Raw genomic sequence first — 230,686 nt, forward strand, 5'->3', positions numbered from 1 at the left:
CGATTATAGTTTTTTTTTTTTTTTTTAAAAGCAGAAGCCGGCATCCGAGAGGGGAGCCCGTCTGGGGGGCTGGGAGATGTGTAAAAGAGACGGGGGGGGGCCCGGGAGGACCGGGGGGGGGATGGTAGCCCCGCCCCGCCCCTCGCGCAGGCGTCGGCGGACCGGGCCCGAGACAGCGCACCGACCATGGACAATGGGACCCGTGACGGTGCACAACCTGCAGATCACCGCGTCTGCCCCCGACCCGGCTCTCCTCGACCTGCCCTGGGACGTCCCGCTCGAGGACTGGCCGGCGGAGACGCTCGCCGCGCTCCCCCGCGGTATCTCCCGGCACATCGTGCGGTTCGTCCGTCTCTCGGGCCGGGTCATCGCGATCAAGGAGATCGGCGAGTCGGTCGCGTACCGCGAGTACGAGCTGCTGCGTCAGCTGCGCCGGCTCGACGTGCCGAGCGTCGTGCCCGTGGGCGTCATCACGGGCCGCAAGGCGCCGGACGGCGAGCCGCTGGAGGCGGTCCTCGTCACGGAGCACCTGCAGTTCTCGCTCCCGTACCGCGCGCTGTTCAGCCAGTCGCTGCGGCCGGACACCGCGACGCGACTCATCGACGCGCTCGCCGTGCTCCTCGTCCGGCTGCACCTCGTGGGCTTCTACTGGGGCGACGTGTCGTTGTCGAACACGCTGTTCCGCCGCGACGCGGAGACGTTCGCGGCGTTCCTCGTCGACGCGGAGACGGGTGACCTGCACCGCGAGCTCTCCCCGGGCCAGCGGTCGTACGACGTCGACCTCGCGCGCACGAACATCATCGGCGAGCTCATGGACCTCGCGGCGGGCGAGCTGCTCGACGAGGACGTGGACGAGGTCGCGATCGGCGACGCCTTGGTGGCGCGGTACGAGGAGCTGTGGGAGGCCCTCACGACGTCGGAGTCGTTCGACGCGGACGAGCGGTGGCGGGTCGCGGCGCGCATCGAGCACCTCAACAACCTGGGCTTCGACGTCGACGAGCTCGCCATCACCACGGACATCGACGGCACGACCGTCCAGATCCAGCCCAAGGTGGTCGACGCCGGCCACCACTCCCGGCGCCTGCTGCGCCTCACGGGTCTCGACGTCCAGGAGAACCAGGCCCGTCGCCTGCTCAACGACCTCGACTCGTACCGCGCGGCGGCGGACCGGCAGAACGACGACGAGGAGTTCGTCGCGCACGACTGGCTGAGCGGGGTCTTCGAGCCGACGATCCAGGCCGTCCCGCGCAACCTGCGTCGCAAGCTCGAGCCGGCGCAGCTGTTCCACGAGATCCTCGACCACCGGTGGTTCATCTCGGAGCGCGCGGGCCGCGACGTCCCGTTGGCGGAGGCGACGCGCTCGTACGTCGAGAACGTGCTGCAGCACCGGCCGGACGAGAAGTCGATCCTCGGCCTCGCGCCGGGAGAGAAGGACCCGGAGTACTACGGCTGACCGCCGCCGGCCGCCGGGACGTCCGGCGGCCGACCGGCCCGGTCAGCCCTGCGTCTCGCGCAGCCGCGCGACCTCGTACAGGGAGATGCCGGTCGCGACGGCGGCGTTGAGCGACTCGGTGTCGGAGGCGATGGGGATCGACGCGACGACGTCGCACGCCTCGCGGACGAGCCGCGAGAGGCCCTTGCCCTCGGACCCGGCGACGACGACGAGCGGCTCGGTCGCGAGCTGGAGGTCGCCGATCGCGGTCGAACCGCCCGCGTCGAGCCCGACGACGAAGCAGCCCGCCTGCTTCAGCTCGCCGAGCGCGCGGACGAGGTTCGTCGCGCGGGCGACGGGGACGCGCGCTGCAGCTCCGGCGGACACCTTCCAGGCCGAGGCCGTGACACCGGCGGCCCGACGCTCGGGCACGAGGACGCCGTGCGCCCCGAACGCCCCCGCGGAGCGCAGGACGGCACCGAGGTTGCGCGGGTCCGTCACGCCGTCGAGCGCGACGATGAGCGGCGCCCGGTCGGACGCGGCGGCGGCGTCGAGCAGGTCGTCGACGTCGCGGTAGTCGTACGGCGGGACCTTGAGCGCGACGCCCTGGTGCACCGCGCCGTCGGTGAGGCGGTCGAGCTCGGGCTTGCCGACCTCGAGCAGCTCGTAGCCGCGACCGGACACGATGTCGAGGATCTCGCGCGTGCGGTCGTCGGCGTCGAGGCGCGAGAAGAGGTAGACGGCCTCGACGGGGATCCCGGCGCGCAGCGCCTCGAGCACGGAGTTGCGCCCGGTGACGATCTCCTGGACGCCGCCACGGCCCTTCGGCCCGCCGCCACGACCACCGCGGGTGCCGCCCGTTCGCTGGCCCGCGGCCTTCTTCTCCGCGGCCACCTTGCGCTGGTGCGCGGGGTGGTAGACGCGGTCCTCGGCCTTGGGCGTCGGGCCGCGGCCCTCGAGCGCCTTGCGCCGCTGCCCGCCGGAGCCGACGGTCGCGCCCTTCTTGCTCCCGGCCTTGCGCATCGCGCCGCGTCGTTGTGAGTTGCCTGCCATGGGTCTGCCCGTCGTGTCGTCGGTCGTTCAGGTCGTGGTGCGCCGCCGCGCGGGGCGCGGGCGGCAGTGGCCCGGGGACCGGTGCGGCCCTCTCGGTCCATGCTCGGTCAGCCGAGGCTCCAGCGCGCGCCGTCGGCGGAGTCCTCGACGACGATCCCGGCCGCCGCGAGGCGGTCCCGGATCGCGTCGGCCGTCGCGAAGTCGCGCGCCGCGCGGGCCTCAGCCCGGGCCGTGAGCTCCGCACCCACGACCGCGTCGAGCGCGGCCGCGTAGCGCGAGTCGCCCGCGTCGGCCCACTGCGGGTCGCCCGGGTCCAGTCCGAGCACCTCCAGCATCGCGCGCAGGGCGACGAGGTGGTGGCGCGCGACGGCGTCGGCCGCGGTGCTGCGGTCGGCGAGCGCCGAGTTGCCCGCCCGCAGGTGTTCGTGCACGACGGCGAGCGCCGCCGGCACGTTGAGGTCGTCGTCCATCGCGGTGGTGAACGCGGTGGGCAGCTCGGCGTCGCGCACGTCCCCGACGTCGCCCACCCGCTCCGTGGCGCGCTCGACGAACCCGGCGAGCCGCTCCCAGGTCGTCTGCGCCTCGGTGACGGTCGCCGGCGTCCACTCGAGCATCGAGCGGTACTGGACGGACGCGAGCGCGTAGCGCAGGACCGCGGGGCTGGTCGACGCCAGGACCTCCCGCACGAGGAGCCCGTTGCCGAGCGACTTGCTCATCTTCGTGCCGCCCTGCGTGACCCACGCGCTGTGGAGCCAGTGCCGGGCGAAGCCGTACCCGGCGGCACGGGACTGCGCCTGCTCGTTCTCGTGGTGCGGGAAGCGGAGGTCGAGGCCGCCGCCGTGGATGTCGAACGTGTCCCCGAGGTAGCGCCGGGCCATCGCCGAGCACTCGAGGTGCCACCCGGGGCGGCCCCGGCCGAACGGCGTGTCCCACGACGCCGTGAGCGGCTCGTCCGCCTTGGGCGCCTTCCACAGCGCGAAGTCGCGCGGGTCGCGCTTGGCCGCGGCCTCCTGCGCGTCCGCGGGGACGTCGTCGGGCACGGGGTTGAGGTCCTCGAGGCGCTGGTTGGTGAGCGAGCCGTACTCGCTCCACGAGCGCACGTCGAACCAGACGTCACCCGGTCCGGTGGTGTACGCGTGGCCCCGTTCGACGAGCCGCTCCATGAGGTCGACCATGTCGGGGACGTGGCCGGTGGCGCGCGGCTCGTAGGTGGGCGGCAGGACCCCCAGGGCGTCGTACGCGGCGGTGAACGCCCGCTCGTACGTCGCCGCCCACGCCCACCACGGCTCGTCCGCGGCCGCGGACTTGGCGAGGATCTTGTCGTCGATGTCCGTGACGTTGCGGATCAGCGTGACGCGCGACCCGCCGCGGCGCAGCCAGCGCACGAGCACGTCGAACGCGACGGCGGAGCGCATGTGACCGATGTGCGGCGCTGCCTGGACGGTCGCCCCGCACAGGTAGATGCCGACCTCGCCCGGTGTCCGGGGCACGAAGTCGCGCACGTCCCGCGTGGCGGTGTCGAACAGGCGAAGGGTCACGTCCGCAAGGGTACCGGGGCCGTGCGCCGCGGTCCGAACCGTGCCTCCGACGTCCGCCCTCCGCCGGCGCGCGGTCAGCCGAAGGCGCGCCCCTCCCCGCGGTACGTCGGCACGACGTCCACCACCTCGTCACCGCGCACGAGGTGCACGACGTCGAAGCGCTCCATGACCTCGCCGGCCTTGGCGTGGCGGAACCAGACCCGGTCGCCGACCTCCAGGTCGGCGGCCCGGCGGCTCGTCCGGTGCAGCGGGGTCTGGACCTCGCCGGCGCCCTCGCGCCCCGTGAGGGACCAGCCGGACGTCACGACGAGCGGGAGGCGGCTCCGCGCCGCGGGTCCCGAGGCCACGTACCCGCCGCTGAACGCCGTCGCCCATCCGGGCGCCGGGACGCGGACCACGTCGAGCCCGAAGAACGCCGCGGGGCGCGGCCGGAACGCGCGGTACCCGTCGAACAGCCCGGGAACGTAGAGGCCGGAGCCGGCGGTCACCTCGGTCACCACGGGGTCCGACGACGACGTCTCGAGCGACCCGGTGCCCCCGGAGTTCACGAGCTCGACGTCGTGCCCGGCGACGCCGCGCACCGCCTCGACCACCTCGCCCCGGCGTGTCGCGAGGTCGGCCACCGACGCGCGCTTGACGAGGCGGACCGCGGGGCTGCCGTCGGGGAGCCCGGCGACCTGCGCCTCGTAGAACATCACGCCGCGCAGGGTCAGGCCCGGCTCGGCCACGACGCGGGCCGCGAGCGCCGCGGCGTCGGCGGGCGTGCGCACGGGCGACCGCCGGGTGCCGAGGTGCGCGACGAACGGGCCGACGCCGACGCGCAGGGAGGCGTCGACGTCGAGAGCCACCCGCACGGGAGCCGCGTCCGTCCCGAGGCCGGCGCCCGCGAGAGCCTGGCGGACGAGCGCGACGTGCGCGGCGTCGTCGACCATGAGCGTGACCTCGCGCCGCGCCCTGGCGTCCCGGGCGAGCGCGGCGAGCGCGCCGCGGTCGACGCTCGGGTACGCGACGAGCACGTCGCGCGTGCCCTCGTCCACGAGCCACAGCGCCTCGCGCAGCGAGTACGCCATGACGCCACGGAACCCCCGCGCGAGCGCACGGTCCGCGAGGCTCCGCACGCGCACCGACTTCGACGCCAGGCGGACCGGTGTGCCGCCCGCCCGCGCGACGAGCTCGTCGGCGTTCGCGTCGAACCGGTCGAGGTCCACGACGGCGAGAGGGCCGTCCGACCGCTCCGTCGCGCGCGTCAGGCGCTCCAGCAGCGACGGCGAGGTGCCCGTCCCCGGACCCGCGGCGTCTCGCTCGTCGGTCGTCCCGGTGTCGCGGTCCCCCACCGCGTGCGCCGTCGTCCTGCCGTCGCTCATGGGAGAAACGTACGGCATGAGACAGTACGTGCTGTGAGCAGCGACGACGCCCTCGTCTGGACCAACTGGGCCCGCACGGCCACGGCCACCCCGCGCCGTCGCACGACCCCGCGGGACGAGGCGGAGCTGGCCGCGTCCGTGGCCCGCGCGGCGGACGAGGGCCTGCGCGTCCGGGCCGTCGGGGCGGGGCACTCGTTCACGCCCGCGGCGGTCACCGACGGCCTGCTGCTCGACCTCGACCGGCTGGACCTCGTCGAGCGCATCTCCCGCGAGGGCGACGCCGTGCACGTGACGGTCGGGGCCGGCATCCGGCTGCACCGGCTCAACGCGGCCCTCGCGGCGGCTGGGCTCGCGATGCGGAACCTCGGGGACATCGACCGGCAGTCGGTCGCCGGTGCGATCTCGACGGGCACGCACGGGACGGGAGCCCGGCTCGGCGGTCTGGCGACCCAGGTGCGCGGCGTGCGCGTCGTCGGTGCGGACGGAGCGGTCCGCGAGGCGACGCCCGCGCGCGACCCCGGGCTGTTCGAGGCGAGCCGGCTCGGCCTGGGCGCGACCGGCGTGCTGTCCGCCGTGACGCTCGAGGTGGTCCCGGCCTTCCTCCTGCGCGCGCAGGAGGAGCCGTGGCCGCTCGACCGCGTGCTCGACGGGCTCGCTGCACCGGACGACGACCCCGACGGGCTCGTCGGCGGGAACGACCACGTCGAGTTCTACTGGTTCCCGCACACGCGGCGCGCGCTCACCAAGCGCAACAACCGGCTCGCACCCGACGAGGAGGCGAGGGAGATCGAGCGCCTGCGCACCGGCCCGGGCGCCGTCGCCCGCGCCCGCACGTGGATCGACGAGGAGCTGCTCTCCAACGGCGCGTTCGAGCTCGTCAACCGCGTCGCGAAGGCCGTGCCGCGCGCGACGCCGCGCCTCAACGCGGTCGCGGCCCGCGCCCTCGCGCCGCGCACGTACGTCGCGCCGTCGCACCAGGTGTTCGTGACCTCGCGCCGGGTCAGGTTCCGCGAGATGGAGTACGCGGTGCCGCGCGACCGCCTCGTCGACGTCCTCACGGCGGTCGACCGCTGGCTCGAGCGGTCCGGAGAGCACGTGCCGTTCCCGGTCGAGGTGCGCTTCGCGGCGCCCGACGACGTCTGGCTCTCCACGGCGCACGGCCGCCCGACGGCGTACGTCGCCGTCCACCAGTACGCGCAGCTGTCCCACGAGCGGTACTTCGACGCGGTCGAGCGCATCGTCGCGGAGGTGGACGGCCGGCCGCACTGGGGCAAGCTGCACGGCCTCGACGCCGCGAGGCTGCGCGCGCTGTACCCGCGGTTCGACGACTTCCTCGCCGTGCGCGACGCCGCCGATCCCGACGGGGTGTTCACGAACCCGTACACGGACACGGTCCTCGGTCCGGTCCCGGGGCGCTCGGGTCGGTAGGTGACGGGCCGGGCGGGCAGGGGTTGAGACCCGTCAGGCGCTCGCCCGCTCCCCGCCCTCCGGGTGCACGACCTGCGTGAGGACGTAGTCGGCCAGCGCGTGGAAGCTGGCGATCGCGACCTCGTCGTCCTGCTCGACGAGCCAGGCGATCTCGATGCCGTCGATGTACCCGGCGACGAGCCGGGAGAGGAAGCGCACGTCGAGCCGGTAGGTCACCCCGGCGCGCCGGGCGACCTCCTCGAGGATCCCCTGCGTCATGTTCCACGTCTGCTCGAGGTGCGCATGGGCGACGGACTTCAGCGCGCGGCTGCGCACGCCGGCGGTCGCGAACTCGAACGTGAGCAGGCGCATGTGCCGGCGGGGCATGAGGCCCTCCCACAGCGCGTCCGCCGCGGCGTGCGCGAGCACCACGACGTCCGTGCCCGCGTCGAGCGACGCGCGGACCGGTTCGGACGCGACGAGGGCGAGGCTGTTGCCCATCGCCTGGAGGAGCTCGTCCTTGTCCTCGAAGCAGTAGTGGACCACGCCCAGCGAGACGCCGGCCTCGGCCGCGACCCCGCGGATCGTCACCGCTTCGACCCCCTCGCGGACCGCGATGGTCATCGCTGCGTCCACGAGCTGGGCCCGGCGTTCTTCGACGGACATACGGTTCATGTGCGGTTCATCCCATGTGTCGTGCTCTGGGAAAGTGAAACACATCGCGAGGCTTCCCACGATCGTAAGCGTCCGGGCACCACCTGGCACGCGGTGTCCCGGACGCGCGAGAATGGCGTCCGACGACAGCACCCGACGAGACGGAACCCCGTGCGACCTGCTCTCCGCTCACTGCTCGGCGCGTCGCTCGTGGTCGCCGCGCTCGGCCTCACGGGCTGCGCCGCGTCCGGCGAGCCCGACGCGACCGCCACCCCGGCGACCTACGTCGTGCCCGACGTCCCGGTCTCGGTGACGGTCCCCGCGGGCTGGGAACGCCTGACCCAGGACGGCGCGTTCGCGGTCCGCTCCCCCGAGGGGTTCGGGGAACCGGCGTTCCGGGCCGACGTCGTCGTCACCGGCGAGCCGTCGGACGGCGCGCTCGAGGACGCCGGCGCGGACACCGCGGAGCGTGTCGCCGCGATCGACGGCTGGGTCCCCGACACCGAGGGCCAGGGCGCGACGACGCTCGGGCAGACCCCGGCCTACCGCGTCTCGGGCACGGTCGACGTCGGCGGGACGCCGGTCGCCCAGGAGGTCGTGCTCGTCGGCTCGACCGCGGCCGACGGCGAGCCGTGGACCGTGTACCTCACCGGGTCCCACGCCGTCGACGACGCCGAAGGGGCCGCGGGGACGCGCGCCGTCCTCGAGAGCGCGCTCGTCACCCCGCCGGGCTGACCGGGACGACGAGCGCCGTCGCGACGGCCGCGACGCCCTCGCCGCGCCCCGTGAGCCCGAGGCCGTCGGTGGTCGTGGCGGTGACGGTGACGGGAGCGCCTGCCGCCGCGCTCAGCGCGGCCTCCGCCTCGGCCCGGCGGGACCCGACGCGCGGCCGGTTCCCGATGACCTGCACGGCGACGTTCCCGATCGCGAACCCCGCGTCCCGGACGCGGCGCGCGGCCTCGGCGAGCAGGCGCGCGCCGCTCGCCCCGGCCCACTCCGGCGCGGACGTGCCGAAGTTCGACCCGAGGTCGCCGAGCCCGCTCGCGGAGAACAGGGCGTCCGCGGCGGCGTGCGCCGCGACGTCGGCGTCGGAGTGGCCCGCGAGCCCCCTCTCGCCCGGCCAGTGGAGCCCCCCGAGCCACAGAGGGCGGTCCTCGCCGTCGGCCGCGTAGGCGTGGACGTCGACGCCCACACCGGTGCGCGGGAGCGCGGGCGGCGTGCGCGGCGCGTCCGGGCCGGACGGAGCGGTCATCGGGACTCCTGGAGGGTCAGCTCGGCGACCCGCAGGTCGTGGCGCGTGGTGATCTTCGCCGCGGCGGGGTCGCCCGGGACGACGTGGACCGCGTGTCCCAGCGCCTCGACGAGACCGGCGTCGTCCGTCGCGGCGGCCGACTCGTCGTCCGCCCGGTGCTCGGCGACCGCGTGCGCGCGCTCGAGCAGCGCGCGGTCGAAGCCCTGCGGCGTCTGGACCGCGCGCAGCGCCGACCGGTCGACCGTCCCGGTGACCCGCTCGGCGCCGACGGGGTCGTCCGGGTCCGCGGGCTCCACGCGCTTCACGGTGTCGGTCACCGGGAGCCCGGGGACGACGGCGGCGTTCCCGGCGCGCACCGCCTCGACCACGCGCCGCACGAGGGCCGGCGGCGCGAGCGGTCGGGCGGCGTCGTGCACGAGGACGACGTCGACTGCCGCCTCTGCACCGGCCAGGCCGGCCCGCAGCCCCGCGGCGACGGACGCCTGGCGCGTGCCCGCGCCGGCGACGGCGTGCACCGGGAGGTCGACGCCCGGGTCGTCGCGCAGCATCCCCGCCACGTGGTCGACGAGCCCGGGGGGCGCCGTCGCGACGAGCACGTCCACGACCCCGGAGGCGCACAGGCGCCGGGCGGCGTGCACCACGAGGGGCAGCCCGTCGAGCTCGACGAGCGCCTTCGGGAGGTCCAGCCCGAGGCGCGTCCCGGAGCCTGCGGCGGTGAGGACGGCGAGAGTCGGCACGGGCACACCGTATCCCGCGTCGGACGGGGGACGACCCCCCGGGCACGACGACGGGAGGGTGGCCGTCCGCGGGACGGCCACCCTCCCGGGTGTCGAGCGCCGGGCGGTGCCCGGTGGTCAGGACGCGAGGACCTCGTCGAGGATCGCCTCGGCCTTGTCCTCCTCGGTGTGCTCGGCCAGCGCGAGCTCCGAGACGAGGATCTGGCGCGCCTTGGAGAGCATCCGCTTCTCCCCGGCCGACAGGCCACGGTCGGCGTCGCGGCGGGAGAGGTCGCGCACGACCTCGGCCACCTTGATGACGTCACCCGACGCGAGCTTCTCGAGGTTCGCCTTGTACCGGCGCGACCAGTTGGTCGGCTCCTCCGTGTAGGGTGCACGAAGCACCTCGAACACGCGGTCGAGGCCTTCCTGGCCGACGACGTCACGGACGCCGACGAGGTCGACGTTCTCGGCTGGGACTTCGATGGTCAGGTCACCCTGGGCGACCTTGAGCTTGAGGTAGATCTTGTCCTCGCCGCGGATCGTGCGCGTCTTGATCTCTTCGATCAGTGCGGCGCCGTGGTGCGGGTAGACAACGGTCTCGCCTACTGTGAACGTCATCTGCAGATGTCCCCTTTCGCGGAGGTCCATCTTACCACGGGGATCTGTGGATATCCGAGCCCCAGGCACCTTTCCACAGCGCTCGTCGACGGTGTCTGCGCAGGTCAGAGGCGTTTGCGTACCGTCCGTGAACCGTCCGTGAACGGTGCCGGACCGTCCCGGGGGCGACTCCCGGCGGGTGGGCCGGGGCCCCGCCGCGCGACGCCCAGGGTCCTGACCGCGCTCCCCCTGCACGTGACGCCGCTCACGCCCGCCCCGCCACAGGTCCCGACGCCGCCCGGCGGGGACGCCGACGCACTCGGCCTGGCCCGGACCCCCCGCCCCCTCGCGCCCCTGGAGAGCACGTGACCCGCACCACGACCACCCGAGCACGCCGGACCCTGCGGGCCTGGGCCGTCCCCGTCGTCGTCGCGACCGTCGCTGCCACCGCCGCGTGCTCCCCCATCGAGACGAACCGGCCCTACTCGCCGTCCGACGGCCTGCGCGTGAACCTCACCGACGACCTGCGCGGTCTCAACCTCATGGTCGTCACCGCGGCCGAGGGCGAGCCCGGCGCGCTCATCGGCGCGTTCGCGAACGACACGAGCGAGGACGTCGAGTTCGAGCTCGCGCCCGAGGGCGGCGCCGGCCTGATCGTCCCCGTCGAGGCCGGGAGCACCGTCTACCTCGGCACGGACGACGGCTTCGACGCGCAGCTCGGCAGCGTCGACGCGGCGCCCGGCGCCGTCCTGCCCGTCACGGTCTCCGTGAGCACCGGCGAGGAGAAGTCGCTCTCGCTGCCCGTCCTCGACGGCACGCTGGAGGAGTACGCGCACCTGGTGCCGTGACCGGTCGCGGCCCGCGCGCCGCACCACGCAGAGCACGGAGAGACGGCGCCGCTCCCCCGCGGGGAGCGGCGCCGCCGTGCTGCGGGACCGGGGCGGCTCAGCCGAAGCGACCGGAGATGTAGTCCTCCGTGGCCTGCTGGGACGGCGACGAGAACATCGTCGCGGTGTCGTCCATCTCGATGAGGCGTCCGGGCTTGCCGGTGCCGGCGATGTTGAAGAACGCGGTGCGGTCGCTCACGCGCGCCGCCTGCTGCATGTTGTGCGTGACGATGACGATCGTGTACTCGTCCTTGAGCTCCGCGATGAGGTCCTCGATCGCGAGCGTGGAGATGGGGTCGAGCGCCGAGCAGGGCTCGTCCATGAGGAGCACCTGCGGCTTCACGGCGATCGCCCGCGCGATGCACAGACGCTGCTGCTGCCCGCCGGAGAGGCCCGACCCCGGGCGGTCGAGGCGGTCCTTGACCTCGTTCCACAGGTTCGCGCCGCGCAGCGACGACTCGACGAGGTCGTTGGCGTCGGAGCGCGAGATGCGCTTGTTGTTGAGCTTGACGCCCGCGAGCACGTTCTCCTTGATCGACATGGTCGGGAACGGGTTCGGCCGCTGGAACACCATGCCGACCTGACGACGCACCGCGACGGGGTCGACGCCGTTGCCGTACAGGTCGACGCCCTCCATCGCGACGGTGCCCTCGACGCGTGCGCCGGGGATCACCTCGTGCATCCGGTTGAGGGTCCGCAGGAACGTCGACTTGCCGCAGCCGGACGGGCCGATGAAGGCCGTCACGGACTTCGGCTCGATCGCCATGCTGACGTCCTGCACGGCGAGGAAGTCGCCGTAGTAGATGTTGAGGTCCTTGACGTCGATGCGGTTGCTCATGTCGTGCGGTCCTTCCGAGGTCCCGGCGCGGTGCGCCGCCGGCCGAGGGGTCGTGTGTGCTCCGCCGCCACGGGCGGCGCTCGAGGTGCTCATCGGCTCTTCTTGGGCGAGAACCAGCGGCCGACGAGCCGCGCCGCGAGGTTGAGGAGCATCACGATGATGATGAGGGTGAGGGCCGCGGCCCAGGCGCGGTCGACGCCCGTCCCGCCCTGCGCCCACTGGCGGTAGGCGAACACCGGCAGGGTCGCCATGCGCCCGTCGAACAGGTCCCAGTTGACCGAGTTGACGAGCCCGATCGTCAGGAGCAGGGGTGCCGTCTCGCCGATGACGCGGGCGACGGCGAGCATGACGCCGGTGACGATCCCGGCCATCGCGGTCGGCAGGACGACCTTGACGATGGTCAGCCACTTCGGCACTCCCAGGGCGAGCGACGCCTCGCGGAGCTCGTTGGGGACGAGGCGCAGCATCTCCTCGACCGACCGGATGACCACGGGGGTCATGAGGACCGCGAGCGCGACGGCGCCCATGATGCCCGCGCGGTACGCGGGGCCGAAGATCAGCGTGAAGAGCGCGAACGCGAAGAGGCCGGCGACGATCGACGGGATGCCGGTCATGACGTCGACGAGGAACGTGATGCCCCGGGCCAGCGCGCCGCGGCCGTACTCGACGAGGTAGATCGCCGTGAGGATGCCGAGCGGGACCGCGATGACGGAGCACGCGAGGGTGACGAGCAGCGTGCCGACGATCGCGTGGTAGACGCCACCGCTGGTCATGGCGCCGTACACGCCCATCATGTCGGTGGTGAGGAACTCCCAGCTGAAGAGCGCCGCGCCCTTCGAGAGCACCGTCCACACGAGCGAGACGAGCGGGATCATCGCGAGGAGGAACGCGAACGTGACGAGCGTCGTCGCGAGGCGGTCGGCGGCGTAGCGGCCGCCCTCGACCACGCGGGACGTGATCGTCAGCCCGACGGCGTAGACGACGGCGCCGAGGCCCACGACGCCCCCGAGCGTCGGCTCGGCGACGGCGAGGAGCACGAGGAACGCGACGACGAGCGACCCGCCGACGAACGCCCAGGGCACCCAGCGCGGGAGGCGCGTGCCGTTCGCCGTCAGCTCCAGCGCCGTCTGCTGGACGGGGGTGTCGACGGTCATCAGTTGGCTCCCGAGAAGTCCTTGCGGCGGGCGACGATGGCGCGCGCTGCGAAGTTGACGGCGAAGGTGATGACGAAGAGCGCGAGGCCCGTGGCGATGAGGACGCTCACGGACAGGCCCGACGCCTCGGGGAACTGCGCCGCGATGTTGGCCGCGATGGTCTGGTGCTGGCCCGGCTTGAGGAGGAAGAACGAGTACAGCAGCCCGGGCGAGATGACCATGAGCACCGCCATGGTCTCCCCGAGCGCCCGCCCGAGGCCGAGCATCGCGGCGCTGATCACGCCCGAGCGCCCGAACGGGATGACCGCCTGGCGGACCATCTCCCAGCGCGTCGCGCCGAGGGCCAGCGAGGCCTCCTCGTGCAGCGTCGGCGTCTGGAGGAAGACCTCGCGCGAGACCGCGGTGACGATCGGCAGCAGCATCACGGCGAGCACGACGCCCGCGGTCATGATGTTGCGCGCGGGGGCCTGGTACCCCTCGAACAGCGGGACGAACCCGAGCGCCGAGGAGAGCCACCGGAAGAACGGGTCGAGGATCGGCGCGAGCCACAGCGCGCCCCACAGGCCGAAGACGACGGACGGGACGGCGGCGAGCAGGTCGACCAGGTAGCCGAGGCCCTGCGCGAGGCGGCGCGGTGCGTAGTGCGAGATGAAGAGCGCGATGCCGACGGAGACGGGCACCGCCAGGAGGAGCGCGAGGACCGACGCGAGCACGGTCCCGAAGACGAGCGGGCCGATGTACGCGAGCAGCGATCCCCCGGAGAACCAGGAGATCTCCGCGAGCTCCTCGGGGCTCGCGGTGAGGGCCGGCCACGCCTCGACGACGAGGAAGGCCGCGACCGCGGCGAGCGTGACGAGGATGACGATGCCGGCGCCGTGCGCCAGCGCGGAGAAGATCTTGCCGCCGACTCCGGCCGTCGGCCTCCCGCGGTGCGGGGACGCGGCCTCGGCGCTTCGCCGCGGTGGGCTGATGACACTCACTGGTGCTCCGTCGTGTGGTGGGGACGAGGTGCGGGGAACCGCCTCGGGCGGGCGGGAGGGCCGGAGCCCCCCCGCCCGCCCGGGGGGCTGGCTCTTATTCACATCTGGCGCTGCCGACGAATAGAGGGGGGGGGGTTTTGGTGGTGGGCTGGTTATTAAAAAAAAAAAAATTAGATTTGTTATCGGGGCCGAGCCGGCGACGTCGGGCTCCGCCGCGCGGGCCTGGCCCTCCTCGCTGGCGACGTAGCCCAGGTAGCCCTTGACGTTGTCGACGTCGGCCTGCTCCTCGTAGGTGCCGCACGCGATCGAGTACGAGATCAGCACGATCGGGTAGGCGCCGGCCTCCGTCGTGGTGCGGTCGAGCTCGACCACGAGCTGCGTCTCCGTGGCGCCCTCGGCGCGCGGGGAGGCGTCGACGACGGCGGCCGCGGCCTCCGGCGAGTACGGGACGTACTCCTCGCCGACCTTGACCGCGACGGTGCCGAGGTCGCCGGCGCGCGAGGCGTCGGCGTAGCCGATCGCACCCTCGGCGCCGGTCACCGTGTCGATGAGGCCCTGCGTCTGGGCGCCGGACTGGCCGCCCTCGACCGGCCAGTCACCGCTCGCCTCGTGCGGCCAGGCGCCGTTCGAGGCGGCCGCGAGGTACTCCGTGAAGTTCTCCGTCGTGCCGGACTCGTCGGAGCGGTGCACCGGGATGATGTCGATCGCGGGGAGCTCGACGCCCTCGTTCTCGGCGGCGATCGCCGGGTCGTCCCACGACGTGATGTCGCCGTTGAAGACCTTGGCGATCGTCTCGGCGGACATGTTGACGTTGTCGGCGTCCACGTCGGGCAGGTTGTAGACGACCGCGATGGGGCTGATGTAGAGCGGGAGCTCGAGGACGTCGCCGCCGTAGCAGCGCTCCTGCGCCGCGGCCAGCTCCTCCTCGTCGAGCGCCGCGTCCGAGCCGGCGAACTGCGTCGCGCCGGCGATGAACTGCTCGCGGCCGCCGCCGGAGCCGACGGCGTCGTAGGTGACGGTCACGCCGGGAGCCATGTCGCCGAAGCCGGCGATCCAGCCCGCCACGGCGTTCTCCTGCGAGGAGGCGCCGGCGCCGGCGAGCGTGCCGCTGAGGCTCTCGAGGTCGCCCCCGGCGGAGCTCTCGCTGCCGCCGGGCTCGGTGTCGGAGCCGTCCGAGCCGTCTGAGCTGCAGGCAGCGAGCGTGAGGGCGAGGGCGCCCACCATGACCGCGGTACCGGCGCGGGAGATTCGGCTGAGCTTCACGAGTCGATCCATCCTGTTCGAAGCTGTGCGAGCACCGGCGAATACCGGCGACGTCCAGGACGGTAGGAGGAGCGGGTGACGCGTTCACCGAGTCCCGATGAACGCGAGGTGAACAGTGCACAGACGTTTCCGGGCGGTCCGCAGGTCGTCCCGGAACGTCCGTTACGGGACGTCCCGGGACGGCCGGCTACGGCTGGACCGTCGCGCCGTCGGCGATCTTGTACCCGAGGCCACGGACCGTGAGCAGGAAGCGGGGCGAGGCCGGCTCCGGCTCGATCTTCGAGCGGATGCGCTTCACGTGGACGTCGAGCGTCTTGGTGTCGCCCACGTAGTCCGTGCCCCACACGCGGTCGATGAGCTGGCCGCGCGTGAGCACCCGGCCCGCGTTGCGGAGCAGGAGCTCGAGGAGCTCGAACTCCTTGAGGGGGAACGGCACGGCCTCGCCCGCGACGGTGACCGTGTGCCGTTCGACGTCCATGCGCACCGGTCCCACCTCGAGCGTGCCGTCGTCGACGGCGTCGCCGCCGGCGTCCCCGACCTTGCGACGCAGGACCGCGCGGACGCGGGCGAGCAGCTCGCGGAACGAGTACGGCTTCGTCACGTAGTCGTCCGCCCCGAGCTCGAGCCCGACGACCTTGTCGATCTCGGAGTCCTTCGCGGTGAGCATGATGACGGGCACGTCGCCGCGCTGGCGCAGCTCGCGGCAGACCTCCGTGCCGCTCAGGCCCGGGAGCATGAGGTCGAGGAGCACGATGTCGGCCCCGCCCGCGTCGTACTGCTCCAACGCCTCGGTGCCCGTGGCCGCCTCGACCACGTCGAAGCCCTCGCGCCGCAGCTGGTACGCCAGCGGGTCGCGGTACGACTCCTCGTCCTCCACCACCAGGATGCGCGTCACGCGCCTACCTCCTTGTTCCGTACGTCGTCCCGGCCCGAGAGCGGGTCGGGTGTCGTGCTCGTCCCGGCCACGGCCGGCGCCACGTCCCCGTGGTCGGGGCGTCGCTCCGCGGCGGGGATCCGGATCGTGAACGTCGAGCCGCGGCCGGGCTCGGACCACATGGTCACCTCGCCGCCGTGGTCCGCGGCCACGTGCTTGACGATGCTCAGGCCGAGCCCCGTCCCGCCCGTGTCGCGCGAGCGCGCGGGGTCCACCCGGTAGAACCGCTCGAAGACGCGGTCCTGCTCGTCGGCGGCGATCCCGATGCCCTGGTCGACGACGACGATCTCGACGAGGTCCCCCGCCCGCGCGACCCCGACGCCCACGCGCGTGTTCTCGCCCGAGTAGGCGACCGCGTTGTCGAGCAGGTTGCGCACCGCGGTGACGAGCAGGTTGTGGTCGCCGTACACCGCGGCGTCGAGGTCGCCGCCCGTCGTCAGCGTGATGCCCTTGCCCTGCGCGGTCGTCCGGGCGCGGTCGACCGCCTCCTCGACCACGGCGCGCACGGGGACGATCGTCACCTGCTGGAGCGCGCCGGCCACCTGGAGGCGGGAGAGCTCGATGATCTCCTGCACGAGTGCGGACAACCGCGTCGCCTCCGACTGCATGCGCGCGGCGAACCGCCGGACCGCCACCGGGTCGTCGGCGGCGTCCTGCACCGTCTCGGCGAGCAGCGCCAGCGCCCCCACCGGCGTCTTCAGCTCGTGGGAGACGTTCACGACGAAGTCGCGCCGGATGGCCTCCACGCGGCGTGCCTCGGTCCGGTCCTCGGCGAGCACGAGCACGTGGTCGGGCCCGACCTGCGCGACCCGGACCTGGAGCAGGACCGTGCCGCGGCCGACCGGACCGCGCGGGAGCTCGAGCTCCTCGTCGCGGATCACGCCGTCGCGACGGACGTCGTCGATGAGGTCGCGGATCGCGGCGTGGGCGACCGCGTCACCCCGCACGACGCCCAGCGCGTACGCGGGCGGGCTCGCGCGCACGACGTCGCCCTCGGCGTCGAGCACGACGGCCGCCGAGCGCAGCACCGCGAGCACCCGGACGAGGCCCTCGTCCAGCTCGCGCGCCGGCTCCGCGGCGCCCCGCCGCTGCTCCCGCTCGCTCAGGCGGAACGCGACCGCGGCGACGACGCCGACGACGACGCCGACGATCCCGGCCAGCAGGACGGTCGCGCCCTCGATGAGGCTCTCGGCTTCCACCCGTCCAGCGTACGGTCGGCCGCGACGCGTCCCGGCCCGCGGGCCGCTCTCCCGGGGCCGGGACGGCAAGAGTTCACCTGGCGGCGTCCTGGCGTTCATCGCCCGGACCCTCTCGGGTGGAAGGGTGACCGGAGCCGACGACGCATCCGGCTGCCAGGAACCTGCGAGGAACACTGCGCCGGCGCGTCCCGGGCGCGCCGACCGGTGCTGTCCGGTGCCGTCCGGTCACGACGAGAGGGAAGCGATGCGGGAGATCTTCGAGGCCGAGCTGAAGCAGGTCGGTGACGACCTGGCCGAGATGAGCCGGCTGGTCGAGGCGGCGATGAACCGCGCCGGGCAGGCGCTGCTCACGGCGGACCTGCAGCTCGCGCAGCAGGTCATCGCCGCCGACCACACCATCGACGCCATCGAGCGCGAGCTCGACGAGCGCTGCGTCCTGCTGCTCGCGCAGCAGCAGCCGGTCGCCACGGACCTGCGCGTCGTCGTCAGCGCGCTCCGCATGAGCGCGACGCTCGAGAGGATGGGCGACCTCGCCCGCCACGTCGCGCAGGTCGCCCGGGGCCGGTACCCGTCGCGCGCCATCGCCCCGACGCTCCACCGGACGTTCGAGCAGATGAACGACGCCGCGGTCCGTGTCGCACGACGCACGACGACGCTCCTCACGACCCGGGACCTCACGGTCGCGGCGAACATCGAGCGCGACGACGACCTGCTGGACCGGCTCCACCAGGACACGTTCACGGCCCTGCTCGACCACTCCTGGACCGGCACGACGCAGGAGACGGTCGACGTGACGCTCGTCGGCCGCTACTACGAGCGGTTCGGCGACCACGGCGTCTCGATCGCGAAGCGCGTCACCTACCTGGTGACCGGCGACTTCGCCGACGACCGCGGCATCCCCTCGGGCCAGACGCGCGCGACCGCCTGACCCCGACGCACGACGCACGACGCCCACGGAGCGGCGCGGCACGAAGGAGGCGCGGATCGTCGATCCGCGCCTCCTTCGTGCCGTCACGCCGTGGTGACCGCTCTCAGCGGCCCTGGTTCGCCACGGCCGCGGCGGCCGTCGCGGCGGCCTCGGGGTCGAGGTAGCGCCCCCCGCGCGTCACCGGCGTGAAGTCCTCGTCGAGCTCGTAGAGCAGCGGGATGCCCGTCGGGATGTTGAGACCGGCGATGTCCTCGTCGGAGATGCCGTCGAGGTGCTTGACGAGCGCGCGGAGCGAGTTGCCGTGCGCCGCGACGAGGACGGTCTTGCCGGCCTGCAGGTCGGGGACGACCTCCCCCTCCCAGTACGGCAGGGCGCGCTCGAGCACGTCCTTGAGGCACTCGGTGCGCACGACGGGCGCGTCGGCGTAGCGCGGGTCGGCGTCCTGCGAGAACTCCGAGCCGAGCTCGATCTCCGGCGGCGGCGTGTCGTAGGAGCGGCGCCAGAGCATGAACTGCTCCTCGCCGTAGGTCTCGAGGGTCTGCTTCTTGTCCTTGCCCTGGAGGGCGCCGTAGTGGCGCTCGTTGAGGCGCCACGACCGCTTGACGGGGATCCAGTGCCGGTCGGCGGCGTCGAGCGCGAGGTTCGCCGTCGTGATGGCGCGGCGCAGGAGCGAGGTGTGCACGACGTCCGGCGCGATCTGCGACTCGGCGAGGAGCACCCCGCCGCGCTTCGCCTCCTCGATCCCCTTCTCCGACAGCGGCACGTCGACCCAGCCGGTGAAGAGGTTCTTGGCGTTCCAGTCGCTCTCGCCGTGGCGGAGCAGCACGAGGGTGTAGGTCATGGCTCCATCCTGCCGCACGGGTCCGGGGCGGGGCACGTCCGGTCCACGGGCTGGTGCGCTCCTGGTGACCGATGCCGGCCGGCCGGAGGACCAACGTCCCGCGCGGTGGCGTCGACCCGGGGAATGCCGCCCCGAGCACGCGCGTTGGCACGGGCATGCCGATCCACGGAGACTACGCGCCCAGCACCAGCGGCTGGGCCCGCAAGCAGGCCGAGACCTACGAGACGTCCGGCGGCACGAGGGCGACGACGCTGAACGGTCTGCCCGTCGTCGTGCTGACCACGCTCGGCCGACGGTCCGGCAAGGTGCGCAAGACCCCGCTCATGCGCGTCGAGCACGACGGGGTGTACGCGGTCGTCGCCTCGCTCGGCGGCGCGCCCGAGCACCCCGTCTGGTACCACAACGTCGTCGCGCACCCGCAGGTCGAGCTGCAGGACGGCGCCGAGCGCCACGACTACGTCGCGCGCGAGGTGCACGGCGAGGAGAAGGCGCTGTGGTGGGATCGCGCCGTCGCCGCGTACCCGCCGTACGCGGACTACCAGCAGAGGACGTCCCGCGAGATCCCGGTGCTCGTGCTCGAGCGCACGACCCACGCCTGAGGCCCCGGACCGCCGGGCACCCCGGCCCGGGCCGCCGGGCGGCCGAGGTCAGCGCGCGGCGCGGACCTTGGTCGCCTGGGCGTAGACGTCGAGCATGCGGCGCGCCGCGGCGTCCCAGCCGAACCGCTCGCTGACGCGGCGCGCACCGACGGCGAGCCCTTCGCGGCGGTCGTCGTCGGCGAGCAGGTCCGCGAGCGCACGGGCCCACGTCCACGGGTTGTGGTCCGGGACGAGGACGCCGGACTCGCCGTCGACCACGACCGTCGTCAGCCCGCCGACGGCGGCCGCCACCACGGGCGTTCCGCTCGCCTGGGCCTCGGCCGCGACGAGACCGAACGTCTCGTTGTGCGAGGGCACCGCCACGAGGTCGGCGGCCCGGTAGTAGTCGACGAGCAGCTCGCGCGCCACGGGCGGCCGCACGACGACCTGGTCGCTGACGCCCAGCTGGTAGGCGAGCGCCTCGAGCTCCCGGACCGCCGTCGGGCGCCCGCTCGGCCCGCCGAGGACGACGAGCGTCGGCACGGGCTCGTCGTGGTCGGCGAGCACGCCGAGCGCGCGGACGAGGACGTCGGGCGCCTTGAGCGGCTGGACGCGTCCGGCGAACAGCACGATGCGGCCCTCGACCGGCAGGCCGAGCTCGTCCCGCAGCGCCCGGCGCCGCTCGGCGCGCTCCGCCGGCCCGGTGCCGTCGGGCACGCCCGGCGAGAAGAGGTCGAGGTCCACCCCGGGCGGCACGACGTGCACGCGCGCGGGGTCGGCCGCGTAGTCGCGCACGAGGTCGTCCGCCTCGGCGTCGGTGCTCGCGACGAGCGCGTCCGCCTCCGCGACGACCTGCTCCTCGCCGATGATGCGTCCGAGCGGCTCGGGCGCGTCCCCGGGGGCGAGCGCGGCGTTCTTCACGCGCGCGAGCGTGTGCATGGTGTGCACGAGCGGCACGTCCCAGCGGTCCGCGGCGAGCCACCCGACCTGGCCCGACAGCCAGTAGTGCGTGTGGACGACGTCGTACCACCCCACGTGGTGCCGGGCCTCCGCGCGCAGCACCCCCGCGGTGAACGCGCACAGCTGCCCGGGCAGGTCGTTCTTGTCGAGCCCTTCGAACGGACCGGCGGCGACGTGCCGCACGGTCACGCCCTGAGCGACCTCGACGACGGGCGGCTGGGCCGACGACGTCGCGCGCGTGAAGATCTCGACCTGCGCGCCGTGCCGCGCGAGCGCGTGCGCGAGCTCGGTGACGTAGACGTTCATGCCGCCCGCGTCGCCCGTGCCGGGCTGGTCCAGGGGCGAGGTGTGGACGGACAGCATCGCGACGCGCAGCGCGTCGCCGTCGGGACGGTCGGCGGTCACCGGGTCACGCCTCCACGACGCACGCCGGGGCGGGCAGGGCGAGGACGTCGAGCACCTCGCCGAGGCCGTCGCTGCGGCGCACGCGCAGGAGCGCGAGGTTCGACGACGGCCCGTCGCCGGCGGTCAGCGGGTCGTCCTGCTGGTTCGCGACGACGACGAGGTCGTGCGTCGGCTCCTCGTCGGACACCGGGAGCAGGACCGCGAGGTGGCGCGGCCACGTCCCGCCGACGGGGGTGTCGGCCAGGTGGCGCAGGCGCGGCGGCGCGCCGTCGTCGGGACCGGGGTCGACCGCGTGCACCGCCAGGACGTCCGCACCCCGCACGCCCACCACGACGCGCGTGCCGTCCGCCGTCACCTCGACGTGCGACGGGAAGCTCCGCCCGCCCTGCGGCTCGGCGGCGAAGGTCACCGGGTAGCGCGCCACCACGTCGTAGCGCCCGTCGCCCGCGGGCGCGAGGACGAAGAGCGCCGGGTCGAGCTCGCCCACGACGACCAGGTGCCCGCCGGGCAGCGTCGCGACGTGCCGGGGCCCCGTGCCGGCCGGGAACGTCGCGGCGACCGCCGGGAGCGTCCCCTCGGGTGCGGCGACGTCGTGGCGACGCAGCTCGTCCGTCCCGAGGTCGACGACGAGCACCCCGCCCTCGCCGTCGTCCACGACGTAGTGCGCGTGGGGCCCCTCCTGGCGTCCCGCGTCGGGTCCGTCACCGGCGTGCCCGTACCGGCGCGACGCACCGGTGAGCGAGCCGTCGTCGTCGGTGCCCGCGACGGTGAGGACACCGTCCCCGTAGTTGGCGACGAGCACCTCGCCGGGCCGGGCGAGCACGTGGCACGGGGAGTCGCCCCCGGTCGTCACGGGCGGACCGAGCGGCCGGAGCGTGCCGTCCTCGACGACCTGGAACGCCGAGACGGTGCCGTCCCCCGTCTCGCCGACCGCGTAGAGCGTGCGCGGCGACGTTCCCGCCGGCGAGGCCGGCGGCGTCAGCGCGAGGAACGACGGCGAGGGCGTCGTGGCGGCGAGGCGGCCGCCGACGAACGTGCCCTGCTCGACGTCGACCTCGACCCGCCAGACGCCCTCGGGTCCGTCGGACGCGGGGTGCGGGTAGGTGCCGATCCACAGGGTGCGCGTCGAGACGGTCATACCTCGAGCGTAGTTCTCCGCCCGCCGGTTCCCGACACGACGACGGGGCGCCCACCGCCCGGTCGAGGACCGGGCGACGGTGCGCCCCGTGCGGGTCGTGCGTCAGTGCGCCGCGTCGTACGCGGTCTGGATCTCCTGGGAGATGCGGCCGCGGTCGTTGACCTTGTAGCCGTTCTCCCGGGCCCACTCCCGGATCTCGGTCGCGCGGGCGGAACCCGTGCTGCGACCACGACGCGCCGCCGGACGGGACGAGGTGCGCGACGACACCTTGCGGGCGTTCCCGACCCACGAGGCGAACGCGTCGCGCAGCTGCTGCGCATTCTTCGTGCTGAGATCGATCTCGTAGGAGACGCCGTCGAGCGCGAAGGTCACCGTCTCGTCCGCCGCCCCTCCGTCGATGTCGTCCACGAGAATTACCTGGACCTTCTGGGCCACTGTTGATTCCTCACGCTTCACAGGAATGAGATGACCTGTCCAGGATGCCCCAGCACGGGAAGCGCGTCAATTGTCCTGAGCGCGTGTCCGGGAGAAATTGTCGTCATCTGCGGTGAATCGCGGCCGGCCCGGAAGTCAGGACGCGCCGTCGCCACGGCCCGCGGAATGCGCCGCCGCGGCGGAACGCATTTCTTCCTCGGCGTCGAGACGCGCCAGGGCGGCGCGTTCGTTGCGGTCGGCGCGCACGATATAGCGCATGGCGAACCAGAAGAGCAGACCGACGCCGACCGACGGGACGAGGGCGCCGAGAGCGGGGAGCAGGTCGTTCATGCTCTCGATCCTAGACCCGGCTACTGCGCCGGCTTGACGAGCGGGAAGAGGATCGTCTCGCGGATGCCCAGACCCGTCAGCGCCATGAGCAGGCGGTCGATCCCGAGGCCCATCCCGCCCGACGGCGGCATCGCGTACTCCATCGCGGTGAGGAAGTCCTCGTCGATGCGCATCGCCTCGTCGTCCCCCGCCGCGGCGAGCAGCGCCTGCGCCTCGAAGCGCTGGCGCTGGACCACCGGGTCGACGAGCTCGGAGTACGCCGTCGCGAGCTCCACGCCACGCACGTAGAGGTCCCACTTCTCGACCTGGCCGCGCACCCGACGGTGGTCGCGCGTGAGGGGTGACGTCTCGACCGGGAAGTCGCGCACGAACGTGGGGGCGACGAGGTGGTCGCCCACGAGGTGCTCCCACAGCCCCTCGACGAGCTTTCCGTGGTTGGTGCTCCTCGGGTCGAAGGCGAGCTCGAGCTTCTCGGCGAACGTCAGCAGGTGCTCGACCGACGTCTCCGGCGTGATCTGCTCCCCGAGCGCGTCCGACAACGAGTCGTACATCCGCAGCTGCGTCCATTCACCGCCGACGTCGTACTCCGTGCCGTCCGCGAGCGTGAGGAGCGTGGTGCCGAGGGCGTCCTGCGCGGCGCGCTGGACGAGGTCCTGCGTGAGGACCGCCATGGTGTCGTAGTCGCCGTAGGCCTCGTAGGCCTCGAGCATCGCGAATTCCGGGGAGTGCGTGGAGTCCACGCCCTCGTTGCGGAAGTTCCGGTTGATCTCGAAGACCTTCTCCACCCCGCCGACCGCCGCGCGCTTGAGGAACAGCTCGGGCGCGATGCGCAGGAAAAGGTCGATGTCGAACGCATTCATGTGCGTCTCGAACTGACGCGCCGCAGCACCTTCCGGGCGCGTCTGCAGCATGGGCGTCTCGACCTCGACGAACCCGCGCTCCCAGAAGTTCTCGCGGATCGAGCGCACGACCGCGGCGCGCAGGCGCACCGTGTCGCGCGCCGCGGGCCGCGCGATGAGGTCGACATATCGCTGGCGGACGCGTGATTCCTCCGACAGGTCCTTGTGCAGCACGGGAAGGGGACGCAGGGCCTTGGCCGCGACCTTCCAGGAATCCGCGAAGACGCTCAGCTCGCCGCGGCGGGAGCTGATGACGCGCCCGTGCGCGAACAGGTGGTCGCCGAGGTCGACGTCGGCCTTGAACGTGGTGAGCGACTCCTCGCCGACCACGGCCTGGCTGAGCATGACCTGCAGCCGGTTGCCCTCGCCGTCCTGCAGCGTGACGAAGCACAGCTTGCCGGTGTTGCGCAGGAAGACGACGCGGCCGGCGACCCCGACCTCGTCCTGCGTCTCCTCGCCCGCCTCCAGGTGGGCATAGGCCGCCCGCACCTCGGCGATCGTGTGCGTGCGCGGCACGCCCACGGGGTACGCCTCGTCGCCGCGCGCGAGGATGCGCTCGCGCTTCTCGCGGCGGACCTGGATCTGCTCGGGGACGTCGTCCTCGTCGGGCGTGGAGGGATCGGGGTTTCCGGCGGGGAGAGTCACGCGGACGAGTCTACCGACGCCCCCTCGGCGGCAGGGTCCGCGTCACGACCGCGACGGGACGGACGGGACCGTGGGCAGCAGGTCGAGCGCGAGGTCGAGGATCGGGGCGGAGTGCGTCAGGGCGCCGACGGAGAGGTAGTCGACGCCCGTGCCGGCGACCTCGCGCGCGCGGTCGAGCGTGAGGTTTCCCGTCGCCTCGAGCTCGACCTTCGCGGGCACCCCGTCCCGGCCCTGCCGCGCCCGGACGGCCGCGACGGTCTCGGCGAGCACGGGCGTCGGCATGTTGTCGAGCAGGAGGAAGTCGGCGCCCGCGTCGAGCGCCTCGAGGGCCTGCGCCGTGGTGTCCGCCTCCACCTGGACGAGCACGTCCGGGAACGTCCGGCGGATCGCCACGACGGCCGCGCTCACGGAGCCCGCGGCGACGACGTGGTTGTCCTTGACCATCGCGACGTCGTACAGGCCCATGCGCTTGTTGGTCCCGCCGCCGGCGCGGACGGCGTACTTCTCGAGGGCGCGCAGGCCGGGGGTCGTCTTGCGCGTGTCGAGGACCTGCGCCCCGGTGCCGGCGAGCTCGCGCGCCCACGCGCGGGTCGCCGTCGCGACGCCGGAGGCCCGCGACGCGAGGTTGAGGAGCGTGCGCTCGGCGACGAGCAGCACCTGGACCGGACCGGTCAGCGCGGCGAGCACGCGGCCGCGCAGGACGCCGTCGCCGTCGCGCGCCGAGAACGTCACGACGACGGGCGGCAGCCCGAGCCGCGCGGCCACCTGGCGCGTCACCTCCTCGACCACGACGAGACCCGCCACGACGCCGTCCGCGCGCGCGACGAGGTGCGCGGTCCCCGTGGACGACGGCGGGACCGTCGACTGGGTGGTGACGTCGCGCCCGGGGGCCGTGCCGAGGTCCTCGTCGAGCGCGCGCGCCACGGTCTCCGCGACCCACGCCGGGTCGAGCGGGGGGTCGACGCGGGACGGGGGGCCGGTCGGTGCCGCGGGCTGCTCGGGAGAGGTGCTCACGGTCGCCCACCGTAGCCGCTCGCGGTGCCGGTCAGCGGACGAGCAGCGTGCCGTCGTCGTCGAGCGAGACGACGACGCGGCGCTCCCACGCCGGGTCGGGCGCCGGGAAGTCGGTGCGGAAGTGCCCGCCGCGGCTCTCCGCGCGCAGCGTCGCCGCCGCGGTGAGGGCCGTCGCGACCTGGTGGATGTTCGTCGTCTCCCACTCGGCGGCCTGCGGCTGGGCGACGACGTCGCTCGCCTCGTGCGCGTCGGTGCGGATCGCGGCGAGGCGTCGCTCGGCGACGGCGAGCCCGTCGGCGTCGCGGATGACGCCGGGCCCGGCGGACGCGACGGACTGGATCCGCGAGCGCGCGGCCGCGGCGACGAGGGCCGACGGACCGGGCCGGGGCGCGGGCGTCCCGACGGGGAGGTCGCCCGCGGCGACGCGGCCGGTGATCTCGCGCGCCGCGCGATGCGCGAACACGAGTCCCTCGAGCAGCGAGTTCGAGGCGAGCCGGTTGGCTCCGTGCACACCGGTGCAGGCGACCTCGCCGATCGCGTAGAGGCCGTCGAGCGACGACCGTCCGTGCAGGTCCGTGACGACGCCGCCCGAGTGGTAGTGCTGTGCGGGGGCGACGGGCACGGGCTCCTCGGTCCAGTCGATGCCGTTGTCGAGCAGCCGCTCGGTGATCGTCGGGAAGCGCGAGCGCAGGAAGTCGGCGCCGAGGTGGCGCGCGTCGAGCAGCACGTGGTCGGACCCGGTCGCGGCCATCTGCCGGACGATGGCGTGCGCGACGACGTCGCGCGGCGCGAGCTCGGCCATCGCGTGCTGCGCGGGCATGAAGCGGTGCCCGTCGGTGTCGAGGAGGATGGCGCCCTCGCCCCGCACCGCCTCCGAGATGAGCGGGAGCTGGCCCTTGGCACCCAGGCCGAGCCAGAGCACGGTCGGGTGGAACTGGACGAACTCGAGGTCCCCGAGCGCCGCACCCGCGCGCAGCGCGGCAGCGATCCCGTCACCCGTCGCCTGGGGCGGGTTCGTCGAGGACCGGAAGACCTGGCCCACTCCCCCGGTCGCGAGCACCACGGCCCGGGCCAGCGCCGCGCCGACGCCGTCGCGCGTGCCCTCGCCCTTGACGTGGAGCGTCACGCCGCACGCGCGGCGCCGTCCCGCCGGGTCGCCGTCCGCGCCGGGCGCCGTGGTGAGGACGTCGATCACGAGAGCGTTCTCGATGACCTCGATCCCCGGGTCGGAGCGCACGGCGTCGAGCTGCGCGACGAGCGCGCGGGAGATCTCCGCACCGGTCGCGTCACCGCCCGCGTGCGCGATCCGGTCGGCGTGGTGCCCGCCCTCGCGCGTGAGCGCGATGTCCCCGTTGGCCGCGCGGTCGAACCGCGCACCGAGCGCCACGAGCTCGCGCACGCGAGCCGGCCCCTCGGTGACCAGCACCTCGACCGCGACCGGGTCGCACAGCCCACCGCCCGCCACGAGCGTGTCCGCGAGGTGCGCCTCCGGGGAGTCCTCCGGGTCGAGCGCCGCCGCGATGCCGCCCTGCGCCCACACCGTCGACCCCGACGACAGCTCGCCCTTCGTGACGAGCAGGACCCGCGGCACGCGCGTGCGCAGCTCGAGCGCCGCGGAGAGCCCCGCGATGCCGGACCCGACGACGATGGCGTCCGCCGTCGTCGTCCAGCCGGGCTCCGGGGCGGCGAGGGACCGGGCGAGCGTGCTCACCCGCGGTGCGCCGCGCCGTCGGGCCGGGCCCCGGGCGCTGCGCCGTGACCCGTGCCGGGACCCGTGCTCTGCCCTGCCCGCACGGCCGCGAAGGCCAGCCCGCTGGGCTCGAGGCCCCGCGCCGCGGGGACGTCGGGGACGAGGCCCGGCTCGTCCGAGAGCTCGACGATGCGGTTGCGCTCGTCGACGAACACGACGTGCGGCAGGTAGGTGCGCGCGTCCTCGTCGGAGAGCGCCCCGTACGCGATGAGGATGACGACGTCGCCCGGGTCCACGAGGTGGGCCGCGGCGCCGTTGATGCAGATCTGGCCCGCGCCGCGCTCCCCGGGGATCACGTACGTGGTCAGGCGCGCGCCGTTCGTCACGTCCACGACGTCGACCTGCTGGCCCGGGTAGAGGTCGGCCGCGTCGAGCAGGTCGGCGTCCACGGTGATCGAGCCGACGTAGTGCAGGTCGGCCTGCGTCACCGTCGCGCGGTGGATCTTGCCGATCATCATGGGGCGCTGCAGCGACGCCGGGCGTCGCTCGGCGGGGCGCGGGGTCGGCGCGGTCACGCGGTTCCTCCAGGGTGCTGGGCACGGTCGCCGGCAGGCGGGCCGCCCGGGTCGCGGGCGTCCTCGGGTGCACGGATCTCGACGGCCGTGTTGTCGATGAGTCGGGTGGTGCCCACGCGCGCGGCCACGAGGAGGAGCCCCGGGCCGACGGCGCCGGGCGCCAGGTCCTCCACGGTAGCCGGGTCGACGAGCACCAGATAATCCGGGTCAACACCGGTAGCACCGTCGAGGATTCCCCGCGCGGCCGCGAGGACCGCTGCGGCGCCCGCGCCCGTGTCCGCCGCCGCGGCACCCGCGCGCAGCGCGCGGCTCAGCGCGAGCGCCTGCTCACGCTGCTCGGGCGTGAGGTACGCGTTGCGCGACGACCGCGCCAGGCCGTCGCTCTCGCGCACCGTCGGCACGCCGAGGACCTCGACGTCCACGTCGAGGTCGGCCACCAGGCGCCGCACCGCGAGGAGCTGCTGCGCGTCCTTCGCGCCGAACACCGCGACGTCCGGCCGCACGAGGTGGAGCAGCTTGAGCACGACCGTGAGGACGCCGTCGAAGTGCCCCGGGCGGGCCGCGCCCTCGAGCACGTCCCCGACCCGGCCAGACGTCACGCGCACGATCGGCCCGGAGCCGTCCGCGTGACCGGGGTACATCTCCTCGACGTCCGGGGCGAACACGAGGTCCACCCGGGCGTCGGGGCCGGCCGACGCGAGGAGCGCGACGTCGCCCGCGACGTCGCGCGGGTAGCGCTCGTAGTCCTCGCCCGGGCCGAACTGGAGGGGGTTCACGAAGTCGGTGACGACCACCTCGCCCTCGGCGCCCACGGCCTCGCGCGCGCGCCGCACGAGCTCGAGGTGGCCCGCGTGCAGCGCGCCCATCGTCATGACGATCGCCCGACGCGGCCCCTCGCCGAGAGCGGCGCGCAGGTCGGCTCGCGTCGTGACGACCCGCGGGGGCACCGGGCCCGTGCCCGTGCTCCGGCCGGTCGTCCCCGTCCCCCGGTCGACCGTCCCCGCGCCGCGGTCCGTGCTCATCGTCGTCCTTCCTCGGGGCGGTCCTGGTCGTCGTCGTCGTGCGTGAGGTCCGGCGCCTCCTCGGGGCCGGCGTCGAGCGCGTCGAGCACGGCCCGCTCCGCGGCCTCGTCGATGCGCCCGGTCGCACGCGCCCGGACCGCCGCCCCGCGGCTCAGGGCCGTGTACGACGGCGGCACGTCGGCCGCGTCGCTCGTCGCCGCGAGCGCGCGCAGGGCGGCGAGGTGCTCGACGACCGTGCCCACGTCGCCGCGCGACACGGGCCCGGTGAGCGCCGAGATCGCGCCCGCCGCTCCCCCGGCCCCCGACTCCGCGCCGCGGTCGGCGGCTCGGGTCGCTCCGTCCAGGGCGGCGGAGAGCAGGGGCGCGAGCACGCGGCCCGGCTGCTCGACACCGGCCGCCTCCAGGGCCTGCGCCGCCTGCGCCACGAGCACGACGAGGTGGTTCGCGCCGTGCGCGAGCGCCGCGTGGTAGAGCCCGCGGGACTCCTCCGCGACGACGACGGGCTCGCCGCCGATCTCGACGACGAGCGCCTGCCCGATCGGCAGGACCGGCGTCGGGCCGGTCACGGCGAACGTCGAGCCCTCGAGGCGCGACAGGTCGAGCGACGTCCCCGTGAACGTCATCGCCGGGTGGATCGCGAGCGGGATCGCGCCCGCCGCGCGCGCGGGGTCGAGCACGGCGGCGCCGTAGCGGCCCGAGGTGTGCACGACGATCTGCCCCGGCTGCCACGCCCCGACGTCGGCGAGGCCGCGGACGAGCCCCGGCAGCGCGTCGTCGGGCACCGCGAGGAGCGCGAGCTCGGCCCGCTCGACGACGTCGGGCACCTCCAGCACGGGCACGCCCGGCAGCAGGGCGTCGATGCGGTCGCGCGAGGCCTCGGAGATGCCGCTCGCCCCGACGACGGCGTGCCCCGTCGCGCGCAGCGCGCTGCCCAGGACCGCGCCGACGCGGCCCGCCCCCACGATGCCGACGCCTAGCCGCCCGGGTCGGCGCGCCTCGGTCGCGCTCACCGGTCGCTCCCGACGTCCCGCCTGCCGGGCAGGGCGTCCGGCACGGTGTCCTGCACCGGGTCGGGCACGACGTCCGGCGCGGGGCCGGCCGGGACGTCCAGGGGCACCTCGTCGCGCCGCATCCACAGCTCGGGACCCTCGTGGGCACGGGCCTCGTGCGCCCGGGCCGCCTGCGTGTCGAGGAGGCGCGCGGCGTCGCGGGAGTCGAGGTGGTGGACCTTCGGGACGACGGGTCCTGGCGTCGAGTGCACCGCGAACGTCGCGACGTCGAACCGACGCTGCAGGGGGCCCTGCTCGAGCCCGAGCGACTGCGTGCGCTCGTGCGGCACGACGACCAGGCTGCGGAACACCCGGCCGCTGCGCAGCACGAGCGCGCGGTCCGTCACCGCGAACCCGCTGCGCCGCCACGAGACGAGGTCCAGGAGCCGCGCCCGCCGCGGCATCGCCACGAAGTGCTCGCCCGCGTCGCGGCCCGAGAGGCCCTCGTCGAGGAGCGCGCGCGGGTCGGGCGTGCCGAGGTCCGGCAGGACGAGCCACAGCGCGGCGAGCGCCTCGTCGCGCGACCCGACGGGCAGCAGGACGCTCTTCGTCTGCGACCCGTCCGCGCTCGGTCCGTACCCGGCGACGTTGACGTCGACGCGCCACCAGTCCGGCCCTCGCCAGAACGGGCCCTGGAGCAGGCGTACCGCCTGGACGCGACCCGGCGGGATGGTCTGCGAACGCGTCTCGAGGAGGCCGTGGCGCAGCCGGATGCCGTCCGGAGAGATCGCGGAGCGGAAGCCGAACTCGCCGGTGAACCGCTGGAAGAGGTACCCGCCGAAGCCGAGCACGGCCGGCAGCGCGCTGAACAGGATGCCGATCTCGCGCGTGCCGATGACGACGCCCCCGATGGCGAGGATGCCGAGGACGAGGCCCACCGTCGCGCCCGAGCGCAGGAGCGACGCGACGAGCCGTCCCGGCTGGAGCGCGGTGACGGGCTGCTCCGGCGCCTCGAGCAGCGCGTCCGACGACGCGGCGTCGCCGACCGGCCCGACGGCGGTCGCGTGCTCCGGGTCGTCGCCGGGCTCGCGGTTCCCGTCCGGACCGGCGGGTCCGGCGGACGCCACCGGGCGCGCACCGACGCGCAGACCTGCGGCACGGGCGAGCAGCTCGACCCGGAGGCGGTTCGCGTCGTCCTCCTTGAGGAACCCGAGCTTGACGCCCGAGTCGCCGCCGCCCGCCACCTCGAGCTTGAGCTCGGCGAGCCCGAAGAACCGCGCGAGGAGCGGCTGGACGACGTCGACGGCCTGCAGCCGGTCGAGCCGTGCGCGCCGCTGCTGGCGGAACAGGACCCCGGTGCGCAGGTGCACGGACTCGTCGTCGACCGCGAAGCTCGTCATGCGCCACGCGACCGCGGAGTAGCCGAGACCGACGAGGCCGATGGCCAGCACCCCGAGCAGCACCTGCCACCACCGGTCGCCCTCGAGCAGGTTCTGCCCCTCGGGCAGGCCGTTGAGCGTCTGCTGGCCGACGACGACGAGCAGCACCGCGATGACGGTCCAGCCGCGCACGAGCGGCGTGACCGGGTGCACCCGCTGCCAGTCGAGCGCCCCCGCCGAGTCCTCGTGGTGGCCGGGGACCTCGGCGCTCACAGGCCCGCCAGACGAGCCTCGCCGCGCGACGCGAGGCGGTCGCGCAGGCGGTCCGCCTCGGCGGGCTCGAGACCGTCGATCGTCGCGTCCGTCGACGCGGACGCCGTGTGGAGCTGGATCTGCGCGATGCGCAGCTTGCGAGCGAGCGGACCGGCCTGGACGTCCACGTACTGCATGCGCCCGTACGGCACGACGACGAGGGAGCGGAACATGATGCCCTTGCGGATGAGCAGGTCGTCGTCACGCTCGGCATAGCCGATCGCCCGGACCTGGCGCGGCACGAGCAGCAGCGCCCACAGTCCGATCAGCGCCAGCACGCCGAGCACGAGCCACTGCCACCAGTGCGGCAGCAGGATCGCGAGGACCACGACCGGGGCCGCGAGCACGACGAGCGTGATCCCCACGGACAGCAGGCGTGCGGTGACGAGGCGCGGCGACACCCCGGACCAGACGATCCCGGGCGGGTCGAAGGGGCCTGTGCCGCTGCCCGTCAGGGCTCGGTCGGAGTCGGTCATGTCTCGATTCTCCCATCCGGCGGGTACCACCGGGTCGAGGTCAGGCGGACGCGCCCGCCTCGCCGTTCCCCTCGGTGCTGCCGCGCCGCTCGGCGCCGGGCTCGTCGTCGTCGCCCGGGGGCGGGAGCTGGCAGAACCGCTCCACGAGCAGCCCCACCGCGGCCAGGACGAGGGCGCACACGACCGCGACACCCGCCGCGACGGCACGGTCACGACGCGCCTCGATCGCGAGGTCCGGCAGCGCGGCGAGCACCTGCGCCCCGTACCAGCCCGCGAGCAGCGCCCCCGTGAGCGCCGCGGCCTTGGCGAGCACGAACGTCCGCGCCGCGCGGATCGGGTCGAGCCCCGGACGCCGCCCCTTCAGGTAGGCGCGCACGGCCCAGCCGGCCCAGAAGACCCCGGCCGCGAGCGCGACGATCGCGACGTCGACCACCCACGGCACCGCCGGGAGGTACGTGCCGCGGTCCTCGACGAAGCGCACGACGAGCCAGCCGACCGCGGCCGTCACGACGGCGACGAGCAGCAGCGTCCGGACGGACGTGCGGCGCATCAGCGCTGCGCGTCGGACGGCGGGGCGGACACCGGCGGGAACGGCGACCAGTGCTCGGTCCCCGGCTGGACGGGCTGGACGGGCTCCGCCGGCGGAGCCGCGGTCGGCCGGACGACCTGGTGCACCTCCGGGTCGGCGAGCGGCCCCGGCGCGGCCCCCGGCGCGCCGACGGGGGTGAACGGCACGCCCCGGATGAGCTGGTCGTCCCGTGCGGGTGCCTGTGCCGGTCCGTCCGCCGGAGCCTGCGCCTGCGCCGGGGTCGCCGCCGGTCCCTGCGCCGGCCCGCGCACGGGCTGGAGGGGCGGGACGGACCACACGGGCTCGGCCGGGGCGGCGTGCCCGGCCGCATCGGGGTGCACCGGGCTGAACACGGGCACCGCGACGAGCGGCTCCGCCGGTGCGGCCGCAGACGTCGGTGCGTGGGCCGGGGGCATGGTCGGCGGGAACGGGGCCACCTGCGTCGGCTGCGCGTGCGGCGCGGGGGCGTGCGGGGAAGCCTCCGACGCGTGCGACGGCGGGTCGAACGGGAACGGCACCGGCTGCTCCGGCGCGGGAGCGGGCTCCGGCCTCGGTGCGGGCTCCTGCCTCGGTGCGCGGGCTGGGGGGCGACCGTCGCCGGCGGCGTGCTCGGGGCCGGCACGGCGCCCTGGGCGGGCGGGGCCGGAGCGGGGGCGGGGCGGGCGGGCGGGGGTCGGCGCGGGGGAGCGGCGGCGACGGCGGGACGGACTGCGCGGCGGCGGCGGTCGCGTCCGGCGACGCCGCGCCGTCCGACGCTGCGGCACCCGTCGCGACCGGCACGGCACCCGTCGGGTTCGGCACGCCCTCCGTGAGCCAGTCCAGGGCGAGCCAGCGGATGCCCGCGCGGTCCGGCGCGGTCGCGGCGAGCGCCGCCACGGGACCTCCGCCGAGGCCCGGCAGGACCGCCCCCGGGTCGATCTGCGACCACGGCTCGAGGACGAACGCCCGCTCGTGCGCCCGCGGGTGCGGGAGCTCGAGGTCGTCGGCGACGGCCGTCAGCGACCCGTAGACGATGAGGTCGACGTCGAGCGTGCGCGGCCCCCACCGCTCGTGGCGGACGCGCCCGTGCGCGCGCTCGACCGCCTGGCACGCCTGCAGCAGGTCGCGGGCCGACAGCCGGGTGCGCGCGAGGACCACGGCGTTGAGGAAGTCCGGCTGCTCCGGGCCGACCGCCGCGGTGCGCGCGAGCGGCGACACCTCGGTGAGCTCGAGGCCCGAGATGCGGTCGAGGTCGGTGATGGCGTCGCGCAGGGTCTGCTGCGCGTCGCCGAGGTTCGCCCCGAGCGCGAGGACCACCTCGACGAAGTCCACCGGCACCTCGTCCATCCGGTCCCGCTCGCGCTCCGCCACGGCGGCCGGACCGGCAGGCTCCTCCGTCGTCCCGTCCGCGGTGGTGGTCGACCGCTCGAGCGGCGGCGCGTCCGGCACCGCGGCCGCGGCGGGTCCGGCGAGCGGGGCGGGCACCGGAGCGGGGACGGCGGGGACGTGCCGGCCGAGCTCGTCCTCCTCCGGGACGGGTCCCTGTGCCGCGCTCTCGTCGCGCGTCGCCACGGCCTCCGGCTCGTGCGTCGCGGGCTCCGCCGCGGGGACGGCGGGCGCCTCGTGCGTGGTGTCGGGGTCGGGCTCCTCGTGCGCCCCCGCACCGAGGTCCTGCTCGCCGGGCACCGGCGCGCCCGTGTCCTCGACGGGCTCGGCGCTCACGCCCGGCGCCGAGGCCGGCACGCCGCCGGCAGCCGGCACGCCACCGGTGTCGTGGCCGAGGGCCTCGGACGCCGCGGCCGTCGGAGCGGTGGTGGGCGCCTCGGCGGACGTCCGTACGTCCGAGGACCCGGCCCCCGGCTCGCCGGACGTCGGAGCCCCGGCCGGGGCCGCGACGTCGGGCACGGGGGTGAAGGGTTCCGGCTCGGACGGTCGCTCGACCACGCTCGTGGGCGGGATGCTCGGCGGCATGACCGCCGGGGCGTCGGCGAGCACGGGCTCGGGCTCCGGGTCCCGCACCGCCTCCACGCCGTGGATCAGGGCCGGTGCCACGGAGCCCACGGGGATCGGGGCGACGGGCTGCTGCTCCCGCGCGTCCTGCCGGCGGGCGAGGGGCGCCACGACGGGCACGACGACGCGGTCCCGGCGGATGACGACCTCGACGTCCTCGAACGGCACGGTGATCGGCGCCTGGGGCTTGTGCACGGCCACGTCGACCGCCACGACGTCGGGGTGCGTGAGGATCGTCGCGGCGATGCGCTCGGCCACGGTCTCGACCAGGTCGGCGGGCGAGCCCTCGAGGACGGCGACGACGTCCTCCGCGACGCCCGCGTAGCTCACGGTGTCGGCGAGGTCGTCACCGCGCGCGGCCTCGCGCGTGTCGAGGTGGAGCACGACGTCGGCGCGGAACAGCTGGCCCTCGACCTTCTCGTGCTCGAGCACGCCGTGGTGCCCCGTGGCGCTGAGCCCGGTGAGCCGGATCCGGTCGAACGGCCGGCCGTCCGCGTCGAGGACCGCCCCTGCGAACGCTGTGGTCACGTCGTACTCCCGTCCTGACGAGGGGGCTCGACGCGTCCGGGGACGGTCGGGCTCCGCTGTCTCGTGCGATCGGTCGCGCCGATCGGTCGTGCCGTCTGCTGTCGATGGTGTCATCCGCGGCGCTGTCGTGGCGCCGCCGCCCATCCTGCTAGGTCGCGGGCCGCCCCGTCGAGTCCTCGTCGGTGCGCGCCCCCGGGCCGACGACGCGCGCCCGCTGCCAGGCCGCGACCACCCGGACCGCGTCGGCCGACGCGCGGACGGCGTGGACGCGCACGCACCAGGCCCCGGCCGCGGCCGCGAGGGTCGTGACGGCCGCGGTCGCGTCGTCGCGCGCCAGGGGCGGCACGGCCTGCCCGTCCGGGCCCGCCAGGAGGTGGCCGAGGAACCGCTTGCGCGACGCCCCGACGAGCACCGGCAGGCCGAGGTCCTCGAGCTCGCCCAGGCGTGCGAGGAGCGGCCAGTTGGACGCCCCGGACTTCGAGAAGCCGAGGCCCGGGTCGAGCACGACCTGCTCGCGCCGGACGCCCGCGGCGAGCAGCGCGTCGAGCCGGTCGGCGAGCTCGGCGCGCACGTCCGTCACGACGTCGTCGTAGTCCTCGAGGTCGTCCATGACGTCGGCGTGACCGCGCCAGTGCATGCACACGTAGGCGGCACCTGTGCGCGCGACGACGCCCGCCATGCCGGGGTCGGCGAGGCCGCCCGAGACGTCGTTGACGATGCGGGCACCCGCCGCGACGGCCCGTTCCGCGACGACCGCGCGCGTCGTGTCGACCGACACGACCGCGCCGTCCGCCGCGAGGGCCGCCACGACCGGCAGGACGCGCGCGAGCTCGTCGGCCACGGGGACGCGGCCCGCGCCCGGGCGCGTCGACTCGCCGCCGACGTCGAGGATGTCGGCCCCCTCGTCGAGGAGCTCGCGGCCGTGCGCGACCGCGGCGTCGGGCTCGTACCACTCCCCGCCGTCCGAGAACGAGTCGGGCGTGACGTTGACGACGCCCATGACGAGCGTCCGCCCCAGCCCGCCGAGCTCCTCGAGCCCCGCGACGCGGCGCGAGCGCGTCGGGGCCGGCCGGCCGTCGGCGCTCACGGGGTCAGCGGCCCAGGATGAGGCTCATGGCCTCGGCCCGGGTCGCGACGTCGCGCATCTGCCCGCGGACCGCGGACGTGACCGTGCGCGAGCCCGGCTTGCGGACCCCGCGCATCGACATGCACAGGTGCTCGCACTCCACGACGACGATCGCCCCGCGCGGCTGCAGGTGCTCGACGATCGCGTCGGCGACCTGCGAGGTGAGGCGCTCCTGGACCTGCGGCCGCCGCGCGAACACCTCGACGAGCCGCGCGAGCTTCGACAGGCCGGTGATGCGCCCGTCGGCGTTCGGGATGTAGCCGACGTGCGCGACGCCGTGGAACGGCACGAGGTGGTGCTCGCACGTCGAGTACACCTCGATGTCCTTGACCAGGACCATCTCCTCGTGACCGAGGTCGAACGTCGTGGTCAGGACGTCGCCCGGCTCCTGGCGCAGGCCGGCGAAGATCTCGCGGTAGGCGCGCGCGACGCGCGCCGGCGTCTCGCGCAGACCCTCGCGCTCCGGGTCCTCGCCGACGGCGAGCAGCAGCTCGCGCACCGCGGCCTCGGCCCGCTCGGCGTCGTACGGCGGGACGTCCGCGGGGACGGGCAGGTCCTCCGCCGACCGCGAACGGGTGATGCCGCTCGCGGAGCCGTCCGTCGTCATCAGCCCTGCCCCGGCCCGGCGACGTCGGTCACGCCGTCACCCGGTTCGGCCCGGCCGAGGGCCCGGTCGAGCGGGGAGTCCGCGGGGACCTCGCCGATGCGCTCGGGCGGGAGCTCGTCGTTCGCCGCCGCCGCCTCGTCCTGCGGGATCACCGGGTGGCCGTTCTGCGCGGCCTTCTCGGCGTCGGTGAGGACGGGGCCGCGCTGGGACACCGAGCGCTGCTCGCTCGAGAGCCACACGTCGCGCGGGTCGCGCTTGACCACCGGCTCGAAGACGCGGGCGAGCTCCGCCTGGTTGAGCGTCTCCTTCTCGAGGAGCTCGAGCACGAGCGCGTCGAGCACGTCGCGGTACTGCGTGAGCACCTCCCACGCCTCGTCGTGCGCGGCCTCGACGAGCTTGCGCACCTCGTGGTCGACCGTGCCGGCGACCGACTCGGAGTAGTCGCGCGTGTGCCCCATGTCGCGGCCCATGAACGGCTCGCCCGACCCGGTGCCGAGCTTGATGGCGCCGACGCGCTCGCTCATCCCGTACTCGGTGACCATCTTCTTGGCGATCGCGGTCGCCTTCTCGATGTCGTTCGAGGCGCCCGTCGTGGGGTCGTGGAACACGAGCTCCTCGGCGACGCGCCCGCCCATCGCGTAGGCGAGCTGGTCGAGCAGCTCGTTGCGCGTCGTCGAGTACTTGTCCTCCGTGGGCATGACCATCGTGTACCCGAGGGCACGACCGCGCGGCAGGATCGTCACCTTGGTGACCGGGTCCGTGTAGCGCATCGCGGCGGCGACGAGGGCGTGGCCGCCCTCGTGGTACGCCGTGATCTTCTGCTCCTTGACGTTCATCACCCGGGTGCGCTTCTGCGGTCCGGCGACGACGCGGTCGATCGCCTCGTCGAGCGCGCGGTCGTCGATGAGCTGGGCGCCGCTGCGCGCGGTGAGCAGCGCGGCCTCGTTGAGCACGTTCGCGAGGTCGGCGCCCGTGAAGCCCGGGGTCCGGCGCGCGACGGCGGCGAGGTCGATCTCGGGGACGATCGGCTTGCCCTGCGCGTGCACGCGCAGGATCGCCTCGCGACCCTTGAGGTCGGGCGCCTCGACGGCGATCTGCCGGTCGAAGCGGCCCGGGCGCAGGAGCGCCGGGTCGAGGATGTCGGGGCGGTTCGTCGCGGCGATGAGGATGACGTTCGTCTTGACGTCGAACCCGTCCATCTCGACGAGGAGCTGGTTGAGCGTCTGCTCGCGCTCGTCGTGCCCGCCGCCCATGCCGGCGCCGCGGTGGCGGCCGACGGCGTCGATCTCGTCGACGAAGATGATCGCCGGCGAGTTCTCCTTCGCCTGGTTGAACAGGTCGCGCACGCGGCTCGCGCCGACGCCGACGAACATCTCGACGAAGTCCGAACCGGAGATCGTGTAGAACGGCACGCCTGCCTCGCCCGCCACGGCGCGCGCGAGCAGCGTCTTGCCCGTCCCGGGGGGCCCGTAGAGCAGGACGCCCTTGGGGATCTTCGCACCGACGGCCTGGAACTTGTCGGGCTCGGCGAGGAACTCCTTGATCTCGTGGAGCTCCTCGACCGCCTCGTCGGCGCCCGCGACGTCGGAGAACGTCACCTGCGGCGTGTCCTTCGAGACGAGCTTCGCCTTCGACTTCCCGAAGCCCATGACCCGCGAGCCGCCGCCCTGCATGCGCGAGAGCAGGAACCAGAACAGCACGCCGATGATGAGGAACGGGATGAGCAGGCCGAGCAGCGACGACCAGAACGACGGCTGGGCGACCTCGGAGTTGTACCCGTCCTCCGGTTCGGCGGCCACGACGGCGTCCACGACGGCCTCGCCCTGCGGCGCGACGTAGAAGAACTCGACGTTGGTGCCGTAGTCGTGCTCGTCGTCCGTGCCCTCGTCGGTCACGTAGTTCTCGGACAGCGTGAGGCGCACCCGCTGGTCGCCGTCCACGATGAGCGCCTGGTCGACGGTGTCGCCGGTCAGGAGCTCGAGGCCGGCGGACGTGTCGATGCGCTGCACCGTCGGCCGCGACAGCGTCGTGAACGCGATCCAGAGGATGACGAGGCCGAGCACGATCCAGACGATCGGCCCACTGAGAATCTTCTTGATGTTCATCGGCGACGGGGCGCGCGCCCCGGATCCCTCCGCTCGCGCAAGTGTTCGGGCTCGAAACTACACGCTGGACCTTGACGTCCGCTGTGCTTCGGGGCCCTGTTCGCCCAGGGCGTGGACGGGCGCGGCTCAGGCCGAGTAGACGTGGGGTGCGAGCGTGCCGACGAACGGCAGGTTGCGGTACTTCTCGGCGTAGTCCAGTCCGTACCCGACGACGAACTCGTTGGGGATGTCGAACCCGATGTAGCGCACGTCGACGTCCGTCTTCGCGGCGTCGGGCTTGCGCAGCATGGCCGCGATCTCGACCGACTCGGGGCCGCGCGACCGCAGGTTCGACAGGAGCCAGGACAGGGTCAGGCCCGAGTCGATGATGTCCTCCACGATGAGCACGTTGCGGCCCGTGAGGTCGGCGTCCAGGTCCTTGAGGATCCGCACCACGCCGGAGGACTTGGTCCCCGAGCCGTACGACGACACCGCCATCCAGTCCATCTCGACCGGGTGGCTGAGCCGGCGCGCGAGGTCGGCCATGACCATGACCGCGCCCTTGAGCACCCCGACGAGCAGGAGGTCCTTGCCCGCGTAGTCCCGGTCGATCTGCGCGGCGATCTCGTCGAGCCTCTGGGCGAGCTGCTCCTCGGTGAGCAGCACGTTCTCGAGGTCGCCTGCGACGTCCGATGCTTCCACGGGTGACGCTCCTAGGTCTGGGGTGCAGGGGTGGGGGCGGGGGTCGGTGCCGGGTCCGTGCGGAGGGTCGGCCCCGGAGGACCCAGAGCAAGCCTGCCACACGACCGGTGCCCCCGGAGGTCGCCCGGCAGGTGCACCGGGCCCTGCCCGCGCCACGCCACGACCAGCGCGTCGAGCGCGTCGACGTGCACCGCGAACAGGTCGCTCGCGGGGCAGCCCGCACGCAGCGCCGCGGCGCGCAGCGCCCGTCTCCGCAGCGCGGGGTGCGCCGCGGAGAGCGCGGCCGGGTCGAGCTCCACCACCGTGCCCGCGGGGTCGGCGTCGGGCACGACGAGCGCCCGGTCGAGGAGGTCGGCGGCGAGCGCGTCGAGGAGGTCGGCGTCGTCGCGGAGGAGGTCGGCGGTGCGCGCGAGCCCCGGCACGGCACCGGGGCCGAGGACCTCGACGAGCGCCGGGACGACGGCCGCCCGCACCCGCGAGCGCAGCGGCGCGCCGTGGCCGGGTCGCGAGGCCGGCCCGGCGACCCGTGGCCCCGGCCCGCCGGGTACGTCGTTGGTCGGGTCGTCCCACCAGCCCAGGCCGAGGGCCCGGCAGACCGCCTCGGTGTCGGCGCGGCGCAGGCCGAGGAACGGGCGGCGCAGGACCCCGCGGCGTGGGGCCATGCCCGCGAGCGACCGTGCGCCGGCACCGCGTGCGAGTCCGAGCAGGACGGTCTCGGCCTGGTCGTCGAGCGTGTGGCCGAGCAGGACCGCAACGGCGCCGCGCGCGTTCGCCGCCGCGTCGAGCGCGGCGTACCGGGCGTCGCGGGCGTCGGCCTCCGGGCCGGCCCCGGACACCGGGACGACGACGCGGCGCACCTCGACGGGGTCGAGCCCGAGCTCGCGGCAGCGCGCGGCCGCCGCGGCGGCGACCTCGGCGCTGCCCTCCTGGAGCCCGTGGTCGACGACGACGGCGCCGGCCCGCAGCCCGGCGCGCGGCGCGACGAACGCCGTCGCCGCGGCGAGCGCCGTCGAGTCCGCACCGCCCGAGCACGCGACGAGCACGAGGTCGCCCTCGGCCAGGCCCGCGAGCGCGGCCCGCACCGCACGCCGCGCGTCCGCCACGACGGGCGCCGGCCCGCCCACGGGCGTCAGCCGTGGACGCGGCGCACCCAGGCGCGCGCGTCGGCGATCTCGCGGGCCGTGGGCAGGTTCTCGGGTGCGGCCCACACGGCGTTGAAGCCGTCGCGGCCCACGTCCTTCTCGACGGCGCGCACGAACGCGGCGCCGTCGCGGTACTGCGCGATCTTGGCGTCCATCCCGAGCACGCGGCGCAGCACGACGTCCGCCCCCGACGCTCCCGCGCCGTCGCGTCGCGCCTCGAACTTGCGGCGGATGCTGCGCACCGTGCGGACCGTCCTGGGCCCGACGGCGTCCATCGCGACGTCGGCGTGCCCCTCGAGCAGCGCCATGACCGCCGAGACGTCCTCGAGCTGGCGGCGCTCGTCGTCGGTGAGGAACCCGTGGACGAGCGTGCCGCCCTCGCCGCGGACGGCGTCGAGGACCGCGCGGCCGACGGTCCGCAGCTTCTCCCCCAGCCGCGCCTCGGCGAGCCGGCGGGAGGACGTGGACAGGTCGGTGAGCAGGCTCCCCGCGCGCTCGCGCAGGTGCGTCGCGAGCCAGGGTGCCGTCGCGAACTGGAGCGCGTGCGTCTGCTCGTGCAGGCACACCCAGAGGCGGAAGTCGGCCGGCACGAGGCCGAGCGCGCGCTCGACCTGCAGCACGTTGGGGGCGACGAGCACGAGGCGTCCCGGCCCCCCGACCGGCAGCTCTCCGTCCGTCCCGCCGTCGGTCCGGCCGCCGGCCTCGGCCGCTGCGCTGTACGGGTCGAACTGCCCGAGCACCCGGCTCGCGAGGACGGCGAGGACGGAGCCCACCTGCGCCGCGCCGACGAGCGCCGTCGCCTGCGGCACGCGCGGCGCACGGTCGGAGCCGTCGGAGAGCAGCGCGTCCGCGACGCCCGCCGTGAGCGACTCCATGATCTCCGTGTTCGCCTGCGCCCAGCGCGCCCGGTCCACGACGAACACCGACCCGAGCTCGGTCGGGCGCGCGACGCCGGCGGGCGTCATGCGCGTCACGTCGAGCACGTGCGGCACCGCTCGCGCCGCCGCGTCGCGCAGCCCGTCGACGAGGTCCGCGAGCTCGTCGCGGGTCGCCTGGGGGCCGGGACGCGCGAGGCGTCCCGCGACATGCGCGGCGGCGGACCAGTCCACGATCGACGGCCCGACGGGCGGGCGGTCGGGCTTCTCGACGAGCGTCACCGCTCCACGGTATCCCCGACGCGGTCGCGACGGTCCAGGGAGGAGCGTGCGGCAGAGGTGCCACGGGCGCGGCGTCCGCGGACGTCGGGGCGGGGGCCGGGGGGGACGAGCGGTCGGAGCACGGGCTCCGCGTCGCCGACGACGGCGCACCGGCGGCCCGCTGACCGGGCCGGGCCGAGGATCAGCCCGCGCAGCCGCACTCCGCGAGCGCGCCGACGAAGTCGTCGAGGATGATCCGCGCGCCGTACGTGCCGCCGTCGGGCACGGCGTCGGTCATGAGCGCGAAGACGAGCTGGCGGTCGTCGGCGGTGACGACGGTCCCGGCGAGGGACGTGACCTTCGGCAGGCTGCCCGTCTTCGCACGCACGACACCGCGGCCCGCGTTGTCGAGGAAGCGGCTCTCGAGCGTGCCCGTGAGGCCCGCGACGGGCAGCCCGACGGCGGCGGTGCGGAGCTCCGGGTGCCCGGGGTCGGCGAGGAGCAGCACGACGTCGGCGAGCTGGCGCGGCGTGAGCGACGACCCGTCCCCGAGGCCCGAGCAGTCCGCGATCACGGCGCCCGTGAGGTCGACGCCGAGGCGTTCCACGGCGGCGCGCACGGCCTGCGTCGCGCCCTCGGCGGAGCCCGGCAGACCTGCGTCCAGGGCGACGACGCGCCCCACGACCTCCGTGATCGTGTTGTCGGAGTGCTGCAGGAAGTAGTCGACGACGTCCCCCAGGGGCGCGGACTCGACCTCCCCGACGAGACGGCCGTCGTCCGGGGCGGGCGCACGCACGGGGTCGCCCTCCACCGTGATGCCCTGCTCGCCGAGCGCCGTCGCGAAGGCCTGGGCCGCGGCGAGCGCCGGGTCCTCGGCGCGGCGGGCGTACTCCTCGTCCTCCAGCCGGGCCACGTCGACGGCGAGCGCCGCGACCGGCGCGATGTACCCCGCCGGGACGTTCCCGGGGAACACGGCGGGGTTGAGCGCGGGACCGGTGAAGTACGTGTCGTCGAGGTGGAGCGTCACGGTCGTGCGACCGGTGAGCCGCAGCTCCTCCGAGACCTGCGCGGCGAGGTCGGCGAGCCCGGCGCGGCCGTTGACCGCCGTGGGGTCGCCGGCCCCGGCGGCGAGCATCATGTCGCCGCCGCCGACGAGCACGACGGTGTCCTGGCCCTCGAGCACGGCGCGCGTGGTCAGCGTCGCGTGCGGGCCGGGCGACGTGAGCGCGGCGGCCGCGGTGAGCACCTTGATCGTCGACGCCGGGACGTGCCCGGTCCCGGACCCCGCCTCGCCGAGCACCTCGCCCGTCGCCGCGTCGAGCACGAGCGCGCCGACCCGGGGGCCGAGGCGCTGGTCGGCGACGAGCGCGTCGGTGAGGTCCTGGACGGCCCCCGCGGCCGGGACGGGGGCCGTGTCGTCGAGCACGGGGAGCGCGGCGACGAGCGGCGGCGCGGCCACCGCGCCCGGTGCGGCGGGGGAGGGGGCGGGCTCGGGCGGGACGGGCTCCGTCGTGAGCAGGCCGGGGACGACGTCGGCGGCGTCGGCCACGAGGTAGCCCCCCGTGAGCGCCAGGACGACGCCGAGCGCCACCCCCGCGCGCGTGCCCCAACCCATACGACTCTCCCGTCCCTGGCCTCCGGTGCGGACGTGCCGGGCGTCGGCGAGGACCGGGCCGGGCGCGAGCACGTGCGCATTATCACTCACCGGTCGCGGTTCCCCCGCACGCCTGGGCCCGTCCGACGAGGGCTCCCGTGTCACACTAGGAGCCGCACGACGGCGTCGTCCGTCGACCGACCCGACCAGCCACCGCCCGACATCGCGGTGCCGGTACGACTGGAGGACAGCAGTGGAGTTCGACGTCACGATCGAGATCCCCAAGGGCCAGCGCAACAAGTACGAGGTCGACCACGCGACCGGCCGGATCCGTCTCGACCGCATGCTGTTCACGTCGACGCGCTACCCGGACGACTACGGCTTCATCGAGGGCACCCTCGGGGAGGACGGCGACCCGCTGGACGCCCTCGTGCTCCTCGAGGAGCCCACGTTCCCCGGCTGCCTCATCCGCTGCCGCGCGCTCGGCATGTTCCGCATGCGCGACGAGGCCGGGGGCGACGACAAGGTGCTGTGCGTCCCGACGGGCGACCAGCGTGCGGCGTGGCGGCAGGACATCGACGACGTGTCCGACTTCCACCGCCTCGAGATCCAGCACTTCTTCGAGGTCTACAAGGACCTCGAGCCGGGCAAGTCGGTCGAGGGCGCCCACTGGGTGGGCCGCACCGAGGCCGAGGCCGAGATCGAGCGGTCGCTCCAGCGCGCGATCGACACGGGGTACCACACGCCCGGTCACTGACCGCACCGGTGCCCGACGGCGCCCCTCGCCCACGGGGGGGCGCCGTCGTGCGTCACCGGCTGCCGCGGGTCACCGGGAGTCCGTCTGCCGCGCCCGGAGGCCGTCGACGAGGACGTCGACCACGACGTCCCGGTCGTCGCCCGGGGAGCCGAGGCGGAGGGCGTGCTCGACGCCGCACACGAGCCGCTCGACCTGCGCCACGGTGACGTCGCCCCGGACCGCACCCGCCCGCTGGGCCCGTGCGAGCACGTCGCCGAACGCACCGAGGACCTCGGCCTTGAGGACGGCGACCTCCGGGCTCGCGTCCTCGGGGGCGAGCAGGACGGCCTGCAGCCCTCCGGCTTCGAGGTGCAGGTCCACCACCCCGCGGAGCGCGGCCTCGAAGCCGCGCCACGGGTCGGGGTCCGCCGACGCCGCCCGGGCGAGCCCGCCCAGGGCCGCCAGGGCGTCGCGGGACAGGTCCTCCACGAGAGCGTGAGCCGTGGCGAAGTGGCGGTAGACCGTGCCGACGCCGACGCCCGCCTCGCGGGCGATCTCGTTGAGCCGCAGGTTCTTCGGGTCCGCCCGGGCGGCGGCACGGAGGATGCGCTCGCGGCTGCGGACGGCGTCTGCGCGGCGGGAGGCTCATGGCACGAGCATACCCCGAAACCGGATATCCCATCCGGTTGCGCTACGGTGATACGGATACTTCATCCGTATGAGAGGAGCGTGCCATGGCATGGGACCCGGAGAACCTTCCCGACCAGAGCGGGCGGACCGTGGTGGTGACAGGAGCAACCTCGGGCATCGGCTACTTCGCGGCGGAACAGGCTCGCCGCAGCGGGAGCCCACGTGGTGCTCGCCGGACGGTCTCCCGACCGGCTGGACATCGCGGCGTCGAACCTGCGCGAGCACGTCCCCGGCGCGTCGCCGGACCGGCTCGTGGTCGACCTGGCGTCGTCCGCGTCGGTCCGCGCCGCGGGCTCGGCGCTGGCCGCGTACGACCGGCTCGACGGGCTGCTCCTCAACGGGGGCTCGATGGCTCTCCGCGCCACGGACCGCACCCCGGACGGGCTGCCGACCCTGGTCGCGACGCACGTCGTGGCCAACGTGGCCCTCGTCGCGCACGCGCTCCCGGCGATGGCCCGCACCGGGGCGCAGCACGGGCCCGCACGCGTCGTGCACACGTCGTCGGGGTTCGTCGACCGGCTCCGGCGGCCCGTGACGGACGTGCTCCGGACCTCCCGGGTCGGCGTCGTCGCCTACACCCGGGCGAAGGCGGCCACCGAGGTCTTCGCGCTCGAGCTGGCGCGCCGGCTGGACGCGGCCGGGGTGCCGGTGGAGTCCCTCGTCGCACGGCCGGGCGTCGGCGTGGACGCCCGGACGCCGCACCGGACAGGCATCCGCGACGAGACGGTCCCCGTGCAGCGCAACCCGTTCACCCCCTGGGCGCAGGGCAAGGACACCGCCGCGTGGTCGGCGGTCCGCGCGCTCACCGACCCGCACGCCCGCGGCGGACAGGTCTACGCCCCCGCGGACGGACCCACGGGGTCTCCCGGTGCCGGTACGCCCCTCGGCGCTGACCGCCTCGCCCGCGCCCGACGTGCTCGCGGCGGTGTGGGACCAGGCTCGAGCGGCTCGCGGGGCACGTGGTCCCCGTCGCCTCCGGGGCCGCCCCCACGGCAGCCGGGGCCCGCGGGAGCCGCCGTGACGGTGACGGGAGCAGGGCCTGACGCGCCGCGGACGGGCGTCAGTCAGGGCCGGCCGGCGTACGGCATCGCGTCGGCCCAGCGCATCGGCACCTCGCGCACGTCCACGCCCGGCTGCGGCGCCTCGACCATCCGCCCGCCGCCGGCGTAGACCGCGACGTGCCGGATCGTCGACGGGTCCGAGGGGTCGTTCGCGTAGAAGACGAGATCGCCGGGGACGCTGCGCGTACGGGATCTTCGCGACGCGCTGGTACTGCGAGCGCGACGTGCGCGTGATCTCCACGCCCGCCGCGGACCAGGCTCGCGACGTCAGGCCCGAGCAGTCGTAACCCGGTCCCGTCCCGCCGAAGACGTACGGCGACCCGATCTTCGTCCGTGCCCACGCCACGGCCGCCTGCCCCGCGCGGCGCTGCCGATCGTCGTGCCGGGCGGAGCGGCGGGGGTGGCGGCTCGGGCCGAGGTGCCGGAGCGGGCGGAGGTGCCGGAGCGGGCGCGGGAGGAGGTGCCGGAGCGGGCGCCGGCGGAGGTACCGGAGCGGGCGCGGGCGGAGGCGCCGGAGCAGGGGCGGGCGGCGGGCTCGCTGCGGGCGGGACGGCGGGCTCCGTCGACGGCGTCGCGGGAGGCCGGCTCGACGGTGTGCCGGCGGCCGCGCCCGAGGCCGGGGGCTCGTCGAGACGCTCACGCGCCGCTCCTCCTCGTCGGCCCGCGCCTGCGCGGCGCCCAGCGCGTCCTGTCGCTGCCGCTCGACCTCGACGCTCGTCGCGCGGGCGCGCGCCAGCTCGGCGACGAGCGTCTCGCGGCGCGCCGCCGCGTCGGCGACGGCGGCGTCGAGCTCCGAGGCCGCGCGCTCGGCCGTCGCGAGCGCGGCGCGCGCCCGGCCGGAGACCTCCCGCTGGTGGGCGAGCGCGGCGTCCGCGCGGGCTCGCGCGGAGTCCGCGACGGCGCGCGCGGTCGCGTGCTCCTCGACCGCGAGGCCGGCGGTGCGACCGACGACCCGCCCGGCCTGCTCCCGCTCGACGACCTCCGCCACGCCGTCGGCCTCGATCACCGCCCGGAGCGCGTCGAGCTCGCTCGAGCCCTGGCGCGACGCGCGGAACAGCGCGCCGAGCGCGGAGCGCGCCTCGTCCTCCGCCGCCTCGGCGACCGCCAGGTCCTCCCGGGCGGTGCGCAGCTCGGTGTCGGCCCCCGTGAGCGCGGCCTGTGCGGTGGCATAGTCCTCGGCGGCGCTCTGCACCCCGGCCCGGGCGCTCGACCGACGCTCGCGCAGCGCCGCGAGATCCGCCTCGATCGCCGCGACGTCACCGCTCGCGCGCTCGACCTCGTCGCCGGCGGAGCGCGCGTCGTCGGACGCCGTGGCGGGGTCCGCCGTCGCGGTGCGGTCCGCCGTCGCGGTGCGGTCCGGCGCGGCGGTGCGCTCCGGCGCCGGGGCGGGGTCGGACGTCGCGGCAGGCGCGAACCCGATGCCGACGGCGAGGGCGAGGGCCACCGCGGCGCTCGTCGCGGCCGCGCGACCGCTCCTCGATCCGCTCACGCCGCCCTCCCGTCGGTCCGTCACCATGCGTCGCCGCCCGTCGCCGCCCGTCGCCACCCGTCGCCGCCCGTCCACGGCGCCGCGACGCGGAGCCCGGGAGCCAGCGACGTCCTGCGCGGCGCGTCGCGTTGACACGGGACGCGCCGCCCGTTGCAGTCTGCCCGGCCCGCCGAGGACGCGCGATCCGAGCGACCGTCCGCTTCTCAACATGTGGTCTCGGATGGCGAGACGGCTCTTCCGGCGCGCGCGACGCGTGCCTACTGTCGGTCCATGACCCGTCGAATGTGTTGCTGACCCCAGCGCACGTTCGCCTGCCCTCGTGGCCGGTGCCGCCGACGACGGCGGCACCCGCGACACCGGGCACCACGTCCCCCGTGCGCTGCCCTCCGCCGCGGCTGGTTCGTGCGTCCACCTCTGCGGCCGTCCCCGGCGCACCCGCGCCCGCCGATCCCGGCACCTGACCGTCGTCCGACCGGCACCCGACCGGCACGCCACCGATACCCGCAGGAGCACCACGATGAGCACCGAGCAGTCACCCGCCTGGTCCTTCGAGACCCGTCAGGTCCACGCCGGACAGTCCGCCGACCCCACCACCGGGGCGCGCGCGCTGCCGATCTACCAGACCACGTCGTTCGTCTTCCCCGACGCGTCCGTCGCCGCCGACCGGTTCGCGCTCAAGGACCTCGGCCCGATCTACACGCGCATCGGCAACCCGACGCAGGAGGTCGTGGAGAACCGCATCGCCTCGCTCGAGGGCGGGGTCGGCGCCCTGCTGCTCGCGTCCGGCCAGGCGGCCGAGACGTTCGCGATCCTCAACGTCGCGCAGGCCGGTGACCACGTCGTCGCCTCCCCGAGCCTCTACGGCGGGACCTACAACCTCCTGCACCACACCCTCCCCCGCCTGGGGATCGAGACCACGTTCGTCACGGACCCGCACGACCCGCAGGCCTGGCGTGACGCGGTCCGCCCGAGCACCAAGCTCTTCTTCGCCGAGACCATCCCGAACCCCCGCGCCGACGTCCTCGACATCGAGGCCGTCGCGGCGGTCGCGCACGAGAGCGGCGTCCCGCTCGTCGTCGACAACACGGTCGCGACGCCGTACCTCGTGCGCCCGCTCGAGCACGGCGCCGACGTCGTGGTGCACTCCGCGACGAAGTACCTCGGCGGTCACGGCGCGGCGATCGGCGGCGTCATCGTCGACGGCGGCACGTTCGACTTCGCCCAGGACCCGGAGCGCTTCCCCGGGTTCAACACGCCCGACCCGTCGTACAACGGTCTGGTGTACGCGCGCGACCTGGGCGTCGACGGGATCCTCGGCGCCAACCTCGCCTACGTGCTCAAGGCGCGCGTCCAGCTCCTGCGCGACCTCGGCTCGGCGATCTCGCCGTTCAACGCGTTCCTCATCGCGCAGGGCATCGAGACGCTCTCGCTCCGCGTCGAGCGCCACGTCCAGAACGCCCAGAGGGTCGCCGAGTGGCTCGAGGCCCGCGACGACGTCCGCACGGTGCACTACGCCGGGCTGCCCTCGAGCCCGTGGCACGCCAACGCCCAGAAGTACCTCCCGCGCGGGGCCGGCGCGGTGCTCGCCTTCGAGCTCGACGGCGGCGCGGAGGCCGGCCAGGCCTTCGTCTCGGCCCTGCAGCTCCACTCGAACGTCGCCAACATCGGTGACGTGCGCTCGCTCGTCATCCACCCCGCGTCGACGACGCACAGCCAGCTCACGCCCGAGGAGCAGGCGCTGTCCGGGGTGACGCCCGGCCTCGTGCGCCTCGCCGTGGGGATCGAGCACGTCGACGACATCCTCGCGGACCTCGAGCTCGGCTTCACCGCCGCCAAGCCCGCGCTGGACGCGTGACCGGGAAGCCGGCCGCGTGAGCGGGAAGCACGAGCGGACCTCGCCCCTGGACGTCCGGGGCGCCACCGGCGCCCCGGACGTACAGTGGCCGACGGTGAACCCTGTGCCCGACGAGCTGCCCCCGACCCGCTCCGCGCCTCCGCGGAGCGCGGTCCCGTCGTCGCGCCCACGGGTCGTCACGGCGGTCCCGGCGAGCGGTGCGTGGCGCGAGGGGGACGACGTCGGCCGCCGTCGGTTCGCGGACGTCGGCACCTTCGACCTCGAGTCGGGGGCGCGCCTGCCCGACGTGCGCGTCGCGTTCGAGACGTGGGGCACGCTCGCGCCGGACGGGTCGAACGCGGTCCTCGTCCTGCACGCGCTCACGGGCGACTCGCACGTCAACGGCCCGGCCGGCGACGGGCACCGCACCGCGGGATGGTGGGAGGACCTCGTGGGTCCCGGTGCGCCCATCGACACGGACCGCTGGTTCGTCGTCGCCCCCAACGTGCTCGGCGGGTGCCAGGGCACGACGGGACCGGCGTCGGCCGCCCCCGACGGCGCTCCGTGGGGCGGCCGCTTCCCGCGCGTCACGACGCGCGACCAGGTCGCCGTCGAGATCGAGCTGGCGCGCACGCTGGGCGTCTCGTCGTGGGCGCTCGTGGTCGGGGCCTCGATGGGTGGCCACCGCGTGCTCGAGTGGTCGATCCTCGGCCCGGAGGCGGGCATCGGGGTGGAGTCGATCGCGGCGATCGCGACGGGTGCCCAGACGACCGGGGACCAGATCGCCTGGGCGCACCCGCAGATCGGCGCGATCCGTGCCGACCCGCGGTTCCGCGGCGGCGACTACTACCACGCGGCGGACGGTGACGGCCCGCACGTCGGGCTCGGGATCGCACGCCAGATCGCGCACGCCACGTACCGCTCGGCCCGCGAGATCGACACCCGGTTCGGCAGGATCCCGCAGGGCGGCGAGGACCCGTTCACCGACGGGCGCTACGCCGTGCAGTCCTACCTCGACCACCACGGCGACAAGCTCGCACGCCGCTTCGACGCCAACTCGTACGTCGTGCTCACGCAGGCGATGCTCACGCACGACCTCGGGCGTGACCGCGGCGGTGTCGAGGCCGCGCTGGGGTCGATCGCCGCACGGGCCCTGGTCGTCGCCGTCGACTCGGACCGGCTCTTCCTGCCGGCGGACTGCGCGCGGATCGCCGCAGGGATCCCGGGTGCGGAGCCGCTCCGGACCCTGCACAGCGACTTTGGCCACGACGGGTTCCTCGTGGAGCACCACCAGCTCGGACCGCTCGTCGCGGACTTCCTGCCCGAGCCCTCGCCCGCGCGGGACTGAGCGCCCTCCGGCCGAGGCGGCACGACCTGGCGTGCGCCTGGCCCGCCCGAGCGGGCACCATGGGCGCATGAGCATCGACGTCGACGCCGCCGCAGACCACTTCCGCGCCCAGTGGGACCGGCTCGACCGGTGGCTGCGCGGCCTCGAGGGCGAGCTGGGGCGTGCGGCGGACCGTCCGAGCGTGATCGACGGGTGGTCGGTCGGCGAGCTCGTCTCCCACCTCGGTCGCGTGATGGAGGCCCTGGCGCGGTGCGGACCGGTCGCGTCCGGGACGGTGCCCCTCTCGTTCGCCGAGTACCTCGGCACCTACCCGGACCGTGCCGAGGAGATCGCGAAGGAGACGCGGACGCTCGACGCCGAGCTCGCGCCGGACCGGCTCGGCGGTGTCGAGGACCGGGCCGCTCAGGCGTTCGCCCGGCTCGACGAGCTCGCCGGCGAGCGCGTCGTCCAGGCGCGCCGCGGCCCGATCACCCTCCAGGACATGGTGGTCTCGCGCGTCGTCGAGCTCGTCGTGCACGCCGACGACCTGTCGAGGTCGTTCCCCGAGGTCCGCGACGACCCGGTGGACCCCGGGGCGCTCGACGCGGTCGCGGCCGAGCTGCTGCACGTCGTCGTCGTCCGGGGCGGCTGGAGCCTCGAGGTGCACGACCCGTTGCTCTGGGTACGTCTCGCGACGGGCCGCGAACGCTACGACGTCGACCAGCTCGCCAAGGCGCTGTCCCCTGTGCACACGTCCGAGGCCGTGCCCGACCTCGGCCGCATGCTGCCGCTCCTCTGACCTCGCAGAAGGGGAGGGACGTGCTCGACGCGCGCACGGTCTGGGAGCCGGACGTCCTGGGCGACGGCTACGCCCGGCGCACCCTCGAGCTCGCCGACGACGACGAGGGGGCGGTCGTCGCCACCCTGGTCCGGTACGCCCCGCCGGCGCCCGAGGCGGTCCGGCCGGCGCGCGCCGTGCTCTACCTCCACGGCTGGAGCGACTACTTCTTCCAGACGGAGCTCGCCGCGCTCTGGCACGCACAGGGCGCCGCCTTCTACGCGCTGGACCTGCGCAAGTACGGCCGCAGCCTCCGACCCCACCACACGCCGGGATACGCCGACTCCCTCGACGTCTACGACGAGGACCTGGAGGCCGCGCTCGCCGCGGTGCACGAGGAGCTCGGCGCCAACGCCTCCGTGATGCTCATGGGCCACTCGACCGGCGGCCTCGTCGCGTCGCTCTGGGCGCACCGCCATCCGGGTCGCGTGCGAGGGCTCGTGCTCAACAGCCCGTGGCTGGAGCTGCAGGGGTCGTCCGTGGCACGCACCGTGTCGGGACCGGCGATCCGGCAGCTCGCACGGTTCCAGCCGCGCGCACCGCTGCCCAACGTCGACCCCGGCTACTACGCGCGGACGCTCCGCGACCGGGAGGACGGCGCGTGGACGATCGACGACGCGTGGCGCCCGGTGCCCTCCTTCCCGGTGCGGGCAGGCTGGCTGCGTGCCGTCATCGCGGGCCACGCACAGGTGGCCGGCGGCCTGTCGATCGAGTGCCCCGTGCTGGTGCTCCTCGCCGGGCGATCGCTCTTCAGCACACGCTGGACGGAGAACATGCGCAGCGCGGACATCGTGCTCGACGTGGAGCCTCTCGCCCGGCGGGCGCCCCACCTCGGGCGCGTGGTCACGGTCGTGCGCATCCCCGGTGGTATCCACGACCTCGCGCTGTCGGCCCCCGGTCCTCGCGCGCTCTACTTCGCGGAGATCGTGCGGTGGACGGCGGCGTACGGCTGGTCGTAGCCCGACGTCGCGGGGCAGACCCCGCGGTGCGCCGACGCCGGCGCCTGGTCCCGGGCACGCAGAAATGCCGAAGGCCCACCCCGTGGGGGTGGGCCTTCGGTGAAGGGTTGTCCGGCGGCGTCCTACTCTCCCACCCCGTCTCCAGGGCAGTACCATCGGCGCTGAAGGGCTTAGGCTTCCGGGTTCGGTATGGGACCGGGCGTTTCCCCTTCGCTGTGACCGCCGTAACTTCGTCGAACTCGTCCAACCTGGGTGCCTCCCCTGGTGGGGGTGGGGGTTGGTGGTTCGGGAACCGCACAGTGGACGCGTAGCAATGAGTGTGTTGGGTGTTGAAGTTGTCGGCTGATTAGTACCGGTCAGGCCTGCACGGGTCGTTGGTCCCCGTTTCCACGTCCGGCCTATCTACCCAGTGTTCTGCTGGGTGCCTCTCACCCCGTAGGGTATGGAAACCTCATCTTGAAGCAGGCTTCCCGCTTAGATGCTTTCAGCGGTTATCCCTTCCGAACGTAGCCAACCAGCGGTGCTCCTGGCGGAACAACTGGCACACCAGAGGTTCGTCCGTCCCGGTCCTCTCGTACTAGGGACAGCCCTTCTCAAGTTTCCTGCGCGCGCAGCGGATAGGGACCGAACTGTCTCACGACGTTCTAAACCCAGGCTCGCGTACCGCTTTAATGGGCGAACAGCCCAACCCTTGGGACCTACTCCAGCCCCAGGATGCGACGAGCCGACATCGAGGTGCCAAACCATGCCGTCGATATGGACTCTTGGGCAAGATCAGCCTGTTATCCCCGGGGTACCTTTTATCCGTTGAGCGACGGCGCTTCCACAAGCCACCGCCGGATCACTAGTTCCGACTTTCGTCCCTGCTCGACCTGTCAGTCTCACAGTCAAGGCTCCCTTGTGCACTTGCACTCGACACCTGATTGCCAACCAGGCTGAGGGAACCTTTGAGCGCCTCCGTTACATTTTAGGAGGCAACCGCCCCAGTTAAACTACCCACCAGGCACTGTCCCTGGTCCGGATCACGGACCGAGGTTAGACATCCGAAGCGGCCAGAGTGGTATTTCAACGTTGACTCCACCCGCACTGGCGTGCGGGCTTCACAGTCTCCCACCTATCCTACACAAGCCGCACCGAACACCAATACCAAGCCTATAGTAAAGGTCCCGGGGTCTTTCCGTCCTGCTGCGCGTAACGAGCATCTTTACTCGTAGTGCAATTTCGCCGAGTTCGCGGTTGAGACAGCGGAGAAGTCGTTACGCCATTCGTGCAGGTCGGAACTTACCCGACAAGGAATTTCGCTACCTTAGGATGGTTATAGTTACCACCGCCGTTTACTGGGGCTTAAATTCTGAGCCTTCACCCACGAGGGGTTGACCCGTCCTCTTAACCTTCCAGCACCGGGCAGGCGTCAGTCCGTATACATCGTCTTGCGACTTCGCACGGACCTGTGTTTTTAGTAAACAGTCGCTTCTCCCTGGTCTCTGCGGCCGTCCACGCTCCCCGAGCAAGTCGGTTCACGATTCGGGCCCCCTTCTCCCGAAGTTACGGGGGCATTTTGCCGAGTTCCTTAACCACGATTCGCTCGATCGCCTTGGTATTCTCTACCTGACCACCTGAGTCGGTTTGGGGTACGGGCGGCTAGAACCTCGCGCCGAGGCTTTTCTTGGCAGCATAGGATCACCCGTTTCGCGCATACGCGCTCACTATCGCCTCTCAGCCTGGTGCCGGGCGGATTTGCCTACCCGACGGCCTACAGCCTTGGACGTGGACTACCATCGCCACGCCGGGCTACCTTCCTGCGTCACCCCTGTTAATACGCTTACCTACTACCGGTTCGGGTCCCGCGCGCCCCTGTCCGGTGACCCCGAAGGGTCGGTGGACAGGTTTGGGCGGTTAGCATCACCGGGCTCGGTATGGGCGGTTCTTCGCCGGTAGGAGAATATCAACTCCTTGTCCATCGACTACGCCTGTCGGCCTCGCCTTAGGTCCCGACTTACCCAGGGCGGATTAACCTGGCCCTGGAACCCTTGGTCATTCGGCGGACGGGTTTCTCACCCGTCATTCGCTACTCATGCCTGCATTCTCACTCGTGTGGCCTCCACCGCTGGGTTCCCCCGCGGCTTCACCGGCCACACGACGCTCCCCTACCCACCTGCGCCTCTGGACCACGAAGGCCTGAGTTACGCGCAGATGCCACGGCTTCGGCGGTGTACTTGAGCCCCGCTACATTGTCGGCGCGGAATCACTTGACCAGTGAGCCTATTACGCACTCTTTCAAGGGTGGCTGCTTCTAAGCCAACCTCCTGGTTGTCTGTGCAACTCCACATCCTTTCCCACTTAGCACACGCTTGGGGGCCTTAGCCGGTGGTCTGGGCTGTTTCCCTCTCGACTACGGAGCCTTATCCCCCGCAGTCTCACTGCCACGCTTCCACTTACCGGCATTCGGAGTTTGGCTGACGTCAGTAACCTTGTAGGGCCCATCGGCCATCCAGTAGGCTCTACCTCCGGCAAGAAACACGTGACGCTGCACCTAAATGCATTTCGGGGAGAACCAGCCTATCACGAAGTTTGATTGGCCTTTCACCCCTAACCACAGGTCATCCCCCAGGTTTTCAACCCTGGTGGGTTCGGTCCTCCACGCGGTCTTACCCGCGCTTCAACCTGCCCATGGCTAGATCACTTCGCTTCGGGTCTAGACCCAGCGACTATGGGCGCCCTGTTCGGACTCGCTTTCGCTACGGCTTCCCCACACGGGTTAACCTCGCCACTGAGCACTAACTCGCAGGCTCATTCTTCAAAAGGCACGCTGTCACCCCAACCAAGGAGGCTCCAACGGATTGTAGGCACACGGTTTCAGGTACTATTTCACCCCTCCCGGGGTACTTTTCACCTTTCCCTCACGGTACTGGTCCGCTATCGGTCACTAGGTAGTATTTAGGCTTAGCAAGTGGTCTTGCCAGATTCACACGAGATTTCTCGGGCCCCGTGCTACTTGGGATCCCCTTCGGGAGGCCGCGCCATTTCGTCTACCGGACTCGCACCGTCTGTGGTCCGCCTTTCAATGCGGTTCGACTATGACACGGCTTTCTGACTCCCCGGTGGACTGTCAGATCCACCAGAAGGGTCCCACAACCCCGGACACGCAACGCCTGACAGCCTTTACCACGCGCCCGGTTTGGCCTCATCCGCTTTCGCTCGCCACTACTCACGGAATATCTCTTCCTGCCGGTACTGAGATGTTTCACTTCCCGGCGTTCCCTCCACACACCCTATATATTCAGGTGCAGGTCGCACGACATGACTCGTACGGGGTTCCCCCATCGGAAACCCTCGGATCACAACTCGTTTGCCAGGCTCCCCGAGGCTTATCGCAGGCTACGACGTCCTTCTTCGGCTCCTAGTGCCAAGGCATCCACCGTGTGCCCTTAAAAACTTCGACACACACACTACAATCTATTCGCAGAGACCAAGAACAAAAACCACGGGAACACCCCACGAGGAGGCACCCGAGCCTTTTGCATCTTGATCACTTCAAAGATGCTCGCGTCCACTGTGCAGTTCTCAAACAACCAACGACCCCGACCCGCACAGACCCGCCTACCCACCGCAGCACAGGCCTGCGACGAGCGGTTCGCGATCCACGGACCGACCCGTACCAGGCACCACCACCCAACGTGGCCGATGACCTGAGGACCCAACAGTGTGCTCGACGAGCCCCGGACCCCACCCGCGATGTTCCACCACACCACCCGGCACCACCGACCCCTCCCGAAGAAGGACCCAGCAGACCAGGCGACGCAGGTACTGACACCAGCGAGACCCGACGCTCTTTCGTCAATGTTCCACCCATGAGCAACCACCCCCCACACGAACGGCGTGGGCCGTGGGCCACACCACCACACCCACCCACCCCCGAAGAGGCAAGGCGCCGGCGTGCGTTGAAGGCTCCTTAGAAAGGAGGTGATCCAGCCGCACCTTCCGGTACGGCTACCTTGTTACGACTTAGTCCCAATCGCCAGTCCCACCTTCGACCACTCCCCCGGCGAACCGGTTGGGCCATGGGCTTCGGGTGTTACCGACTTTCGTGACTTGACGGGCGGTGTGTACAAGGCCCGGGAACGTATTCACCGCAGCGTTGCTGATCTGCGATTACTAGCGACTCCGACTTCATGGGGTCGAGTTGCAGACCCCAATCCGAACTGAGACCGGCTTTTTGGGATTCGCTCCACCTTACGGTATCGCAGCCCTTTGTACCGGCCATTGTAGCATGCGTGAAGCCCAAGACATAAGGGGCATGATGATTTGACGTCATCCCCACCTTCCTCCGAGTTGACCCCGGCAGTCTCCCATGAGTCCCCGGCATAACCCGCTGGCAACATGGGACGAGGGTTGCGCTCGTTGCGGGACTTAACCCAACATCTCACGACACGGTGCCTGACGACAACCATGCACCACCTGTGCACGAGTGTCCAAAGAGACCACCATCTCTGGTGGCTTCCCGTGCATGTCAAGCCTTGGTAAGGTTCTTCGCGTTGCATCGAATTAATCCGCATGCTCCGCCGCTTGTGCGGGCCCCCGTCAATTCCTTTGAGTTTTAGCCTTGCGGCCGTACTCCCCAGGCGGGGCACTTAATGCGTTTGCTGCGGCACGGAACTCGTGGAATGAGCCCCACACCTAGTGCCCAACGTTTACGGCATGGACTACCAGGGTATCTAATCCTGTTCGCTCCCCATGCTTTCGCTCCTCAGCGTCAGTTGCGGCCCAGAGACCTGCCTTCGCCATCGGTGTTCCTCCTGATATCTGCGCATTCCACCGCTACACCAGGAATTCCAGTCTCCCCTACCGCACTCTAGTCTGCCCGTACCCGATGCTCGAGGTTGAGCCTCGAGTTTTCACACCAGACGCGACAAACCGCCTACGAGCTCTTTACGCCCAATAATTCCGGACAACGCTTGCGCCCTACGTATTACCGCGGCTGCTGGCACGTAGTTAGCCGGCGCTTCTTCTGCAGGTACCGTCACTTGCGCTTCTTCCCTGCTGAAAGAGGTTTACAACCCGAAGGCCGTCATCCCTCACGCGGCGTCGCTGCATCAGGCTTTCGCCCATTGTGCAATATTCCCCACTGCTGCCTCCCGTAGGAGTCTGGGCCGTGTCTCAGTCCCAGTGTGGCCGGTCGCCCTCTCAGGCCGGCTACCCGTCGTCGCCTTGGTAGGCCATCACCCCACCAACAAGGCTGATAGGCCGCGAGCCCATCCCTGACCGAAAAACTTTCCAACCACCCCCATGCGAGGACGGCTCATATCCGGTATTAGCCCCGGTTTCCCGGAGTTATCCCGAAGTCAGGGGCAGGTTACTCACGTGTTACTCACCCGTTCGCCACTAATCAACCCAGCAAGGCTGGGCATCATCGTTCGACTTGCATGTGTTAAGCACGCCGCCAGCGTTCGTCCTGAGCCAGGATCAAACTCTCCGTAAATGATCAACGCCCACCACCAGGCACAACACCCAGCAGCGAACAATCCATACGAAGCGAACCCCCAAAGGGTTCACAAAACTGGCCTACAAACGAAAAACAATCTGACGATCATTCTCCGAAATCAACCAAAGGAATCCCCAGGCACAACCAACCAGCCACCCGGACGGGCAACCCAGCCAGCCATGCCCACGAGGACAAAAATTGGCATTGACTAACAAGCACACTGTTGAGTTCTCAAACAACCGACACACACCGCCTCCGGTCGTCTCCGACCATCGCGCGGGGCTTTCGTTCTCCAGCCTACCAGACCCGGACCTTCGTCCCGAACCCGGTCGAAACCGGAAATTCGCTCAGAATGCCCTCGGATCGGGCCCCCGAACAGTACCGCAGGCGCAGCACGCTGCGCTCACGATCCGAAAGGGGATTCGCCTGCGGGACCAGCCACTTCGCGTCTGCTCCGTGGGGCCTACGCCGTGGTGTCTGTTCCTCCCTGCCGGGCGACCTCGAGAACATTACGTGGCGCGGGGCGCTCGGTCAAACGCGCTCGTCGTGACCCCGCTCACCCCTCCGCTGACCCCCCGCTGACCCCCCGCTCACCCCCCGCTGACCCCCCGCTCACCCCTCCGCTCACCCCGCCGAGCCCGCCCTGCCGGGCCGTCCGTCGTCCGTCATCGGCTCTCCGGGGTCGCCGGCGAGGCGCGCGGCGACCTGCCGCGCGGCGTCGTGCAGCTCTTGCGGCCCCACGACCGTCACCGGGGCGTCGAACATGCCGAACCAGGCCGCGAGCCCGCCCCAGGACCACGAGCCGGCGGTCACCCGGCAGCGGTCCGGCGCCAGCGCCTCGACCAGCACCGCGTCCCCGACCCAGGGCGCGACGTGGTCCGCGCTCGCACCCAGCTCGGCCGTGCCCCGCACCGGCCACGACGGGCGGGAGAAGGTCTGCGACACGTAGGTCGCGACGTCCGGTGCCGGCAGCTCGCGGGGGGTGAAGCGCGGCCCGTCGCCGGACCGGGGGACCATGCGGTCCACCCGGAACGTGCGCCAGTCGTCGCGCTCGAGGTCCCAGGCCACGAGGTACCAGCGCCCGCCCCACGTGACGAGGTGGTGCGGCTGCACCCGCCGGGGCGGTCGGAATCGCGCGGCGTGGGGTGCGCCGGTCGGGCGGAGCGTCTCGCCCGACCCGCCGTCGTAGTCGAAGCGCAGCACGCGCCGCTCGCGCACGGCGGTGCCGATCAGGAGCAGGACGTCCGGCCGGATCGTCGGCCGCTCGGCCTCCCGGCCGCGCGGGACGGACGTCACCTCCAGGGCGTCGATCCGGCCACGCAGCCGGGCCGGCATGACCTGGCGGATCGTCGCGAGCGCTCGGGCCGCCGCGTCCTCGACGCCCGGGAGCGTCGCCGTCCGCAGGGCGAGCGCGACCGCGACGGCCTGCTCGTCGTCGAACAGGAGGGGCGGGAGGTCGGCGCCCGCGTCGAGGCGGTACCCGCCCTCGGGCCCCTTGGTCGCACGCACCGGGTAGCCGAGCTCCCGCAGGCGGTCGACGTCGCGCCGGACGGTGCGCGGGCTGACGTCGAGCCGCTCGGCGAGGGTCGGGCCGGGCCAGTCCCGGCGCGCCTGCAGGAGGGACAGGAGCCTGAGGAGTCGTCCGGAGGTCTCGAGCATGTCCTCAGGCTCGCACGAGGTAGCGGCCAGTACCTGACCGCTATGCCCGGGAGTGTGGTGGAGCAGGCGGCGCACCGCGCCGACGACCGGCAGTCGACCACAGCCCCCGGAGGACACCGTGATCCGTACCCGAGCCCTGACGAAGGACTTCCCCGTCGGGCGCGACCCGAGCAGGACCGTGCACGCCGTGCGCGGCATCGACCTCGACGTCGCACCCGGCGAGCTCGTCGCCGTCCTCGGCCCCAACGGCGCCGGCAAGACGACCATGCTGCGCATGCTCACCACCCTGATCCGCCCGACGGCGGGCACGGCGACCGTCGCCGGGCACGACGTCGTCGCGCAGCCCGACGCGGTGCGCCGCAGCATCGGCTACGTCGGCCAGGGGAACGCGGCGGGCCACGGCCAGCGCGCCGTCGACGAGCTCGTGAGCCAGGCACGGATCCACGGCCTGGACCGCCGTGCCGCCCGGCGCCGGGCCGACGAGCTCCTCGACGTCCTCGAGCTCACCGCGCAGCGGGCGCGCAAGGTCTCCGACCTGTCGGGCGGGCAGCGGCGGCGTCTGGACGTCGCCATGGGCCTCGTCCACTCCCCCGCGCTGCTCTTCCTCGACGAGCCGACGACCGGCCTCGACCCCCACAACCGCGCGAACCTCTGGGAGCACGTGGGCCGGATGCGCGCCGGCGCCGTCGACACGACGGGAGCGCCGATGACGGTCGTGCTCACGACGCACTACCTCGACGAGGCCGACACCATGGCCGAGCGCGTCGTCGTCGTCGACCACGGCGAGGTCATCGCGGACGACACCGCCGCGAACCTCAAGGCCGACCTCGCGGGCGACCGCGTCGTCGTCGCCGTGGACCGGTCCGCACGGGACGCGTCCGCTCCCGACGACGGCCCGGACGCCGGCCCCGACGCCGCCGCCCGCCTCGCCGAGGTCGCCGCCCGGGTCGACGGGTTCTGCGAGGTGCTCTCCCACGACGGGTCGCACGTCACCGTGCGTGCGGAGCACGGCGACGCGTTCCTCCCCCGCCTCCTGCGCGCGGCGGACGCCACCGGGATCTCCGTCACGACGGCGCACGTGCACCGCCCGACGCTCGACGACGTCTTCCTCGCCCTCACCGGTCGCAGCCTCCGCGAGACGGGCGCCGCAGCCCCCGGCACGCCGGCAGCACCGGCCGACGCGCCCATCACCGACACCGCCGGGACGACCCGGCCCACCGAGAGGACCGCAGCATGAGCGCCGTCGACACCCGCACCGACCTCCCCGCGAGCCCGCCCGGACCCGTGCGCACGTCGCGGCGCCACGTCGTCCGTGACACCGGCATCGTCCTCGCCCGCGAGCTGCGGCCCGTGGTGCGCGACCCGTTCTCCGTGGTGTTCGGCCTCGTGCAGCCGATCGTCTTCCTCGTGCTGTTCGGGCCGCTGCTCGTGGGCTCCCTCGGGGGCACCGAGGTGCTCGGCGGCAGCGTCTGGCAGTGGTTCGTGCCGTCGATCCTCGTCATGACCACGCTGTTCGGCACGTCCGCGACGGGCTCGAACCTGCTGTTCGAGCTCCAGACGGGCGCGCACGAGCGCATGCTCGTCGCACCGCTCTCCCGGTCGTCGCTGCTCGTCGGGCGGGCGCTCAAGGAGATGGTCCCGATCGTCGCGCAGTCGGTGGTCGTCGTGCTCGTCATGCTGCCGTTCGGGTTCGAGCTGCACCTCGCCGGCGCGGTCCTGGGCCTCGCGCTCCTCGCGGTGCTCGGCGTCGGGATCGGCGCGCTGTCCTACGCGCTGGCCCTCGCGGTGCGCAAGCAGGACTGGATGTTCTGGATGGTCCAGCAGACGCTGCTCTTCCCGCTCATGCTCCTGTCCGGGATGCTGCTCCCGCTCGAGTCGGGTCCGCGCTGGATGCAGGTCGCCGCCTCGGTCAACCCGTTGAAGTACGTGGTCGACGCGGAGCGGGCCCTGTTCGCGGGCGACCTCGGCGCGACCGCGGTCGCGTGGGGGTGGGTCGCCGCCGTCGTGACCGCCGTCGTCGGGCTGGTCGTCGGCATCCGGGCGATGGTCACGTCCGCGGACTGACGGCGCCAGCCCTCCCGCGTGGGCAGCCCGTCAGGCGTGGTGGGCGCGGAACGCGTCGGTGAGCGAGGGGCCGTCGTCGCCGAGGCGCCAGACGCTCCAGCCGTCCGCGGTCGCGGTCCCCGAGGCCGCGACCGCGGCGAGGTCGGGGTGGCGGTAGCGGGCGCCGTCGGCCAGCTCGATGAACCCGTCGGGCTGGAGGACGGCCTCGAACCGCTGGCCACGGCGCGGACGCGTCCACACGAGGTGGCGCGGGGTCCCGAGCGCACGTGCGAGCGCCACGAGGTCCGGGTCGTCGTCGGGTCCGAGCGGCACGTCCACGGCACCCGGCGCGGGCACGGGCGCGACCTCCCGCCCGACGAGCGGGTCGGGCTCAAGCCCGGCCGGCGGCTGGTAGGACAGCGGGTCGTAGGAACGCTCGGTCGCCGGCGAGTGCTGCGCGGCGTACTCGTGCGTGAGGATCGACTCGCGCGTCCGGTACGACTCGCGCGTGCGCACGGACTCGCGCGTGAGGATCGAGGTCCGCGGCACGCGGGTGTCGTCCCCGCTGCCAGCGGGCCGGCGGTCGGCCCACGTGCTCGGCTCGTCCGACCAGGTCGGCTTCTCGGGGGCCGGGCGTGCCGCCAGCGGGTCCTCCACGGGCACGAAGTCGAGCACCGGCAGCCCGTCCTCCGCGGCGGGCCCGCCCAGCGGGATGTCGAGCGGCACGGGGGCGAGCTGTCCCGTGACGTCGGCGCTGGGCGGCGTCGACCCGTACGTCGTGCTCGACTCGAGCTCGCGGCGTCGCTCGGCGCGCGAGCGGGCGTGCTGCGTCACCACGGGAAACTTGCCGGTCAGGGCCCGGCCCACGGCGACGCCGTCCGCGAAGTCGGAGGCCGTCGCGGTCTCGCGGGCCCGGACAGGGGCGCGCTCGGGCGCCGGGGCGGGCTCCGGGCGCCCCACCGCGAGCGGCGACACGTCCACGAACCGGCGGCCGTCGGCGCCGTGCACGACGCCGAGGCGCAGCACCGCGACCGGCGACCCGGGCTGGCGCAGGAAGTCGAGCGCGTCCTCGATCCCCGGCGCGGCGCTCGAGCAGATGACGATGAGCCGGGCGCCCGTCGTGCGCGCCGTGGCCTGCGAGCGGGTGAGCGGCACGTTGTCGTAGAACGCGGCGACGTCCTGCTGGAACCGGGACGCCCCACCCGTGTAGCGGGCCGCGAGCTCGGCCCGCGTGAGACGTCCGGCGCGGCCCGCGTGGTTGAGGGCGGCCGTCAGGGCGTCCTCGGTGAGCTCGGCCGTCACCTCGATGACGACCGGCAGCCCGGCCGCGTCGAGCGCGAGCAGGTGCGGCTCGTCGTCTGACGTGCCCTGCTTGACGGGGAAGATCTGCTCGCCGAGCAGGCTGTCGAGGTTGCCGTCGACCACGCGCTGCGCGTCGGTCCCGAAGGCGCCCGCCGGCTGGGGCGGCTGGACGAGCAACGGACGCTCGGCGTCCACCTCGAAGAGGGGCATCGGGGGGTCTCCTGCTGCATTGCGGAACGCGACCGGGGCGGGGGCGTTTGCGGCTTAGCCTACGTCGCCGGTCAAGTCCCGCGAAGGTGACGAAAGCGTACGGTTCGGGCGCCCGAGAACCCGCAGGTCAGGCGTGCCCGGACTCCTGCTCGTCGGCCGCGAGACGCTCCTCGACGCGATCGACCTTGCCCGTGAGCTCGCCGGTCCGGCCCGGCCGGATGTCGGCCTTCACGACGAGCGACACCCGGTGACCGCCGGCCCCGACCGCCTCCGTGGCCCGCTGGATGACGGGCATGACCTCGTCCCAGTCGCCCTCGATCTCGGTGAACATCGACGTGGTGCGGTTCGGCAGGCCGGACTCGCGCACGATGCGGACGGCCTCGGCGACGGAGTCCGCGACGGACTCGCCGGCACCGAGCGGGGCGACGGAGAAGGCGAAGACGGCCATGGGGCCCATGGTGGCACGGCTCCGACCGTGCTCGCCCCCGACGTAGGCTCGGTCCGTGACTGAGGGCGCGACGACCGACGCGGTGACCGTGCTGGCCGGAGGTGTCGGGGGCGCCCGGCTCGCCCACGGCCTGGACCGCGCGGGGGCGGACCTCACGGTCGTCGTCAACGTCGGGGACGACGTCGAGCTCCACGGCCTCGCGATCTCCCCCGACCTCGACACGGTGACGTACACGCTCGCGGGCCTCGCCGACGAGGAGCGTGGCTGGGGCGTGGTCGGGGAGACCTACGCGACGCTCGAGGCGATGGGCCGGCTCGGCGAGGACACGTGGTTCACGCTCGGCGACAAGGACCTCGCGACGCACGTCGTGCGGACCGCGCGCCTGCGGGCCGGGGCGCCGCTGTCCGCGGTGACCGCGCAGCTCGCGACGGCGCTCGGCGTGAGGCCGCGCGTCCTGCCCGTCACCGACGACCGCGTCGCGACGCTCGTCGACACGCCCGGCGGACGGCTCGGGTTCCAGGAGTACTTCGTGGGTCGTCGCCACGCGGACGACGTCGTCGGACTGGTCTACGACGGCATCGAGGCCGCCCGGCCCGCGCCCGGGGTCGTCGAGGCGGTGCGGGACGCGGGGACCGTCGTCGTCGCGCCGTCGAACCCCTTCCTGTCCGTCGCGCCCGTGCTCGGCGTGCCCGGCGTGCGGGAAGCGCTCGTCGCGTCGCGCGCGCACCGCGTCGCGGTGAGCCCGATCGTCGGCGGGCGGGCCGTCAAGGGGCCCGCGGCGCAGATGCTCGCCTCGCTCGGCCACGAGGTCTCCGCGCTCGGCGTCGCGCGCCTCTACACCGGGCTCGTCGACCAGATGGTGATCGACGAGCGCGACGCGCACCTCGCGGACGACGTCGCCGCGCTCGGGCTGCGCGTCCTCGTCACCGACACCGTCATGGGCGGCCCCGACGGCCGCGAGCGCCTCGCCCGGGAGATCCTGGCGGCGGCACGTGGCTGACCCGCCCGGCGCCGTCGTGCCCGACGGCGCGGCGCGCCCGACCGGACCGGGTCGCCCGGGGCGGGTGGTCGCCGTCGTGCCGCTGCGCGACGGGACGTCGGGGAAGTCGCGTCTCGCGCACGTGCTGGAACCGACCGCGAGGAGCCGGCTCGTCGCGGTGCTCGCACGGCACGTCGTGGCGACGCTGCTCGCGTCCGACGCGGTGGAGCGCGTGGTCGTCGTGACCTCGGACCCGCGGTTCACGTGGCGGGCGCTGCAGGACCTCGTCGTCGAGCCTCCGAGCGGCACGAGCCCCGACGACGACGCGGACGGCGCGCTCCCCCTGCTCACCGACGACGCCGACCGCCTCCGCATCGTCCTGCAGCCCGCGGACCGGGCCGGGCTGAACGAGGCGGTCGAGGTGGGTCGCGAGATCGCGACGCAGGACGGGCCCGTGCGGCTGCTCGTCGTGCACGCGGACCTTCCGGCGCTCGCGACCGGCGACGTCGCCGCCCTGCTCGCGGAGGACGCGCCCGTCGTCGTCGCGGCCGACCGGCACCGGTCGGGTACCAACCTGCTCGTCCTCTCCGGGGACGCGTCGGTCCCGCCGAGCACGACCTCGGAGCCGTCATCCGCCGCAGAACGACCTCGAGAGCGTGCTCGGCAGGCGTTCCGCTTCCGGTTCGGCGCCGGGAGCCTCGCCGCGCACCTCGCGGAGGCCGCTGCGCGCGAGCTGCGGGCCGTCGTCGTGCAGCGGCCCGGGACGGCGACCGACCTCGACACGATCGACGACTGGGGCGAGCTGCCCGCGGAGGTGCGCGACGTCGTCGGGCAGCACGTCCCCGGGCTGCGGGACGCGACGCCCGGGTCGCCCCGTCAGGCGTCCTCGGGCACCCCGCGGTAGGTCGCGGGAGGGCGCCGGGCGACGAGACCGTCGCGCGTGTCCTCGTCCTGTCGCCCGTCGAGGAGCAGTCCGGACGTCGTCGGGGAGCGCAGTCACGCCTGCCAGCGACCGCGGTGCACGACGTCGTCCACAGGCTTGCGGGCCCGACGGCGCGGCGACCCGCTCGGCCCGGCGTCGCCCGCGTGGCCGAGCGCGACGACGCCCGTCGGCGCGTACTCCTCGGGGATGCCGAACGCCTCGCGCAGCCGCGGCACCTCGCCGGGCTGCACGCCGAAGAAGCACGCGCCGAGCCCTTCGTCGACCGCGGTCTGGAGCATGAGCAGCGACGCCATGCCCGCGTCGACGTGCCAGTACGGCACGGCCCACCGGTTCTCGTCGCGGTCGGCCCAGCCCTTGTCGTCCTCGGCGTACCGCCGCAGGTAGGCGTCCTTCGACGTGAGGACGAGGACGATCACCGGTGCCGTCCGCATGCCCTCGAGCCACGCGCTCATGTCCCGCTCGGAGTCCGCGGGGGTCGAGGCTGCCCAGAAGCGCGCGACGTCGTCGGGCTCGGTCAGGACGACGAACGCCCAGCCCTGCGCGAAGCCGGCGCTCGGCGCGCGGATCGCGTTGCGCAGCACGCGGTCCACCGAGGCGGGGTCGACGGGGTCGGCGGTGAACCGCCGGACCATGCGGCGGCGGCGCACGACGTCCTGGAACTCCATGCCCCGATGGTGTCAGGTCGAGAGGTCACCGGAGTGACCTGTCGCGCTGACACGGCGGCGGTCAGCGGTGGCGACCGCGGCCGGCGGGGCTCTGGCGCTTCGACGGGCGTCGACGAGACTGCCGCGGCCCGCCGCCCCTGTCGTCGTCCTGGTCGGTGCTCCCCCCGCTCGAGACGAGCCGGTCGAGGGGTTCCGGCAACGTCGCGGCGAGCTCGGCGTCGGCCCACACCCCTCGCGCCGTCTCGCGCCACGCGGGGTCTGCTCGCCGGCACCGCTCGGCGACCGCCTCGCGCAGGTCCGGCCGCAGGACGACCGCGTCCTCGACCGGCCCCGCCGCGACGTACGCGAGGAACTCGTGCTCGTCGTGGGGCACCCGGTCGAACGCCAGGGCGACGAGCGCGTCGAGCATCGGGAAGGGGTCAGGCTCCCCCGTCACCCGGGCGTGGACCTCCTCCCGGACCGCGGACGCGGACGCGCTCCGGAGGCGCGCTGCCCGGTCGCCGGTCGAGAGCAGGAAGTACGCCAGGTAGCGCTCCGCGAGCGCCCGGGCCGCGGCCGCGTCGAGCGGCTCGAGGACCTCGTCCTCGTCCTCCGCGTCGGTGTCGGTCTCCGGCCCCTCCAGGACGTCGTCCGGCACCGCGCTCGTGTACTCGTACCCCATGCGCGGAGCCTGCCAGCCGACGTCACGCCCGTCGAGCACGATGTCGCCGTCGGGGCAGGACCCGGGACGCCCGTGCGCGACCCGGGTCCTGCCCGCCGCCGTCAGACCCCGTCGAGCCGCGCCCGGACCTCGGGGTCGAGGTCGAGGTCGGCCGCGCCGAGGAGCTCGTCGAGCTGCGCGACCGTGCTCGGCCCGACGACCGGGATCACCGGGTGCTCACCGCCGAGGAGCCACGCGAGCACGACCTGGTTCGGGGTGGCGCCGGTCTGGCCCGCCACCTCGTGCAGCGTGCGGATGCGCTCGCGCGTCGTCGGGTGGTCGAACCCGTCCCAGAGCGGCTTGTCGCGGCGCACGTACGCGCCCTGGAGGATCGGCGAGTACGCGACGACGGCGAGCGGCGGGCGCTCCGGGGTCCCGGTCGACGCCGCGTAGTCGAGCAGCTCGTACGACGCCCAGTTGCGCCGCCCCGGCTCGGGCGTCGGGTAGGCGTACGTGAGGTTCTGCTGGACGAGCCCGTAGGGGGCGATCCCCTGCCGCAGCGCCTCCTCGCGCGCCTCGACCACGCGCCAGAGCGCGACGTTCGAGATGCCCGTGATCCCCACTACCCCCTCGGCCTGGAGCTTGCCGAACGCCCCGACCGTCTCCGCGAGCGGGGTGCCGAGGTCGTCGACGTGCCCGTAGAGGACGTCGAGGTGGTCGACGCCGAGGTGGCGCAGGCTCTCGTGCGCCTCGCGCTCGACGACGGCGGCCGCGAGCCCCTGGTAGTTCGTCGGCTCGACGTTCTGCAGCGGCAGCGCCGGGTCCTTCTTGGCGGCGCCGAGCTTCGTCGCGAGCCGTACCGCGTCGCGCGTCCCGCGGCTCGCGAGCCAGTGGCCGAGGACGTCCTCGCTGTCCCGCCCGTGGCCGAGCCCCCACTGGTTGTAGTTGTTGGCGGTGTCGAGGAACGTGCCGCCCGCCTCGACGTAGCGGTCGAGGACGGCGAACGACGTCTCCTCGTCGACCCGCGTGCCCATGTACATGGTCCCGAGGCACAGGGTCGAGACGTCGAAGGACGTGCGGCCGTCGCCGATGGTGCGGTAGCGCATGATGCGGTCTCCCGTTCGTGGGTGGTCCTGGTGACACCTCCACGCTAGAGAGCGATCGGCACGGGTGTACGGTCCGATCCCATGAGCATCGACCAGACCGATTCTCCGGCTCCGGGCCCGACGGCGGACCTCGCCTGGGAGGCTCTGCTCGACCTGGGCGCCGGGCCGGGTTCGCGCGTGGAGCGGCTCGAGCACGCGATCCGCGACGCCGTCCGCGCCGGCCGCGTCGGCGCGGGAGCCGCGCTGCCGCCGAGCCGACAGCTCGCCGAGACGCTCGGCGTCTCGCGCTGGGTCGTCACCGAGGCGTACGGCCAGCTCGTCGCCGAGGGGTTCCTCGAGGCGCGCACCGGCTCCGCGACCCGCGTCTCGGCGGCGGCCGCGGCCCGGCGTCGACCTGCGCGCACCGTCGCTCCCCGGCGTGCGGCGCGCGCACGCCCTCGGTTCGACCTCGCACCGGGCGTGCCCGACCTGCGCCACGTGCCGCGGGACGCCTGGGTGCGCGCGATGCGGGACGTGCTCGGCACGTCGGCCGGCCCGTCCTCCGCGACCGCGTCGAACGACGACCTCGGTGCGCTCGCGCCCGGCGGGCACCCGCTCGCCCGCGCGGTCGTCGCGGGGCACCTGCGCCGGGCGCGCGTCGTCGTCGCACCCGACGAGGCCGTGGTGCTGACCCACGGGGCGACCGACGGGATGGCGCGCGCGGCCGCCGCGCTCGCCGCCGCCGGGCACACGCACGTGCTCGTCGAGGACCCGAGCTGGCCGGTGCTGCGCGACGTCGCCGCCCGCGCCGGGCTCACGCCGGTCCCCGTCGCCGTGGACGCGGACGGCGTGGACACCGCCGCGCTCGTGGCGGCGTCCGGACGGACCGGCGCGCGGGCCGCGCTGCTCACCCCGGCGCACCAGTTCCCCACGGGGACCGCGCTGACGCCCGAGCGCCGGGAGGCGGTGGTGACGTGGGCCCGCGACGTCGACGGCCTCGTCGTCGAGGACGACTACGACGCCGAGTTCCGCTACGACCGGCGGCCCGTCGCAGCGCTCCAGGGCCTCGACCCCGACCGCGTGCTGCTGCTTGGCTCGATCAGCAAGACCGTCTCCCCCGCGTTCGGCACGGGCTGGATGGTCGTGCCGGCGCGCTGGCGCGAGGCCGTGGCGCGCGACGGCGTCGCGACGGCAGGGCCCTCCGTCGTCGAGCAGCTCACCTTCGCGCGGCTCGTGACGTCGGGCGCGTACGACCGGCACCTGCGTGCCGCGCGCGGGCGGTACCGGCGCCGGCGCGACGCGCTGCTCGCGGCACTCGCCCGGGAGCTGCCCGCAGCGACGGTGCGTGGCATCGCCGCCGGGATGCACGCGCTGCTCGACCTCGGGGACGACGCCCCCGAAGCCGCGCACGTCGTGCGCGAGGCCGCGGCGCGCGAGGTGGCCGTCGTGGACCTGCGCCGCTACCGGGCCGCACCCGCCGCGCGCTCGACCACGCTCGTCCTCGGGTACGGCGACCTCGCCGACGCGCGCGTGGACGAGGCGGTGCGACGGCTCGCCGACGCCGTCGACGCGGCCGCCGCGAGCTAGCGGCCCCTCTCGGCAGCGGTCCCTCTAGCTCGTCGCCGCGGCCGGCGCGCGGTCGGCGGCGAGCAGGTCGAGCGCGGCGTCGAGGTTCGCGAGCGCCTGCGGGTGGTCGACGCGCGTGAGGAGGAGCGCCGAGACCAGCAGCGCGGTGCACAGGTCGGCGACGCGGTCGTGCTCGGCCGGGTCGCGACCCGGGAAGCGGGCGACGACGCCGGCCCGGATCGCCGCGCGCAGCTCGGCCCGGTAGGCGGCCACGGTCTCGCGCACGACCGCGTCCTTCCCGATCGGCGCTCCCGCGGCGTTGATGAGCAGGCAGCCGCTGTCCGACTGGACCGTGCCCGGTGCGGCGAGCGCGGTGCGCAGCCCGGCGAAGTAGTCGACCACCGCGTCCGGGGGCACGACGTCCGCCGTGAGCGCCGCGAGCCGCGGGCGGACGACCTCGTCGAGGTAGCTCGCGACGGCCGCGTCGAACAGCCCGCGCTTGCTCCCGAACGCGTGGTAGAGGCTCGACCGGCGCAGCCCCGTCGCGCCCTCGAGCAGCGGCAGCGACGCGTCCTCGTAGCCGTGCTCCCAGAAGGCGGCGCGCGCGGCGCGCACCACGTCGGTCGTGTCGAACGACTGCGGTCTGCCCACCCCGTGCTCCTCCTCGTTTTTGTGAACCGTGCAGTCCAGTATAGGTTGTGTAACGCTCAGTACAGAACCCGGCGCCCGCCGGGCCGTCGAAGGGACGTGCCACCGTGATCGCCGTCGGACTCGTGCTCGCCACCGCCGCCGCGGTGCTCCACGTCGTGATCTTCTACCTGGAGTCGGTCGCGTGGACGAGTCCCCGCGCCCGCGCCACGTTCGCCACCACGGCCGAGGAGGCCGAGGCCACGAGGTCGCTCGCGTTCAACCAGGGCTTCTACAACCTGTTCCTCGCGATCGTCACCCTGCTGGGCGTCGTCCTCCACGTCGCCGGCGAGACGACCGTCGGCACGACCCTCGTGCTCACCGGTACGGGGTCGATGCTCGCGGCCGCTCTCGTCCTGCTCCTCTCGTCACGCGCGCACCGCGCGGCCGCCGTCAAGCAGGGCACGCTCCCGCTCCTCGCCGTCGTCGCCGTGGTCGTCGCCCTCGCGACCTGACCACCCGAAGCCACCACACCCACCCACCGGAGGCCCTCCGCATGACGTCCGCCCGCAGCACCCAGGTCCAGCTCGCCGCACGCCCCCGCGGCTGGCCGACCCCCGACGACTTCCGCACCGTCACCGTCGAGTACGGCGACCTCGCCCCCGGCCAGGTGCGCGTGGTCAACGAGTTCGTGTCCGTCGACCCCTACATGCGCGGCCGCATGAACGACGTGAAGAGCTACACCCCGCCCTTCGCGCTCGGCGAGACCATGACCGGCGGTGCGGTGGGCCGCGTCGTCGAGACGACCGTCGACGACCTGCCCGTCGGGGCGCTCGTCCTCCACCAGCACGGCTGGCGGGACGTCGCGCAGGAGGACGCGTCCGGGTTCCGCGTGGTGCCGGAGGTTCCCGGCCACCCGTCGTCGGTCCACCTGGGGATCCTGGGCATGACCGGGCTGACGGCCTACGTCGGCCTCACCGCGATCGCCGGCATGGAGCCCGGCGACACCGTCCTCGTCTCGGGTGCCGCAGGCGCCGTCGGGACCGCGGCCGGGCAGATCGCCCGCCTGCTCGGGGCCTCCCGCGTCGTCGGGTCCGCCGGCGGCCCCGAGAAGGTGGGGCTGCTCACGTCGCGCTACGGCTACGACGCCGCCCTCGACTACAAGGCCGCACCCGTGCGGGAGCAGCTCCCCGGGCTCGTGCCGGACGGCGTCGACGTGTTCTTCGACAACGTCGGCGGCGACCACCTCGAGGCCGCGCTCGACGTCATGAACGACGGCGGACGGGTCGCCCTGTGCGGGGCCATCGCCGCGTACAACGCGACCCGCCGGTCCCCCGGCCCGGACAACCTGCCGAACCTCATCACGCGCGGCCTGACGCTGCGCGGCTTCACCCTCGGGGGCTACCTCGGGCTCTCCGGCGAGTTCCGCGAGCGCATGACGGGCTGGTTCGCCGAGGGCGAGGTCGCCTACGACGAGACCGTGGTCGACGGGATCGACCACGCGGTCGACGCGTTCCTCGACATGATGCGCGGCGGCAACGTCGGGAAGATGGTCGTGCGCGTCGGCCCGACGCAGGCCTGAGGCTGAGAGGTCAGAGGCGCTCGGCGAGCAGCTCGACGAGCGCCTTGCCCTCGACCCCCGCGAGCTGGTCCGCCTGCGTGCGGCACGAGAACCCGTCGGCGAGGTAGACGTCGCCCGGCTCCGCGTCGCGCAGCGCCGGGAGCAGCGCGTTCTCCGCGACGGCGACCGACGTCTCGTAGTGGCCCTTCTGCATGCCGAAGTTGCCCGCGAGACCGCAGCACCCGGCGAGCACCTTGATCTCGGCGCCCGCCGACCGGAGCAGGCGCTCGTCGGCGGCGAAGCCCATGACCGAGTGCTGGTGGCAGTGCGGCTGCACGACGGCGGTCACGTCCGACAGGTCGGGCACGCGCCACCCGGAGCCCGTGCCGGGGGCCGTGTCGACCGACGTGAGCAGCTCCGCGAGGGTGCGCGTCGCGCGCGAGACGGCCTGGGCGCGCGGGTCGTCGGGGAACAGGTCGACGAGGTCGGAGCGCAGGACCGCGGTGCACGACGGCTCGAGCCCCATGATCGGGATGCCGTTGACGGCGTACGGGCCGAGGACGGACAACAGGCTCGCGAGGCGCTTGCGCGCGCCGTCGAGCTGGCCCGTGCTGATCCACGTGAGGCCGCAGCACACGTCCTGCTCGGGGACGACGACGTCGTACCCGGCCGCCGTGAGCACCTTGACGGCCGCCTGCGGCACGCCGGGCGAGAGGCTGTCGCTGAACGAGTCGGTCCACAGCACGACCTTCGGCCGGTCGCCACGCGTCGGCCTCCCGGGCGTCTGGCCGACGGCGAGCCCGGGGACGCCCTGCGTCGCGCCGCCGCGCCGCCACCACGTGCGGAACGGGACCTCGGCGAACGACGGCACCTGGCGGCGCGTGTCCATGCCCCCGGCCCACAGCACGGCCTTCGCGAGCGGACGGATGCTGAGCAGCTTGTTGACGAACCGCGGCATCCCGGTGGCGAGCCGTGCCCAGACGGGGAGCCAGCCGAGCGAGTAGTGGTCGACCGGACGCAGCCTCCCGCGGTAGGTGCGGTAGAGCACCTCGGACTTGTACTGGGCCATGTCGACGCCTGCCGGGCAGTCGCTCGAGCACGCCTTGCACGACAGGCACAGGTCGAGCGACTCGTGGACCTCGGGCGCCGTGAGCCCTCCGACCAGCGTCCCGTTCACGGCCTCCTGCAGGACGCGGGCACGGCCGCGCGTCACGTCCTTCTCGTCCTTCGTCGCCTGGTACGACGGGCACATGAACCCGCCCGCGGCGCTCGTGTCGGCGCGGCACTTGCCGACGCCGACGCAGCGGTGCACGGCCTGCGTCATGTCGCCGTGGTCGTGGGCGAACGAGAAGCCCTGGTAGCCCGCGCGGCGCGAGATCTTCCCGACCTTCGCGGGCGCGCTCGTGCCGGGCCCGCCCGCGGCGCCGAGCGCCGAGAGCACGGGGTGGGCCTGCGGGCGGCGCAGGTCGTCGTCGATCGCGCGCGGGCGCACCACGACGCCCGGGTTCATGACGTCCGCCGGGTCGAACAGCGCCTTGAACCGCTCGAGCAGCGCGATCGCCTCCGGGCTGTACATGACCGGGAGCAGCTCGGAGCGCGCGCGGCCGTCGCCGTGCTCGCCGGACAGCGACCCGCCGTGCTTCGCGACGAGGTCGGCGGCCTCGAGCATGAACGTGCGCAGCACCGAGCCCGACGCCTCGAGCGGCAGGTCGATGCGCAGGTGCACGCAGCCGTCGCCGAAGTGCCCGTACGGCAGGCCGTCGACGCCGTAGCGCGCCATGAGCTCGTCGAGGTCGCGCAGGTAGGCTCCCAGCTTCTCCGGCGGGACCGCGGAGTCCTCCCAGCCCGGCCATGCCTGCTCCCCGGACGGCGTGCGGCCGGCCAGGCCGGCGCCGTCGGCCCGGATCTGCCACATCTTCGTGGCCTCCGGCCCGGCAGGCAGGATCAGGGGCGCCTCGCTGCCCGACGCCGCGACGATCGCCTCGGCGTTCGCCATCGCCTCCTCGGGGGTCGCCCCGCCGACCTCGACCATGAGCCACCCCGCACCGGGCGGCAGCGGCGGGACCGACGCGTCGCCCTTGGCGCGGCGCACGACGTCGACCAGGCGGGCGTCGAGCCCCTCGACCGCGAGCGGGTTCAGGCCGAGGAAGGTCGGGACGTCGTCGGCCGCCGACGGCATGTCCGGGTAGCCGAGGACCACGAGCGTCGGCTTGGACGGCACGGGGACGAGCCGGACCGTCGCCGAGAGGATGGTCACGAGCGTGCCCTCGGTGCCCACGAGCGCCTTGGCGAGGTCCGAGCCGTTCTCGGGCAGCAGGTGCTCCAGCGAGTAGCCGGACACCTGGCGGCCGAACCGGCCGAACTCCGTGCGGATCAGCGCGAGGTTCTCGCGGACGAGGTCGGCGAGGCCGGGCACCGCGGCGAACGTCGGGTCGCCCGAGCTCGCGACGAAGCGCCGCCCCGTGCCGTCGACGACGTCGAGCGCGAGGACGTTGTCGGCCGTCCGCCCGTACGCCACGGCGTGCGGGCCGCACGCGTTGTTGCCGATCATCCCGCCGAGCGTCGCGCGGTTCTGCGTCGACGGGTCCGGGCCGAACCGCAGCCCGTGCGGCGCGGCGGCCTGCTGCAGCGCCGACATGACGACACCCGGCTCGACGCGCGCGGTGCGGGCCTCCGGGTCGACGTCGAGGACGCGGTTGACGTGCCGCGAGAGGTCGAGGACGACGCCCGGCCCCACGGAGTTGCCGGCGACCGACGTCCCGGCGCCGCGCGCCGTGATCGGTACCTCGAGCTCGCGCGCGACGTCGAGGGCGGCGACCGCGTCGTCGACGTCCTGCGGGAACACGACGACCTCGGGCACCACGCGGTAGTTCGACGCGTCCGTGGAGTACTCCGCACGGCGGCGGGACGAGGCGTCCACGCCACCGCGCGTCACGGTGCGCAGCGCCTCGGCGAGGGCCGTGCGGGCGGCGTCGGCAGCGCGCTCGGCCTCGCGCACGGCCTCCGCGCGGGACGGCGAAGTCCCCGCGTCGCCGGGTCGGGCGTTCGGTGCCGTGGTGTCGGTGTCAGCAGCCACGGAGCCGATTGTCGCACCCGTCCGACGACGGCCGCGGGGGCGTCCGCGACGACCTCTCTGCGCCCTCGCCCGACCCGTGCCTCAGGAGCCGGGCTCGTCCGCGACCCGCGGGCTGCTTCCCTGGAGCTCGTCGATGAGCTGCGACGCGTCGGCCTTGGTCAGGCTCTCCGGCACCTCGCGGCCCGCCTCGCGCGCGAGCGTGGTCAGGTAGCTGAGCTGCGCGCCGGTCGCCGGCTCGTCGCCGGTCGTCCAGTCCTGCGGGTCCTTGACCGTGCCCGCGTCCTGGCCGTCGGCCGCTCCTGTCCGGTCGGTGCTCATGCGCTCCTCCTTCGTGTGGGTCCGGCCACGCTACGTCGGGCCACCGACGGTCGCAGGGCGGGTCAGAGGACGAGCTCGGGCTGGAGCTTCGTGAGGGTCCACACGCGCTGGCGCCGGGCGGCCACCGTCGTCAGCGCGAGCGCGCCGGCCAGCACGACGGCGAGGACGGTGACGTCGCGCGCGACCGTCGCCATGCTCCCGCCGTAGAGGAGCTGGCGCAGGCCCTCGACGGCGTACGTCATGGGCAGGAACCGGTGCATCCCCTGGAGCGGCTGCGGGATCGTCTGCCACGGGAACGTGCCGCCTGCGGTGACGAGCTGGACCAGCATCAGCACGAGCCCGAGGAACTGGCCCGCGGCGCCGAGCCACACGTTGAGCGCCTGGAGGATCGCGACGAACGTCGCGGACACGAGGACCAGGAACAGGGCCGTGCCGACCCCGTGCACGGGGTCGATGTCGAGCGCGAACTTCGTCACCGTGAACATCGCCGCGACCTGCACCACGCCGACCGCCGCCGGGGTGAGCCACCCGCCGAGCGCCGTGGCGAGGCCGGAGCGGCCCGCCGCGAGCGCGCGCGTCGAGAGCGGCCGCACGAGGAGGAAGAGCACGTACGCGCCGATCCACGTCGCGAGCGAGAGGAAGAACGGCGCGAGGCCACCCCCGTACGTGCCCGCCGAGGCGAGCGCCTCGTTCCGCACCGACACCGGGTTGCCGATCGTCTCGGCGGTGTCCTGGCGCGTCTGCTCGTCGAGGTCGGGCACCTGGCCGAGGCCCTCCGCGAGCCCGTCCCGGAGCTGGGTGACGCCGTCGACGAGCTCGCCCGACCCGTCGCGCAGCTGCGCCGTGCCGTCCGCGAGGCTGCTCGCGCCGTCGGACACCTGGGCGGTGCCGTCCGCGAGCCGCCCGACGCCGTCCACCAGGTCGGGGGTGGCCGCGGCGAGCTGCCCGGTCCCGTCCGCGAGGCGGTCGGCGCCGTCGGCAGCGGACGCGATGCCGGCGGTGAGCTGCGGCGTCGCGGCGGCGAGCGTGCTCGCCCCGTCGGCGACCTGCCGCGAGCCGTCGGCGAGCCGGTCGAGCTGCGCGGACGCGCCCTGCACCTGGTCGACCGCGCCCTGGACCTGCTCGCGCTGCGCGTCGACGACCGGCTCGACCTGCGACTGCACGTCGGCACGGAGCGCGTCGGCCTGGTCCGGCGTGAGCACGCCCTGGTCGACGAGGTCGCCGAGGCGCTCGTCGAGCGCCGTCCCCACGTCGTCGCGGACCGTGTCGAGGGCCGGGAGCACCTGGGCCGCGGCGTCCGCGGCCTGCTCTCCGTACTGCGCGACCTGGGCGTTGCCGTCGGCGACCTGCGCCGCCCCGTCGGCGAGCTGCCGCGTCTGGTCCGGCAGGGCGGCGGTCCCGTCCTGCAGCGTGCCGAGGCCCGTCGCGAGCTGCTCCGCGCCGTCGTCGAGCTGCTGGGCCGCGTCCGCGAGCGGTCCCACGCCCGAGCGCAGGGTCGCCGCCCCGTCGGCCGCCTGCGCCGCGCCGTCGGCGAGCGTGCGCGCGCCGTCGTCCGCGGTGACGAGCCCGTCCCGGAGCTCGGTCGACCCGTCGAGGAGCCGGTCCGCGCCGTCGACCGCGTCCGCGAGGTTCGTGTGGATCGACGCGAAGCCGCGCAGGAACGTGTCGGCGGCCTCGGTCCCGATCTGGGCCGCGATCGAGTCGCGCACCTTCCCGACGATCTGGTCGGCGATCGTGCGCGCGAGGTAGTTGTTGGCGTCGTTGGTGACGAGCGTGAGGCTCGCCTGCTGCGGCTCGAACCGGCCCGCCGACGCGAGGTCCGCGGAGAACGTCGGCCCGATGACGAGGGCCGCGTCGTAGCGTCCTGACCGCACGCCGTACTCGGCGTCCACCTGGGACGTCTCGACCCAGCCGAACCCGCCGTCGTCGAGGAGCTGGTCCGCGACGTCGCGGCCGAAGTCGCGTTCGACGGCCTCGCCCGTCGCTCCGTCCGTCGATCGGTCCGTCGTCGTGGTGCCCTCGTCGAGCACGACGAGCGCGGCCGGGATCTCGTCGAGCCGGCCGTAGGGGTCGTGGTTGGCGAAGAGGTAGAGGCCCGCGTAGAGGGTCGGGATGAGCGCCATCGCGAGGATCGCGAGGCGCGGCATGGTGCCCGACGCGAGCCGTCGCAGCTCGGACAGGCCGAGGCGGACCGCGGTCACCGGGCCACCTCCGGCGCGACGCGCAGCGCCACGACGGGCGGCGTGCTGAACGAGCCGTGCGCGGGCGGGAGGTCCACGCCCAGGTCCCGGGCGGACGAGCGCGAGCACTGGACGAGCACGCCCAGGCCGGACGCGGCGAGCGTCCGCGCGACCTCCCACCACCCGCTGGGCTCGCCGCCGTGCCGGTCGGGCAGGGTGAGGACGAGGAACCGCACGCCCTCGCGCTCGGCCGCGAGCGCCGCGAGCAGCGCCGTGCGGACCACGCCGGGGACCTGGTCGATCCGCCGTCCGCGGTCGGTGGTCAACGAGTGCTCCGCGAGCCACCGCGTCACGTCCGTCGGCAGGGACCGGCGCCCGGAGAGCGCGAGGCCCTCCGCGACGACGGCGGCCACCGTCAGCGCGTCGTCGGGCTCGCTGATGCCGGGCACGTCGACGACGGCGCTCGCCGCGCGGAGCCGGGCGGCCGAGGTCTCCCGGTGCGCGACGGCCGGGTCGTGGAGCGTGACGGTGCCGGCGTCGGGAGCCAGCCGTCCGGTCGCGACGAGCGCGAGCGCGGTGTGGCCGTGGCCGGGCTCCCCCGCGACGAGCACGGCCTCGCCCGTGCGCCACTCCAGGTCGAGGGGCTCGAGCATCGGCTCGCGCCGGCCGTCGACACGTACGCCGGTCAGGGTGATCTGCACCTCGGGACATCCTTCCTGCGACGACGACACCGACGGTGCGCGCCCCGCCCGCCTGCGCCACCGGTCCTCCGGCAGCGTCTCCGGGCATGACCCGCGGCGCTCGTTGACTGAATGTCAACAGCGTACGAGCGATATTGACTTGGAGTCAACAGCCGCGTAGAACAGACGCATGACCACGACCCCCGCGCCCGGCCGGCCGGCGCCCGGCCGCACCCGGCGCGAACCGGCCGACCGGCGCCGCGAGCTCCTCGACGCCGCCGCCCGTGTCGCCGACGAGCACGGCCTCGACGCCCTCACGCCCGCCGCCGTCGCGTCCGGCGCGGGGGCGTCGAGGGCGCTGGTCTTCCACTACTTCGGCTCCACGTCGGGACTGCGCCGCGCCGTCGTCCTCGAGGCGGTCGCCGAGCTCGAGCGCGCGACCGTCGCGCCCGACGACCGCCCCCTCGCCGAGCGCCCCGCGCGCGCCGTCGCGGCGTTCCTCGACACCGTCGAGTCACGCCGCCGGGTGTGGCAGGACCTGTGGCGCGGCACCCTCGGCGACGACCCGGCCACCCAGGAGGCCCTCGACGCCGTCCGCGCGCACCTCGTCCTGCGCATGACGACGACCGCCTCGACCGCCGGCGCCACGCCGACGCCGCGCTGGCACCTGCTCGTGGGCGGCTGGGTCGCGCTCGTCGAGAACGTCACCGCGGCCTGGCTCGGCGGCAGCGACCTGACGAGGCAGGAGATCGAGGGGCTCGTCCTCGCGAGCACGATCGTCCTCGTGCCGGAGCTCGCCGAGCCCGCGCGCGGCGTCGTGCTCGGCATCGCCCGCGCGAACTCGGGCTCGGCGGGCTAGCGTCGGGGCAGGTGGGACCGGGCGAGAGCGGGAGGCAGCACATGCGCGTGGTGGTCGTCGGGGCGAGCGGGAACGTCGGGACGGCGGTGCTGCGCCGCCTCACGGAGGAACCGGTCGTGACGTCCGTGGTCGCGGTCGCGCGACGCGTCCCGCGTGCCGACGGGTCGAGCACGGTGCGCCCTCCTCACGACACCGCGACCTGGCGCTACGCCGACGTCGCGGCGAGCGACGCCGACGACCGCCTCGACGCCGCGTTCGCCGGCGCCGACGTCGTCGTGCATCTCGCGTGGGCCATCCAGCCGAGCCACGACCGGCGCTACCTGCGCCGCGTCAACGTCGAGGGGACGCGGCGCGTCGTCGCGGCCGCCCGCCGCGCCGGCGTCCAGCACCTCGTGGTGGCGTCCTCGGTCGGCGCCTACGCGCCCGCCGCCTACGCCGGCGACGCGCGGGACGAGCCCGTCACCGAGGCGTGGCGGGCCGACGGCATCCCCGGGTCGTCGTACTCGGAGGACAAGGCCGCGGTCGAGTCGCTGCTCGACGAGGTCGACCGCGACACCGGGCTCGTCGTCACGCGCGTGCGCTCGGCCCTCGTCTTCCAGCGCGACGCCGCGTCGGAGATCTCGCGGTACTTCCTCGGACCGTTCGGGACGCGCGTGCTGCGCCGCGAGCCCCTCCCCACCGTGCCGCTGCCCGGCGGGCTCCGCCTCCAGGTCGTCCACGCCGACGACCTCGCCGACGCCTACGCGCGCATCGTCGTCGGGCGCCACCCCGGACCGTTCAACGTCGCCCACCCGACCGTGCTCACCGCGCAGGACATCGCCGACGTCGTCGCGGACGGCTCGTGGCGCGAGGTCCCGTTCGCCACGGCGCGCACGGCGCTCGCCGCCGCGTGGCGCGCGCGGCTCGTCCCGGTCGGCGAGGGGTGGCTCGACATGGCGATGCGGGTGCCCGTGCTCGACACGACGTTCGCGAACGGGCTGCTTCGCTGGGCACCCGTCCACGACGCGAAGGACACGCTCGCCGAGCTCGTCACGGGCATCCGCGACGGCGCGGGGACGTCGTCCCCGCCGCTCGTGCCGCGCTGACGCGGGACGTCCCGCCGGGTCGCCGCGCGCCCGGACCCCGCGCGCCCGGACGCGCCGGACCCGGGGTTGCGCGGCCGCCACGGACGTCGGTGGCCGGCAACCCCGGGTTCGAGGAGCGGGACGAGCGGGGGATCAGCCCTCGAGCGAGGCGTCCAGCGTGATGGACTCGACGCCCGCGAGCGCCTTCGAGACGGGGCACGTCGCCTTGGCGGTCTCGGCCGCCTTCTGGAAGCCGGCCTCGTCGATGCCCTCGACCTCGCCGCGGACCGTGACGGCGATGGACGGGATCTTGAACCCGCCCGCCGGGTCCGGGCCGAGCTCCACCTCGACCGTGACCTCGAGCGCGACGGGCGTGGCGCCCGCCTCGCCCAGCACGGCGGAGAGCTGCATCGCGAAGCACGACGAGTGCGCCGCGGCGATGAGCTCCTCGGGGCTCGTGACGCCGCCGGCGTCGTCGGCCGCGCGACGCGGGAACGAGACGTCGTACGTGCCGACCTTCGAGCTCGACAGCTCGACCTGGCCCTGGCCGTCCTGCAGGCCGCCGTTCCAGGCGGTGCGTGCGATACGAGTGGGCATGGGGATGCTCCTTCGACGTCGGGGTCCCGGGGACGTGCCCGGGCTCGTCCCGACCGTAACCCGCCTCCGCGCCGCCCGGCACCCCGGCCTCGTAGAGTGAGCGCCCGTGAGCGTCGAGGAGATCCTGGGGTTCGTCACGGGCGCGGCCTGCGTGTGGCTCGCGGTACGGCAGAACGTGTGGACGTTCCCCGTCGGGCTGGCCAACAACGTCGTGTTCCTCGTGCTCTTCACGGGCACGGGCCTGTACGCCAACGCGGGTCTGCAGGTCGTGTACCTCGTGCTCGGCGCGCTCGGCTGGTACTGGTGGCTGCGCGGCGGGCCGGGTCGGGGAGCGCTCGTGGTGCACCGGACGCCGCGCGCCGCGTGGGTGGTCGGGATCGTCGCGGCGGCCGTGTGCACGGCGGTGCTCGTCGCGGTCCTCACCGCGTGGACCGACTCCACGGTGCCCTTCTGGGACGCCCTCACCACCTCGTCGAGCCTGCTCGCGCAGACCATGCTCGGTCGCAAGTGGATCGGGAACTGGTGGGTGTGGATCGCCACGGACGTCGTGCTCGTGGGCCTCTACGCGAGCCAGGGGCTGTGGCTCACCGCCGTGCTCTACGTCGGCTTCGTCGCCCTGTGCGTCCAGGGGCTGCGCGAGTGGTCGGCGGCGCGGCGCGAGACCGTCCCCGAGGTCGCCGCCGAGGTCCGGCCGGGTCCGGGCGTGGCCGTCGTGCCCGACGACGCGGGGTCGGCCGGGTGAGGCAGTTCGCCCACGGCCTCGTCATCGGGAAGTTCTACCCGCCGCACGCGGGCCACCTCCAGCTCGTGCGCACCGCGCTCGCCCGGTGCGAGCGCGTCACCGTCGAGGTGCTCGAGTCGACGCGCGAGTCGATCCCCGCCGCGCTGCGCGCCGCCTGGCTGCGCGCCGAGGCCCCGGGGGCGCGCGTCGTGCACGGCCTCGACGACGCGCCCGTGGACTACGCGGACCCCCACGCGTGGGACGAGCACGTCAAGGTCATGCACGCGCTCCTCGACCCGGAGGACCCGCCCGTCGACGCGGTGCTCACCTCCGACCGGTACGGCGTCGAGCTCGCGCGACGTTTCGGCGCGACGTGGGTCCAGGTCGACCCGGACCGTCGGAACCTGCCGGTGTCCGGCTCCGCGGTGCGCGCGGACCCGGCCGCGCACTGGTGGGCGCTGCCGGCGGGCGTGCGCTCCTGGTACGTGCGGCGCGTCGTCGTGCTCGGGGCCGAGTCGACGGGGTCGACGACGCTCGCGACCGACCTCGCCGGGCACCTCGGCCTCGACCCGGTCCTCGAGTTCGGCCGCGAGTGGTCCGAGGACCGACCAGGCGGTCTCACGGCGCCGTGGCACACGGCCGAGTTCGACCTCGTCGCGCGCGAGCAGGCCCGGCGCGAGGACGCCGCCGCCGCGACAGCGCCCGTCCCCCTGCTGGTCTGCGACACCGACGTCCTCGCGACGACCCTGTGGCACGAGCGCTACGTCGGCCACCGCTCCCCCACGGTCGAGGCGCTCGCAACCGCCCGTCGCCCCGATCTCTACGTCCTCACGGGCGACGAGATCCCGTTCGTCCAGGACGGCCTGCGCGACGGCGAGCACGTGCGCCACGCGATGCAGGACCGGTTCCGCGAGGTGCTCGCCGCGACCGGGCCGCACCTCGCGGACCCGGCCGACGTCGTCCACCACCTCGGCCCGGCGGAGCTGCCGAGCCCGGACGGCGACCGCCCCGGCGTCCCGTGGTTCGAGGTGCGCGGCGACCGGGCGGCCCGCCTCGCCCTGGCCCTGGCCGCCGTCGGGCCGCTGCTCGCGACCCCGCGGTTCGTCGCCGACCCGCTCCCCCAGGCCGGCACCGACGCCTTCTGAGGGCAGGCCCGGCGTCGAACCCGTCATCGCCCGCTGCTGAGGTGCGGCGGACGACGAGCGGGGTGGACGGGTGGCAGGATCGGCCCGTGACCGATCTCGAGCACGTGTCCTCCGCACCGACGCGGCCGCAGCCGGTGGGCCGCACGGACGGTCGTGACCCGTTCGCCCTGGGGGTCGACGACCTCTTCGGGACGCCGGTCTCCGACACGGCAGGCGCCGACGGCGGGACGCGCACGGGGCTCCCGCTCGACGAGAAGCTGCGGCAGGCGTACTTCTGGGTCGTCAACCACGCGATCATCAGCCCGCACTACGACGTCGAGTTCTCGGCACCCGGTGCGCCCGAGACGAGCTTTCGGCTCGGGGACTCGAAGGCGCTCCTGAACCTCCCGAGCGACCAGTCGTACTCGAGCTTCGTCCTGCTGCCGCTGCTGACCTTCGCGGTGCGGGGGCGGTGCCTCATGATCGGCGGGCCGGGCCGCGGCAAGACGGCGAGCGCCGTGCTCATGGGCGTGCTCGCGGGCTACCCGGTGCGCGACGTGCGGCGCGCGATGCAGCACGGACACCCGCAGCTCACGGTCTCGGACCTGTTCGGCACACCGCTGCCGAAGGACCTCGTGCAGGCGGACAGCCTCGCGGACGTCGACGTCGCGTGGCGGTCGTGGCTCGGCATGCGCGTGAAGATCGTCGACGAGTACAACCGCATCCCGACGCGGACGCAGTCGGCGCTGCTCACGGTCCTCGCGGACGGGTACGTCGAGGTGTACGACCAGGTCTACGAGACGGGCGACGCCGCCTGGTACCTCACGGCGAACGACGACGCGGGCGGCGGCACGTACCAGGTGGTCGACGCGCTGCGGGACCGGATCGACGTCGTCGTGCACGCGATGCCGTTCAACAACCGCTTCCTCGGCGACCTCGTCGCGCGTGCCGAGCGGCGCGTGCGTCCGGAGGAGAACGTGCCGCCGGAGATCGTGTTCGACGCCGCCGAGCACGACCGCCTGCACGCGGCGATCCTCGCGGTACCTCTGCCCGAGCCGGTCCGCCGTCGTCTCGAGTTCTTCGCGAGCCAGCTCGAGGTGCTCGAGCGCGCGGGGTGGCAGTTCGAGTACCGGACGAAGGACACGGCGCGCGTCGCGGGCGTCGACCCGCACCTCGTCGCGACGTCGGACACGGGGCGCGACCGCCTGGGCGACGTCGGCGCGCAGACGCTGAACGGCCTCTCGGTGCGCGCGCTGCAGTCGCTCGTCGCGTACGCGAAGGCGATGGCGTACTTCCGCGGCGACGCCGAGGTCGACCTCGCGGACCTGCGCGCGGTGCTCCCGTTCGTGCTCCACGACAAGCTGCTGCCCGACCTGCAGTCCGCGCCGTTCGACGACCGCGACCGCGAGCCGCTGCGCTCCGACCGCGTGTCGTGGATCCGCGACCTCTTCGACACCGCGTGCCGCCAGTACGACGCCGCGGGGCTCGACGACCAGGACGACGTCGGCGAGATCCTCGCCGACGTGGCCGCCGGCCTGGAGGGCCTGCCCGAGGCCGACGTGCTGCGCCGCCTCGCGCGGATCGAGCAGGTGCTCTCGTCGTGGGAGGAGCACGCGAAGCTGCACGGGCACGTCTACGAGGACGCGCTCGCGCTGAAGTACGCCCACCAGCGGTACACCAACTACCTCACGTGGCTGCGCTGGAGCGGCACGTGACCGTGCCGGACGCCGCCGTGCCGCTCCCCGCGCCCGCGGCGCCCGCCGTGGCAGCCGGGAGCACCGCCTTCGCCGCCCGTGCCCTCGCGGCGCGGGACCGGTACGACGGGGTGCTGTCCCGCGCGCTCGCGCACGGCGCGGACCGGGCCGTGCTCGCGGACGCGCTGCACGACGTCGCGACGGCGGCCGAGCCCCTCGCCGGGCAGCTCGACGCGGAGGCGTTCGCCGCGACGTGCGACGCGCTGCTCGACGCCGCCGCGCGGCTCGTGGCGGCGCGCCGCTGGCGCACGGGCGGTCCCGAGCGTGCTGCCGTCCTCGAGGTCGCGCCGCGTCTCACGGCGTGGCTCGCGACCGCGCCCGCGGTGACCGTCGCCGCCGTGGTCGACGGCGCCCGCGCGGTGGGCGGCGGGCCCGGTCCCACCGGCGACGTCGCGGCGTGGTCCCGGCGCGTCGTCGCCGCCTCCGAGCGGACGACCGGCGGACAGCAGGGGTGGGAGGGCGCGAGCGGCGCGCCCACCGTCGAGCCCGGTCCCCGACCGGCGGGCACGATCCGCGGGGCCGTGCTCGTCGCGGCGTGGCGCAGCGGCCTCGTGCGCTACCGCGACGCCGCCCTCGACGCCGCTCGCCGCCTTCCCGGCCCGGTCGCGCGCGCGGCGCTCTCGCTGCCGGCCGGCGCGACCGGCCTCGAGGCCGTCCTCGACCGGCACGCGGCCGACCCGTGGTGGTGGCCGGGGCGCGGCGACGAACCGACCGTCCTGCTGCGGGGCGTGCACGGCCCGGCGCGCGTGCTGGGCCGGTTCGGCGGGTTCCGCGGGTTCGGCGGCCCGTGGCTCTCCCCCGCGGTCGTCGTCGGGGCGGACCCGCAGCACCCCGCGCTCCGCTGGTCGCTGCGCTCGGCGGACGGCACGGCGTCGGCCGGCGGGACGGTCGGCTGGACGCTCGTCGCGGACGTGCACGGGTCCTTCGTCGCCCGTGCCCTCCGCAGCGAGGACGCGGTCGCGCAGCAGGACCCGGGCGGCGTCCTCTGCGCGGGCGGCGGGGCCCCGGCGCCCGCGCGCGACGAGGACCTGGCGGACATCAGCGGCTCGGCGTCGGTCGACACCCCGTCGGGGCGTCTCCTGCTGCTGAGCCGGACCGGGTCGTACGACGTCCTCCTCGTCCGGTGGACCCGGTGAGCGGCCGCGAGGACGGCCGTCCCGCCGGTGGGCCCGGAGCGCAGCCCGACCCGTACGCCGCGCTGCGCGAGCGCTGGCAGGCGGCGTGGCCCGAGGCGCTCGCGGCGTGGGGCCGCTACACGCGCCTGGGGGCGCCGACGCTCCACGGCCCCGGCGAGGCGCCCGCCGACGTCGGCTCGTTCGCGTGGTTCTCGACGACGCGCGTGGGCGTCCACGTCGACCTCGCCCAGGTCGTGCGCTCCGGGCTCGAGGACCACGCCGTCGCGGTCCTCGCCCACGAGGTGGGTCACCACGTGCTGTCGCCGGGCGACCTCACGACGAGCGCGCTCCTCGTGGCGCGCACGCGGGCAGGGCTCGTCGACCTCGACCACCTCGCGCCGCTCACGGCCAACCTGTGGAGCGACCTCCTCATCAACGACCGCCTGCAGCGCCGCGCCGGGGTCGACCTCGCGGCCGTGTGGCGCACGCTCGGTCCCCCGACCACGAGCGTCGTCATGCAGACGGTGCTGCGCGCCGACGAGCTCCTCTGGGGCCTGTCGCGCGGCGACCTGACCTCCCCCGGGCTCCCGGTGGCCGAGCGCGAGGCGACCCTCGTCGCACGCCTCGTGCGCGCGTACGCGGACGACCCCGTCGGCGGTGCGGCCGGGTTCGCCGCCCTGCTGCGCACGCTGGTCGCGTCCGACGACGAGCGGGAGGACGCCGGCCTCGCCGCGCTGCGCGGCGTCGTGTGCGGGCAGGACGAGGTCGCCGGCTCCGTCCCGGGCGGGCTCGCGACCGACCCGCGCGCCGTCGCGCCGGTGCGGCACCCGGCGCTCGACCCGCGCGTCGTCGGCGACCTGGGCCTGGGGCCCGACGACCCCGCGGCCGACGAGGACGGGGGACGGTCCGCGGGCGTCGACGGCTCCGGCGCGCACGACGCGAGCGGGCAGAGCCTCGCGCCCGCGGACTACGACGCGACCCTGCGGCTGCTGGGGCTGACGTCGGACGCCGCGGCGTCGGCCCGGCGCTGGTACCGCGAGCACGCGGCGCCGCTGCTCGTGCCGTTCCCCGTGCGCGAGCACGTCCGCGCGTCGGAGCCGCTGCTCGGCGCGCACGAGCCGTGGGACGTCGGCGACGACCTCGGCGAGGTGGACTGGACGGGCTCGCTGCTGCGCTCGCCCGTCGTCGTCCCCGGGTACACGACCGTGCGACGGTCCGTCGACGAGGACGCGGGCGACGAGCCCGACCGCGTCCCCGTGGACCTCGACCTGTACCTCGACTCGTCGGGGTCCATGCCGGACCCGTCGCGCGCCGTCGCCCCGATCGCCCTCGCCGGCGCCGTCCTCGCGCTCTCGGCGCTGCGCGCGGGCGCCCGCGTCCAGGCGACGACGTGGAGCGGGCCGCAGCAGGTCGCCGGCACCGACGGCTTCGTGCGGGACGAGGACCGGGTCCTCGACGCGGTGGTCGCGCACTTCGGCGGGGGCACGTCGTTCCCCGTGCCGCTGCTCGAGCGCACGCACCTCGGCGACCCGCACGACGGGGCGCCCGCGACCCGCACGCGCCCGTGCCACGTCGCCGTCATCTCCGACGACGGCGTCGTGTCCATGTTCGACGACGTCGTCCGGGTCGCGTGGGGCGACCGCGCCGGCCGTGAACTCGTGGCCCCGCACGAGAGCGTCGCCGCGCGCTCGGTCGCGGCCGCAGGAGGCGGCGGGACGCTCGTGCTCGACACGACGGACGCCGCTGCGGACCGGGTCCGGGGGTACGCCGTCGGCTACCGCGTCCACGCGGTCCGCACCCACGAGGACCTCGTCGCGTTCGCCCGCGCGTTCGCCCGCGAGCTGTGGGGCACGACGAGCGCAGCCGCCCGACCCGAAGGAGCCCGCCGTGGCGCGTGACCAGGCCCGTGACCCGTCCCGCGGTCCGTCCCCTGCTCAGCGCGACCCCGGGGCGCCGACCGCCGAGGGCCCGCCGCTCGCCGACGTCGTGCGCCGCCTCGTCGACACGCCCCCGGACGTGCTCGATCCCGCGGCCGCGGCCGCGGCGCTCGTCGGCGACACCGCCGACCTCCTCGGCGGGGAGCGCACGGTCGGCGTCCTGCGCGGCGCGACGCGCCGCGAGGTCGACGCGCTCTGCGCGATCGCGCCGTACGCGGCGCTCGCCGGGACGATGTGCTGGCTCGTGCGCGACGAGCACCTGCGCTCCTCGCCGGGCTTCCGGGCCGCCGCGACACCTGCCGCGCTCGTCGACCTCGTGTCCCGCCTCGTGCCCGAGCTCGCGACCCTGCGGACCGCCACCGCGTGGGTCCACGAGCCGTCGGCGCGCGAGGAGCTCGCGCGCGCCGTGCTGCGCGACCTGGGGCTGCGACCCGCGGGCGAGAGCCCGGAGGTCGCGCAGGACCGGTGGACCGCCGTGAGCACGGCGGAGCAGCGGCGGATCGCGCGCGAGATGGCCGAGGAGGCGCGCCGGGCCGAGCAGCTCGCGCGCGAGCTGGCCGCGAAGCGCGCCAAGGAGGCCGCCGCGCAGTACGCCAACTACTGACCGCACCCAGCCCGCAGGAGACCACGACGTGACGACACCGGACGACGCCCCGGACCTCGCCCTCGACGAGTACGCCGTGGGCGAGGCGGTCGCGCTCACGGACGCCGAGCGCTGGCCGACGCTCGACGCCCGAGGACGCGACGCCCTCGACGCGGTGCGGGGCCACCCCGCGGCCCCCGTCTGGGTCCACGTCACGGGTGACCGGCTGCGCGCCGAGGACCTGCCCCTGCTCGACGACGTCGCGGCACGCCTCGCGGCGGCGGCGCCCGACGAGGTCGCGCCCGACGACCCGCCCGGCTGGGTGCGGGACCTCGTGGCCCGGGCGCACGCCGTCGTGCCGCGGTACCGGCGCGCGCGCGACCGCGGGGAGAGCCACGCCACCTCGCCCCTGGCGGCCGTCGCCCCCGTCACGCGTGACGACCTGCGCCGCGACGTCGCGTCGTTCGTCCCCGTCGACGTGCCGCTGGGCCGCGTGCTCGAGGGGACCAGCTCGGGCAGCACGGGTGCCGCGGTCCGCATCCCGCTGCACCCCGTGGCGGTCGCGGCCGACCTCGTGCTCCTCCAGCACCTCGTCGCGGACGCGGGTGCGACGTGGGAGCCCGCGCCGGGCCGGCTCGGCCTGATGAACCTCCTGGACCAGCGGCAGGCGTTCACCTACGCGTCGGCGATGACGGGCTTCCGGCGCGGACCGGGCGTCGCCGCGCCGAGCATGGCGCGCGTCAACCTCGACCCCGGCGCGTGGACGCGGCCCGGCGACCGCGAGGCGTTCCTCGCGGCGCAGGACCCACAGGTCGTGTCGAGCTCGCCGCTCCCGCTCCTCGCGCTCGCCCGGCTCGCCGAGGCCGGGCTCGACGTGCACCCGGTCGCGCTCGTGAGCGGGGCCGCGCACCTCTCCGACGTCGCACGGTCGCGCCTGCGCGCCACGTGGGACGTGCCGGTGGTGGACCTCTACGGCCTGCGCGAGACCGGGGCCGTCGCGTCGCGCGTCGACGGCGGCCCGTTCGTCGTCGTGCCGGGCCGGCGCGTGTGGGTCGAGGTCCTCGCCGCCGACGGCACCCCGGCCCCCGACGGCGACCGCGGCGAGGTCGTCGTCACCGTCGACGAGAACCCCTACCTCCCGCTCCTGCGCTACCGCACGGGCGACCACGCGCGCCTCGTCCGGCGTGGGGGCCGCGTCGAGCTCCACGACCTCGAGGGCCGCTCCCCCGTGCGGTACCTGCGCCCCGACGGCGCGTGGGTCCCGTCGGTCGACGCCGCCCAGCACCTCCAGGCCCACGGCATGGCCGCGTGGCAGCTCCACCAGGAGGCCGACGGGGACGTCGTGCTCGACGTCGTGCCCGACGCCCGGGGAGGAGCGGGGTCGGCGGCCGCGCACGCGGCGGGGGCCGCGGTCGGCACGCTGCTCGGACGGCCCGTCACCGTGCACGAGGTGAGCCCCGCGCGGCTCGGCGACGGCCGGGCTCGCCGCTGGTCGAGCGACGTGCCCGGCGGCGCGGCGTGACGCCTCAGCCCAGCGTGCCCTTCGGGCGGTACACGATCGAGGACGCCCGGTTGTCCATCGACCCCATCGTCGCGCAGCTCGGGGTGCAGTTGCGGCGGTCGCCGGCGTAGCTGTACGCGTCGTAGAACGTGCTCCAGCACCCGGCGACCGACTCGGCCGAGCTGATGACGTTGTTCTGCAGGAAGGTCGCCAGGTTCGGGAAGCCGTAGGTCGAGCCGGTGAAGCACCCGTTGGCGCCCTTGCCCCACAGGAGGGTCTGGGCGCCCTTGTAGCCCGCGTCGCGGTGGACCAGGCCGAGCACGAGCGAGGACGCGGCGGCGGCGGTCCGGGCGTCGGTCGCGCTCCGGGCGTTCGCCGAGTCCACGGCGGCACGGACGCCCGCGCGGTCGCCCGCGGCCACGCCTGCCGCTGCGGGCACCCGGCTGCCGGTCACGTGCACGAGCGCGTCCTCGAGCGTCGCGAAGCACTCGACCAGAGTCGGCGGGAGGAGCGACGGGTCCTGGCCCACGACGACGGGCTGCGCCTGCACGGCGCAGACCTCGTCGGTGGACGAGGCGGTTCCGGGGCCCGGGCGCTCCCGGCTCGTGGCGGTCGGGACAGGCTCCGCGGCCGACGCCACGGCCGGGACGGCGAGCGCCACGGCGGTGCCGAGGACGGACGCGAGCGCGGCGGACACGATGCGGGACGGTCGTCGCTGCATGGTTTCTCCTTCTGCGTGGCCACGCCCCCGGTGAAGCGCCCCGGTGAAGCGCCCCGTGGACCTGACGCGGGAAGAGGACTCCCACGGGACAGCGTCGTCCCGTGCCCCCGGGCCGCATCCTAGGATCCGCGGACCGTCCTGTCTCCACCCGGGCAGACGCTGTCCCTGGGCAACCAGGGCCTCGGGAGGTTACCGTGCAACGGGGGCTGTCGTCCGACCGGTCGGCCTCTCCCCCGCAGGGCCCACTTACGCTCCCCCTCCACCCACCGGTCCAGCCGGGGAAATGAGTGTCGATGAAGCACCGTTCTCTGCCCGTCTCCCTCACCGCGGCGGTCGCGGGGCTCGCGGTCGTCGCGGCCGCCGCCGTGCCGGCCGCCGCCGCCCCACCACCGGACCTCCCCGGCGGCTCGGCGGTCGAGCGGGGCGCCGGGCTCGAGCCGACGGACAAGGTCGCCCCGTCGCTCGCCGCCGCCCGGGGCACCGTGACGGCCTTCGTGCAGCTCGACGCGCCCTCGGGCGTCGACCTCGCGGCGCAGGGCGCGAGCCCGCGGGAGGTCGAGGACAACGCGGCCGAGGTCGCCACGCTGGCGGACGACGTCGTCCCGCAGCAGGCGACCGCGCGCAGCGCCGGAGCCCGCAACCCGCAGCAGGTCTCGGTGACGAGCACGCTCGTCTCGGGCGTCGTCGTCACGGGAGACGCGGACCGCGTCCGCGACCTCGCGCGCGACGACAAGGTCGTCACGGTCTACCGCATCATCCCCAAGGAGCGCACGAACAAGGGCACCGACCTGTTCACGCGCGCGGCCGAGACGTGGCAGAGCACGGGTCTCACGGGCGAGGGCGTGCGGATCGGCATCATCGACACCGGCATCGACTACACGCACGCGGACTTCGGCGGGCCGGGCACGCAGGAGGCCTACGACGAGGCGTACGGGGAGCGCGGCGACGGCCCGGTCCCCGAGGGCACGTACGACGAGCTGAAGTTCCTCGGCGGTCACGACTTCGCGGGGTACGACTACGACGCCTCCGGCACGGTCGAGGGCACCACGCTCGTGCCGACCCCCGACGAGAACCCCATCGACTCGCTCGACACGATCGGCTCCGGCCACGGCTCGCACGTCGCCGGCACCGCCGCCGGCTACGGCGTCACGGCCGACGGCTCGACGTTCGACGGCGACTACTCGACGCTCACCGACATCGCCGACTGGAAGGTCGGGCCGGGCTCCGCGCCGGAGGCGGGCGTGTACGCGCTCAAGGTGTTCGGCGACCTCGGCGGCTCGACCGGCGTCGTCGTCGACGCGCTCGAGTGGGCGGCCGACCCGGACCAGGACGGCGACCTGTCCGACCGGCTCGACATCGTCAACCTCTCGCTCGGTTCTGCCGGCTCCCCCGCCGACGACCCGGAGACCCTCTTCATCGACCAGCTGTCGCGCCTCGGCACGCTGTCCGTCAACTCGGCGGGCAACTCGGGCGACGTCACGGACATCGGCGGGTCCCCGGGCAACTCCCGCACGGCGCTGACCGTCGCGAACTCCGTCGGGAACACCCAGACGTTCGACGCCGTCGAGGTCGTCGAGCCGGCCGAGCTCGCCGGCACCTACGCGGCGCAGAACTCGGTCGAGTACCGCGGCGAGGAGGACGTCACCGCGCCGGTCGCGTTCGTCGCGGACGACTTCGCCGGCTGCCAGCCGTACACGGCCGAGCAGGCCGCAGCGGTCGCCGGGAAGATCGCGTTCCTCTCCTGGGACGACGACGACGCGACACGCGAGTGCGGCAGCGCCGCGCGCTTCAACAACGCCGAGGCGGCCGGAGCGTTGGGCGTGCTCCTGTCGTCCGAGCTGCAGTCGTTCGTCGCCGGGATCGCCGGCAACCAGAACATCCCCGGCGCCCAGCTCACCGGTCCGAGCCACGCGGCGCTGCGCCCCGCGATCGAGGCGGGCACGGTCGTCCTGACCATCGGGCCGTCGTACGCGATGGCGTCGTTCGTCGAGATCCCCGAGATCGCGGACACGCTCAACAGCGGGTCGTCGCGCGGCGTCCACGGGTCGCTCGGCGTCGTCAAGCCCGACGTCGCAGCGCCGGGCACCGGCATCGCCTCCGCGGCCTCCGGTCGTCTCGACGGTGCGGGCATCAAGTCGGGCACCTCCATGTCGGCCCCGCACGTCACGGGCATCGCGGCGCTCGTCAAGCAGGCCCAGCCCGGCTGGGGCCCGCAGGAGATCAAGACGTCGGTCATGAACACCGCGACGCACGACGTGTTCACGGGCACCTCCGGGACCGGCGTGGCCTACGGGCCCGAGCGGGTCGGCTCCGGGCGCGTGGACGCGCTCCAGGCGGTGGGCAACACGACGCTCGCCTACGCCTCGCAGGCGTCCGACCTCGTGTCGGTCGCGTTCGGCGTCGTCGACGTCGGTGCGACGACCGTGACGAAGCGCCAGGCCGTGACCGTCCGCAACACGGGCGACGCCGCGGTGACGTACGCGACCGCCTTCACGCCGTCGAGCACGGCCGGCGGTGCGAGCGTGTCGGTGACGCCCGCCACGATCACCGTCCCGGCCGGACAGCAGACGGTCGTCACCGTGACCCTCACGGCCGACCCGGCGACGCTCACGAAGGCGCTCGACCCGACGTCGTCGGCCGACTCCGGCCTCGGCGTCCCGCGCGACTTCGTGTCCTCGGTCAGCGGGCGCGTCGTGCTCACGCCGACCGACGGCGGGAGCGAGCTCCGCGTGCCGGTGCAGGCGTCACCGCGCCTGGTCAGCGACCTCACGGCCAAGCCCGTGACCTTCGGCGCGCAGGCCGACACGGCCGAGCTGGACCTCGACGGCCGCGGCTTCGTCTCGGCCGACGAGAAGTCGTTCTCGCTGCTCGCGCCGTTCGAGCTCAAGGCGACGAGCCCGCGCCTCGAGGCCGACGCGTCGGAGGGCACCTCGGCCACCGCCATCGCCTCGACCGACATCCGCGCGGTCGGGTTCTCCTCGACGGCGCCCCAGCTCGAGGCGGCCGGCAAGGACCCGTCGACGGGCTACGTGGGCATCGGCATCGCCGTCGACGGGCAGTGGGCGACCCTCGGGTCCGCCGCCGTCCCGGCGGTGGAGGTCGACGTCGACTCGGACGGGTCCGCGGACTTCGAGGTCGTCGGCGAGAAGTACTTCGACGAGACCGACCTCACCCTCGCGGTGACGTACACGCTCAAGGACATCCCGGTCCCGGGCGGCAAGCCGATCGCGGCAGGCACCGCGCTCGACCTCCTCCCGGTCAACCTCCTCTGGGGCGACGTCGACTCCTCCGTCTTCGACAACAACGTCGTCGTCCTCCCGATGAGCATCGAGACGCTCGGCCTGGAGCCGGGCGACGAGCCGACGTTCCAGGTGCGGACCTACTCGCCGTACTCGTCGAGCGTGGACGGCCTCGTCGACGCCACGGACACCTTCACGGGCGACCCGTACGACCCCGCCTACTGGTTCGAGGGCGACGACGAGCTGCTGTACGTCGGCGCGGACGACGCCCCCCTCACGGTGCACCGGTCGGAGGCCGCCGCGGAGAAGGGCAGCGGCAAGCTCCTGCTGCTCCACCTGCACAACGCCACGCCGGGCAAGCGGTGGCAGACGGTGGACGTCACGACGTCCGACGCCGCCGTGGACGTCACGGTGACCGCGGAGGCCCGGTGCCTCGCGGGCAAGGCGTACGTGGCCGTCCGCGTGCTCAACGAGTCCGGCGCCCGCGCGGACATCGCGGTCACCACGCCGTACGGGGACCGGACGTTCAACAACGTCAAGGAGGGCAAGAACGCCTACCAGTCGTTCCCCGTCCGCGACACGTCGGTCGAGGCGGGCTCCGTGACCGTGGACGCGACCGCGGAGATCGACGGCGCCGAGGTCACGACGTCCTACGACGCCGCGTTCGAGGCGCTGAGCTGCTCGTAGGCGTCACGGCACGATCAACGGCACGCCGACGGCGCCCGGTCCCCACGGACCGGGCGCCGTCGTCCGTCGTGGCCGCTGTGGTCCGCCGGATACTCTCGCTCGCATGAGCGACTTCCCGACTCCCTCGACGTTCCACGCGCTGCGTACCGGCCCTGCCGCGGGGACCGGTCCCGACGGCGGCCCCGACCTCACCCTCACCGTGCACGACCTGGGCGAGCTCGTCGTGCCGAGCGGGCGGATCGAGGCGTCCGACCCGTTCACGATGCTCGGCGAGGGTCTCGTCGTCCGCGTCGCGCCGGGCCGCTACCCGGTGCGCGTCACGGTCGCCGACGTCTCGGACGAGCAGGACGGCTCGCACCTGCGCGAGGCGTACCTGAGCGTCGTGCTCGCCGACGGCGAGGTGGCCACCGTCGAGCCCGTCGTCCCCGAGGGTGCCGACGGGGCGCCGGAGGAGGGGACCGCGTACGGGGTGCCCGTCGACGCGGGAACCGTGGCGTTCGCCGACGCCGCCGCCGTGGCGACGCTCATGCCCGACGGCGACTGGTACGAGGACGTGTTCGACTCCGGCGAGGACACGAGCTGGTTCTCGCTCGTCGACTCCGCCGAGCACCTGTTCGAGGGCGTCGCGAACATCGTCCTCCCGGGTGCACCCCACGGCGAGAACGTCGTCCTCGCGCACTCCGGCTGGGGCGACGGCTTCTACCCGCTCGTGCGTACCGTGGCCGCCGACGGCACGGTGCTCGCCCTGCACCTGGACCTCCTGGTCGCGACGCCGCGTCCCGACGACGAGTAGGCGACGCGCGGACGACGGCGGTCAGACGCGCGCGCCGAGTCCTTGCAGCTCCAGCACGAGACCCTTGATCGCCGCGGCCGGCACCTGCGCGTCGTCGGAGGCGACGATCCCCGCGATCGACGCGGGGACCTCCGCGTCCGAGCAGAGGACGAGCGGGGTGTCCGCCGACGACGTCGGCAGGCGACCGTGGGACCCCTTCACGTACGACGCGTCGAGCGGCACCGTGCTCATCGCGTACCGCAGGCCGACCTTCTTCTTGACGAGGTTGAGGCCCGCCTTGGCCTTGGCGAGCCGGTCGGCCGGGTCGAAGAACAGCTCCGCAGGGTCGTAGCCCGGCTTGCGGTGGATGTCGACGCCGCGCGCGTACTCGGGCGCGCGGTCGTCGTCGAGCCAGAAGTAGTACGTGAACCACGCACCCGGCTCGGCGACGACCACGAGCTCGCCCGACCGCTCGTGGTCGAGCCCGTAGCGGGCCTGCGCCTCCCGGTCGAGGACCTCGTCGACGCCGGGCACCGTGCGGAGCAGGTCGGCGACCTTGCGCTGCAGCGCGGTGTCCTGCGGGTCGCCGAGGTACACGTGCGCGACCTGGTGGTCCGCGACGGCGAACGCGCGCGACGCCCACGGGTCGAGCTGCTCCTTGCCGTCCTGCACGTAGACCTCGAGGAGCCCCTCGCGCCGCAGGATGCGGTTGAGGTGCACCGGGCGGTCGGCGTCGGCGATCCCGTACTCGGACACCACGAGCACCGTCACGCCCTGGTTCGCGCATTCGTCGAGGAGCGGGGCGAGCGTCGCGTCGAGCTCGGCCGCCGCGGCGTGGGCCCGCGGGTCGTTCGGCCCGAACCGCTGCAGGTCGTAGTCCAGGTGCGGGACGTACGTCATCGTGAGGTCCGGCGCGTGCGTGCGCAGCACGTGCCGCGTCGCGTCGACGATCCAGCGCGACGACGCGATCGACGCCGTCGGGCCCCAGTACGTGAACAGCGGGAACTCGCCGAACCGCTCGACGAGGTCGTCGTGCAGCGCCGGCGGGCGCACGTACGCGTCGGGCGACTTGCGGCCGTCGGCGTGGTAGATCGGGCGCGGGGTGATCGTGACGTCCGTCGACATGCCCATCGCGTACCACCAGCACACGTTCGCGCTGCTGTACCCGTCGCGCGCCGACCGCGCCGCCTCCCAGAGCTTCTCGCCCTCGACGAGCCGGTTGTGCTGGCGCCACAGGTAGACGTCGCCGAGCTCGCGGAAGTACCAGCCGTTGCCCACGATCCCGTGCTGCGCCGGGCTCAGGCCCGTGAGCATCGTCGACTGCACCGAGCACGTCACGGCGGGCAGCACCGTCGCGAGCTCGGACTGCCAGCCGCCCGCGGCGAGCTGGCGCAGCCGGGGCATGTGGGCGAGCGCGGTCGAGGTGAGCCCGACGACGTCGAGCAGCAGCACGGGCTTCATGCGGTCCTCCTGGTCGTACCTTCGGTGCCGAGCACGTCGTCGGTCGCCGTCGAACCCGACGTGGGGGTCGTTCTGGGCGTCGTGACGTCCTTCAGGTCGTTCTCGGCGGGGACGAGGTGGGTCGTCGCCCAGCGCAGCTCGGCCGCGATGCCCGCGACGAGCGAGTCGGTCGCGGCGCCCTCGGGCAGCACGGACCACGTGTAGGTCTCGACGTCGAGGTGGGCCTCGTCGCCGTGCGGCGCGTCCCGCACGGCCGCGACCGCGGCGCGCAGCACGTCCGTCGTCGCCGCGAGCGGCGCCTCGGGCTCGTGGTGCAGCGGCACGTGGAAGTGCACGCGCCACGGGCCCGCCGCCGGGAGCGCGCCGTCGGGCGACCCGTGCCCGACGCCGTCCCCGGCGCCGGGTGCACGGACGTCGCCCAGCGCGTCGGGCAGGTCGTCCGCGGCGAGCACGGTCCCGTCGGCCGCGAGCTCGCGCACCTGGTGGATGTAGCGCTTCTCCGAGAAGCGCGCGACGGCCTCGCGCGCGGCCGGGTCGGCGGCGTCCTGCACGTGGAGCGCGGCCGACGCCTGGACCTTGACCACGCGCAGCCCCGCGTCGGTGATCCGCCGGACCGCCGCCGCGGGATCCGCGAACGACACCGCGAGATGGCACGTGTCGAGGCACACGCCCACGTGCTCGGGGTCGATGCGCCGCCCGGCGACCACGTCCGCGTCCGCGCCGGCGCCGGTCCGCGCCGCGAGCCACGCCACGACGTCCTCGACGGTGTCGAGCACGCACCCCGGCTCCGGCTCGACCGCGACGCGCACGGTCCTCCCGGTGCGCTCGGCCAGGTCGCGCAGGCCCGCCGAGAGCTCGGCGAACGCGCGGGTCGCCGCGTCGTCGTCGGCCTCCGACCACGGCTCGCGCCACGCGAGCGGCAGCGTCGAGATCGACCCGTCGACCCCGTCGGGGAGGAGGTCGGCGAGCACCTCCGCGCACTCGAGCGTGTAGGCCAGCCGCTCGGGGTCGGCCCACGTGGGCGTGTACACGTCGAGCTTGACGACGTCGGCGTGGAACCCGCCGTACGGGAACGCGTTGAGCGTGTGGACCTGGAGCCGGTGCTCGGCGAGCGCCGCGCGGAGCCGGTCCCGGTCCCCGGGCGAGCCGGCGAGCCGGTGCGCGAGCACCGCGGGCAGCCAGAGGCCGACCCCGAGCACGTCGAGGCCCGCGGCCTCGCGCACGGGCGCGGCGTAGCGCGCGAGCTGGTCGAGGACGCCGTCGAGGTCCTCGGCCGGGTGGACGTTGGTGCAGTAGGACAGGAGCATCTCAGGCACGCGCACCGCGCAGCACGGACGAGCCCTCGAACTCGACGCCCGGCGTCGGCAGGTCGCCCTCGACGAAGCCCGGGACGGGGTCCAGCACGAGGTTGCCCGACTGCCCGTAGAACTCCACCGGGTTGCGCCACAGGACGCGGTCGACGTCGTCGTCCGAGAAGCCTGCGGCGAGCATCGCCTGACCCGTCTTGAGCGTCTTGAGGGGGTCGGAGCGTCCCCAGTCCGCGGCGGAGTTGACGATCATCCGCTCGGTCCCGTGCTCCTGGAGGATCGCGACCATCCGGTCCTCGTCCATCTTCGTGTCCGGGTAGATGGAGAACCCGGCCCAGGCACCGGCGTCGAGCACGAGCGCGACGTTCGTCTCGTTGAGGTGGTCCACGAGCACGTGCTCGGACGGCAGCCCCGACTCGCGCACGACGTCGAGGGTCCGCCGCGTGCCCGCGAGCTTGTCGCGGTGCGGCGTGTGCACGAGGACGGGCAGCTCGACGGAGCGCGCCATCTGGAGCTGGCGCGCGAACACCTCGTCCTCCTCGGGCGTCATCGAGTCGTACCCGACCTCGCCGACCGCGACCACGCCGTCCTTGAGCAGGTAGCGCGGGATCTCGTCGAGCACCTCGCGGCAGCGCGCGTCGTTCGCCTCCTTGGGGTTCAGGGCGATCGTCGCGTGGTGCCGGATGCCGAACTGCGCGGCCCGGAACCGCTCCCAGCCGAGCAGCGCGTCGAAGTAGTCGAGGAACGACCCGACGCTCGTGCGCGGCTGCCCGAGCCAGAACGCGGGCTCGACGAGGGCGCGCACGCCCGCGGCGTACATCGCCTCGTAGTCGTCCGTCGTGCGGCTCGTCATGTGGATGTGGGGGTCGAAGATGCGCATCAGGCGCTCCTCTCGCTGGACGACGGCGCGGGGTGCGCTGGTTCGGTGGGTCCGGGGGCGACGTCGGGCGCGAGGCGCGCGACGTCGTCGGGCACGACGCGTCCCGCCGCGCGGCGTTCCGCGGCGAAGTCGCGGGCCATGCGCGCGAGCTCGTCGTCGGCGCGGTCGTCGAGACCGGCGACGGCGTCGAGGCTCACGCCCATGAACACGAGCTTGAGGACGGCGTGGCGCCACGCGTGCTGGTTGAGGTGCGCGGCCGCGAACGGGCCGACCGCCGCGGCGACGAGGCTCTGGTCGTTGGTGCGCAGGGCGTCCGCCGCGAGGTCGGCGCCCACGGCCACGACCTCCGGCGCGAGCCCGCCGCGCGACGCGAGGGCGTCGAGACCGCGGAGCACGCCGCGGCGCTCCGCCGTGTCGCCGTGCTGGTAGAGGTCCGCCAGCCGCGCGGCGAACGCCGCGGGCCGTCCCGGTCCGAGCGCGTCGGCGAGCGCCACGACGATCGCGGCGCGCGCGGCGTCGTCGACGGTGCCGTGCAGGACGCCCGCGGGGTCGCCGTCCGGGCGCCGGGCCGACCGTCCGACCTTGCGGCCGGCGACCGCGAACGCGCGCGCGGCCGAGCCGGGGTCGCGCGCGACGTCGGCGAGGGCGTCGGCGAGCCAGCGGTCGCCGGGGCTGCCGGTCGCGTCGTCGACCCGGGGGGTCTGGTCCTCGGTCATGGCACCTCCTGGGGGTGGGCGGGGGCGGGGGTCGCGGACCACGCGTCGTGCAGCGCTGTCATGCTGCGCCGCGCGAGGCCCGGGGCGTCGTCGTAGGAGTGGGGGCAGGCTCGACGGCCGCGACGCCGGTGTACCCGACGGCGTCGAGCGTCGCGAGCACGAGCGGCAGGTCGATCTCTCCCTCGCCGAAGGGCCGGTGCTCGTGGTGCGTCGACGGCATGTCGTCGAGCTGGACGTTCGCGAGGTACGGCGCGGCGGCGCGCAGCGCGCCCACCACCCCGTCGGGCTCGACGACGAGGCAGTGCCCGACGTCGACCGTGATGCCGAGTCCGGGAGGTCCCCCGAGGTCCTCGCGCAGCCGCAGCGCGTCGGCGACCGTCTCGACGAGCATCCCGGGCTCCGGCTCGAGCGAGAGCCGCACGCCCAGGCCGTGCGCGTGCTCGAGCAGCCCCGGGAGCCGGTCGCGCAGCCGCGCCCACCCGTCGGCCGGGGACGCGTCGTCGGGCAGGACGCCGGAGAAGAACGAGACGCACTCCGCGTCGAGTCCCGCCGCGATCTCGACGGCCCGCTCGAGGAACCGCAGCCGCGGCTCCGCCTCGGCGTCGACGAGGGTCGGGCGGTGCTTGCGGTACGGGTCGAGGAGGAACCGGGTGCCCGTCTCGACGACGACCCGCATGCCCGCGCCGTCGTGCGTCCGCGCGAGACGGGACCGCAGGGCGTCGACGCGGTCGCCCCAGCCGGGGGCGAACGGGTCGAGGTGCGGGAAGCCCAGGGTGAGGGCGACGGCGTCGTAGCCCTCGTGCTCGAGCACGGTGAGCACGTCGTCGAGCGGGTGGTCCGTGAAGCCGTTCGTGCCGTAGCCGAGCGCGAACGGGGGCGTGCCGCGCCCGACGCCGGCCACCGGCCCGGTCCCGGCGCTCACGTCTCGCTCATCTCGGTCCGGCCGGGACGCCGTCCCGCGCGCCGGAGCAGCCTGCCCGCGACCTCGACCGCGGCGAGCACCCCGACGGAGGCGAGGCCCCCGCCGCGTGCGGCCCACGCCGCCTGGAGCGGCACCATCGCGCGGATGCCGGCCTTGGTCGCGGCGAACGCGCCGGCCGCGGACGGCGTCCTCACCGCGTCCGTCTGGCGCGGGAGGCACGTCGCGACGTATCCCCCGGCGGCGACGAGCGCCGCGACGCGGGCGGTACCCCCGAGCGCGTCGTCGCGCAGCGCGCCGGCCACGACGGCCCCGGCGACCGCGAGCGTGCCACCTGCGACGGCCGCGGCGACCGGGGTCGTCGTGCCGTGCACCTCGCCGCGCGACAGGACGGTCACGCCCGCCGTGTGCGTGGCGAGCGCGGTGGCCGCGGGCAGCGCGGCGCGCAGGTGCCCGACGCCGGCGCCGAGCAGCACGTCGAGCCCGCGGCACGCCGCCATGACGAGCGGGCCCACGGGACGGTCCTTCGCGACGGTGTCGTAGGTCCACACGCTCGCGGCGAGCGGGACGGCGACGGCGAGCGCGCGCCGTCCGCCACCGGCGGCGGCGAGCCCGATCCCGGCGGCGGTGAGACCGGACGCCACCTGGAGCGCGCGGCGCGGCGTGACGCGGCCGGACGGGATGGGCCGCTCGGGCCGCTCCAGCGCGTCGAGGTGCCGGTCGGCGTAGTCGTTGAGCGCCATGCCGCCCGCGTACAGGCACGCGGAGGCGAGGGGCAGCAGCGCACGGCGGGGGGTGACCCGGTGCCCGGCCGCCGCCGCGCCGGCGAGCGTGTCGCCGACGACGGAGAGGATCGCGGGGGCTCGGACGAGGTCGAGGTGGTCGCGCAGGGTCGGGCTGGTCGGCAGAGCGGTCGACGCGCTGGTCGGCACGGTCACGCCTGTGCGCCGGCGGACGACGCGGCGGCCTCGCCTCCCGTCGCGCCGGGTGCCCCGGCGCGGCCGACGACGCGGGCGCCGGCCTCGCGCACCCAGTCTGCGAGCGCCACGGTCTGCGTCGCGAAGTCGTGCACGTCGCTGCCCCACGGGTCCTTGAAGAAGAACCCGAGCTCGGGGACGGGGCCCGCGCACCCCGCGGCGTCGGCGAGCGCGAGGAGGCGAGCGAGGTCCAGCACGAGGGGCGCGGCGAGCATCGAGTCGTACGCCGACCACGTCGTCTGGAGCGTGAGCCGCGAGCCGAGGAAGCCCTCGACGTGCACGTGGTCCCACGCGACCTTGATGTCGCCGAGGTCGGGGACGTTGTCGATGTGCAGCGGCGTGACCTCGCTGCCCGTGAGGTCCTGGAGGCCGCGCGTCTTGGACGCGAGCTTGCTGCGGACCGCCTCCGGGTCGGCGAGCGTCGCGCCGTCGCCGCCGCCGAGCAGGTTCGCACCGGCCCACGAGAGCACGCGCAGCCCGCGCGCGGCGAACGCGGGCGCGAGGATGGTGCGCAGCCACGTCTGGCCGGTCTTGCCGTCCTGGCCCGCGACGGGCACGCCACGCTCGCGCGCGATGTCGAGGAGGACCGGCAGGTCCATGCTCGCCGAGGGCGTGAAGCCCGCGTACGGCGCGCCCGCGAGGAGGGCCGCGTACGCGACGACGGAGCTCGGCGGCAGGACCGTGCGGTCGGGGTCCGCGAGCGCCGCCTCGAGCAGCGCGCGGTCGGAGAACTCGGGCACGGGCTCCGGCAGCGGCTCGGTGGACGCGAGGTCGACGACGACCACGCGCGCGAGGCCGTTCCGCTCCCGGAAGTCGGTGATGTCGGCGGCGAGGCGCTCGGCGGCGGCCTGCTGGGACTCGCGGCGTCCCTGCCCGGCGGCGCCCGGGCGCGCGTCGTACCCGTGGCGCACCTCGGCGTCGGCCCGCTCCAGCGCGGTGTGCGTCGCGGCGAGGAGCCGCGGCGCCACCATGCCGGCCTCGACGAGCAGCTCGGCGTGCTTCGCCATGGACACGTCGGTGATGTCGTGACCGCCGACGACGAGGTCGGCGAAGGTCGGGAGCGGCGCGGAGGAGAACGGCTCCTGCGCGGTGACGCAGCCGGTGGGCGCGGCGCGGCCGTCGACGATCGCGGCGAGGCCGAGGGTCGCGGTCGTCGCCACCGACCCGCGGGCCCCGACGAGCCACAGACCGGTCCGACCAGAGGCGTTGTGGTGCATCGTTGCTCCCGTTCCGTCGGCCACGCGCGGGACGCGGGGCCGAAGTGTCACGACGATGGCCTCGCTGCCACCGCCGGCCGACACCCGCAGCACGCGGGGCGCGTGCCCGAGGCGACGGCCTGCTGCGACCCTAACCACACTTTTGTCGGTGGTCAATCAAAAGCGGTTCGCTTCTGCTCGCACCCGCCGCGGGGCCCGACAAAAGCCACGAGCCCGGTGGCTCGTCCCCTGCGGGCCGTGCCCGTGCGCGCGACGGGCCGTCAGGGAGCAGCGGCGAAGGCGAGCTGGTCGTCCACGACGGCGACCACCGACCACGTGCTGCCCTCAGTATCGGTCAGCTCGTACGCCGGGACGAGCACCGCGGCACCGTCGGGCTGGTACTGGACGGCGGCTCCGAGCTGCGCCTCGGTGATCGTCACGTCCGTCACCGGCCAGGCGAACCGGCTGCCCGCTCCCACCGTCGCCGGGACGGTCGGGACCTCCGCCTCCTCGGGGGCGACGCCGATCTCCGGGACCGCCGCACCGACGTCGTCCCGTGCCCACGCGACCGGCCCGCCGCCGGAGAACCGCGGGTCGCCGAGGCGCTCGACGGCCTCGGCGGGGCTCACGACGTCGTACGCGCCGAGCGGCACGCGCGGGGCGAGCGACCCGTACAGCGAGGCCATGCCCGCGCCGGAGAACGTCGCGCCCCACGCGACGCCCGTGCGGCGCCCGTCGACGACCTCGTAGGCCGAGGCCGTGGTGGCACGCGGCGCGCCCTGGTCCGCGGGCTGCTCGTCCGCGACGACCTCGAACGCCGCGGCGTCGAGACCGAGGTCGGCGAGCACCGCGCGGAGCCGCTCGACCGCGTCGTCCCCGCTCGGCGGTGCGCCGTGGTCCTGCTCGACGCACGCGCCCGGCTCCGAGGACGCCGTCCCGGCCCCTGCGTCCGGCGAGCCGCCCTCCTCCGCCGGCACGGGCGTCACGACGACGCAGCCCCACGGGTCCTTCGTCGGGTCGTTGAAGGACAGGCTCGCGAGCCCGTCGGGCTGGATCGACAGCTGCGGCCCCGTCCAGTCGCCCGAGCCGACCGCGAACGCACCGAGCTCCTCGCGGACCTCCCCCGGGACGCCGAGGACGTCCGCCGCACGGCGGGCCGTCTCCGCCGAGAACACGCCCTGGGCGTCGTAGGCCCATGCCTCGGCCGAGCCGCCCGCGGTCGGCAGCCCGTCCTGGTGGAACACGTTCCGGCCCCCCCAGCCACCGACGTACGCCCGGTCGGCGGCCGCCCGGCCGACCAGCGTCTCGGCCGCGACGCCCCCCGCGTCGGCCGCGGCCGCCGACTCCTCCTGCGCGGAGGACCCGAGCTGGATCGGAGCGAGCGCGGTCGTGGGGGCCTGCTCGTCCGACACGCTCCCGGCGCCCGTGCCCGCCGCGCCGAGCGCGTACCCTCCACCGCCGACGACGAGCACCCCCGCGACGGCGGCGGCGACGAGCAGCGGCGCACGACGACGGCGGCGCGCGGCCAGCTCGTCGGGGACCACGGGGAGCTCGACGACCGCCGCTCCGACCGCGCCGGTCCCGGCGGGGGTGCCGGCGAACGCCTCGGGAGCGCGCTCGCGGACCGCCGCCTCGATCGCGGCGACGTCGGGCGTCTCGTCGGCGGCCGGGTCGGCGGCACGCAGCCGGTCCAGGGCGGCGTCGTCCGCCGGCACCGGTCCGGCCGGGTCGGGCGCGCTCGTGGTCGGCTCGTCAGGGGTGTTCGAGGTCATGTCGACTCCAGGTACTGCGCAGGACGCGGGTCCGACGGTTGCGTCGTCCACCGGGCTTGTGTCGTCAGGCACCGGTCTCTTGCGGGGCGCGCGCCGGGGCGACCGCTCCCCCGTCCCAGGCGGCGCGCAGCCGTGCTCTCGCGCGCGACAGCGCGGCGTCCGCACCGCCGCGCGACACCCCGAGGACCGCCGCGAGCTCGTCGCCCGTGAGCCCCTCCCACGCGTGCAGCAGCAGGATCCGGCGGTCGCGCGGCGACAGGGCCGCGAGCGAGCGGCGCACGTCGTCGTCCTGCACCACGACGTGCTCGACGTCGGCGCCCGCGTCCGTCTCCTCCGGGACCTCGGCGACGGGGACGGCCCGGGCCTTGCGCCGGTGGTTCGCCAGGACGAAGCCGGCCGTCCGGTACAGCCAGGGCAGCTCGGCGCCGTCGGGGACGTCCTCCCGACGCCGCCAGGCCGTCGCGAGCACCTCGGCCGCGAGGTCCTCCGCGTCCGGGCCGACGCCGCCCTGACCGCTCGGGAGCCGGCGACGGAAGTAGCGGTAGAGGGCGCCGGAGTGCGCGCCGAAGAGCACCCCGAACCACGCGGCGTCGTGCGGCGGACCGGGCCGCGAGCGGTGCGGCGGCCCGTCCGGCGGGTCCTCGTGCGCGGCACCCGACGCGGCGTCGGGTGTCTCGTCGGTCGTCACGGCGGCTCCTGTGTCGTCGGCGGTCGTCAACCGCTCTGTGTCGCGGGGAGGCACGTCCTTGCACGGCGACCTCGGGGCGCCCCGGGAGCCACCGGTGCCCGCCGCGGGGCGGGCGCCGTACCGGCACGCGGCCCGGCCGAGGATCACCCGCACCTCACCCGCTGCGAGCACGATCCTGCCACCGGCGACGCCCTACGCTGAGGACCATGAGCGCCACCGACGCCGCCGGTGGGGCGGAGCAGCAGGAGCCCGCGCCGGCGGGGCCACGACGGCGCCGCGGTCGCTGGGGTCTCTGGGTGGGCTGGTCGCTCGTCGGGCTCGGGGTGCTCCTGCTCGTCGCCGCCGCGCTCCTCGTGCGCGACGCCCTCACCGCACGGGACGCCCTCGAGAGCGCGATGGCGGAGGTGCCCGCCGCGGAGGAGGCGCTGCGCGCGGGGGACGTCGACACCGCGTCCGCGATCCTCGCCGACGTCGAGCCCCTCACCGGGACGGCGCGCTCGAGCACCGACGGGCCCCTCTGGGCCCTCGCCGCGCACCTGCCCGCGGTCGGGCAGGACGTGCGCGCCTTCTCGGCGTCCGCCGCGACGGTCGACGACCTCGCCACCGACGTCCTCCCCGCCCTGGCCCAGGTGCTCGCCGTCGTCGAGGGGGACTCGACGACCGTCGCCGACGGCGCGGTCGACCTCGCACCGCTCGAGGAGGCGGCCCCGCTGACGGCCCGTGCGGCCGCCGCGTTCGACGACATCGACGCGCGCCACGCGCAGGTGGACCGCTCCGCGCTTCACGCGGAGGTGGCGGAGCCCTACGACCGGCTCGTCGCGGCGACCGACGAGCTGCGTCCGCTCGTGCGCACCACCGAGCGCGTCACCACGCTCGGACCGGCGATGCTCGGCGCCGACGGACCGCGCCGCTACCTCGTGCTGGCGCTCAACAACGCGGAGCTGCGCGCCGCGGGCGGCATCACCGGCGCGCTCGCCGTCCTCACCGTCGACGGCGGACGGGTCACCCTCGAGCGCCAGGCCTCGACCGCGGACGTCCCGCCGTTCGCCGAGCCCGTCCTGCCGCTCGACCCGGGTGTCGAGCAGCTCTACACCGACCGCGTGGGGCGGTTCGTCCAGGACACCACGCTCACGCCCGACTTCCCGACGGCGGCGGCGCTGTCCGCCGCGATGTGGGAGCAGTCCCAGGGCCAGCCGGTGGACGGCGTCGTCGCGACCGACCCGGTCGCCCTGTCCTACCTGCTCGAGGCAACGGGGCCGGTCGGTGTCGCCGGCACGACCGTGGACGCGACGACGGTGGTCCAGGCGCTGCTGTCCGACGCCTACGCGCAGCTCGAGCCCGGTGAGGCGACCGACGCGTTCTTCGCGGCGGTCGCCTCGACGGTCATCGGCGCGTTCCTCGACGGCGGGGCCGACCCGGCGACGGCCGTCGCCGCCCTCGGCCGTGCCGCGGACGAGCACCGGCTGATGCTGTGGTCGGCGCACGCCGACGAGCAGGAGAGCCTCGCCGGCACGGTCGTGGCCGGTGACATCGACACCGCGGACCGGGCCGCGGGCTCGGTCGGGGTGTTCCTCAACGACGGCACCGGCGGGAAGATGGGCTACCACCTCGACACCGCCGTCCGGCACACGGGGAGCCGGTGCACGGCCAACGGCCGCGTCGACACGTTCGCCGTCGACCTGACCTCGACGGCACCGGCCGACGCCGCGACGAGCCTCCCGTGGTTCGTCACGGGTGGCGGGATCTACGGGGTCGAGCCCGGGGTCACCCGGACGTTCGTCGTGCTCTACCCCCCGCGCGGCCAGGCCGTGACGGACGTCCGTCGTGACGACCGGCCGGCACCGGGCCAGCCCGGCACGGTCGCCGAGCGCCCCGCGGTGTCGGTCATGGTCGACCTCGCTCCCGGCGGCACGACGACGCTCACGTTCGCGACGACGTCGGCCCCGGCCGGGGGATCACCGCAGGGCCCCGTGCCGGGATCCCTCGACGTGTGGTCCACGCCGACCGTGCGCTCGCCCGGTCTGCAGACCGTCGAGGTGCCGGTCTGCGGGTGAATTCTCGTCACGGACCGGTCACGATGTCGCGGCGGCATTCTTTTCACCCGGACGATCGTCCAACTTCGGGCGCGGACGTCGATACTGTGGCGGCATTCGACCGTTCCAGGAGGCGGCCGGGACACCACGGGCGGGTATCAGCCACCGTTCCCGCCGGCTCCCTCCTCCCAGGCACCGCACCTCACGAGACCGAGACGAGGAAGTTCATGAGCAGCTCCACAGGTCCGCGCTCCGCGGGCCGGACGCTCGCCGTCACCGCGGCCGTCGGCGCCGCACTCCTCCTGGCCGCGCCGTCCGCGCACGCCGACGACTCGTACGTGCCGCCGGAGCCGACGATCGACCTCACGGTCCTCTCGCCCGTGTGCGACGGCGACGTGCCCTACCTCGAGTACGCGGTCGACGTGACGGGCACGGACAACGACACCGTCACCATCACCTGGCAGAACCCCACCGGCGACGACGTCGTCCAGTCCGGCCTGCCGCTCTCCGGTCGTGTCATCTGGCCGGGCGCGGTCGTCGGCCCGGACGGCCGCGGCGCCGACTGGCCCGGCTGGCGTCTCGAGGACGGCGAGTGGGTCGAGGGCGACGAGTTCGACTGGGTCCGCCCGTCGGTCGAGGTGCTCTTCGAGGTCAACCCCGAGGCCGTCGTCTCGGTGGACTACCCGCCGTCGTCGCCGGACTGCGCGACGAACCCGCCCGGGGAGAGCGAGCCGCCGCCCGCCCAGCAGGTGTCGAACCCGGAGACGTCCGCGTCGAGCGACGCGCCCGGCCTCGCGGCCACCGGCACGACGGTCGGCCTGTACGCGGCGATCGCCGGGGGTCTCGCCGTGATCGGCGCGGCGATCCTGCTGCTGACGCGCCGGACGCGCAAGAGCTGACCGGCTCGCCCGACTCGGGACGGTCGTCCGGGACGGGCAGGCACGACCTCGGGCTCCGCACCTCGCGAGGTGCGGAGCCCGACGTGCACGCCACCCGGCGCGGGCCTCAGGCCGCCGGCCACGACCCGGCGGCGAGGCGCGACCCGAGCCCCTCGAAGGCCCAGCGGTCCACGACGAGCACCGGTCCGCCGGGCGCGTCGTCGACGTACCACTGCAGCTGCTCGGACGTGCGCACCTCGGTCCCGGACGCGTCGACGCACGACAGCGTCCAGCGGGTCAGCGTCGCGGGCGTGCCGCCCACGAGAGCCTCGGACTCCTCGGCCGCCGCGACGGGCTGCGCCGCGAGCGCGTCCGCGCCGGGGCACGTGGCTCCGTCCGGGACGTGGGCGGCGGCCGGGTCGACGCCGTCGAGCGCCGGCCCGGTGAGGATGTCGAAGCTCGGGCACGCGTCGCCCTCCGGGCACCCTCCGGCACGCACCTGGGTCACGCCGTCGTCCGGCTGGATCACGGACCAGTACTCCGCCGCGGGCAGGACGAGCGGCCCGACGGGGACCTGACCGCCGTGCTGCGCGTGGTCGCCGTGCTCGCCGTGGTCCTCGCCCGCGCCCGCGGGGCCGGACCCCCCGGCGTCGGGCGCCTCCGCACCGGCCTCCCCCGCGCCGGACGCCTCAGGGGCCGGAGCGCCGTCGGGCCCGCTGCCCGCGCCGGGGTCGCCCGTGCAGGACGCGAGGAGCCCGACGGCGAGCACGACGGCGAGGACGACGGGACCAGCACGACCCGCCGTACCCGGGAGGGGCGGCCGCGCCGCGGCACCCTCCGTCCCGAGAGGTGCTGGCCGTCCGCCGGACGAGGGACGAGGGATGCCGCGACGCAGGTGCACGGTGCGATGCCTTTCACGATCGGAGCGACCCCGTCGCCCACTGGGGAGGGCGACGGGGTGACCTCGTCGGTCCGTCCACGCTAGCGAGCACGACGGACGACGAGATCCGGGAGAACCACACGGTGGCGGGCCACGGGTACGGGATTCCCCGTACCCGTGGCCCGTGCCGGTGACGGGTCAGCAGGTGCCCTGCGGCTCCCAGGGGCCGTACGGCGCGGCGCCGGGGACGTCGTTCTGCGTCCACCACTTCGCGCGGTAGCTCTGGCCCTGGTACGTGACCGTCGCACCGCCCGTGTAGACCGCGGCGGCCGACCAGGGGGCGAGGCCCGTCGGCCGGGTCCGTGGGGTCGGTGGGGTCTGTGGGGTCTGTGGGGTCGGTGGGGTCCGTGGGCTCGGTCGGGTCCGTGCCGCACGGGCCCGTGGCCTCCCACGGCCCGCCCGCGGTCGGCCTCTCCCCCTGGGTCCACCACTTCGCGCGTAGGCTCGTCCCCTCGTACGCCGCCGTGGCGCCACCCGTGTAGGCCGCCGTGGCGGACCAGGCGGGCAGGCCCCCGTCTCCGGGGTCCGTCGGGTCGGTGGGGTCCGTCGGGTCGGTGGGGTCCGTCGGGTCGGTGGGGTCCGTCGGGTCGGTGGGGTCCGTCGGGTCGGTCGGGTCCGTCGGGCCGTCGGTCCCGTCGACCGGGCCGGCCGGTGCGGCGCGCAGCGCGTCGGTGAAGCCGCCGAGGAGCGAGCCGTCGTGGTTGCCGGACAGGTCCCACCACATGCCCCCGCCGAGGCCCGCGTCGGCGACGTAGTCCGCCTTCGCCGCGACGGACCGCGGGTTGTCGTAGCTCCACCACTGGTCGCCGTCGTACCGCCAGGCCGAGACGGTCTCCGGGTCGTAGTGGTCCTGCCCGCGCGTGCGCAGCTTGTCGTAGTCCTCGTTGCCCGCCTCCCACGTGCCCGGCGCAGCCCCGTTCGCCGCGGACCAGGGCTCGGCCGAGCCGACGCCCTTCCAGCCGCGGCCGTACATCGCCAGCCCGACGCCGAGCTGGGACGGGTCGATGCCGGTGCGCAGGTACTCGTCCACGGCCTTGTCGACGCTGAACTGCCGGTTCGCCGCGCGGGGGTCCGCGGGGTCGCCGTAGAGGTTCCCCTGGTGCCCGGCGAGCGCCGGGTCCCAGGCACCGTGCAGGTCGTAGCCCTGGACGTTCCCGTAGTCGAGGTACTCGAAGATCTCCGGGTCGTTCCAGCCGCCCGCGGCGATGTCGTCCGGGTTCGCGGGGAGGAACGCGGACAGCAGGTAGTGCTTGCCCGTCTGCGCGCCGTAGGCGTCGAGCTGCGTGCGGAACTCCTGGAGCAGGAGCTTGAAGTTGCGCGCGTCGTTCACGACGTCGACGTGGTTCCCCACCTCGCCGTTGAGCGAGCCGGGCCACTCCCAGTCGATGTCGATGCCGTCGAACACGCCCGCTGCCGCACCCGGGCCGCCGCGCCCGTCGATCACGGGCAGGTTGCCCTTGATGTAGAGGTCGATGCACGACGACACGAGCTTCTTGCGCGAGGCGTCGGTCGCGGCGGCCCTCGAGAAGTTCTTCGACCAGGTCCAGCCGCCCAGCGAGATCATGGGACGCAGGTGGGGGTTCTTCGCCTTGAGCTGCTTGAGCTGGTTGAACGATCCCGCGAGCGGCTGGTCCCAGGCGTCGGCGACGCCGGCGACCGAGCCCGCCGCGGTGTACCCCATGCCGAAGTCGGCCCAGGCGTCGCCCGCGCCGTCGGAGCCGTTCGGGCCGGTCCCCTGCGCCTTGTTGGCGATGAAGCAGGTCAGCGTCTGGTGGTGGATGTTGCCGAACGAGTAGTTGACGTGGGTCAGGTCCGCGGCGGCGCCGGAGTCCTGCACCGTCTTGAGCGGGAAGCCGCGGCCGTACACGCCCCACTGCGTGAAGTAGCCGACGTTCCGGTAGCCGTTGACGTCGCTGTCGCCGGGATCGGCGACGGCGGTCGTCCCGGCCGCGGGCAGCGCGCCGGCCGGGGCGACGCCGACGGCGAGCCCGGCGAGGAGGGCCGCGGCCGCGGCGAGCGCGACCGCGGGGCCGCCGCGGCGACGACCCGTCCGTCTGGTGCGGGTGAACACGTCCATGGGTTCTGCCTCACGTGGTGTCGTGGGCGACGGCGCGGCCTCCGTGGGCCGGCCTCGTCGCCGGGGTCCTCCCGACCGTAGGCGGGCGCGCGCTCACCGGACATCCGCGCTCTCCACATTGTTCGCGATCTAAACTTACCGCTCCCGTAGGGGAGAACCCGTACGCGCGGTCGCTCCCGGCGCGGACCGGTCCGCAGGGACCCGGCTCAGCGACCCACGCGGTGCGCGAGCACCGTCAGCTCCACGCGGGACCGGACGCCCAGCTTGCGGAACACCCGGCCCAGGTGCACCTCGACCGTGCGGACCGACAGGAAGAGCTGGTCGGCCGCCTCCCGGTTCGACCCGCCCTGCACCACGAGCAGCGCGACGTCGAGCTCGCGCTCCGTCAGCTCGTCCGCCCAGCGCACCCGCAGCTCGGCGAGCGCCTCGTCGGACACCTCGCTCTCCCGCGCCGCGAGGCGGCACCGGTCGGGCACGCGCGCGACGAACGGGCCGGGCTGCACCGCGCCGGGCCGGTGCCACGCCCTCGCCCCGCCCCCGGCGCCGACCGCTCCGACGGTTCCCGGCGCGGCACCGGCGACGCTGCCCTCCGTGCCGACCGCCGGCCCGCCGACCCGCTCGCCCGCCACCCTGCCGACGGCGTCGCCCTCCGGGTGGCCGCCCAGGTGCCGCACCACGTCGACGAGCTCGTCCCGGGCAGCGTTCGCCCACGCGTCCGCACCCGACTCGGCGAAGAGCTCGATGGCCGACAGGAACAGCCCGTGCGCGCGGGACAGCTCACCGGCCCGGACGAGCGCCCGCGCCGCGCACAGGTCGGTGCGCGCGTGCTCGTACGGCGAGGCCGTCGTCCGGTTCACGCGCGTCGCGCGCTCCACGGGCTGGGCGAGCTCCTCGGGCGCCGCGAGCGCGAGCTCGGCCCGCACGAGGGACGCCGCGCGCAACGAGGGCGGCAACTCCTTGGCGTCGACGCGCCGCCTCGAGAGCGCGCGGTGCGCCGCGTCGACGCGGCCGGCGACGACCCACGCCTCGACGTCGTCGAGGCCCGGCAGCGGGAGCATGCGCGCGCTGTCCGGGCGCTCGCGCTCCGCGGCGAGCTCGAGCAGCGTCGCCGCCTGCGTGACGTGGTGCGCGAACGCCGCCCCCATCGCGCGGTCGACCAGGAGACCGAGCCGGACGGGCCGCGCCGTCGGGCTCGCGCACGTCTCCTCGAGCGCCGTCGCCACGCTGCCCACCGAGCCCGCGGTCATCATGTCCACGCGCCGGGCGACGGCCACGCCGAGCCCGGCGAAGGGCAGGCCGAGCGGGAGCCGGAACGCGGCGTCGGCGATCTCGTCCGCCGCGCGCGTGAGGTTGCCCCGCCACACGTCGACGAGGACCTGGGCGAGGCGCACGTGGGCCTCGCCGAGCGGCGTGAGAGCGGTCGCGGGCCCGTCGAACCACCGGGCCTCGTCGCGCACGGGCGCGAGCGACGCGACGGCGCTCGCGAGCGTCTGCGCGGCGACGTCGGGGTGGTCGTCGGCGGCGAGGGCGAGGGCACGGCACACCTGGACGTACGCCTCGTGGTCGGGCCCGAGGCCGTCGTCGGGCACGTGGGCGGGGTGCTCGCCCACCCCGAAGACCGCGGCCCAGGACCGGCCGAGGGCGAGCTCGGCGAGCGCCCGCGGGTCCGCGCCCGCGCCGGGCGGGCAGAGGTAGGCGCCCGTGTCGAGGAGCTGGCTCGCGCTGACGCCGTCGCCGCGCTCGGCGTGGAGGCGAGCGGCCGTGGCGACGCCGCACGCGATGCCGGGGCGCACGGACGGCGTCAGCTCGTCGCGGCCGGTCGGGCGGAGGTAGGGCGTGAGGACGTCGTCGGGCACCTGGCCCTCGGCGAGCGTGAGCGCGGCGACGAGCGGCCCGAGGCTGCGGGCGCGCAGGGCGTCGTCCCCGCTGCGCGAGGCCTTGCGCAGCCAGTCCGCCGCGTCCTGGACGTGACCGGAGCTCATCGCGGCGATGCCCGCCACGGCGAACGCCTCGGCCCGGTGGGCGCCGTCCGCCTGGCTCGCCGCCTCGCGCGCGACCTCGTGCGCCCACACGACGTCGCCGCGCTCCAGGTGTCGGCGCGCGATGCGCAGCAGGCCCGGGACGAGCTCGGGGTCTCCGGCGAGGGTCGCGAGCGCGGTGTGCCAGACGGCGACGTCGTCCTCCCCCGCCCGGCGGTGCGCGTCGGCGAGGGCGACGTGCGCGGCGGTGCGCTCCGCGAGACGCGCGTCGCCGTGGACGAGCGCGCGCACGCGCGGGTCGACGAACGCGAACCGGCCGCCGACCAGCACGAGGTGCTCGGCGAGGGGCCCGTCGAGCACCTCGTCCATCGTCTGGCCGGCCGCGGCGAGCAGGAGCTCGGTCCGGTCCACGACGGCGACCGCCGCCACGAGGAGCGCGTGCCGCTGCTCGTGCGTGAGGAGGGCCAGCCGGTCGCCGAGCAGGCGCCGCACGGCCGGGACGACCGGCAGCGGGTCGGGGAGGATCGAGCTGCCGGCGAGCTGCTCGGGCGTGAGGAGGTCGGCGGTCTGGACGATCGCGGCCGCGTTGCCGACGAGGCGCCGCGCGAGGTGCGCCGCGACGTGCGGCGCGACGGCGAGCCGGCGCTCGACGAGCAGGAGGTGCAGCGCGTCGGCCGCGGCGAGCGGGGGGACCTTGCGGACCTCGAACGGCGTCACCGCGGGGTCGAGCGCGCCCTCCGCGGCGGTCGCGAGGAGGACGACGGGCGCGCGCCGGTGCCCGACGAACGCGACGAGGACGGCGCGGCTGCGCTCGTCGAGGAGGTGGAGGTCGTCGGCGACGAGCACGACGGTCGTCGTGTCGAAGGCCTCGACGAACAGCTCGGCGAGCGCGACGGCGGCGACCTCCGGGAGGGAGGACCGGGCCGGGTCGACGACGTCGAGCGCGCGCTCGAGCCGGCTCGGCACGCTCCGGCCCGAGAGCTGGACGACCTGGGAGACGAGGGCCGCGACCGCTGCGCCCGGCACGGGCGGGCCCGCGGGCGGCCGGCAGTGCACGACGACGGGCGGGCGCGCCACCGTCGCGGCGACCACGGCCTCGCGCACGAGCTCGAGGGTCGCGCTCGCGCCCATCCCGGGCTCGGCGGTCCACACGAACGCACCGCGCCCCTCGGCGACCGCCGCGAGGGCGAGCTCGGTCTCCTGGGCGCGCGACGACAGCCGCTCGAGCCGCCGTGCGGCACGGGCGTCCGCGCTCCGGGCGGGCTCCGGGATCACGAGGTCCAGCGTGTTGTCCGACATGGCGGCCCTTCCGTCCGAGGGCACCGTTGCCCGACGACCGGGTGAAATGTTAACAACCCTCCGTAAACAGCGGGCGATCCCATCGTTTCCCGGGCGTTACGGGCGCGCCAGCCGAGCGCGCTCGCCGCGGAGGACCTTGCCCGCGACGACGCGCGGGTCTACCCTGACCCGGACCCACCCCCGTCGCGCCACGTCGTGCGCACCGGGCAGAGGTGCGCCCCGCCACGGCGGAGGCGCCGCCACGAGAGCGAGGTGAGCACCGTGCCGGACGGCAGCAGTCATAGATCCGCGCACTGCGCGCTCACCCCTCGTGGTCCCCGACCGGCACGCTGACCGGTCGTCGACGGCACCGTCCCGGCCCTCGGCCCGCTGCGGTGCGCGCGGGGAGGCCGCCAGTGCGCTCCGAGCGCCCGCCACCGCGCAGGCCCCGCACACCCGCCCCCGCCGGGCACCCCTCGTCGCACCCCGACGTCGGTGGTCGCCCGCGCGCCGTCGAGAAGGACGACCCCATGACCATGCGCACCCCGACCAGCGGCCGGTCGACACCGGCACGCCACCGCCCGGACGACCGCACGCGCCGCGGCCCCGACCTCGAGCGCCAGTCGATCTCCTTCACGGTCGGCCTCTACCTGTTCATCGTCGTCGCGCTGCTGCTCGCCCACGTCACCGCCGGGGGTGTCGCATGACGGCCCTGCTCCCCGAGGTCGCGACCGTCCCCGCCGGCGCGCCCGTCCCCGCGGTCACCGCCGCGACGCCGCGGTTCGACCCCGCCGTCCTGCGCACCCGCTGGGTCCAGGTCCCGGCCGGCGACGCCGACGCCGCGGCCCGCGCCGCGGAGCACGGCGTCGACTTCGCGACGGCCGGCGGCCGGGTGTGGGAGACGGACGTGCACGTCTACCTCCCGGTCGCCGCGACCCGTCGCCACGGCGACGAGGTGCTGCACGAGCGGATCGTGCTCGCGCTCTCCGCCGACGTCGTCGCGACCGCGCAGCCCGTGCGCCACTACCCGGTGTTCGACAAGGCGATCGCGCGCATGCGGCGCACGCCGTGGCTCGTCGGCTCCGCGTACGGGATCGCGTACGCGCTGCTCTCCGCGCTCAACGAGGCCGCCGACCGCGTCGTCGCGCACGCGAGCGACCTGCTCGAGGAGATGTCGGACGAGATCGACGAGGCCACGCGAGGCGTCGACGCGCGCGGCCGCGAGATCGGCGTGCGCGACATGCAGGAGACCATCACGCGCATGAACCGTGCCGAGGAGATCGTCTCGCGCGCGCAGGAGTCGCAGCTCTCCCTCGCTCGCGCCGTCCGGCACCTGCGCAGCGAGATCGCCGACTCCGACCCGGTGCTCGCGGGCCTCGTCGAGACGCTCGTCGCCGACGTCGAGGGCGTCAAGGAGCACGCCGGGTTCGAGCACGAGAAGGTGCGCTACCTGCAGCAGGCCATCATGACGTCGCTCGACGTCAAGCAGGCGCAGATCGTCAAGGTCTTCACCATCATCACGGCCGTGTTCCTGCCGCCGACGCTCATCGCGTCGTTCTACGGCATGAACTTCACGCACATGCCCGAGCTCGACCGGCCGTACGGGTTCCCGCTCACCGTGCTGCTCACGCTCGTCGCCGCGGTCATCCCGCTCGCGTACATCAAGCGGCGCGGCTGGCTCCGGTGACGGCGCTCAGGCCGTCCCGGTGTCGACGAGGATCGTCACCGGGCCGTCGTTGACCAGCTCGACCTCCATGTGCGCGCCGAACTCGCCCGTCGCGACCTCGACGCCGCGCGCTCGCAGCGCCTCGACGACCGCGTCGACGAGCGGGCGTGCGACGTCGCCGGGCGCGGCACCGTTCCACGACGGCCGCCGCCCCTTGCGCACGTCGGCGTAGAGGGTGAACTGGCTGACGACGAGGACCGGGGCGCCCGTGTCGAGCACGGACCGCTCGCCGTCGAGCACGCGCAGGTCGGCGATCTTGCGCGCCACGGTCTCGACCTGCGCGGGGCCGTCGTCGTGGGTGGCCCCGACGAGCGCGACGATCCCGGGCCGGTCGATCGCCCCGACGACCTCGCGCGTCCCGTCGTCGCGCACCACGGTGACGCTCGCACGCGTCGCGCGCTGCAGCACGGCCCTCACGACACCGCCTCGATCCCGACCGCGCGCACGGCGCCGACCGGTCGACCACCGCCGAGCACGGGCACGTCACCCAGCGCGTCGAGCGCGGCGGCGTCCGCGCCGGGCACGGCCCGCGCGCCGAGACGACGCAGCGCCGCGGCGAGCACCGCGGGCCGGGGGCGCGCCGCGCCGTCGAGCACCTTGAACGCGACCGCGCGGCCGTCGGGCAGCCCCGCCCCGTACACGCCGTCGGCGCCGTCCTTCGCGACGAGACCCGGGACCGCACGCATGGCGCGCGTCGCGTCACGGTGCGAGCCGGCGACCATCTCGGGGAACGTGGACATCGCGCGCGCGACCTCGGCCTCCGCCGAGCCCGGGTCGCGCGCGGGAGCCCCCGCGAGGCGCCCGAACCCGCGCGCGAGACCGAGCACCGTCGTCGAGAACAGCGGCGCGCCGCACCCGTCGACGGTGACGTGGTCGACCGGGACGCCCGTCAGCTCGCCGACGACCTCACGCACCGCGACCTGCAGCGGGTGGTCCACCGCCAGGTAGGTCTCCGTGTCCCATCCCGCCGCGACGCACGTCGCGAGCATCGCCGCGTGCTTGCCCGAGCAGTTCTGCGTGACCGACGACGGCCCGCCGTGCTCGACCTGCCACGCGAACGCCGCCGGCGCGTGCAGCGGCATGTCGGGGGTGTTGCGCAGCGCCGACTCGTCGAGCCCGGCCCCGGCGAGGATCTCGCGCACGCCCGCGACGTGCTCGGCCTCGCCGTCGTGGCTCGCCGCCGCGAGCGCGAGCAGCCGCGGGGGCAGCGCGAGCCCGTGGCGCAGCATCGCGACGGCCTGGAAGGGCTTGACGCTCGACCGCGGCCAGATCACGACGTCCGGGTCGCCGAGCACGAGGTCCGGCTCGGCTCCGCGCGCGCCGTCGACCAGCACGAGGTGGCCGAGGTGCACCGACTCCACGAGGTCACCGCGCACCACCTCGGCGAGCGGGACCGCGTCCCGCGCCACCAACCCGCCGTGGGGAGCCGGCACCGCGGTCACCACCCGGTCGGGCGCCCGCCGCCCTGCCCTCCGCGCCGGCCGTTGCCGTACGGCTGCAGGCGCGGGCGCACGTCCACGAGGTACACGATCGCCGCGACGACCGCGATGAGGCCGAGGAAACCGAGGTTCGGCCCGCCGAACGGCAGCGACAGGAACCCGAGCAGCGCGGCGACCCCGAGGATGCCGAGCCAGACCGGCTTCGTCAGCTTGCCCTCGGCGGTGAAGGCGCTCGCGGGGCGCCGGGCGGCGTCCACCAGCGCGAACAGCTGGACCCCGAACACCAGGAGGGTGAGGAGCAGGTAGATGATCCACTGGAGGGACCCGACGATTCCGGACACGACACCGAGCCTACGGTCTGGTCGGCCGCAGCGGCACCACGCGACGCGTCGCGCCGTGGCTCAGGGCACGACGCGCAGACCGTGGTCGCGCGCCGCCGAGGCGACGAACGGGTCCCAGGCCGCGACGAGCGCGTCGTCGTGGGCGACGGTGAGCGCGCTCGCCACGTGCACGGCGTCGTTGGTCCGCAGCGCGGCGTCGCCGAGCAGCGCGGACGCGCGCGCGGCGACGTCGCTCGAGACCTCGACGACGTGCAGCGCGGGCCACAGGGACTCCCACGTGCCGAGCGCGTCCGCGTGGTCGTCCGCGCCGAGGGCGCCGGCGCGGCGGCCCGCGGCGAGCACCGAGCGCAGCTCGGTGTCGGTCAGCCGGCTGGTCACGACGACGTCCGCGCGGTTCCACAGCCTGCTCGCGAGGACGGAGCCCGGCTCCGGCACGCACAGCTTCACGAGCGCGCTCGCGTCGAAGTAGACGAGGGCCACGGCCGTCAGCGCCTGATGCGCCGCACGAGGGCCGCGACGCCGGAGGGGCGGCCACCCCGCGCGGTCGCCGCCGGGACCGCGACGGGCCGGGCCGACGTCGCGTCGTCGGGCACGACGACCGCGTGCACCGGGCGCTCCACGGAGGGCGGGCTGAGCACGCCGTCACGCGTGAGCTCGGTGACGAGGTCCGCGGTCGCGACGCCCGTCAGCCGTGCCACCGGGACGCCCCGCTCCGTGACGACGATCTCCTCCCCGGCCCGTGCCCGCTCGATCCATGACTTGAGCTCGGCGCGCAGCGCGCTGACGGGGACCTCCATCCCCCGACCGTACCGTCCGGGGGGCACCTGGCGAAGGGTGAAGACCGCCCGGTCGGCCCGCCGCCGGGTCACAGCTCGGGCAGGGCGTCCCGTGCCTGCTCGGGCGTCGCGCCGGCCGCCTCGAGGACGTCCACGAGCGGCGAGCGCAGGAGCATGACGAGCGACTGGACCTGCCAGTCCCCCTCCCCGACGGCGTGCGGGTCCGCGGTCCGGGCGACCTCGACGAGCACCTGGCGGGCCACGGCGGGGTCGCGACCCGCGCCGATCGCCTCGGCCAGCACGCGCGTGCCCGCGGCGAACCGCGCGACGAGGTCGGCGACGGGGGCGAGGTCGTGCTCGTCCGGCCCTCCGGCGACGGGCAGCGCGCGCCGGGCCAGGACGCGCACGCTGCGCATCGCGCGGTCGACGAGCACGGACTGGCGCTCGTGGTCGCCGAGCTCGTCGCGGTGCCGGCGGCCCGCGGCGCTGACCCGCGCGAGCTCGCGGGCCGACGACGCCGCGGACTGCCACTCCTCGAGCGACCCCTCCGACGCGCGGCCGCGCACGAGCGCCGCCTCGAGGTCCGCACGGTCGCGGGTGCGCAGCCCGCGCGTCAGGACCTCGAGCACCTGGGCGAGCTCCGTCGTCGCCTCCGCGCCCAGCAGCCGGGGCCGGCGCCGCGGGTCGCCCGGGGTGAGGGCCGCGACGGCGAGCGCGACGCCGCCGCCCACGAGCGCGTCCGTCCAGCGGCCGAGAGGTCCTCCGGCCTGCGCCGCGGGCAGGCCGACGATGACGACGGCCTGCACGCCGGCCTGGGTGGTGAGCATCGCCCCGCGGTCGATGAAGCGGGCGGCGAGCGCCGACACCCCGAGCACGACCGCGACCTGCCACCAGCCCGACCCGATGACGTGCACGACGAGGTCGCCCAGGCCGACCCCGATCGCGACGCCCACGGCGACCTCGAGGACGCGCCGGAGCTGGCGGTCCTGGCTGAACCCGAGACAGATCCACGCCGCCACGGGGGCGAAGAACGGCGCCGTGTGGCCGAGCCCGTACCGGGCGATGCCGAACGCCAGCCCGGCCGCGGCCGACGCCTGGAGGATCGGCCAGAAGGCGACGCGGACGCGTGACACGCCCTGGCGGACACGCGCCCGGAGCAGGAGCCGGCGCCACGCGGTCCGTGCCAGGTCGACCGCACCGGGACGGTCGTCCGCCTCCCTCGACGCGTCCGGCGTCACGGCGCGCCCGGGGTCACAGCATGCTCGACGGCGCGCCCTCGCCCCGTGGCGTCAGGCCCCGGGCGACCGGACCGCGCGGACCCGGCCGGTCGACCGAGACACCCTCGCCCGGGACCACGACCTCCTGCGCCGCGGTGATCGCGCCGCCGTCGCAGTCGACGAGCAGGACGGCGTCGTCGGGGACGCCGCGCTTGAGGACGGCGAGCGCGACGGGGCCCAGCTCGTGGTGCCGCGCGACCGACGTCACGGCGCCGACGGCACGGCCGTCGAGCGTGACCTCCGCGCCGGCCACCGGCAGCAGGTGTCCGGACCCGTCGAGGTGCAGCATGACGAGGCGGCGCGGCGGACGGCCGAGGTTGTGCACGCGCGCGATCGACTCCTGCCCGCGGTAGCAGCCCTTGTGCAGGTGCACGGACGTGCGCAGCCAGTCCGTCTCGTGCGGGATGGACCGGTGGTCCACCTCCGTCGCGAGGCGCGGGCGCCACGCCTCGACGCGCAGGGCCTCGCTCGCCCACGTGCCGACGAGGCGCCACCCGGCGGCCTCGCGCGCGGCGACGGCGTCGACGAGCCCGGCCCGCGGGACGAGCACGAGGCGCCACGGGCGGTCGCTCCCGGGGTGCTCGTCCTCCGGCGGACCGTACCGCGTGCCGCCGCCGACGACGTGCGGCCAGGGGTCGCGCCACGTGACCGGCTCGCCCTCGACGCCCTCCGCGTCGACGGGCTCGCCGAGCGCCGCGTACTCGTCGGTGACGTCGGCGACCTCGACGCGCAGCATGAACTTCATGCGGTCGAGCCAGGCCGCGAGGTCGGGTGCGTGCGACCGCTCGGTGACGAGCCACGTCGCCTCGCCGTCGTCGACGACGGCCGCGGCGTGCTCGACGTGCCCCTGCGGCGACAGGACGAGCAGCTCGGTCGACGTGCGCGGGGCCAGGGCGGTCAGGTCCTGGGACGTGATCGAGTGCAGCCACGAGAGGCGGTCGGGGCCCGCGACGCGGACGACCCCGAGGTACGACTGGTCGACGACGGCTCCCCCGGTCTGGAGCGCGCGCTGCTCGCCGGTGGGGTCGCCGTAGTGCCACGCGACGCCCGCGTCGGGGCCGGACGCCTCGACGGCGCCGTGCCGGGAGAGCAGGGGGCTGGTGTAGCCGGTGGTCACAGGGTCCTCCTTGGTCGTCGCCCGCGGCTCGGCGGGGCCGTGCGGCCCCGCGTCACGGTCAGGCCGCCGGGCGGCGGTCGAGCTTCGCGGACGCGTACGACTGCAACGGCTCGCCGAAGGCCGCCAATTCCCAGACCCACAGGAGCTGGCCCTCGACGAGGCCGTAGAGCCGCTTGGACGCCGCGATCTCGGCGGCCGTGCCCGTGCGGGCGATGAGGTCGCTCGCGAGGTCGACCCGGCCGTTGCCCACGGCGCCCAGGTACACCGCGACGCGGCCCGCCGGGTCGGCGAGGAGCACCTCGAGCGGGTGCCGGTCGTCCTCGAGGCCGTCCGGGCGGTCGGTCGACACGCGCCAGTAGCCGGTCTCGGTGGACCACACGGTGGAGCCGGCGACCGCCGCGTCGAGGGCGTCGGGGTCCCGCTCGGGCCACTCGCCCTCGCCGGGGACCGTCGCGGGCACCTCGGGCTCGAGCACCCTCAGGGTCGACTCGTAGCGCAGGTAGGGCCCTCCGTCGTGGTCGAACACGACGTCCTGGACGAAGGGCGTCTCCTCGACGCCCGGGTACTTGACGACCCCCTCGCCCCGCCAGCGGCCGACGAGCCAGGCGAGCGGGTACACCTCGGGCGCGAGCCCTTCCGGGAACTCGAACGGCATGAGCGACCACCTCCGGGTCGGGACGTCAGGGCCAGGTCGGCGAGGAGGTCAGCGCTGACCCTTGTAGAGCTTGTAGACGACGTACCCGGCGAACCACGTGATGGTCACGGTGGCCGCGATGAGCAGGCCGAGGAAGATCAGCTCGAGAGTGTGCGGGCTCATGGGCCCGATCCTACAAGCCGTCCCCGCACGGAGGGCCGCCGGGGCCCGTGCCGCCGGTCACGCGCGAGGAGCCTCCCGCTACGCTCGGCCGGGTGACCACCGCACCCTCGGCGGGCCCGTCCGCCGCCGCACCTGCTCGCTCGCTCGTCGTCAAGGCCACGTCGGGCCTGGACCGCCCGGAGGCGGCCAACCAGGCGTTCACCGTCGCGGCGGCGGCCCTCGCCGCGGGCGTCGAGGTGAGCGTGTGGCTCACGGGCGAGGCGGCGTGGTTCGGCCTCCCCGGTCGTGCCGCCGAGCTCGAGCTCGAGCACGCCGCCCCGCTGCCCGACCTCCTGGACGCGGTCCTCGCCGCCGGCACCCTCACCGTGTGCACGCAGTGCGCCGCACGGCGCGGCATCACGCCCGACGACGTCCTGCCGGGCGTGCGGATCGCCGGCGCCGCGGTCTTCGTCGAGGAGGCCCTGCGCGAGGGCGCCCAGGCGCTCGTGTACTGAGGCCGCTGCGGCCCGGCTCCGGCGGCCCGGCGTCAGAGCGCCGGCGCCCGCCGGGACCGGAGACGGCGCAGCAGCAGGTACGTCTCGCACCCGAGGCACAGCCCGAACGCGGCGTTGAGGACGGCCGCCACCAGGGCGACCGCCGCGGCCAGGGGCACCGCGGCCGGCACGCCCAGCAGACCCAGCACGACGCCCGTCGCCGTGATGACGAAGCCGACGAGCTGGGCGAACCGCGGGGGCGCCGGGTCCTCGCGCTCGTCCGTCGGCCCGATGCGCGGGAGCAGGAGGACGCGGTAGACCCACGCCTGCCAGGTCCGCTGCGCGCCGCCGACCGCCCCGACGGCGAAGCTCGCGGCGACGACGGCCAGGAGCACGAGCGCCGCCGTCGACGTCCACAGGAGGATCGTCACGGCGAGCAGCAGCGCCGTCATGCCCGCCGCGGCGCGGGGCCCGCGCGGGTCGATGCCGGGCGCTCCGGCGTCCTCGGCCGGTGCGGGCTCGGCGGGATGGGACATCGGGTCTCCTCGGGGTGGGGCGGCGTGCCGCCGGGTTCGGGTGGTGCTGCGTGCCCGCCGGGTCCGCGTCGTCTCGTCGGGATCCCGGCGCCGGGTCCCCGGCCCCTCAGCCCGTGCGGGCGAGCGGCGGGTCCCCGACCGCCAGGGCCGCGACCGCCTGGCGGCGGTTCATCGCGCCGCTCGCGCGGGCCGTCTCCCGCCCGTCCGCGTCGAGGACGAGGACGGTCGGGGTCAGCAGTATGCCGAACGCGAGCACGAGGTCGAGGTGCTCGTCCACGTCCAGCTCGCGGTGCGCCACCCCGTCGTGGCTGCTCGCCACCTCGGCGAGCACGCGCGCCGTCGACCGGCAGGGCGCGCACACCGCGGCGGAGAGCTGGAGGAAGGTCCGGCGGGCGCCGAGCTCCACGCCGTGCGCCGCCCAGTCGAACCGTTCCGCGGCACCGCCGACCGCGGCGCCCGGCCGGGTACGGACCGCGCCCTGGTGTCGCTGCCACCACGCGCCGAGCACGACGGCGACGGCCAGTGCCCCGAGGAGGGTGAGGACGGGGACGAGCGCTCCCCCGGTCATCCCACGATCACCCGGCCCACCACGAAGATGAGCGTCCCGCCCACCGCGACCGGCAGCGCGGTCGCCGAGAACGCGCCGAGGCGCCCCCGCAGCTCGGGCAGCTGGTCGAACAGCGCGTGGAGCGACGCGACGAGCAGCCCGGCGACGACGCCGGACCACACCCCGTCGACCAGGTCGAGGTCCGGCATGACGAACCCGACGGCGCCCCCGGACACGACGGCGAGCGCGAGCGTGAGGCCAGCGATCGTCCACCCGCCGAGCGGGAGCGCGGACACCGCCGACGCGACGGCGAGCGCGACGGCGCACGTCACGACGAGCGACGCCCCGGCGTCGGTCCGGCCCGTCGCGATCCACCCCGCGCACGACACCGCCACGACGATCCCGCTCACGGTGCCGATGAGCGACTCGACGAGCCGCGGTCGCCCGTCGCGCCGGAGCAGCTCCGCGACGAACGCGAGCACGACGGACAGCGCCAGGACCACCGGCAGGTGGCGCAGCGCCGGCTCGCCCTCGGTGGCCACCGTCGCCGCGACGGCTCCCAGCCCGGCCACCGCGATGACGATGCGGGTACCGCCGTGGACGGGGATGTCGAGCAGGCGCGGCCAGCCGATCGCGACGACGAGCGCGAGCGCGCCGGCCGCCGCGGCCAGCGTCTCGGGTCCGAAGAACGCGGCGACGGCGATGCCCGCGGCGAGGCACGCCGTGACGACGGCACGGGTCGAGAGGTCCACGAGCGGTCAGCACCCCGCTCGGGCGGTCGAAGAGGTCGTCGAGTGGCACAGCACGCCTCAGAGTGTCGCAGACGACCGTCGTGGACGAGGGTCGGCCACCCCTGCGCGGGCCTGTCCGAGCGCCCCCGCGGTGCGCCGCGGTGAGACGTTCGCCGTGCGTCGGGCCACCACGCGATACGGTAACCATCCACGGACCGAGCACGTCCCGCCACCAGACGAGACGCGCGCGGGCGACGATGGAACGCGAGACCACGAGACGCGACGAGGCGGGCGCCACGCGCGTCCCGTCCCCGGAAGGAGGTGCCAGCAGTGGCCGACCTGCTGATCCTCACCCCTGCCACCGGAGGTTCCGTCGAGGTCCTTCCCGCGCTGGGCCTGCTCTCCCACCGCATCCGGGTCCTGCCGATGGAGCCGTCCGCGCTCGTCGACGCCCCCGACTCGGACGTCGTGCTGCTCGACGCGCGGCGCGACCTCGTGGCCGCACGCACCACGTGCCGTCTCCTGCACGCCACGGGGCTGACCGTCCCGCTCGTCCTCGTCCTCACGGAGGGTGGGCTCACGGTCGTCACCGCCGAGTGGGGCGCGGACGACCTGCTGCTCGAGACCGCGAACCCCGCCGAGGTCGAGGCGCGGCTGCGGCTCGTCGTCGAGCGCTCGGCGAGGGGCCCGTCGGACGACGGGCCGCAGGAGATCTCCGCGGGCGAGCTCGCGATCGACGCGAGCGGGTACACCGCACGCCTGCGCGGCCGCCCCATCGACCTGACGTACAAGGAGTTCGAGCTCCTCAAGTACCTCGTCCAGCACCCGGGCCGCGTCTTCACGCGCGCGCAGCTGCTGCAGGAGGTGTGGGGCTACGACTACTACGGCGGCACGCGCACCGTGGACGTCCACGTGCGGCGCCTGCGCGCGAAGCTCGGCCCGGAGCACGAGCAGCTCATCGGGACGGTCCGCAACGTCGGCTACCGGTTCGACCCGCCCAAGGACCGCCGGCCGGCCGCCGACGACGACGCCCAGGACGCCGAGGGACGCGGGCCCCGGGGGGCCGGTGCCTCGCGGGACGGGGGCGCGGGCGCACCGGTAGGTTCGTCCGGGTGACGGCCGACACCTCCGACTTCACGTCAGCACTCCCGGACGGGCCGTGGCGGCACGAGTTCGTCCCCGCGAACGGGGCCCGCTTCCACGTCGCGCTCGCCGGCCCCGAGGACCGCGGGGTCCGCGACCCCGGGCCGCCGCTCGTGGTGCTCCTCCACTCGTTCCCCCAGTTCTGGTGGGCGTGGCGGCACCAGGTGGAACCGCTCGCCGAGGCCGGGTACCGGGTCGCCGCGATGGACCTGCGCGGCGTCGGCGCGTCGGACAAGCCGCCGATCGGGTACGACGCCCCCACCCGGACACGCGACATCGCCGGGGTGATCCGCTCGCTCGGCGCCGGCAGCGCCGTCGTCGTGGGGCACGGCACGGGCGGGAGCCTCGCGTGGGCCATGGCCTCGCTCCAGCCGGCCGTGACCGCGGGGGTGGCGGCCTTCTCCGCACCCCACCCGGCACGCATGCACGCGTCCTCGCGCCGGCTGCTCACCGCCGCGGCGCGCCGCCACCTCGCGTTCTTCCAGCTCCCGACGCTGCCGGAGCGCGCCCTGACGTCCGGTGACCTCGTGGACCACGTCCTCGCCGACGGCGCCGCCCGCGCCTTCGACGACGACGTCGTCGCCGCCTACCGCACCGTCATGCGCATCCCGTTCGCCGCGCACACCGCCATGGAGTCGCTCCGGTGGGCCGTGCGCTCGACCCCGCGTCCCGACGGCCGGCGCTTCCTCAACGCGCTGCGCCGTCCCGTCGACGTCCCGACGCTGCAGGTGCACGGCGGGCGCGACGGCCTGCTGCGCCGCGAGCTCGCCGACGCCGACGGCGCCGCGCTCGCCCGCGACTTCCGGTTCGAGGTGCTGCCCGACGTCGGGCACTACCTCCCCGAGGAGGCGCCCGGCGACGTCACGGACGTCCTGCTCGACTGGCTGCCGCGCGCGGCCCGCGTCTGAGCGGGCGCTCAGCCGGTCGCGACGGGACTCAGGCGGTCTTGACGAGCGCCGCCGCCTTCTCCGGGTCCGTCTCGCCGACGCCGTAGGAGGGGCACCACTGCGCGATGCTGCACGCCCCGCACGCCGGCTTCCGCGCGAAGCAGACGCGACGGCCGTGGAAGATCAGCCGGTGCGACAGCATGGTCCACTCGGACTTCTCGATCAGGCCGCCGACGACCTGCTCGACCTTGACCGGGTCCTCCTCGGCCGTCCAGCCGAGGCGCCGCACGAGCCGCCCGAAGTGCGTGTCGACCGTCAGACCGGGGATGCCGAAGGCGTTGCCCAGCACGACGTTCGCCGTCTTGCGCCCCACCCCCGGGAGGGTCACGAGGTCGTCGAGGCGTGCCGGCACCTCGCCGTCGAACCGTTCGACGAGTGCCTGCCCGATCCCGATCACCGACTGGGCCTTCGCCCGGAAGAAGCCCGTGGGCCGCAGGATGTCCTCGAGCTCGGCCCGGTCCGCCGCCGCGTACGCCGCGGCGTCGGGATACGTCTCGAACAGCTCCGGCGTCGTGAGGTTCACGCGCTTGTCCGTGGTCTGCGCCGACAGCACGGTGGCGATCAGCAGCTCGAGGGGGGTCGTGAAGTCGAGCTCGCAGCGGGCGTCCGGGTACGTCAGCGCGAGCTCGCGGTTGGTCCGCCGCGCCCGCCGCACGAGACCCAGGTGCGACTCGCCGCCGCCCGCCGGACCCCTCGCCCTCGACCGCGACGTCGTGGTCGGACGTGTCACGGGAACCTGCTCGGCGTCGGTCACACGGCCACGGTAGCGCGCCCGCCCGACACCCGAGTTGCGACGGTAGGGCAGACTTGGGGCTGAAAGATGACGAGGACGAGACGAAGGACACCCCGCGTGGACGACGACGTTGTGCTCTCCGCCCCCCTGTTCGCGACGATGGACGCGGACGAGACGCGCACCCTCTTCGAGTCGATGCAGCAGATCGAGCTCTCCCGGGGCGACGTGCTGTTCCGCGAGGGGGAGCCGGGCGACCGCCTGTACGTGATCGCGAGCGGCAAGATCAAGCTGGGCCGCCGCTCCAACGACGGGCGCGAGAACCTGCTGTCGATCCTCGGGCCGGGCGAGATGTTCGGCGAGCTGTCCCTGTTCGACCCGGGCCCGCGCACCGCGACCGCGAGCTCCGTCGCCGACTCCGTGATCTACGAACTCGGCCACGACCAGCTCGTCGAGTGGATCGAGAAGCACCCCTCCGTCGCGAAGCACCTCCTCAACGCGCTCGCGCGGAGGCTGCGCCGCACCAACGAGACGCTCGCCGACCTCGTCTTCTCCGACGTCCCCGGCCGCGTCGCCAAGGCCCTCCTCGACCTGTCGACCCGATTCGGCGAGGACACCGACGAGGGCGTCCGCGTCGCGCACGACCTCACGCAGGAGGAGCTCGCACAGCTCGTCGGCGCGTCGCGCGAGACCGTGAACAAGGCGCTCGCCGACTTCGCGACGCGCGGCTGGGTCCGCCGCGAGGGCCGCGCGGTCGTCCTGCTCGACCTGGACCGCCTGGAGCGCCGCGCGCGCTGAGCCGCGTCACGCGGCTCTCGTCGGGTCGCCCCGGGTGAGTGCGGGTGGGGACGCCCCACCCGCACCCTCGGACGCGCGCGGACGACGCGACGGGCTACTCCGCGAGCTCGACGACCAGCTCGACCTCGACCGGGGAGTCGAGCGGGAGGACGGCGACGCCGACGGCGCTGCGCGCGTGGACGCCCGCGTCGCCGAGGACGTCGGCGAGGACGGTGCTCGCGCCGTTGACGACGGCGGGCTGGCCGGTGAACGACGGGTCGCTCGCGACGAAGCCGACGACCTTGACGACCCGCACGACCTGGTCGAGGTCGCCGACGAGGGCGTGGACCGCCGCCAGGGCGTTCAGGGCGCAGACGCGGGCGAGGTGCGCGGCGTCCTCCGGCGGGACGAGGCCCTCGCCGTCGCCCACCTTCCCGGTCGCGGGCAGCACTCCGTCGACGAACGGGAGCTGCCCGGACGTGTAGACGTACCGGCCGGTGCGCACCGCGGGGACGTAGGCGGCGACGGGTGCCGCGACGCCGGGCAGCGTGATGCCGAGCTCGGCGAGGCGCGCGGCGACCGTGCCGGGTGCGGCGGGAGCGCCGTCGGCCACTACTTCTCCCCGGTCGGGCGCTTGAGGTAGGCGACGAGGCCGTTGCCGTCGGGGCCGGTGACGACCTGGACGAGCTCCCAGCCGTCGGAGCCCCACTGGTCGAGGACGGCCTTCGTGTTGTGGATGATCAGGGGGATGGTCGCGTACTCCCAGGTGGTTGCCATGGGGCGAGCGTAGCGGCCCGCCGTCGTGCCCGCGGGGTGTCCCGCGCCACCTCTCCGAGCTGCTCGCGGCGGCGTCCCGGAGCGCCTTCGGTCGTGTCGCGGGCGGTTCCTCGGGATGCTCACACAACTCGCACACCGCCCGGATCAGGCTCGCCGGGTTCTGGTCCGGGGGCTCCCGTAGGGTTGGCACCATGGCTTCCCCTGTGCGCCCTCGCGGTCGACAGATCAACGCGTACCAGCTCGTGGCGCTCTTCCTGGCGTTCGTGCTGGTGTCCGGCGTCGGCGGCGTCCTCGCGGCGGGTCTGGTCGTCCCCCTCGCCGCGGGCGCCAACACCGCGACGGACAGCGCGCTCGAAGTGTTCGACGAGCTGCCCGCGGACCTCGAGCCGGGACCGCTCGCGGAGCAGTCGCGCGTGTACGCGAACGACGGCACGACGCAGCTCGCGACGTTCTACACCGAGAACCGCATCGTGGTCCCCCTCGACGAGGTGTCGGAGCCGATGCAGAACGCCGTCATCGCGATCGAGGACAAGCGGTTCTGGCAGCACGGGGGCATCGACCTCGAGGGCATCCCGCGCGCGGCGGTGAACAACGTCCTCAAGAAGGACACGCAGGGCGCGTCGACGCTGACGCAGCAGTACGTGAAGAACGTCCTCATCGAGAAGGCGGTCCGTGAGGACGACACGATGGGGATCTGGGAGGCCAAGGAGAGCACGCTCGGCCGCAAGGCCCGCGAGGCCAAGCTCGCGATCTCGCTCGAGAAGCAGATGACCAAGGAGGAGATCCTCCAGGGCTATCTCAACATCGCGCAGTTCGGCCGCTCCGTCTACGGCGTCGAGACGGCGGCGCAGCACTACTTCTCCAAGAGCGCCAAGGACGTCAACTACCTCGAGGCGGCGACGATCGCCGGCGTGACCAAGGGCCCGTCGCTCTACGACCCGACGGCGAACCCCGAGGCCGCGCAGGGCCGCCGCAACACCGTGCTCAACACGATGTACGCGCAGGGGTTCATCACCAAGGAGGAGTACGACACCGGTCGTGCCACGCCGCTCGCCGACACCCTCAAGGTCAAGCCGGTCGAGGTCGGCTGCCAGGCGGCCGGCGGGTCCGCGTTCTTCTGCGACTACGTCACGAAGGTCATCATCTCGGACCCGGCGTTCGGCGAGACCGCCGAGGACCGCCAGGCCCTCCTCTACCGGGGCGGCCTGGACATCTACACGACGCTCGACCCCCGGATGCAGGCCGCGGCGGAGCAGCACGCGAAGACCGCCGTGCCGCCGGAGGACCCGTCGGGCATCGAGGACGCGATCGTCACGGTCGAGCCGGGGACGGGCAAGATCCTCGCGATGGCGCAGAACCGCGACTACGACGCGACGCAGGAGCCGGCGCCGAACACGACCGCGGTCAACTACAGCGTGGACCAGGCGCACGGGTCGTCGAACGGGTTCTCCCCCGGCTCGACCTGGAAGCCGTTCCTGCTCTCCGAGTGGCTCAAGTCCGGTCACTCCCTGTTCGAGACCGTGAGCGCCAACAAGCGCACGTGGAACCAGAGCCGTGACTTCCACGCGAGCTGTGCCCTCATCGCGGGCGACGACTGGACCCCGGGCAACTCCGACGGCGCGGGCAGCGGCTCGATGAGCGTCCTCAAGGCGACCTACAACTCGGTCAACACCGCGTACACGACGATGGCCAGCCAGCTCGACCTCTGCAACGTCGCGAGCACCGCGGCGAGCATCGGGTTCAAGCCGTCCATGCTCCAGGACGAGGGCGCGGTCAAGGTGGTGCCGTCCATGGTCATCGGCACCCAGAACTCGTCGCCGCTCCAGATGGCCGCGGCCTACGCGACGTTCGCCAGCGGCGGGACGTACTGCGACCCGATCGCCATCACCAAGGTCGTCGACGGGAACGGCGAGGAGCTGACCGTCCCGTCGGCCAACTGCAACCCGAACGCGCTCGACCCCGCCATCGCGAACACGGTCACGTACGCGCTGCAGCAGGTGATGACGCAGGGGTCCGGCCGACGCGCACCGCTCGACGGCCGCCCGTCCGCCGGCAAGACCGGCACCTCCCAGCTGAGCCGGCACAACTGGTTCATCGGCTACACCCCGCAGCTCGTCACGGCGGTCTGGATCGGCAACGCCGAGAGCGACGTGTCGATGAGCAACGGCTTCACGATCAACGGCGTCTCGCGGCGGTGGTGGTACGGCTCCGACCTCGCGGCCCCCACGTGGCGCGACTACATGAACACCGTGCTCGCCGGCGCGCCGGTCGTGGGCTTCCCCGAGCCCGACTGGGGCAGGGTCAACGCTCCCGCTCCGCCGCCTCCGCCGACCGCCCCCCAGGGCGGCGACACGGGCGGCGACACGGGTGGCGACACCCCGCCGCCGGCCCAGGAGGGCGCACAGCCGCCGGCGGACGCCGACGGGGGCGACCGCGGCGATCGCGGAGACCGGGGCGGCGACGAGGGCCGTGGGGCTCTCGAGGACTTCCTCGGTGACCTCGGCGGCGGCGGAGGGAACGACTGAGCGCCCGCGGGCGCGTCGCCGGGCAGGCTCTCGGGGTGCTCGCCGTCGCAGGCGTCGGCGCGCTGGCCTACGCCCACGTCGAGACGAAGCTCTTCACGCTGCGCGAGGTGACCGTCCCGGTCCTGCCGCCCGGCGCGCGCGACCTGCGCGTGCTGCACGTCTCGGACCTGCACCTCGTCCCGACGCAGCAGCGCAAGATCGACTGGATCAGGTCGCTCGCGGAGCTCGAGCCGGACCTCGTCGTCGACACGGGCGACAACCTCGCCCACGTCGACGCCCTCGAGCCGCTCCTGCACGCCCTCGAGCCGCTGCTCGACTCCACGCCCGGCCTGTTCGTCATGGGGTCGAACGACTACTACGCGCCGTCGCCCAAGAACCCGGCACGCTACCTCCTCCCCGACGCGCGCGTGTCGCGGTCCGAGCCGCCGCGCGAGCTCCCCGCCGCGGAGCTCGCCGCGGCGTTCCGCGACGCCGGCTGGGTGGACCTGACGAACCGGCGCGACGTCGTCGAGGTCGCCGGCGTGCGCCTCGACCTCGTCGGCGTGGACGACCCGCACCTCGACCGGGACGTGTTCCCGGACGGCGAGCTGTCCCGGACGCTGGGCGCGGACCTGCGCCTGGGCGTCACGCACGCGCCGTACCGCCGGGTCCTCGACCAGATGCACGCCGACGGGTCGGACGTGATCATCGCCGGGCACACCCACGGCGGGCAGCTCTGCGTCCCGGGCTTCGGTGCGCTCGTCACGAACTGCGACCTCGACCGCCGTCGGGCGAAGGGCCTGCACGGCTGGCCGGGGGCGCGGCCGGACGAGGACGGCGGCGAGGCGTCGACCTGGCTGCACGTGTCGGCGGGTGCCGGGACGTCGCCGTACGCCCCGTTCCGCTTCGCGTGCCGGCCCGAGGCGACGCTGCTCACGCTGACGACCCGCTGACGTCCTCCCGATGTCGCGCGGCGCGTCCGGCCGGCCCGGCCGGGGTCACGGACCGACGTCGGCCACGTCACGTGGACCCGGTTTCGTCGCACGGCACATCGTCGGCTATTCTGGGCAGGCTTCCCCCGCGGAAGGTCAGGATCTCCTGGCCGCCGAGCACTGTGCGCAGTGCCCGACGACGCGTGGTGGGCAACCGGGGTGTGGCGCAGCTTGGTAGCGCGCTTCGTTCGGGACGAAGAGGTCGCAGGTTCAAATCCTGTCACCCCGACCAGCCGAGAGGCCCTCTGCACAGCGGGAACGCTGAGCGGGGGGCCTCTCGTCATGTCCCGGGACGTCGGTCCGGCGGGGCGGCGCGTGCTGCTACGTTCACCCGCATGCGGACGACACGGTGGGCGGTCCTCGGCCCGGGTCAGATCGGGGGCTGGTTCGCGCGGGCGCTGCCGCGCTCGGAGCACGGGACGCTCCACGCCGTGGCGAGCAGCGACCCCGACCGGGCGGAGGCGTTCGCCCGCACCCACGGTGCCCCCGTGACCGGGACGTACGCGGAGATCCTCGCCCGCGACGACGTCGACGCCGTCTACGTCTCCACGGTCCACACGACGCACGCGGACCTCGCGGTCGCCGCCCTCGCCGCGGGCAAGGCGGTGCTGTGCGAGAAGCCGGTCGCTCCGACGGCCGCCGAGACGGAGCGCGTCCTCGACGCGGCGGCGGCCCACGGCCTGCCGTTCGTCGAGGCGTACAAGCACCGGTTCGGCCCGCTGGCGAGCGCGTTGCACGCGACGGTCGCCGACGGGACGCTCGGCACCCCGCTCCACGCGAGCTCGGCGTTCGGGTTCGCCGCCGCGGAGCGGTCGGGGCGGCTGTTCGACCCCGCCCTCGCGGGCGGGGCGATCCTCGACGTCGGCGGCTACCCGGTGGCGTTCGCCGTGGGGGTCGCCGCCGCGGCCGGCGTGGACCTCGCCACGCTCGGCGTCGTCCGCGCCACGGGCCACGTCGGCGCGACGGGGGTCGACGAGCACGCGTCGGCGACGATCGGCGCCGAGCGTCTCACGGCCGACGTGGAGTGCTCGATCGTCGCGGACCTGGCGCGGTCCGCGACGATCGCCGGCCCGGCCGGGGCCCTCCGGCTCGACGACGCGTACGGCAGCCGCAGCGACTCGGCGTCGTCGTTCGTCGTGCGCGCCCGAGGGGACGAGCGCGTCGTCGACGCCCGGTCGGTGGACCCGTTCGCCGCCGAGGCGGACGCCGTCTCGCGCGCGCTCGCCGACGGCCGGACCGAGGCACCCGAGATGCCGTGGGAGCACACACGGGCCGTCGCGCGCCTCCTCGAGCAGTGGCGCACGGCGCTCGACGCCTGACGACCGGCGACGACGGCGCCCACGCCGCGGCGTCTCAGCCCAGGAAGACCTGGGAGCAGAGCATCTGCTCGGCGTCGCCCGTCCCGTCGAGGACGCACCCGACGCCCACGCGCGTCAGCGTCGGGTCGAGAAGGTTCGCGCGGTGGCCCGGCGAGCCCTCCCACGCCTCGACGACCCGTACGGGGCTCGCCGCAGCACGGCTGAGGTTCTCCGCCGCCACGCCCGACGGCGGGTCGCACGACGCGATGACCTCGTCCAGGGGGGCGTGCTCCAGCTCCGGGTTCCCGACGAGCGCCGCCGCCCGCCCCGTGGCGACCTCGGCCGCGCACGGGTCCGTCGCCAGGGCGCCGAGCTCGGCCGCGGCGCGGAGCGCGTTGGTCTCGGAGACCACCAGGTCCGCGTAGGCCGCGGGGTCCGTGGGGTCGAGGACGAGCTCGTCCGGAGCGGGCGCCGTCGTCGCCGTCTCGACCGGGCGCGTCTCGGCGCGCGACGCCCCGGTCCGCTCCACGGTCTCGTCCCCCGCCGTCGTGGCGCACGCGGCGACGAGCGCGACGCACAGGGCGGCCGGGACCGGCGCCCACCGGGCCACGCTCACGGCCTCCCGAGCGCGCGATACGTCCATCCCGCGCCGCGCCAGGCGTCCGCGTCCAGCGCGTTGCGGCCGTCGACGACGCGCGGCGCGGCCACGAGCCCGAAGAGCTTCCCCGGGTCGAGGTCGCGGTACTCGCGCCACTCGGTGAGCACGAGGACCGCGTCGACGCCGTCGACCGCCTCCTCGACCGTGTCCGCGTAGCGCAGGTGCGGCGCCTTGCGGCGCGCGTTCGCGACCGCCTGGGGGTCGGTCACGACGACGCGGGCGCTCCGGGCGTGCAGGCGCTCCGCGACGTCGAGCGCCGGGGAGTCGCGCACGTCGTCGCTGTCCGGCTTGAACGCCGCGCCGAGGACCGCGATGCGCGCGCCCGCGAGCGGCCTGCCGTCGAGCACGCCGACCGTGAGCTCGACCATGCGCTCGCGACGCCGCAGGTTGATGGCGTCCACCTCGCGCAGGAAGCTCACCGCGGGATCGGCGTGCAGCTCCTCGGCGCGTGCCATGAACGCCCGGATGTCCTTGGGCAGGCACCCGCCGCCGAACCCCAGCCCCGCGTTGAGGAAGCGCCGGCCGATCCGCTCGTCGAGACCGATCGCGTCGGCGAGCTGCGTCACGTCGCCCCCGGTCACCTCGCACAGCTCGGCCATCGCGTTGATGAACGAGATCTTCGTCGCGAGGAACGAGTTGGCCGCGACCTTGACGAGCTCGGCCGTCGGCCGGTCCGTCACGAGGCGCGGCGTGCCCTCCGCGATCGGGACCGCGTAGACCTCGTCGAGGACGGCGACCGTCCGGTCGCGCGCACCGTCGTCGGGCACGCCGTAGACGAGACGGTCGGGGTGCAGCGTGTCCTGGACCGCGAAGCCCTCCCTGAGGAACTCGGGGTTCCACACCAGCGCGGCGTCGGGTCGAGCGGCGGCGAGCTCCGCCGCGAGACGTCCTGCGGTGCCGACCGGCACCGTGGACTTGCCCACCACGAGCGCCTCGGGGGCGACGTGGGGCAGCAGCGCGCGGAACGCGGCGTCGACGTAGGTGAGGTCGGCGGCGTAGGAGTCGGCGCGCTGCGGGGTGCCCACGCACACGAAGTGCACCGCGGCGTCGGCGGCCTCCCCGATGTCGGTCGTGAACCTCAGGCGCCCGGTCGCGCCGGCCTCGGCGAGGAGCTCCGGCAGGCCGGGCTCGTAGAACGGCGCGCGGCCGGACGCGAGCGACGCGACCTTCGCCGCGTCGACGTCGACGCCCACGACGTCGTGGCCGAGCGTCGCCATGCACGCCGCGTGGACGGCGCCGAGATAGCCGCACCCGATGACCGAGATCTTCATGTCTCCCCCTGCTGTGAGTCCCGACGCGCCTGCTGCACGCCGCGGGGGCCGCGAGGCGGCCCACGGTGGTCAGCGCCCGGTGCGGGGCGCGACGACCTCGTCGAACGTCGACGTCGGCGCGAACGGCGTCCCCGCGGGAACGCGCTCCGTCGCGGGCTCCTCGACCGGGTCCGGCGCAGCCGTGGCCGGTCGGTCGGCCTCCGCCGGCGGCGCGGGGCGGTCGGCCCGCAGCAGCCCGCGGACGCCGCGCCTGCTCCCGTGCGCGGGCTCCGCCCGGCGCGTGCGGGACGGCTCCTGCGGCGCCTCGCTCGTGTACTCGTAGTACGAGTACCCGTACGCACCCGTCCCCGGCCCCGTGAGCGGGACCCGGTTGACGACGACGCCCAGGAGCCGTGCACCGACGGTCTCCAGGGCCGAGACGGCTCCCTGGACCTGCTGGCGGTGCACCGTGCCCGCGCCCGTCACGAGGATGGCGCCGCCCGTGCGCCGGGCGAGGATCGCTGCGTCGGTCACCGGCAGGAGCGGCGGCGAGTCGATGACCACGACGTCGTACTCCGCGCCGAGACGCTCGACGAGCTCCGACATCGCGGTGGAGCCCAGGAGCTCGCTCGGGTTGGGCGGGATCTGGCCCGCGGCGACGACGTCGAGCGCGCCGCTCCCCCACGGCTGGACGGCGTCCTCGAGCGCGACCTTGCCGATGAGCACGGTCGTCAGCCCCACGGAGCCCTCGATGCCCATATACTTGGCGACCGACGGACGGCGCAGGTCCGCGTCGACGAGGACCACCCGCTGTCCCGCGTCGGCGAGGGTGATGGCGAGGTTGATGCTCGTCGTCGTCTTGCCCTCGCCGGGGAGGGCCGACGTCATGACGACGGTGCGGGCACGCTCGCCCAGCTCGAGGAACTGCAGGTTGGTGCGCAGGCGGCGGAACGCCTCGGCGCGCAGCGCCTGCGGCGACTCCTGCACGATGAGCGGGTGCTCGGGCGCGTCCTCCTCGTACCCGATGACGCCGAGCACCGGGGCGTCGGTGACGGCCTCGACGTCGGCGGTCGACCGGACACGCGTGTCGAGCAGCTCGCGCGCGACCGCGAGCCCGACGCCGAGCGCCAGGCCGACGACGAGGCCGAGCGCGAGGTTGAGCGTGAGGTTCGGGGACGACGGCGACGTGGGCACCGTCGCGGTCCGCACGGTGCTGATCTGGACGGGCGAGTCGCCCCCCGCGGCCGGCGTCTCGAGCTCGCCGACGACGTCCGCCAGCGAGCCGGCGGTGGCGTTGGCGATCGCCGCGGCCAGCTGCGGCGACTCGTCCGTCGCCGTGACGTCGATGAGCACGGTGTCGAGCGGCGAGTCCGCCCGGACGCGCGCGGCGAGCGAGCCCGCGTCGTCGGTCAGCCCGAGCTCCTCGATCACCGGCTCGAGCACGCGCGGGCTCGTCACGAGCTCGGTGTACGACTTGACCTGGCGCACCGTGAAGTTCGACCCCTGGAGCAGGTCGCTGGTGCTGTCGGACCCGGCGACCGACACGAAGACCTGTGCCCGTGCCGTGTAGGTCGCCGTGGCGACGACCGACCAGACCCCGGCGACCAGCGCGCCGGCGAGCGTGAGCGCCAGCACCGAGACCCAGCGCTTGCGGAGCAGCATGACGTAGTCGGCGATTCCCATCGTTCCCCCTGTTTCCTGCCCTACGACCTCGGGCCGACGTCGGCGGACGACGGCTCCACGGGGAGCGTCGTCGCGGCGTCGTCCGTCCGGGCGGGCGCACCTCGATCGAACCACGGACCGGCACCCTCGGCACGGTGCAGCACGTCCCACGGGAAGGCCTCCAGCAGGGGCGCCGGGTCCCACGGCAGCGACGCCGGCACGGGCTTGGCACGCAGCGCCCGGTCCAGGTCCTCGTGCCGCTCGATCCCGTCGCGGCCCGTCCCGAGCACGTAGTCGCGGAACTTGAGGTCCGGCTCGACCGTGGACTGGACGAGCGACACCGGGACGCCGAGCGACTCGGCCACGACGAGGCCGTGGAGCGAGGACGTGACCACGCGCTCGCTCGTGGCGATCGCGGCGAGCACGGCGTCGACGGGGTCCCGCGGGTCCACGAGGTCGGGGTGCGTCGACCACCGGTCGACCTCGTTGAGGTTGGGCACGACCGCGAGCGCCCGGCGCTTGTGCGCCGTGAGCCCGACGAGACCGGGCTCGAGCGTCGGCAGGAGGAGCGCCGGGTCGCCGTGGACGGACGGCGCGTCGACACCGCGACGGGCGAACCACTCCTGCGTCAGCGGTCCGCGGACGGCCCGGACGTCGACGTCGGCGAACCGGTACGCGGAGTCCGCGATCTTCCCGTTGACGCCCGACCCCCAGACCACGTCGCCGTCGCGGGCGAAGTGCACGATCGACCCCACGGTGAGCAGGCGGCGTCGACGGTCCGCGGAGACGGGCAGGCGTCGGGGTACCGGCCACGGACGCCAGCCCGCGGTGCCCGCGAGCGCCTCGGTGACCCGGGGGCCGAGGAGGTCCCCGAAGTTCTGCTTCCGGGGCGCGAGCGAGACGAGCCGGCCGAGACGGCTCCCTCCGCGCGTGGCGCGCGGGTCCCAGTAGACGAGTCGGGTCCTAGGCACGCTTCCTCCAGTGGTCGAGCGTCGAACGGAGTGCACGGACGTCCCGGCGCACGCCCGGCACGAGCAGCGAGGCGCCGAGCACGACGGCGCACGCGACGAGCAGCGCCCCCAGCTCGACCACCGGCGCGCCGATGCTCAGGACCGCGGCGACGGCGCGGACGACCAGGACGGTGGTGACGAGCACGACGACGGGGCGCACCGCGACGACGAGCAGGTCGCGGACGGCGATCCCGGTGCGCGGGAGGGCGACGACCGTGAGGGCGACCCAGTTCAGCGCGAGCCCGGCCGAGACGCCGACGGCGACCCCGGTCGCGCCCCAGGGGACGCCGGCGCACATCAGGCCGATCATCGCGACGCGCGAGACGACGGAGACCCGGAGCTGGACCCCGGTCTTGTCCCGCGAGACGAAGATCCAGTAGTAGACGTAGCCGAGCACCTGGAAGAGGCCGCCCACGGCGAGGATCGTGAACAACGACGGCGTCGCGGACCACCCCGGGCCGAGCAGGACCGCGAAGAGCGGGTCCGCCACCGCGACGGCGACCGCGAAGGCGCCGCCCAGCCCGTACACGAGGATGAGCTGGGCCCGCACGACGTAGCGCCCGTAGACGGCGTCGTCGTGGATCCGTGACAGCACCGGGAGCGCGACCCGGGTCAGGGGCGCGGCGACCTGCTGGAGCGGCATCCGGAAGAACTGGTAGGCGCGGTCGTACACGCCGACGACGGCCGCCCCCTGGAAACGTCCGAGCAGCACGGAGTCGACGTTCGCCGTCGCGTAGTTGAGCGCCTGGAGCGCGAGCGTGTTGCCCCCGAGGCGCAGGAACCGGCGCACCGAGACGCCCTTCCGGGGCAGGCCGGGACGCCACGACGACATCGCCACGATGACGACGAGCGCGCACACCGCCGCACCGAGCTGCTGGACCACGAGCGCCCAGATGCCCCCGCCGCCGAGGGCGACCGCGACGGCCGCGGCCAGGCCGGCCGCCTGAGCGGCGACGTCGACGACGGCGAGGCGCCCGAACGCGAACTCGCGCGCGGCGTTCGCGGAGAACTGCGCCCGCGCGGCCTGGACGACGAACAGGACGCTCATCGCCTGGACGACCGGGACCAGCGCCGGGATCCCGTAGAACGCGGCGATCGGCCAGGAGGCGAGGAGGACGGCCGCGCCGCACGTCGTGCCGAGCGCGAGGTTCAGCCAGAAGAGGTTCGTCCGCTCGTCGGCCGTGACGTCCTCCGCCTGGATCGACGCGGTCGAGAGGCCGGAGTCGCCGACGAGCAGGGCGAGCCCGACGAGCGCGACGACCATCGCGAAGCTCCCGACGTCGGCCGGGTCGAGCATCCGCGACAGCAGCACGACGCTCGCGACCTGGATGCCGAACCGCAGTCCCTGGCCCACGAACGTGGCCGTCGCGCCGCGGACCGCGACCTGGGCGTGCGTCATGCGCGCACCGCCCGTCCCGGCGGGCGCACGAGCTCGCGCGGCCCGAGGACCGTCTCCACCGCGTCGGCGTCCCCCGGCTCGGAGGTCGCCCGCCGCATGGTCCCGTGGAGGACCCCGGCGACGAGGAACAGCAGCTCGGTGACGGGCTGCTGCAGGAGACCCCAGCCGGTCGCGCCCACGACCACGACGCCCGCGGCGACCGCGAGGAACGCCCGGGCGGCGAGACCGGCGTCGCCGTCACGGCGCACGAGACGCAGCGCCGTCACCGCCGACGCGACGAGGGGGACGAGGAGGAGGGCTGCGCACACGAGACCGAGCTCGGCGACGGCGAGCAGGAGCGAGTTGTGGACGGGGTAGCCCGTCGCGGCCACGACGGGCTCGTGGCCGGCGGTCGCCGGGACGTAGTTGTTGGGTCCCGTGCCCCACCACGGGGACCTGCTGATCTGGCGGAGGCCCGCGTCCAGGAGCTCCGGACGGTCACCCCCCTCGCGGTCGACGCTGAACCGTTCGGCGAGCGAGCCGACGACCGGGTAGACCGCGACGAGGGCCGCGAGGAGCAGCGCCCACGTCCGGGCCCGCCCACCCGGCTGGAGGACGGTCCACACCACGAGGGCGGCCAGGAGCGCGACGACGTTGGCGCGCGAGAGCGTGGGGGCCGTCGAGAGGACCAGGACGACGACGGTCGCGGTCGCGCGTGCGCGGTCGGCGCGGTCGGCGGACCGGGTGAGCGGGAGCGCGAGCCCGAGCAGCAGCACCGCGAGCTTGCCGATCGTCGCGGGGTGGGAGAAGAGGCCCGAGGCACGTGCGGTCTCCGCCGCACCGCCGAGCAACGGCGTCTGCACGACCACGGAGACGCCGAGGACGACGGCGACGGCGAGCAGGGTGATGCTCAGCGTGCGCCGCGTGCCGGCGTCGGAGGCGAGACGGTCCGCGAGGCCGAGGCCGACGACCCAGGCCGCCGCGGTCGTCGCGAGGTGCAGGACTCCCGAGAGCACGTTCGGCTCGTGGGGCCAGACCAGGGTCCCGACGGCGAGCGCGACGAGGAACGGCAGCACGAGACCGGCACCCCGCGGTCGGCGCCGCGCGCTGACGAGCAGGTACAGGCAGATCGTCCAGAGGACGACCGCGTACGCCGTGAGCGCCGGGACCGCGCTGCTCGTGCCGACGGTCCACCGGTCGCTCGCCTCGCCGAGACCGACGAGGCGCACCGGGAGAACGGTGAGCGTCACGAGGAGCGCGACGAGCACGATCCGGTCCCGGGAACGGCTCGAGAGGACGAGCAGCGCCCCGACCAGGAGCACGACGGCGGCGGCGGCGCGCATCAGCGTCCCCGCACCGGGTCGAGGGTGCGGTACCAGTCGACCAGCCGCGCCGCGAGCACCGGCCAGTCGAGACCGTCGAGCGGCGGGCGGCCGGTCGCGGTGACCTCTGCCGCGAGGAGCGCCTCCTTCTCGAGCAGGCCGGGCGTGAGCGGGCCGACGAAGAGGCGGACCCACTCCTCGCCCATCGCCTCGCGGAGCTCGCGGAAGAGCGGGACGTCCGGGACGAGGACGGGCCGGTGGTGCGTCAGCGCGAGGAGCGCGCTGCCCGAGTTGGTGACGTCCTCGTACGGCAGCACGACGAGGTCGCAGGCACCGAGGTGCGTCGCGAGCTCCTCCTCGGTGAGACGGCGCGAGGTAGTCAGCAGCCGGCCGTCCTCCGGGGCCGCGGCGAGGGCGTCGCTCGACGCGGTGTCCTCGACGGCGCCCGCGACGAGGAGCCGGAGCGACGGCTCGGTCGTCGCGCGGAAGGCCTCCAGCAGCGCCGGGACCCCCTTGTACGCCCGGACCTTCCCGACGAAGGCGAGGACCGTGTCGTCCGGCGCGAGGCCCAGCACCGACCTCGCGTCCTCGCGCGGCACGCGTTCCGTGACGTCGCCGTAGTGCCCGTGCGGGACCACGGTCCCCGGGACCGCCCGGAGCCCCGGGTACCGGAGCAGCGCCGACGCGCGCGACGACTCGCTGAGGTAGTGGGCGCCGGACAGCGTCCGCACGAACCGGCGGAAGAACCACTCCTCGGCGCGACGGTTCCGGCCCTCGTGGTTCCCGAGGTTGTGGACGGTCCAGACCAGCGCGGTCCCGCGCCGTCGTGCCCACCGGGCGATGCCGACCAGGTACGCCGCACGCGCCCACGCACCGACCGCACCGGTGCCGGCGAACTGCAGGTCGGGCCAGTGCCAGAGCCAGACGTCGGCGGGCCGCAGCGGCGACCGCCGCAGGGAGAACTCGCGCACCCGGGCGCCCGACCGCTCGATGCCCTCGCTGAGGAGGTGCTGGAACGGGTTGTGGCCGCGGTTGCGACGGGCGGGCCACGACTCGACGACCCGGAGCGACGTCCCGCCCGCGAGCAGCCCTCCCAGCGCCGAGCCCCGCTCGCGAGCGGCGAACGCCCGGAGGCCGGCGGCGTGGAGCGCCGCCCGCGCGTCGGCGCGCGCGACCTCCCGCAGCGCCTCGGCCCACTGCTCGGGCCCGTCGGCGAGGAGGACGGGGCCGCGGCGCGCGAGGTCGCGCAGGACGGGCAGGTCCGACGCCACGACCGCGCGGCCGCGCGCCCACGCCTCCCAGACGACGACCGGGTTGAGCTCGAACCTGCTCGGCAGCACGACGGCGTCGCACCAGTCGAGCTGGGCCGCCAGGTCGTCGACGTGGCCGAGGAGCGTCACCGTGTGCGGCGGTCCCAGGTCCCCGGCGTTCTCGCGCAGCCAGCCGGCGAGCTCCCCCTCCCCCGCGACGCGGAGGTCGACGGGCACCGCCGACCGTGCCGTCCACGCCAGGAGCCGGTCGAGCCCCTTCTGGTGCGCGAGCCGTCCCGCGAACAGCAGGCGCACGCGGCCGTCGTGACGCTCGGCGTTCGACGCGGCGCCGCGCGAGCTCGCCGCGACGACGTTGCCCTCCTCGCGCACGACGTCGGCGCCGGCGAACCCCCGGTCCACGATCTCGCGGACCGCGAGCGCCGACGGAGCCGTCACGACGTCGCACCGACGCGTCCACCGGCGGGCGAGCACGTCCTCCACCCTCGCGAGCCGGTCCGCGCCGTCGGTCGACGGCAGCTGGTGGAAGCTCGCGACGCGCCGGGCGCCACGCGTCAGCGCGGCGGGCAGCAGGCCGAGGACGACGTGGCTGCCCCGCATGAGGGAGAAGACGACGGGCCGGCCGCGCAGGTGCGGCACCAGCCGCGCCGCGCCGACCACCGCGCCGACGGGCCCGCGCGGAGCCCGGAGGCGGACGTACTCCCGGGCGGCGTCGCGCACCGGCTCGTCGTTCCGGCAGCCGTCGAACACGCTCACCACGTCGACCGTGCCGGGACCGGCCTCGCGGAGCAGGCCGACGAGCGCGTGCTGCGCTCCCCCGCCCTCGAACCACGGGGCGACGACCAGCGGCGCGCGGTCGTCGCGACGGTGCGACCGTCGTCGCCGTCCGGACCGGGCCGCGAGGGTCCGCGCGAGCGCCAGCGGCCCGCTGGCCGCGAGGGCGGCGACGCGGCGGTTGGCGAGGTCCGCGCGCGCACGCATCGCGGCCGCTCCGGCCCGGATCTCGGGGTCGGTCATCGGGACGATCGGCACGCCGAGGTGGTCCGCGTAGCGGGAGCGCACCTCCTCCTTGCACCGCAGCGCCTGCTCCGCGTTGCGCGACGCCTTCCCGACGTGCACGCGGTACTCGCACGACGGCTCGTCGTGCTGGACGACCGCACCCTGGAGCGTGAGGCGCAGGACCGTCTCGAAGTCCTCGGCGTACCGCGGGCGCACGGGCTCCGGCTCCGCGGCGCGCGAGGCGAGCAGCGCCGAGACGCGCACGACCTGCGCCGCGGGGGGCCACGGTCCGACCCCGCGGCGGACGAGACCTGCCGTCGTCACGGGCCCCGGGTACGCCCCGCGCACGCGACGGCGACCGGTGGGCTCGACGAGCACGACGCGTCCCGCGACGGCGACCAGGTCCGGGGACTCCCGGAGCATCGCGAGCGACCTGCGGACGCCCGCGGCGAGGACCGTGTCGTCGGCGTCGAGGAAGAGGACGAACGGCGCCTCGACGGCGTCGAGCCCCCGGTCACGAGCGGCCGCCGCCCCCGCGTTGTCCTGGCGGACCACGACCGCGCCGGCCGCTCGCGCCACCTCACCGGTGCGGTCCGTGCTGCCGTCGTCGACGACGACCACCCGGTCCGCGACGTCGCGCGCCGACCGGACCGCCCGCGCGATCGTGGACTGCGCCTCGTACGCGGCGATGACGACGTCGAGCCCGGTCACGCCGGCACCTCGGTCGCCGCGCGCGCGACCCGGTCGCGGACGACCTCGACGACCTGGGCCCGCCGCGGGCCGAAGGTCGCGACGGCTTCGGCCATCCTGCGGTCGTAGTCCGCGCGGGCGCCCGGGTCGTGGCGCAGCGCGCGGACCTGCCCGGCGACCACGGCCGGGTCGAGGCTGCGGACGTTGTGGACGAGGTCCGAGAGCCCGAGGTCGCCGAAGGCTGCGAAGCCCTTGCGCTCGTACGACAGGTGGACCACGTAGTGACCCGCGCGGATCGCCATGAGCGCCGCGTGCATGCGCACGGCGACGACGACCCGGGCCGACGCCGGTGAGCCGACGAGCTCGTCGTACCCGAGCGTGGTGCCGGGCGCGAGCGAGGCCATCGCCGCCCGGTCGTCGTTGGCCCCGGCGGTGCTCTGGACGTACCCGTCGAAGGGACGCATCGCCTCGGCGAGCCGTGCGAGCGGTCGCGTGATGCCGCCGTCGACGTACCGCACCGAGAGGACCGGCAGGGCGGCCTCGTCGAACGGCAGAGCGCCCCGCCGGTCCACGTCGATGTCACCGAGCGCGAGGTCGGACGTGCGGACCACGTTGCCCAGCGCGAGCTCCGCGACGGTCCGGTCGTCGCGCGCGAGCACGACGTCGACCCCGCGCAGCAGCCGCCGCACGACCGGGCGCGACGGTCCGCGCAGCGGTCCCACCGACTGCGGCAGGTAGACCGTCGGCGCGGCGGTCCGTGCCGCCGCGGCGAGCTGCGGCAGGTGGACCAGGCCCGCCTTCACGGCCTCCAGCGGGCGCCCGAAGCGCAGGTAGCCGCCGCCGACGCCGAGCACGAGGTCGTACCGGTCGAGCGACCGCAGCAGCCGCAGGTAGTCGCGCGAGACGCCGCGCCGGCGGATCCCGGAGTCGACGACCGTCACGGGCAGGCCGCGGAACGTCTCGGGGTGGTTGGCGACGACGGTCACGTCCGCCTCGTCGCCCAGGACCTGGCGGACGACGTCGAGCGCGTGCTCGACGAGGAGCCCGTCCCCCTTGTTCGCCGCGCTGTACCCGTGGAGGACCACCGCGCTCGGCCGTCGCGTCGTCATGTCGTGCTCCTTGCTCGTCGGTCCGCGCGGGGTGCCGCGGGTCGCCCCACCCAGCGGCCGTAGACCTCGAGGAGCGCCTCCCGGTGGGCGTCGCGGGTCATCGACAGCGCGAGGGTCCTCGTCCGGTGCGCCAGGTCCGCCACGAGGTCGGGGTCGCCCAGGGCGCGGACGACGGCGACGGCCTCGGCCTCGGTCGTCACCCGGCGCAGCGACGTGTGGCGCACCGCCGGGATGTCGCGCACGACCACGGGGACCCCCTGCGCCGCCGCGTCGAGGACGCTCAGCGGGAAGCCCTCGTACACCGCCGAGTGCAGGTAGAGGTCGGCCTCGCCGAGAGCGTCCGCGAGGGCGAGGTCGTCCAGCCACCCGGTCACCTCGACGCCCGCGGACTCGAGCGCCCGGCGGGCGCCGCTGTCACCGTCCCCGATCCACCGGAAGCCGACGTCCGGGTCGGTCGCGCGGACCGCCTCCGCGACGCGCGCGAAGAAGCGCGGGTCCTTCTGCGGCGAGATGCGGCCCACCATCGCCACCGTGGACCGCGTCGTCCGGTGCTCGGGCCGGGACGAGGCCCGCGCGCCCGTCGAGCCGGCGTACCCCGCCCGTGTCTCCGCCGTCGGCGCGTCCACCGTCGGTGCGTTGACCACGGCCTCGACGGCCCGCGCCCCGAGGTCCCGCGCGAGCTCCTCCTCGCGCGGCGTGAGCGCGAGCACCGCCGCGGCGCGAGGTGCCATGAGCCGCTCGGCGAGCCGGTAGGCGCCCCGGACCGGTCGTGCGGCCGTCACGTCCTCGAACGCGAAGCAGTGCGGCTGGTAGAGGACGGGGGTCGCGAGGCGCGCCGCGCGGGCGTACACCCCGGCCCACGTCGAGTGGGCGTGGACCACGTCCGCCCCCGTCGCCCAGGCCACGCGCTCGATGCCGCGGACCCGGGACAGGAACCCGCGCGGCATGCGCCACTCGTCGTCCCCGAGACGTGCCGGTCCTCCGCCGCGCGCCGGGCAGAGGACGACGTGGTCGTACTCGGGGGTCGCCGCGACGGCCTGCTCGACCGCCCGGAGGACGCCCCCGCCGTCGCACTCGGTGACGTGGAGGACCGTGCCGGCCGCCCGGGACCCGCCCCGGCGGGCGGGGCGTGCCCCGTCAGTACGCACCGTCACGCCCCACCACCGCTCGCAGGGTCCGCAGCAGGATGAGCAGGTCCCCCGCCATCGTCCAGTTCTCCACGTAGTACAGGTCCAGCCGCACGCTCTCGTCGAGCGTGAGGTCGTTGCGCCCGGAGACCTGCCACAGCCCGGTGAGGCCGGGCTTGACGAGGAGCCGGCGGCCGATCTCGTCGTCGTACTGGTCGACCTCCAGCGCGACCTGCGGCCGCGGCCCGACGAGGCTCATCGACCCGCCGAGCACGTTGAAGAGCTGCGGGAGCTCGTCGATCGAGTACCGGCGCAGGAAGCGCCCGACCGGGGTGACGCGCGGGTCGACCTTCGGCTTGTAGAAGACGCCGACGTTCCCCCTCCCGAGGACGTCCTCGAGGCGCGACTCGGCGTCGACCACCATGGAGCGGAACTTCAGCACGGTGAACGGCTCGCCCTGCAGGCCGACCCGCTCCTGGCGGAAGAGGACGGGGCCGCGGCTGGTCGTGGCGACCGCGATCGCGGTCACGGCGAGCGGCACCGAGAAGAGCGCGATGAGCACGAGCGCGCCGACGACGTCGAACGTCCGCTTGAGCACGTGCTGCGGGCCCGAGTACCCCGGGGCCTCCACGTGGAGCAGCGGCAGCCCGGCGACGGGTCGCGTCCGGATGCGCGGGCCGGCGACGTCGGTCAGCGCGGGGGCGAGCACGAGGTCCGCGCCCCAGGGCTCGAGGTCCCACGCGAGCCGCTTGACGGTCCGCGGGGTGACGAGGTCGGAGCCCGTCACCATGACGGTGTCGGCGCGCAGGGGCTCGACGAGCCGCGCGGCGTCGCCCACGTCACCGACGACGGGCACGCCCGCCACGCGTTCCGCGGGCTCGACCGGCCCACCGGGGACGCACACCCCCACGACCTCGTAGCCCGTGTGGCTGGCCTTGCGCAGCTCCTCGACGAGGTGCGCCGCGCCCTCGCGCCCGCCGACGACGACGGTCTTGGAGCGGCAGCGGCCCTGCTCCCGGAGCCGGACGAGGCGCCTCCGTGAGGCGTACCGCCCGAGGAGGAGCAGCACGAGACCGACCGGCAGCGCGATCGCGACGTAGCCGCGCGCGAGGTCGTACTTCACGAGGTAGGCGACGATCGCCACGATGCCGAACACCGCCACGGTCGCGTTGACCACGCGGGCGTACTCCGGCGCGCCGGTCCCGAGGAGCCGGCCCTCGCGCGAGAACGCCATGCGCAGCGCGGTGAGCCACGCGGCGAGCAGCCCGAGCGAGATGGCGAGGTACTGCAGGTCGAGCGTCGTCCCGCCGATCCCGTCGAACCGGACGAGGTACGCCGTCGCGATCGCGGCGAGCACCGCGACCGTGTCGACGAGCGCGACCCGCCGCACGAGCCGCGTCTTCCAGCCCGGCCGCCGGTAGGCGCCGAGCGCGATCCGGACGAGCTGCCCGGTGTCGAACGGCGAGACGGCGCGTACCGCGTCGTCCGCCGGTGCGGTCCGGTCGAGGTCGACCGGACCGATCTCCTGGTCCTTCTCCAACGTCATGGTGCCCCCCGCGACGTCCGTGCTGCGGCAACGCCACGAGGACGCGGGGCCCGCCGGGAACGGCCGGGCCACGCGCCTGCACGTGCCGAGATGATGATGACCCGGATCTGGACGCCGTCGTCCCCGGGTCGGAACGGGCCGACGGATCGGTCCGTGAGAGAGGTGGTGGCGGCGCCCGCCTGCCGGCGGGCGCCGCCGTCGTCAGGCCCGGTTCCCGGCGCGGCGGTTGCGTGCCACGACGACCGCCGTCGCACCGCCCGCGACGAGGAGCGCCGCGCCGCCCAGGAGCAGCACGTCGTCCGAGCCGGTCTCCGCGAGACCGGAGCCGCCCGAGCCGGTGGCGCCGCTCGCGCCCGCACCGGAACCGTCCGTGCCGGCCCCGGCCCCGCCCGTGGAGTCGGACGCCACGACGACCTGCTGCGTCGACAGGACGGTGCCGTCGGCGTCCGTCGCGACGAGCGTGAACGCGCCGGGCTCCGCGAGGGTCACCGTGAACGACGCGAAGCCGTCCGTGGTGCTCTTCGTCAGCGCCTTCGTGCCGGCGATGCTGATCGCGCCGTCGGGCACGTCGGGCGAGGAGATGGTGAGCGTGATGGTCGGGTTGCCCGCGGGCCCGCCCACCGTGACGGTGAACGACTCGCCCGGCGCGGGCGTCGTCGTCGAGATGCCGACCTCGTACTCGTCGGCCTCGTAGGCGACGGCCGCGGCGGCCGGTGCGGCGGCGAGCGCCGCGGTGAGGAGGAGCATCGCTCCGGTACGTCGGATGTTCATGAAAATGGCCCCCTGCTGTGTGGACGACGCAGGGGACCAGCGGACACGCCACCCCGTCGTGGGACGCGCGCGTCCCGTCGACGGCCCCCTGCCGTGCGTCCTCAGGAGAACACACTCTCTCCACACACGGAAGTCGGGACGGTGTCCGACGTGGAACGGACACCAGGAGTTTTCCGCACGGAAACATCGCCGGGCTGGTGCTTGCCGCTCACGATCTCGTAGCGGAAAGTCGCCGATCCGCCGGGCGGGAGCGCCACGGTGCGCCCGCCGACGACGAGCCCGTCGTGCACCTGGGAGAAGAGACCAAGATCACTCTCGTCGCCGCCGGTGCCACGGATCGCGCCGTACGACGGCGCGTACACGAGCAGGTTCGTGCGGATCGTGCCGTCGCCGTCCCGCTCGCCCGTCACGTAGCCCGGCAGGGTCGCCGCGTCGTCGGGCGTGAGGGTCGACGTGAGCGTCACGGCGGCCGTGAACTGCTGCGACCCGTCGGGCCGGCACGTGACGTCCTCGATCGCGACGGACGTGTCGAGGTAGTACCCGACCTTCGCCGCGGACGACGCGTTGAGGTACACCCCGACGACGGGTGACGACTCGCCGGCGGGCGAGCTGGTGGAGCCCTGCAGCTCGCCCGACAGGACGGTCCCGGCGAGGCGTCCCTGCTCCCCGTCGTCCGCCGACCACACGAGCAGCCGACCCTCGCGCGCCGACTGCGCGAGCGCGCCCACGACCCGGGCGGGGTCCGCCGCCGCGGGGTCGGTCAGCGCGCGGAACACGGCGTCGGCCGCACCGGCGAGGACGACGTCCTGCACCGCCGGGTCCTCGTACCGCTGGTAGACGCCGTTGAGCAGGAACGACGCCGCGTCGTCCCCCGTGATCGTCACCTCGGCGCCCAGCGGGTCGCCGAACGTCACCGGGCCGGTGGCGCCCAGCATGCCCTGCAGCGCGACCGGGTCGACGGCGAGGACGCCGTCGACGGTCTGGCCGGTGCGATCCGCCCAGATCGACCGCGCGACCTGCGCAGCGCGGGGGAAGTCGGGCGTGGACGTGGCGTTGAGCATGAAGCGCCCCAGGTCGTCGCCGAAGAGCGCCTCCTCGGCGCTCGCGAGCTCGACCACGCTGGACTCGTACCCGCCGAGCTCGTTCCCCGGACGCACCTCGACGAGCGCGACCCTGCCGTCCTCCGCCCGCAGGTGCAGCACGGAGCCCGCGATGCCGCCGACCGCGCGCGGCTCGGCGTTGTTCTGGACCAGGACGAGGTAGTCCCGCGGCCCGTCGGCCCCGAGCATCGGCGGCAGGAGGTCGACGGCGCGCGCGGCGGTCGCCGTCGACGCGCGGACGTCGCGCAGCTGGTCCCGCAGGTCCGCCACCGGCCCCGCGAGCTGCGGCACCAGGGACCGCGTGTCGATGGCCGTCACGGCCTCCAGCGCGGAGGCGACGGCCCCGTCCGCCGCGATCACGTCGGCCTGCGCCTCCTCGAGCGGCGCGAGGTCGACCGCGCCGCCCCGCGGGGCGAGACGTCCGGGGTCGGCGGCCTCCGCGGCGGCGGCGAGGCGGGGCAGCGCGTCCGCGGCGAGGCGGTCGACCGCGCCGGCGGGCAGGCCCACCGCGCCCGCGGCCTCCCCCACCACCCGCAGCGCCCGGGCGACCCGCCCGTGCGGCCCCCCCGGCCGCCCCCCCCCCGGCGGCCCGGCCCCCCCGCGCGGGGGCGGCCCGGCCCCCCCCCGGGTCCGCCCCGCCCCCCCCGCCGCCGCCGGCGCGGACCCCCACGCCGCCCCCCGCCTCGACCGCGGACGCGAGCGTGAGCTGCTGCGTGGAGGCCCCTCGCGCCACGAGCAGGCCTACCTCGCCGGCGCGGGTCTGGGCGAGCAGACGGGCCACCTGGACGAGGGCGACGACGCTCACCACGAGCAGGAGCAGCACCGGCACGAGCGTGACGGCGCTCGCCGCGCGGAGCGCGGCCCGCGCCTCGTCCGCGGTCGCCGCGAGCTCGCCGGCGACCGTCAGACCGCGCACGGCGACGGTGTCGTCGTCGCGCAGCCCACCGCGCAGCGCGGTCGCCCCGGCGGCGATCTCCGCGAGGTCGGCGGGCTGGACCCGGGCGGCGTCGGGCACGACGGTCCAGCGGACGAAGGGGGTCGTGCCGAGCGCGTCGAGCGCGTCCTGCGTCACGACGAGCGGTCCCAGGACCGATCCGTCGGCACCCGCGACGGAGAGGGGGTCGTCGAACCACCGCGGGTCGGCCGCGTCGGTGGGACGCCAGGTCCCGACGACGGTCAGCCGAGCACCGGGCTCGGCCTCCGGATCGGTCTCGGAGCGGTCCACGACGACCACGTCACCGACCACGACGCCCAGCGCTGACGCGGCGTCCGCGTGCATCGCGGTCTCGTCCGGCGCGGACGGCCAGGTGCCGTCGACCTCGCCGACGTCCTTCAGGGCCGGGTCGACCTCGAGGACGGCCCGGGTGGGCTCCTCGCCCACGGCGTCCGATCCGTCGGACGCCGGGACCACGAGCGGCAGGGGCTCCGTCCGCACGGTGCGGTGCACCGTGAGGGGGACCCCGGACAGGTCGCTCGCGACCACCTCGCGCACGCGCGCGTCCTGGGCCTGCGGGTCGGCCGCGACCCGGGTCTGGACCTGCACCGCCCGGGCCGTGGCGGTCGCGCCGTCCAGGGCGTCCCGCGCCCCCGCGGTCGCCGACGACTGGACGTGACCGACCGTCGTCCCGACGGTCGCGACGATGATCGCCGCGAGCAGCAGGATCGTCGCGAGCAGGCCCGACTGGGCGCGGGAGCGTCGGCGCGCGAGCGCTGGTGCTCTCACTGCGGCACCCCTCCTCGGGTGGCGTCGTGCGGCGGTCCGGGCCGGCGCGAGGCGCCGGCCCGGACGTCGGTCAACCGGAGAAGCCGCCGGCGCCGCCGCCCCGGAGCGACGGGTTGCCCTCGGGGTTCGCGGACGCCGCCAGGGGCTCGAACGGCGTCACCGGGTCCTGCAGCTCGGTCGCCCGGTCGCCCAGCGACGCGAGGAGCGCGTGGCGCGCCTCGCGACGGCGCCGCTGCTCGCCCGGCTCCGGCACGGGAGCGGCCGCGAGGAGCCGCTTCGTGTACTCCTCCCGCGGGTCGTGCAGCACGTCGGCGCGCAGGCCCTGCTCGACGATCCGGCCGTTCTGCAGCACGACGACACGGTGCGCGAGCAGGTCGATGACCGCGAGGTCGTGGCTCACGAACAGGCACGCGAACTGGTAGCGCTCCTGGAGGTTCGTGAACATCTGGAGGACGCTCGCCTGCACCGAGACGTCGAGCGCCGACGTCGGCTCGTCCGCGACGAGCAGCTCCGGGTCGAGCGTCAGGGCGCGGGCGATGCTCACGCGCTGCCGCTGACCGCCGGACAGCTCGTGCGGGTAGCGGTTGAACGCGCTGCGGGGAAGCTCGACGGCGTCGAGCAGCTCGTAGACGCGGGCCTGCTGGGCCTTCGCGTCGCCGACCTGGTGCACGACGAGCGGCTCGGCGATGCAGTCGCCGACCGGCATGCGCGGGTTGAGCGACGCCGCCGGGTCCTGGAACACGACGCCGATCCGCCGGCGCATGGCCTTGAGCTGGCCCTTGCTCATCCGGCCGAAGTCGTCGCCGAAGATCGAGACCGACCCGCTCGCGGCGGGGATGAGCCCCAGCGCGCAGCGGCCGATGGTCGACTTGCCCGAGCCCGACTCGCCGACCAGACCGACGATCTCGCCCTTGCGCACCTGGAACGACACGTCGTCCACGGCGCGGAACGGCGGCTTGCCGAGACGCTGGTACTCGATGACGAGGTTGCGCAGGTCGAGCGCGGGCGCCTCCACGGACTCCGGGACCGGGACGGCGTCCTCGGTCGCGGTGCCGAACTGCCCCCGGCCCGCGCCCAGGTGCGGCACCGACCCCAGCAGGCGCTTCGTGTACTCGTGCTGCGGGTGGTTGAGGACCTGGTCGGCCGTGCCCATCTCGACGAGGTCGCCCTTGAGCATCACCGCGACGCGGTCGGCCATGTCGGCGACCACGCCCATGTTGTGGGTGATGAGGAGGATGCCCGTGTTGAGCTTGTCCTTGAGCGACCGCAGCAGGTCGAGGATCTCGGCCTGGACCGTGACGTCGAGCGCGGTGGTCGGCTCGTCGGCGATGATCACCTTGGGGTCGCACGAGATCGCGAGGGCGATGACGACGCGCTGGCGCTGACCGCCCGAGAGCTCGTGCGGGTACTGCTTGAGGCGACGCTCCGGCTCGGGGATGCCGACCATGCGCAGCAGCTCGGCCGCGCGCGCGTCCGCCTGCTTGCCGAACGCGATGCCGTGGAGCTGCAGCGCCTCCGCGAGCTGGTCGCCGATCGTGAGGACCGGGTTGAGCGCGGTCATGGGCTCCTGGAAGACCATGGCCACGTCGTTGCCGCGCATGCGCCGCAGGGCGCGCAGGTCGAGGTTGTTGACGACCTTGTCCCCGACGCGGATGGTGCCCGCGACCTTGGCGTTCTTCGGGAGCAGACCCAGCGCCGTCATCGACGTGACGGACTTGCCCGACCCGGACTCGCCCACGAGGGCGACGACCTCGCCCGGCCGGACGTCGAGCGTGATGCCCTTGACCGCGTGGACGGTGCCGAACTCGGTGCCGAACCGGACGTCGAGGTCCTCGAAGGACAGCACGGCGTCCGAGCGGAAGCCGGCCGAGTCCTCGGTGGAGATGTCGATCGTCGTCATCAGGCCTTGCTCCTGTTCTGGCGGGGGTCGAACGCGTCGCGCAGGCCGTCGCCGAGGAAGTTCACCGAGAGGGCGATCGTGAGGATCATGATGCCCGGCCACCAGAAGAGCCACGGGCGGGTGGTGAACGCGTTCTGGTACTGCGAGATGAGCAGGCCGAGCGACGTGTCGGGCGCCTGCACGCCGAAGCCGAGGTACGACAGCGACGTCTCGAGGAGGATCGCGGACGCGATGGCCAGCGTCGCGGAGACGATGATGACGCCGATCGCGTTCGGCAGGATGTGCTTCGTGATGATCCGGCCGGGACCGGTCCCCACGGCGCGCGCCGCCATGACGAACTCGCGCTCGCGCAGGGACAGGACCTCGCCGCGCACGAGGCGAGCGAGGCCCGTCCACGTGACCAGGCCGAGCACGGCGGTCAGGGCCCAGATGCCGCCGCCGGCCATCTTGCCGAGCACGGCCGCGAAGACGAGGAGCGGGATGATGATGAACAGGTCGGTGACGCGCATGAGCAGCGCCTCCACCCAGCCCCGGTAGTAGCCCGCCAGCGCACCGATGAGGGTGCCGAGGAACGTGGAGATGAGACCCACGCCGAGCGCGATGGTCAGGGACTGCTGCGTGCCGCGCATGACGAGCGCGAAGTAGTCCTTGCCGACCGTGTCCTGGCCGAACGGGTGCGCCCAGGACGGGCTTCCCCCGTTCACGACCGTGCCCGCGAGGGAGTAGTCGTGCGGCCACCAGCCGGGGATCGGGCCGATGCCGATCGACGTGAAGGCCACCACGAACACGACGGCGAGCACGACGAGCGAGGTCATCGCTCCCTTGTGCCGGAAGAACCGGCGGCGCACGAGCTGGCCCTGGCTGTAGGACTTGTCGTCGTGGGGGTCCGACTCGACGGCGATCGCCGTCGACTTCGACCCCTCGGCGTCGATCCCCTGCACCGTGGGGATCACCTCGAAGGACTGGTCGCCCCTCTGGGCGCGGTCGTCGTTACTCATCCCGGCCTCCGGGTGTCGCTGCGCGGGTCGTGCAGGTCGTGCGCCCGCTCGTCGGTGTCTGCGTGCCGGGCGTGCGCACCGGCTGGTCCGTCGTCTGTGCCGTCGCCATCCCGGTCACCGCCGGATCCGCGGGTCGAGGTACGCGTAGGCGATGTCGGCGAGCATGTTCATGAAGATCGCCGCGACCGCCGTCACGAGGAAGAACGCCATGACGGGGTTCGGGTCGACGTTGTCGAGACCGGTCTTGAACAGCTCGCCCATGCCCTTCCACCCGAAGACCGTCTCGGTGATGACCGCGCCGCCGATGAGGCCGGCGAAGTCGAACGCGACGATCGTCGTGATGGGGATGAGGGCGTTGCGGAACGCGTGCTTGGTGATCACCGCGCGCTCCGACAGGCCCTTGGAGCGGGCCGTCCGCACGTAGTCCTGACCCATGACCTCGAGCATCGACGAACGCGTGTAGCGGCTGTACGACGCGACCGAGATCAGGGTGAGCAGGATGGTGGGGAGCAGGAGCTGCGCTCCCTTGTCGAGGAACGACTCCCAGAACCCCCCGGTGAAGTTCGGCGTCTCGGAACCGATCGTCGAGATGGGGCGGGACTTGAGGTCGAGGAAGCTCGAGAAGTGCGCCATCGCGATGTCCGCGACGATGAGGACGCTCATGATGACGCCCGTGACCGTGGACGCGAACATCGCCTGGCGGCGGGAGTAGCCGCCCCAGAGGTAGCCGACGAGCATCGACAGCGCGATCGCGAGCACGAAGAGCCCGATGAGGACGAGCCAGCCGCTCGGCTCCACGAGGATCCCGGCGAAGGCGAAGTACGAGGCCACGCCGACGACCACGGTCGTGAGCGTCGCGTAGAGCACGCGACGGTTCGCGAGCCCGGTCACGAGGGACGTGACGAGGACCGCCGCACCGGCCCCGAAGAGCGTGACGACGACCGGGCCCATGAACGGGTTGCGGTACCAGTCGATCGAGTTGAAGACGAACATCACGACGGTCACGAAGACGAACGTCGCGCCGGCGGTCAGCAACCGGCGCCGCAGGTCCCCGCCGAGCACGGCCTGCAGCAGGAACCCGAGCAGGGCCGCGATCAGCAGGATGGCCGGTGGACTCACCAGGCCCTCGGCGATCCAGTCGTTGAAGCGGATCGCGCCGTACTCCTTGAGCAGCACGGCCGCCCAGAAGACGGGGAGCGAGAAGAAGAGGAAGGCACCGAACGTGACGGTGTAGTCGAAGCCGGAGTACTGGCGGATCGCGGTGAGGATGCCGAGCGCGACGCCGACGATGATCGCGAGGACCGTCGCGAGGACCACGAGGCGCAGCGTCGAGCTCGCGGCCTGGCCGAGGAGGACGCCGACGTCGCGGTTCGTCCGGTCGACGCCGAAGTCGCAGTTGAGGGTGACGCAGCCGAGGACGCCGCGCAGCCAGTTCCAGTAGCGGACGAGGGCCGGTTGGTCCAGGCCCATGAACTCGGTGCGTGCAGCGATGAGCTGGTCGCGGTTCTCTGCGTTCGACTCCCGGAGATCCTCGAGGGGGTCACCCGAGTTGATCACCATGATGTACAGGAGGAATGACGCGCTGAGGAGCACCAGGAACGAGATCCCGATGCGCCGCAGGATGAATCTGAGCACGGGTTTACCCTTCAAGCCTGGCGCCGGTCGGGCGCCTGCTCCGTGTGGGACAGCAGATCACTGTATGCCACCGGTGGACGTCTTCCGTCATCGCAGCCGTCCGAGCACCTCTGTGGGGCAGGAGGAGGACCTCCTGCCCCACAGGGTGCTCGGTCGGAGCGAGCTCACGGAGCGTGTGCTACCGGGAGCGGGTCACGCTCAGCTGGCGCGCGCCCACTGCTCCGCGTTCCAGACGACCGTGCTCTGCGTCGCGGTGTCGCGGACGTTCTGCAGGTCGGAGTTGTACGCCACGACGCCCGGGTGCGCGAACACCGGGATGCCGAACAGCGTGTCCCAGAGCTGCTTCTCGATGATCTTGGTCTGCTCGAGGTGCACCTCGGGGTCGACCGAGGACGCGAGCGTGTCCCACGCCTCGTCGACGACGGGGTCGCTGTACTCGCCGTAGTTCTGCGGCTGGCCGGTCGCGTAGATGTTCTGGCCCGAGGCGATCTGGCCCGAGCCGGCCCACGCGAACAGCGCGACCTCGTAGTCACCGTTCGGCAGCGTGTTGTCGAAGAAGTCGGCAGCACCGACGTCCTGGATCTGGAACCCGGCCTGGTCGCAGCTGGACTTGATGAGGGCGACCTGGTCGGCACGACGCGGGTTCGGCGCGGAGTAGCCGATGCGGACCGTGACGGGCGTCGTGACGCCGGCCTCGGCGATCTTGGCCTTCGCGGCGTCGATGTCGACCTCGTCGTAACGACCGTCGTACGACTCGGAGACGACCGCCTCGTAGTTCTCCTGGAAGGGGAAGACCTCACGGGCGTTCATGACGACCGCGTCGGGGTTGATCGGCGAGATGAGGTTGTCGATGATCTGCTGGCGCGGCACGCACAGCGCGAACGCCTCGCGCAGCGGCAGGCTGTCGGCGAAGACGTTGCCCTCGCGGAAGTTGAAGTCGAGGTGCTCCCACGTGAGCGACGAGCCCGTGACGACCGTGACGGAGTCGCCGATCGCCTCGAGCTGGCCGAGGGTGTCGACCGTCGCCTGCGGCTCGATGACGTCGAGGTCACCGTTCTGCAGGGCCTGGACGTGCGTGTCGGCTGCGGTGAACCGGAACGTCAGCTCCTTGGTCGCCGCGGGGGTGCCCCAGTACTCCTCGTTCGCGGTGAGCGTGAGGGACTGACCGGCGGTCCAGCCGTTCTCCTTGAACACGTACTGGCTCGACGACGGCACGAGGGCCGGGTCGGGCAGCTCGCCGGAGGCGGAGAGCCAGCCGGTGTTCCAGAACTCGGCGACCGGCGCGAGCGCGGTGTAGTCGCGGTCACGGATCGCGGTGACGAGCTCCTCGGTCGACATGCCGGCCTGCTCGGCGGCGACGTGCGCCGGCATCGGCGCCTCGACCTGGATCTCCCAGTCCGCGTAGACCGTCGGGTAGTCGAGCACGAACTCCTTGCCGTCCGCGTCGCCCTGCGGGCCCTCGGGGACGTACTCGCCGTAGGTCAGGCCGGAGACGTGGTTGAACAGACCCGTCGCGGGGTCCTCCTCGCTCGGGACGGACTGCGCGCCCCAGCTGAGCACGAAGTCGGCGACCGTGACGTCGGTGCCGTCGGACCACTTGGCGTCGTCCGCGATGGTGTACGTGACCTGCAGCGGGTCCTCGTTCGTGACCTCGTACGTGCCGAAGGTCTCGTCGTGGCAGATGGTGCCGTCGGTGCCGAAGTACCAGAAGCCGCCGAGGATGCGCTCGGTCACGACGCTGTTGTACGTCGAGTAGGTCTCGGGGGTCACCGAGTTGTAGCCGAGGAACTCGTCCTCGCCGACGGAGAACGAGACGTTGCCGTCAGCGGTCTCGGTGACGCCGGTGTCCTGCTTGCAGGGGTCGTCCGGGTCGACCTCGGCAGCCGCGGAGGTCTCCGTCGACTCCGGCTCCTCGTCGTTCCCCGCGGGGCTCGAGCACGCTGAGAACAGCAGTGCTCCCGTGGCCGCCACCGCGATGGCAGCGCTCGTGCGCCTGATCTTCAATGTTCCTCCTCCAAGGGATGGTGAGCACGGCATCGGTCGTCATGTCGCCCTCGGCCGCCCCGCCGTCGCGCCGCCCGGATGTGAGCCGGTGCGCGCGGTCGGGTGACGCCCACCACGGTTTCGGGCAACGCTACCTACCAAGTTGCGGCAGTTCTCCCATGTGCCCGGTTGCGGAGGGCGATCGTTACCGAGTTGATACTGGGCGGTACGACACGGCTGCACGGGGGAAATCGCGAGGAAATCGCGGCGAAACACCCGCTCACGTGCCGTGACGTGCGTCACGGCTTCTCACCATGTGGCGAGGCGCAAGACCGGTGCCCGAGCCTCCTCCGACGACGATGTCGGGCTCAGGCGAGCGGACGTCCCGGGTCGCCGTTGGCCAGCCGCCCGTCGTCGCGGCGTCGTGCCAGGGTCCGGGGCCCGAGGGCCGGGTCGGGCAGCGTGAACCGCTCGTGCCGGTCTGCGTCGTGGAGCGAGGCACCGCAGCACGGGCAGGTCCGGCGGCGACGCGACCAGAGCCTCGGCGACACGGCCTCCTCGGGGGCGTCAGACGTTGAAGCGGAACTCGACCGCATGTCGTCATCGATCAACGTCAGAAGTCCGAGTCGGCCAGGCCCAGCTCTCGCCACTTTGCCGTCGCCTCGTCTCTCGGCAGCCAGGCAAACTCGAAGATGCACCGGGGACCAGTCCGGGTGTAGCGGACCCGCCTGCCGAAGAGGCCTCGGCGCTCCAGTCGGATGCTTGGCCCGAAGTGGTCGAGCACACCGGCTTCCAGATCGCGAACGGTGTACCAGCCGGGTCCGTAGTCCTCGAAGGATCGCTCCTTGGTTCCGTCGGTCCAGACAATGACGAACCACGGCCATGGCGAAGTAGACGGGAACTTGATCTCGCCTACGACGCTGGCGAGATGACCTTTTGAGACGCCGTCGATCGTGAGCGTGCCGACTCCATGGTCGTAGGCGCGAAGCTGCGGATCGGGCAGGACGTACTCGGTGTCACCGGACCACAGCCGGTCTCCACGGGCTCCACCCATGCCGGCGATTATGCACGTTCTTCGCGACTGTGGCTGATCTCGAGCTAGACGTTGAACCTGAACTCGACCACGTCGCCGTCGGCCATGACGTAGTCCTTGCCCTCGATGCGCGCCTTGCCCGCGGCACGCGCCGCCTGGACCGAGCCCGCCTCGACGAGGTCGTGGAACGAGACGACCTCGGCCTTGATGAAGCCGCGCTCGAAGTCCGTGTGGATGACGCCCGCCGCCTGCGGTGCGGTCCACCCCTTGCGGATGGTCCACGCGCGCGACTCCTTGGGGCCGGCGGTGAGGTAGGTCTGCAGGCCGAGGGTGTCGAAGCCGACCCGCGCGAGCTGGTCCAGCCCGGGCTCCTCCACACCCGACTCGGCGAGCATCTCCTTCGCCTCGTCCGGCTCGAGCTCGACGAGCTCGGACTCGAACTTGGCGTCGAGGAAGATCGCCTGCGCGGGCGCGACGAGGGCGCGCAGGCGGTCCTGCATCGCCTCGTCCGCGAGGCCCGCGTCGTCGGTGTTGAACACGAAGATGAACGGCTTCGCGGTGAGGAGCTGGAAGCTCGCGACGTCCGCGAGGTCGAGACCTGCGTCCGCGGCGCCCTGGTACAGCGTGCGTCCGGACTCGAGGACCTGCTGCGCCTTCTTCCCGGCGTCGACGAGCGCCGGGTCGCCCTTCTTGATCCTCGCCTCCTTCTCGAGGCGCGGGAGCGACTTCTCGAGGGTCTGGAGGTCGGCGAGGATCAGCTCGGTGCTGATGGTCTCCATGTCGCCCTCGGCGTCGACGGACCCGTCGACGCGCACGACGTCGGGGTCGGAGAACACGCGCGTCACCTGGCAGATCGCGTCGGCCTCGCGGATGTTGGCGAGGAACTTGTTGCCGAGGCCCTCGCCCTCGCTCGCGCCCTTGACGATCCCCGCGATGTCGACGAACGACACGGTCGCCGGGAGGATCTTCTGGCTGCCGAAGATCTTCGCGAGCTCGTCCAGCCGCGGGTCGGGCAGCGGCACGACGCCCACGTTCGGGTCGATCGTCGCGAACGGGTAGTTCGCGGCGAGCACCTGGTTGCGCGTCAGGGCGTTGAAGAGGGTGGACTTGCCGACGTTGGGCAGGCCGACGATGCCGATAGTGAGAGCCACGGGCCACCATCCTACGGGTGGGGCGCCCCGGTGCCGTCGGCGACGACCTCGGGGCGCTCCACCGCGTCAGGCGTACGACAGGACGCGCTGGAGCAGCTCGGGCGCTCGCCGGTCGTAGACACGCGCGCCCCACCGCACGCCGAGCACGAGCACGAGGACCCCGAGAGCGAGCCCGACCACGAGCGTGACCCAGCCGAGCACCGCCTGGGGCAGGAGGACGGCGACGACGCCGGGGACGAGGAACGGCAGCGTGAGCGCCAGCGTGACGACCATGGCGACCGTCTGCGCGACGAGGGTCGCCATCGCGGCGCCCTGGGGCTGCTTGAACGGGCTGTCCCCCGGCTTCGGCACCGGGTAGAGCAGCCGCGCCGACGACGCGCTCGAGACGCCCGCCGAGACGAGCAGGGTCCCCAGCGTCAGCCCCAGCAGGGCCGGGAGGGCGTCCCACCGCCCGGCGACCGCGGCCGAGACGAGGACGAACACCACGGTCACCGGGACACCCCCCGCGAGGACGGGGATCACGCGGCCCCACCGGTCCGCGCGGCCGCTCACGCCGGTCGACACGTGGAGCGCGAACGCGGTGTGGTCGTAGGCGATGTCGGCGGAGATCGCGAACCCGAGGATCCACGCGGTGATCGGGCCCAGGATCAGGAAGACGTCCGATCCCGACCCCCCGCCCAGCACGAGGAGCACGACCGGGATGAGCGGCACGACCGCGATCGAGCCGGAGTAGCGCGGGTCGCGCAGCCAGTACGTCGTCGTGCGGGCGGCGACCGCGCCGGTCGGCGTCGCCGGGAACCGCGCGAAGAACCCGAGGCCCTTTGCCTTCCCGCCGGCGCCCGACGTGGGCGGGCTCACGAGGGCGCGCGCGAGCGAGCGGTCCCACACGACCCACGCCACCGCGAGCGTCGCCACGGCCACGACGAGGCGTGCGAGCGCGAGGCCCCACGCGCCGTCGTGCACCGCGGCGGCCAGGCCCCACGGGGCGCCGAACGGCGTCCAGGCCGCGATGTCGGCGAGACGGACGACCAGCTCGCGCACGCCGTCGCCGTCGACCGGCCCGTCGCCCATCTGGGTGGCGAACCACCCGAACGCGGGACCGACGAGCATGAGCGGCACGAAGGCCGCGATCGTCACGACCTCGCGGTACCGGCGCGACTCGAGCAGCGGGGCGAGGGCCGTCGTGGTGGCGCGGGAGCCGACGACGCACAGCGCGACCGCGAGCACCGCACCGACGAGGGCCGCCAGGACGGCGACCGGCGAGCGCCACCACGCGAACGAGACGCCGAGGGCGGAGAGCGAGGTCGCGATGCCCGGGATCGACACGACGCCCGCGACGGCCAGACCGGCGAGGAGCCGGCGCTGCGGGATGCCGAAGAGGACGAACCGCTGCGGGTCGAGCGTCGCGTCGACGCCGAACGCGAAGAGCGGCACGATCCACCACCCGAGCACGACGAGTGCGCCGAGGAGGACGGCGACCGCGCCGGCGAGCTGCGGGTCGTTCGTGCCGAGCACGACCATCCCGACGACGACCATGCCGACGACGAAGAGGCCGTACAGCGACCCCAGCACGAACCCGATCGTCTGCCACGTGCTCCGCCGGAACGCGTTGGCCATCAGGGTCAGCTTGAGCCTTACGAACTGCGCAACCATGCGAGGCCCTCCGAGGTCTGGCGGCCGCCCACGAGGTCGACGAAGCGGTCCTCGAGGCTCTGCCCGCCGCGCACCTCGTCGACGGTGCCGGCCGCGAGGACGTGGCCGCCGGCGACGACGGCGACGTGGTCGCACATGCGCTGGACGAGGTCCATGACGTGGGACGAGACGACGACCGTGCCGCCGCTCGCGACGTAGCCCGCGAGGATGTCGCGGATGTTCGCGGCCGAGACCGGGTCGACGGCCTCGAACGGCTCGTCGAGGACGAGGACGCGCGGCGCGTGGATGAGCGCCGTGGCGAGCGCGACCTTCTTCGTCATGCCGGCCGAGTAGTCGACGACGAAGGTGTTCGCGTCATGCGCGAGGTCGAGCGTCGCGAGCAGGTCGGCGGTCCGCTCCGCCACCGTGTCGCGGTCCATGCCGCGCAGCAGGCCGGCGTAGGTGATGAGCTGGGCGCCCGTGAGGCGGTCGAAGAGCCGCACGCCGTCGGGCAGGATGCCGAGCTGCCGCTTGCCCGCGACGGGGTCGGCCCACAGGTCGGTGCCGTGCACGTGCGCGCTGCCGAAGTCGGGGCGCAGCAGTCCCGTGGCCATGGACAGCGTCGTGGTCTTGCCCGCGCCGTTCGGGCCGACGAGGCCGTAGAACGAGCCCGTGGGCACGTCGAGGTCGACGCCCGCGACCGCGACCTTCTCGCCGAACCGCTTCCACAGCCCGCGCAGGGAGAGCGCGGCCGTGGGGTCCGGGGGCGCGGCGGGCGCCTGGCCCGGCGCCTGGCCGGGGACCTGGGCGGCGGGGGCCGGGACCGTGCCGGCGGCGGGCGGAGCCGGCGTGCCGGGTGCGGCAGGTGGTTCGTTCGTCGGGTCGACCATGCCGTCAACCTATCCGAGCGTGCCGCCCGGGAGCCGTGCGCTTTGTCATGTCGTGTCCCTGTCGGTGCCTCGTGGGAAGGTGCGGCCATGGACTCGCCCACGCTCCTGTTCGCCGTCGGTCTCGTGCTCGGGCTCGTCGTCGGCGTGGTGCTCGTGCTCGTCGTGCGGCGCACGTCGCCCGACGGCGCCGCCGCCGAGGTCCGCCGTCTCACGGCGCTCCTCGGTCAGGCGCAGCAGGAGGCCGCCCGCGGCGCAGGTCTCGCGGAACGTCTGGACGCGGAGCGCGCGGGGTTCGAGCGGCAGGTCACCGCGGAGCGCGAGGCGTTCGTGCGCCAGCTCGCGGCCGCGCAGCGCAGCGCCGACGAGCGGCTCGACCTCGCGCAGGCGGCGCACGAGCAGCAGGTCACCGAGCTCCAGCGCGCCGCGGAGCGCCGCGTGAGCGAGGTCCAGGGCGACCACCGCCGGCTCGAGGCGCAGTTCGAGTCGCTGTCGCGGCGCGCGCTCGCCGCGACGTCCGAGCAGTTCCTCGTCCACGCGGAGGAGCGCCTGCGCCGCAGCCAGGAGTCGGGCGCCGCCGAGCTCGCGAAGCGCGAGGAGGCGGTCCGCACGCTCGTCGAGCCGCTCGCACGCTCGCTCGAGCGGATGCGCACCGAGGTCTCCGCCGCCGAGCAGGCCCGGGCGGCGGGGCACGCCGCGCTCACGGAGCACCTGCGCCAGCTCTCCCAGGCGAGCGCGGACCTGCGCAGCGGGACCGAGGACCTCGTCACCGCGCTGCGCTCGTCCCAGACGCGCGGTGCCTGGGGAGAGCTGCAGCTGAGGCGCGTGGTCGAGGCGGCGGGGATGCTGTCGCGCGTCGACTTCACCGAGCAGGCGCACGTCGAGACCGAGGACGGCGCGCTCCGCCCCGACATGGTGGTGCACCTCGCCGGCGGGAAGAACGTCGTCGTGGACTCGAAGGTCGCCTTCCTCGGCTACCTCGAGGCGCAGCAGGCGACCGACCCGGCGGTCCGCGAGACGCGGCTCGACGCGCACGTGCGGCACATGGTCAAGCACGTCGACGACCTCGCGTCGAAGCGCTACTGGTCGCAGTTCAGCCCCGCTCCGGAGTTCGTCGTGATGTTCGTCCCGGCCGAGCCGTTCCTCGCCGCCGCGGTCGAGCGTCGCGGCGACCTCCTCGAGTACGCCATGCGGCGCAACGTCATCGTCGCGACGCCCATGACGCTCATGGCCCTGCTGCGGACGGTCGCGTACGCGTGGCAGCAGGACGCCGTGACCGACAACGCGCACGAGGTGCTGCGCGCGGGCAAGGAGCTGCACTCGCGCCTGGTCACCACCGCGCGCCACGTGACCAAGCTGGGCCGGTCGCTGAGCGCCGCGACGAAGGACTTCAACGTCTTCGTCGGGTCCCTCGAGACGCGCGTGCTCCCCCAGGCGCGGCGCCTCGTCGACCTCCACGTGGTCGACGAGTCCGAGCGCATCGGTCAGGTCCGCGTGGTCGACGACGTGCCGAGGCCGGTCACCCAGCCCGAGCTCGTGGCGGCGGCGACCGACGCGGTGGTCGCGATCGACGACCGCCCGGCCGACGACGACGAGGACCGCGGGCGACAGGCGTTCGCCTGACGCCGGAGAAGCCCTCCGCTCGTCCGCCCGGGGCGAGGCCGTTCGCGGGACCTCGCCGGAGCGTCAGACCGGCTGGACCGACAGCGAGCGTCGTCCGCCGCGGCCCGGCCGGGCGCCGGGGCCGGTGGCACCGAGGTCGGCACGCAGCTCGCGCGGCAGGGAGAACATGAGGTCCTCCGTCGCCGTCCGGACCTCCTGCACCTCGCCGAACCCGCGCGCAGCGAGGTAGGCGAGGACGTCGTCGACGAGGATCTCCGGCACGGACGCGCCCGACGTCACGCCGACGGAGGTCGCACCCTCGAGCCAGGTCTCGTCGATCTCCTTGGCGTGGTCCACGCGGTAGGAGGCGCGAGCGCCCGCCTGGAGCGCGACCTCGACGAGGCGGACGGAGTTCGACGAGTTCGCCGAGCCGACGACGATGACCACGTCCGCGTCCGGCGCGAGCTTCTTCACGGCCACCTGGCGGTTCTGCGTCGCGTAGCAGATGTCGTCGCTCGGCGGGTCCTGGAGCGTCGGGAACTTCTCGCGCAGGCGGCGCACCGTCTCCATCGTCTCGTCGACCGAGAGCGTGGTCTGCGAGATCCACACGACCTTGGACGGGTCGCGGACGACGACGTCGTCGACGGCGTCGGGCGAGTTGACGACCTGGACGTGGTCGGGCGCCTCGCCGGCCGTCCCCTCCACCTCCTCGTGGCCGTCGTGGCCGATGAGGAGGATGTCGTAGTCGTCCTTCGCGAAGCGCACGGCCTCCTTGTGCACCTTCGTCACGAGCGGGCACGTGGCGTCGATCGTGTCGAGGTTGCGCGCCGCGGCGGCGGCCTTGACCGCCGGGGAGACGCCGTGCGCCGAGAAGACGACGCGCGCGCCCTCGGGCACCTCGTCGGTCTCGTCCACGAAGATCGCGCCGCGCTCGCTCAGCGTCTCGACCACGAACTTGTTGTGCACGATCTCCTTGCGCACGTACACCGGCGCGCCGTAGTGCTCGAGCGCCTTCTCCACCGCGACGACGGCGCGGTCGACGCCCGCGCAGTAGCCACGGGGCGCGGCCAGCAGCACGCGCTTGCCGACGGCGGACGCCGCGGGCGTCGGCGTCGCGGGATCGGAAGCGGTCGCGGAGGCGGACGGCGCCGTGGACGCCGTGGTGCGCGGGGTGGACGGGGTGGTGCTCACGCCCGCCAGTCTAGGTGACCGCAGGGCGTCCGCCCGGGGCGGCCCGGGCGGTACGCCGAGGCTGCCCGGCCCCTGCACAGGACCACCACACGCCGGGACCGGCACCGGGCGGGGCCCGACGTCGGTGGCATGCGGCAGGCTGGACCCATGGTCGCCTCGCTCCCGCTGCCCGACGACGCCCCGTCGGCGGGCGCCCCGCGCGCCGCGGCGTGGCACGAGCTGCCCGCCCGGGCGCTCGACACGAGTGCGGAGCACCCGTGGCCCGTGCGCCTGCTCGCCCGCAAGATCGAGCAGTACGTGGACCGCATGGCCCCGGTCTGGGTCGAGGGTCAGGTCGTGCAGCTCAACCGGCGCCCCGGCACGTCGACGGCGTTCCTCACGCTGCGGGACACCGACCAGGACATGTCGCTGCCCGTCTCAGCGGCCGTGCGGGTCCTCGACGGGAAGCCCGTCGAGGAGGGCGCGCACGTCGTCGTCCACGCGAAGCCGGTGTTCTGGTCGCGGCGCGGGACGCTCCAGCTCCAGGCGCGCGAGATCCGTCCGGTGGGCGTGGGCGAGCTGCTCGCCCGCATCGAGCACCTGCGCCGCGTCCTGGCGGCCGAGGGCCTGTTCGACGCCGGGCGCAAGGTCCCGCTCCCGTTCCTCCCGGGCGTCGTGGGCCTCGTCTGCGGGCGGGAGTCGAAGGCCGAGCACGACGTCGTCGTCAACGCGCGGGCGCGGTGGCCGCAGGTCCGGTTCGAGATCCGGGAGGTCGCCGTGCAGGGCGCCCACGCGGTGCAGCAGGTGGGCGACGCGATCCGCGAGCTCGACGCCCGACCGGAGGTCGAGGTGATCGTCGTGGCGCGCGGCGGCGGGTCGGTCGAGGACCTGCTGCCGTTCTCCAACGAGTCGCTGGTCCGTGCCGCTGCCGCGTGCCGTACGCCGCTCGTCAGCGCGATCGGGCACGAGACCGACGCCCCGCTGCTCGACCTCGTCGCCGACCACCGCGCGTCCACGCCGACCGACGCGGCGAAGCGCATCGTCCCCGACGTCTCCGAGGAGCGTGCGCGCGTGAGCCAGGCCCGTGCCCGGATCCGCGCGGCGATCGAGGGCCGCGTCGCGCGCGAGCAGGCGGGGCTTGAGAGCGTGCGCTCCCGGCCGGTCCTGGCCTCGCCCGAGGTCATGCTCGCCGACCGGGCGGAGCGGACGGGCGCCCTGCGCGACCGCGCCCGCCGCGCCCTCGACGCGAGGCTCGTGCGCGCGGCCGGAGAGGTCGGTCGGCTCGAGGGCCAGGTCCGCGCGCTCTCGCCGGCGTCGACGCTCGAGCGGGGGTACGCCGTCGTGCAGCGGACCGACGGGCACGTCGTGCGCTCCCCCGCCGACACCGTCGTCGGAGACGGCCTGCGGGTCCGGCTCGCCCACGGCGAGCTCGCCGCCCAGGTCCTGCGGACCGATCGCGACGGGACGTCGTGAGGCGCTCCGCGACCGTGCTCGGCCACCGTCCACCGGGCGGACCGCGCCCACACCACCGCACAGATGGGGTTCACTAGCGCCGTGACCGATTCCGACAACGCTGTCAGCCCGGACGTGTCCGGACTCACGTACGAGCAGGCGCGGGACGAGCTCGTCCACGTCGTCTCCCGCCTCGAGGCCGGCGGGGAGCCGCTCGAGGACTCCCTCGCGCTCTGGGAGCGCGGCGAGGCCCTCGCCGCGCGCTGTCAGCAGTGGCTCGACGGCGCCCGCGCTCGACTCGACGCCGCACGAGCGCGCGACGACGCGCCCGACGACCCCGGCGACGCACCCGGCGTCGCGACCGACCGCACGTCCGGAGGAGACCGATGAGCACGACGCCCGAGCACACCTCGCCCGCGAGCCCGGCCTCCCCCACCGCGCCGCACGGCGGGCACGTGCTCGCCGTGGGCGAGGCGCTCATCGACGTCGTGCACCGCGCCGACGGCACCGTCGACGAGCTACCGGGCGGGAGCCTCGCCAACGTCGCGCTGACCCTCGGGCGCCTGGGGCGCGACGCGCGGCTCGTCACGTGGATCGGCGACGACGCGCGCGGGGCGGCCCTGCGCGACTGGCTCGCCGCGTCCGGCGTGACCCTCGCGCCGGGCAGCGCGGACGCGGACCGGACCAGCGTCGCGACCGCACACCTCGACGCGCACGGTGCGGCGACCTACGAGTTCGACCTCGAGTGGCAGGTGCCCGCTCGTACGACCGTCGACGCCGACACCCGTGCCCTGCACACGGGTTCGATCGCCGCGGTGCTCGAGCCGGGCGCCGCCGCCGTCCGCGAGCTCGTCGCCTCGGCGCGCGCGACGGCGACGGTCACGTACGACCCCAACGCCCGGCCGGCCCTCATGGGCGACCCCGCGGACGCGCGTCCGCGCATCGAGGCGCTCGTGGCGCTCGCCGACGTCGTCAAGGTCAGCGACGAGGACCTCGCCTGGCTCGCCCCCGGCACCGATCCTGTCGCCGTCGCCCGGGACTGGCTCGCCCTCGGCCCGGCGGTCGTCGTCGTGACCCTGGGCGGCGAGGGTGCGGTCGCCGTGACCGCCACGGGTGAGCAGCGCGTCGCGGCCCCGCGCGTGCAGGTCGTCGACACGGTCGGGGCGGGCGACTCGTTCATGGGCGCCCTGATCGACGGGCTCTGGGACGCGGACCTGCTCGGGGCAGACCGCCGCGAGGAGCTGCGCGCGATCGACGGCGCGACGCTGGCAGGGCTGCTCGAGCGCTGCGTCGCCGTCGCCGCGATCACGGTCTCGCGCGCAGGCGCCAACCCGCCCCGGCGCGCCGAGCTCTCCGGCGACTGAGCGCGAGGCGGCGGGAGGCGCGGGTCAGACCTGCGCCTCCTGCTTCTGCGCGCGCTCGAGCGACCGCTTGCGGTCCTCGACGTTCTCCTGCTCGATCCGCTCGGCCTCGGAGGCGTCGCGCGTGAGGTTCTCGCTCGTCTCGGGGTCGAAGACCATCATCTTCGTCGGGTCGAACCACAGGTCCGTCACGTCGCCGTCGCGCACGCGGGACTGCGAGTCGAGCGCGACGACGAACTGGGAGCGCTGCCCCTCGCCGTCGAGCTCTCGGTCGAGCTCGTCGAGCTTGCCCTTCACCGACTCGTGCATGTCGAACGGGACGTAGGCGTACAGCTCGGCGCCGAGCCACTCGGTGACGTCGATCTGCGCCTCGAACGTGTGCCCGCGGTCCTTCTTGGACGGGTCCACGAGACGCGCGTCCTCGAAGTGCTCGGGACGCAGCCCCACGATCACGAGGTCGCGGTCCCCCACGGCCTCGCGCACGCGGTCGGGCAGGTCGAACTCGCCGAACGGCAGCGAGATCCGTCCGCCCGACACCTCGCCCGGCAGGAAGTTCATCGGCGGCGTGCCGATGAAGCCCGCGACGAAGAGGTTGACCGGCTGCTCGTACAGCCCGCGCGGGCTCGCGACCTGCTGCAGCACGCCGCGGCGCAGCACCGCGACGCGGTCGCCGAGCGTCATGGCCTCGGTCTGGTCGTGCGTGACGTACACGGTCGTCGTCCCGAGCCGGCGCTGCAGGCGGGCGATCTCGGTGCGGGTCTGGCCACGGAGCTTCGCGTCGAGGTTCGACAGCGGCTCGTCGAAGAGGAACGCCTTCGCGTCGCGCACGATCGCGCGGCCCATCGCGACGCGCTGCCGCTGCCCGCCCGAGAGGTTCGCGGGCTTGCGGTCGAGGTGCTCGCGCAGGTCGAGCATGTCGGCCGCGCGCTCGACCTTCCCGCGGATCTCCTCCTCGGAGTGCTTGCCCTTCGCGAGCCGCAGCGGGAAGGCGATGTTCTCGGCGACCGTGAGGTGCGGGTACAGCGCGTAGTTCTGGAACACCATCGCGAGGTCGCGGTCGCGCGGCGCCTTCTCGTTGACGCGCACGCCGTCGATCTCGAGGTCGCCGGCCGTGATGTCCTCGAGGCCGACGATCATCCGCAGCACGGTGGACTTCCCCGACCCGGACGGCCCGACGAGGATGACGAACTCGCCGTCGGCGATGTCGAGGTCGACCTTGTCGACGGCGAGGAAGCCGTCGCCGTAGCGCTTGACGATGTCCTTGAGGGTGATCGACGCCATCAGCTGTCTCCTCGGTGTCGGCGGGTTCGGGGTGCGGTGGACGTGCTCATCCCTTCACCGCTCCCTGCGTCAGACCGGAGACGATCTGGCGCTGGAAGAGGACGACGAGCACGACGACGGGGATCGTCACGACGACGGCCGCGGCGGAGATGGCCCCGGTCGGTTCCTCGAAGTACGACGCCCCGGTGAAGAAGGCCAGCGCGGCCGGGACCGGGCGGGCGGCGCTCGTGGAGGTGAGCGAGATCCCGTAGACGAAGTCGTTCCAGGCGATGAAGAACGCGATGAGCGCCGTCGTGAAGACGCCGGGTGCCGCGAGCGGCACGATCGCCTTGCGGAAGGCCTGCCACGGGGTCGCGCCGTCGACCTGCGCCGCCTGCTCCAGCTCCCACGGGATCTGGCGGAAGAAGGCGGCCAGCGTCCAGATGGAGATCGGGAGCGTGAGCGACAGGTACGGGATGATGAGCCCGAGCCACGTGTCGTACAGGCCGATGTTGCGCCACAGGTTGAACAGCGGCGTGACGATCGCGACGACGGGGAAGATCGAGACCCCGAGCGCCGTCGTGAGGATGAGCCGCTTGCCCGGGAAGTCGAGGCGCGCGATCGCGTAGGCGCACAGCGTCGCGAGGACGACGGCGATCACCGTCGCGATGAGCGAGATGCCGATCGAGTTCCGCAGCGCGGACAGGAACAGCTCCTGCGCGGAGCCGCCCGACGCGAGGATCTGCTCGTAGTTCTCGCTGCTCCACTGCGGCGGCAGGAACGTCCCGGAGTTGATGTCGGACGACGACTTGAAGCTCGTCATGAAGATCGACAGGATCGGGAACAGGGCCCCGACGAGGACCACGACGGAGATGACGGCCCACCAGACCTTCGCCCGGGTGCTGAGCACGCTACCCATTCACTTCTCCCCTCTCGCGCCGGCCAGGTCGACCTTGAAGAGCTTGATCGCCACGAAGCAGATGAGGACGACGCACAGGAACAGCAGGACCGAGATCGCCGAGCCCATGCCGATCTGCAGCTGTCCGATCGCCGTCCGGTACGTGAGCAGCGAGAGCACCTCGGTCCCGTTCGCGCCGTTCGTCATGATGAAGACGTTGTCGAAGATGCGGAAGGCGTCGAGCGCGCGGAACAGCACGGCGACCATGATCGCCGCCTTCATGTTCGGCACGATGACGCGCGTGAACCGCTGCCACGCGGTGGCGCCGTCGACCTTCGCGGCCTCCTCGAGGTCGCCGGGCACCTGGGCCAGGCCGGCGAGGAGGAGCAGCGAGATGAAGGGCGTCGTCTTCCAGACCTCGGACGCGATGATGACGAACAGGCTCGTGCCCTGCTGCGCGAACCAGTTGAGGTCGGGGCCGACGCCCGGCACCCAGTCGAACCAGTGGTTGACGTAGCCGGACGTGATGTCGAACGCGTAGAACCACGCGAACGCCGAGACGACCGTGATGATCCCGTACGGCACGAGGATCGCCGTGCGCAGCAGGCCGCGCAGGCGCCGGATCGCGCGGTGCATGACGAGGGCGAGCGCGAACCCGAGGACCAGCTCGACCGCCACCGTCACCACGGTGATGAAGAGCGTCACGCCGAGGTCGCGCCACCAGACCGAGTCCGTGAGGATCACGACGTAGTTGTTCAGCCCCACGAAGGACCGGTCGTCCGGTGCGGTGAGCTTGTAGTTGAAGAGCGAGTCGTAGACGGCCTGGAGGATCGGGTAGAGCGTCACGGCGAGCATGACGACGAACGCGGGGCCGGCCAGGAGCCAGCCGAGCCGCGCCTCCGACCGCGCGCGGTCGCTCCGCGCCGCCTTCGCGCGGCTGTCCCGGCCCGACCCGTCGTCGCCGTCGTCGATCTCGACGTCCTTCGCACTACCCGGGATCGTGGTGCTCACAGCAGTCGCTCCCCTCGCAGGACGGCGGTGATGAACTCGGTGGACTCCTGCGGCGTCGTCTCGGGATCGACGTCGGCCGGCGCGTACCAGGTCTGCTGCAGGCCCGTCGACACCTCGTTGTAGAACGGGGTCTGCGGCCGCGGCGCCGCCTGGTCGAGCGAGTCCCGGATCACGTCGTACATCGGGAACGCCTCCTGGACGTCCGGGTCCTCGTAGGCCTCGATGCTGGCCGCGGGGTTGCCGTTCGTGACGAAGTACTCGGCCTGGTTCTCGGGGCTGACGATGCACTCCGTCGCCTGGTACGCGAGGTCGGTGTGCGCGCCGAACGCCCCGACGCCCAGGCTGATCCCGCCGTACGGGGGCCGGGCGTCCTCGCCCTCGACCGTCTGCGGGTACAGCGCCCAGCCGATGTCGTCGAGCAGGCCCTGGTCGAGCGACCCGGCCTTGACGGCGCCCTGGGTGGACGACCAGACGAACGGCCAGTTGACCATGAACGACCCGCGGTCCCCCTGGAAGAGGGTCAGCGAGGCCGGCTCGTCCTCGCTCGGCAGGCCCGGCCCGCCGACGCCCGAGGTCCCGATGTCGCCGATGATCCGGGCCGCCTCGGTCCCCGCCTCCGACTCGAGCCCGAGCTGGATGTCCTCCGGCGGCGCCTCGGGGTTCTCGAGGATCTTCCCGCCGGCCCCCGCGACGAGCGCGTTGATCCAGACGGTGAGCGACTCGGCCTTGGCACCCTGCACGGCGAGCAGCGCGTCCTGGTCCTGCGCGGCCTCGATGATCTGGTCCCACGTGACCGGCCCGCTCATGTCCAGGCCGGCCGCCTCCGCGACCGACTTGCGGTACCAGAGCAGCTGCGTGTTCGCCCAGAACGGGACCGCGACGAGCTCGTCCTTCCACGTCGACGCGTCGATCGCGCCCTGCACCACGTCCTGCGTCGTCGCGTCCGCGACGTCGTCGGGAACCGGGGCGAGGAAGTCGGCCTCGGCGAACTCGGCGATGAACACGGGATCGAGGCTCATGAGGTCGATCGAGGAGTCCTTCGCGGCGAGACGACGCGCGAGCTGCTCGCGCTGCGCCGCGGCGTCGCGCGGGAGGAGCTCGGTCTCGATCCGGTAGGCGCCGTCGGCCTCCTCGGTGCACGACGCCGCGATCTCGGCCTGGCCCCCCGCGTCCGGGTTGATGTACCACGTGAGGACCGGTGTCCCCTCGTCGCCCGGTCCGCACGCCGCGAGCGGTGCGAGCACCGCCAGGGCGGCGAGGGCGGCGAGCGGTCGGGTGCGTCGGCGCACGTCGGGCTCCCTTCGTCGCGAGGTCGAGATGTGGTGCTGCTCCTCCACATGGCTACACCCCAGCCCCGCGGTTCGCCACGTGAACGCCCCTCACCTGCGTCGTCGCCGTGGGTCATCATGGGCGCATGAGCACTTCCGCGGACCAGCAGCTCCTGACCCCCGCCGAGGCCTGGGCGACCCTGCGCGCCGGCAACGACCGGTTCGTCGCCGACGCGCCGATGCACCCGTCGCAGGGGGCCGACCGACGCCGGGAGACGTCCGCGGCGCAGCACCCCCACACCGTCCTCTTCGGGTGCTCGGACTCCCGCGTCGCGGCCGAGATCGTCTTCGACCAGGGCCTCGGGGACATGTTCGTGGTGCGGACGGCGGGGCACGTCGTGGACACCACGGTGCTGGGGTCGATCGAGTACGGCGTGGACATCCTGTCCGCGCCGCTCGTCGTGGTCCTCGGGCACGACTCGTGCGGCGCGGTGGGCGCCGCCGTGACCACCCTGACGACCGGGGCCCAGGCGGACGGCTTCGTCCGTGCCGTCGTCGACCGGGTCATCCCGTCGATCGCGAAGATCACGAGCGCCGGCGGAGGGTCCCTGGAGAGCATCGACCCCGACGTCCTGCGCCGCGAGCACGTGCGGAACACGGTCGACATGCTGCACTCCTACTCGGCCGGGCTGGCCGCCGCGGTCGCCGAGGGCCGGTGCGCGATCGTCGGCGTCGAGTACGACTTCACCGAGGGGCGCGCGCGCCTGGTGGACGTGGTGGGCGACGTCGGCGAGCTGCCTCGCGCCGACGTCTGACCGGCCGGCGTGACGTCGCTCACGCGGCCTGCCGACGGTCCGCGCGGGTGCGGCAGGATGGTCCCATGACTGCATCCCCCGAGGCCCTCGGCGGCGTCGCCGGCGACGCCACGACCGCGTACCGCATCGAGCACGACACGATGGGCGAGGTGCGCGTCCCCGCACGCGCCCTCTACCGCGCGCAGACCCAGCGCGCCGTGGAGAACTTCCCCATCTCCGGGACCCCGCTCGAGCGGGGGCACATCGAGGCCCTGGCCCGCGTGAAGAAGGCCGCCGCACGCGCGAACGCCGAGCTCGGCGTCCTCGACGAGGACGTCGCCGCGGCGATCGTCGCGGCCGCCGACGAGGTGGCGTCCGGCGCCCACGACGAGCACTTCCCGGTCGACGTCTTCCAGACCGGTTCCGGGACGTCGTCGAACATGAACACCAACGAGGTCCTCGCGACGCTCGCGACCCGCTCGCTCGGCCGCGACGTGCACCCGAACGACCACGTCAACGCGTCGCAGTCGTCCAACGACGTCTTCCCGACGTCGGTGCACGTCGCGGCCACCGCGGGCGTCGTCCGCGACCTCGTGCCCGCGCTCGAGCACCTCGCGGGCGAGCTCGAGGCCAAGGCCAGGGAGTTCGCGACGGTCGTCAAGTCCGGTCGCACGCACCTCATGGACGCGACGCCCGTGACGCTCGGTCAGGAGTTCGGCGGGTACGCCGCGGCCGTCCGCTACGGCGTCGAGCGGCTCCTCGCCGCGCTCCCCCGCGCCGCCGAGGTGCCGCTCGGCGGCACGGCCGTCGGCACGGGCATCAACACGCCCGCCGGCTTCCCGCAGCGCGTGATCGCCCTCCTCGTCGAGGACACCGGCCTGCCGCTCACCGAGGCGCGCGACCACTTCGAGGCGCAGTCCGCGCGCGACGGTCTCGTCGAGCTGTCGGGCGCGCTGCGCACGATCGCCGTCTCGCTCACGAAGATCTGCAACGACCTCCGCTGGATGGGCTCCGGGCCCAACACGGGGCTCGGCGAGATCTTCATCCCGGACCTGCAGCCGGGCAGCTCGATCATGCCCGGCAAGGTCAACCCGGTGGTGCCCGAGGCCGTGCTCATGGTCGCGGCGCGCGTCATCGGCAACGACGCGACCGTCGCCTGGGCCGGGGCGTCCGGCAGCTTCGAGCTCAACGTGCAGATCCCCGTGATCGCCCAGGGCGTGCTCGAGTCGGTCCGCCTGCTCGCGAACGCGTCCCGGGTCCTCGCGGACCGGACCGTCGCGGGCATCACGGCCAACGTCGAGAAGGCGCGCGCGTTCGCCGAGTCGTCGCCGTCGATCGTCACGCCGCTCAACCGCGTCATCGGGTACGAGGCGGCGGCGAAGGTCGCGAAGCACTCCGTCAAGGAGGGCCTCACCGTGCGCCAGGCCGTGGTCGACCTCGGCTTCGTCGAGCGCGGCGAGGTCACCGAGGCGCAGCTGGACGAGGCGCTGGACGTGCTGTCGATGACGCGGCCGCCGCAGGGCTGACCTCGCGTCGAGGACGTCTCCGCCTCACCCGGGTGGTCGGGTGGGGTCCCCCACCCCACCCGGCCTTCCGTCACGTCACCTTGGGTCGGGACGCAGACCGCCTGGACGCCGTCCGATGGTGGTCGCGTTCTCCTGGCGCCTCACCGCTCGGCGCAGGTCTCTGCGGGCCGGGCGGCGTGCTCAGCCGAGGTGGGCGGGCTGGTGGTTGCCCGACGGGAGGAGGCGGTCCTTCGAGCCGCGGACCAGGGCGAACGCCACGACGGCACCGAGCGCCATGGTGACGGCCGCGGCGGTGAAGACGGCCGAGTAGCCGTCGACGAGGTCGGCCGGGGTCGGTGCGACCGACGCCGGCAGGGCGGCGGCGTAGATCGTCGTGAAGACGGACAGGCCGATCGAGCCGCCGACCTGCATGGCCGCGTTGACGGTCGCGCTCGCGGCGCCGGCGTCGTGCGCGGCGACGCCGGCGAGCGCGACGTTCTGGAGCGGGACGAGGACGAGCGCGAGCCCGACGCCGAGCACGAGCTGTGACGGCAGGACCTCGGCGACGTACGAGCCGTCGACCGTGACCCGGCTGAGCAGGAGCAGGCCTGCCGCGGCGACGAGCGGGCCCGCGATCATGAGCGGTCGCGGGCCGACGCGGGGCAGCAGGACCGTCGTGACGACCGGCGCGAGGACGAGGATGACGAGCGTCATCGGCACGGACCCCAGGCCCGCGCGCAGCGGCGGGAGGCCCATGACGACCTGCAGGTGGAAGGACAGGTAGAGCAGGGCGCCGATCATGAGCGTGCCGACGATCGCCTGGAGGAGGAACGCGCCGGCCCGGACGGGGTCGCGCACGATCCGCAGGGGCAGGAGCGGCTGGGACACGCGCGACTCGACGACGACGAAGGCGGCGAGCAGAACCGTCCCGGCGGCGAGGCACGCGACGGTCGAGGGCGACGTCCAGGAGTGCTCGGCCAGGGTGAGCCCGTAGACGAGGGCGCCGAGGCCCAGGACGACGAGGACCGTGCCGACGACGTCGTAGCGGTTGTCGCCGTCCGCACGGCTCTCCCGGACGAGCAGCGCTGCCGCGACGAGGCCGGCGACCGTGACCGGCACGTTGACCCACAGGCACCAGCGCCAGTCGGCGAGCTCCGTGAGGAGCCCGCCGAGCACGAGACCGACGGCGGCACCGACCCCCGCGACCGACCCGAAGACCGCGAACGCGGTGTTGCGCTCCTTCCCGCTCGGGAACGAGACGGTGAGCAGCGCGAGCGCGGCCGGCGCGAGGAGCGCGGCGAACGCACCCTGGAGACCGCGGGTCGCGATGAGGGCGGCGCCCGTCGGCGCGAAGCCCGCGAGGAGCGACGCGACGCCGAACCCGGCCATGCCGAGCAGGAACGTGCGCTTGCGGCCCCAGTAGTCGGCGATCCGGCCGCCGAGGAGGAGCAGCGCGCCGAACGCGAGGGCGTACGCGGTGACGACCCACTGACGCTGGGCGTCGCTCAGCCCGAGCTCGGCCTGGGCTTGCGGCAGCGCGATGCTGACGATCGTGCCGTCGAGCACGACGAGGAGCTGGGTGAGGGCGAGGACCACGAGGACCCACCATCGGCGAGCCCCGCGCGAGCCGCGTCGCGCCGGCGGCGCCGGGGACGCGGCGTCCGACCGCGGCGGGACGCCCGGGTCGGAGGCGGAGGGAGAGGGTGCAGCGAGACGTGAGGACATGAGCGACCTTCGTGCGCGGGAGGGAGATCATGGGGTTTCCAGCCCGGACCGGTCTCGCCCTGCGCACTGCGCGGGCACCCGGCCGCTCCAACCGCGGGGTCGGACAGACGTGCCACCGTAACGCACGCGCGTCCGCGCCTCGCCGGGACCCGGCGCGAACCGGCGCGATCGTGACCGACGGCACACGGCCGCGGACGGGTCAGTGCTCCGTCGGGTCGAGCCGCCGCAGGACCGTGGCGAGGAGCGCCGCGAGGGCGACGCGGTCGTCGTCGGACAGGCTCGCGAGGGCCCGCTCCTCGAGGGCGAGCTGGCGCGGGAACACGTCGTCGACGAGCGCCCGGCCCGCGTCGGTGAGCTCGACGACGACACCCCTGCGGTCGCGCTCGGGCACCGTGCGGGCCACGAGGCCCGCGCGCTCGAGGCGGTCGAGCCGCTTGGTGATCGAGGCACCGGGGGCGCCGGTCAGGGTCGTCACCTCCCCGGCGCGCAGGGGCCGGCCCGAACGGCGCAGCGCCGTGAGCACGTCCAGCTCGGGACGGGACACCTCCCGCTCGTCGAGCGCCGCGTCGATCTGCGCGTCGAGAAGTCCGGCGACGCGGCGCAGCCGGGCGGTCACGTCGGCGACCGACGTGTCCACCTCGGGCAGCTGCTCGGCCCACTGCTCCCGCACGCGCTCGACGTAGTCCACGGTGTCCAGGATAGGGCGAGGCTCACAGTCTTTCGCTGGTGAAACACCCGTGAACCATCGATAGCCTGGTCGCGATGCCCCTCTCCCTCGCTCCCGTCCGCGGCGCCGCACGGACCGTCCTGGACCCGTCCCATCTCTCTGCGGCGCTGCGCGCGAGCCCCGCGGACGCGACGGTTGCCGCGGCGCTGCGCTGCGGCGCGGCCGTCGCCCTCGCGCTCGCCGTGCCCGGCCTGCTCGGCCGCACGGACGTCGCCGCGTTCGCGTCGCTCGGCGCCCTCACGTCCCTCTACGGCCGGTACGACCCGTATCGGCGGCGCGCGTCGCTCCTCGCGGGCGTCGGCGTCGTGATGACCGCGACCGTCGCGGTCTTCACGGCGCTCGCCGCGCTCGCGGTCCCTGCGGTCGTCCTGCTCGCGGGCGTCGCCGCCCTGGGCGCGGGCACGACGGCGCTGTGCGCGCTCCTGCGCACCGGGCCGCCCGGGGCGACGATCGTCGTCTTCGCCGGCGGCGCCGGGCTCGCGGGAGCGCCCGGTCTCGGGGACGTCGGGCCGCGTGCCGTCGCCGCCGCGCTGGGTGCGCTGCTCGCCTGGGTCGTGTGCACGGTCGGTGCCGTCGTCCGGCCGTCCGGCCCGGCACGGCTCGCCGTGCGACGGGCCCTCGACGCGACGCGCGCCGCCGCCGCGTCCTCCGACGCGACGGCAGGGCCCGCCTCCGACGCGGCGGCCGGCTCCGACGCCGCTCGCCGCGCCGTCGCCCGGGCCCGCGAGGTGCTCGCCGACGACCTGTCGTGGCGGCTCCCCCGAGCGGCGGCGCTCGGGCTCTCGACGGAGCTCGACCTCGTGGAGCGGACGCTCGACGAGATCGGCACGGTCGGAGCGGGCACCCCGGACGCGCCCGTCGTGCGGCGGACCACGCTGCGTGCACAGGCGCGGCGGAACCTCTCCGGCCGCTGGCGTCTGCCCACGGCGCGCGTCGCCGTCGCGGGCGTCGTCGCCGGTGGTGTCGCGTCGCTCGCCGGCCTCGGCCACGCGGCCTGGGCGACCATGGGGTCGACCGCGGTGCTCCAGGGCGACTCCGACCGGCACGCGGTCGTGCGCGCGGTGCAGCGCGGTGCCGGGACGGTCGTCGGGGCGCTGCTCGCGTGGCCGCTGCTCGCCGCCCACCTCGGGTTCTGGGCGACGGCCGCCGTCGTGGTGGTCCTCCAGACCGTCACGGAGGTGGTCGTCGGCCGCCACTACGGCCTCGCGATGCTCACCATCACGCCGATGGCGCTGCTCATGACATCCCTCGCGCACCCCGCGAACCCCTCGTCGCTCGCGCTCGACCGCGCCCTGGACACGGTCGTCGGAGCCGTCGTCGGCGTGCTCGCGGTCGTGCTCGTGCACGCCCGGCAACCCGCGAGGTAGAGCCGGTCCGCGCGGGAGCACCCGGTCCGCGCGGTGGAGCCCCGACCGGAGCTCCACCGCACGTCGTCAGACCTCGATCGACTCCAGCATCTCCGTGACGAGGGCCGCGACGGGCGACCGCTCGGACCGCGTGAGCGTCACGTGCGCGAAGAGCGGGTGGCCCTTGAGCGCCTCGATGACCGCGGCGACGCCGTCGTGCCGCCCGACGCGCAGGTTGTCGCGCTGCGCGACGTCGTGGGTGAGGACCACGCGCGACGACTGCCCGATCCGCGACAGCACCGTGAGGAGCACGTTGCGCTCGAGGGACTGGGCCTCGTCCACGATGACGAACGCGTCGTGGAGCGACCGGCCGCGGATGTGCGTGAGGGGCAGGACCTCGAGCATCTCGCGGTCGACGACCTCGTCGAGGACCTGCGGGGACACGAGCGCGCCGAGGGTGTCGTACACCGCCTGCGCCCAGGGGTTCATCTTCTCGGCCTCGGAGCCGGGCAGGTACCCGAGCTCCTGGCCGCCCACGGCGTAGAGCGGCCGGAACACCATGACCTTGCGGTGCTGCCGGCGCTCCATGACGGCCTCCAGCCCGGCGCACAGCGCGAGCGCCGACTTGCCCGTCCCGGCACGGCCGCCGAGCGAGAGGATCCCGATGCTGTCGTCGAGGAGCAGGTCGATCGCGACCCGCTGCTCGGCGGAGCGCCCGTGGAGCCCGAACAGGTCGCGGTCGCCGCGCACGAGCTGCACGTGCTTGTCGGCCGTGACCCGGCCGAGCGCCGACCCGCGCGGCGAGTGCACGACGAGCCCCGTGTGGCAGTGCAGGGGCCCGGCCGCCTCGACGACCGCGGGGTCGAGGCCCGCGATCTCGACGGACTCGTGCTCCCACAGGGACGCGGTCTCCTCGTCGGTGAACGAGATCTCGCTCATCCCGGTCCAGCCGGAGTCGACGGCGAGCTCCGCGCGGTACTCCTCGGCCCGCAGCCCGACGGCCGACGCCTTGACGCGCATCGGCAGGTCCTTGGACACGACCGTGACGTCGTGGCCCTCCGTCGCGAGATTCGCCGCCACGGACAGGATGCGCGTGTCGTTGTCGCCCAGGCGGAACCCGGCCGGCAGGACCGTGGGATCCGTGTGGTTGAGCTCGACGCGCAGCGTGCCGCCGACGTCACCGACGGGGATCGGCGCGTCGAGGCGGCCGTGCTTGACCCGGAGCTCGTCGAGCATGCGCAGCGCGCTGCGGGCGAAGTACCCGAGCTCGGCGTGGTGCCGCTTGGCCTCGAGCTCCGTGATGACGACGACCGGGAGGACGACGTCGTGCTCGGCGAACCGCCCGATGGCGCGCGGGTCGCTCAGCAGGACCGAGGTGTCGACGACGAACGTCCGGCGTCCGTCGTCGTCCGGGGCTGGACCGGGGGTGGGTGAGGTGTGGACCACGAGGGCTCCCCTCCGGCGCGCGAACGCCGTGCTCTTCCAGGGTGTGGCAGGCGACCGGCTTCCGGGCCGTGGGTGCGGCTCAGCAGTGCCGGTGCCGGCCCTCCTGAGCGGAGCGTGAACCCCATCGGCTGGCCTCCCGGAGGACGGCGATGGTGCCGTCCGTCCCTGTCGAAACTACGCCCGTGTGATTCGGATCACCAGCCCTGGGCGCACGTGTCGTCGAGGTTTAACCCGGCGTTCACGTCAGCCGCCGCGTCAGTGCTCGACGTGCCGGCGCGGCATGACCAGCGCGCACGCGAGCCCCGCCACGAGCACCACGGCCGTGACGGCCAGCGTCTGCCCGGCCGCCGTCGCGAAACCGGCGTGGAAGGCCGTGGTGGCGGCCTCCCCGACCTGGCGCGCGACGTCGTCGGGCACTCCCGCCGGGAGCTCCGGCGCGCCCGCCCCGCCCTGGAGCGAGGTCCCGGCGCTCGCGAAACCGTCGAGGAACGGCTGCCGCACCGCCTCGGGCAACGACGCCGCGGCGTCCCGCGCGGCGTCGGGCAGGGTCACCGCGAGGCGCGCGGTGAGCGTCGCGACGATCGCCGCCGACCCGATCACGCCGCCCACCTGGCGCGTCGTGTTGAAGGCGCCCGCGCCGGCGCCCGCCGTGCGCGCGTCCAGGCCCGACGTCGCGAGGTTCGCGAGCGGGGAGAACACGCAGCCGGTCCCGATGCCGAACAGCGTCATCGGCGCGATGATCGCCGCCACGGACACCCCCGGCGCCACGACGGCGGCGAGCCACGCGACGGACACCGCGAGGACGGCGAACCCCGTCGCGACGACCCACTTGGGGGGCACGCGGTCCGAGAGGCGTCCCGCGAGCGGCGCGACGATCCCGGACACGAGCGAGCCGGGCAGGTTGACCAGCGCCGCGTGCAGCGGCGACAGCCCGAGGATCGACTGCAGGAAGATCGTCAGGGGGAAGAAGATCCCGATCATCGCGAACGACACGGACATGCCCGCGAGGTTCGCGAGCGAGAAGGTGCGCGAGCGGAACAGCTTCAGCGGCAGGAGGGCCGCGTCGCCGAGCCGGTGCTGCCACCAGACGAACGCGACGAGGACCGCGAGCCCGAGCCCGATCACGCCCCAGACGGTGACGAAGCCGGTGATGGTGCCCCAGTCGTACGTCTCACCCTCCTGGAGACCGAAGACGACGGCGAAGAGCCCGACGACGGACAGGACCACGCCCAGCACGTCGAACGTGCGCTTGTTGGTCGCGAGCTGCGGCAGGCGCGTGAGCCCGAGCCACAGCGCGACGACGCCCACGGGGACGTTGACGAAGAAGATCCACTCCCAGCCCCACGTCTCGACGAACACACCGCCGAGCAGCGGTCCGGCGATCGTCGCGACGCCGGCCGTCGCGCCCCACAGGCCCATGGCCGCGCCGCGCTGGGTGGCCGGGAAGACGCGCGTGATCATCGCCATGGTCTGCGGCGTCATGAGGGCCGCGCCGACGCCCTGGACGACCCGCGCGGCGATGAGCATCCCGATCGACCCCGACAGCCCGCACCACGCCGAGGCGAGCGTGAAGACCACGAGCCCCGCGACGAACACCGGCTTGGGTCCGTACCGGTCACCGAGGCGCCCGGCGAGGAGCAGGAGCACGGCGTACGAGAGCAGATAGGCGCTGTTCACCCAGCCCACCGCGACGAGGCTCGCGTCGAGCTCGCGCTGCAGGGTGGGCACCGCGATGTTCACGATCGTCGTGTCCACCATGATCATGAAGAAGCCGAGGATCAGCGGCGGCAGGATGCTCCAGGCCGTGCGGCCGTGCAGGTCCACGAGGGGCACGACACCGGTCCGGGGCGCGGGCGGCTCGGCGGAGGCCGGCGCGGCGGCGGTGGCACGGTCGGACGGACCGGTTCCAGCGGGAGGAGTGGGCACACGCGATCATAGGAGCGTCCCCGCGCGGTGGCGATCCGGTCGCCCGGGTAGCGTCGGACGGCATGGGCCTGCCCGAGCTGCACGACCTCGACGCGACCGCTCTCGCGGTGTCGCTGCGCAGGGGCGACGTGTCGCCGACCGAGGTCCTCGCCGCCACCGTCGAGGCGGCCGCGGGCGTCGGGGCGGCCCTCGGTGCCTTCGCGACGCTGGCCCCCGAGCGCTCGCACGCGCAGGCGAGGGCGGCCGAGGCCGTGCTCGTCGCGGCCCGGCGCGACGGGACCGTCGACGAACCCGGCACGCTCCCGCCCTTCCTCGGGGTGCCCTGCCCGGTCAAGGACCTCACGATGGTCGCCGGGGTGCCGATGCGGGCGGGGTCCGCCGCGGTCGACGCGTTCACGCCGCCCGTCGACGACGGCGTCGTGACGCTGCTGCGCGGCGCCGGGACGGTCCTCGTGGGGAAGACCTCGACGCCCGAGCTCGGTCTGCCCTGCTACACCGAGCCCGACGTCGGCCCGCCCGCGCGCACGCCGTGGGACCTCGCCCGGTCCGCAGGCGGGTCGAGCGGCGGCGCGGCCGCCGCGGTCGCGGGGCGCGTCGTGCCCGTGGCGCACGGCAGCGACGGCGGAGGTTCCCTGCGCATCCCCGCGAGCGCGTGCGGCCTCGTCGGGCTCAAGCCCTCGCGCGGCCGTGTGAGCCCGGGCCCGCACGGGGTCGACGGCGCCGGGCTCGCCACGCACGGCGTCCTCACGCGGTCCGTGCGGGACACCGCGGCCTTCCTCGACGTGCTCGCGCGCCCGTGGCCGGGCGACACGTTCCCCGGCGGCGACGTCGCGCCCTCGGGCACGCGCGCCCGCGAGCTCCTCACCGGCGCGGACGGCCCGCCGCGGTCGTTCGTCGCGGCGCTCGCCCTGCCGGACGGGCCCTCCGCTTTGCGGGGGCCCCTGCGCGTCGGCCTGCTGCTCGACCCCGTCATCGCGGCGGACGCGAGCGTGCACCCCGCGTGCGCGGACGCGGCGCGCGCGGCGGCGGCGCTCCTCGAGGCCGCGGGGCACGAGGTCGTGGAGGTCGCACCCCCGTTCCCCGCCGAGCGCTGGGACGCGTTCGCGGCGCTGTGGTCGGTCGGGGCGCTCCAGGCGCCCGTGCCGCCGGACCGCGAGCACCTCCTGGTGCCGCTCACGCGCTGGCTCCGCGAGCGCGGGCGTGCGGTCACGGGCCTCGAGCACGCCACGGCGCTCGCCGGCGTCCAGGCGCTCACCCGCGAGGTCGCCGGGGCGTGGGCGGACGTCGACGTCGTCGTGTCCCCGACGCTCGCCCGGCCGCCCGCGCTCGTCGGCACGCAACGCCTCGACGACGACCCGGCCGCCGACTTCGCGGCGCAGACCGCGTTCACGCCCTGGACGAGCCTGTACAACCTGACCGGGCGTCCGGCGGTCTCGCTGCCCCTGGGCGAGACGCGGGTCGAGGACCCCGACGGCGTGAGCCGCACCGTGCCGGTCGGCGTCATGCTCGGCGCCGGCCACGGCGACGACGCCCTCCTGCTGTCGCTCGCCGCCCTCCTCGAGCACGTGGCCCCCTGGTCCGGGCGCCGACCCCCGGACGTGCCATGAGCTACGCCGCGCTGCTCTTCGCCGTGAACGTCGGCGGTCGCAAGGTCCCCTCGACCCGGCTGCGCGCCCTCGCCGGCGAGCTGGGGTTCGCCGCGCCGCGCACGATCGTGAACAGCGGCAACCTCGTGGTCGCACCCGGCACGTCCGGTGCGCGGTCGGCCGGCGACGTGGCCCGCCTCGTCCACGACGGCGTCGCCGCGGAGCTCGGGGTCGACGCGACCGTCGTCGTGCTGACCACCGCGCAGCTCGAGCGGATCGTCGCGGACGTCCCCTGGCCGGAGGCCGCGCGCGAGGACCCCGCGCACCTCCTCGTGCTCGTCGGCGAGAAGCCGGTCGACGCCGCGGGGGTGGCCCGGCTCGACCTGTCGCACGCCGGGCGCGAGAGTCTCGCGGTCGCGCACGGCGTGCTCTACGCGCGGTTCCCCGACGGCGTCGGCCGGTCCCGGCTCACCACGACCGTGCTCTCGCGCGCCGCCGGGACCCCCGTGACGGGCCGGAACTGGAACACCGTCACGCGCCTGCTCGAACTGACGCGGGAGGCCGACGGCGACGAGACCGCGACACCGCCCGCGTGACCCACCCGGTCGCTCGCGGGCGCGCGGGCGCCGCGCGGGCACCCCGCGTAGGATCGTCCCCGGTGTGCCGGGAAGTCTGGTCGGCGACGCGTTCGGCGACCCCTCGCGTCACCTACCCGCCACCGACCTCCTCGGGAGAACCATGACCGCTGCGTCCCCGGCCACCGCGCCCTCCTCGTCCGCCCCCGGCCCGCTGCGCCGCTGGGCCAGCCGCGAGACGACCGGAGGGGCGCTGCTCATCGGCGCCGCCCTCGTCGCGCTCGTCTGGGCCAACTCCCCGTGGCGCGACGCGTACTTCACGCTGGCGAACGCCGTCCTCGGGCCCTCGGCCCCGCTGCACCTCGACCTCACGCTCGCGACGTGGGCGGCGGACGGGCTGCTCGCGGTCTTCTTCTTCGTCGTCGGCGTCGAGCTCAAGCAGGAGTTCGTCGCCGGGAGCCTGCGCAACCCGAAGCAGGCCGGGGTCCCGATGCTCGCCGCCGTCGGCGGCATGGCGGTCCCGGCCGCGATCTTCGTGGTCGTGCTGCTCGTCACCGGCGACCGGAGCGCGCTGCACGGGTGGGCGATCCCGACGGCGACCGACATCGCGTTCGCCCTTGGCGTGCTCGCGGTGTTCGGGCGCGGGCTGCCCGTCGCGATCCGCACGTTCCTCCTCACGCTCGCGGTCGTGGACGACCTGCTCGCGATCGTCATCATCGCGATCTTCTACACGGAGGACCTCGACTGGCTCTTCCTGGGCCTGTCGCTGGTCGCCGTCGCGCTCTACGCCGTGCTCGTCCGCGCCCGGCGCACGCACTGGTGGCTCCTGCTCCCCGTCGCCGCCGTGGCGTGGGCGTTCATGCACGAGTCGGGTGTCCACGCGACCATCGCGGGCGTCCTCCTGGGCTTCGCGGTCCCGGCGCTCGTCGTGCACGGCGAGCGCGAGTCGCGCACGCACCGCTTCGAGCGCACGGTCCGCCCGGTCTCCCAGGGCATCGCCCTGCCCCTCTTCGCGTTCTTCGCCGCCGGCGTGTCGATCGTCGGCGGCGAGGCCCCGGTCTCCGAGGTCCTCGCCCAGCCCGTCGTGCTCGCCATCGTGCTCGGCCTCGTCCTCGGCAAGCTCGTCGGCGTCCTCGGGGTCACCGCGCTCGTCACGCGCTTCACCCCGCTGCGTCTCGCCGCCGGGATCGGGGTGCGCGACCTGCTGCCCGTCGGGCTGCTCGCCGGGATCGGCTTCACCGTGTCGCTCCTCATCGCCGAGCTCTCGTTCCCCGACGCCGAGCACACGGACGGCGCGAAGATCGCGATCCTCGCCGCCTCGACGATCGCCGCGGTGCTCGCCGCGTTCTCGCTGCGGTGGGACGCGCGCAAGGCACGCTCCGACGACATGAACCGCGACGACCTGCCCGACGAGGTCACCGACCTCATCGGCGACGAGAAGGACCGGCTCGAGCACTGACGGCCCGGCGCGCCCGGCGGCACCGGTCGCCCGGACACCGCGCGGCGCGGGATGATCGACCCACGAGATCCCGCGCGGCACGGTCGCCGCGCGGCCGGTGCGCCGTCGTCCACCACCCCCGGGCGACGGCCGTGACGAGGAGGTCGCGCCATGAGCCTGACGAGCCCACCCGCTCCCCCACCACCCGCTGCCGCCCCACGCCGCGGCCTGGACAAGGTCGTCGCGTCGGCCGCCGAGGCCGTCGCGGACGTGCCCGACGGCGCGTCGCTGGCCGTCGGCGGGTTCGGTCTGTGCGGCAACCCGGTCGCGCTCATCGAGGCGCTGCTCGCGCAGGGCACGCGCGACCTGCGGGTCGTGAGCAACAACTGCGGCGTCGACGACTGGGGGCTCGGCGTCCTGCTCGCCGCGGGCCGCATCCGCAGGATGACCAGCTCGTACGTCGGCGAGAACAAGGAGTTCGAGCGTCAGTTCCTCTCGGGCGAGCTCGAGCTCGAGCTCACGCCGCAGGGCACTCTCGCGGAGAAGCTGCGCGCCGGGGGCGCGGGCATCGCGGGATTCTGGACGCGCACGGGCGTCGGTACGCAGGTCGCCGAGGGAGGCCTCCCGCAGCGGTACGACGGCGCGGGCGGCGTCGCGCAGGCGAGCGCCCCCAAGGAGGTCCGCACGTTCGGCGTGGGGCCGCGCGGTCGGGACGGCTCGTCCGCCGAGGAGGCGGAGTTCGTGCTCGAGGAGTCGATCACGACCGACTTCGCGCTCGTCCACGCGCTGCGCGGCGACCGGCACGGCAACCTCGTGTTCCACCGCTCGGCCCGCAACTTCTCCCCGCTCGCCGCCATGGCGGGCCGCGTGTGCGTCGCCCAGGTGGAGGAGCTCGTGGAACCCGGCGCCATCGACCCCGACGCCGTCCACCTGCCCGGGGTGTTCGTGCACCGCGTCGTCGAGGTCGGTCCCGACGCCCCCAAGCGCATCGAGCGCCGCACCGTGCGCCCGTCGACCGAGACGTCCACACCCACGCCCACGCCCACGACGGAGGGTTGAGAGATGCCGCTGACCCGTGACGAGATGGCCGCGCGCGCGGCGCGCGAGCTGCAGGACGGCTGGTACGTCAACCTCGGCATCGGCCTGCCGACCCTCGTGCCCAACCACGTCCCGCCGGACAGGCACCTCGTGCTCCAGTCCGAGAACGGGATCCTCGGCGTGGGGCCGTACCCGACCGAGGACCAGGTCGACCCCGACCTCATCAACGCCGGCAAGGAGACCGTGACCGTCCTGCCCGGCGCGGCGTTCTTCGACTCCGCGCTGAGCTTCGGCATGATCCGCGGCGGGAAGATCGACGCCGCGATCCTCGGCGGCATGCAGGTCTCCGCGGCCGGGGACCTCGCCAACTGGATGATCCCCGGAAAGATGGTCAAGGGCCCGGGGGGCGCGATGGACCTCGTGCACGGGGCGGCCCGCGTGATCGTGCTCATGGAGCACGTCGCGCGCGACGGCTCGCCGAAGATCCTGCGGTCGTGCTCGCTCCCGCTGACCGGGCGGGGCGTCGTGCACCGGGTCATCACCGACCTCGCCGTGCTCGACGTGACGCCGGACGGCCTCGTGCTGCGCGAGACCGCGCCCGGGGTGGGCGTCGACGACGTGCGCGCGGCCACCGAGCCGGAGCTCACCGTCGCGCTCGACGCGGCGCCGCTCTCCGTGACGTGAGCGCGCGCGCCGGAGGTAGCGTGGGAGGCAGCGGCGCCACACCCCGGTGACCGCGCAGACAGAGCCGTCCGCACCCCAGGAGGTCCAGCCGTGAGCACCACGTCCCACTCCCCCGACGCCCGCCCCGAGGACGTCGTGATCGTCTCCGCCGCCCGCACGCCCCAGGGCCGCCTCAAGGGCTCGCTCGCGGCGCTGAGCGCGGTCGAGCTCGGCGCCGTCGCCGCTCGCGCCGCGGTCGAGCGCTCCGGCCTGGGTGCGGACGCCGTCGACGCCGTCGTCCTGGGCCAGGTGCTCCAGGCGGGCGCCGGGCAGAACCCGGCGCGCCAGACGGCCGCCGCGGCCGGTGTCGGCTGGGAGGTCCCCGCGGTGACCGTCAACAAGGTGTGCCTGTCGGGGCTCACCGCGGTGATCGACGGGACGCGGCTGATCCGGTCCGGCGAGGCCGAGGTCGTGCTCGTCGGCGGCCAGGAGTCCATGACGAACGCGCCGCACCTGCTGCCGGGGGCGCGCGCCGGGTTCGCGTTCGGGGACGCGACGCTCGTCGACGCGGTCGCGCACGACGGGCTCACGGACGCGTTCGACCGGGCGTCCATGGGCGTCTCCACCGAGCGGACCAACACGGGCGACGTCTTCGTGTCCCGGGACGAGCAGGACGCCGTCGCCGCCGCGTCGCACCAGCGCGCCGCGGCGGCGTCGAAGGACGGGCTGTTCGACGCCGAGCTCGCCCCCGTGAGCGTGCCGCAGCGGCGGGGCGATCCCGTCGAGGTGCGCGCGGACGAGGGCGTCCGTCCGGACACGACCGTCGACGGGCTGTCCCGGCTGCGACCGGCGTTCGACCCCGAGGGCACCATCACCGCCGGCAACGCGTCGCAGATCTCCGACGGCGCGGCGGCGCTCGTGCTGACGACGCGTGCCCGGGCCGCCTCGGCGGGAGCGCCCGTGCTCGCCACCGTGCGCACGTGGGGCCAGGTCGCCGGACCCGACACCTCGCTCCACTCGCAGCCGGCGCGCGCGATCCGCCAGGCGCTCGACCGTGCCGGGTGGGACGTCGCGGACCTCGACCTCGTGGAGATCAACGAGGCGTTCGCGACGGTCGTCGCCGTCTCGACGCGCGTCCTCGGGGTCGACCCCGAGATCGTCAACGTGCACGGGGGCGGGATCTCGCTCGGGCACCCCATCGGGGCGTCGGGCGCCCGGCTCGCGGTCCACGCGGCGCACGAGCTCGCGCGCCGCGGCGGCGGCCGCGCCGCCGTCGGGCTGTGCGGCGGCGGCGGGCAGGGCGAGGCGCTGCTCCTCGAGGCCTGACCCGCGCCGCGTCGCGGCCGCCCCCAGACCTGTCAGCGGCCCACCCCCACCCCTGCGCCGGTGGGCCGCTGACAGCCCCGCGGGCCGATCGCGCCCGGCGCCCCTACGATCGCGAGGTGCAGACCGCGCCCCGCCCGGCCCCGACCGTCCGCTGGCTGCGGCGCTTCTCCGCGACGGGGCTCGTGCTCGCGCTGGCGCTGTTCTGCCTGTCGCTCACGCCGTCGCTCATCCCGCGCGCCTGGTACTACCAGGCGGTCATCTCCGGGGTGAGCGCCGTGGGCGGCTACGGCCTCGGGGCGCTCGTCGAGTGGTTCGCGGTGAAGGTCGGGCTGCGGGCCCGGTGGACGCCGCGCGCGAGCCGCGTCGCGTGGTGGCTGCTCGCCGGCGCCACGACGGTCCTCGTGCCGCTCTCCCTGGTCCTCGGCGCCCGTCGCCAGATCGAGCTGCGGCACCTGTTCGGCATGACGGAGGACGTCCCGGGCAAGGAGGTCGTGACGCTCCTCGTCGCGCTCGCCGTCGCGCTCCTCGTCCTGCAGGCGGCGCGCGGCCTGCGTCGCGTCGCGCGGTGGCTGAGCGTGCTCGTCGGCCGCGTGGTCCCCGTGCCGGTCGCGCGGTTCGCGAGCGGTGCGATCGTCGCCGTGGTCACCGTGCTGGTGCTCAACGGGGTCGTCTGGTCGGGCGCGCTGAGCGCGCTCAACGGCGTCTACGCCGCGGCCAACGCCGAGGTCGACCCGGACCTCGCGCCCCCGAGCGAGCCGGAGCGTTCGGGGTCGCCGGCCTCCGGGGAGTCCTGGGAGTCGCTCGGCGCCGAGGGCAGGAAGTTCGTCACCGCGGGCCCGACGCTCGACGCCCTGCGCGCCTTCGCCGCGGCGGGCGACGTCGTCGACCCCGCGGACGTCCGCGAGCCGGTCCGCGCCTACGCCGGCGTCGACGCCGGCGGTGACCTGGACGCCACGGCGGCCCGGGTCGTCGCCGAGCTCGACCGGACGGACGCCTGGGACCGCTCCGTGCTGGTCGTCGCGACGACGACCGGCACGGGCTGGGTGGACCCCGGCATGGTCGAGGCGCTCGAGCTGATGCACGGCGGGGACACCGCCATCGCGACCATGCAGTACTCGTACCTGCCGAGCTGGATCAGCTTCGTCGGCGACCGCTCCACGCCGCCCGCCGCGGGCAAGGCGCTGTTCGAGGCCGTGTACGGCCGGTGGTCGGAGCTCCCGACGGACGACCGGCCCCGCCTCCTCGCGTTCGGCATCTCGCTCGGGTCGTTCGGCATGCAGGGCGCGTTCAGCGGTGTCCAGGACGTCGCGGCCCGCAGCGACGGCGCGATGTTCACCGGGACGCCCGGCTTCACGCCGCTGTGGCGCGGGCTCACGGACGCGCGCGACCCGGGGTCGCTCGAGTACGCGCCCGTGGTCGACGGCGGGCGGCAGGTGCGCTGGGGCGATCCCGTCGCCACCGGCGTCGCCGACCTGTGGGGTCCGGGCCCGGACTGGGACGAGCCGCGCGTCGTCTACCTCCAGCACGCGTCCGACGGCGTGACGTGGTGGGGTCCCGAGACGCTCTGGTCCGAGCCGGACTGGCTGGCCGAGCCCCGCGGTCCCGACGTGCTGGGCGACGTCCGGTGGTGGCCGTTCGTCACGTTCTGGCAGCTCACCGGGGACCTGTTCGTCGCCGCGGCGTCGGACATCCCGCCCGGCCACGGGCACGTCTACCACCTCGAGTACGCCGACGGGTTCGCGGCGCTGCACGCGCCGGCCGGCTGGACCGCCGCAGACACGGCGCGGCTCAAGGTCGCGATGGGCGCCCCGCCCGCGGAGAGCTCCACGGGCTGAGCGGGGACCGGTCTGCGGAGCCGGGTCCTGGACGACCCTGCGGAGCGTCAGTCCTGGACGACGCTCGTCCCCTCGCCGCTGTCGTCCACCGTCGGGGCCGGGCCGCTCGCGTACTCGACGCGCGCCCCGTTGCCGCTGACCTGCACGGAGCCCACGCTCTCGACGTCGACCCGGGCGCCGTGCCCCGACACCACGAGGGACCCGACGTGACCGTCGACGTCGACGCGCGCGTCGTTGCCGGAGATCTCGAGGCTCTCGAGGTCGCTCGCCTCGACGTCCACCTCGGTGCCGTGGCCGGTGAGGAGCACCGACGAGCAGGTGCCGACCACGTCGACGTCGGCACCGTCGGCGCTGATCTCGACCACGCCGCCCGCGCAGTCGATCCGGGCGTCCCGCGCGCCGTGCTCGGCGAAGACCTGGCGGTCCGTCGCGTCGTCCGCGGTCCCGCTGGTCGCTCCGCCGTCACCGTCCGTGCCGGTGGGGGCGTCCGCGTCCGCCGTGACCGTCTCGGTCACCGTCTCGGGGTCCTCCGGGTCGCCACCGCAGGCGGCGAGGCCCAGGACGAGGACGGCGGGCACGGCGAGGACGGCGAGACGGCGCGGGGTCATGCCCTCCATCGTCGGGAGGGGGTGAGGACCGGGCAACCGGGAGCGCCTCCCGCGGGCGGTGACGTCCGGCACGCTACGCCGGCGCGTGACGCTCGAGGAAGGTGAAGACCTCGGTCTGGTCGACGCCGGGGAACGCCCCCGCCGGCATCGCCGCGAGCATCGACGCGTGCGGCCGCGCGCTCGGCCAGGCCTGACCGGACCACCGGTCCGACAGCGCGTCGGGCGGGCGCCGGCAGCACGCGCCGTCGGGGCAGCGCGACACGAGACGCTCGGTGGTGTCGCGCCCCAGGAACCACTTCACGTGCGCGAACGGCACCCCGACGCTCACCGAGAACTCGCCGTCGGCGGAGCCCTGGACGCGCGACGTGCACCAGTACGTGCCGCTCGGGGTGTCGGTGTACTGGCTGAACGGGCTGAGCCGGTCCTCCACGGAGAACACCGTGCGCGCCGTCCAGCTCCGGCACACGTACTGGCCCTCGACGGCGCCGAGCGGGTCGGCCGGGAAGCGGACGCCGTCGTTCTCGTACGCCTTGTGGATGACGCCGGACTCGTGGACCTTCATGAAGTGCACCGGGATCCCCAGGTGCGTGGTCGCGAGGTTCGTGAAGCGGTGCGCCGCCGTCTCGTACGACACGGCGAACGCGTCGCGCAGGTCCTCGATGGAGATCTCGCGCGCCTCCTTCGCGGTCCGCAGCGCCTTGACCGCGTGCCGCTCCGGCAGGAGGAGCGCGGCCGCGAGGTAGTTGGCCTCGACGCGCTGGCGCAGGAACTCGCGGTAGTCGCCCGGCTCGGCGTGGCCGAGGACGTGGGGCGCCAGGGCCTGCAGCAGCGCCGACGTCGCGTTCGACCGGCCGCGCACGCCGTTGCTCGGGAGGTAGACGCGCCGGTGCCGCAGGTCGAGGACGGACCGCGTCGAGTGCGGCAGGTCGCCGACGTAGTGCAGCGTGAACCCGAGGTGGGCGGCGATCTCGGCCGCCACGCGCTGCGGGAGGGGACCTCCCGCGTGGCCGACACCGCCGAGCAGCTCCGCCGCGGCGTCCTCCAGCTCGGGGAAGTAGTTGTCCTGCGCGCGCATGGTCGCGCGCAGCTCGGCGTTGGCGCGGCGGGCCTCCTCGGGGGTCGCGGCGCGCTCGGTGTGGAGGCGCTCGAGCTCGCGCCGGAGCGCGACGATCGTCTCGAGCGCGTCGGTCGGCAGCGACTTGCCGACGCGCACCGGGCGCAGGCCGAGCGCGTCGAAGAGCGGGCCGCGCTGCGCGCGCTCGAGCTCGATCTCCAGCGCGTCGCGCCGTGACGGCGGCTCGGCCGAGAGGAGGTCGTCGAGGCTCGCGCCGAGCGCGCGCGCGACGGCCTGGAGCTGCGCGAACCGCGGCTCGCGGCGGCCGTTCTCGAGCAGCGAGACCTGCGACGGCGCGCGGCCGATCGCCGCGCCGAGCTCGTCGAGCGTCATGCCCCGCTCGGTCCGCAGGTGGCGGATGCGCCGGCCGATCGTCAGGGCGTCGGGCTCGCTCTCGAGCGGGATCTCCGCATGTTCCGCGATTCCGGCCGGTCGCGTCGTCGGGATTGCCATGACTGAGGGTGACACACGCCACTCCTTGCGCACAACGGAAGAACGCGGATTCTTCTGCCCGATCCTGCTTGAGAACGGGCTTGCGGAGGCACGAAGGTCGAATCACGGTCTCCCCGCGAGGCCGACGAACGATCCGCTCGACGTCGGACGAGCACACGCGTCACGACGACCCACCCCAGGAGGCACCCCGTGAACAGGCCCACCATCGTCAGCCGCCGGTCCGCGACCGAGTACGTCGGCGGCCCTCGCACGCTCGGCACCGTCCGCCCGGCGGACGGCACGGCGGGCGTGCCGGCAGGCGCGCCGTCGGACCGGGCCGCGCACGACGTCGCGAGCACGGGCAGCCACGCCGTCCGACCCGGCGACCAGACGCAGACCGCCGACGACCTCGCCCGCTCGTGGGCAGAGGACCCCCGCTGGGACGGGATCGCCCGCGACTACACCGCGCAGGACGTCGTCGCGCTGCGCGGCTCGGTGCGCGAGGAGCACACGCTCGCCCGGCGCGGCGCCGAGCGCCTCTGGGAGCAGCTCCACTCCGAGGAGTGGGTCGCCGCGCTCGGCGCGTACACGGGCAACCAGGCCGTGCAGCAGGTGCGCGCGGGCCTGCAGGCCATCTACCTGTCCGGGTGGCAGGTCGCCGCGGACGCCAACCTGTCGGGCCAGACGTACCCCGACCAGTCGCTCTACCCGGCGAACTCCGTGCCCGCCGTCGTGCGCCGGATCAACAACGCGCTGCTGCGCGCGGACCAGGTGGAGGCCGCCGAGCGCGCCGGAGCCGGTGAGTCCGCCACCGGGCCGGGCCGCGACTGGCTCGCCCCGGTCGTGGCCGACGCCGAGGCCGGCTTCGGCGGCCCGCTCAACGCGTACGAGCTCATGCACGCGATGATCGCCGCCGGTGCCGCGGGCGTGCACTGGGAGGACCAGCTCGCGTCGGAGAAGAAGTGCGGTCACCTCGGCGGCAAGGTGCTCGTGCCGACGGCGCAGCACGTCCGCACGCTCAACGCGGCCCGGCTCGCCGCCGACGTCGCGGGCGTGCCGTCGGTGATCGTCGCGCGGACCGACTCGCTCGCCGCGGACCTCCTCACGTCCGACGTCGACGAGCGCGACCAGCCCTTCCTCACGAGCGAGCGCACGGCCGAGGGCTTCTACCGGGTCCGGCCGGGCGAGGCCGCGGTGCTCGCTCGCGGCCTCGCGTACGCGCCGTACGCCGACCTGCTCTGGGTCGAGACGGGGACGCCCGACCTCGGGCTGGCCCGGCGCTTCGCCGAGGCGGTCCACGCCGAGCACCCCGGCAAGAAGCTCGCGTACAACTGCTCGCCGTCGTTCAACTGGCGCAAGCACCTCGACGACGCACAGATCGCGAGCTTCCAGAAGGAGCTCGCCGCGATGGGCTACGCGTTCCAGTTCATCACCCTCGCCGGCTTCCACGCCGTCTCGCACTCCATGTTCGAGCTCGCGCGCGGCTACAAGGACCGCGCGATGAGCGCCTACGTCGAGCTGCAGGAGGCCGAGCTCGCCTCCGAGGCCGACGGCTACACCGCCACCCGCCACCAGCGGGAGGTCGGCACCGGCTACTTCGACCGGGTCGCCACGGCTCTCAACCCCGACGCCGCCACCCTCGCGCTCGCCGGCTCCACCGAGACCGCCCAGTTCCACTAGGCCCTGCCCGCCACGCAGCACCCCGGTCCGCGACGTAGCACCGCACGTCCGCTACCACCTCGCGCACCCGACCCCCGGAGACAGCCATGACCACGCTCACCACGTCCACCACCTCACCCCTGGGCTCCCCCGCCGGCTCGTCCTCGGGCCCGTCCGGCACCCTGCCCGACGGCGGTCCGCACCCGGGCACGTCGGGCGACCCCGCGTCGTCGGGCACCCCGGGCCGCACGCCGCAGGGCACGCTGCGCGTCACGGGCACGCTCGGCGAGCGGTACCGCGAGATCCTCACGCCCGAGGCGCTCGACTTCCTCACCGCGCTGCACGACCGGTTCGTGGCCCGGCGCCACGGCCTGCTCATGGACCGCCAGCAGCGCCGGCAGGACGTCGCGGACGGGATCGACCCCGACTTCCGCGCCGAGACCCGGCCGGTCCGCGACGACCCGTCGTGGCGCGTCGCCGGCTCGACCGGAGCGCCCGGGCTGGAGGACCGGCGCGTCGAGATCACCGGCCCCACCGACCCGAAGATGGCGATCAACGCCCTCAACTCGGGCGCGAAGGTGTGGCTCGCCGACGCCGAGGACGCGTCGTCGCCCACGTGGCGCAACGTGGTCGAGGGCCAGCTCGCGCTGCACGACGCGATCCGCGGCACGCTCGAGCACACGAGCGCGGAGGGCAAGGAGTACCGCCTGCGCTCGGCGACGCTCACCGACCTGCCGACGATCGTCTTCCGCCCGCGCGGGTGGCACCTCATCGAGAAGCACATGCGGTACGTCGACCGGGCGGGCGTGAGCGTCTCGGCGTCGGCGTCGCTCGTGGACTTCGGCCTGTACTTCTTCCACAACGCCCACGAGCTCGTCGCGCGCGGCCGCGGCCCGTACCTCTACCTGCCCAAGCTCGAGGGGTACCGGGAGGCGCGGCTCTGGAACGACGTCTTCGCGTTCGCCCAGGAGTGGGTCGGGATCGAGCAGGGGACGATCCGGGCCACGGTCCTCGTCGAGACGCTGCCCGCCGCGTTCGAGATGGAGGAGATCCTCCACGAGCTGCGCGACCACTGCGCCGGGCTCAACGCGGGCCGCTGGGACTACCTGTTCTCGGTGATCAAGGCGTTCCGCACGCGCGGCGACCAGTACGTCCTGCCCGACCGCGCGCAGGTCACCATGACGGCCCCGTTCATGCGCGCGTACACCGAGCTCCTCGTGTCCACGTGCCACCGGCGCGGGGCGCACGCGATCGGCGGGATGAGCGCGTTCATCCCCGACCGGCGCCGGCCCGACGTCACGGAGCGCGCGCTCGAGCAGGTGCGGGCCGACAAGCGGCGCGAGGCGACGGACGGGTTCGACGGCACGTGGGTCGCGCACCCCGACCTCATCGAGGTCGCGCGCGCCGAGATGGACGCGGTCCTCGGCGACCGACCGAACCAGGTCGCACGGCTGCGCGAGGACGTGCGCGTCGGCCAGCACGAGCTGCTCGACATCGGCTCGGCGCGGCGTGCGGGTGCGACGGTCACCGCGGCCGGGCTGCGTGCCAACGTGTCGGTCGGCGTGCGCTACGTCGAGTCGTGGCTGCGCGGCGTCGGTGCCGCGGCGATCGACCACCTCATGGAGGACGCCGCGACGGCCGAGATCTCGCGCTCGCAGGTGTGGCAGTGGATCGCGTCGGGGACGCGCACGGAGAACGGCGTGCCGATCACGCGCGAGCGGGTCGAGGCACTGCTCGCCGAGATCGTGGACGACCTGCCGCGACACCCGGGGAACCGGGTCGACGAGGCGGCCGCCGTGTTCCGCGCCGTCGCGCTGGCCGAGGACTTCCCGACGTTCCTCACCATCGGGGCGTACTCGCAGTTCCTCGTCGGCTCGGACGTCGACCAGCCCTCGCGCTGACGTCGCTGCCGCCGCCGTCGTGGCCCGTCCGGATCCCGGACGGGCCACGACGGCGTGCGGCACCGTGCGCCGGACGCCGCAGCAGCCCGTCGCTCAGGCCTCGTCGACGACGGCGTCGGTCGTCCCCCGGTTCGCCTCGAGCGCGCGCTCGATGTCCAGCACGATCGCGCCGGCGGCGAGGTAGTCCTCGCCCGTGCCGTGCTCGCGCTGGCGCGCCAGCGCGGCCCGCAGCTCCCGGACGGCGAGGAGCGCCGGTTCCCGGTCCGCGTCGGGGCCCTCGCGGACCACCGCGGCCAGCGCGCCGAGCGCCTCCGCCACGGGGTGGCGCAGCTCCGCGCCGAGCACCCGGCGGTCCGGGTCCAGGTCGTCGCGCTCCCCCTCGGTGAGCACCCGGACGAGGTCCGTGACCACGGCCGTCGTCACGGACAGCCGCTCGGACTTCAGCTCCTGGTCCTCGACGCGCCCGCGCTGCCGGCGCGCCCGGACGTTGAGCCGCTGCGCCTCACGGGCCTCGTCCGCGGCACGTCGTGCGCCGTCGACCGCCGGGGCGACCGCTCGGCGCCGTTCCTCCCACTCCTCCGGGCGGGGTGCCCGGTCACCGTGCAGGCCGTCGGCCAGCGCGTCGAGCTGGTCGGCGAGGACGTCCCCCAGCTCGTCGAGCGCCTCCTCCGACGGCGCGAGGGGCAACGGCGGCGCGACGAGGTTCACGAGGACGCCGACTCCCGCGCCGACGACCACGAGACCGATGTACGCGAGGACGAACTCCGACTGGTCGCGCGCGCCGCCGATCACGAGGACGAAGAGCGCCGACGTCACGGTCCACGTCCCCATGTCGCCGAGGACGCGCCACCCCGCGAGCAGGCTCGCCACGACGACGACGACCGCGACGGTCAGGGAGTCGGTCGGCAGCACCTGGTTGAGCGTCCCCGCGACGGCAGCGCCGACGACGATGGCGAGGGTCGCGCGGACCGACTGGCTCACGGACCGCGCCGCGGTCGAGGACGTGGCGACGACCGCACCGAGCGGCGCGTAGTAGCGGTACTCGGCGAACGGGTCGGGGAACGCGAGACCGATCAGCCAGGCGACCCACCACGCCACCCCGGCCGCGATCCCGGAGCGCAGCGCGACCGCCCACGAGGGGTGCGTCGCCATCCAGTGCACGGTGCGCGACGCCCGTCGGCGCACGACGAGCCGGGGATCGAGGGGTGACGTCTCGGACATGGCGCCATCCTGGACCGTGCGGGTCGCGCTCGCCCGGTCGGCCCGTCCCCCGCGGCGTCCTCTCAGGACAGCGCGCGGACGAACCCGGGACGCTCCGCCGCGAACCAGGCCTCGTTCTCGCGGATGCGGTCGCCGACGCCGTCGTCCCACATGCGCCGCCACCCGCCGCCCCGCGTCGTGGCCGCGTGCCGCATCGCGTACCAGCTCCGCGCGAACCGTTGCGCGAGCACGTCGAGGAGGGCGAGCCGGTCGGACCGGTCGAGGCCGTACGCGTCCGCGACGACGCGGGCACGACGCGCGGCGTCGAGGTCCCGCATGACGACGGGGCGTCCGTCCGGCGGACCGATCGGCGCCCAGTAGAGGAGCGTCGTCGCGAGGTCCAGGAGCCGCGTCGTCGGGGCGGCGAGGTCGAAGTCGATGACGCCGACCAGGCGGTGCGGGCCCTGCGGGTCCTCGCCGACCGGGCGGAAGAGCGCGTTCTCGACCGTCACGTCGTTGTGCCCGACGACGTCCGGGACCTCGAACACGTCGGGCACCTCGGGGAACTGGGCCCGCTCGGGCCAGGAGACCCCGTCGGGAAGCTGCACGTCGGTCGACACGTCGTGCAGCGCCCGCTGCCACTCGCCGAGCTGCGCGAGGATCCCCTCGTCGATCGCCCAGGGGTGCGGTGGGCGGCCACCCATCTCGCCGGGCAGGAAGCTCACGACCTCCCGGCCCTCGTCGTCGATCCCCAGGAAACGCGGCGCGCGGTCGAACCCCACGCGCTCGAGGTGCAGCAGGTACGCCTCGACGGCCGGGCTGTGCGGGCCGCGCGGGCGACGGACCGTGTCGCCGCGGCGCACGAGGCCGTCGGAGACGTCGCCCCCGAGGAGCGGGACCTCGGCCTCGTCGGTCGAGCGGTCGACGAACCGGGTGGTCTGACTCATACCGGACACCTTCGCACGGGAGGCACTCCGCGAGCCAGGGTCAACCGCCACCTCGGGCCGCGTACCAGGGCGCCACCGACTCCATCTGCTGCATGGTGAGGACGATCGCCTCGCGCTGCCGCGGACGGGCGCCCTTGTGGACGAGCGCCGTCGTGGCCGTCGACGCGCGGATCACGGTCCTCGGCGCCGAGGACCGACCGTTGCGCGGGATCGTGCCGATCGACGACGTCCCCCCGTCGCCCGACGACGCGATGGTCGACAACCTCGTGTGCATCGTGCACGACGTGCTCGCGGACCAGGCGCCCGGCGGGAGCACCGTGCTCATGCTCGAGCGTCCCGGGACCGACGCCGTCACGCGGGCAGACGGCCGGTGGTTCGCCGGGCTGCGCGACGCCGCCGCACGCCGCGGAGTCCGCCTGCGTGGCGTGTTCCTCGCGACCGGACGGCACGTGCGGCCGCTCGCTCCGGACGACGTCACGGCGTGACCGCTCTCCTCGGGCACCCCGTCCGGGCGCTGCCGGCATGACGCGCCGAACCTCCCTTCCCCGACCACCGCGGCTGTGTGACGACGGCCCGACCGTCGGCCCGACCTCTCAGCGGTTCGCACGCGAATCGCGATGCAGTACTCGGATCCACCCTGCCCGCACGGAGGATGCTGTCGGGCCGTGGAGCTGGCTCGGGCCAGAGCTCGAGGCGTAGCGCACGCGAGCGCCCTGGACCGCGCGGTCGCCGGTCTCGGCCCGCAACCAGCCGTCGACATCCGATATCGCACTCGATATCGTCAGCTCGTGGATGACGGTGACCGCGTGCGACGGGCACGCGAACACGCAGGGCTGTCGCAGCGCGAGCTCGCGGCGCGCTCACGTGTGCCGCAGCCCAACATCGCGGCGATCGAGTCGGGGCGGCGACGCCCTCAACCGAGGACGCTCGCGCGCCTGCTCGACGCGACTCGTGCCCGTCCCCGCGAGGTCCTCGACCGCCACCGCGCAGACGTCCGGCGGATCGTCGCGGCACGAGGCGGGAGCGAACCGCGCGTCTTCGGCTCGACGGCGCGAGGACAGGACGGGGTGGACTCCGACCTGGACCTCCTGGTCACCTTCCCGCCAGGGACCTCGGCCTGGACCCTCACCGGGCTCGAGCTCGACCTCGAGGAGGCGCTCGGCGTTCGTGTCGACGTCGTTCCCGACTCCGGGACGTCCCCGGCGGTCGAGCGTGCACGTCGAGAGGCGCAGCCGATATGACCGGGGCGGAGATGCCGCTTGCCGGTGATCGTGACGCCGACAAGTCGATGCGCACGCTGGTCGACCTGTCCCGGTTCGGCGCCAGCGCCCGTCGCATCGTCGGACGGGGTCGCGAGGCGTTCTTCCACCCGGAGGACGACATCCTGCGCCGCGCGGGGCGCAGCGTCATCGTCGACGTCTCGGCGGCCGCCGATCGGTTCCCTGCAGCCTTCGTCGCAGCGCACCCGGACGTCCCGTGGCGAGAGATCCGCGCGACACGGAACCGCATCGCGCACCAGTACGACGGCGTGAGCGACGAGATCGTGTGGGACACGTTGCGTCTCCACCTCCCGGACCTGCTGAAGACGTTGGGGGTCGCCAGCTGATCGAGACGCAGTCGGCTCGTCCTGCTCGGGGTCCGGCAGCCGGTGCGACCGGAGGAGCTGTTCGTCTGTCCTCGATGCGCTCGCCGTCATCCTCGACCTCGCCGCCGACGTCGTCGCCAGGCGTGAGGGCGTACGAGATCGCTTCCCGCCCTCGAACCGTCGACGCCTTCGTCGTCCAACCGCGCCGCTGGGTGGTCGAACGGCACCGCAGACTCGTCCGCCAGCACGAGACCACCTCACCGCAACCGTCACCGCCGCGACGCACTCCCGGATCAAGCTCCTGCTCCCGCTCCTCTACCGCCAGCGGTCGTCCGACAGGCTCGAGGTCGCGCCTCCCTGCGCTGTGAGCTCGCGGCCAGGGGTGCGGTCGCGCGCCACGCGGCGCAGGCCGGACAGGACCGCGGCGGTGGCGGCCGTCGGCGGCGCCCCTCGACGCACCGCGGCATAGACCTGACGTGTCCTCGGCGCCTCCAGCGCGCGCACGTCGACGGCGTACCGGCGGTCGACGGCGAGCCCGGGCAGGAGCGCGACGGAGAGCCCGCTCTCCACGTGCGCGAGCAGCAGGTCGTAGCTGGGGAGGCGCGCGACGACGCGCGGCTCGAAACCCGCGACGCGGCACGCGCCGTCGAGCAGGGTCGACAGGTAGGTGCCGGGCAGGTCCGCCGCCCAGCGCGCGTCGGCGAGCCCGGCGAGGTCGACCGGGCCGGACGAGGTCTGCGGCGACGCGTCGGCAAGGCCGTCCTGCGGCGGCGCGCCGGCGGCGCCGTCCCTCGACGTCGCGGCCGGGGTCACCAGCACGACCGGGTCCTCGAGCAGCGGCACGGTCGCGACGTCGGGACCGGCGAGCGGGGCGCCGTCGAGCAGGTCGGCCGTGACGGCCAGGTCGACGTCCGCCCGCCGCAGCGCCGGACCGCTCTCGCGCGGGTCGAGCTCGACGACGTCGACCTCCACCCGGGGGTGATCGGTCGCGAGCCGGAGCGTCAGGGGGATCACGAGCTCGCGCACCGCGCTGGAGAACGCGGCGACGCGGACGACACCGGCCGGTTGCCCGTCGGGGTGCGCGAGCTCCGCCTCCGCGAGCGCCATCTGGTCGAGGATGACCCGCGCGTGCCTCGCGAGCGACCGACCTGCCGGGGTGAGCCGCACGCGCCGTCCCGTCCGCTCGAGGAGGCGCGCGCCGGTCTCGGCCTCGAGCGCGGCGAGCTGCGCCGAGACCGCGGACGGGCTCAGGTGCAGGGACGCCCCGACTGCGCGGACCGTGCCGAGGCTGTCGAGCCGGGCCAGGACCTGCAGCCGCGCGGCGTTGAGCACGGGCACCTCCTGCTGGTCGACGAGCGCCATCCGCGCTGTGCTGTTCCTCCGCACAGACTGTACGAGAACTCGTGCTGTACGCGCACAGGGCGTCGTCCCTAGGCTCGCCGCATGACCGCCGCCCCGACCCCCGACCTCGTCCCCGCCGGGGACGCCACCCGGTTCTGGGCCGACGCAGACCGTCACCTCGTGCGCTACGGCGGGCCGTTCACGCCCGAGGTCGTGGAGAGCGCGTCGGGGAGCTTCGTGACCACGGCGGAGGGTCGCCGGATCCTCGACTTCACGTCGGGCCAGATGAGCGCGATCCTCGGGCACAGCCACCCCGCGGTCGTGGCGACGGTGCGCCGGCAGATCGGCACGCTCGACCACCTCTTCAGCGGGATGCTCTCGCGACCGGTCGTGGACCTCGCGCGACGCCTGGCGGGCACGCTCCCCGACCCGCTGGAGAAGGTCCTGCTCCTCACGACGGGCGCGGAGTCGAACGAGGCCGCGATCCGGATGGCGAAGCTCGTCACGGGCGGGCACGAGATCGTCTCCCTCGCGGGGTCGTGGCACGGGATGACGCACGCCGCGGCCGCGGCGACCAACAGCGCGGGGCGGCGCGGCTACGGGCCGACGGCGCCGGGGAACCTCGTCATCCCGGTGCCGAACGCCTACCGTCCCGACCACCTCGCGCCGGACGGCGGGCACGACTGGCGTCGCCAGCTCGACCTCGCGTTCGACCTCGTCGACGTCCAGTCGACCGGGAGCCTCGCGGCCTGCATCGTCGAGCCGATCCTCAGCTCGGGCGGGATCGTCGAGCTGCCGCAGGGCTACCTCGCGGCGCTGCGGGACAAGTGCCACGAGCGCGGGATGCTGCTCGTCCTCGACGAGGCGCAGACCGCGCTGTGCCGCACCGGCTCCTGGTACGGGTTCGAGGGCCGGCCGGGCGACGAGCCCGTCGTCCCCGACATCCTCACGCTCTCGAAGACGCTCGGGGCCGGGCTCCCGCTCGCCGCGGTGGTCACGAGCGCCGAGATCGAGGAGCGTGCGCACGAGCGCGGCTTCCTGTTCTTCACGACCCACGTGTCCGACCCCCTGGTCGCCGCGGTGGGCGGCACGGTGCTCGACGTCCTCGAGGAGGAGCGCCTGGACGCGCGCGTGCGCGTGCTCGGCGACCGCCTGCGCACCGGGCTCCTCGAGCTGCAGTCCCGGCACGACGTCGTGGGGGACGTGCGCGGCCGCGGGCTCCTGCAGGGCATCGAGCTCGTGCTCGACCGGGAGACGAAGCAGGGCGCCGACGCTCTCGGCGCCCTCGTGACCCGCCGGGCGCTCGAGCGCGGCCTGCACATGAACGTCGTGCAGCTGCGCGGCATGGGCGGCGTCTTCCGGATCGCCCCGCCGCTGACCATCGCCGACGACGAGCTGGACCTCGGGCTCGAGCTGCTCGACGCTGCGCTCGAGGACGCGACGCGCGAGCTCCTCGGGTAGCACGGTCCGCGAGTCGCCCACCGACCGCTGCCAGGCGTGCGGCGGGGTTCAGACGGGGGCGTCGTCGTCCCCCGTCCGTCGTCGCAGCCCCACGGCGAGCACCTCGTCGCGCACGACGACGGGCGGTCCTCCCTCCGGACCGACGAGCCGGGAAACGGCGAGCGAGGCGAGCAGCGGGTCGAGGACACGTCCGTCGGAGCTGCCCCGTGGCGTCTCGTACACGAGCCACAGCCGCCCTCCCGGCCGCAGGAGACCCGACAGCGCGCCGCTCACGGCACGCGCGTCCCGCGTCCAGAAGAGGTTGACGTTCACGGCGACGACCACGTCGAACGGCCCGTCGGCGTCGAGCAGTCCCGCCGCGTCCTCGACCTCGCCGGTCCGCACGGCCAGCCTCCCGTCGGCCGCCGCGGCCGCGTTGCGCCGCGCGGTCCGCCCCGCGGCCACGGCAGACCTGTCGAGCGCGACGTACCGCAGCCCCGGGTGGCGCGCGAGCAGCAGCTCGGCGAGGACGCCCGAGCCGCTGCCCACCTCGAGGACGCGCTCGGAGCCCTGGAGAGCGAGCAGGTCGGCGGCGCGCAGGAGCCGGGGCGGGACGGCGGCGGGCACGACGTCAGGATGCGCCGTCGCACCACGGTCTGCACGGGGGCCGGCGCGGTCGACGACACCTCGCGTAACACCGTCTCAGCATGCGCGACGGCCCTTCCACGGAGCGGACAGCGCACCTAGCCTGACGGGCGGAGAGCCGCGCAGCCGTCGCGCGCACACCCCCGGCCACGCCAGCCCTTGGAGGACACCATGCCCGCACCGCTCGACACCACCGAGAAGATCACGCAGTACGCCCACCCCGACCGCCTCGTGAGCACCGAGTGGCTCGCGGAGCACCTCGGCGAGCCGGGCGTCGTCGTCGTCGAGTCCGACGAGGACGTGCTGCTCTACGAGACCGGCCACATCCCCGGCGCCGTGAAGATCGACTGGCACACGGACCTCAACGACCCGGACACGCGCGACTACATCGACGGCAAGGGCTTCGCCCAGCTGCTCGGCTCGAAGGGCATCGGCCGCGACACGACGATCGTCGTCTACGGCGACAAGAACAACTGGTGGGCCGCGTACGCGGCGTGGGTCTTCACGCTGTTCGGCCACGAGGACGTGCGTCTCCTCGACGGCGGTCGTGGCAAGTGGATCGCCGAGGGCCGCGAGACGACCACGGACGTCCCGGAGCCCGACGCCGTCGAGTACCCGGTCGTCGAGCGCGACGACGTGACGATCCGCGCGTTCAAGGAGGACGTGCTCGCGCACATCGGCAACGGCCCGCTCGTCGACATCCGCTCCCCGCAGGAGTTCACGGGCGAGCGCCTGCACATCCCGGACTACCCGGAGGAGGGCGTGCTGCGCGGGGGCCACATCCCGACGGCGCGCAACGTCCCGTGGGCGACCGCGGTGGCCGAGGACGGCACGTACAAGTCGCGCGCCGAGCTCGAGGCGATCTACCAGGAGGGCGGCCTCGGCCTGGCGACCGACGACGAGGTCGTCACGTACTGCCGCATCGGCGAGCGCTCGAGCCACACGTGGTTCGCGCTGACGTACCTGCTCGGCTTCGACAAGGTGCGCAACTACGACGGCTCGTGGACCGAGTGGGGCAACGCGGTGCGCGTGCCCATCGTCAAGGGCGACCAGCCGGGCGAGGCGCCCGCGTCGCTCGCCTGACCCGACGCCCGTGCCCGACGGCGCGCGACGGTGCGAGGATCGGAACCATGAGCGCCTCCACCCCCGACGCCGCACTGCCCCCGACCCTCGCCGAGATCCGCGAGGACTTCCTCGCGCTCCCCGAGCGGGAGCGCCTGCAGCTCCTGCTCGAGTTCGCGAACGAGCTCCCGGACCTGCCGGAGCGGTACGCGAGCGCACCGGGCATGCTCGAGCGCATCGAGGAGTGCCAGTCCCCCGTCCGGGCGTTCGCCGAGGTGGACGACGCGGGTGTCGTGCACTTCTACGCGACCGCGCCCGCCGAGGCGCCGACGACGCGCGGGTTCGCGTCGATCCTCGCCCAGGGGCTGTCGGGCCTCACCGCGCAGGAGGTCCTCGACGTCCCGGACGACTTCCCCATGTCGATCGGGCTCACGCGGGCCGTGAGCCCTCTGCGCATCGGCGGGATGAACGGCATGCTCACGCGCGCCAAGCGCCAGGTCCGGGACCAGGTGACCGCGCGCGGCTGACCGGCCACCCCGCGTCCCGGGCACCGCGCGACGGCGTCCCGGGGCACGCCCACCGTGCCCCACGGGCGGTCCGAGCAGGGTGCGAAATCGATGTCGGAAGGATTCGACACCGTTATCGACGGAAATAGTTTGTCCATTGACCAGAATGCCTCTTGTCGATAGTTCATCCGATTGACATTATCGAGCCCGTCCGACTCGCTCGATCACAAAGGTGTCGATCGCATGTCTCCTGTCCGGCGTCTGCTCTCCCTGACCACGGCTCTGTCGCTCGTGGCCGTCGGCGCGCTCCTCGCGCCCCCGGCGTCCGCCGCGGAAGATCCCCCACCACCACCCGCCGTCGAGGAGGAGAGCGGGCGCGTGCTCGTCTTCTCGAAGACGGCGGCCTTCCGGCACGGCTCGATCCCCCAGGGCATCGCGGCCGTCCAGGCCATCGGCGACCAGCACGACCTCACCGTGGACACGACCGAGGACGCGGCGGCCTTCACGCCCGAGAACCTCGCGACGTACGACGCGGTGGTCTTCATGTCCACGACCGGCGACGTCCTCGACGACGGCCAGCAGGCCGCGTTCGAGGAGTACATCCGCGGGGGCGGCGGCTACGTCGGCGTCCACGCCGCGAGCGACACCGAGTACACGTGGCCCTGGTACGGCGAGCTCGTGGGCGCGTACTTCAGCGGCCACCCGGCGGTCCAGCCCGCCGGGATCCACGTCGAGGACCGCACGCACCCCTCGACGTCCCACCTGCCCCAGCGCTGGGAGCGCACCGACGAGTGGTACAACTTCGGCGACAACCCGCGCGGTGACGTCCACGTCCTCATGACGCTCGACGAGACCTCGTACCAGGGCGGCGGGATGGGCGCCGACCACCCCGTCGCGTGGTGCCAGTACCACGAGGGCGGGCGGTCCTGGTACACCGGGCTCGGTCACACGCCCGAGAGCTTCGTCGAGCCGGCGTTCGTCGAGCACCTCACGGGGGGCGTCCTCTGGGCGACCGGCGCCGCGTCCGACGACTGCGGCGGCACGGTCGACGCCAACTACCAGAAGGTCGTCCTCGACGACGAGGTCGCCAGCCCGATGGGGCTCCAGGTCGCCGACGACGGTCGCGTGCTCTACATCGAGCGCGCCGGCCAGGTCCGCGTCATCGACCCCGCCACCTCGACGACGTCCACGGTCGGCCGCCTCCAGGTCCACACCGCGCAGGAGAACGGCCTGCTGGGCATCGAGCTCGACCCCGACTTCGCCGAGAACGGCTGGGTCTACCTCTTCTACACGCCCCACGGCGACCTCGTCGACGAGCCTCACCAGCGCCTGTCGCGGTTCACGCTCGAGGGCGACACGCTCGATCTCGCGAGCGAGCAGATCCTCCTGCAGATCCCGCACCAGCGCGTGGAGTGCTGCCACTCGGGGGGCTACCTCGACTTCGACGCCGAGGGCGACCTCTGGATCTCCGTCGGCGACGACACGTCGCCCGGCGGTGCCCCGGGGGGCTACGCGCCGATCGACGAGCGCCCGGGGAGCGAGGCGTTCGACGCCCAGCGCTCGTCCGGCAACACGGACGACCTGCGCGGCAAGCTGCTGCAGATCACCCCGACCGACGACGGCTCCTACACGGTCCCCGAGGGCAACCTCGTCGACACGGAGTGGGCCGCGGGCCAGGACACCAGCAAGATCCGGCCCGAGATCTACGCCATGGGGCTGCGCAACCCGTTCCGCTTCGCCGTCGACCAGACCACCGGAGCGGTCTACCTCGGTGACTACGGCCCCGACGCGAGCGTCGCGGACCAGCGCGGCATCGACGGTCGCGTCGAGTGGAACGTCATCACCGAGCCCGGCAACTACGGCTGGCCCTACTGCCACGGCGGCGGGGCGTACGTCGACTTCGACTACGCGACGAACCAGCCCGGTGCCGAGTTCGACTGCTCCGGCCCGGTGAACGACTCGCCCAACAACACCGGCGTCACCACCCTGGCCCCGGTCATCGAGCCGCTGACCTCCTACGGCCGCTCGCTGCGCGACCCGGACGTCGGCACCGGCGGCGCGCCGATGGGCGGCCCGGCGTACACGTTCGACGAGGAGCTCGAGTCCGACCGCAAGTGGCCGCGCTCGATGGCGGACAAGCCCTTCTTCTACGAGTGGGGCCAGAACCGCCTCTACCAGCTCCACCTCGACGAGGACGGCGCGAAGACCGACATCACGCGGGTCCTGGCCTCGATGCAGCTCACGCGGCCGCACGCGATGGTCTTCGGCGAGCACGACGGCGCGATGTACCTCATCGAGTGGGGCTCGGGCTTCGGCGGGAACAACCCCGACGCCCAGGTCGTGCGCATCGACTACACCGGCGGCAACGACCGGCCGCTCGCGAAGGTGTCCGCGACCCCGCGGTCGGGCGGCGTCCCGCTCGTCGTGGAGTTCTCCAGCGCCGGCACGGCGCACCCTCAGGGCGGCGACCTGACGTACGCGTGGGACTTCGGTGACGGCGGCACGTCGACGGAGCCGAACCCCACGCACACCTACACCGCCGAGGGCGACTACACCGCCGTCCTGACGGTGTCCGACGTCCACGGACGCACCGGGACCGCGAACGCGACGATCTCCGTCGGCAACACCGAGCCCGAGGTCGAGATCCTGTGGCCCGCGAACGGCACGGTCTTCACCTACGGGGACACGGTCGACTTCGAGGTGTCCGTGACCGACGCGGAGCAGGGCTCCACGGCGGCGGGCGACATCGACTGCGCGGACGTCACGGTCGAGCTCATCCTCGGCCACGACGACCACGGGCACCCGATGAAGGAGGCGACGGGCTGCACCGGCTCGTTCGTCCTCGAGCCCGACAGCGGCCACACGGACACCGACCGCATCACGTACGCGATCGAGGCCCGGTACACCGACGACGGCTCCCCCGCGGGCGTCGTCGCGCCGCTCACCGGCCGCGACGTCGTCGCGATGCAGCCGTCACGCAAGCAGGCCGAGCACTACACCCTCGGGACCGAGGTCCGGGCCGAGGCGACGGCCGACCCGCTCGGCGGAGACCTCAACGTCGGCTTCATCCGCGACAACAGCGCGATGACGTACGAGGACTTCAACTTCGCGAACGTCGACGCCCTGCGCTTCCGGGTCGCGTCGCCGAACGACACGAGCCGGATCGAGATCCGCAAGGACTCCGCCGACGGCGAGCTCCTCGGGAGCGCGGCCGTGCCGCGCACCGGTGGCTTCCAGGCCTGGGGCTGGGTCGAGGCGGCCGTCGACGACCCGGGGGACACGTTCGACCTCGTCCTGCTGTTCCGGGGCGCGGACGGGTACCTGCTCAACCTCAACTGGTTCGACGTCGTGGGCGACGGCGCCGCGGGCGGTCCGCCGCTCGTCGTGCCGACACCGGTCGCCGAGCTCTCGCCGGCCGAGCCGGAGGAGAGCGGCTGGTACCACGACGCGGTGAGCCTGTCGCTCACCGCCGAGGAGGGCGACGCCATCGAGTACCAGGTGGGCGCCACCGGTGCGTGGACGCCCTACACGGCTCCCGTGCCGTTCGCCGAGGACGGCCGCTACGAGGTCGCCTTCCGGGCGGTGCGCGGCGAGAGCACGTCCAACCGGGGCAGCGTCGTGGTCCAGGTCGACGGCACGGCGCCGGCGACGACCGCCGACCTCACCGCGCTGACCGAGGGTGACACCTTCACGGGCGGCGTCTCGGTCGTGCTCGAGGCGACGGACGCCACGTCCGGCGTCGACGGGACGACGGTGCGGGTCGACGGCGGTGACGAGGTCGACTACGACGGCGCGTTCACGGTGAGCGGGGACGGCGAGCACACCGTCGAGTTCCGCACCGTCGACACGGCCGGCAACGTCGAGCCGTGGCAGACCGTCCGGTTCGAGAGCCCGAGCGGGCAGCGCCCGGAGATCTCGCTGAGCGACCCGCCGCTCGGGGGCGTCGTCCCGTTCGGCAAGGCCGTGCGGTACGAGGCCACGGTCGCGGACCCGTCCGCCGACTGCGCCGACGTCCGGGCCCGGCTCGTCGTCACGCGCGGCGACCAGGTGTGGCGGGGCGAGCCGACCGACGGCTGCACCGGGCTCGTGACGATGGAGCGACCTGCGGACGCCGGTCCGACGGACCGCCTCCGCTACGAGCTCGAGGTCCTGTACGCCCGCGGCGGTCACGACGGCGAGGTCCGCAACCTCGCGCAGGCGCGCGCGACCGTGCGGCTGCAGCCGGCGCTGATCCAGGCGGAGCACGCCGACTCGACGGTCCGGACCGAGCCGACCGGCGACTCGATCGGCGGCGGTCTCAACGTCGGCTGGCTGCGTGACAACGCCACGATCAGCTACGCCGACGTCAACCTCGCGGGGATCGAGAAGGTCCGCTTCCGGATGGCGTCGAGCAGCATCGGGGGCACCCTCGAGCTGCGCGCGGGCTCGGCGAGCGGCGCCCTGATCGGCTCGGTGCCGATCACGAACACGGGCGGCGGCCAGTCGTACCAGTGGTTCGACGTGCCGGTGACCGACCCGGGCGGGCCGATCACGCTCGTCCTGGTGTTCCGCGCGACGGGCACGCACTACATCGCCAACGTCAACCTGTTCGAGCTCGTCGGGGACGGCGTCTCCACCGAGCCGGCGCCCGAGGAGCTCGCGATCTCGACCGTGGTCGAGCCGCGCTGCCTCGCGGGCAAGGTGTACGTGGCGGTGCGGGCGACGAACGACGACACCGCGCCGGCGGACATCACCCTCACGACGCCGTTCGGGACCCGCACGGTCGCCGACGTCGCGCCGGGCAAGAGCGCCTACCAGGCGTTCGCCACCCGGTCGGCCTCGGTCCCGGCAGGGACGGCGCAGGTGAGCGCGGAGGGCGACGGTCGCACCTTCGCGGCCGACGTCGAGCACGCGGCGCTGTCGTGCGGCTGACGTCGTGACACGGGGCTGAGGTCCGGGAGGCGGCCGTCCGACGTCGCCTCCCGGCCCGGCCGACCCCGGCTCGCCCTGCGCTCAGTCGCGCAGGGCGAGCCGCCGGGCGAGCACCGCGCAGACCACGAGCTGGAGCTGGTGGAAGACGATCACCGGCACCGCGACGACGCCGGCCACGGCCACGGGGAACAGCACGCTCGCCATGGGCAGCCCGGTCGCGAGCGACTTCTTCGAGCCGCACATGAGGAGCGCGACCCGGTCGGCGCGCGGCAGGCGCAGGGCCGCCCCGCCCCACCACGTGATCGCGAGCATCGCCGCGAGGAGCAGGGCGCTCACGCCGAGCAGCGCGACGATCGCCCACCCCGACACGCTGGACCACACACCCGCCGACGAGGCGGCGGCCACGGCCCCGAACACGACGACGAGGATGGTCCCGCGGTCCACGGCGAGCGTCAGCCAGCGCCGCGCGCGGACCCAGTCGCCGACCCACGGCTGCAGCAGCTGGCCCACGACGAACGGGACGAGGAGCTGGAGCAGCACGGTCCGCAGCCCGCCCAGACCATCGAGCGCACCGTCGTCGGCACCGCCGGACGCGCCGGCCGAGGCCCCGGACGCGTCGGACAGCAGCCACAGCACGAGCAGCGGGGTGACGACCATCCCGAGCACGTTGGAGACCGTCGCGCCGCAGATCGCTCCCGCGACGTTGCCGCGCGCCACCGACGTGAATGCCACCGACGACTGCACCGTGGACGGCAGCAGCGCGAGGAAGAGCACCCCGACGGCGAGCCCGTCCCCGATCACCGGGGCGACGGCCCACGCGACGACGAGGCCCAGCAGCGGGAAGACGACGTACGTCGACGCGAGGATCCCGCCCTGGAGCCGCCAGTTCCGCAGCCCGGCCCACACCTCACGCGTGGACAGCCGCATGCCGTAGACGAGGAACAGGACCGTGACCGCGACGTCCGCGACGACGTCCACGACGCGCTGGGCGTCCTCGCCCACGGGCACGACCAGCCCGAGCACGAGCACCACCAGGAGCGTCACGACGAACGGGTCGACCCACCGGCTCAGGACTGCGCGCACGAGGGTCGAGTCTAGGCGGGCCGTCGCGGCGGGGTCAGAAGTCGAACAGGTCCCCGAGCCACGACTCCTTCTTCTTGCGCTTGGCGTAGCGCGGGTCGTAGCGGTCGCCGTCGTACCGGCGGTCGCCCTCGTAGCGGCGGTCGCCCTCGTACCGGCGGTCGCGGTCGTCGTAGCGCCGCTCCTCCCGGTAGCGGTCGTCGCGGCGGTCGTCGTAGCCGCGCGGCGACCCGTAGTCGGCCGGCTGCGCGGGCGGGTAGGCCGTAGGCCCCGGCGGCACGGGCGCCGCGGCAGGCGCAGCGGCTGCGGCAGGCCCCGCGGCCTCGGCCGCGATCTCCCCCTCGACCGAGCGGTCGATGATCTTGTCGAGCTCGCCGCGGTCGAGCCACACGCCGCGGCACGTGGGGCAGTAGTCGATCTCGACGCCCTTGCGCTCGGTCATCACGAGCACGGTCTGGTCGGTCGGGCAGAGCATGCGGGTCCTCCTGGTGCGGCCGGACGGGTGACCCGGCATGGCCGGGACGCTGGGGAGTCCAACGCCGCCGGACCCGGGATGGTTCCCGTCGGCTCGGCTCGGTCCCCCCGCGCTCACGTCGCGTCGTCGGGCACGAGGTGCTCGCGCAGCTCCTCGACGCGGTGGCGCTCGTCGTCGAGCGCGGCGAGCGCCTCCGCCACGCGCGGCAGGAAGTCCGCGCCCGCGATGAACCACTCGACCCCTTCGAGGAACCGCGCGGCGGCGACCTCGTCGTGCAGGGCGAGCGCGAGGTCCGCGCGGAGCACGAGCGCGCGGAAGCGCACGCGCTCGGAGACGCTCCGGGTACGGACCCCTTCCGCGGCGAACGCCTCGTCCAGGACCCGCGCGGCCCCGACCGCGTCCCCGGCGCCGCGCAGGATCCGGGCGTGCTCGACGGCGCGGGCCAGGTCCGGCGGTTCCGCGGCACGACGGCGCGGCAACCCGGGAAGGGGTGCCCCACCAGCCACGCCGTACCTCCGAGCCTCGACAGCCCGTCCACAGTAGACCGGGGCGTTCCCGTCGGCAGCCCGAGCGCGTCGGGCCGGCCCGGGACGACGCCCGGACCGGCCCGACGGGGTCCCGAGGTCAGCGCTGGACCCGCGCGCTCCCCCCGGAGGCGAGCTTGCGCACCTCGGCGAGCGACGCCGTCGACGTGTCGCCCGGGGTGGTCATCGCGAGCGCGCCGTGCGCGGCGCCGTACTCGACGGCCTCCGCGATCGACCCGAGCTCCATGAGCCCGTACGCGAGGCCCGACGCGAACGAGTCGCCGCCGCCGACGCGGTCGAGGATCTCGAGACCCGGCCGGTGCGTCGCCTCGGCGAAGCCCTGCACGCGCGACCACGCGATGGCGCCCCAGTCGTTGACGGTCGCCGTCTTCACGCCGCGCAGCGTCGTCGCGATGACCTGGAAGTTCGGGTACTCCTCCGCGGCCCGCCCGATCATCGCGCGGAACGCGCCCGTGTCCAGGTCGGTGAGGTTCTCGTCCACGCCCTCGACCTCGAAGCCGAGGCTCGCCGTGAAGTCCTCCTCGTTCCCGATCATCACGTCGACGTAGCGCGCCAGGCGACGGTTGACCTCCTGCGCACGCTCGACGCCGCCGATCCCCTGCCACAGCGACGGGCGGTAGTTGAGGTCGTACGACACGATCGTGCCGTGCCGGCGCGCGGCGGCCATCGCGGCCTCGGCGACGTCGGCGCTCGACTCCGACAGCGCGGCGAAGATCCCGCCGGTGTGGAACCAGCGCACGCCGCGGCCGAACAGCGCGTCCCAGTCGACGTCGTCGGGACGGAGCTGGGCGATCGCGGTGTTGCCGCGGTCGGAGACGCCGACGGCGCCGCGCACGCCGAACCCGCGCTCCGTGAAGTTCAGGCCGTTGCGCACGGTGCGGCCGATGCCGTCGTAGGACCGCCACACGACGTGGCTCGTGTCGAGGCCGCCCGTGAGCATGAGGTCCTCGACGAGGCGGCCGACCTCGTTGTCCGCGAGCGCCGTGACGACTGCGCCGCGCAGGCCGAAGCAGCGGCGCAGGCCCCGTGCGACGTTGTACTCGCCGCCGCCCTCCCAGGCGTCGAAGCTGCGCGCGGTCTTGATGCGGCGCTCGCCCGGGTCGAGGCGCAGCATGACCTCGCCGAGCGCGACGACGTCGTACGCGCTCTCGGCGGCGGGGCGGACGGCGAGCGGCGCGGTGGCGCCGGAGGTCCCGGGGGTGGTCCCGGTGGGGGTGGTGCTCACGGTCAGGCTCCTTCGGTGACGGTGGTGAGCGACGCGGCGAGCTCGACGGCCTCGCGCGTGCGCCGGGTGATCTCCGTCCAGTCGCCCGCGCGGACGAGCGACCGGTCGACCATCCACGACCCGCCGGCGGCCAGCACCGACGGCAGGGACAGGTAGTCGAGGAGGTTGGCGGCGCTCACGCCGCCCGTGGGGACGAACCGCACGCCGGGGAACGGCGCCGAGAACGCCTTGACGGCCGCGGGGCCGCCGACGACGTTCGCCGGGAACAGCTTCACGGCCCGCAGGCCGAGGTCCAGCGCGGCGATGATGTCCGACGGCGTCGCGACCCCCGGGAGGATCGGCACGCCGAGCTCCTGGGCCCGGCGCACGACGTCGGCCGACAGGCCCGGCGACACGAGGAAGCGCGCGCCGGCCTGGACGGCCTCGTCCACCTGGGCGGCCGTGACGACCGTGCCGGCGCCGACGAGGACCTCGGGCACCTCGCGCGCGATCGCCTCGATCGCCGACGCGGCGCCGGCGGTGCGGAACGTGACCTCGGCGACCGGCAGGCCGCCGTCGCGCAGGGCGGCGGCGACGCCCAGGCCGTCGCGCGCGTCGTCGACCACGACGACGGGGACGACGCGCGCCCGCTCGATCTGCTCCAGGACGCTGGTGTCGGCTGACATCCTCACTCCGTTTCGCTATGGTGAACGTCTGTTGTTCACTGCGGAACGCACTCTAGAGGAAGGCACCACGATGACGGAAGCCGGGCCCGCGCCCTCGGGCACTGCCGGGAGCGGGTCGGCCGCTCCGGCGACGAGCCCGCTCGGCAGCGTGGACAAGGCGCTCGCCGCGCTCGAGGCGCTGGCCGCCGCCGGGCCCGGCGGCCTCGCCCTGGGCGCGCTCGCCCACGACCTCGGCCTCCACAAGGCGTCGCTGCACCGCACCCTCGCGGCGCTGCGCCACCGCGGCTACGCCGAGCAGGACGACGCGACGGGCAGGTACCGGCTCGGCCCCGCCGCGACCGCGCTCGCGACCGTCTACCTGGGCGAGGAGAACCTGCCCGCCCTCCTGCACGCCGCGCTCGTCGCCGTGTGCCAGGCCACGGACGAGCTCGTGCACCTGGGGACGCTCGCCGGGACGGAGATCGTCTACCTCGACAAGGTCGAGCCGGCGCGCGCGGTGCGGGTGTGGTCCGCCGTCGGGCGCCGCCGCCCCGCGGCGACGACCGCGCTGGGCCGCGCGCTGCTCGCCCACCGCGTGCTCGACGACGACCGTCTCGCCTGGTACGCGGCCGCGGCGCCCGACGGCCAGGTGACGACCGCGGACCTGCGCGCGATCTGCGAGCGCACGCGCGAGCACGGGTTCGCGCGCGAGGACGAGGAGAACGAGCGCGGGATCAGCTGCGTCGCGGTCCCCGTGCTCGACGCGGGCCGCCCGGTCGCGGCGATCAGCGTCACCGCGCCGTCCGAGCGGCTCGGGGCGCGGCGGCGGCGCGAGCTCGAGGAGGTCCTCACCCGGGTGCTCCCGCCGCTGCTCCCGCCGCCCCTCGCCCTCCCGGAGGCGCCGCGAGGAGCCGCGAGCCGGTCGGAGCAGCGGTCCGCGCACCGGACGGCGACGACGCCCGGCGTGTGAGAGAGTTCAACCGCAGTCCGACCGACAGCACGGAAAGGCCCGGCGATGACCGTCCTCGTGGCGTACAACGACTCCCCGCAGGGCGAGGCCGCCCTGCGCGCCGCGATCGCCGAGGCCGAGCGCCGCAGCGCACCGCTGGCCGTCCTCGTGCTCACGCCGCAGGACCCCGACGCCGGGGTCCCCGCCGCGCTCGCGCACCACCTCGACACGCTCCCCGCCGGGATCGAGCGGCCGGAGGTGACCTACCGGCCGCAGCACGTCGAGCCGGCCGACGCGATCGTCGAGGAGGCCGAGCGCACGCACCCCGAGCTCGTGGTCATCGGCGCCCGCAAGCGCTCACCGGTCGGCAAGTTCCTCCTGGGCAGCACCACGCAGCGCGTCCTCCTCGACTCCCCCTCCCCCGTGCTGGTGATCAAGGCCCAGCACTGACGGCACCGCCCGCGGCTCAGGCGGCGACCCGCACCTCGAGGCGGTTGCGCCACGGGTCCTCGAACCGCAGCACCGCGCCGTCGTCCTGCGTGGCGACCGCCGCCCGCGCGAGCCGCGCGCGCAGCGCGCCGACGTCGTCCGTGCCGGGCACCGTGATCGACACCGCGCCGAGCCCGAGCGTCGACGCCCGCGGCCCCGCGCCCCGGCTGTTCCACGTGTTCATCGCCATGTGGTGGTGGTACCCGCCCGCGGAGACGAACAGCGCTCCCGGGACGTTCGCGGTCTCCTCGAGACCGAGGGCGTCGACGTAGAACGACCGGGCCGTCGGCACGTCGCCCACCTGCAGGTGGACGTGCCCGACCGTCGCGCCGCCCGCTGCGCCCGGCCCTCCGGACGACCGCTCGGCCACGTCCGCGCGGGGCCCCGACAGCAGCTCGCGCGAGGCGTCGGTGAGGTGGTCGGCGAGGAACGCGTTCGGGTCGAGGTGGATGGTGTCCATCCGCACCCCGTCCTCGTCCCATCCCCACGTCTCGCGCGGGCGGTCGGCGTACAGCTCGACACCGTTGCCCTCGGGGTCCGTGAAGTAGAACGCCTGGGACACCAGGTGGTCCGCGCTGCCCACGAAGGTGCTCGGCGCGGTCGTCGCGACCGACGCGAGCGCGTGCGCGAGGCCGGGCTCGTCGTCGAACAGGACGGCCGTGTGGAACAGCCCGGCCTCGCGGCGGCCCGGCACCGGGAGGTCGGGCGTGCGGTGCAGCACGACGAGGGGCGTCGTCCCGCGGCCGAGCACGACCGTCTCCGCGAGCCGGGTGCCGGCAGGCAGGGCCAGGGTCTCGGGCGTGGGCAGCACCGCGAGGGACAGCGCGTCGCGGTAGTAGCGCGTCATGAGGTCGAGGTCGCGCACGTGGAGCGTGACCGCGTCCATGCGCGTGTCGGCGGCGAGCAGGTCGCCGGCGGGACGCGCCGCCGTACCCGGCCGCGCGAGCCGCTGGATCGAGGGTGAGGGGTCGGCCTGTCGGGTCATGGGTTCCTCCCGTGCGTCGGTGCCGCGGACGCGGGCTCCGTTAGTTGTACCTTCAACTAGTTAACCATGCCGGGAGGCCGCGTGGGGACGAGACCGGCGGGAGGACCGGCGCCACCCCGGTCGGCGGCGACGTCCGCGCCGACCGGGTCGCGACGGCGTCAGGATGCGTCGGTCGCCCGCACGGCCGCGCGCAGCCCGTCGACGAGCGGGGTCGTCGGCCGGCCCAGGAGGCGTGCGAGGTCGCCCGTGGCGTCGCCGAGCAGGCCGTCGCGGATGTTGCCGTCCAGCGCGACGACGAAGCCCGCGGTGCCCTCGTCCAGCCCGGCGCCCGTGAGGATCTCGAGGTGCTGCTCCGGGGTGACGGCCCGGAGCGCGACCGGACGGCCGAGGACCTCGGCGGCGGCCGTCGCCAGGTCGTCGAACGTCCACGCGACGTCGCCGGCCAGCTCGAGGACGGCGCCGTCGTGCGCGCCGTCGTGCCGTGCGGCGAGCGCGACGACCGCCGCGGCCTCCGCGTAGTCGGCGCGGCTCGCGCTCGCGACGCGACCGTCGCCCGCGCTCGTGAGGATCACGCCCGTCTCCCGCGCCCGCAGCACGTCGGGGACGTAGTTCTCGGTGTACCAGTTGTTGCGCAGGACCGTCGTCGACAGGCCCGACGCCGCGAGGAGCTCCTCGGTCGCCCTGTGCTCGGGCGCGAGCACGAGCGCGGACGTCGTGGCGTGCGGCGCGCTCGTGTAGACGACTCGCGACACCCCTGCCGCGCGGGCGGCGTCGACGACGTTGCCGTGCTGCTCGACGCGACGCCCGACCTCGGAGCCGGACACGAGCACGAGCACCTCGACCCCGTCCAGGGCCGCGCCGAGCGTCTCCGGGCGACCGTAGTCGGCCTCGCGCACGACGACGCCGCGCCCCGCGAGGTCGGCGACCGCACCCGCGGTGCGGGCGAGCGCGACGAGGTCGGCCGCGTCCGCGCCGCGGGCGAGCAGCGACTCGACGACGAGGCGGCCGAGGTGGCCGCTGGCTCCGGTGACGGCGATGGTCATGAGGACTCCTTCGAGAGCAGGACGTGTGGTGCGGCCGCCCGACGGCGGTCCGCGGCAGCACCTCGCGGCGCCACTCGTCGAGCATGCGCTTACTTTTCGACAGTGCCAACCATGAGACTGTGCGACGTATCTCACAGCGCGGGGACGCCCGCGCCGCCCTATCCTGGCGAGGTGGCCACCGAACTCAGCACGCAGGACACCGGCCCGACCGACGAGATGGTCGCCGACGTCTTCCAGCGCGGCTGCACGTCCCGGCACGTCCTGGAGTCGGTGACCGGGCGCTGGGGCGTCCTCACGGTCGCCGGCCTGCGCGACGGCGCCGTGCGCTTCAACGCGCTGCGACGCCGGGTCGACGGCGTGAGCGAGAAGATGCTCGCCCAGACTTTGCAGGGGCTCGAGCGCGACGGCATCGTCGTGCGCGAGGTCCGCGCGACCATCCCGCCGCACGTGGAGTACTCCCTCACGGAGCTCGGCGCCCGCGTCGCCGACAGCCTCTCCGCGCTCATCGACGTGCTCGAGGACGCCGTCGGCGAGGTGACGGCGGCCCAGCGCGCCTACGACGCCCGCCGCGACGGCGCGTGACCCCCGCCGTCCCGGACCCGCCGCCCGACCGGCCGACCGTCGGCCTGCTCCTCGCGGCCGGCGCCGGGACGCGGCTCGGGCGCGGACCGAAGGCGCTGCTCCCCCACCGCGGGCGCCCGCTCGTCGAGCACGTCGTCGACGTGCTCGTCGGCGGCGGCTGCGACGTCGTCGTGGTCGTCCTCGGCGCCGGTGCGTGCACCGTCCTCACCGGCGCCGGCCTCGACCGCCCCGACGTCCGCGTCGTCGTCAACGAGGACTGGGCGTCCGGCATGGCGTCGTCCCTGCGCCGGGGCGTCGCCGCGGCACTGTCGGAGCGCGCCGCGCGGGTCGTCGTCGCGCACGTGGACCAGCCCGGCGTCGTGCCCGACGACGTCGCACGCCTCCTCGCCGCCCACCGCCCCGGCCGCGTGGCCGCCTCCCGCTGGACGGGCGCCGTCGGGCACGCCGCCGCGGCGGCCGCTCCCGGCGGCGGCGACGTGCGCGTCACGGTCGCCGAGGCGCCCCGCTGGGCGCACCCCCTCGTGCTGGACGCACCGCTCGCCGCCCCTGCCGCCGCGAGCGCCCACGGCGACCACGGCGCCCGCGACTTCCTGCGCGCGCACGCGCACCTGGTCGACGTCGTCGACCACCCGGGCGACGGCCGCGACGTCGACACCGAGGCCGACCTCGACCTCCTCACCTGACCGGACCGACGGCGCGACGAGGCGACGAGGCGACGAGGCGACGAGGCAACGAGGCGACGAGGCATGCCCGGGAGCGACGGTGCCTGCCCATCGGTCAGGTGAGACGACGGGAGAGGGTGGGGAGGGAGGGGCGGCGGCGGGTCGTGGCGGGTCTGGCGGGAGGCCGCGAGGAACGAGCGGCCGGATGGTAGACCCGCCGCCGCCCCTCCCTCCCCACCCGGACCAGCCCCGGACCAGACCCGGACCAGCCCCGGACCAGCCCCGGACCAGCACCGTCAGACCCCGACGCCCGCCGCCTTCATCCCGAGGTACACCCGGTCCCGCAGGAGCGGCAGCTCCGTGAACCGCACACCGGTCGCGGCGCGGATCGCGTTGGCGAGCGCGGGCGCGACGGGGTTGAACGGGCTCTCGCTCATCGACTTCGCCCCCAGCGGCCCGGTCGTGTCGCTCGTCCTGGCGAAGTACACCTCGCTGCGCGGCACGTCGGCGAACGTCGGGAGGTGGTACTGGCGGAAGATGTCGGTCGTCACGCGACCGCTCTCGTCGACGTCGACGTGCTCGTGGAGCGCTGCGCCGAGCGCCTGGGCGATGCCGCCCTCGACCTGCCCGCGGCACTGGCGCGGGTTGACGACCGCGCCCGCGTCGGCGGCCTGGACGCTCTGCAGGATGCGGATCTCGCCCGTCCCCCGGTGCACCGCGACACGGAACCCGTGCACGTTGAACGCGACGGAGCGTGGCGTGCCGCCCCAGCGGCCCTCGGCGACCAGCTCGATCCCCGCCTCCGCGGCGGACCGCGCCACGTCGGCGAGCGGGACGACCGTCCCCGCGCACTCGACGCCGCCGGGCACGAGCCGGCAGTCGCCCGCCGCCGCACCCGCCATCCCGGCGGCGGTCTTGAGCACGGTCTCGGCGAGGTCCTGGGCGGCGGCGAGGGACGCCTTGCCGGCGACGACCGTGCCCGTGGACCCGAACGCGCCCGTGTCGTGCTCGACGAGGTCGGTGTCCGACTGACGCACGACCACGGCCGACGCCTCCTGGCCGAGGGCGGTCGCGACGAGCTGCGCGTGCACGGTCGTCGTGCCGTTGCCGAACTCGGCGGTCCCCACCTCGGCCTCGACGACGCCGTCGGCGCGCAGCCGCACGCGCGCGTGGGAGTAGTGGCCGCGCGGCGGGACGGTGTCGATCATCGACAGGGCCGCGCCCTCGCCGACGCCCCACGCGTCGTCGAGCTCGCGGTCGTCGCGCTCGCGCCCGCGTCGCAGCGCGTCGTCGACGAGCTCGAGGCACTGGTCCAGGCCGTAGCTGCCGTGGTGCACGTCCTCCTCGGGCGTGGGGTGCGTGGACAGCATGGGCTCGCCCTCGAGGACGACGTTGCGTCGCCGCATCTCGAGCGGGTCGAGCCCGAGCTGCTGCGCGAGCTCGTCGACGGCGGACTCCACCGCGAAGACCATCTGCGACAGCCCGTAGCCGCGGAACGCGCCCGCGGGGACGGTGTTCGTGTAGACGCAGTGGGCGTCGACCTTCTTGTTCTCGCACCGGTACACCGCGAGCGACTCGCCGCACCCGTGGAACATCACGCCCGGGCCGTGGTTGCCGTACGCACCGGTGTTGGTGAGCACGTCGAGGTGCAGCGCGGTGAGCGTGCCGTCGCGGCGCGCGCCCGCGCGCACGCGGATGCGGAACGGGTGGCGCGTCGTCGTGCCGACGAACTGCTCGCTGCGCGTGAGCTCGAGCTGCACGGGTCGCCCGAGGCGCAGCGCCGCCAGGGCGGCCACGTCCTCGGTGAGGACCTCCTGCTTGCCGCCGAACCCGCCGCCGACCCGCTCGCAGTAGACCCGCACCCGCTCGGGGTCGAGGTCGAGGACGCGCGCGAGGTGGCGGCGGGCGAGGAACGGGACCTGGGTGGAGGACCGCACGACGAGCCGGCCGTCGTCGTCGAGCGCGGCGATCGCGCAGTGCGTCTCGAGCGCGGCGTGCTGGACGCGCTGGGTGCGGTAGGTGGCCTCGTGCACGACGTCGGCCTCGGCGAGACCGCGCTCGACGTCGCCGAGCTCGCTGTGCACCTCGGCGACGACGTTCGCCTCGGGGCGGGACACGCGCGCCCGGGTCGCGTCGAGGTCCGGGTGGACGAGCGGCGCGCCGGGTGTCATCGCCTCCTCGGGGTCGACGACGGCGGGCAGGGCCTCGTAGGTCACCCGCACGCGGCGCACACCCTCCTCGGCGGCGGCCACGGTCTCCGCGACGACCGCGGCGACGCGCTGCCCCACGAACCGCACGACGTCGTCGAGGATCCTCGTGTCGTCGGGGTCGTCGGTGAACAGCTCGTGCTGCGCGGTCGAGAACCGCGTCGTCGGCGCGTCCTCGTGCGTGAGCACGGCGACGACGCCCGGGACCGCGAGCGCCTCGCTCGTGTCGACGGCGAGGACGCGCGCGTGCGCGTGCGGCGAGCGCACGAGCTTCAGGTGGAGCAGACCGGGGTAGGCGTCGGGGTCCACGTCGAGCGTGTACCGCACGGACCCGGTGACGACGCCCCGGCCTGCGGGCGCCGGCACGTCCGCCCCGAACGCCGGGGTGGCACCGCGGTCCGCCGAGGGAGCGCCCCTGTCGGCCGGGGCAGCAGCCCGGTCCGGTCGCCCGTCGTCGTGCGCAGGATCGCACGGGGCGGCGCCGGCGGGGTGCTCGGTCCCGCACGCGTCGCCCCCGAGCACGGCGTCGGCGATCGCCCGGTACCCGGTGCAGCGGCACAGGTTGCCCTTGAGGTTGCGCGGCAGGTCCTCGCGCTGGTGGTCGTCGAACGTCGCGGCGGTCATGATCATGCCCGCGGTGCAGAACCCGCACTGGAAGCCCTGGGCGTCGAGGAACTGCTGCTGCACCGGGTGCAGCTCCCCCGCAGGGGCGCCGCTCGCCGCGGCGAGGCCCGCGATGGTCGTCACGTCGCGTCCGGCGGCGCGCCGCGCGGGGTAGACGCACGAGTGGACGGGGACGCCGTCGACGTGCACGGTGCATGCGCCGCAGTCCCCGCCGTCGCACCCCTTCTTCACGCCCAGCGCGCCCTGCTCGCGCAGGAACGTGCGCAGGCACTGCCCCGCTCGCGGCTCGGTGGTGACCGCACGCCCGTCCACGACGACGGGCCGGGCGCGGTCGGTCCGGGCGTGGTCGGTCCGGGCGACGCGGGTCGACGTGGCGACCGGGGTCGTGGCCGGCGCCGTGGTCGGCGTGGTCGGGTCGCTCATCGAGGTCCTCCGTCCGTGCCGGCACCGTCGAGGGGCGCGTCGAGCTCGGCGCGGACCTCCTCGGCGAGCCGGTAGGTCATGTCGCGGCGCCACGCGGGGTGGCCGTGGATGTCGTCGTGCCAGATGCGCCCGCCGCCCGTCGGTCCGTCGGCACCGTCGGCCGCAGCACCCACCGCGGCGTCGAGCGCGGCGGTCAGGTCCGCGGCCGAGGGGTGGGCACCGGCCGCGAAGCGCAGCTGCACGGGCCGCCGGGTCGAGGCGGTCACGGTGATCACGAGCTGGCCCGCGTCGTCGGGCCCGGCGCTCCCCGCCCCGCCCGCCGACGGCGGGTCGACGCGCCCGATCACCAGCACGCCCGAGCGCCCGAGGTTCGACAGCGACAGGCGCCGGAACGCCGTGCGCGAGCGCAGCGCGCGGTCCGGGACCCGGATCGACCGGAGCAGCTCGCCCGGGGCGAGCGTGTTCCGCATGTCGCCCGTGACGAGCTCGGCGACGGGCTGCGTCCGACGCGCACCGCCGGGACCCCACACCTCGGCGACCCCGTCGAGCGCGGCGGTGAGCGACGTCATCGGCCCGGCGGGCAGCGACGTGCAGACGTTGCCGCCCACGGTCGACGTGCTCCAGATCTTGAACGACGCGACGAACGCGTCGCAGCACGGCCTGAACAGGTCGAGCGCGCTCCACCGGCCGCGCACCGGAGCGGCGGCCTGCGAGTCCTCGAACGCGTACAGCTCCGCGACCGTGCACGTCGCGGCGATCTCGAGACCGTCGTCGGTCACGGTGAGCGACGGCCAGCCCGCGGACGTGACGTCGAGCAGGCGCCGCAGGCTCTGGCTGCCGTAGGAGAACAGGACGGTCCCGCCGGCGAGCCAGGCGTCGCCCTCGCGCCACTCGCCGGGGTCGACGGTCGGGACGAGGTCGGTGACGGTGCTCAGGTCCATCAGGAGGCCTCCTCGGGCGAGGTCGGTGCTGGTCCGTGCGGTGGGTCTGCGGGGGTCGGGCCGCCGTGCGGCGGAGCCGCGTGCAGCGGTCCGCGGCTCTGGCTCAGCGGCACGACGCCTGCGCGGCCGTGCCGCGCCGCGACGATCTCGGCCGTGACCGAGACGGCGACCTCGTCCGGCGTGACGGCGCCGAGGTCGAGGCCGATGGGCGAGCGCAGCCGGGACAGCGCCGCGTCGCCGACGCCCTCGGCCCGCAGCGCGCGCACGCGCTGGTCGTGCGAGCGGCGCGAGCCCATCGCGCCGACGTAGGCGAGCGGCAGGTCGAGCGCGAGGCGCAGGAGCGGCACGTCGAACTTCGCGTCGTGCGTGAGCACCGCGACGCCGGTCCGGGTGTCCAGGCGTCCCGCGGCGGACTCGGTCGCGAGGTACCGGTCGGGCCACTCGACGACGACCTCGTCCGCCTCCGGGAACCGGCGCGGGTCGGCGAACACCTCGCGCGCGTCGACGAGCGTGACGCGGTAGCCGAGGAGGCGCACGCCGCGCACGAGCGCCGCGGCGAAGTCGTTCGCGCCGAACACGAGGAAGCGCGGCGCCGGGAGGCGGGTCTCGACGAGCAGCGTCACGGGCTCGGCGGCGTCGTCGCACGGGCGGTCGGTCGGCCCGGCGTGCGCGGCACGCACGGTCGCCGTCCCGCCCGCGCGCAGCACGGTGGCGACCTGTGCCGCGGCGGCGTCCACCGCGCCAGGACCGACGAGCCGGTGCAGCGCGGCGGCGATCGCCGGCGCGTCCGGGGTCGTCCCGCCGAGCAGGACGGCCGTGCGGCGGTCACCGTCGATCCGCCGCACGAGGGCCGCGGGGCCGGCGTCGGCCGCGAGCGCCCCGAGCGTCCGCGCGGCGTCGTCGCCCGGGAAGACCGGCTGCACGTGGACGTCGAGCGTGCCGCCGCAGCTGAGCCCGACGGCGAACGCGTCGGCGTCGCTGTAGCCGAACGTCTCGCGGTGGCACGTGCCGGCGGCGATCGCGTCGAGCGCGGCGGCGTGCACGGCGGCCTCGACGCAGCCACCCGAGAGGCTGCCCACGACGGCACCGTCGGCACGCACGGCCATCGCCGTGCCGACGGGGCGCGGCACGGAGCCGGACGCCGCGACGACGGTCGCGACGGCGAACGGCAGCTGCCCCGGGCCGAGCCACGGGGAGAGCCGGTCGACGATGGTGAGCATCGTGGTCTCGCTTCCGCCAGGGTGCCGGCGTGACCGGCGTCCTTCCAGTGAACCCTTGCGGTGAGTCCCCTGCGTGTCCGGGGGCGCGTCGGCCGTGACGCGCCGGAAACACAGGGCTTGAATCCGCCGTTGGACTTCCGCTGGACGGAAGGCTTCTTCCGTCCAGTGAATCTCACGCTAGCACGCGGTCATGCCGGACGTCACGGGACGTGTCTACCATCGAGGCATGACGGCAGTGGCTCTCGGGATGCCCCAGGTGCGTGGACCCGCGCGTGCCACGGACCTGCCCGACGAGCGGCCCCGGACCGAGGCGCTGGTGGACCGGTACGGCCGCGTCGCGCGCGACCTGCGCATCTCGATCACCGAGAAGTGCACACTGCGCTGCACCTACTGCATGCCCGCCGAGGGCCTGCCCGCCATCGCGCGCGACGACCTCCTCACGCCCACCGAGATCGCGCGGCTCGTCCGGGTCGCCGTCGGGCGCCTCGGGATCACCGACGTCCGCTTCACGGGCGGCGAGCCGCTCGTCCGCCGGGACCTCGCCGAGATCCTGCGCCTGTCGCGCGCCGCCGCCCCGGACGTGTCGATCTCCATGACGACGAACGCGATCGGGCTGGACAAACGTGTCGGCGAGCTCGTCACCGCCGGGCTCGACCGCGTGAACATCTCGCTCGACTCCGTCGACCGCGAGGACTTCGCGCGCCTGACGCGCCGCGACCGTCTCCCCGACGTGCTGGCCGGCGTCCGCGCCGCTCTCGCCGCCGGCCTCGCCCCCGTCAAGCTCAATGCCGGAGACCCTCGCCGGTGCCGCCGACCTGCTGGCGTGGGCGGTGGACCACGGGTGCCACCTGCGCTTCATCGAGCAGATGCCGCTCGACGCGGACGGGCGCTGGACGCGTGCCGACCTCGTGTCCGCCGACGACCTCCTCGCCGTGCTGGGCGAGCGCTTCGACCTCCTCGAGGTCGGCCGCGACGACCCGTCCGCCCCGGCCGAGGAGTGGCTCGTGGACGGCGGACCGCAGACCGTCGGGATCATCGCGTCGGTCACGCGGTCGTTCTGCGGCGACTGCGACCGCACGCGCCTCACCGCGGAGGGCACGGTCCGGTCGTGCCTCTTCGGCGACGACGAGACGGACCTGCGCGCGGTCCTGCGCTCCGACGGCATGACCGACGACCAGCGCGACGACGCGATCGCGCGCGCCTGGCAGGGCGCGATGTGGGCGAAGCCGCTCGCGCACGGCAGCGACACCCCCGTGGCGCGGGACGCGTTCGCGCCGACCGCGCGCAGCATGGGTGCGATCGGCGGCTGACCCCCGCGCAGGCCGAGCCCGCGCAGGCCGAGCCCGCGCCGTGCGCCCCGGCCGCGCGGCGTGTCGTGCACGTCACGGGGTGAACCCGCTCACGAAGCGGCATGTGCCCAGGTCAGCGGGCGGGGCGGACCCTATCATGGTCACGTGACGACGATCTCCGCCCAGCCCGCTCCCCAGCCCGCCACGTCCCCCTCCACGCGCCGCGAGACACCCCCGGGACCACCCCGGACAACACGGTGTCGGCGCTCCCGATCTACCGCGAGGACACCACCTCCGGGCCGTGGACCGTCGGCACGAGGAGCGTCGTCGGTCTCGCGATCGGCGCCGTGGTCGGGACCGTCGTGCTCAGCTGGTTCGGCCTCGTCCTCGGCACCGCCGTCGGCGTCGGCATCGGCATGCTGCTCGACAACGGCCGCACCGCGCGCTGACCCGGCTCGACGGCGCGGCTCCGCGCGAGGAAGGCCTCGACCCCGGACCTCGCCCCGGGCGCACTACAGGCCGACCCACTCCGACACCCCGTCGGTGAAGTGCTGCCGCTTCCAGATCGGCACCTCGGCCTTGATGCGCTCGACGAGCAGCGAGCACGCCTCGAACGCCTCGCGGCGGTGGCCCGCGGCCGCCGCCGCGACGAGCGCCACGTCCCCCACGGCGAGCGCACCGTAGCGGTGCACCGCGGCGACCCGCAGCCCCGTCTCGGCTGCGACGGTCTCCACGCACCGGCGCAGCACGGCCGTCGCGTCGGGGTGCGCCTCGTAGTCGAGCCCGGTCACGCCACGGTCGTCGTCGACGTCGCGCACGACGCCGCGGAACGTCACCACCGCACCGCACTCCGGTCCCCCGACGGCGTCCTCCACCGTGCGGGTCACGGTCGCACCCAGCACGTCCGTCGTCACGCGGCTGACGTCCTCGGGCACCGGCGCGGCGTCGTCCGACGCGGTGCCGCCTCCGGCCGATCGATCGCTCACAGCTCCCACACCTCCAGCTCGGTCCCGGCGTCCCACCCTGTCACGTCGGCCGGCACGTCGACGAGGACGTCCGCGCGCGCCATCGACGCGACGAGGTGCGATCCCGGGCCGCCGACGACGCGCACCGAGCCGTCCGGCCCGCTCGCCCCCCGCAGGAGCTGCCGCTTCCCCGAGGGGGACCTCCCGGCGTCGAGCACGCGCGCACGACGCACCCGGCGCTCGCCCGGGAGTCCGGCCGCGCGCTCGAGGACCTCGCGCAGGAACACGACGAACGACACCTGCGCGCTCACGGGGTTGCCCGGGAAGGTGAGGACCGGCGTGCCGTGGCCGGGGCCGAGCCGGCCGAGGCCCTGCGGGCCGCCCGGCTGCATCGCGACGGACCGGAACTCCACGCCGCCGGGCCCCGGGCCGGTGCCGTGCCCGGTCCCCCTCCCGAGCACGTCCTTCACGACCTCGTAGGCGCCCTGGCTCACGCCGCCCGAGGTGATCACGAGGTCCGACCCCGCTGCGGCGTCCGCGAGGGCGGCCGCGAACGCCCCTGCCTCGTCGCCGCAGCGCGCCGTGACGGACACGACGCCACCGGCGCGACGCACCGCGGCGCCCAGCGCCGTGCCGTTCGCGTCGAACACCTGCCCGGGGCCCGGCGACTCCCCCGGGCCGACGATCTCGGAGCCCGTCGACAGGATCGCCACCCGAGGGCGCGCGACGACCCGCACCCGTCCCACGCCGCACGCGGCAGCGGCGGCGAGGTGGTGCGGCGCGAGCAGCGTGCCGTCCGCGAGCAGCGCGTCCCCGGCGGCGACGTCGCTGCCCGCCTCGCGGACGAAGTCTCCCGCGCCGCGGGGCACGAGGACGTCGACGGGCACCGACCCACCGGGCACTCCGGGCCGGGCTCCGGGCTCCGCGGCGAAGCTCCCCGTCGCGGTGTCCTCGACCGGGACGACGGCGTCCGCGCCGTCGGGCACGGGCGCGCCGGTCATGATGCGGGCCGCGGAGCCCGGGACCAGCGCGGCGGGCGTCCCGGGCGCCGCGGGGATCTCCGCCGAGACGGGTAGCCGGACCGGGGCGTCGGCGCTCGCACCCGCGACGTCGGCCGCCCGCACGGCGTACCCGTCCATCTGCGAGTTCCGGAAGAGCGGGACCGGGACCGGCGCGAGCAGGTCCCCCGCGAGGACCCGGCCGAGCGCGTCGGCGAGGTCGACGTCCTCGGTGCGCGTGCGGCGTCGGGCGCCGTCCACGAGCGGCGCGAGCAGCGCCGCGACGTCCGCCCGGTGGCGTTCCACGCTCACCCGCTCGCCCATGGTCACCTCCGTCGATCCCCGACCGCGCGACGACGGGCCACCCGCGAGGGCGGCCCGTCGCGCGGTCCGTCGTGCTGTGCTCAGCCTCCCACGACCGCGGTGAGCGGTCCGCGCACGAAGTACACGAGGAAGCCCGCGGCGACCACCCACAGCAGCGGGTGCACCTCGCGCGCCTTGCCGCACGCCGTGCGCAGCAGGACCCAGGTCACGAACCCGATGCCGATGCCGTTCGCGATCGAGTACGTGAGCGGCATGGTGACGACCGTGAGGAAGACCGGGAGCGCGACCGAGAAGTCGGTGAGGTCGATCTCCTTGATCTCGCGCATCATCATCGCGCCGACCACGACGAGGACCGCGCTCGCGACCTCCATCGGGACGACCGCGGTGAGCGGCGTGAGGAACATCGCGACGAGGAAGAGCCCGCCCGTCACGACCGACGCGAGACCCGTGCGGGCGCCCTCGCCCACGCCTGCCGCGGAGTCCACGAACACCGTGTTCGACGACGACGACGTCGCCCCGCCGACGACCGCGCCCACGCCCTCCACGACGAGCGCCGACTTGATGCGCGGGAAGCTCCCGTCCGCGTCGGCGAGCCCGCCCTGCTTGGCGAGGCCCGTCATCGTGCCCATGGCGTCGAAGAAGTTCGTGAAGAACAGCGTGAACACGAGCATCGTCGCCGCGAGCGCACCGATGCGGTCGAACGCGCCGAACGAGAACTGGCCGAGCAGGCCGAGGTCCGGGACGGACACGAGCGAGCTCGGCAGCTCGGGCACCGTGAGGTGCCACCCGCCCGGGTTGTCGTCCGAGGCGGGCCCGAGCTGGAGCACGGCCTCGGCGACGATCGCGAGGACCGTGGTCGCCACGAGGCCGATGAGCAGGCCGCCCTTGACCTTGCGGGCCACGAGGATCCCCATGACGAGCAGCCCGACGACGAACACGAGCGTCGGGACCGTCGTGATCGAGCCGCCGTCGCCGAGCTGGACGGGCGGGCCGCCGGGAGCTCGCGTGACGAAGCCCGAGTCGACGAACCCGATGAACGCGATGAACAGGCCGATGCCGACCGTGATCGCGGCCTTGAGCTGGCGCGGCACCGCGTTGAAGATCGCCGACCGCGCGCCCGTCACGGCGAGCAGCACGATGAGCAGGCCGTTGATGAGGACGAGTCCCATCGCCTCGGGCCACGTGACGTCGCCGATCACCGAGACGGCGAGGAACGAGTTGATGCCGAGCCCGGCGGCGAGCGCGAACGGGAGGTTCGCCACGAGGCCGAACAGGATCGTGAGCAGGCCGGCGGCGAGGCCGGTCACCGCGCCGACCTGCGCCGTGGCGAGCCAGCCGCCCGCGACGTCGACCGGGGCGTTCTCGGCGCTCGTGCCGCCGAGGATGAGGGGGTTGAGGATGACGATGTACGCCATCGCGAAGAACGTCACGAGGCCGCCGCGCACCTCGCGGCCGGCGGTCGAGCCGCGCGCGCTGATGCGGAAGAACCGGTCGAGGCGGCTCGAGGAGCCGCGCCGGGGCTGCGGGGTGCCGTGGGCGTCGTCGTCGGCGGTGCTCCGCCGGGTGCCGAGGAGGGTCACGTCGTCGTGTCCTTTCCGTGGGGCGGTACGGGCCGGCCGGGGCCGGTCAGTACTCGATCCGGGACTCGAGGACGCGCCACGCGTCGAACGGGGCGACGGCGTCCGGGGTGCGCGTGTGGACCACGCGCATGACCCGGTCTTCCGGGTCCGCGGCGAAGAAGTCGTAGAACGCCGCGTCGTCGAAGCCGGCGTCCGCGGCGTCGAGCCGGTCGGCGGCGAAGTACACCGCGCCGACACGGGCCCACAGGGCCGCCGCGAGGCACATGGGGCACGGCTCGCAGCTCGAGTAGAGCGTCGCGCCCGACAGGTCGAACGTGCCGAGCTCGGCGCACGCGCGCCGGATCGCGGTGACCTCGGCGTGCGCGGTGGGGTCGTTGTCCTGGGTGACCCGGTTGGTGCCCTCGACCACGTGACCGTCGGCGGTCACGACGACGGCGCCGAACGGGCCGCCGGCGTGCGCGACGGAGTCCACGGCGAGGGCGACCGCGCGGTCGAGGTGGCGCGGGTTGGCGACGGGCGCCGGTGTGCGGGGGTGTGCTGCGTCCACGGCGAGAGGTTCCATGGTGAGTCTCCACGGGTTCGGGCAGCGGTCCGTGGGTCCGTCCGAGGAGCCGGTCTCGTCGTCGAGTCCGGGTCGGCCGGCGGGCGCTGCAGGCGAGGTGTCCTTCTCTTCCGCCTGGTAGATGGTCTCCGGTGTCGGGTCGAACGTGTCGACCACCGAGCTCTTCGCTCGGCCCGGGCCCGCCGTTGGCACGCTCGACGCTAGCAGCGCGTGACCCCGCCCACAAGACTTTCGGAAGAACTTTTCCACGATGCGGACCAGCGCCGGCCGGAGGATGCGCCCGGTCGCCACCCGGCGATCTCGTGCCGGTCGGACGTTGCGGAAGCATCGGCGGGCGGCGAGAGTTGGAACGCTGCACGCCGTGACCGCCGTCCAGCGCCCCGCGCCGACCCGTCCGGAGGCCACGTGACCGAGCCCGCTCCGCCGTCGTCGTTCCCGATCGTCCAGGTCCCCGCCCGCCCCGGTCCACCGCTGCGGATCCAGCTGCGGCCGCTCGCCCCGTCGCTCCGGTCCTTCCTCGCGACCGAGGCGGGCGGCGCGGTGCTCCTGCTCGCGGCGACGGTCGTCGCCCTCGTCTGGGCGAACTCCGCGTGGGCGCCGGCGTACGAGGACCTGTGGCACGCGACGGCCGGCTGGACGATCGGGCCGTGGTCCTTCGAGATGGACCTGCACCACTGGGTGAACGACGCCGCCATGGCGATCTTCTTCCTCGTCATCGGGCTCGAGATCAACCGTGAGGTGACGAGCGGCGAGCTGCGCAACCGGCGCACGGTCGCCGTCCCGGCGCTCGGGGCGCTCGGCGGGCTGGCCGTGCCGGCGCTCATCTACGTCGCGTTCAACCTCGGCTCCCCCGCCCAGCACGGCTGGGGCATCGTCATGTCGACGGACACCGCGTTCCTCGTCGGGATCCTCGCCCTGTTCGGCCCGCGCTGCCCCGACCAGCTGCGCCTGTTCCTCCTGACGCTCGCCGTCGTCGACGACATCGGCGCGATCACCGTGATGGCGGTCTTCTACACCGACGCGGTGTGGCTCCCGGGCCTCGTGATCGCCGCCGTCCTCGTCGGCGTGATCCTCGTGCTGCGCTGGCTCGGCGTGTGGCGGCTCGCGCCGTACGTCGTCGTCGGGATCGCGCTGTGGGGCGCGGTCTACGCGTCGGGCGTGCACGCGACGCTCGCGGGCGTGCTCGTCGGGCTCCTCGTGCCGTCCCGCTCGGCCCGTCCGGACGACGTCGCCGTCGTCCCGCGGTACGCCAAGCGGCTCGCCCAGGAGACGACGGCGGAGCGAGAGCACCTCACCGAGCTCGCCGCGCGCGCCGCCGTCCCGACGAGCGAGCAGCTGCAGCGCGTGCTGCACCCGTGGAGCGCGTACCTCGTGGTGCCCGTGTTCGGTCTCGCGAACGCCGGGGTCCGGCTCGACGCCGAGACGCTGCGGATGGCCGCGACCTCCTCCCTGACGATCGGCGTGGCCGTCGCGCTCGTCGCGGGCAACGCGATCGGCATCTTCGGCGCGTCCACGCTCGCCCTGCGGTTCGGCCTCGGCGACCTGCCGGGCCGGGTCCGGTTCTCGCACCTGCTCGGCGGCTCGATCCTCGCGGGGATCGGCTTCACGATCTCGCTGTTCATCGCCGAGCTCGCGTTCGACGACGAGGCGCTGATCGAGCAGGCGAAGATCGGGATCCTGGCGGGGTCGCTCGTCGCGGCCGTCCTCGGGTCGGTCGCGCTGCGGCTGTTCGGCGAGCGGTGGCCGCTGTGCTCCCCGGGCGCCGACGGCCCGCCGTCGGACCTCCCCCCGCTGCCCTGGCGCCCGCCGGCGTCCTGACGGGCGGCGGCCGGCGCCGCGGCTACCGGGCCGCCGCCGCCGAGACGGCCGCCTCGAGCCCCTCCCGCGTGACCCGGCCGCGGTACCGCTCGCCGTTGACGAAGAGGGTCGGCGTGCCCTGGACGCCCAGGGCGAGCGCGTCGGCGTAGTCGCGCCGCACCGCGTCCGCGTGCTGCTGCACCTCGTCGCCCACCACCGACTCCGCCGAGAGGCCGAGCTCGCCGGCGCGCTCCGCGAGACCGGCGTCGTCGAGGTGGTCCTGGTGCTCGTACAGCGCCTCGTGCATCTCCCAGAACCGTCCCGCCGCCCCGGCGGCCTCGGCCGCGAGGGCTGCGGTGAGCGCGTGCGGGTGGAGCTCGAACAGCGGGAAGTGGCGGAACACGAGGCGCACGCGCCCGCCCGACGACGCGACCACGTCGCGCAGGACCGGTGCCGCG

194 protein-coding genes, 1 tRNA gene, 3 rRNA genes and 5 pseudogenes (1 of these 203 cut by a window edge) are annotated in these 230,686 nt (G+C 74.5%); 73 read left to right on the top strand and 130 right to left on the bottom strand.

Translation table 11 applies throughout. The annotated features are described in order from the left end of the window. Positions 1-193 precede the first annotated feature (193 nt). Entirely contained in the window at positions 194-1,453 is a 1,260-nt protein-coding gene (locus ACWPWV_RS00005) for a DUF4032 domain-containing protein (protein WP_454040969.1), read from the top strand. A gap of 42 nt (positions 1,454-1,495) precedes the next feature. Here the strand turns inward: ACWPWV_RS00005 and rlmB are convergent, their stop codons facing one another. From rlmB to ACWPWV_RS00020, 3 genes are all read right to left on the bottom strand, one after another. After that, positions 1,496-2,485: a 23S rRNA (guanosine(2251)-2'-O)-methyltransferase RlmB gene (gene rlmB / locus ACWPWV_RS00010; protein WP_454040970.1), complete on the bottom strand. Its 990-nt coding sequence runs from the start codon at positions 2,483-2,485 to the stop codon at positions 1,496-1,498. A 107-nt stretch (positions 2,486-2,592) separates the two neighbouring features. Then, positions 2,593-4,023 (bottom strand): cysteine--tRNA ligase, encoded by a 1,431-nt coding sequence (cysS, locus tag ACWPWV_RS00015; protein ID WP_454040971.1) that lies wholly within the window; start codon positions 4,021-4,023, stop codon positions 2,593-2,595. A 74-nt stretch (positions 4,024-4,097) separates the two neighbouring features. Continuing rightward, positions 4,098-5,387 carry an alanine racemase gene (locus ACWPWV_RS00020; RefSeq protein ID WP_454040972.1) on the bottom strand — a complete coding sequence of 430 codons (1,290 nt, stop codon included), beginning with the start codon at positions 5,385-5,387 and terminating at the stop codon, positions 4,098-4,100. A 33-nt stretch (positions 5,388-5,420) separates the two neighbouring features. Between ACWPWV_RS00020 and ACWPWV_RS00025 the strand changes: the two genes are divergently transcribed. Then, the gene (locus ACWPWV_RS00025; RefSeq protein WP_454040973.1) at positions 5,421-6,815 is read left to right on the top strand and encodes a D-arabinono-1,4-lactone oxidase; all 1,395 of its coding nucleotides are present in this window, start codon (positions 5,421-5,423) and stop codon (positions 6,813-6,815) included. A 33-nt stretch (positions 6,816-6,848) separates the two neighbouring features. Here ACWPWV_RS00025 and ACWPWV_RS00030 read toward each other — a convergent pair whose 3' ends face one another. Then, on the bottom strand, positions 6,849-7,469 hold the full coding sequence (locus tag ACWPWV_RS00030) for a TetR/AcrR family transcriptional regulator (protein ID WP_454040974.1): 621 nt from the start codon (positions 7,467-7,469) through the stop codon (positions 6,849-6,851). Between the two features lie 150 nt (positions 7,470-7,619). Between ACWPWV_RS00030 and ACWPWV_RS00035 the strand changes: the two genes are divergently transcribed. Continuing rightward, positions 7,620-8,183 (top strand): hypothetical protein, encoded by a 564-nt coding sequence (locus tag ACWPWV_RS00035; protein WP_454040975.1) that lies wholly within the window; start codon positions 7,620-7,622, stop codon positions 8,181-8,183. Here the strand turns inward: ACWPWV_RS00035 and ispF are convergent. The 3 genes from ispF to ACWPWV_RS00050 all read right to left on the bottom strand — a co-directional run bounded on the left by ispF (position 8,167) and on the right by ACWPWV_RS00050 (position 10,037). Further along, a complete protein-coding gene (gene ispF, locus ACWPWV_RS00040; protein ID WP_454040976.1) occupies positions 8,167-8,700 on the bottom strand; it encodes a 2-C-methyl-D-erythritol 2,4-cyclodiphosphate synthase in 534 nt (177 codons plus the stop codon). The genes ACWPWV_RS00035 and ispF overlap by 17 nt on opposite strands. Beyond that, entirely contained in the window at positions 8,697-9,437 is a 741-nt protein-coding gene (gene ispD, locus ACWPWV_RS00045) for a 2-C-methyl-D-erythritol 4-phosphate cytidylyltransferase (protein ID WP_454040977.1), read from the bottom strand. Before ispD ends, ispF begins: the two co-directional genes overlap by 4 nt. Before the next feature lie 117 nt (positions 9,438-9,554). Next, positions 9,555-10,037 (bottom strand): CarD family transcriptional regulator, encoded by a 483-nt coding sequence (locus ACWPWV_RS00050; protein WP_031315710.1) that lies wholly within the window; start codon positions 10,035-10,037, stop codon positions 9,555-9,557. A gap of 344 nt (positions 10,038-10,381) precedes the next feature. Here ACWPWV_RS00050 and ACWPWV_RS00055 point away from each other — a divergent pair, with 344 nt between their 5' ends. After that, positions 10,382-10,864, top strand: a complete 483-nt coding sequence (locus ACWPWV_RS00055) for a hypothetical protein (protein ID WP_454040978.1) — start codon at positions 10,382-10,384, stop codon at positions 10,862-10,864. Positions 10,865-10,961: 97 nt separating this feature from the next. Here ACWPWV_RS00055 and pstB read toward each other — a convergent pair whose 3' ends face one another. From pstB to ACWPWV_RS00085, 6 genes and pseudogenes are all read right to left on the bottom strand, one after another. Next, a complete protein-coding gene (gene pstB / locus ACWPWV_RS00060; RefSeq protein WP_454040979.1) occupies positions 10,962-11,741 on the bottom strand; it encodes a phosphate ABC transporter ATP-binding protein PstB in 780 nt (259 codons plus the stop codon). An 89-nt stretch (positions 11,742-11,830) separates the two neighbouring features. Then, a complete protein-coding gene (gene pstA / locus ACWPWV_RS00065; RefSeq protein WP_454040980.1) occupies positions 11,831-12,895 on the bottom strand; it encodes a phosphate ABC transporter permease PstA in 1,065 nt (354 codons plus the stop codon). Further along, positions 12,895-13,875, bottom strand: coding sequence for a phosphate ABC transporter permease subunit PstC (gene pstC / locus ACWPWV_RS00070; RefSeq protein WP_454042774.1), 981 nt, complete (start codon positions 13,873-13,875; stop codon positions 12,895-12,897). Before pstC ends, pstA begins: the two co-directional genes overlap by 1 nt. Before the next feature lie 231 nt (positions 13,876-14,106). Then, a pseudogene (locus ACWPWV_RS00075) lies at positions 14,107-15,150 on the bottom strand (phosphate ABC transporter substrate-binding protein PstS); the annotation flags it as partial. A gap of 175 nt (positions 15,151-15,325) precedes the next feature. Further along, positions 15,326-16,033: a response regulator transcription factor gene (locus tag ACWPWV_RS00080; RefSeq protein WP_454040981.1), complete on the bottom strand. Its 708-nt coding sequence runs from the start codon at positions 16,031-16,033 to the stop codon at positions 15,326-15,328. Continuing rightward, positions 16,030-17,271 (bottom strand): sensor histidine kinase, encoded by a 1,242-nt coding sequence (locus tag ACWPWV_RS00085; protein WP_454040982.1) that lies wholly within the window; start codon positions 17,269-17,271, stop codon positions 16,030-16,032. Before ACWPWV_RS00085 ends, ACWPWV_RS00080 begins: the two co-directional genes overlap by 4 nt. Before the next feature lie 244 nt (positions 17,272-17,515). On the opposite strand from ACWPWV_RS00085, the gene phoU reads away from it, so the two are divergent. Further along, positions 17,516-18,199 (top strand): phosphate signaling complex protein PhoU, encoded by a 684-nt coding sequence (gene phoU / locus ACWPWV_RS00090; protein ID WP_454040983.1) that lies wholly within the window; start codon positions 17,516-17,518, stop codon positions 18,197-18,199. A gap of 103 nt (positions 18,200-18,302) precedes the next feature. Here the strand turns inward: phoU and ACWPWV_RS00095 are convergent, their stop codons facing one another. Further along, a complete protein-coding gene (locus tag ACWPWV_RS00095) occupies positions 18,303-19,040 on the bottom strand; it encodes a phosphoglyceromutase (RefSeq protein WP_454040984.1) in 738 nt (245 codons plus the stop codon). Positions 19,041-19,195: 155 nt separating this feature from the next. Between ACWPWV_RS00095 and ACWPWV_RS00100 the strand changes: the two genes are divergently transcribed. Further along, on the top strand, positions 19,196-19,639 hold the full coding sequence (locus tag ACWPWV_RS00100) for a nitroreductase family deazaflavin-dependent oxidoreductase (protein WP_454040985.1): 444 nt from the start codon (positions 19,196-19,198) through the stop codon (positions 19,637-19,639). Positions 19,640-19,687: 48 nt separating this feature from the next. Here the strand turns inward: ACWPWV_RS00100 and mshA are convergent, their stop codons facing one another. The 20 genes from mshA to dacB form a co-directional block, all read right to left on the bottom strand. Beyond that, entirely contained in the window at positions 19,688-20,983 is a 1,296-nt protein-coding gene (gene mshA / locus ACWPWV_RS00105) for a D-inositol-3-phosphate glycosyltransferase (protein WP_454040986.1), read from the bottom strand. 4 nt (positions 20,984-20,987) lie between these two features. Next, positions 20,988-22,121 carry a lactonase family protein gene (locus ACWPWV_RS00110; RefSeq protein ID WP_454040987.1) on the bottom strand — a complete coding sequence of 378 codons (1,134 nt, stop codon included), beginning with the start codon at positions 22,119-22,121 and terminating at the stop codon, positions 20,988-20,990. Positions 22,122-22,223: 102 nt separating this feature from the next. Next, positions 22,224-22,556: a histone-like nucleoid-structuring protein Lsr2 gene (locus ACWPWV_RS00115; protein WP_454040988.1), complete on the bottom strand. Its 333-nt coding sequence runs from the start codon at positions 22,554-22,556 to the stop codon at positions 22,224-22,226. Positions 22,557-22,691: 135 nt separating this feature from the next. Beyond that, on the bottom strand, positions 22,692-22,886 hold the full coding sequence (locus ACWPWV_RS00120; RefSeq protein ID WP_454040989.1) for a hypothetical protein: 195 nt from the start codon (positions 22,884-22,886) through the stop codon (positions 22,692-22,694). A 20-nt stretch (positions 22,887-22,906) separates the two neighbouring features. Then, positions 22,907-24,430 (bottom strand): lysine--tRNA ligase, encoded by a 1,524-nt coding sequence (gene lysS / locus ACWPWV_RS00125; RefSeq protein ID WP_454040990.1) that lies wholly within the window; start codon positions 24,428-24,430, stop codon positions 22,907-22,909. 42 nt (positions 24,431-24,472) lie between these two features. Continuing rightward, the gene (gene nadC / locus ACWPWV_RS00130) at positions 24,473-25,444 is read right to left on the bottom strand and encodes a carboxylating nicotinate-nucleotide diphosphorylase (RefSeq protein WP_454040991.1); all 972 of its coding nucleotides are present in this window, start codon (positions 25,442-25,444) and stop codon (positions 24,473-24,475) included. Positions 25,445-25,475: 31 nt separating this feature from the next. Continuing rightward, positions 25,476-27,155, bottom strand: a complete 1,680-nt coding sequence (locus tag ACWPWV_RS00135) for an L-aspartate oxidase (protein ID WP_454040992.1) — start codon at positions 27,153-27,155, stop codon at positions 25,476-25,478. Then, positions 27,152-27,652, bottom strand: a complete 501-nt coding sequence (gene panD / locus ACWPWV_RS00140) for an aspartate 1-decarboxylase (protein ID WP_454042775.1) — start codon at positions 27,650-27,652, stop codon at positions 27,152-27,154. Before panD ends, ACWPWV_RS00135 begins: the two co-directional genes overlap by 4 nt. Before the next feature lie 53 nt (positions 27,653-27,705). Continuing rightward, on the bottom strand, positions 27,706-28,731 hold the full coding sequence (gene panC / locus ACWPWV_RS00145) for a pantoate--beta-alanine ligase (RefSeq protein WP_454040993.1): 1,026 nt from the start codon (positions 28,729-28,731) through the stop codon (positions 27,706-27,708). Continuing rightward, on the bottom strand, positions 28,728-29,741 hold the full coding sequence (locus tag ACWPWV_RS00150) for a Rossmann-like and DUF2520 domain-containing protein (RefSeq protein WP_454040994.1): 1,014 nt from the start codon (positions 29,739-29,741) through the stop codon (positions 28,728-28,730). The genes panC and ACWPWV_RS00150 overlap by 4 nt, the downstream gene beginning before the upstream one ends. Beyond that, the gene (locus ACWPWV_RS00155; protein ID WP_454040995.1) at positions 29,738-31,372 is read right to left on the bottom strand and encodes a PH domain-containing protein; all 1,635 of its coding nucleotides are present in this window, start codon (positions 31,370-31,372) and stop codon (positions 29,738-29,740) included. The genes ACWPWV_RS00150 and ACWPWV_RS00155 overlap by 4 nt, the downstream gene beginning before the upstream one ends. Further along, positions 31,369-31,887 carry a PH domain-containing protein gene (locus ACWPWV_RS00160; RefSeq protein WP_454040996.1) on the bottom strand — a complete coding sequence of 173 codons (519 nt, stop codon included), beginning with the start codon at positions 31,885-31,887 and terminating at the stop codon, positions 31,369-31,371. The genes ACWPWV_RS00155 and ACWPWV_RS00160 overlap by 4 nt, the downstream gene beginning before the upstream one ends. A 40-nt stretch (positions 31,888-31,927) precedes the next feature. After that, positions 31,928-34,972 (bottom strand): 2-amino-4-hydroxy-6-hydroxymethyldihydropteridine diphosphokinase, encoded by a 3,045-nt coding sequence (gene folK / locus ACWPWV_RS00165; RefSeq protein WP_454040997.1) that lies wholly within the window; start codon positions 34,970-34,972, stop codon positions 31,928-31,930. 148 nt (positions 34,973-35,120) lie between these two features. Continuing rightward, positions 35,121-36,059, bottom strand: a complete 939-nt coding sequence (gene folP / locus ACWPWV_RS00170; RefSeq protein ID WP_454040998.1) for a dihydropteroate synthase — start codon at positions 36,057-36,059, stop codon at positions 35,121-35,123. Positions 36,060-36,063: 4 nt separating this feature from the next. Continuing rightward, positions 36,064-36,705, bottom strand: coding sequence for a GTP cyclohydrolase I FolE (folE, locus tag ACWPWV_RS00175; RefSeq protein ID WP_454040999.1), 642 nt, complete (start codon positions 36,703-36,705; stop codon positions 36,064-36,066). Then, positions 36,705-38,810, bottom strand: coding sequence for an ATP-dependent zinc metalloprotease FtsH (gene ftsH / locus ACWPWV_RS00180; RefSeq protein WP_454041000.1), 2,106 nt, complete (start codon positions 38,808-38,810; stop codon positions 36,705-36,707). Before ftsH ends, folE begins: the two co-directional genes overlap by 1 nt. 126 nt (positions 38,811-38,936) lie before the next feature. Then, positions 38,937-39,491 (bottom strand): hypoxanthine phosphoribosyltransferase, encoded by a 555-nt coding sequence (gene hpt, locus ACWPWV_RS00185; protein WP_435737054.1) that lies wholly within the window; start codon positions 39,489-39,491, stop codon positions 38,937-38,939. Positions 39,492-39,502: 11 nt separating this feature from the next. Then, positions 39,503-40,615 carry a tRNA lysidine(34) synthetase TilS gene (gene tilS / locus ACWPWV_RS00190; RefSeq protein WP_454041001.1) on the bottom strand — a complete coding sequence of 371 codons (1,113 nt, stop codon included), beginning with the start codon at positions 40,613-40,615 and terminating at the stop codon, positions 39,503-39,505. Between the two features lie 5 nt (positions 40,616-40,620). Beyond that, a complete protein-coding gene (locus ACWPWV_RS00195) occupies positions 40,621-41,790 on the bottom strand; it encodes a zinc-dependent metalloprotease (protein ID WP_454041002.1) in 1,170 nt (389 codons plus the stop codon). Positions 41,791-41,971: 181 nt separating this feature from the next. Continuing rightward, positions 41,972-43,384, bottom strand: a complete 1,413-nt coding sequence (gene dacB / locus ACWPWV_RS00200) for a D-alanyl-D-alanine carboxypeptidase/D-alanyl-D-alanine endopeptidase (protein WP_454041003.1) — start codon at positions 43,382-43,384, stop codon at positions 41,972-41,974. 232 nt (positions 43,385-43,616) lie between these two features. Between dacB and ACWPWV_RS00205 the strand changes: the two genes are divergently transcribed. Further along, positions 43,617-44,120: an inorganic diphosphatase gene (locus tag ACWPWV_RS00205; protein ID WP_251150123.1), complete on the top strand. Its 504-nt coding sequence runs from the start codon at positions 43,617-43,619 to the stop codon at positions 44,118-44,120. Positions 44,121-44,189: 69 nt separating this feature from the next. On the opposite strand, the gene ACWPWV_RS00210 is transcribed toward ACWPWV_RS00205, so the two are convergent. After that, positions 44,190-44,588, bottom strand: a complete 399-nt coding sequence (locus tag ACWPWV_RS00210) for an SbtR family transcriptional regulator (protein ID WP_454041004.1) — start codon at positions 44,586-44,588, stop codon at positions 44,190-44,192. 6 nt (positions 44,589-44,594) lie between these two features. Beyond that, positions 44,595-44,705 (bottom strand): annotated as a pseudogene (locus ACWPWV_RS00215) (TetR family transcriptional regulator); the annotation flags it as partial. Between the two features lie 246 nt (positions 44,706-44,951). Between ACWPWV_RS00215 and ACWPWV_RS00220 the strand changes: the two are divergent. Continuing rightward, positions 44,952-45,959 carry an SDR family NAD(P)-dependent oxidoreductase gene (locus ACWPWV_RS00220; RefSeq protein WP_454041005.1) on the top strand — a complete coding sequence of 336 codons (1,008 nt, stop codon included), beginning with the start codon at positions 44,952-44,954 and terminating at the stop codon, positions 45,957-45,959. On the opposite strand, the pseudogene ACWPWV_RS00225 reads toward ACWPWV_RS00220, so the two are convergent. Continuing rightward, positions 45,854-46,196, bottom strand: a pseudogene (locus ACWPWV_RS00225) (C40 family peptidase). The gene ACWPWV_RS00220 and the pseudogene ACWPWV_RS00225 sit on opposite strands and share 106 nt — an antisense overlap. Before the next feature lie 54 nt (positions 46,197-46,250). Here ACWPWV_RS00225 and ACWPWV_RS00230 point away from each other — a divergent pair. The 5 genes from ACWPWV_RS00230 to ACWPWV_RS00250 all read left to right on the top strand — a co-directional run bounded on the left by ACWPWV_RS00230 (position 46,251) and on the right by ACWPWV_RS00250 (position 52,297). Beyond that, entirely contained in the window at positions 46,251-47,471 is a 1,221-nt protein-coding gene (locus ACWPWV_RS00230) for a hypothetical protein (protein ID WP_454042850.1), read from the top strand. Between the two features lie 385 nt (positions 47,472-47,856). Continuing rightward, positions 47,857-49,194 carry a bifunctional o-acetylhomoserine/o-acetylserine sulfhydrylase gene (locus ACWPWV_RS00235; protein WP_454041006.1) on the top strand — a complete coding sequence of 446 codons (1,338 nt, stop codon included), beginning with the start codon at positions 47,857-47,859 and terminating at the stop codon, positions 49,192-49,194. Positions 49,195-49,297: 103 nt separating this feature from the next. Then, positions 49,298-50,521: a homoserine O-acetyltransferase MetX gene (metX, locus tag ACWPWV_RS00240; protein WP_454042776.1), complete on the top strand. Its 1,224-nt coding sequence runs from the start codon at positions 49,298-49,300 to the stop codon at positions 50,519-50,521. A 67-nt stretch (positions 50,522-50,588) separates the two neighbouring features. Then, the gene (locus tag ACWPWV_RS00245; protein WP_454041007.1) at positions 50,589-51,299 is read left to right on the top strand and encodes a maleylpyruvate isomerase N-terminal domain-containing protein; all 711 of its coding nucleotides are present in this window, start codon (positions 50,589-50,591) and stop codon (positions 51,297-51,299) included. A gap of 20 nt (positions 51,300-51,319) precedes the next feature. Then, the gene (locus ACWPWV_RS00250; RefSeq protein ID WP_454041008.1) at positions 51,320-52,297 is read left to right on the top strand and encodes an alpha/beta hydrolase; all 978 of its coding nucleotides are present in this window, start codon (positions 51,320-51,322) and stop codon (positions 52,295-52,297) included. Positions 52,298-52,406: 109 nt separating this feature from the next. Here ACWPWV_RS00250 and rrf read toward each other — a convergent pair. The 4 genes from rrf to ACWPWV_RS00270 all read right to left on the bottom strand — a co-directional run bounded on the left by rrf (position 52,407) and on the right by ACWPWV_RS00270 (position 59,438). Next, positions 52,407-52,524: ribosomal RNA gene (rrf, locus tag ACWPWV_RS00255) — 5S ribosomal RNA — on the bottom strand. 99 nt (positions 52,525-52,623) lie between these two features. Continuing rightward, positions 52,624-55,739: ribosomal RNA gene (locus ACWPWV_RS00260) — 23S ribosomal RNA — on the bottom strand. Positions 55,740-56,253: 514 nt separating this feature from the next. After that, positions 56,254-57,776, bottom strand: a 16S ribosomal RNA gene (locus ACWPWV_RS00265). The 16S, 23S and 5S rRNA genes sit together here, the layout of an rRNA operon. A 627-nt stretch (positions 57,777-58,403) precedes the next feature. Beyond that, on the bottom strand, positions 58,404-59,438 hold the full coding sequence (locus ACWPWV_RS00270; protein WP_454041009.1) for a helix-turn-helix transcriptional regulator: 1,035 nt from the start codon (positions 59,436-59,438) through the stop codon (positions 58,404-58,406). Between the two features lie 118 nt (positions 59,439-59,556). Between ACWPWV_RS00270 and ACWPWV_RS00275 the strand changes: the two genes are divergently transcribed. Continuing rightward, complete coding sequence (locus tag ACWPWV_RS00275) at positions 59,557-60,675, top strand: ATP-binding cassette domain-containing protein (protein WP_454041010.1); 1,119 nt, start codon at positions 59,557-59,559, stop codon at positions 60,673-60,675. Next, entirely contained in the window at positions 60,672-61,502 is an 831-nt protein-coding gene (locus ACWPWV_RS00280) for an ABC transporter permease (RefSeq protein WP_454041011.1), read from the top strand. The genes ACWPWV_RS00275 and ACWPWV_RS00280 overlap by 4 nt, the downstream gene beginning before the upstream one ends. A 30-nt stretch (positions 61,503-61,532) precedes the next feature. Here ACWPWV_RS00280 and ACWPWV_RS00285 read toward each other — a convergent pair whose 3' ends face one another. Next, positions 61,533-62,993 carry a restriction system modified-DNA reader domain-containing protein gene (locus ACWPWV_RS00285; RefSeq protein WP_454041012.1) on the bottom strand — a complete coding sequence of 487 codons (1,461 nt, stop codon included), beginning with the start codon at positions 62,991-62,993 and terminating at the stop codon, positions 61,533-61,535. Between the two features lie 127 nt (positions 62,994-63,120). Beyond that, the gene (locus tag ACWPWV_RS00290) at positions 63,121-63,441 is read right to left on the bottom strand and encodes an MTH1187 family thiamine-binding protein (RefSeq protein ID WP_454041013.1); all 321 of its coding nucleotides are present in this window, start codon (positions 63,439-63,441) and stop codon (positions 63,121-63,123) included. Positions 63,442-63,496: 55 nt separating this feature from the next. Between ACWPWV_RS00290 and cofD the strand changes: the two genes are divergently transcribed. Both cofD and ACWPWV_RS00300 read left to right on the top strand, forming a co-directional pair. Continuing rightward, positions 63,497-64,441 (top strand): 2-phospho-L-lactate transferase, encoded by a 945-nt coding sequence (cofD, locus tag ACWPWV_RS00295; RefSeq protein ID WP_454041014.1) that lies wholly within the window; start codon positions 63,497-63,499, stop codon positions 64,439-64,441. Continuing rightward, positions 64,434-65,324, top strand: a complete 891-nt coding sequence (locus ACWPWV_RS00300) for a 2-phospho-L-lactate guanylyltransferase (RefSeq protein WP_454041015.1) — start codon at positions 64,434-64,436, stop codon at positions 65,322-65,324. Before cofD ends, ACWPWV_RS00300 begins: the two co-directional genes overlap by 8 nt. A gap of 92 nt (positions 65,325-65,416) precedes the next feature. Here the strand turns inward: ACWPWV_RS00300 and ACWPWV_RS00305 are convergent, their stop codons facing one another. The 3 genes from ACWPWV_RS00305 to ACWPWV_RS00315 form a co-directional block, all read right to left on the bottom strand. Beyond that, entirely contained in the window at positions 65,417-66,028 is a 612-nt protein-coding gene (locus ACWPWV_RS00305; RefSeq protein WP_454041016.1) for a nitroreductase family protein, read from the bottom strand. 61 nt (positions 66,029-66,089) lie between these two features. Next, entirely contained in the window at positions 66,090-66,689 is a 600-nt protein-coding gene (locus tag ACWPWV_RS00310; protein WP_454041017.1) for a hypothetical protein, read from the bottom strand. 101 nt (positions 66,690-66,790) lie between these two features. Then, positions 66,791-67,774, bottom strand: coding sequence for an aldo/keto reductase (locus tag ACWPWV_RS00315; RefSeq protein ID WP_454041018.1), 984 nt, complete (start codon positions 67,772-67,774; stop codon positions 66,791-66,793). 81 nt (positions 67,775-67,855) lie between these two features. Between ACWPWV_RS00315 and pdxR the strand changes: the two genes are divergently transcribed. Continuing rightward, entirely contained in the window at positions 67,856-69,340 is a 1,485-nt protein-coding gene (gene pdxR / locus ACWPWV_RS00320; RefSeq protein ID WP_454041019.1) for a MocR-like pyridoxine biosynthesis transcription factor PdxR, read from the top strand. 24 nt (positions 69,341-69,364) lie between these two features. Here the strand turns inward: pdxR and ACWPWV_RS00325 are convergent, their stop codons facing one another. After that, positions 69,365-69,970 carry a TetR/AcrR family transcriptional regulator gene (locus ACWPWV_RS00325; RefSeq protein WP_454041020.1) on the bottom strand — a complete coding sequence of 202 codons (606 nt, stop codon included), beginning with the start codon at positions 69,968-69,970 and terminating at the stop codon, positions 69,365-69,367. Between the two features lie 104 nt (positions 69,971-70,074). Here ACWPWV_RS00325 and ACWPWV_RS00330 point away from each other — a divergent pair, with 104 nt between their 5' ends. Together ACWPWV_RS00330 and ACWPWV_RS00335 are read left to right on the top strand one after the other, a co-directional pair. Continuing rightward, the gene (locus ACWPWV_RS00330) at positions 70,075-70,461 is read left to right on the top strand and encodes a DUF1304 family protein (protein WP_454041021.1); all 387 of its coding nucleotides are present in this window, start codon (positions 70,075-70,077) and stop codon (positions 70,459-70,461) included. Positions 70,462-70,502: 41 nt separating this feature from the next. After that, positions 70,503-71,528, top strand: coding sequence for an NADP-dependent oxidoreductase (locus ACWPWV_RS00335; RefSeq protein WP_454041022.1), 1,026 nt, complete (start codon positions 70,503-70,505; stop codon positions 71,526-71,528). Between the two features lie 10 nt (positions 71,529-71,538). Here the strand turns inward: ACWPWV_RS00335 and ACWPWV_RS00340 are convergent, their stop codons facing one another. The 4 genes from ACWPWV_RS00340 to ACWPWV_RS00355 form a co-directional block, all read right to left on the bottom strand. Further along, entirely contained in the window at positions 71,539-74,505 is a 2,967-nt protein-coding gene (locus ACWPWV_RS00340; protein WP_454042777.1) for an FAD-binding and (Fe-S)-binding domain-containing protein, read from the bottom strand. A 159-nt stretch (positions 74,506-74,664) separates the two neighbouring features. Further along, positions 74,665-74,901, bottom strand: coding sequence for a DUF3072 domain-containing protein (locus tag ACWPWV_RS00345; RefSeq protein WP_454041023.1), 237 nt, complete (start codon positions 74,899-74,901; stop codon positions 74,665-74,667). Positions 74,902-74,963: 62 nt separating this feature from the next. Further along, positions 74,964-77,102, bottom strand: a complete 2,139-nt coding sequence (locus ACWPWV_RS00350) for a YhgE/Pip family protein (protein WP_454041024.1) — start codon at positions 77,100-77,102, stop codon at positions 74,964-74,966. Then, positions 77,099-77,782, bottom strand: a complete 684-nt coding sequence (locus ACWPWV_RS00355) for a hypothetical protein (protein WP_454041025.1) — start codon at positions 77,780-77,782, stop codon at positions 77,099-77,101. The genes ACWPWV_RS00350 and ACWPWV_RS00355 overlap by 4 nt, the downstream gene beginning before the upstream one ends. Before the next feature lie 169 nt (positions 77,783-77,951). Between ACWPWV_RS00355 and ACWPWV_RS00360 the strand changes: the two genes are divergently transcribed. Both ACWPWV_RS00360 and ACWPWV_RS00365 read left to right on the top strand, forming a co-directional pair. Further along, positions 77,952-78,620: a TetR/AcrR family transcriptional regulator gene (locus tag ACWPWV_RS00360; RefSeq protein ID WP_454041026.1), complete on the top strand. Its 669-nt coding sequence runs from the start codon at positions 77,952-77,954 to the stop codon at positions 78,618-78,620. Between the two features lie 41 nt (positions 78,621-78,661). Then, entirely contained in the window at positions 78,662-79,705 is a 1,044-nt protein-coding gene (locus tag ACWPWV_RS00365; protein WP_454041027.1) for an NAD-dependent epimerase/dehydratase family protein, read from the top strand. A gap of 132 nt (positions 79,706-79,837) precedes the next feature. Here the strand turns inward: ACWPWV_RS00365 and ACWPWV_RS00370 are convergent, their stop codons facing one another. Further along, entirely contained in the window at positions 79,838-80,281 is a 444-nt protein-coding gene (locus tag ACWPWV_RS00370) for an OsmC family peroxiredoxin (RefSeq protein WP_435737085.1), read from the bottom strand. A 106-nt stretch (positions 80,282-80,387) separates the two neighbouring features. On the opposite strand from ACWPWV_RS00370, the gene pnuC reads away from it, so the two are divergent. The 7 genes from pnuC to ACWPWV_RS00405 all read left to right on the top strand — a co-directional run bounded on the left by pnuC (position 80,388) and on the right by ACWPWV_RS00405 (position 89,037). Next, on the top strand, positions 80,388-81,023 hold the full coding sequence (gene pnuC, locus ACWPWV_RS00375; RefSeq protein WP_454041028.1) for a nicotinamide riboside transporter PnuC: 636 nt from the start codon (positions 80,388-80,390) through the stop codon (positions 81,021-81,023). Further along, on the top strand, positions 81,020-82,147 hold the full coding sequence (locus ACWPWV_RS00380; protein WP_454041029.1) for an AAA family ATPase: 1,128 nt from the start codon (positions 81,020-81,022) through the stop codon (positions 82,145-82,147). Before pnuC ends, ACWPWV_RS00380 begins: the two co-directional genes overlap by 4 nt. An 86-nt stretch (positions 82,148-82,233) precedes the next feature. Then, positions 82,234-83,841, top strand: a complete 1,608-nt coding sequence (locus ACWPWV_RS00385; RefSeq protein WP_454041030.1) for an ATPase — start codon at positions 82,234-82,236, stop codon at positions 83,839-83,841. Next, positions 83,838-85,016: a hypothetical protein gene (locus tag ACWPWV_RS00390; protein WP_454041031.1), complete on the top strand. Its 1,179-nt coding sequence runs from the start codon at positions 83,838-83,840 to the stop codon at positions 85,014-85,016. The genes ACWPWV_RS00385 and ACWPWV_RS00390 overlap by 4 nt, the downstream gene beginning before the upstream one ends. Continuing rightward, positions 85,013-86,893, top strand: a complete 1,881-nt coding sequence (locus ACWPWV_RS00395; protein ID WP_454041032.1) for a hypothetical protein — start codon at positions 85,013-85,015, stop codon at positions 86,891-86,893. Before ACWPWV_RS00390 ends, ACWPWV_RS00395 begins: the two co-directional genes overlap by 4 nt. Then, complete coding sequence (locus ACWPWV_RS00400; RefSeq protein WP_454041033.1) at positions 86,883-87,536, top strand: hypothetical protein; 654 nt, start codon at positions 86,883-86,885, stop codon at positions 87,534-87,536. The genes ACWPWV_RS00395 and ACWPWV_RS00400 overlap by 11 nt, the downstream gene beginning before the upstream one ends. 28 nt (positions 87,537-87,564) lie before the next feature. Then, positions 87,565-89,037 carry an AMP-binding protein gene (locus ACWPWV_RS00405; RefSeq protein ID WP_454041034.1) on the top strand — a complete coding sequence of 491 codons (1,473 nt, stop codon included), beginning with the start codon at positions 87,565-87,567 and terminating at the stop codon, positions 89,035-89,037. 4 nt (positions 89,038-89,041) lie between these two features. Here the strand turns inward: ACWPWV_RS00405 and ACWPWV_RS00410 are convergent, their stop codons facing one another. Next, positions 89,042-89,737, bottom strand: a complete 696-nt coding sequence (locus ACWPWV_RS00410; RefSeq protein WP_454041035.1) for a hypothetical protein — start codon at positions 89,735-89,737, stop codon at positions 89,042-89,044. Positions 89,738-90,030: 293 nt separating this feature from the next. Between ACWPWV_RS00410 and ACWPWV_RS00415 the strand changes: the two genes are divergently transcribed. Beyond that, entirely contained in the window at positions 90,031-93,663 is a 3,633-nt protein-coding gene (locus tag ACWPWV_RS00415; RefSeq protein WP_454041036.1) for a S8 family serine peptidase, read from the top strand. 103 nt (positions 93,664-93,766) lie between these two features. Further along, positions 93,767-94,456, top strand: a complete 690-nt coding sequence (locus ACWPWV_RS00420) for a DUF4241 domain-containing protein (RefSeq protein ID WP_454041037.1) — start codon at positions 93,767-93,769, stop codon at positions 94,454-94,456. 21 nt (positions 94,457-94,477) lie between these two features. Here the strand turns inward: ACWPWV_RS00420 and ACWPWV_RS00425 are convergent, their stop codons facing one another. The 9 genes from ACWPWV_RS00425 to ACWPWV_RS00465 form a co-directional block, all read right to left on the bottom strand. Continuing rightward, positions 94,478-95,896 (bottom strand): alkaline phosphatase family protein, encoded by a 1,419-nt coding sequence (locus ACWPWV_RS00425; protein WP_454041038.1) that lies wholly within the window; start codon positions 95,894-95,896, stop codon positions 94,478-94,480. Further along, positions 95,893-97,203, bottom strand: coding sequence for a metabolite traffic protein EboE (eboE, locus tag ACWPWV_RS00430; RefSeq protein ID WP_454042778.1), 1,311 nt, complete (start codon positions 97,201-97,203; stop codon positions 95,893-95,895). The genes ACWPWV_RS00425 and eboE overlap by 4 nt, the downstream gene beginning before the upstream one ends. Before the next feature lies 1 nt (position 97,204). Continuing rightward, on the bottom strand, positions 97,205-98,083 hold the full coding sequence (locus ACWPWV_RS00435; protein ID WP_454041039.1) for a TatD family hydrolase: 879 nt from the start codon (positions 98,081-98,083) through the stop codon (positions 97,205-97,207). Then, a complete protein-coding gene (locus ACWPWV_RS00440; protein ID WP_454041040.1) occupies positions 98,083-98,799 on the bottom strand; it encodes an EboA domain-containing protein in 717 nt (238 codons plus the stop codon). Before ACWPWV_RS00440 ends, ACWPWV_RS00435 begins: the two co-directional genes overlap by 1 nt. 58 nt (positions 98,800-98,857) lie before the next feature. Further along, positions 98,858-99,721: a sugar phosphate isomerase/epimerase family protein gene (locus ACWPWV_RS00445; RefSeq protein WP_454041041.1), complete on the bottom strand. Its 864-nt coding sequence runs from the start codon at positions 99,719-99,721 to the stop codon at positions 98,858-98,860. Beyond that, positions 99,718-100,656: an SCO3242 family prenyltransferase gene (locus ACWPWV_RS00450; RefSeq protein WP_454041042.1), complete on the bottom strand. Its 939-nt coding sequence runs from the start codon at positions 100,654-100,656 to the stop codon at positions 99,718-99,720. Before ACWPWV_RS00450 ends, ACWPWV_RS00445 begins: the two co-directional genes overlap by 4 nt. Continuing rightward, positions 100,653-101,912: an inositol-3-phosphate synthase gene (locus ACWPWV_RS00455; RefSeq protein ID WP_454041043.1), complete on the bottom strand. Its 1,260-nt coding sequence runs from the start codon at positions 101,910-101,912 to the stop codon at positions 100,653-100,655. The genes ACWPWV_RS00450 and ACWPWV_RS00455 overlap by 4 nt, the downstream gene beginning before the upstream one ends. Positions 101,913-102,172: 260 nt before the next feature. After that, positions 102,173-103,663: a hypothetical protein gene (locus ACWPWV_RS00460; RefSeq protein WP_454041044.1), complete on the bottom strand. Its 1,491-nt coding sequence runs from the start codon at positions 103,661-103,663 to the stop codon at positions 102,173-102,175. Between the two features lie 64 nt (positions 103,664-103,727). After that, complete coding sequence (locus tag ACWPWV_RS00465) at positions 103,728-104,351, bottom strand: RNA polymerase sigma factor (protein WP_454041045.1); 624 nt, start codon at positions 104,349-104,351, stop codon at positions 103,728-103,730. Between the two features lie 206 nt (positions 104,352-104,557). On the opposite strand from ACWPWV_RS00465, the gene ACWPWV_RS00470 reads away from it, so the two are divergent. Then, positions 104,558-106,405: a DUF4012 domain-containing protein gene (locus ACWPWV_RS00470; protein ID WP_454041046.1), complete on the top strand. Its 1,848-nt coding sequence runs from the start codon at positions 104,558-104,560 to the stop codon at positions 106,403-106,405. Between the two features lie 206 nt (positions 106,406-106,611). Then, positions 106,612-107,283 carry a peptidase gene (locus tag ACWPWV_RS00475; protein WP_454041047.1) on the top strand — a complete coding sequence of 224 codons (672 nt, stop codon included), beginning with the start codon at positions 106,612-106,614 and terminating at the stop codon, positions 107,281-107,283. 106 nt (positions 107,284-107,389) lie between these two features. Here the strand turns inward: ACWPWV_RS00475 and ACWPWV_RS00480 are convergent, their stop codons facing one another. From ACWPWV_RS00480 to ACWPWV_RS00495, 4 genes and pseudogenes are all read right to left on the bottom strand, one after another. After that, positions 107,390-108,031 carry a hypothetical protein gene (locus tag ACWPWV_RS00480; protein WP_454041048.1) on the bottom strand — a complete coding sequence of 214 codons (642 nt, stop codon included), beginning with the start codon at positions 108,029-108,031 and terminating at the stop codon, positions 107,390-107,392. Between the two features lie 309 nt (positions 108,032-108,340). Then, positions 108,341-108,676 (bottom strand): carbohydrate-binding protein, encoded by a 336-nt coding sequence (locus ACWPWV_RS00485; RefSeq protein ID WP_454042779.1) that lies wholly within the window; start codon positions 108,674-108,676, stop codon positions 108,341-108,343. A 244-nt stretch (positions 108,677-108,920) separates the two neighbouring features. Continuing rightward, a pseudogene (locus ACWPWV_RS00490) lies at positions 108,921-110,279 on the bottom strand (glycoside hydrolase family 18 protein); the annotation flags it as partial. Between the two features lie 206 nt (positions 110,280-110,485). Next, positions 110,486-113,557: a LuxR C-terminal-related transcriptional regulator gene (locus tag ACWPWV_RS00495; protein WP_454041049.1), complete on the bottom strand. Its 3,072-nt coding sequence runs from the start codon at positions 113,555-113,557 to the stop codon at positions 110,486-110,488. A gap of 509 nt (positions 113,558-114,066) precedes the next feature. Here ACWPWV_RS00495 and ACWPWV_RS00500 point away from each other — a divergent pair. Next, the gene (locus ACWPWV_RS00500) at positions 114,067-114,243 is read left to right on the top strand and encodes a hypothetical protein (RefSeq protein ID WP_454041050.1); all 177 of its coding nucleotides are present in this window, start codon (positions 114,067-114,069) and stop codon (positions 114,241-114,243) included. Continuing rightward, on the top strand, positions 114,240-115,223 hold the full coding sequence (locus ACWPWV_RS00505; RefSeq protein WP_454041051.1) for a CorA family divalent cation transporter: 984 nt from the start codon (positions 114,240-114,242) through the stop codon (positions 115,221-115,223). The genes ACWPWV_RS00500 and ACWPWV_RS00505 overlap by 4 nt, the downstream gene beginning before the upstream one ends. A gap of 6 nt (positions 115,224-115,229) precedes the next feature. Here ACWPWV_RS00505 and dtd read toward each other — a convergent pair whose 3' ends face one another. The 8 genes from dtd to ACWPWV_RS00545 all read right to left on the bottom strand — a co-directional run bounded on the left by dtd (position 115,230) and on the right by ACWPWV_RS00545 (position 120,867). Beyond that, on the bottom strand, positions 115,230-115,679 hold the full coding sequence (dtd, locus tag ACWPWV_RS00510; RefSeq protein ID WP_454041052.1) for a D-aminoacyl-tRNA deacylase: 450 nt from the start codon (positions 115,677-115,679) through the stop codon (positions 115,230-115,232). Beyond that, the gene (locus ACWPWV_RS00515; protein ID WP_454041053.1) at positions 115,676-116,695 is read right to left on the bottom strand and encodes an asparaginase; all 1,020 of its coding nucleotides are present in this window, start codon (positions 116,693-116,695) and stop codon (positions 115,676-115,678) included. Before ACWPWV_RS00515 ends, dtd begins: the two co-directional genes overlap by 4 nt. A gap of 5 nt (positions 116,696-116,700) precedes the next feature. Continuing rightward, complete coding sequence (locus ACWPWV_RS00520) at positions 116,701-117,042, bottom strand: DUF2516 family protein (RefSeq protein ID WP_454041054.1); 342 nt, start codon at positions 117,040-117,042, stop codon at positions 116,701-116,703. A gap of 60 nt (positions 117,043-117,102) precedes the next feature. Continuing rightward, positions 117,103-117,522: a type II toxin-antitoxin system VapC family toxin gene (locus ACWPWV_RS00525; protein WP_454041055.1), complete on the bottom strand. Its 420-nt coding sequence runs from the start codon at positions 117,520-117,522 to the stop codon at positions 117,103-117,105. Between the two features lie 5 nt (positions 117,523-117,527). Further along, positions 117,528-117,839 carry a type II toxin-antitoxin system Phd/YefM family antitoxin gene (locus tag ACWPWV_RS00530; RefSeq protein WP_454041056.1) on the bottom strand — a complete coding sequence of 104 codons (312 nt, stop codon included), beginning with the start codon at positions 117,837-117,839 and terminating at the stop codon, positions 117,528-117,530. A gap of 68 nt (positions 117,840-117,907) precedes the next feature. Then, entirely contained in the window at positions 117,908-118,951 is a 1,044-nt protein-coding gene (locus ACWPWV_RS00535) for an FUSC family protein (protein ID WP_454041057.1), read from the bottom strand. A gap of 118 nt (positions 118,952-119,069) precedes the next feature. Beyond that, positions 119,070-120,212: a CAF17-like 4Fe-4S cluster assembly/insertion protein YgfZ gene (gene ygfZ, locus ACWPWV_RS00540; RefSeq protein ID WP_454041058.1), complete on the bottom strand. Its 1,143-nt coding sequence runs from the start codon at positions 120,210-120,212 to the stop codon at positions 119,070-119,072. A gap of 58 nt (positions 120,213-120,270) precedes the next feature. Beyond that, positions 120,271-120,867 carry an FABP family protein gene (locus tag ACWPWV_RS00545; RefSeq protein ID WP_454041059.1) on the bottom strand — a complete coding sequence of 199 codons (597 nt, stop codon included), beginning with the start codon at positions 120,865-120,867 and terminating at the stop codon, positions 120,271-120,273. A gap of 254 nt (positions 120,868-121,121) precedes the next feature. Here ACWPWV_RS00545 and ACWPWV_RS00550 point away from each other — a divergent pair, with 254 nt between their 5' ends. Then, positions 121,122-121,523, top strand: a complete 402-nt coding sequence (locus tag ACWPWV_RS00550; protein WP_454041060.1) for a DsrE family protein — start codon at positions 121,122-121,124, stop codon at positions 121,521-121,523. Between the two features lie 32 nt (positions 121,524-121,555). On the opposite strand, the gene ACWPWV_RS00555 is transcribed toward ACWPWV_RS00550, so the two are convergent. The 3 genes from ACWPWV_RS00555 to ACWPWV_RS00565 form a co-directional block, all read right to left on the bottom strand. Then, the gene (locus tag ACWPWV_RS00555; protein WP_454041061.1) at positions 121,556-122,038 is read right to left on the bottom strand and encodes a DUF4395 domain-containing protein; all 483 of its coding nucleotides are present in this window, start codon (positions 122,036-122,038) and stop codon (positions 121,556-121,558) included. A 106-nt stretch (positions 122,039-122,144) separates the two neighbouring features. Beyond that, on the bottom strand, positions 122,145-122,606 hold the full coding sequence (locus tag ACWPWV_RS00560) for a thioredoxin family protein (RefSeq protein WP_454041062.1): 462 nt from the start codon (positions 122,604-122,606) through the stop codon (positions 122,145-122,147). After that, entirely contained in the window at positions 122,603-123,337 is a 735-nt protein-coding gene (locus ACWPWV_RS00565; RefSeq protein ID WP_454041063.1) for a hypothetical protein, read from the bottom strand. The genes ACWPWV_RS00560 and ACWPWV_RS00565 overlap by 4 nt, the downstream gene beginning before the upstream one ends. Positions 123,338-123,646: 309 nt before the next feature. Between ACWPWV_RS00565 and ACWPWV_RS00570 the strand changes: the two genes are divergently transcribed. Both ACWPWV_RS00570 and ACWPWV_RS00575 read left to right on the top strand, forming a co-directional pair. Beyond that, entirely contained in the window at positions 123,647-124,432 is a 786-nt protein-coding gene (locus ACWPWV_RS00570) for a winged helix-turn-helix transcriptional regulator (protein WP_454041064.1), read from the top strand. After that, a complete protein-coding gene (locus tag ACWPWV_RS00575) occupies positions 124,429-125,367 on the top strand; it encodes an alpha/beta fold hydrolase (protein WP_454041065.1) in 939 nt (312 codons plus the stop codon). The genes ACWPWV_RS00570 and ACWPWV_RS00575 overlap by 4 nt, the downstream gene beginning before the upstream one ends. Positions 125,368-125,395: 28 nt before the next feature. Here the strand turns inward: ACWPWV_RS00575 and nth are convergent, their stop codons facing one another. Then, complete coding sequence (gene nth / locus ACWPWV_RS00580) at positions 125,396-126,136, bottom strand: endonuclease III (RefSeq protein ID WP_454042780.1); 741 nt, start codon at positions 126,134-126,136, stop codon at positions 125,396-125,398. A 120-nt stretch (positions 126,137-126,256) separates the two neighbouring features. Between nth and ACWPWV_RS00585 the strand changes: the two genes are divergently transcribed. Continuing rightward, positions 126,257-126,934, top strand: a complete 678-nt coding sequence (locus ACWPWV_RS00585) for a Crp/Fnr family transcriptional regulator (RefSeq protein WP_454041066.1) — start codon at positions 126,257-126,259, stop codon at positions 126,932-126,934. A gap of 94 nt (positions 126,935-127,028) precedes the next feature. On the opposite strand, the gene ACWPWV_RS00590 is transcribed toward ACWPWV_RS00585, so the two are convergent. Both ACWPWV_RS00590 and ACWPWV_RS00595 read right to left on the bottom strand, forming a co-directional pair. Next, on the bottom strand, positions 127,029-127,526 hold the full coding sequence (locus tag ACWPWV_RS00590) for a RidA family protein (RefSeq protein WP_454041067.1): 498 nt from the start codon (positions 127,524-127,526) through the stop codon (positions 127,029-127,031). Further along, positions 127,526-127,690 (bottom strand): hypothetical protein, encoded by a 165-nt coding sequence (locus ACWPWV_RS00595; RefSeq protein WP_021481786.1) that lies wholly within the window; start codon positions 127,688-127,690, stop codon positions 127,526-127,528. Before ACWPWV_RS00595 ends, ACWPWV_RS00590 begins: the two co-directional genes overlap by 1 nt. Before the next feature lie 191 nt (positions 127,691-127,881). Between ACWPWV_RS00595 and ACWPWV_RS00600 the strand changes: the two genes are divergently transcribed. The 4 genes from ACWPWV_RS00600 to ACWPWV_RS00615 all read left to right on the top strand — a co-directional run bounded on the left by ACWPWV_RS00600 (position 127,882) and on the right by ACWPWV_RS00615 (position 132,505). Then, positions 127,882-130,215, top strand: a complete 2,334-nt coding sequence (locus tag ACWPWV_RS00600; protein ID WP_454041068.1) for a transglycosylase domain-containing protein — start codon at positions 127,882-127,884, stop codon at positions 130,213-130,215. A gap of 35 nt (positions 130,216-130,250) precedes the next feature. Next, positions 130,251-131,147, top strand: coding sequence for a metallophosphoesterase (locus tag ACWPWV_RS00605; protein WP_454041069.1), 897 nt, complete (start codon positions 130,251-130,253; stop codon positions 131,145-131,147). Positions 131,148-131,341: 194 nt separating this feature from the next. Beyond that, a tRNA-Pro gene (locus ACWPWV_RS00610) sits at positions 131,342-131,418 on the top strand. A 103-nt stretch (positions 131,419-131,521) separates the two neighbouring features. Next, positions 131,522-132,505 (top strand): Gfo/Idh/MocA family protein, encoded by a 984-nt coding sequence (locus ACWPWV_RS00615; protein ID WP_454041070.1) that lies wholly within the window; start codon positions 131,522-131,524, stop codon positions 132,503-132,505. A gap of 34 nt (positions 132,506-132,539) precedes the next feature. Here ACWPWV_RS00615 and ACWPWV_RS00620 read toward each other — a convergent pair whose 3' ends face one another. The 20 genes from ACWPWV_RS00620 to ACWPWV_RS00715 all read right to left on the bottom strand — a co-directional run bounded on the left by ACWPWV_RS00620 (position 132,540) and on the right by ACWPWV_RS00715 (position 161,319). Next, complete coding sequence (locus ACWPWV_RS00620; protein ID WP_454041071.1) at positions 132,540-133,100, bottom strand: CAP domain-containing protein; 561 nt, start codon at positions 133,098-133,100, stop codon at positions 132,540-132,542. After that, positions 133,097-134,413: a UDP-glucose dehydrogenase family protein gene (locus ACWPWV_RS00625; RefSeq protein ID WP_454041072.1), complete on the bottom strand. Its 1,317-nt coding sequence runs from the start codon at positions 134,411-134,413 to the stop codon at positions 133,097-133,099. The genes ACWPWV_RS00620 and ACWPWV_RS00625 overlap by 4 nt, the downstream gene beginning before the upstream one ends. Positions 134,414-134,482: 69 nt before the next feature. After that, complete coding sequence (locus ACWPWV_RS00630) at positions 134,483-136,075, bottom strand: polysaccharide biosynthesis tyrosine autokinase (RefSeq protein WP_454041073.1); 1,593 nt, start codon at positions 136,073-136,075, stop codon at positions 134,483-134,485. Between the two features lie 20 nt (positions 136,076-136,095). After that, positions 136,096-137,025 carry a polysaccharide pyruvyl transferase family protein gene (locus ACWPWV_RS00635; protein ID WP_454041074.1) on the bottom strand — a complete coding sequence of 310 codons (930 nt, stop codon included), beginning with the start codon at positions 137,023-137,025 and terminating at the stop codon, positions 136,096-136,098. Continuing rightward, positions 137,018-138,463 carry a lipopolysaccharide biosynthesis protein gene (locus ACWPWV_RS00640; RefSeq protein ID WP_454041075.1) on the bottom strand — a complete coding sequence of 482 codons (1,446 nt, stop codon included), beginning with the start codon at positions 138,461-138,463 and terminating at the stop codon, positions 137,018-137,020. Before ACWPWV_RS00640 ends, ACWPWV_RS00635 begins: the two co-directional genes overlap by 8 nt. Next, positions 138,460-139,785 carry an O-antigen ligase family protein gene (locus tag ACWPWV_RS00645; protein WP_454041076.1) on the bottom strand — a complete coding sequence of 442 codons (1,326 nt, stop codon included), beginning with the start codon at positions 139,783-139,785 and terminating at the stop codon, positions 138,460-138,462. The genes ACWPWV_RS00640 and ACWPWV_RS00645 overlap by 4 nt, the downstream gene beginning before the upstream one ends. After that, positions 139,785-142,742: a glycosyltransferase gene (locus ACWPWV_RS00650; RefSeq protein WP_454041077.1), complete on the bottom strand. Its 2,958-nt coding sequence runs from the start codon at positions 142,740-142,742 to the stop codon at positions 139,785-139,787. The genes ACWPWV_RS00645 and ACWPWV_RS00650 overlap by 1 nt, the downstream gene beginning before the upstream one ends. Further along, positions 142,739-143,830 (bottom strand): polysaccharide pyruvyl transferase family protein, encoded by a 1,092-nt coding sequence (locus tag ACWPWV_RS00655; protein WP_454041078.1) that lies wholly within the window; start codon positions 143,828-143,830, stop codon positions 142,739-142,741. Before ACWPWV_RS00655 ends, ACWPWV_RS00650 begins: the two co-directional genes overlap by 4 nt. Beyond that, positions 143,827-144,984, bottom strand: coding sequence for a glycosyltransferase (locus ACWPWV_RS00660; protein ID WP_454041079.1), 1,158 nt, complete (start codon positions 144,982-144,984; stop codon positions 143,827-143,829). Before ACWPWV_RS00660 ends, ACWPWV_RS00655 begins: the two co-directional genes overlap by 4 nt. After that, positions 144,968-146,503 (bottom strand): sugar transferase, encoded by a 1,536-nt coding sequence (locus tag ACWPWV_RS00665; RefSeq protein WP_454041080.1) that lies wholly within the window; start codon positions 146,501-146,503, stop codon positions 144,968-144,970. The genes ACWPWV_RS00660 and ACWPWV_RS00665 overlap by 17 nt, the downstream gene beginning before the upstream one ends. Positions 146,504-146,704: 201 nt before the next feature. Then, positions 146,705-147,274, bottom strand: a complete 570-nt coding sequence (locus ACWPWV_RS00670) for a peptidase (RefSeq protein ID WP_454041081.1) — start codon at positions 147,272-147,274, stop codon at positions 146,705-146,707. A 101-nt stretch (positions 147,275-147,375) separates the two neighbouring features. Further along, positions 147,376-148,902: a DUF4012 domain-containing protein gene (locus tag ACWPWV_RS00675; RefSeq protein WP_454041082.1), complete on the bottom strand. Its 1,527-nt coding sequence runs from the start codon at positions 148,900-148,902 to the stop codon at positions 147,376-147,378. Positions 148,903-150,167: 1,265 nt separating this feature from the next. Next, positions 150,168-151,997 (bottom strand): ABC transporter ATP-binding protein, encoded by a 1,830-nt coding sequence (locus tag ACWPWV_RS00680; RefSeq protein WP_454041083.1) that lies wholly within the window; start codon positions 151,995-151,997, stop codon positions 150,168-150,170. After that, positions 151,997-152,995: an ABC transporter permease gene (locus ACWPWV_RS00685; protein ID WP_454041084.1), complete on the bottom strand. Its 999-nt coding sequence runs from the start codon at positions 152,993-152,995 to the stop codon at positions 151,997-151,999. Before ACWPWV_RS00685 ends, ACWPWV_RS00680 begins: the two co-directional genes overlap by 1 nt. 114 nt (positions 152,996-153,109) lie before the next feature. Then, positions 153,110-154,630: an ABC transporter permease gene (locus tag ACWPWV_RS00690; protein ID WP_454041085.1), complete on the bottom strand. Its 1,521-nt coding sequence runs from the start codon at positions 154,628-154,630 to the stop codon at positions 153,110-153,112. Between the two features lie 198 nt (positions 154,631-154,828). Next, on the bottom strand, positions 154,829-156,634 hold the full coding sequence (locus tag ACWPWV_RS00695) for an ABC transporter substrate-binding protein (protein ID WP_454041086.1): 1,806 nt from the start codon (positions 156,632-156,634) through the stop codon (positions 154,829-154,831). Positions 156,635-157,226: 592 nt separating this feature from the next. Then, the gene (locus ACWPWV_RS00700) at positions 157,227-157,667 is read right to left on the bottom strand and encodes a hypothetical protein (RefSeq protein ID WP_454041087.1); all 441 of its coding nucleotides are present in this window, start codon (positions 157,665-157,667) and stop codon (positions 157,227-157,229) included. 44 nt (positions 157,668-157,711) lie between these two features. Beyond that, entirely contained in the window at positions 157,712-158,797 is a 1,086-nt protein-coding gene (gene ychF, locus ACWPWV_RS00705; protein WP_454041088.1) for a redox-regulated ATPase YchF, read from the bottom strand. Between the two features lie 66 nt (positions 158,798-158,863). Beyond that, a complete protein-coding gene (locus ACWPWV_RS00710) occupies positions 158,864-160,414 on the bottom strand; it encodes a hypothetical protein (protein WP_454041089.1) in 1,551 nt (516 codons plus the stop codon). A gap of 17 nt (positions 160,415-160,431) precedes the next feature. After that, positions 160,432-161,319: an ABC transporter ATP-binding protein gene (locus ACWPWV_RS00715; RefSeq protein WP_454041090.1), complete on the bottom strand. Its 888-nt coding sequence runs from the start codon at positions 161,317-161,319 to the stop codon at positions 160,432-160,434. A gap of 87 nt (positions 161,320-161,406) precedes the next feature. On the opposite strand from ACWPWV_RS00715, the gene rmuC reads away from it, so the two are divergent. Beyond that, positions 161,407-162,939, top strand: coding sequence for a DNA recombination protein RmuC (gene rmuC / locus ACWPWV_RS00720; protein ID WP_454041091.1), 1,533 nt, complete (start codon positions 161,407-161,409; stop codon positions 162,937-162,939). 63 nt (positions 162,940-163,002) lie between these two features. Here rmuC and ACWPWV_RS00725 read toward each other — a convergent pair whose 3' ends face one another. Next, entirely contained in the window at positions 163,003-164,109 is a 1,107-nt protein-coding gene (locus ACWPWV_RS00725) for a 4-hydroxy-3-methylbut-2-enyl diphosphate reductase (protein ID WP_454041092.1), read from the bottom strand. 147 nt (positions 164,110-164,256) lie between these two features. Between ACWPWV_RS00725 and xseA the strand changes: the two genes are divergently transcribed. From xseA to ACWPWV_RS00740, 3 genes are all read left to right on the top strand, one after another. Beyond that, positions 164,257-165,561, top strand: coding sequence for an exodeoxyribonuclease VII large subunit (gene xseA / locus ACWPWV_RS00730; protein ID WP_454041093.1), 1,305 nt, complete (start codon positions 164,257-164,259; stop codon positions 165,559-165,561). A gap of 63 nt (positions 165,562-165,624) precedes the next feature. Next, on the top strand, positions 165,625-165,930 hold the full coding sequence (locus tag ACWPWV_RS00735) for an exodeoxyribonuclease VII small subunit (protein ID WP_454041094.1): 306 nt from the start codon (positions 165,625-165,627) through the stop codon (positions 165,928-165,930). Continuing rightward, the gene (locus ACWPWV_RS00740) at positions 165,927-166,904 is read left to right on the top strand and encodes a carbohydrate kinase family protein (protein WP_454041095.1); all 978 of its coding nucleotides are present in this window, start codon (positions 165,927-165,929) and stop codon (positions 166,902-166,904) included. The genes ACWPWV_RS00735 and ACWPWV_RS00740 overlap by 4 nt, the downstream gene beginning before the upstream one ends. A 24-nt stretch (positions 166,905-166,928) precedes the next feature. On the opposite strand, the gene ACWPWV_RS00745 is transcribed toward ACWPWV_RS00740, so the two are convergent. From ACWPWV_RS00745 to ACWPWV_RS00760, 4 genes are read right to left on the bottom strand one after another with little or no spacing between them, the layout of a single operon-like run. Further along, positions 166,929-168,182, bottom strand: a complete 1,254-nt coding sequence (locus ACWPWV_RS00745; protein ID WP_454041096.1) for an ABC transporter ATP-binding protein — start codon at positions 168,180-168,182, stop codon at positions 166,929-166,931. Between the two features lie 46 nt (positions 168,183-168,228). Then, positions 168,229-169,080: an ABC transporter permease subunit gene (locus tag ACWPWV_RS00750; RefSeq protein ID WP_435735325.1), complete on the bottom strand. Its 852-nt coding sequence runs from the start codon at positions 169,078-169,080 to the stop codon at positions 168,229-168,231. Next, complete coding sequence (locus ACWPWV_RS00755) at positions 169,081-170,031, bottom strand: ABC transporter permease subunit (RefSeq protein ID WP_435739003.1); 951 nt, start codon at positions 170,029-170,031, stop codon at positions 169,081-169,083. Positions 170,032-170,066: 35 nt separating this feature from the next. Further along, a complete protein-coding gene (locus ACWPWV_RS00760; protein ID WP_454041097.1) occupies positions 170,067-171,359 on the bottom strand; it encodes an extracellular solute-binding protein in 1,293 nt (430 codons plus the stop codon). 125 nt (positions 171,360-171,484) lie between these two features. Between ACWPWV_RS00760 and ACWPWV_RS00765 the strand changes: the two genes are divergently transcribed. Both ACWPWV_RS00765 and ACWPWV_RS00770 read left to right on the top strand, forming a co-directional pair. Next, on the top strand, positions 171,485-172,153 hold the full coding sequence (locus ACWPWV_RS00765) for a carbonic anhydrase (protein WP_454041098.1): 669 nt from the start codon (positions 171,485-171,487) through the stop codon (positions 172,151-172,153). A 65-nt stretch (positions 172,154-172,218) separates the two neighbouring features. Then, positions 172,219-173,658, top strand: coding sequence for a class II fumarate hydratase (locus ACWPWV_RS00770; RefSeq protein ID WP_454041099.1), 1,440 nt, complete (start codon positions 172,219-172,221; stop codon positions 173,656-173,658). A 180-nt stretch (positions 173,659-173,838) separates the two neighbouring features. On the opposite strand, the gene ACWPWV_RS00775 is transcribed toward ACWPWV_RS00770, so the two are convergent. Together ACWPWV_RS00775 and ACWPWV_RS00780 are read right to left on the bottom strand one after the other, a co-directional pair. Then, positions 173,839-175,233 carry an MFS transporter gene (locus ACWPWV_RS00775; protein WP_454041100.1) on the bottom strand — a complete coding sequence of 465 codons (1,395 nt, stop codon included), beginning with the start codon at positions 175,231-175,233 and terminating at the stop codon, positions 173,839-173,841. Between the two features lie 328 nt (positions 175,234-175,561). Further along, positions 175,562-176,050, bottom strand: a complete 489-nt coding sequence (locus ACWPWV_RS00780; protein ID WP_454041101.1) for a MarR family winged helix-turn-helix transcriptional regulator — start codon at positions 176,048-176,050, stop codon at positions 175,562-175,564. A 74-nt stretch (positions 176,051-176,124) separates the two neighbouring features. Here ACWPWV_RS00780 and ACWPWV_RS00785 point away from each other — a divergent pair, with 74 nt between their 5' ends. Beyond that, positions 176,125-177,456: an FUSC family protein gene (locus tag ACWPWV_RS00785; protein ID WP_454041102.1), complete on the top strand. Its 1,332-nt coding sequence runs from the start codon at positions 176,125-176,127 to the stop codon at positions 177,454-177,456. A gap of 66 nt (positions 177,457-177,522) precedes the next feature. Here the strand turns inward: ACWPWV_RS00785 and ACWPWV_RS00790 are convergent, their stop codons facing one another. Next, positions 177,523-178,881, bottom strand: a complete 1,359-nt coding sequence (locus tag ACWPWV_RS00790; RefSeq protein ID WP_454041103.1) for a PhoH family protein — start codon at positions 178,879-178,881, stop codon at positions 177,523-177,525. Positions 178,882-179,136: 255 nt separating this feature from the next. After that, positions 179,137-180,714: a DHA2 family efflux MFS transporter permease subunit gene (locus ACWPWV_RS00795; protein ID WP_454042781.1), complete on the bottom strand. Its 1,578-nt coding sequence runs from the start codon at positions 180,712-180,714 to the stop codon at positions 179,137-179,139. Between the two features lie 155 nt (positions 180,715-180,869). On the opposite strand from ACWPWV_RS00795, the gene ACWPWV_RS00800 reads away from it, so the two are divergent. The 7 genes from ACWPWV_RS00800 (at position 180,870) to ACWPWV_RS00830 (ending at position 189,268) form a co-directional block, all read left to right on the top strand. Continuing rightward, positions 180,870-182,414, top strand: a complete 1,545-nt coding sequence (locus tag ACWPWV_RS00800; protein WP_454041104.1) for an amidase — start codon at positions 180,870-180,872, stop codon at positions 182,412-182,414. Continuing rightward, positions 182,411-182,989, top strand: a complete 579-nt coding sequence (locus ACWPWV_RS00805) for a DUF1697 domain-containing protein (RefSeq protein ID WP_454041105.1) — start codon at positions 182,411-182,413, stop codon at positions 182,987-182,989. Before ACWPWV_RS00800 ends, ACWPWV_RS00805 begins: the two co-directional genes overlap by 4 nt. A gap of 142 nt (positions 182,990-183,131) precedes the next feature. Beyond that, positions 183,132-184,427 (top strand): Na+/H+ antiporter NhaA, encoded by a 1,296-nt coding sequence (gene nhaA, locus ACWPWV_RS00810; RefSeq protein WP_454041106.1) that lies wholly within the window; start codon positions 183,132-183,134, stop codon positions 184,425-184,427. A 150-nt stretch (positions 184,428-184,577) separates the two neighbouring features. Further along, a complete protein-coding gene (locus ACWPWV_RS00815; protein WP_454041107.1) occupies positions 184,578-185,465 on the top strand; it encodes a CoA transferase subunit A in 888 nt (295 codons plus the stop codon). Positions 185,466-185,468: 3 nt separating this feature from the next. Further along, positions 185,469-186,128: a CoA transferase subunit B gene (locus ACWPWV_RS00820; protein WP_454041108.1), complete on the top strand. Its 660-nt coding sequence runs from the start codon at positions 185,469-185,471 to the stop codon at positions 186,126-186,128. A 90-nt stretch (positions 186,129-186,218) separates the two neighbouring features. Further along, on the top strand, positions 186,219-187,433 hold the full coding sequence (locus tag ACWPWV_RS00825) for an acetyl-CoA C-acyltransferase (protein WP_454041109.1): 1,215 nt from the start codon (positions 186,219-186,221) through the stop codon (positions 187,431-187,433). A 116-nt stretch (positions 187,434-187,549) separates the two neighbouring features. After that, positions 187,550-189,268 carry an alpha/beta hydrolase gene (locus tag ACWPWV_RS00830; protein ID WP_454041110.1) on the top strand — a complete coding sequence of 573 codons (1,719 nt, stop codon included), beginning with the start codon at positions 187,550-187,552 and terminating at the stop codon, positions 189,266-189,268. 47 nt (positions 189,269-189,315) lie between these two features. On the opposite strand, the gene ACWPWV_RS00835 is transcribed toward ACWPWV_RS00830, so the two are convergent. Together ACWPWV_RS00835 and ACWPWV_RS00840 are read right to left on the bottom strand one after the other, a co-directional pair. Beyond that, positions 189,316-189,876, bottom strand: a complete 561-nt coding sequence (locus ACWPWV_RS00835) for a DUF3060 domain-containing protein (RefSeq protein ID WP_454041111.1) — start codon at positions 189,874-189,876, stop codon at positions 189,316-189,318. Between the two features lie 73 nt (positions 189,877-189,949). Continuing rightward, positions 189,950-191,443 carry a helix-turn-helix domain-containing protein gene (locus ACWPWV_RS00840; protein ID WP_454041112.1) on the bottom strand — a complete coding sequence of 498 codons (1,494 nt, stop codon included), beginning with the start codon at positions 191,441-191,443 and terminating at the stop codon, positions 189,950-189,952. 288 nt (positions 191,444-191,731) lie between these two features. On the opposite strand from ACWPWV_RS00840, the gene aceA reads away from it, so the two are divergent. Both aceA and aceB read left to right on the top strand, forming a co-directional pair. Next, positions 191,732-193,102, top strand: coding sequence for an isocitrate lyase (gene aceA, locus ACWPWV_RS00845; RefSeq protein WP_454042782.1), 1,371 nt, complete (start codon positions 191,732-191,734; stop codon positions 193,100-193,102). Between the two features lie 86 nt (positions 193,103-193,188). Further along, a complete protein-coding gene (aceB, locus tag ACWPWV_RS00850) occupies positions 193,189-194,982 on the top strand; it encodes a malate synthase A (protein WP_454041113.1) in 1,794 nt (597 codons plus the stop codon). Positions 194,983-195,075: 93 nt separating this feature from the next. Here the strand turns inward: aceB and ACWPWV_RS00855 are convergent, their stop codons facing one another. Beyond that, positions 195,076-196,203 carry an FUSC family protein gene (locus ACWPWV_RS00855; RefSeq protein WP_454041114.1) on the bottom strand — a complete coding sequence of 376 codons (1,128 nt, stop codon included), beginning with the start codon at positions 196,201-196,203 and terminating at the stop codon, positions 195,076-195,078. Positions 196,204-196,265: 62 nt separating this feature from the next. Next, positions 196,266-197,129 (bottom strand): aminoglycoside phosphotransferase family protein, encoded by an 864-nt coding sequence (locus ACWPWV_RS00860; protein ID WP_454041115.1) that lies wholly within the window; start codon positions 197,127-197,129, stop codon positions 196,266-196,268. Positions 197,130-197,221: 92 nt separating this feature from the next. On the opposite strand from ACWPWV_RS00860, the gene ACWPWV_RS00865 reads away from it, so the two are divergent. The 3 genes from ACWPWV_RS00865 (at position 197,222) to ACWPWV_RS00875 (ending at position 198,735) form a co-directional block, all read left to right on the top strand. Beyond that, the gene (locus ACWPWV_RS00865; protein ID WP_454041116.1) at positions 197,222-197,614 is read left to right on the top strand and encodes a hypothetical protein; all 393 of its coding nucleotides are present in this window, start codon (positions 197,222-197,224) and stop codon (positions 197,612-197,614) included. Positions 197,615-197,935: 321 nt separating this feature from the next. Next, a complete protein-coding gene (locus ACWPWV_RS00870; RefSeq protein WP_454041117.1) occupies positions 197,936-198,370 on the top strand; it encodes a helix-turn-helix domain-containing protein in 435 nt (144 codons plus the stop codon). Then, positions 198,367-198,735 carry a HepT-like ribonuclease domain-containing protein gene (locus ACWPWV_RS00875; protein ID WP_454041118.1) on the top strand — a complete coding sequence of 123 codons (369 nt, stop codon included), beginning with the start codon at positions 198,367-198,369 and terminating at the stop codon, positions 198,733-198,735. The genes ACWPWV_RS00870 and ACWPWV_RS00875 overlap by 4 nt, the downstream gene beginning before the upstream one ends. Positions 198,736-199,029: 294 nt before the next feature. Here the strand turns inward: ACWPWV_RS00875 and ACWPWV_RS00880 are convergent, their stop codons facing one another. Next, positions 199,030-200,076, bottom strand: a complete 1,047-nt coding sequence (locus ACWPWV_RS00880) for a LysR family transcriptional regulator (protein WP_454041119.1) — start codon at positions 200,074-200,076, stop codon at positions 199,030-199,032. Between the two features lie 81 nt (positions 200,077-200,157). Here ACWPWV_RS00880 and ACWPWV_RS00885 point away from each other — a divergent pair, with 81 nt between their 5' ends. Next, positions 200,158-201,516, top strand: a complete 1,359-nt coding sequence (locus ACWPWV_RS00885; RefSeq protein ID WP_454041120.1) for an aspartate aminotransferase family protein — start codon at positions 200,158-200,160, stop codon at positions 201,514-201,516. Between the two features lie 48 nt (positions 201,517-201,564). Here the strand turns inward: ACWPWV_RS00885 and ACWPWV_RS00890 are convergent, their stop codons facing one another. Beyond that, positions 201,565-202,122: a class I SAM-dependent methyltransferase gene (locus ACWPWV_RS00890; protein WP_454041121.1), complete on the bottom strand. Its 558-nt coding sequence runs from the start codon at positions 202,120-202,122 to the stop codon at positions 201,565-201,567. Between the two features lie 189 nt (positions 202,123-202,311). On the opposite strand from ACWPWV_RS00890, the gene ACWPWV_RS00895 reads away from it, so the two are divergent. The 3 genes from ACWPWV_RS00895 to ACWPWV_RS00905 all read left to right on the top strand — a co-directional run bounded on the left by ACWPWV_RS00895 (position 202,312) and on the right by ACWPWV_RS00905 (position 208,619). After that, entirely contained in the window at positions 202,312-203,223 is a 912-nt protein-coding gene (locus ACWPWV_RS00895) for a sulfurtransferase (RefSeq protein ID WP_454041122.1), read from the top strand. Between the two features lie 47 nt (positions 203,224-203,270). Next, positions 203,271-203,729 (top strand): SufE family protein, encoded by a 459-nt coding sequence (locus ACWPWV_RS00900; RefSeq protein ID WP_454041123.1) that lies wholly within the window; start codon positions 203,271-203,273, stop codon positions 203,727-203,729. Between the two features lie 222 nt (positions 203,730-203,951). Beyond that, a complete protein-coding gene (locus ACWPWV_RS00905; RefSeq protein ID WP_454041124.1) occupies positions 203,952-208,619 on the top strand; it encodes a ThuA domain-containing protein in 4,668 nt (1,555 codons plus the stop codon). Between the two features lie 81 nt (positions 208,620-208,700). Here the strand turns inward: ACWPWV_RS00905 and ACWPWV_RS00910 are convergent, their stop codons facing one another. The 5 genes from ACWPWV_RS00910 to eda all read right to left on the bottom strand — a co-directional run bounded on the left by ACWPWV_RS00910 (position 208,701) and on the right by eda (position 212,609). Beyond that, the gene (locus ACWPWV_RS00910) at positions 208,701-209,702 is read right to left on the bottom strand and encodes a bile acid:sodium symporter family protein (protein WP_454041125.1); all 1,002 of its coding nucleotides are present in this window, start codon (positions 209,700-209,702) and stop codon (positions 208,701-208,703) included. A 34-nt stretch (positions 209,703-209,736) separates the two neighbouring features. Continuing rightward, a complete protein-coding gene (locus ACWPWV_RS00915) occupies positions 209,737-210,174 on the bottom strand; it encodes a TFIIB-type zinc ribbon-containing protein (protein ID WP_454041126.1) in 438 nt (145 codons plus the stop codon). A 113-nt stretch (positions 210,175-210,287) separates the two neighbouring features. Continuing rightward, positions 210,288-210,680: a hypothetical protein gene (locus ACWPWV_RS00920; RefSeq protein WP_454041127.1), complete on the bottom strand. Its 393-nt coding sequence runs from the start codon at positions 210,678-210,680 to the stop codon at positions 210,288-210,290. Positions 210,681-210,798: 118 nt separating this feature from the next. Next, positions 210,799-211,944 (bottom strand): PfkB family carbohydrate kinase, encoded by a 1,146-nt coding sequence (locus ACWPWV_RS00925; protein ID WP_454041128.1) that lies wholly within the window; start codon positions 211,942-211,944, stop codon positions 210,799-210,801. Between the two features lie 2 nt (positions 211,945-211,946). Then, complete coding sequence (gene eda, locus ACWPWV_RS00930) at positions 211,947-212,609, bottom strand: bifunctional 4-hydroxy-2-oxoglutarate aldolase/2-dehydro-3-deoxy-phosphogluconate aldolase (protein WP_454041129.1); 663 nt, start codon at positions 212,607-212,609, stop codon at positions 211,947-211,949. 70 nt (positions 212,610-212,679) lie between these two features. On the opposite strand from eda, the gene ACWPWV_RS00935 reads away from it, so the two are divergent. Beyond that, on the top strand, positions 212,680-213,558 hold the full coding sequence (locus ACWPWV_RS00935) for an IclR family transcriptional regulator (RefSeq protein WP_454041130.1): 879 nt from the start codon (positions 212,680-212,682) through the stop codon (positions 213,556-213,558). 45 nt (positions 213,559-213,603) lie between these two features. Next, a complete protein-coding gene (locus tag ACWPWV_RS00940; RefSeq protein WP_454041131.1) occupies positions 213,604-213,987 on the top strand; it encodes a universal stress protein in 384 nt (127 codons plus the stop codon). 16 nt (positions 213,988-214,003) lie between these two features. Here ACWPWV_RS00940 and ACWPWV_RS00945 read toward each other — a convergent pair whose 3' ends face one another. Both ACWPWV_RS00945 and ACWPWV_RS00950 read right to left on the bottom strand, forming a co-directional pair. Continuing rightward, entirely contained in the window at positions 214,004-215,011 is a 1,008-nt protein-coding gene (locus tag ACWPWV_RS00945; RefSeq protein WP_454041132.1) for a VOC family protein, read from the bottom strand. A 158-nt stretch (positions 215,012-215,169) separates the two neighbouring features. Further along, positions 215,170-216,054, bottom strand: coding sequence for an SDR family oxidoreductase (locus tag ACWPWV_RS00950; protein ID WP_454041133.1), 885 nt, complete (start codon positions 216,052-216,054; stop codon positions 215,170-215,172). Positions 216,055-216,225: 171 nt separating this feature from the next. Between ACWPWV_RS00950 and ACWPWV_RS00955 the strand changes: the two genes are divergently transcribed. After that, positions 216,226-216,636 (top strand): winged helix-turn-helix transcriptional regulator, encoded by a 411-nt coding sequence (locus ACWPWV_RS00955; RefSeq protein WP_454041134.1) that lies wholly within the window; start codon positions 216,226-216,228, stop codon positions 216,634-216,636. Continuing rightward, entirely contained in the window at positions 216,633-217,319 is a 687-nt protein-coding gene (locus ACWPWV_RS00960) for a nucleotidyltransferase family protein (RefSeq protein ID WP_454041135.1), read from the top strand. The genes ACWPWV_RS00955 and ACWPWV_RS00960 overlap by 4 nt, the downstream gene beginning before the upstream one ends. A 275-nt stretch (positions 217,320-217,594) precedes the next feature. Here the strand turns inward: ACWPWV_RS00960 and ACWPWV_RS00965 are convergent, their stop codons facing one another. The 3 genes from ACWPWV_RS00965 to ACWPWV_RS00975 are packed head-to-tail and all read right to left on the bottom strand — an operon-like array spanning position 217,595 to position 222,713. Next, positions 217,595-220,552 (bottom strand): molybdopterin-dependent oxidoreductase, encoded by a 2,958-nt coding sequence (locus ACWPWV_RS00965; protein ID WP_454041136.1) that lies wholly within the window; start codon positions 220,550-220,552, stop codon positions 217,595-217,597. Further along, positions 220,549-221,493: an FAD binding domain-containing protein gene (locus ACWPWV_RS00970; protein WP_454041137.1), complete on the bottom strand. Its 945-nt coding sequence runs from the start codon at positions 221,491-221,493 to the stop codon at positions 220,549-220,551. The genes ACWPWV_RS00965 and ACWPWV_RS00970 overlap by 4 nt, the downstream gene beginning before the upstream one ends. After that, positions 221,493-222,713, bottom strand: coding sequence for an XdhC family protein (locus tag ACWPWV_RS00975; RefSeq protein WP_454041138.1), 1,221 nt, complete (start codon positions 222,711-222,713; stop codon positions 221,493-221,495). Before ACWPWV_RS00975 ends, ACWPWV_RS00970 begins: the two co-directional genes overlap by 1 nt. Positions 222,714-222,939: 226 nt before the next feature. Between ACWPWV_RS00975 and moaA the strand changes: the two are divergent. Together moaA and ACWPWV_RS00985 are read left to right on the top strand one after the other, a co-directional pair. After that, positions 222,940-224,023 (top strand): annotated as a pseudogene (gene moaA / locus ACWPWV_RS00980) (GTP 3',8-cyclase MoaA). A 236-nt stretch (positions 224,024-224,259) separates the two neighbouring features. Beyond that, positions 224,260-224,451 carry a hypothetical protein gene (locus ACWPWV_RS00985; protein ID WP_454041139.1) on the top strand — a complete coding sequence of 64 codons (192 nt, stop codon included), beginning with the start codon at positions 224,260-224,262 and terminating at the stop codon, positions 224,449-224,451. Positions 224,452-224,514: 63 nt separating this feature from the next. Here the strand turns inward: ACWPWV_RS00985 and ACWPWV_RS00990 are convergent, their stop codons facing one another. The 4 genes from ACWPWV_RS00990 to ACWPWV_RS01005 form a co-directional block, all read right to left on the bottom strand. Beyond that, positions 224,515-224,988 (bottom strand): molybdenum cofactor biosynthesis protein MoaE, encoded by a 474-nt coding sequence (locus ACWPWV_RS00990; protein ID WP_454041140.1) that lies wholly within the window; start codon positions 224,986-224,988, stop codon positions 224,515-224,517. Continuing rightward, on the bottom strand, positions 224,985-226,289 hold the full coding sequence (locus ACWPWV_RS00995) for a molybdopterin molybdotransferase MoeA (protein WP_454041141.1): 1,305 nt from the start codon (positions 226,287-226,289) through the stop codon (positions 224,985-224,987). The genes ACWPWV_RS00990 and ACWPWV_RS00995 overlap by 4 nt, the downstream gene beginning before the upstream one ends. An 80-nt stretch (positions 226,290-226,369) precedes the next feature. Then, positions 226,370-227,869, bottom strand: coding sequence for an NCS2 family permease (locus ACWPWV_RS01000; RefSeq protein WP_454041142.1), 1,500 nt, complete (start codon positions 227,867-227,869; stop codon positions 226,370-226,372). Between the two features lie 46 nt (positions 227,870-227,915). Next, a complete protein-coding gene (locus ACWPWV_RS01005; RefSeq protein ID WP_454041143.1) occupies positions 227,916-228,431 on the bottom strand; it encodes a nucleoside deaminase in 516 nt (171 codons plus the stop codon). Between the two features lie 405 nt (positions 228,432-228,836). Here ACWPWV_RS01005 and nhaA (ACWPWV_RS01010) point away from each other — a divergent pair, with 405 nt between their 5' ends. After that, a complete protein-coding gene (gene nhaA / locus ACWPWV_RS01010; RefSeq protein ID WP_454041144.1) occupies positions 228,837-230,249 on the top strand; it encodes a Na+/H+ antiporter NhaA in 1,413 nt (470 codons plus the stop codon). Positions 230,250-230,271: 22 nt separating this feature from the next. Here the strand turns inward: nhaA (ACWPWV_RS01010) and ACWPWV_RS01015 are convergent, their stop codons facing one another. Next, positions 230,272-230,686 carry the 3' portion of a DsbA family protein gene (locus tag ACWPWV_RS01015; protein WP_454041145.1) on the bottom strand. 131 nt of this gene lie beyond the right edge of the window, so the window shows 415 of its 546 coding nt (coding positions 132-546); its start codon lies off the right edge, out of view; the stop codon is at positions 230,272-230,274.

The sequence above is a fragment of the Cellulosimicrobium sp. Marseille-Q8652 genome (assembly GCF_965112045.1).

Coding starts and splice junctions, on each gene's coding strand:
- ACWPWV_RS00415 (WP_454041036.1), top strand. CDS start 90,031: ATGAAGCACCGTTCTCTGCCCGTCTCCCTCACCGCGGCGGTCGCGGGG.
- rlmB (WP_454040970.1), bottom strand. CDS start 2,485: ATGGCAGGCAACTCACAACGACGCGGCGCGATGCGCAAGGCCGGGAGC.
- rmuC (WP_454041091.1), top strand. CDS start 161,407: ATGGACTCGCCCACGCTCCTGTTCGCCGTCGGTCTCGTGCTCGGGCTC.
- ACWPWV_RS00545 (WP_454041059.1), bottom strand. CDS start 120,867: ATGCCGTTCGAGTTCCCGGAAGGGCTCGCGCCCGAGGTGTACCCGCTC.
- ACWPWV_RS00280 (WP_454041011.1), top strand. CDS start 60,672: ATGAGCGCCGTCGACACCCGCACCGACCTCCCCGCGAGCCCGCCCGGA.
- ACWPWV_RS00270 (WP_454041009.1), bottom strand. CDS start 59,438: ATGCTCGAGACCTCCGGACGACTCCTCAGGCTCCTGTCCCTCCTGCAG.
- dacB (WP_454041003.1), bottom strand. CDS start 43,384: ATGGGTTGGGGCACGCGCGCGGGGGTGGCGCTCGGCGTCGTCCTGGCG.
- ACWPWV_RS00160 (WP_454040996.1), bottom strand. CDS start 31,887: ATGACCGACTCCGACCGAGCCCTGACGGGCAGCGGCACAGGCCCCTTC.
- ACWPWV_RS00425 (WP_454041038.1), bottom strand. CDS start 95,896: ATGAAGCCCGTGCTGCTGCTCGACGTCGTCGGGCTCACCTCGACCGCG.
- ACWPWV_RS00600 (WP_454041068.1), top strand. CDS start 127,882: ATGGCTTCCCCTGTGCGCCCTCGCGGTCGACAGATCAACGCGTACCAG.
- ACWPWV_RS00715 (WP_454041090.1), bottom strand. CDS start 161,319: ATGGTCGACCCGACGAACGAACCACCTGCCGCACCCGGCACGCCGGCT.
- ACWPWV_RS00005 (WP_454040969.1), top strand. CDS start 194: ATGGGACCCGTGACGGTGCACAACCTGCAGATCACCGCGTCTGCCCCC.
- ACWPWV_RS00895 (WP_454041122.1), top strand. CDS start 202,312: ATGCCCGCACCGCTCGACACCACCGAGAAGATCACGCAGTACGCCCAC.
- ACWPWV_RS00505 (WP_454041051.1), top strand. CDS start 114,240: ATGACGGCCCTGCTCCCCGAGGTCGCGACCGTCCCCGCCGGCGCGCCC.
- ACWPWV_RS00680 (WP_454041083.1), bottom strand. CDS start 151,997: ATGACGACGATCGACATCTCCACCGAGGACTCGGCCGGCTTCCGCTCG.
- ACWPWV_RS00640 (WP_454041075.1), bottom strand. CDS start 138,463: ATGACGCACGCCCAGGTCGCGGTCCGCGGCGCGACGGCCACGTTCGTG.
- ACWPWV_RS00965 (WP_454041136.1), bottom strand. CDS start 220,552: ATGAGCGACCCGACCACGCCGACCACGGCGCCGGCCACGACCCCGGTC.
- ACWPWV_RS00970 (WP_454041137.1), bottom strand. CDS start 221,493: ATGGACCTGAGCACCGTCACCGACCTCGTCCCGACCGTCGACCCCGGC.
- ACWPWV_RS00500 (WP_454041050.1), top strand. CDS start 114,067: ATGACCATGCGCACCCCGACCAGCGGCCGGTCGACACCGGCACGCCAC.
- ACWPWV_RS00615 (WP_454041070.1), top strand. CDS start 131,522: ATGCGGACGACACGGTGGGCGGTCCTCGGCCCGGGTCAGATCGGGGGC.
- ACWPWV_RS00645 (WP_454041076.1), bottom strand. CDS start 139,785: ATGCGCGCCGCCGCCGCCGTCGTGCTCCTGGTCGGGGCGCTGCTCGTC.
- aceB (WP_454041113.1), top strand. CDS start 193,189: ATGACCACGCTCACCACGTCCACCACCTCACCCCTGGGCTCCCCCGCC.
- ACWPWV_RS00290 (WP_454041013.1), bottom strand. CDS start 63,441: ATGGCCGTCTTCGCCTTCTCCGTCGCCCCGCTCGGTGCCGGCGAGTCC.
- ACWPWV_RS00050 (WP_031315710.1), bottom strand. CDS start 10,037: ATGACGTTCACAGTAGGCGAGACCGTTGTCTACCCGCACCACGGCGCC.
- ACWPWV_RS00665 (WP_454041080.1), bottom strand. CDS start 146,503: ATGACGTTGGAGAAGGACCAGGAGATCGGTCCGGTCGACCTCGACCGG.
- ACWPWV_RS00435 (WP_454041039.1), bottom strand. CDS start 98,083: ATGCGCATCTTCGACCCCCACATCCACATGACGAGCCGCACGACGGAC.
- ACWPWV_RS00950 (WP_454041133.1), bottom strand. CDS start 216,054: ATGACCATCGCCGTCACCGGAGCCAGCGGCCACCTCGGCCGCCTCGTC.
- ACWPWV_RS00880 (WP_454041119.1), bottom strand. CDS start 200,076: ATGGCGCTCGTCGACCAGCAGGAGGTGCCCGTGCTCAACGCCGCGCGG.
- phoU (WP_454040983.1), top strand. CDS start 17,516: ATGCGGGAGATCTTCGAGGCCGAGCTGAAGCAGGTCGGTGACGACCTG.
- ACWPWV_RS00700 (WP_454041087.1), bottom strand. CDS start 157,667: ATGGGTGGAGCCCGTGGAGACCGGCTGTGGTCCGGTGACACCGAGTAC.
- ACWPWV_RS00745 (WP_454041096.1), bottom strand. CDS start 168,182: ATGGCGTCGATCACCCTCAAGGACATCGTCAAGCGCTACGGCGACGGC.
- ACWPWV_RS00625 (WP_454041072.1), bottom strand. CDS start 134,413: ATGAAGATCTCGGTCATCGGGTGCGGCTATCTCGGCGCCGTCCACGCG.
- ACWPWV_RS00685 (WP_454041084.1), bottom strand. CDS start 152,995: ATGAGTAACGACGACCGCGCCCAGAGGGGCGACCAGTCCTTCGAGGTG.
- pdxR (WP_454041019.1), top strand. CDS start 67,856: ATGAGCATCGACCAGACCGATTCTCCGGCTCCGGGCCCGACGGCGGAC.
- ACWPWV_RS00470 (WP_454041046.1), top strand. CDS start 104,558: ATGAGCGCCACCGACGCCGCCGGTGGGGCGGAGCAGCAGGAGCCCGCG.
- ACWPWV_RS00875 (WP_454041118.1), top strand. CDS start 198,367: ATGACCGGGGCGGAGATGCCGCTTGCCGGTGATCGTGACGCCGACAAG.
- ACWPWV_RS00305 (WP_454041016.1), bottom strand. CDS start 66,028: ATGGAGTTCCAGGACGTCGTGCGCCGCCGCCGCATGGTCCGGCGGTTC.
- ACWPWV_RS00770 (WP_454041099.1), top strand. CDS start 172,219: ATGACTGCATCCCCCGAGGCCCTCGGCGGCGTCGCCGGCGACGCCACG.
- ispF (WP_454040976.1), bottom strand. CDS start 8,700: ATGACCGCTCCGTCCGGCCCGGACGCGCCGCGCACGCCGCCCGCGCTC.
- ACWPWV_RS00805 (WP_454041105.1), top strand. CDS start 182,411: ATGAGCTACGCCGCGCTGCTCTTCGCCGTGAACGTCGGCGGTCGCAAG.
- ACWPWV_RS00855 (WP_454041114.1), bottom strand. CDS start 196,203: ATGTCCGAGACGTCACCCCTCGATCCCCGGCTCGTCGTGCGCCGACGG.
- ACWPWV_RS00315 (WP_454041018.1), bottom strand. CDS start 67,774: ATGCGCTACCGCACCATCGGCGACGGCCGCACGTCCTTCGACGTCTCG.
- pstA (WP_454040980.1), bottom strand. CDS start 12,895: ATGACCGTCGACACCCCCGTCCAGCAGACGGCGCTGGAGCTGACGGCG.
- ACWPWV_RS00945 (WP_454041132.1), bottom strand. CDS start 215,011: ATGACCCGACAGGCCGACCCCTCACCCTCGATCCAGCGGCTCGCGCGG.
- ACWPWV_RS00335 (WP_454041022.1), top strand. CDS start 70,503: ATGACGTCCGCCCGCAGCACCCAGGTCCAGCTCGCCGCACGCCCCCGC.
- ACWPWV_RS00460 (WP_454041044.1), bottom strand. CDS start 103,663: ATGACCTCGAACACCCCTGACGAGCCGACCACGAGCGCGCCCGACCCG.
- ACWPWV_RS00765 (WP_454041098.1), top strand. CDS start 171,485: ATGAGCACTTCCGCGGACCAGCAGCTCCTGACCCCCGCCGAGGCCTGG.
- ACWPWV_RS00740 (WP_454041095.1), top strand. CDS start 165,927: ATGAGCACGACGCCCGAGCACACCTCGCCCGCGAGCCCGGCCTCCCCC.
- ACWPWV_RS00820 (WP_454041108.1), top strand. CDS start 185,469: ATGCCGCTGACCCGTGACGAGATGGCCGCGCGCGCGGCGCGCGAGCTG.
- ACWPWV_RS01005 (WP_454041143.1), bottom strand. CDS start 228,431: ATGGAACCTCTCGCCGTGGACGCAGCACACCCCCGCACACCGGCGCCC.
- ACWPWV_RS00475 (WP_454041047.1), top strand. CDS start 106,612: ATGAGCAGCTCCACAGGTCCGCGCTCCGCGGGCCGGACGCTCGCCGTC.
- ACWPWV_RS00495 (WP_454041049.1), bottom strand. CDS start 113,557: ATGTCGGACAACACGCTGGACCTCGTGATCCCGGAGCCCGCCCGGAGC.
- ACWPWV_RS00710 (WP_454041089.1), bottom strand. CDS start 160,414: ATGGCCAACGCGTTCCGGCGGAGCACGTGGCAGACGATCGGGTTCGTG.
- ACWPWV_RS00420 (WP_454041037.1), top strand. CDS start 93,767: ATGAGCGACTTCCCGACTCCCTCGACGTTCCACGCGCTGCGTACCGGC.
- ftsH (WP_454041000.1), bottom strand. CDS start 38,810: ATGAACATCAAGAAGATTCTCAGTGGGCCGATCGTCTGGATCGTGCTC.
- ACWPWV_RS00630 (WP_454041073.1), bottom strand. CDS start 136,075: ATGGGAATCGCCGACTACGTCATGCTGCTCCGCAAGCGCTGGGTCTCG.
- ACWPWV_RS00560 (WP_454041062.1), bottom strand. CDS start 122,606: ATGACCGGGGGAGCGCTCGTCCCCGTCCTCACCCTCCTCGGGGCACTG.
- ACWPWV_RS00440 (WP_454041040.1), bottom strand. CDS start 98,799: ATGACCGAGGACCAGACCCCCCGGGTCGACGACGCGACCGGCAGCCCC.
- ACWPWV_RS00120 (WP_454040989.1), bottom strand. CDS start 22,886: ATGAACGACCTGCTCCCCGCTCTCGGCGCCCTCGTCCCGTCGGTCGGC.
- eboE (WP_454042778.1), bottom strand. CDS start 97,203: ATGCTCCTGTCCTACTGCACCAACGTCCACCCGGCCGAGGACCTCGAC.
- ACWPWV_RS00095 (WP_454040984.1), bottom strand. CDS start 19,040: ATGACCTACACCCTCGTGCTGCTCCGCCACGGCGAGAGCGACTGGAAC.
- ACWPWV_RS00815 (WP_454041107.1), top strand. CDS start 184,578: ATGAGCCTGACGAGCCCACCCGCTCCCCCACCACCCGCTGCCGCCCCA.
- ACWPWV_RS00915 (WP_454041126.1), bottom strand. CDS start 210,174: ATGCTCTGCCCGACCGACCAGACCGTGCTCGTGATGACCGAGCGCAAG.
- ACWPWV_RS00860 (WP_454041115.1), bottom strand. CDS start 197,129: ATGAGTCAGACCACCCGGTTCGTCGACCGCTCGACCGACGAGGCCGAG.
- ACWPWV_RS00245 (WP_454041007.1), top strand. CDS start 50,589: ATGAGCATCGACGTCGACGCCGCCGCAGACCACTTCCGCGCCCAGTGG.
- ACWPWV_RS00975 (WP_454041138.1), bottom strand. CDS start 222,713: ATGCTCACCATCGTCGACCGGCTCTCCCCGTGGCTCGGCCCGGGGCAG.
- ACWPWV_RS00030 (WP_454040974.1), bottom strand. CDS start 7,469: ATGAACCGTATGTCCGTCGAAGAACGCCGGGCCCAGCTCGTGGACGCA.
- ACWPWV_RS00885 (WP_454041120.1), top strand. CDS start 200,158: ATGACCGCCGCCCCGACCCCCGACCTCGTCCCCGCCGGGGACGCCACC.
- ACWPWV_RS00750 (WP_435735325.1), bottom strand. CDS start 169,080: ATGGGTAGCGTGCTCAGCACCCGGGCGAAGGTCTGGTGGGCCGTCATC.
- ACWPWV_RS00555 (WP_454041061.1), bottom strand. CDS start 122,038: ATGTCCCATCCCGCCGAGCCCGCACCGGCCGAGGACGCCGGAGCGCCC.
- panD (WP_454042775.1), bottom strand. CDS start 27,652: ATGATGATCGGCAAGATCCACCGCGCGACGGTGACGCAGGCCGACCTG.
- ACWPWV_RS00285 (WP_454041012.1), bottom strand. CDS start 62,993: ATGCCCCTCTTCGAGGTGGACGCCGAGCGTCCGTTGCTCGTCCAGCCG.
- ACWPWV_RS00365 (WP_454041027.1), top strand. CDS start 78,662: ATGCGCGTGGTGGTCGTCGGGGCGAGCGGGAACGTCGGGACGGCGGTG.
- nhaA (WP_454041106.1), top strand. CDS start 183,132: ATGACCGCTGCGTCCCCGGCCACCGCGCCCTCCTCGTCCGCCCCCGGC.
- pstB (WP_454040979.1), bottom strand. CDS start 11,741: ATGAGCAACCGCATCGACGTCAAGGACCTCAACATCTACTACGGCGAC.
- ACWPWV_RS00995 (WP_454041141.1), bottom strand. CDS start 226,289: ATGGGCGAGCGGGTGAGCGTGGAACGCCACCGGGCGGACGTCGCGGCG.
- ACWPWV_RS00935 (WP_454041130.1), top strand. CDS start 212,680: ATGACGGAAGCCGGGCCCGCGCCCTCGGGCACTGCCGGGAGCGGGTCG.
- ACWPWV_RS00865 (WP_454041116.1), top strand. CDS start 197,222: ATGGTGAGGACGATCGCCTCGCGCTGCCGCGGACGGGCGCCCTTGTGG.
- folE (WP_454040999.1), bottom strand. CDS start 36,705: ATGACGACGGACGGCTCCGCGAGCGGCATCACCCGTTCGCGGTCGGCG.
- panC (WP_454040993.1), bottom strand. CDS start 28,731: ATGAGCACGGACCGCGGCGCGGGGACGGTCGACCGGGGGACGGGGACG.
- ACWPWV_RS00110 (WP_454040987.1), bottom strand. CDS start 22,121: ATGACCGTCTCGACGCGCACCCTGTGGATCGGCACCTACCCGCACCCC.
- ACWPWV_RS00100 (WP_454040985.1), top strand. CDS start 19,196: ATGCCGATCCACGGAGACTACGCGCCCAGCACCAGCGGCTGGGCCCGC.
- ACWPWV_RS00905 (WP_454041124.1), top strand. CDS start 203,952: ATGTCTCCTGTCCGGCGTCTGCTCTCCCTGACCACGGCTCTGTCGCTC.
- ACWPWV_RS00360 (WP_454041026.1), top strand. CDS start 77,952: ATGACCACGACCCCCGCGCCCGGCCGGCCGGCGCCCGGCCGCACCCGG.
- ACWPWV_RS00310 (WP_454041017.1), bottom strand. CDS start 66,689: ATGGGGTACGAGTACACGAGCGCGGTGCCGGACGACGTCCTGGAGGGG.
- xseA (WP_454041093.1), top strand. CDS start 164,257: ATGGTCGCCTCGCTCCCGCTGCCCGACGACGCCCCGTCGGCGGGCGCC.
- ACWPWV_RS00370 (WP_435737085.1), bottom strand. CDS start 80,281: ATGCCCACTCGTATCGCACGCACCGCCTGGAACGGCGGCCTGCAGGAC.
- ACWPWV_RS00735 (WP_454041094.1), top strand. CDS start 165,625: ATGGGGTTCACTAGCGCCGTGACCGATTCCGACAACGCTGTCAGCCCG.
- ACWPWV_RS00840 (WP_454041112.1), bottom strand. CDS start 191,443: ATGGCAATCCCGACGACGCGACCGGCCGGAATCGCGGAACATGCGGAG.
- ACWPWV_RS00345 (WP_454041023.1), bottom strand. CDS start 74,901: ATGAGCACCGACCGGACAGGAGCGGCCGACGGCCAGGACGCGGGCACG.
- ACWPWV_RS00530 (WP_454041056.1), bottom strand. CDS start 117,839: ATGGAGGTCCCCGTCAGCGCGCTGCGCGCCGAGCTCAAGTCATGGATC.
- ACWPWV_RS00595 (WP_021481786.1), bottom strand. CDS start 127,690: ATGGCAACCACCTGGGAGTACGCGACCATCCCCCTGATCATCCACAAC.
- ACWPWV_RS00940 (WP_454041131.1), top strand. CDS start 213,604: ATGACCGTCCTCGTGGCGTACAACGACTCCCCGCAGGGCGAGGCCGCC.
- ACWPWV_RS00020 (WP_454040972.1), bottom strand. CDS start 5,387: ATGAGCGACGGCAGGACGACGGCGCACGCGGTGGGGGACCGCGACACC.
- ACWPWV_RS00835 (WP_454041111.1), bottom strand. CDS start 189,876: ATGACCCCGCGCCGTCTCGCCGTCCTCGCCGTGCCCGCCGTCCTCGTC.
- ACWPWV_RS00235 (WP_454041006.1), top strand. CDS start 47,857: ATGAGCACCGAGCAGTCACCCGCCTGGTCCTTCGAGACCCGTCAGGTC.
- ACWPWV_RS00670 (WP_454041081.1), bottom strand. CDS start 147,274: ATGAACATCCGACGTACCGGAGCGATGCTCCTCCTCACCGCGGCGCTC.
- ACWPWV_RS00785 (WP_454041102.1), top strand. CDS start 176,125: ATGCCCCTCTCCCTCGCTCCCGTCCGCGGCGCCGCACGGACCGTCCTG.
- ACWPWV_RS00455 (WP_454041043.1), bottom strand. CDS start 101,912: ATGCACCACAACGCCTCTGGTCGGACCGGTCTGTGGCTCGTCGGGGCC.
- eda (WP_454041129.1), bottom strand. CDS start 212,609: ATGTCAGCCGACACCAGCGTCCTGGAGCAGATCGAGCGGGCGCGCGTC.
- ACWPWV_RS00800 (WP_454041104.1), top strand. CDS start 180,870: ATGGGCCTGCCCGAGCTGCACGACCTCGACGCGACCGCTCTCGCGGTG.
- ACWPWV_RS00655 (WP_454041078.1), bottom strand. CDS start 143,830: ATGACGACGCGACGGCCGAGCGCGGTGGTCCTCCACGGGTACAGCGCG.
- ACWPWV_RS00900 (WP_454041123.1), top strand. CDS start 203,271: ATGAGCGCCTCCACCCCCGACGCCGCACTGCCCCCGACCCTCGCCGAG.
- ACWPWV_RS00410 (WP_454041035.1), bottom strand. CDS start 89,737: ATGCAGCGACGACCGTCCCGCATCGTGTCCGCCGCGCTCGCGTCCGTC.